Origin of the sequence: Saccharothrix sp. CB00851 (assembly GCF_001905065.1) — a bacterium.
In the GTDB taxonomy this organism is placed as follows: domain Bacteria; phylum Actinomycetota; class Actinomycetes; order Mycobacteriales; family Pseudonocardiaceae; genus Actinosynnema.
The window spans coordinates 1-190,104 of the sequence record NZ_LWLC01000006.1; the positions used below are offsets into that span (position 1 = coordinate 1).

A 190,104-nucleotide genomic window follows, 5' to 3' on the forward strand; every position below is an offset into this window, starting at 1 on the left:
GGACACGCCGAGGAACGCATGATCACCCTGACCTTTCAAGATCTGTAGCCGTTCACCGACCACTCGGGGGGTGGTCGGTGAACGGCCGCGCTGCGTGATCCCGCAGTGGACGGCCCGAGCCCGCCGCCATGGGTGCGACGGGACCCAGGCGCGGTGGCGTTACTTGGCGTGGCCGCGCAGCGCGAGCAGCACGGCGCCCGTGGTGAGGCCGTAGCCGACCACGTGGCCGAACAGACTGACCCACTGGCCGTCCGCGACCACGAACACCATCTCGCTCATCTTCGGGTCGGCGGTCACGCTCAACCACAGCGGCATGATGATCAGGGCGCCGAGCACCCACAGCACCGCGCCGTAGAGCATGCTCGCGATGTAGACGGGCGGCATCATGCCCAGGTTGCGGGTCAGGACGCCGAAGCCGGCGCCGGCGATCGCGGAGATCACCATGTGGACCAGGAAGCCGACGAAGGCGTTGTCGACGCCGATCAGCATGCCGACCATGGACAGGGAGCCCATCCCGGCCATCAGCAGCCCGAACACCAGGCCGCCGGCGAGTCCGGCCAACGCCCCGTTCCGGATGGGGGACTCCGGCCTCGTGGTCGTCGGGACAGCGATTGTCGCGGACACGATCAGCTCCTTCTTGTCAGTTGTAGGGCATGGTTGGGAACCAGCCGACCCCGAAGATCGACGGGACGCGGACGTCCCAGTACACGAGCAGGAACACGCCGAGCGAGATGAGCAGCGCCGCGCTGACCACGGTCGAACGGCGGCCGTTGGAGCTGAACCACCGCAGGAACCGGCCCTTGGTGCCGAGGGCCAGTGCCGCGAACACGACGACGACAAGCAGCACGTTGCCGACGGACTGGAGCACGAACGTGCCCGCGCCGAACAACGGGTTGCCCGAGTCGACGGCGGAGCGGAACAGCTTGATGAACATCGGGTAGGGCCGACCGATCAGGAACGCGCCGACCAGTGCGCCGAGCACCACCACGCGGGCCACCGGCCGGTTGCGGAACACGTCGGGCAGCACGCCCAGGGCAGCGAGCCCGAGGTAGGTCATGGCCAGGCCGACGGCGCCGAACACGATCGCCGACTGCACCAGCCGCACCGGCATCGTGCCGACCATCGCGTTCGACAGCTGCGGCAGGTCGGGTCCGATCAGCACGCCGACCGCGCCGTAGAGCGCCGACACACCCACCATGCCCGCGGTGAAGAAACCCAACGGGCGCAACAGGGAGCGCAGCGGGCCCTGCGCGGTCCCTCCGGCTTCGCTCATCGGTCCGATCGACGCCGCCATGGCGATGTTGCACGCGGTGAACGTGCCCGCGAGACCGGACACGAACGCGAACGCCAGGCCGGCGGCGGTGCCCGCGATCGAGGCGGTCGCGGCCTCTTCGCCGAGCAGCGCGTTGGCCACGTTCGCGCCGATCACGTGGTCGACGAACTCGTAGGACCACAGCACGGACAGCAGCACGCCCGCGATCACGCTGCCGACGATCAGCCGTCCTGGTCTGGTGGTGCGGTCGGTCCCGATGACGGGTCGGGCCTGGGCCATGGGCGTTCACCTCGCTACCGGTGTGGCGCGGACTTCGGTCGACCCAATGTCCTGGGCGGCGCACCACCCGGACAACTTCCAGGCTGCTGTCCTGCCGGACCGTGCGCGAGCACGACGACGGCCCGTGCGACCGGACGGGTCGCACGGGCCGTGGGTCAACGAAGGGAGGTCCCCGGTGGGGTACCGCTCAGCGCGCGCACCGGAGGGCGTCGAGGACGGCGGTGTACGCGGGCTTCTTGGCGCCGGTGTGGTCGAACAGCAGCGGCGTGGCCGAGGCGCGCCACGAGTCGCTGTCCCGGACGCCCCACACCGTGATGCCGGTGCACCGGCTCACCGCCAGGCAGGCGGTCACGGCACGTCGGTAGTTCTCCGCCTGAGTGGCGCCGGAACCCTCGATGTCCAACTCGGTGAGCTGCACGTCCACCCCGAGGGCGGCGAAGTTGCGCAGCGTGGTGGCGAAGTCGGCGGGGACCGGGTGGTTGGTGGTGAAGTGCGACTGGAGGCCGACGCAGTCGATCGGCACGCCACGGGCCTTGAAGTCGCGCACCATCCGGTACACGGCTTGCGTCTTGGCGTGCGCCCAGTTCTCGATGTTGTAGTCGTTGTAGCAGAGCTTCGCGGCGGGATCGGCCGCCCGTGCCGCGCGGAACGCCGCCTCGATCCAGTCGTCGCCGGTGCGCTGGAAGTTGGAGTCGCGCCGCGCGCCGGTCGTGCCGTCGGCGAACGCCTCGTTGACCACGTCCCAGGCGTAGATCCTGCCGCGGTAGTAGGCCGTCACCTGCGTGACGTGGTTGAGCATCGCCGCGCGCAGTGCCGCGCCCTGGAGGGAGGCCAGCCAGGACGGCTGCCCGGAGTGCCAGAGCAGCGTGTGCCCGCGCACCCGCTTGCCCTGCTGCAGGGCGTGGTCGACGATCCGGTCGGCGGGGGTGAAGGTGAACCGGTCCTGCTGCGGTTCGGTGGCGTCGAGCTTCATCTCGTTCTCGGGCGTCACCATGTCGAACTCGCGGTTCAGGATGCCCACGTACGCCTGGTCGGGCAACTTGTGCCCCTGGACACCGACGCCGAAGTACCGGCCACTGCGCTCGGCGGCCGTGGCGAGGGTGGTGGCGGGGGAGGCGGCGGCCGGTTCGACCGCGAACACGCCCGCCACGACCACGGACACGGCGACCACGGACGTTGACAGGAGTTCTCGCACTTCGACGGTCCTTCCCGACGCGGTGTGATCCACCATGGTTCGGCGCCACCGCGTCGGGCAAGGCTTATCGAACGTTTTCGAAACCGTTGCGGCCGTAGGTGAGGCGGCGCAGCAGCCATTCGGCCGGTCCCTGGCGGTCCGCGCGGCGCAGCGCGTCGGCGATGGCGACGGTGGCCAACCAGGTGACGACCGCGATGCCGGACGCCGCCGCCGTGCCCAGCTCGGTGCCGAGCCCGCCCGCGTAGGGCACGAACACCGCCACGAACACCACGGACTGCAGCAGGTAGCAGGTCAGCGACCGCCGTCCGCACGCGGCCAGCGCGGTCAGCACCCGGCCCGGTCGGGTGGCCCGTGCCGCGATCAGGCCGATCAGGGCCGCGTAACCCACGCCGCCGGCGAGCCCCGTGACGCCGTGCAGCACGTACGCCGGCACGGCCAGCGCGCCGAGCGTCCAGGCCTGGGCGTCCAGCAATGCCAACGGCAGCCCGCCCAGCACGGCCGAGCCGATGCCCACGAACGCGATCACGCGCAGCGTGGCCACGTGCCGGCCCGGCTCGTCCAGCAGGCGGCGGCGGGCGGCCCACACGCCGAGCAGGAACGGGATCAGCAGTTCCACGACCAGCAGCGGCGTCAGCACGCTCCACAGCGTCAGGCGTTCGCCCACGGCGGCCAGCGGGTCGGTCGCGGCGGCCATGCCCGAGGGGCCGCCGAACTCGGCGATCCGCAGCCCGTTGAACAGCGACGCGGCGGCGTGCACGAGCAGCCACGCACCGGCGAACAGCAGCAGCGTGCGGTCACGCCACCGCAGGACGCCGACCAGCAGCAACCCGGCCAGCCCGTAGGCGCCGAGGATGTCGCCGAAGAACAGCAGCAGCGCGTGGCCGAACCCGAAGACCAGCAGCCACCGGCTCCGCCGGCGCAACAGCCTGCGCGTGGCCGGCCAGTCACCGGTCCGCTTGCCCGCGAGCTGCACGAACCCGTAGCCGAACAGCGCCGCGAACATCGGCATGGCCCGGCCGTCGACCAGCGCCACCTGGATCCCGGTCACGACGCGGTCGAGCACGCCGCCGTCGAGCGCGTACGCCCGGTACCCGGTGGGGTGGCCGGACAGGTACATGTGGGCGTGGGCCAGCGCGATCATCAGCAGCATCGCGCCCCGGGCCAGGTCGGGTGCCAGCGCACGTCCGCCGGCGAGCGGCCGGTCGAGCATGGCGGAAGATGTGGACAACAGAACACCTCAATTGGATACGGAACCGTAGCGTATCTGGCAGATAAGCTACGGCACCGTGTCTTGAAGTGGAAGTGACATGGAGAAAGCGGCTGCCAAGGCGCCGGAACGGCGGCGCGGCGAGGCACTCGTGCGCGCCATCCACGAAGCCGCGCTCGCCGAACTCGCCGAGGTCGGGCTGGGCCAGCTCAGCATGGAGGGCATCGCGCGCCGTGCGGCCACCGCGAAGACGGTGCTCTACCGGCGTTGGTCGACGCCGCAGGAACTGCTGGTCGACGCCGTGGCCCAGGCACACCCGGTGGAGGTGCCCAGCCCGTCGGCCGACGACCTGCGCGGCGACCTGATCGCGGCGCTGGCCGTGCTGACCGACTGGCTGCGGACCCCCGCGGCGATGGCGGTGCTGGCGGTCCTGTCGGAACGCCAGCGCTACCCGGACCTGGCCGAAGCCCTCTACCGCGACGTCTTCGACCCCCGCGGCGGCACGTTCACCAGCACGGTCCTGCGCCACTACGCCGCCAACGGACACCTGGACGCCCGTCGGCTGACGCCGATCACCACCCAGATCGGCGAGGCGATGGTGTTCAAGCTGTTGATCGACCTGGGCCGCCCCCCGACCCCGGACGAGCTGGCCGCGATCGTGGACGAGGTCATCCTCCCGGCCGTCGGCTTCCCGCTGCCCTGACCACGCCCCGGGCGCCCCGACGCAGGGCGAGTTCGGCGAGCACGGTGGCGCCGTCGGACAGCAGCGCGTCGTCGAACCGGGCGAGCGGGGAGTGGTTGTCGGTGCTGCCGTCGCCCGCGCCGAACGGGATGAACGCGCCGGGCACCTCCCGCAGCACCCGCGAGAAGTCCTCGCCGCCCGGCATCGGGTTGGCCAGGGGCTCGAAGCGGCCGTCGAAGACGTCGGTGATCGTGTCGGCGACGAACCCGACCTCCTCGGCGTCGTTGACGGTCATCGGGTAGCCGTCGCGGAACTCGACGTCGGCGCGCAGGCCGTGGGCTTGGGCGATGGACCGGGCCAGAGCGACCGCCGCGTCGCCGATCCGGGCCTTGGCCGGTGCGGAGAACGTGCGCACGGTCGCCTCGAACCGGGCGGTGTCGGGGATGACGTTACGCTTGGTACCGGAGTGGAACGACCCGACGGTCACCACGACCGGGTCGAAGATGTCGGACCGGCGGGTGACCAGCGTCTGCAGCGCGGTGACGATCTCGCACGCCACCGGGATCGGGTCCTGCGCGCGGTGCGGTCGGGCGCCGTGCCCGCCGGCGCCGACGACGGTCACCTCCAGCACGTCGGACGCCGCCATCGTGGTGCCCGGGCGGGCCGAGAACACGCCGTGCGGCACGCCCGCGCCGAACACGTGCAACGCGTAGGCGGCGTCCGGCCTGCGGCCCGCCGCGTCCAGCACGCCCTCGGCGATCATCGCGGCCGACCCGTCCCACCCCTCCTCACCCGGCTGGAACATCAAGACCACGTCACCGGCCAGGTCGGCGCGCCGGGCGGCCAGCAGGTGCGCCGCTCCGACGAGCATCGCGGTGTGCATGTCGTGGCCGCACGCGTGCATCGCACCGTCCACACGGGACGCGTAGGCCAGCCCGGTGCGCTCCTGGACGGGCAACGCGTCCATGTCCGCGCGCAGCAACACCACCGGCCCCGGCCGTGCGCCGCGCAGCACACCGGTCACCGACGTCAACGCCGTGCCCGGCGACAGTTCGAGCGGCAGCCCGTCCAGCGCCGCGAGCACCTTCTCCTGCGTGCGCGGTAAGTCCAGCCCGATCTCGGGCTCGGCGTGCAGTTCCCGCCGCAGCCGCACCAGGTCGTCTTGTAGGGCGGTCGCGTCGTCGTGCAGTGGCATGGGAGTTCTCCTCTGGTCGCGGGTACTTGCCGAGGATCACTGCGGCTGCCACTCTCGGGCTTCGGATTGGCAAGATCGCTCATGGGGGAGTGCTTTGGTGCAGGATTCGTTCACACCCGACGAGACCGACCTGAGGCTCGTCCATGCCTTGCAAGCCGCACCGCGGGCGACGTGGCACGAGGTCGGGCGGGCGCTCGGCATCGACCCGGTCACCGCGGCACGGCGCTGGCAAGGGCTGGCCGATGCCGGTCTCGCGCGCGTCACCGCCTACCCGGAGGTGCGGCTGTGGGCCAAGGAGCACTGCAACGCGTTCATCGAGATCGACATCGAGCCGACCGCGCGCCCGCACGCGGTCGAGGTGTTGTCACGCCTGCCGCAGGTCGTCTCGATCTCGATCATCAGCAGCGGGCGGGACCTGTTCCTCACCGTGCTGACCCCGGACCTCACCACCCTGTCGCACGTCGTGCTGCACCGGCTGCACGGCCTGCCGGGCCTGCGCCGGACGCGCACCCACACCGTCACCACCGTCTACGGCGAGGGCAACCGGTGGCGGCTCGGCGCGCTCGAACCCGGACAGCTCCCGGCGGGCCGTGCGACGGGCGGCGGCGCGGTCTGGAAGCCGCACCACCGCGAGGTGCTGGGCGCGTTGGACGACGGGCGCAGACCGGCGGCCGAGATCGCGGCCCGCACCGGCCGGAGCGCGTCGACCGTGCGCCGGTGGCTGAACGAGATGGTCGACGGCAGGTTGCTGTCGCTGCGCTGCGAGGTCGCGCAGCCGATCACCGGCCGGCCGATCGCGGCGACGTTCTGGGCCAGGGTGCCGCCGGACGAGCTGGACCGCACCGGGACGGCGCTGACCGAGCTGCCGGAGGTCCGGCTCTGCGCCGCCGTCACCGGGTCGGACAACCTGGTGATGACGCTGTGGCTGCGCTCGCTGGGCGACGTCCAGCGCTTCGAAGCCGAACTCGCCCGCCGCCTGCCCGCGCTCACCCTCACCGACCGGGCCGTGACGTTGCGCGCCGTGAAGCGGATGGGGTGCCTGCTCGACGACGCGGGACGGATCACCGACGTGGTGCCCGTCGACCCGTGGGCCGGTCCGTGACGTGTGAAAGGCTTCCGATCATGCGCGTACTGTTCGCCGGTCTCGCCTCGGTGGGCCACACCTACCCGATGGTCCCGCTCGCGATCGCCGCCCGGGAAGCCGGGCACGAGGTGCACTTCGCCGTGGGTGAGGAGGTGCACGCGCCGTTGGCCGCGCACGGCCTGCGGCCGTTCCGCCCGGCGGACGCGTTCTACGAGCTGTACGCCGAGGACCTGGCGCCGGAACTGGCCCGGCTGAAGCCCGACCTCGTGGTGCACGGCTGGGGCGTGCCGGGAGCGGCGATCGCCGCACGGCAGGCCGGGATCCCCGGGCTCTGGCACGGTTTCGGCCGCCTGTTCCCCGACGGGATCGGCCTGGAGATGCCCACCAAGAGCGGCCGGCCGCACCTGGACATCTGCCCGCCGTCGTTGCAGGACCCCGATTTCCTGGCTAACGAGGACAGGATCGCGCTGCGTCCCGTGGCGTTCGGCGAGCCGGGCGAGCTGCCCGCCCGCGACGGTCGGCCACTGGTCTACCTCACGCTCGGCACCGCGTTCGGCACCCACGAACTGCTGGCCGCGGCCATCAAGGGCCTGGCGGAAGTGGGCGCCCGGGTGGTCGTGGCCACCGGCCGGGTGCGCCCGGAGCAGCTCGGCACCGTGCCCGCCGACGTCACCGTGCGCGCGTGGGTGCCGCAGGCGGACCTGCTGCCGCACGTGGACGTGGTCGTGCACCACGGCGGCAGCGGTACCACGCTCGGCGCGCTCGCGGTCGGCGCACCGCAGTTGGTCCTGCCCCAGGGCGCCGACCAGTTCGCCAACGCCGACGCCGTCACCGCCGCGGGCGCCGGTGTGCGGCTGCTCCCGGACGAGGTGAGCGCGGAAGCCATCGCCTCCATCGTCCGGACCCTGTCGCGGCCCGGTGGGCACACCGACGCGGCCCGCGCGATCGCCGACGAGATCGCCCGGATGCCGTCCCCGGCCGAGGTCGCCCGCCGGCTGCCGGACTACGCCGACCGGGGCTGATCACCCGGACCGGTGAACGCGGTTCGCACGTTCCCACCGAGTTCACGTCGCGGAAACCACCGACGGCCCCGCGCCGACCTACAGTCGCGCCATCCTGGACGAGATTGATCCCTTCATCGGAACGGCGGCGACCTCCCTGCCCTCGGCGCAGGGTCTCGCCGCCACTTGGTGGTGGCCGAAAGCGCAGATCGGCAACACCCACCCGGGCGCGACGTCACCGCTAAGCATGGTGTCCGCCTGCGCCTACTCCGGCGCCTACCCGACCGGCTACGGCCGGTACACCAAGAACACCGAAGGCCTGCCGGAGGAGATGTTCGACCGGGCCCAGGCGTCCGGGTTCACCCACTTCCAGCAGTCCGGCACCGGTGCGATCCGCAAGTACTACAACTACGTCCGGGTGACCCCGATGGTGCAGCAGCTGGACACCCTCGGCCAGGCCTGGCCGCTGCACGACGAGGTCGCCGAAGCCGGGTACTACGCGGCCACCCTCGACACCGGCGTCCGCTGCGAGATCACCGTCGGCGAGAAGATCGCGGTCCACCGGTACACGTTCCCGGAGCACCGCAGCGCCCGCGTGGTGGTCGACCTGTCGTGCGGCGGCCTGGCCATCGACCACGGCCGCACCGTGCCGCTGCGGGCGCACGTCGAAAGCCTCGGCCACGGCCGCGCGCAGGGCACCGTCGTGGTCGAGGGCGTGCCGCTGTCGGTGCACATCGAAGTCGACACCCCGGGCTGGCGGCAGATGCTGTGGCACGACCTCAGGCTCATCGAGGGCGGCACCCGGCTGGACTTCGACCGCATCCGGCAGACCACGCTGCGGCCGTTCGGGCTGCTGTTCCTGGGTCCGACCGCCGCCGGGCAGAGCGTCGAGCTGCGGATCGGCTTCTCCCTGCGCGGCTGCGAGCAGGCCAGGGACAACCTGCACCGCGAGTGCGGGCAGCAGCCGCCCGCGTTCGACGTCATCCGCGAGCGCACCAAGGAGCGGTGGCGCGACCACGTGGACCGGATCGAGGTCGAGGGCGGGTCGCCGGCCAGGCGGCAGGTGTTCGCCACCGCCCTGTACCACTCGCTGATCAAGCCGTGCTTCGCCGACGACTACCGCGTGCCGGACGGCCGGTACCTGGCCGGGCTGACCGGCCGCCTGGTCGAGCTGCTCGCCGAACCGGTGCCGACCACGTGCCTGTCGATGTACCTCGCACCGCACACGGCGGTCGTGGGCGAGGCCGTGGTGGCGGCACGGGCGGCCGGGTTCCGGCCCGACGTCCGCACCATCGCGAAGGCGGTCGGCTCCGACGTCACCAACGTGATCCGCTCGTGCCTGCGCGAGGGCCGGTTCGGGGCGGCGGTGGCGCTGTTCACCACGTTCCTGGCCAACGACCAGGTGATCGCGGTGTCGGAGTACACCCGGCAGGAGATCATCGCCTCCGCCGAGGCCGTCGACGCGCACTGCGGCACGCGCCTGGCCGACGAGTGCCGCGCGCGGGTCGCGGTCAGCTACCCGCCGATCGACACCTCCGCGTACCTCGACCTCGACCCCGCGCGGGTGGACGCCGCCCTGGCGCGACGCGGCCTCGACCGGGACGGCTACGTGCTGTTCCTGTCCCGGGTGGCGCGGGCGAAGGGCGTGCACGACCTGGTCACAGCGTTCGCCCGGTCCCGGGCGCGGTCGGCGGTGAAGCTCGTGATCGCCGGGAACGGACCGGCGCTGGAGGAGGTCCGGGCGCTCACCCGGGACGACGACCGGGTGGTGCTGCTGTCCGACGTGGACGACGAGGAGAAGCCGCTGCTGATGCGCGGCTGCGCCGCCTACGCGTTGTCGACCAAGCCCGAGCCGGACTTCGTGGAGACGTTCGGCATCGCGTTGACCGAGAAGATGCTCGCGGGCGGCGGACCGGTGATCACGACGCTGACCGGCGGCACCGGTGAGGCGGTCGGCGGCACGGCGCTCATCGTGCAGGCGGGTGACGTCACCGGCCTCGCCGCCGCGATCGACCGCGCGGTGCTGGAGCTGTCGGCGCGGGAGCGGCAGCTCATGGCGGACCGCGCGCGGGCGCACGCCCTGTCGTTCGACCGGGCACGGGTGTTCGACGACCTGTTCGCCACGTCGGCGCTGCGCTGACCCTCCCGCCGGAGCCGGCACCGGCCAAGCCCGCGTGATCGTCGTCGCTAGTCTGATCATCTGCGACTACGGCGGGGGTGGCGGCATTCAAGGCGGCGGCGGTGTCGGTGTGGTGGACGAGGGGGCCGGGGCGTCGACGGCGCGTCGGGCGCGGGCGGTGCTGGCGATCGGGCCGTTCCGGCGGCTGTGGGGCGTCACGTTCCTGTGCAGCGTGGGTGACTGGCTGTCGCTGCTGGCGTTGACGGGGCTGGTCACGAAGCTGGCCGCGGGCTACGGGTGGGAGGGGTTCGCGCTCAGCGCGGTGGTGCTGACCCAGTTGCTGCCGGGTGTGCTGTTCGCGCCGCTGGGCGGTGTGCTGGCCGACCGGTTCGACCGGCGCAAGGTGATGGTGGCGTGCGACCTGGCGCGCGGCGGGTTGTTCCTGTCCATCGCGTTCGTCGGCACGGCGTGGTGGCTGTTCGTGGCCAACTTCCTGGTCGGCTGCTGCGCGATGCTGTGGATCCCGGCCAAGGACTCGGCCGTGCCGAACCTGCTGCGCCGACCGGACCAGGTCGACACGGCCAACCAGCTCGGCCTGGTGATGACCTACGGCATCGCCACGGTCAGCGGGTTCAGCCTCTACTCGCTGATCGCGGGCATCCCCGGCTACCTCGGCGTGCGCGACGGCGACCTGGAGTTCCGCATCGCGATCATCGCGGTCGTCGTCAACGGCCTGCTCTACCTGTCGTCCGCGGTGCTGATCGCGGTGCGAATCCCCGAGCTGTCCGGCCGGGTCGTCCGGCCGGACCGGCGCGACGGCCCGGGTCTCCTGGTGATGATGCGTGACGGCCTGCGGTACGCGTGGGGCACGCCGTTGCTGCGCGGCCTCGTGATCGGCATGACGGGCGCGTTCGCGGCGGCGGGCGCGGTGATCGGCAGCGCCAGGCTCTACGCGACGAGCCTGCGCGGCGGCGAGAGCGCGTACGGCACGTTGTTCATCGCGGTGTTCCTCGGCCTGGCGGCGGGGATGGCGACCGCGCCGAAGCTCGCCCGCCGGCTGACCTACCACCGGCTGTTCGGCGTCACGATCGTGGGCGCGGGTGCGGGCCTGGTGGTGGTGTCGCTCGCGCCGCACCTGTGGTTCGCGCTGGTCGCGGTGTCGGTGGTGGGCGGCTGCGCGGGGGTCGCGTTCCTCACCGCGCTGACCATCATCGGCACGCGGGTGGAGGACGCCCTGCGCGGCCGGATGGTCGCCCTGGTCCAGTCGCTGATGAAGCTCGTCCTGGGCTTGTCGACGGTCCTCGGGCCGCTGCTGGTGACCCTGGTCGGCCCGACGGTCGTCACGGTGTTCGACCGCTCGTTCGACGTGGACGCGACCCGGCCCGTGCTGCTGGGCGCGGGCGTGCTCGCGGCTGTGGTGGGCTTGGTGTCGTACCGGCAGATGGACGACCGGGCTCTGTCCTCTTCGGACAGTGGGTGACGCGTCGTCAGCGAGGGTCCTCGACGCGGGCCAGCACGCGTGATTCGGCCTCGGTGAGCGGCGGGTCCGTTGCTGGTGGCCGGCCCGGTCCGCGCAGCGCGTCGAGGATCACGCGTGGTGACAGCATGAGTGTGCGCAGCGGCTTGGACAGGGTGTAGGCGTCGAGCTGCGCCCGGGTGACGGTCGGGCGGCCGGTGGCCGTGAGCACGAGCCGGTCGAGGTAGCGGTCCTGCAGGCGGGCGGTCCAGCCGCGGCCAGGACCGATCGTGTCGGGGTAGCGCAGGTCCTGGGCGACGGCCATGGCCCACGGGTCGTCCATGACGCGGGCGAACTCCCGCTGGAGCCGGTGGGCGGCGAAGCCGTGCTCGGCCACGCCGTCGCGCAACGCGACCGCCTGCCGTGCCGCGACGGTCATCCCGTGCCCGTACACGGGGTTGAAGGTGCACGCGGCGTCACCGATCGCGACGAAGCCCGCCGGCCAGGGGGAGAGGCGTTCGTAGCGGCGACGGCGGTTCACCGTGCCGTGGAACGCGAACGGGCGGCCGAGTGGCTCGGCCGCGCTGATGAAGTCGGCGATGGCGGGGTGGCGCAGGTTCCGGGCGAACGCGTGGAACGCCTCCGGGCTGGTCCCCGGCTCACCGCCGCGCGTGCCGCCGAGGCTGACGATCCACCGGCGGCCCTCGATCGGGACGAGCGCGCCGCCCTCGGCGAACCGCGACGTCCGGGGGTCGGCCTGGACGTTGACGCCCGGGAACCCCTCGCCCGCGCCGGGCGGCAGGCGGAACAGGCACGTCGAGTAGATGATGCCGGAGTCGACGCGGTCCTCCCGGACGGGCGGCAGGCCGAGGTCGGTGAGCCAGAAGTCGGCCTTCGACCCGCGGCCGGTCGCGTCGACCACGAAGTCGGCGGCCAGGTCGCGCTTGACGCCGGTGCCGCGGTCGCGGACGCGTGCCCCGGTGATCTTCGCGCGGTCACCGAGCAGGCCGACGACGTCGGTGGCCTCGACCAGGTCGACCCGGCCGAGCACCCGGCGGCGCACCGCGGCGTCGAGCAGGGCCCGGCTGCACCCGATCAGGTACTGCATCTCGTCCAGCCGGGGCAACCAGCCCGAATGGGTGAACACGAGCATCCGGTTCGGCATGCCCAGGTGCTGCGCGCCCGCGTCGAGCAGGCTCGCGGTGAGGCCGGGCAGCAGGTCGTCCAGCGCCCGGCTCCCGCCGGCCATCAGGACGTGGGCGTGGCGGGCGTGCGGGACGCCCTTGCGGTCGCCCTCGTCGGTGAACCGGTCGCGGTCCACGACCGTGACGCGGTCGACCTGCGGTGCGAGGGCGGACGCGGCGAGCATCCCGGCCAGGCTGCCGCCCAGGACCAGCGCGTGCGTGGTCGGCACGGAGTGCTCCTTCCGGTTCACCGTCGGGTCACGGCGTCGGTGGCGCGGTCCGCGTCGGCCAGGGCCGCCGCCACCACCGGGCCGACGAACGCCTCGGCCACCAGCACGAGCCGGGTCCGTTCCCCGGCGAACGCGTGCTTGGCCTGCAGCGGACCGTCCTGCTCGGACACCCCGCCACCGCCTGTCGTCCTGCCCCGGGCACGGGCCGCCAGCGCGGCCTTGACGTGGGCCGCCTCCGTCGCCGCCCACACGTCGTCCTCGGCCAGGCCGAACTCGGCGGCACGCCGCGCGACCGCGGCCACCACCGCCGGTTCACGACCCGCCCGCAGCCGGTGCAGCCAGTCGTTGATCTCGATGACCCGCCAGAACAGCCGGTGCTCGGGGTCGAACCGCTCCCGCAGCGTGGCGGGTACGTGCCGCATGCCCGGGTCGACCGCCCGCAGCGCCCGCCACAGCGGACGCAGCCGCAGGTAGTCCCGGACCGCCTCCCGGCCCTGCCCCACCCGCTCCGCCACCCGCGACAGTCGTGGACCCCACGCGGCGATGCTCGCACCGACCACGACAACCGGCACGGCGAGCGTGAGCGTCCGGGGCGCGGCGACGCTCCACGCGTCCAGCTCCGCGCCGAACCAGCTGCCCACCACGGCGACCAGCACGAGGACGGCGTAGGCCGAGCCGATCAGCACGCCGACCGCGTTGAGGCGCAGCCCGCGCCGCAGCCACGGCCGGTCGTCCGGCGTCTCGTCGGCCCACAGCCAGCACAGCCGGACGACGTTGAGCAGCCCGACGAGGTACGTGACGTGGTAGAGCACCAGCAGTTCGGCCAGGTAGGGGGCGTCGGCGAACGCGGCCGGGAAGTCGCCGTGGTGCTCCTCGTCCGGCGAACCGAGCACGAACAGCACGACGACCGCGGCCAGCACGACCGCCGAGGCGACGAGCACCTGCCGGGTCGTCCGCCACGCCCGCGCGGGCGGGTGCCGCCAGTACAGCAGCATGGCCTGGTTCGCGGCCACGAACGCGATGCCGAAGCCGTACACCAGCAGCACCGACAGGTTCGGCACGCCGGTGAACCGGTCGAAGTTCACCCCGACCACCGGCGCCAGGAACAGGAACGCGGGCGCCGCCGTCACGCACGCCAGGCAGATCGGCAGCACGGCGGGCCGCAGCTCGGGCGGCGCCTGGCGGTAGGCCCGGTACTTGTGCGCCAGCAGCGCCAGCACGCCGCAGGCGCTGAGCAGGTACTGGACGTCAACCACGGTCGCCCCGGTCGGGCGAGTACCCGAACGTGTACCAGGCCCGCGTCGCCAGGTCGTCGCCGTCGGGCCGGGACGGCTCGTGCGGCTGCCTGCCCGCCCACTCGATCAACGCCCTGGTCAGCACGCCCGCGACCCGGTCGGCCTCGCGCTCGTCCCGGCGGGACAGGTTGGTCCGGCCGGCCAGGATCCGCAGCATCGACGGCGACAGGTCCGGGTACAGCAGCCGGCGGCCCTCCTCGGCGTCGAGCCGCGGCGGTTGGTGGCCGCACAGCATGTGCGCGATCTCGTGCAGCAGGATGAGCAGCCGGTGCACCCAGCTGCGGGCCGTGGTGACGATGATGACGTGCACCTCGTCCTCGGTGACGGCCCACAGGCCGCTCGTGCCGCCCGCGCCGAGGTCGTCGAACCGCAGGATGATCTCCCGCCGCAACCGCCGGGCCATGACCTCGCACAGCCGGACGCACACCGCCTCGGTCGTCGCCGACCGGTCCAGGTCGAGTTCGCGGATCAGCTCGTCGCGCAGCTCGCGCAGCCGCTTCGCCTTCACCTGATCACCACGCGGTCACGTCGTCAGCGGGTCTCGTCATCGGCCACCCCCGGTTCGAGCACCCGCTTGATGGCGTCCTCGGCCGCGACGCCGGGGTGCAGCGCGCGCACGAGTGCGAGCAGGATCTTGTTGCGCACCCCCGGCGGTGGGGGTTGTTCCGCCGTGCGCAGGATGACGGTGTTCACGCCGAGCTTGTCCATCGCCAGCCGGGTCTCCAACTGCTCGTCCACCCGGGCGGCGAGTTCGTCGTCGAAGAAGTACGCGGGCGCGGCGCCGAACGCCTCCGCCAGCCCGAGGATGTGCTTGAGCCTGGGGTTGTCGCTGGTGCCGGCGAGGAGTTCGCGGATGTAGTTGGCCGAGATCGAGCCGTACGGGCCGCCGCTGATCCGGCTCGCGACCTCCTCCGGCGAGAACGGGCCGCGGTCGGCCGGGTACACGGTGCTGAACAGGTGCCTCAGCGCGCCGCGCCGCCACGCCGGCCGTTCGCCCTCGTGCAGGTGCGCGCGACCGCCGACGAAGCACGCCGGGTGCACGCCCAGCGCGTTGGCCAGTCCCTCGATCGTGCGGCAGGTGGGGTTGTCCTTGTCGCCGCGGCGAAGCTGTGAGATGTAGGTGTGCGTGATCTCGCCGCCGTCGAGGCGGATCCGCTCGGCCAGTTCCACATTCGTGTAGCGCGGCCGGTCACCGGGACGCAGGCACAGTTCATCGAGGATGTCGGCGAATAGCCGCTGCCCGCCCGCGGTCATCTCCACCCCTCGACTGCTTCATCCCGCAAGCATTTCCACTGCCGCTGGCAGGGCCAAGCTACTCCGCAACACCAGTTGATTCCAGGGTGGGCCGCCAGTAGCCTGGCCACGGCGGTTCCACTGCTGTTGGGGGCAGGGAGCGTTGGCGTCCTGACAGTGGAACGGTAGGAAAGGGCCGGCTGCGCGGTGCGGCGAGATCCCGGTGACCACGCCGGTCGTCACCAGGCCCTGCGGTTGTGCCGCCGCCTCCGCCACGGCGGCACGCACTGAGGGGTGCGCAGGGCCGAGGGATCTCGTGGACGGGCGAAGCGCGCGGGTACCCGGAATTCCCGCCGATCACGTGTCGGGTCCGATCTCCTCGGCTACCCCGGTGGCGTTGGCATCACGCCGAGAGCCGGAGGTGGGCGATGACCAGCCCGGACATCATGAAGAGCCCGGAGAGCGCGGTCGGCCGCGGTGCGGTGGTCGTCGGGTTCGACGGCTCCCGGCGGTCGAGGCAGGCCGCGCGCTGGGCGGCGCGCGAGGCGGTGAGCCGAGGGGCGCGGCTGCTCGTGGTGAACGTGATCCGCGGGCCGTTCCCCGAGGTGGTGGTGACGCCGGTGTCCGCGCCGCTGCCGCAACTCGTCGGCGAGCAGGCCGTGCGCGCGTACACGAAGGACCACCTGGCCGAGCTCGCCGCCGAGTGCGAGCGGGTCGCGCCCGGGGTCGAGGTCGACACCCGCGCGTTCGACGGCCACCCCGCCGCCGTGCTCGCCGAGGCCGGGCGGGAGGCGCAGCTGCTCGTCGTCGGCTCGACCGGCGCGACCGGGCTGGCCAGGGTGTTCGCCGGCTCCGTCACCGCGGACCTGGCCCACCACTTCGCCCAGCCTCTCGTGGTGGTCCGCCACGGTGACTCCGACTCCGACTCCGACACCGGTGACGGCCGGGTGGTGGTCGGGGTCGACGGGTCGGAGCCGAGCGACCGCGCGGTCGAGTTCGCGGTCGACCACGTCGCCAGGCACGGCGGCACGCTGATCGGCGTGCACGCCACCACAGGACTGCCGGTGGACGCGATGGCGCCGGGCGGCGCGTGGGGGCAAGGGCTCGGGCTCGGCCTGGACGTCGAGCAGCTCCGCACGTCCGCGGACGCCCTGGTCGCCGAGTCGTTCGCCGGTCCGCTGGCCCGCCACCCCGAGGTGCGGGCGGAACGGGTGGTGTCGCCGGCCCGGCCGGCCCAGGCCCTGGTCGAGGAGGCCGAGGGCGCGTCGCTGCTGGTCGTCGGCAGCCACGGGCACGGCGCGCTGCGCCGCGCCCTCCTCGGCTCGGTCAGCCACGCCGTGCTCCACCACGCACCGTGCCCGCTGGCCGTCGTGCGTGGTCACGGGTCCGAGCACTGACGACCACGCCAGGCGCCGGATGGTAGGAAGGCCTGGTGAACAACGCGGAAGACGGGGGCGGGCTGCGGCTCGCGCAGGACGAGGTCGTGTCGCTGGCCAGCGAGCTGATCAGGATCGACACGACCAACACGGGGGACCCGGCCACGGTCGTCGGCGAGCGCGCGGCGGCCGAGTGGGTCGCGGAGAAGCTGGGCGAGGTCGGCTACGAGACCACCTACGTCGAATCGGGGGCCAAGGGCCGCGGCAACGTGATCGCCCGCCTGGCCGGCGCCGACCCGTCCCGGGGCGCGCTGCTGGTGCACGGTCACCTGGACGTGGTGCCCGCCGACGCCTCGGAGTGGTCGGTGCACCCGTTCTCCGGCGCGGTCCAGGACGGGTACGTGTGGGGCCGCGGCGCGGTCGACATGAAGGACATGGTCGCGATGACGCTCGCGGTCGCGCGGCGGTTCAAGCGGGACGGCGTGGTGCCGCCGCGTGACATCGTGTTCGCGTTCCTGGCCGACGAGGAGGCCGGTGGCCTGTTCGGCGCCAAGTGGCTGGTGGACAACCGGCCCGAGCTGTTCGAAGGCGTCACCGAGGCGATCAGCGAGGTCGGCGGCTTCTCCATCACGCTCAAGGACGACGTCCGGGCCTACCTGGTGGAGACCGCCGAGAAGGGCATCCGGTGGCTCAAGCTGCGCGTGCGCGGCACCGCCGGCCACGGCTCGATGATCCACAACGACAACGCGGTGGCCAAGCTCGCGGCGGCCGTGACCAAGCTGGGGCAGCACCGGTTCCCGGTGGTGCTCTCGCCGTCCGTGCGCGAGTTCCTCGCCGGTGTCTCGGAGATCACCGGCCTGGAGTTCCCCGAGGACGACCTGGAAGGCTCGATCGGCAAGCTCGGCGCGTTGTCGCGGATGATCGGCGCGACCCTGCGCGACACGGCCAACCCGACCATGCTGTCCGCCGGGTACAAGGCGAACGTCATCCCGTCGGTCGCCGAGGCCACCGTGGACTGCCGCATCCTGCCCGGCCGCGAGGAGGCGTTCGACCGCGAGCTGGCCGAGCTGCTCGGCCCGGACGTGGAGCGGGAGTGGCTGGGGCTGCCGCCGGTCGAGACGACGTTCGACGGCGCGCTGGTCGACGCGATGACGGCGTCCATCACCGCCGAGGACCCGGGCGCGAAGGTGCTGCCGTACATGCTGTCCGGCGGCACGGACGCCAAGTCGTTCCAGCAGTTGGGCATCCGCAACTTCGGCTTCGCCCCGCTGAAGCTGCCCGCCGACCTGGACTTCTCCGGCCTGTTCCACGGCGTGGACGAGCGCGTGCCGGTCGACGCGCTGCAGTTCGGCGTCCGCGTGCTGGACCGCTTCCTGCGCAACTCGTGAGCCCGCGCCGCACCACTGGACTGCCGATCACCAGTCCAGTGGTGCGGCGGTCCCCGCGCTCAGCAGCAGGTCGCGTTCCGCGACGTCCGTCATCGGCAGGCGACCGGCGACGCCGTCCAGGTCGGCGCACGCCGACTCGACCAGCACCACGAACCAGCGGGCGAGCCGTTCGACCGTCCCCGCGTCGAACAGGTCGGTCGCGTACTTCAGCGTCACGCCGATCGACCGCCTGCTCATCTGCAGTTCGAGGGTGAGGTCGAACTGGCCGGTCTGCTGCGCCGGCATCGGGGTCGCGGCCACCCGCACGCCCTTGTACTCGAACGGACCACGGCCCTCGCCCTGGAACAACTCGTCCACCAGCGCGTCACCGCCGCCCGCCATGTACGCGGTCACCAGCACCTGGAACAACGGCGACCGGCTCGGGTCGTGCGGCACGCCCAGCGCCGCGGGCAGCATCGGGAACGGGTAGTGCCGGTACGCCGTGGCCCGGCGCAGCTGCGCGCTCGTCCCGGTGACCAGTTCCCGGAACGTGGTCCGCGTGCCGACCACCGGCCGCAGCAGCACCGGGTTGACGAAGAACCCCACCACGTCGGCCATCCGGCGGTCCTTCGTGGACGTCGCGCAGCCGATCAGGAAGTCCGGCCGGCCGGTGTAGCGGTGCAGGAGCAGCTCGAAGACGCCGACCAGGAACACGAACGGCGTGACGTGCGCCCGCCGTGCGGCGTCGTGCAGCGCGGACAGGACGTGCTCCGGCAGGCGCGTGGCCACCGCCGCGCCCCGGTACCGCTGGACCGGCGGCCGGGGTCGGTCGGCAGGCAGGTCCAGCGCGATCGGCGCACCGGCGCAGATCTCCCGCCAGTACGCCGCCAGTTCGCCCATGCGCGGTGACGCCAGGAGTCCACGTTCCGCGCGGACGTGGTCGGCGTAGGTGGCGGTCGGCTCCGGCAGGTCCACCGCCTCGCCCGCGCGCCGCGCGCGGTAGGACTCGAACAGGTCGCGCATGATCACCCCCTGCGAACCCGCGTCCACCACGATGTGGTGCGCCACCATGACGAACACGTCCTCGGCCGGGCCGCGCAGCAGTGTGAACCGCACCAGCGGCGGCTCGCGCAGCGAGAACGGCTCGGCGATCACCTCCCGCACGAACGGCGCAAGGTCGTCCGCGTTCACGGTGCGCACGCGCAACCCCGTCACGTCGTCCTCGTGGATCACGCGCACCGGGTGTTCACCTGAATCCGCGAACGACGACCTGAGCATGTCGTGCCTGCGCGCGGTGTGGCGCACGGCGGCGTCGAGCGCGTCGAGGTCGACCGCGTCTCGAATGCGAATGCGAAGGCGACGTTGTACGCGGCGCTGTCCGGCGCGATGTCGTGCAGGAACCACAGGGCTTCCTGACCGACCGTCAACGGGTGCGTGGTCATTTTCCGCACGGTAGCCGCCGGACGGCGGAAAATCCGGCGTATTCGCCGATAGAGGCCCAGCGGAGGAACCTCCGGCCCGATATGGCCTCAGTATTGGATTCGGGTTCACGCTACCGGGTGCCTGGGTTCCTGTCACACCGCCGAACGTGTGCGGTCGTGACAGCCGAAATACGTGTGAGGAGTCGCCGTTCATGGACAACGATGGGTCGACGCGCCCGGTCGCGTTGGTTTCCGGGGGAGCCAGGGGTATCGGTCGGGCGGTGGTCGTCCGCCTCGCGCAGGCCGGTTACGACGTCGGTTTCTGCTACCGCCGCGACGCCGAGTCGGCCGAGCTGACGGTCGAGGAGGCGGCGCAGCACGGCGGCCGGGTGGTCGCCGAGCGGGTGGACGTGGCCGACAAGGCGCAGGTGGACGACTACGTGCGGCGGCTGGTCGCCGACTTCGGCACGCCGTCGGCCGTCGTGAGCTGCGCGGGCGTGGCGCGGGACAAGCCGCTGGCCCTGCTGGACGCCGACGACTGGGACTCGGTGCTGCGCACCAACCTCGACGGCACGTTCAACCTGTGCCGGGCCGCCCTGCGGCCGATGATCGGGCGCCGGGCGGGCGCGTTCGTCACCGTCTCCTCGATCGCGGGCGTCGAGGGCAACGCCATGCAGACGAACTACTCCGCGTCGAAAGCCGGGATCATCGGCTTCACCAAAGCGCTCTCCAAAGAGGTCGGCCGGTACCGGCTGCGGGCGAATGTGGTCGCCCCGGGTTGATCGACACCGACATGACCGCCGCGCTGGACGAGCCGACGACCAAGGGTTATCTGCGCAACGTTCCGCTGAACCGGATCGGCCGGCCGCGGGAAGTCGCCGAGGCGGTCGCCTTCCTGCTGTCCGACCAGGCCGCGTACATCACCGGCCAGGTGCTCCGGGTGGACGGCGGTATCGGGCTGTGATCGAATCGACAGGAAATTCCGTTCTTCGACACGCCGACGGTTTCCCGAGATCGTGCCGCGCGCTTTTCGCGGCCGGGCTCGGTGATTTCCGGTGAGCGGCGTGCGGGGTTCCCGGATCAGCGGTGTCGGCGGTTACCGGCCCGAGCGCGTGGTGACCAACGAGGAACTGGCCTCACGGACCACGGTCAGCGCCCAGTGGATCGAGGAACGCACCGGCATCCGTCAGCGGCGCTACGCCGCGGACGGCGAGAACGTCGTCTCCATGGCCATCGCGGCGGGTGCGGCGGCGATCAAGGCCGCCGACCTCGTGCCGGACGACGTCGACCTGGTGATGCTCGCGACATCCTCGCGCGAGCAGTTGGCCCCGGCCGGGGCGCCACAAGTGGCCAGCGGCCTGGGCGCTGGGGGCGCGGGCGCGTTCGACCTGAACGCCGTCTGCGCCGGGTTCACCTTCGGCCTGTCCGTCGCGTCCGACGCGGTGCGGACGGGACAGGCCGAGCACGTGCTGGTGGTCGGCGCGGACAAGTTGTCGCCGATGATCGGCCCCGAGCTGCCGGACACGTACGCGATCTTCGCCGACGGCGCGGGCGCGGTCGTGGTCTCGGCCGACGAGCACGAGCACATCGGCCAGGCCGTGTGGGGCAGCGACGGCACCCGCTCAACCGTCATCGAGTCCAAGACCCGCCCGGACGGGCTGGTGCGCGCCACCATGGACGGCCCGGTCGTGTACCGGTGGGCCACCGGGCAGATGCCCGCGGTGGCGCACGCGGCGTGCGCCCGGTTCGGCGTGACGATCGACGACATCACCTGGTTCGTGCCGCACCAGGCCAACCGCCGCATCACCGACACCATCGCCCGCGCGCTGAAGGTGCCCGGCGACCGGGTGGTCACCGACATCACCGAGACCGGCAACACGTCGGCGGCGTCCATCCCGCTGGCGTTGTCGACGTTGGCCGACAGCGGCCGGGCGGCGCCCGGCGACCTCGCCCTGCTGCTCGGCTTCGGCTCCGGGCTCAGCCACGCGGGCCTGGTCGCCCGGCTGGGCTGACCGGCTCCTCCCACCACCACTACCGAAAGGACCTGCGGCCATGTCCGTGGACATCCTGCAAGTGATCAGCGCGACGATCCGGGAGCTCATCCCGGACTACGAGGGCGGCATCGAGCTGTCGTCCAGCTTCGAGGAGATGGGCGTGGACTCGCTGAGCCGGGTGCGGCGTACGTGCCGCTGACCGCCGCCACGCCCACCGCCCGGATCGGCCGCGTCCTGGCGGCGGCCGGCGCCCGCACGGTCGTCACCGACGCGTCGTCGGCCGGCCGGGTCGCGTTCGGCGGCACGGTGGTCCGCGCGGAGGACGTGTCCGGTGTGGACCCCGTGGCCGCGGTCGCGGGTGACGGGGCGGACCTGGCGTACGTGATGTTCACGTCCGGCTCCACCGGCGAGCCGAAGGGCGTGCAGATCGCGCACGGAGCGCTGATCAACCTGCTCAAGTCCATGGGCAGGCTGTTCGACTCCGGGCCGGGGCACGCGTGGCTGGCGGCGACGGCGGTGTCCTTCGACATCTCCGCGTTGGAGCTGCACCTGCCGTTGACCACCGGTGGGCGGGTCGTGCTCGCCGACGACCACGACGCCGTGGACGGTGAGCGGCTGCTGCGCCTGGTCGACGCCCACGCGGTGACCCACGTGCAGGCCACCCCGTCGGCTGGAAGCTCGTGCTGGCGGCGGGCGTGCCGCGTCCGGACGTGGTCGCGCTGGTGGGCGGCGAGGCGTTGCCGCCGACGTTGGCCGCCCGGCTGCGCCCGGCGGTGGCCCGCCTGGTCAACGTGTACGGGCCGACCGAGACCACGATCTGGTCGACCAGCTGGGACGTGCCGGAGTCGGCGGGTGAGGTGCTGATCGGCAGGCCGATCGCCAACACGCGCGTGCACGTGCTGGACGCGCGGCACCGCCGCGTGCCGGTCGGCGTGACCGGTGAGCTGTACATCGCGGGCGACGGAGTGGCGCAGGGCTACGCGGCCCGGCCCGACCTGACCGCCGAGCGGTTCGTGCCCGAACCGTTCGGCCGGCCGGGCTCCCGGATGTACCGGACCGGTGACCTGGCCCGGTTCACCCGCGACGGCTGCCTCGACTTCCTCGGCCGCGCCGACCACCAGGTGAAGGTGCGCGGGCACCGGATCGAGCCGGCCGAGATCGAGGCCGCGTTGCTGCGCCACCCCGGCGTGACCGACGTGGTCGTCACGGCGCGGACGGACGGCGACGGCGAGCAGACCCTGGTCGCCTACTTCGTGCCCACGGCCGGCTCACCGGCGGTCGGCACGTCGCCGGCGCCCGCCGAGCTGGCGGCGTTCCTCGGCGAGACGCTGCCCGACTACATGGTGCCGGCGGCGTTCGTGCCGCTGCCCGCCTTCCCGCTCAGCACCGCGGGCAAGATCGACCGCAAGGCGCTGCCTGCGCCGGACCGGGCCGCGTTGGGCGCGCGCAAGCCGTACCTCCCGCCGACCACCGACACGGAACGGCGGCTCGCCGCGATCTGGCAGCGCGTCCTCGACGTCGACCGGATCGGCCGGGACGACCGGTTCTTCGAGCTGGGCGGCAACTCGATGCGGGTGGTCCGGTTCCTGGCCGTGGCCAGGGAGGAGGGGATCGAGCTGTCGCTGGCCACGCTCTACCAGCACGACACGATCGCCGACCTGGCCCGGCTGCTGGACCGCGGCGCCGCACCGCGCCCGTCCGGCCTCCCGTCACCTGTCGCGATGATGGCCGAGCACCACGTCCCGGGCGTGTCCATCGCCGTCATCGACGACGGCAGGCTGGTCGCCACCCACACGTACGGCGAACTGGCCGCGGGTGGCGGGGCGGTCACGCCGGACACGCTCTTCCAGGTCGGCTCGATCAGCAAGCACGTCGCCGCGCTGGCGGCGTTGCGGCTGGTCGCCGAAGGGGTGCTGGACCTCGACGGTGACGTGAACCGTCACCTGACGTCGTGGCGGGTGCCGTACCCGGCCGCCGGCTCCGCGCCGGTCACGCCACGGCTGCTGATGGCGAACCTGTCCGGCCTGTCGCCCACGTCGAACGAGCCGTACCACCCGGCGAAGGCGCTGCCGACCGTGCTGGACGTGCTGCGGGGCGAGCCGCCGGCCGAGCCGCCCGGGGTGCACCTGGTCGGCGAGCCCGGCCGGGAGTTCGTCAAGCACAACACGCACTTCGCGGTGCTCCAGCAGCTCCTGGTGGACGTCACCGGCCGCGACTTCGCCGGTCTGATGCGGGAACTGGTGTTCGACCCGCTGGGCATGGTGGACAGCAGCTACGACTACGCCTACCCGGAGGTGTCCGGGCGGCCGGTCGCGCTCGGCCACGACGGGCGCGGACAGGTGCTCGACGGCGGCTGACGCAACCGCTCGACCCAGGCCGCCGGCGGCCTGTGGACCACCGCCGCCGACCTGGCGCTGGTCGCGATCGAGCTCCGGGAGGCCTACCTGGGCCGCTCACCGGCGCTGCTCACGGCCGGGGTGGCCGGCCAGATGCTGGCCGTCGCGCACCCCGGCAGCCTGTTCGGGCTGGCCACCTCGATCGACCCGACCGGCTCCGACCTGGAGTACGGGCACGTCGGCGAATCGCCCGGCTACCGGGCCGTGACGCTGAGCCGGGCGCACGCGGGCACCGGCCTGGTCGTGCTCACCAACTCCGACAACGGCCGTGAGGCGCACAAGTTCGTCGCGGCACACGCCGACCGGCTGGTGGGCGACCTGGGCGCGGGGCTGGCCGCCGCGCACGCGTACTGACCGACACGGGGGACTTCCGAGACATGGGGCAAGAGATGGACAGCAACGCGGGACACCTGATCTCGATCACCGACCTCGGTGATCGGGACCTGCGGCACATCGTCGACCAGGGGGTGCGGTTCGGCGACCGGACCGAGGAGCCGGGGCGGCCGCTGGACGGCGTCGTGGTCGGCGTCTACTTCCGCAAGACCTCCACCCGCACCCGCACGGCGTTCTCCAGCGGGGCGCTGCGCCTGGGCGCGCAGCTCGTCACGTTCGGACCGGGCGACCTCCAGCTCAACACCGGCGAGACGGTCGGCGACACCGGCCGCGTGCTCGGCGGCATGCTGGACCTGCTGGTCGCCCGCACCGCCGGCAAGGAGCAGGAGCTGCGGGACCTCGGCCGGTCCGGGCTGCGGGTCGTCAACGCGATGAGCGCGCTGGAGCACCCGACGCAGGCGTTGGCCGACCTGACCACGCTGACCCAGCGGTTCGGCTCGCTCGACGGGCTGCGGCTGCTCTACGTCGGCGAGGGCAACAACACGTGCACGGCGCTGGCGTTGGCGCTGAGCCGCTACCCCGGCGTGCACTTCGAGGCGCGCACGCCGCCGGGGTACGGCATCCCGGGCGTGATCCTCGCCGAGGCCAAGGCCCAGGCGCGCGACCACGGGTCGGTCGTGGTCGAGCGGCACGACATGGACGACCTGCCCGCCGACGTCCACGCCATCTACACGACCCGCTGGCAGACCACCGGCACGGCCAAGCCGGACCCGCGCCGGCGGGAGGTGTTCGCGCCGTTCCGGGTCCACCAGGGACTGTGGCGGACGAGCCCGGACGCGGTGTTCCTGCACGACCTGCCCGCGCACCGCGGCGAGGAGGTCACCGCCGAGGTGCTCGACGGTCCGCGCAGCATCGCGTTCCGACAGGCGGAGAACAAGCTGCACAGCGCCATGGCCGTGCTGCGGTGGTGTGCCCTCGGCGTGCGGTCCGAGCTGGCCGGTGCGACCCGGTGAGCGTGACGACACCGGTGCCGCCGTTGCGGCGCAACCGCGACTTCCTGCTGCTGTGGGCGGCTGCGGGCAGCACGCTGCTGGGCACGCGGGTGACCGTGTTCGCCTATCCGTTGCTGGCCCTGTGGGCCACGCAGTCGGCGAGCGCGGCGGGCCTGGTGATGTCGGCGGCGTTGCTGCCGCAGCTGCTCGTGCAGCTGCCCGCGGGCGTGCTCGTGGACCGGGTCGACCGGCGGCGGCTGATGGTGCTGGCCGACATCGGGTGCGTGCTGCTGACGGCCGGCGTCGCGGTCGCCGTGATGGCGGGGCACACGTGGGTCGCGCACCTGGTCGTGGTGGCGTTCCTCCAGGGCAGCCTGGCGATCTGCTACGACCTGGCGGAACGCGCGGCGGTGCGGCACGTGGTGGCGTCGGAGCAGCTGTCGTCGGCGTTGAGCCAGAACGAGGCGCGGGCGCGGGCGGCCGGGATGCTGGGCCAGCCGATCGGCAGCGCGCTGTTCGCGCTCGTGCGCTGGTCGCCGTTCCTGTTCACGGTCGTGGCGCACCTGGTGTCGCTGGTGACGTTGCTGTTGATCAGGCGTGACTTCCAGGGCGAGCGGCCGGCTCGACGTGACTTCCGGACCGAGGTGGCCGAAGGGCTGCGGTGGATCTGGGGCCAGCGGCTGCTGCGCACCGCGATGGTGCTGATCTCGGTGAGCAACATCGTGTTCGCGGGGCTCGGGCTGGCGGTGATGTTCATCGTGGAGGCGACCGGTGGTTCGGCCGCGGTGCTCGGCGTGATCACCGCGATCGGCGGCGTCGGCGGCATGGTGGGCGCGTTGACCGCGAGCCGGTGGCTGCGGCGGCTGAGCATGCGCTCGCTGCTGGTCGGCGGGTTCACCGCGTGGGCGCTGACGGTCGTGCCGGTGGCGTTCACCAGCGACCCGATCCTGCTGGGCGTGGCGTTCGCGGCGTTCGGCTACATCGGCGGCGTGTTCAACGTGGCCGGCGGCGTGTACCTGGTGACGATCGCGCCGGACGCCATGATGGGCCGCGCGGTGAGCGTGATGACCCTGCTGGGCTCCGGTCTGGCGTTCCTGGGCGGCCTCACCGTCGGCCCGCTCCTGGACACGACCGGCGCCACCACCACGGTGCTGGGCCTGGCGGGCGTGATGGCCGCCCTCGCCCTCGGCGCGGTCACCAGCCCCACGGTCCGTGCGGCCGTCAACACGGTCTCCGGCCGCCCGCTCCGCTAACCGCACTCCCGACCGACTCACCCAGTCCGGTTCCCTTGAAACGCAGGCAACTGCGCAAGGGGACCGGACTTTTTCCCACCACCACGCGTGTCCTACGTTCGGGACCCCTGAATTCAACGCTCAGGACAGTGGTGGTTGTTGGCAGCGGATCACTAGGACGTCGGTGGTGGATAGGTTGACGTTTTCACCGGTGCGCAATTCCCGGCCGCTGAGCAGGTCGGTGCCGGCGACGGGGGACGGGACGACGCGGGGGGCGCCGTGGTTGAGTACGAACAGGTAGTGGGTGCCGTCGGGTGTGACGCGTTCGGTGACCTCGACGTCCGGCACGTCGGCCAGTGGTCCGGCGAGGTTGCCCAGGGCGGTGCGCAGGACGGCGGCCACACCGGCGTCGTCCAGCAAAGTGGCCACGTACCAGGCGTGGCCGCGCCCGCGTGACGCCCGCGTGACGGCAGGTGTTCCGGCGTAGAAGTCCGTACCGTAGGTGCCGATGACCTCCGCGTCGTCCGGCACGACTACCTCGAAGACGTGTCGGGCGTCGTACTCGGTGCCGAACAGCGTCACCGGGTTCACCACGTCGGGTTGTTGGGCGTCGGTTTCCTCGACCCGCAGGCCGAGCAGTGACGCGAACGGGCCCGGCACGTCGGACAGGAACGCGTTGTCGTCCTCATCTACCCGGCCGGACAGCGCGGTAGTCACGAACGTGCCGCCGCGCTCGACCAGCGCCGTCACCCGGTCCGCGAGGTCGCCCTTCACCATGTGCAGCAACGGCGCCACGACGACGTCGTAGCCGGACAGGTCGGCGGTCACGGGGATGACGTCCAGCGGGACGTTGGCTTGCCACAGCGCGCGGTGGTAGGTGGTGAGGACGTCGAGGTAGCGGACGTTGCGGTTGGGACCGTCGGACATCTCGACCGCCCACCAGCTGTCCCAGTCGACCAGCAGCGCGGCACGCGCGGGAGTCCGGGCGCCGAGGACGGCGTCACCGACCCGCGCGAACTCGGCGCCCAGCTCGGCGACTTCGCGGAACAGCCGGGTGTCCGTGCGGCCCGCGTGGTCGAGGACGGCGCCGTGGTACTTCTCGCAGGCACCGCGCGACTGCCGCAGCTGGAAGTACAGCACCGCGTCCGCGCCGTGCGCGACCGACTGCCACGACCACAGCCGCAGGACGCCGGGACGCTTGACCGGGTTCACGTCACGCGAAGCCGTCACCGACGGGGTCTGCTCCATGACCCAGAACGGCTCGCCGCCGCGCAGGCCGCGCATCAACCGGTGCGCCAACGCCATCCGCGCGGCCGTGCGAGCCGACGAACGGTCCTCGGGCGGGTAGTTGTCCCACGACGCGAAGTCCAGGTGCGGGGCCCACCGGTGGTAGTCGATCGGCTGGTACAGGCCCATCATGTTCGTCGTCACGGGCGTGTGCGGCGAGTGCTCGCGGATGGCCGCCTTCTCCGCCAGGAACCCACCGAGCAGCTGGTCGGACATGAACCGCTTGTAGTCCAGCGTGATGCCCTGGAACGCGGTGTAATCAGGCCCGCGCCAGTGCTCGGACAACGCGTTCGGCGGCTGGATCTGCGACCACTCGGTGAACGTGTGCGACCAGAACGTGGTGTTCCACGCGTCATTGAGCCGGTCGAGCGAGCCGTAGCGCTCGCGCAGCCACACGCGGAACGCTTCACCGCACTCGGGGCACCAGCACGCGCCGCCGTACTCGTTGCCGATGTGCCACGCCACGACCGCCGGGTTGTCCCCGTACCGCCGCGCCAGCCGCTCGGCCAGCGCCACGGCCGCCGTGCGGAAGTTGCGCGAGGAAGGGCAGGCGTTGTGCCGCTGCCCGTAGACGTGCCGCCGTCCCTCGAAGTCGACCCGGCACACGTCCGGGTACTTCGACGCCAGCCACGGCGGCATCGCGCCGCTCGGGGTGGCCAGCACGATCCGCATCCCCTCGGCCGCCGCCCGCTCCACGATCGCGTCCAACGTGGAGAAGTCGTAGCGGAACTCGGCGGGTTCCAGATGGGCCCACGCGAACACGCCCACCGTGACCGTGTTGATGCCGGCGAGCTTGAACGCGGAGTAGTCGGCGTCCCAGACCTCCCGGGGCCACTGCTCGGGGTTGTAGTCGCCGCCGTAGCCGATCCTCACGCGGTGAACCTTTCGGTCGCGTCGCGCAGCACCGGGTCGGCGTTGCGCAGGAGCAGGAGGGTGAACGGCGAGACGAGCAGCGCGAGCACCCAGTCGGAGGTGAGCACGACGAGCCCGCCGGCGGCGATGAGCAGCGACAACGCGCCGAGCGCACTCGCCGGTCGGGCGCCCAGGTAGTAGGACGCCAAGCGCGCGGTGTCCCGGGTGCGCAGCGAGAGGGTGGACGACAGCACCAGTGCCTGGGTCGACCAGAGCAGGATGGCCACCGCGATGACGACGAGCACCAGGCCGTACCCGGCGGGCACCCCGGCCAGCTCCAGGTTGGCCAGGCTGAAGCCGATCACGGTGAGCACCGCCAGCGCGGGCAGCCACCAGCGCAGCACGTCGAGCCAGTTGAGCCGGTAGCCGCGGCGGAAGTGCGCGGCGGGGGAGAGGTCGCGGTCGTTGAGGAACACCCGCCAGGCGTAGACGGCGGCCGACAGCGCCGGGCCGACCGGGGCGAAGCACAGCCCGATCAAGGGCGCGTTGCCCGCGCTGCGGTCGAGGAACAGCAGCACGAGGAAGCCGGGGGCGGTCGTCAGCAGGATCATGGCCTCGATGACGACGAACCAGTACACGACGGACGCGATGCGCGACAGGATGCCCGCGCCGATCTCGGCGGCGGGATCACCCCGTCGTTCGGCGGCCACGGTCACGGCCTCTCGTGCGGTGCGACGAGCCGGTCGTCGGACGCGCCGAGCAGCCGCCGGTCGTCCAGGCCTTCGTGCTCCTCGGCGTGCACCGGGGTGAGTTCGACGAACGTGACCTCGTGCCGGGCGAGGCTGAGGTCCAGCGGGACCTGTCCGTCCACGACCGGCACCGACCTGTGTTCCAGAGCGGGACGGGCGCAGTCGCGCAGGACGTCGAGCGTGCGGAGGTCGGGCGAGCGGGGACGGCCCAGTTCGCGCCAGGCGCCGAACGCGTTGCCGTCGTGCTCGTTGACCCGTTCCCGGCGGACGAACGCGCGCGGGCCGGTCAGCGGGACCGACAGCCGCACCTCGTGCCGCTCGGGCGCGTCCGGTCCGTCGGTGCCGCCGACCGGCTGCCAGGCGAGCACGGTGACCCGGCCGTCGTCGGTGGCGCACACCAGGTGGTCCTCGCCGCGTGCCAGCACCCGGGAGCCCATCCGGGCCATGAACGCGTAGAGGTGGTAGGTCGGCTTCGGCACCTGCCGGTGGGTGAGCAGGCCGAAACCGCCGTGGAACAACGAGGTCGGCACGTTCTCCTCCTCGAAGACGTCGCAGAACGTCCAGTAGGAGTACGAGTCCACCAGTTCCGTGCCGCCGGTGAGCACCGGGGCCAGGTAAGCCGCGTGGTAGGCCGTGTCGTGGATCGGGTTGTCCGGCCGGTAGGAGCTGTTGTACTCGGTGATGTGCACCGGCAGCCCGGCCAGCGCGGTGCCCGCGAGGTGCTTGCGCGGCGCCTCGAACTGCTCCAGCAGTCGTTGAGGAGCGGTGAGCGTCTGGTAGGTGCCGAACGGGACGTGCTGCGCGGGGCCGGAGGTGTAGGCGTGCCTGCTGACGAAGTCGATCGGTACGTCGCGGCGGGTGACGAACTCGGCGAACGGCTCCCACCACTCGTCCGAGCCGGGCGAGATCGCCGGACCGCCCACCTGCAGCTCCGCGTCGACGTCCTTGATGGTCCGCGCGGTCAGCTCGTACAGGCGGAAGTAGGCCTGCTGGTCGGCGTCCTTCCAGAAGTTGACCAGGTTCGGCTCGTTCCACACCTCGATCGGCCAGGTGCGCACCTCGGCCAGGCCGTAGCGGTCGATCAGGTGCCGGACGACGGCGCGGACCAGCGCCGCCCACGCGTCCCAGTCGTTCGGCGGGGTGATGTTGCCCTTCCACCAGAACACCGTGTCCTCGCCCGAGGCGAGCGCGGTCGGCATGAACCCCAGCTCCACGAACGGCCGGACGCCCAGCTCCAGGAACCGGTCGAAGACCTGGTCCACGTAGGTGAACGAGTACCGGGTCACCCCGTCGTTGGACCGGCGCAGCACGCCCATGTCGTCGGACAGCAGCCCGTGCCCGCGGATGTAGCGGAAACCGATGTCGCGCTGCACGAGCGCCAGGGACTCCTGGTAGTCGGCGCGCAGTGCCAGGTTGAGCCGGCCCGTGCCGACGCAGTGCCGCCAGGTGTCGGACAGGCGGCCGATCGGCTCGCCGGGGACGATGACGCGGTTCAAGTGCCCTCCCAGGAGCCCGCTGGGTCACGTCGGTCGGTGCGGAGGGTCCGGCCACGGCGCGTTCGCCATGACCGGACCGCTCACTCAGCCGTTCTTTTCCTTGTAGCGCTTGTACGCGCCGTTGACCAGCTCGACGAGGTCGTTCGAGCCCTTGGCCTCCAGCTCCTTGACGTAGGCGTCCCACGTGGACAGGTCACGCTGGCCGAGGATGAACTGCAGCGTCGACTGCGTGACGAAGTCCTTGAGCGGGCTCTCCAGCAGCGCGGCGCGCTCGCGCTCGTCCTCGTTCAGCGGCGCGGGCGGCGGCAGCGCCTCGACCTTCTTGTTCGCCATCGTCTTCTGGAAGGCGACTTCCTCCTCGGTGAACATCGACTGCAGCAGCTCGGTGGAGCCGCCGTAGTAGAAGACACCGCCCTGGAAGCCGAAGTCGCGCTGGAGGTTCTTCGGCGCGCCGACGTTCATGCCGCCGAACGCGACCTCGGGCTTGAGCGTCCGCTTGCCCGACGCGTCCTTGTCGTAGGTCGTGCCCGGCACGCCCCACTTGGTGAACTCCTGGGCCTCGTCGGAGTACCACAGCCAGTCGATGAACTGCATCGTCGCCACGAACTTGTCGCTCTCGGCCGCCTTGGCCGACACCATCAGGCCGCTCTCCAGGCGCGAGCCGCGGATGACGTCACCCTTGGGTCCGGCGGGCAGCGGTATCTTCGCCACGGTCGCGCCGGGGATCTTGGAGACGTTCGGCCGGTAGTCGTTGACGATGTTCTGCGCGTTGCTGCTGATCGCGAACGACTTGCCGCTGGCGAACTTCTGGATCGCCGCGTCGTCCTTCTGCGTGAAGCTCTCGGGGTCCATCAGGCCCTCGGAGACGAGCTTGTGGAAGTACTCGACCAGCTGCTTGTACTCCTGGGTCGCGCCGGTGAGCTCGTACTTCTGCGCCGACTCGTTCCAGATCGTGTTCTTGACGTAACCCCAACCGGCCTGCGTGCCGAACGTCTGGCCGGCGTAGTTGAGGATCGACTTGCCCTCGAAGCGGTCCGACAGCGGGTAGCTGTCCGGGTTCGCCGCCTTGATCGCCTTGAGGACGGTGTAGACCTCGTCCCAGTCCTTCGGGGCCTGCAGGTTCAGCCGCTCCAGCTCGTCGGTGCGGAACGCGAGCGTGTAGTCCTGCCAGACCTTCTCGTGCATGCCGGGCAGCACGTAGAACTTGCCGTCCTCCTGGCGCAGCGTGTTCAGCTCAGGCTGCAGCTTCCACTTCTCGACCTTGTCCTTGAAGTGCGGCATCAGGTCGATGTAGTCGCTCACCGGCAGGATCGCGCCGGAGGAGACGAACTGCTCCTCCTGGCCCGGGTAGGTCTTGGAGATGATCGTCGGTGCGTCGCCCGAGCTGATCAGCAGACCGCGCTTCTGGTCGTAGTCGCTGTAGGGCACGACCGTCGGCTTGATCGTGACGTTGGTCCGCTGCGTGATCTCCTTCCACAGCAGCCAGTCGTCCTTGATCGGGTAGTGCGACTGGTCGAGGTAGAGCAGGCTGACGTCGATCGGCTCGGCGGCCTTGAACTGCGCGCCCGCCTTGTAGTCGGCCATCGACGCGGTCTTCTTGCCGTCGAGGTTCACCCCACCGCCCGCGTCGGCGCCTTCCTCACTGCACGCGGCCAGGCTGACCACGAGGCTGCCGGCGACGGCAGTCAGAAGCGTTCGCTTCCATTTGGTTCGCATCGTGCTTGTCTCCTCAGGTGATTGACGCCGTCGTCAACTTGGAGCGGACGCGCTACTGCTTGACCGCGCCGAGCATCACGCCCGACACGAAATAGCGCTGGATGAACGGGTAAACGGCGATGATGGGCAGCACGGTCAGCACCATCGTCACGGCCTTGATGTTCGCGGAGATGGCGACGGCGTTGGTCTCCACCGCGCCGACCGACGTCGCCGAGGTGGCACCGGCGATCATGTTCCGCAGGTACACGGTGACCGGGAACAGGTCCGCCCGGTCGAGGTAGAGGAACGCCTGGAACCAGGAGTTCCAGTTCGCCACCGCGTAGAACAGGATCATGGTGGCGAGCACGGCCTTCGACAGCGGCAGCACGATCCGCAGCAGGATGCCGTAGGTGTTCAGGCCGTCGATCGCGGCGGCCTCCTCCAGCTCCGACGGCAGGCTCTCGAAGAACGCCTTCATGACCAGCAGGTTGAACACGCTGATCGCGTTCGGCAGCACGATCGCCCAGATCGTGTTGGTCATCCCGAGACCGTTGACCAGCACGTAGTTCGGGATCAGGCCGCCGTTGAAGAACATCGTGAACACCGCGATGCCGACGAGCAGGCCGCGGCCCTTGAGGTGCTTCTTGGACAGCACGTACGCGTAGATCGTGGTCAGCACGATCGAGATCGCGGTCGCCGTCACGGTGTAGATCACGGTGTTGAGGTAGCTGTTCCAGAACGCCGGGTCGGCCGCGACCAGCTTGTAGGTGTCGAGGTTGAACCCGCGCGGCACCAGGTTGACCTGGCCGGTGCGGATGTAGACCTCGCTGCTGAACGACTGCGCCACGATGTTGACGAACGGGTACAGCGTCACCACCACCACGCCGAGCAGCACGATCGTGTTGACGACGCGGAAGATCCGGTAGCCGCGGGAGTCGTCCAGCGACGTGCGGCGGGCACCCGCGGGCTTGTCCAGCCGCGCCATGACGCGCGTCGGGTCGGTGGTCACCACAGGCTCGTCCCCACTGTGCGGCGCGAGATCGCGTTGGCGGACAGGATCAGCGTCAGGCCGATGATCGACTCGAACAGGCCGATCGCGGCGGCGTAGCTGAAGTTGTTGGACACCAGGCCGACCCGGTACAGGTAGGTCGACACGACGTCCGCGGTGGGATAGGTCAGCGGGTTGTACAGCAGCAGGACCTTCTCGAACCCGACCGCCATGAACGTGCCGATGTTGAGGATCAGCAGCGTGATCATCGTCGGCCGGATGCCGGGCAGCGTCACGTGCCAGGTCTGCTGCCACCGGTTCGCGCCGTCGATCCGGGCCGCCTCGTAGAGCTGCGAGTCGATCGTGGTCAGCGCGGCCAGGTAGAGGATCGTGCCCCAGCCGACGGTCTGCCACACCTCCGACGAGACGTAGATCGTGCGGAACCAGCTCGGGTCCTGGATGAACGAGACCGCCTCGCCGCCCAGCGCCCGGACGATCTGGTTGACCGTGCCCTCCAGCGACACCAGCTGCATGACCATGCCGGCCACGATCACGATCGACAGGAAGTGCGGCAGGTACGACACCGTCTGCACGAACCGCTTGAAGTAGCGCGAGCGCACTTCGTTGAGCAGCAGTGCGAGCACGATCGGCAGCGGGAAGGTGAACACCAGCGACAGCGCGCCGAGCGCCATCGTGTTGCCGAAGACCTCCCAGAAGTTCGGGTCGTTGATGAACATCTTGACGTAGCGCAGGCCGACCCACGTCTCGCCGTAGATGCTGCCGCCCGGCACGAACTTGCGGAACGCGATGACGTTGCCGAGCATCGGCGCGTACCGGAAGACCAGGAAGAACAGCAGCGGGACGATGACGAGCGTGTAGAGCTGCCAGTCGCGCTTGAACGCCTTGCGCCACGTGGTCTTGTACCGGGGCGCCTTGGTTTTCCTCGGCGGTTTCCCGGGGTCCGGCGCGGCCGCGGTCGCCGGTTCGGTGATCTGGGTGGTCATGCCCGCTCCACCTCCTCGTGGGTGACCGACACGGCGCTGAGCCACCGCCGCGTGTGGTCGACTTCGCGCAGCGGGCCGTCGAGTCGCAGGTCCACCGCTTCGTGCACGTCCGCGCTCGACCGGGACACGCGCAGCTGCACCGCGCCCGGTTCCACCACGCGCCTGCCCGCCAGGCCGGTGAACGACGTGACGTCGGCCGGCACGCGGAACGTGACGCGGGCCGACGCGCCACCGGCCAGCTCCACCCGCGCGTAGCCGACGAGCCGCACGACCGGGCGGGTCACCTGGGCGACGGGGTCGTGCAGGTACAGCTGCACCACGTCCGCGCCGGAGCGCGTGCCGGGGTTGCGCACGTCCAGTTCCAGCTCCACCTCGCCGTCGGTGGTCCACGGCTCGCCGCCCGACACCACGCGCACGGGTGACCAGGTGAACGTGTCGTAGCCCAGGCCGTGGCCGAACGGGAAGGCGTGCGTCGGGTCCACATTGGACACTTCGCTGCGTCGACCCAGCGGTGCCGACAGGTAGGTGCCCGGCTGGCCGGACTCGTCGCCCGGCAGGCCGACCGGCAACCGGCCCGACGGCGACACCGCGCCGGTCAGCACGTCCGCGATGGCCCGACCGCCGAGCTGCCCGGGGAAGAAGGTCTGCACGACCGCGGCCGCGCCGGCGGCCAGGTCGCCGATCGCGTACGGCCGTCCGGTGATCAGCAGCAGCACGACCGGCGTGCCGGTGGCCAGGACCGCGCGGACCAGATCCGCCTGCGCGCCGGGCAGCCGCAGGTCGGTCGCGTCGCACCCCTCGCCCGACGTGCCGCGCCCGAACAGCCCCGCCAGGTCGCCGACCGCGACGACGCACACGTCCGCGTCCCGTGCCGCCGCCACCGCCTTGGCGATGTCACCGGCGTCGGGTTCGGCGGAGACCTCGCAGCCCTTCGCGTGGGTCACCGCGCCGCCCGCCGCGTCGCGCAGCGCGGAGAGCACGGTCGGGATCTCCAGGCCGAGCCCGGCGTCGGGGTGGTGCACGCCGATGTGCGCGGGGAACGAGTAGCAGCCCAGCATCGCCATCGGGTCGTCCGCGAGCGGGCCGACCACGGCGAGCCGCACGCCCGGCCGCAGCGGCAGGACACCGTCGTTGGCCAACAGCACTACGGACTCCCGCGCCAGGCGCAGCGCCACGTCCTGTGCTTCCGGGGAGTCGAGCCGGAGCTCGTCCACGTCCTGCGGCACGGGCGACCAGTCCGGGTCGAGCAACCCCAGTTCCACCTTCTGGCGGAGCACCCGGCGCAACGCCCGGTCGACCAACGCCTCGTCCACGTCGCCGCGCTCGACCGCTCCGCGCAACGGCGCGCCGTAGCAGCGCACGGTCGGCAGTTCGACGTCCACGCCCGCGGCGAGGGCCAGCGCGGCGGCGTGCGCCTCGTCCTCGGCCACGCCGTGCAGGGTCTGCAGGAACTTGATCGCGAAGTAGTCGGCGACCACGGTGCCGTCGAAACCCCAGGTGTCGCGCAGCAGCGTGGTGAGCAGCCCCGCGTCGGCCGCGGACGGCACGCCGTCGACGTCGGAGTAGGAGTGCATGACCGAGCGCACGCCGCCGTCGCGCACGGCCATCTCGAACGGCGGCAGGATCACGTCGGCGAACTCGCGCGGGCCGATGGCCACCGGGGCGAGGTTGCGGCCGGCGCGGGAGGCCGAGTAACCGGCGAAGTGCTTGAGCGTGGCGACGATGCCGGACCGCTCCAGTCCCCGCACGTAGGCGGTGGCGACCGTGCCGACGAGGTAGGGGTCTTCGCCGATGGTCTCCTCGGTGCGACCCCAGCGGTAGTCGCGGGTGACGTCCAGGACCGGCGCCAGCCCCTGGTGCACGCCCGCCGCCCGCATCGAGCGGCCGATCAGGCCGGACATCTCGGCCACCAGGTCGGGGTCGAACGACGCGCCCCAGGCCAGCGGCGCGGGATAGGCGGTGGCCTGCCAGGCGGCGAACCCGGTCAGGCACTCCTCGTGCACCAGCGCCGGGATGCCGAACCGGTTGGCGTCGGCCACCTGCCGCTGCGACGCGGCCAGCGAGCGGGCGCCCGCGACCGGCTCGACCGGGCGGGTGCCGAACGGGCGGGTGAGCTGGCCGAGACCGGAGGCGATGACCTCTTCCCACATCACGGGGTCGGCGGTCATGTCGTGCTGGTGCGGTGCGACACCGGCGCCGGAGGGGTCCGCGCCGACCCAGACCCCGACGAGCTGGGCGAGCTTCTCGTCGAGCGTCATCGCCTCGACGAGCGCGTCGACCCGTTCGGCGACGGGCCGGGAGACGTCCCGCCACACCGCGTTCGGCCGGTCGGCGGCAGTCGGAACGGCGTCGCCAACCGGCGTCGTCGCGACCTCCGTCGTCCTGTTCATCATCGACCAGGTACCCCCGCTCACGTCCGCGTGAAGACCGAAACTATCGAAGTACTTTCCGACACGCCGATCTGGTGGGGAGACCGTAGGAGGATCTCTCGAAGACGTCAACAGTCCGTGTCCTTCCTGTGTCTTCGCAGTTCACAGGTATGAACAGGCCTGGAAAAGCGCTGGTTTTCTGAACCGGTTACGTCAAAGATCGACGCCTGGAGCTGCCATGCTGGTGGTCGAAAGGTCGAACCTTTACGCTCGGCCGTCGAAACTTTAGATCCGGTGTGCGAGGCGCGGACCGCGACGCGAACAGGGGGCAGCATGAGTTCGTCGACAGAGCGGGACGCCGTCGGCGCCGTGCCGGAGAAGACGGTGAAGGGCGCCGCGTCCATCTCGTCCATCGCGGCCGAGGCGGGTGTGTCCATTCCGACCGTCTCGAAGGTCCTCAACGGACGGCCGGACGTCGCACCGGACACCCGCGCCCGCGTGGAGAGCATCATCGAACAGCACCGGTACCGACGACGACGGGCGCGCCAGTCGTCGCGGCCCGCGCTCATCGACCTGGTGTTCCACGAGATGCACTCGGCGTGGTCGACCGAGATCATCCGCGGTGTCGAGCTGGCCGCGGCGAACGAGCGCGCCGCCGTGGTGCTGTCCGAGCTCGGCGGCGAGCACCGGCCGCGCCGCGAGTGGTTCGACGACCTGCTGGCCCGCCGACCGCTCGGGGTGATCCTGGTGCTGGCCGGGCTGGACGCCGAGCAACGCCGTCAGCTCGCCACGCGCAACATCCCGTTCGTGTTCGTGGACACGGCGGGGGAGCCGCCGCCCGGCGTGCCGACGGTGGGTTCGGCGAACTGGGCGGGCGGGCTCGCCGCCACTCGGCACCTGCTCTCCCTCGGGCACCGCCGGATCGCGGTGATCTCGGGTCCGACGACCATGCTGTGCAGCCGTGCGCGGGTCGACGGGTACCGCAGCGCGCTGGAGGACGCGGACGTCGTCGTGGACCCGGACTTCGTGCGCTACGGCGACTTCTACGTGCAGGGCGGGTACAGCCACGGGATGGCGCTGCTGAGCCGTCCCGACCGGCCGACCGCGATCTTCGCGGGTTCCGACTTCCAGGCGCTGGGCGTGATGCGGGCGGCGCGGGAGCTGGGACTGTCCATTCCGGACGACCTGTCGATCGTCGGCTACGACGACCTGTCGGTCTCCGAGTGGATAGGGCCTCAACTGACCACGGTGCGGCAGCCGCTGCGGGAGATGGCGACCACCGCGGCCCACATGGTGTTCAGCCTGGCCCGCGGCGAGCGCCCGCCGAACGAGCGCATAGACCTCGCCACCGAGCTGGTGGTCCGCGAGAGCACCAGCCCGCCACCCTCCCCCTGACCCCGCCCGCGTGTCCTACGTTCAGAACGCGAGAGTCCTACGTTCAGAACGTGTGTGTCCTACGTCCAGGACCCCCGAGTTCAACGTTCAGTGCCCGTCCGGGCCACCTCACCGCAGAGGCGTGTGCGCGAAATCCACCCGTTCGCCGTCACGGACCGGGCCGGGCGGCGTGCCGTCGCCGAACGGTCGACCGCCGAGCGCCTCCCGGCCGTGCGGCGTCACCCAACCGGACAGGTCCGGCCCGCCGGGCACGATCCCGCTCGGGTTGATGTCGGAGTGCACGACGTAGTAGTGCCGCTTGATCTGGGCGAAGTCGACCGTGTCGCCGAACCCGGGCGTCTGGAACAGGTCGCGGGCGTAGGCCCACAGCGCCGGCATCTCGGCCAGCTTGTTCCGGTTGCACTTGAAGTGGCCGTGGTAGACGGCGTCGAAGCGGACGAGCGTGGTGAACAGGCGGACGTCGGCCTCGGTGATCGTGTCGCCGACGAGGTAGCGGCGGCTGCCCAGCCGGTCCTCCAGCCAGTCCAGCGCGGTCCACAGCCGGGCGTAGGCGTCGTCGTAGGCCTCCTGCGTGCCCGCGAACCCGCACCGGTAGACCCCGTTGTTGACCTCGGTGAAGACGCGCTCGTTCACCGCCTCGATCTCGTCGCGGTGGCGCTGGGGTAGCAGGTCGGGCGCGCCGTCGCGGTGGTGCTCCCGCCACTCGGTGGACAGGTCGAGCGTGATCTGCGCGAAGTCGTTGGTCACCACCGCGCCGGTCGTCGTGTCCACGATCGCCGGCACCGTGATCCCGCGCGGGTAGTCGGGGTCGCGCTTGAAGTACGCCTCCTGCAACCGCTCGATCCCCAGCACGGGGTCGCGTCCACCGGGATCGAGGTCGAACGTCCACGACCGCTCGTCGTGCGTCGGGCCGGGCAACCCGAGCGAGATCGCGTCCTCCAGCCCCACCAGCCGCCGCACGATGATCGACCGGTTGGCCCACGGACAGGCCTGCGCCGCGACCAGCCGGTACCGCCCGGCCTCGACCGGGAACCCGTCCCGCGCGTCCGCCGTGACCCGGGTCGTGATGTACCGCGTGTCGCGGGTGTACTCCTTGCCCTTGACCGAGTACTTCCCACCCTGCTGGTGCTCGGGGTTCCCGGTGTCCGCCGCGGCGGCCGAAGTGTCGCTCACGTCGAGAGAGCCTACGTCCCGCTACGGCCTCAGGCCTCCCGGCGACGGGTCGAGGTTCGTCGGACGAACACTGGTGCGGACCTTGACACGGGGCGAGGCGGCACCACTCGCGCGGTCCGCTCTGGCAGGCTGCCGCACAGGCGCCGCAGGGCGCGCGACGCGGTGGAGGGGATGGGTGGACGTGAGCGCACAAGACCGCCGCTGGACCGATCGCGGTCAAACCATCGGGCACGCGGTGACCTGGATGGCGCGGTGGAGTGCCCGCCTGGCGCTGGTCGCGATCGGCTTCTGGCTGCTGTGGACGCTGATCGGCCGGCTGTGGGTGGTGGTGATGCCGGTCCTGCTCGGCCTGCTGATCACCACCGTGCTGTGGCCGCCCGCCCGGTGGCTGCGCTCGCGCGGGGTGCCCGCCGCGCTGGCCGCGACGCTCGTGGTGCTCGGCGGGCTGATCGTGCTCGGCGGCGTGCTGGCGCTGATCACCACGTCGATCGTGTCCGGTGTGCCCGAGATCGCCGACAGCGCCACCCGTGCCCTGCAACAGGCCCTCGACTGGGCGGCCGGCCCGCCGCTCAACCTCGGCGAGGGCCAGCTCGACCAGTTGCTGCAGCAGGGCATCGACCAGTTGCGCTCCAGCGTCGGGTCGATCGCGGACAGCCTGCTCACGGGGGTCGGCACCGTGACGTCCGGCATCGTCACCGGCATCGTCGCGCTGCTGCTGGCGTTCCTGTTCGTCAAGGACGGACCGCGGTTCACGCCGTGGCTGCGCGGTGTGATCGGCGAGCGCGCCGGCGGGCACGTGACCGTCGTGCTGGAACGGGTCTGGACGACGTTGGGCGACTTCATCCGCACCCAGGCGATCGTGAGCCTGGTGGACGCGGTGCTGATCGGCCTCGGCCTGGTGGTGCTCGGCGTGCCGCTGGCCGTGCCGCTGGCGGCGTTGACGTTCCTCGGCGGGTTCGTGCCGATCGTGGGCGCGTTCATCGCGGGCGCGTTGGCCGTGCTCGTCGCGTTGGTCAGCAACGGCCCGACGACCGCCCTGATCATGCTGGTGATCGTGGTGGTGGTGCAGCAGGTGGAGGGCAACGTGCTCCAGCCGGTGCTCCAGTCGCGGAGCCTGCGCCTGCACGCCGCCGTGGTCCTGCTCGCCGTGACGGCGGGCAGCACCCTCTACGGCATCGCGGGCGCGTTCCTCGCCGTGCCGGTCGTCGCCGCCGTCGCGGTCGTGCTGCGCTACCTCAGCGAGGTCGCCGACCGCCGTTCCTCGCCGCGGCCCGCCCTCGCGGACCGGCCCGACGACCCCGACCGAGTGCCCGACCGTGCGCCGGACGCGGAACCGCCACGCCCGGCGGACGGCGCCTGAGCGCCGGGAATTCCCTCCGAGTACCGGCTCACCGCCAAGGGACGTGAGCTGACACCGGTGGTCCCGGCGCTCGTGGAGTGGGGCGACGACCACCCGCCGTGGCCGAGCTGTCGGCCGCGGCGCCACCTTCGCCTGGTGCGCGTCGATCACGCCGCCGGTCCGTCGAATCCGGCGGACGCCATGCGGTGGAAGGAGATCCGCGCAAGAACGATCAAGCTCCCGTGCCGGGTGGTACCACCGGGTAACTTCAGGGGCGGTCGTGTCGATCACGTGGCTCCGGGTGACGGTCCGGTGCCACCGAGGCGTGGCCGGTGTCCAGGATTCGGCCCGCCGGGGCGTGGGCCGACTGTGTCCGGTCGATGACGTCGCGCGCGTTCGGCGCGCGTGGCGGTGGGGGTTGGGTGTGACGAGCCGGTTCGGCGCTCTACTGCGGCGATGGCGGCAGCGGGCCGGGTTGAGCCAGGACGACCTGGCCGAGCGCGCGGGCCTCGGTGTCCGCACCGTCCGCGGCCTGGAGACCGGGCAGCGGGGCAACCCGCAGGTGCGCACGGTGCGCCTGCTGGCCGACGCGTTGCGCCTGGACGGTGCCGAGCGCGCGGAGCTGTTCACCGCCGCCGGGCACGCGGAGCACGCCGACCCGGACGAGGACGCGGACGGGCCGGAGCCGGTCGTCCCCGCCGCGAGCAGGGTGTCGGCACCCGGCCCGGCGCTGGCCGCCGACCCGCTGGTCGAGGCGACGGACGCGCTCGCGTACGCGGTGCACGCCCGCTGGCGGCGGGAAGAGGAGCAGCAGCAGGTGCACGACCCGGTGCCGCTGCCGGTGCGCTGGCGCCCGGCGCCGGAGGGGTTGCGGGACAACTGGGCCAACATCCGGCTGGCGAAGCCGGGTCAGGCGTCCCGCCCGCTCGACCTGACCGGGCGGCTGGACCAGGTCGTGGAGGTCTACCGGCGGATCCCGTCGTGCCGGTTGATCGTGCTGGGGCGGGCGGGCGCGGGCAAGACGATCCTCACCACGCGGTTCGTGCTCGACCTGCTGGCCACCCGCGCGCCCGCCGACCCGGTGCCGGTGATCTTCGGCCTCGGCTCGTGGAACCCGGTCCGCACCGAGCTGCGCGACTGGCTCGCCGACCAGCTCGTGCGCGACCACCCCGGCCTCGCCGCGCCCGGTCCCGGCGGGTCGACGCTGGCCGCCGCACTGGTCGACGCGCACCGCGTCCTGCCCGTGCTGGACGGGTTCGACGAGGTGGCGGGCGGTCTGCACCGGGCGGCGCTGGCCGCGTTGAACGCCACCACCCTGCCGCTGTTGCTGACCAGCCGGGTGGACGAGTACCGGACCGCGGTCGAGGCCACCGGTGTGCTCCGCGCCGCCGGTGCGGTGGAGCTGGTCGACCTCACCGCGGACGACGTCGCCGACTACCTGCCGCGCACCACCGGTGAGACCGGCGACGCCGGCACCGTGTGGCAGCCGGTCCTCGACCACGTGCGGGAACAGCCGGACAGCGCCCTCGCGGCCGTGCTGACCACGCCGTTGATGGTGGCGCTCGCCCGTCGGATCTACAGCGACACCCCCGGCCACGACCCGGCGGAACTGGTCGACGTGGACCGGTTCGGTGGTCGGGAGTCGATCGAACGGCACCTGCTCGGCGGTTTCGTGCCTGCCGTGTACCAGGAACGGCGGGGCGCGCGGGCCTACGACGCCGACCACGTCCGGCGCTGGCTCGGCCACCTCGCCGACCACCTGAGCCGTCTGGGCACGCACGACCTGGCGTGGTGGCGGCTCGGCACCTCCGCCCGCCGGCGCACGAGGGCGCTGGCGGTCGCGTTGTTCGTGTTCGCCGGCGTCTGGCTGGGTGACGTGGTGATCGAAAGCCTCCTGATCGGCGGTGTCACCCCGAAGGTGGTCGGGCTCGGCGCCGTGGTCGGACTGCTCGCCGGGGTGCCGTTCGGGTTGGTGCACTCGCACCTGGCGCGGGTCCAGCCGCTCGAACCCGTCCGGTTCCGGCTCGCCCTGCGGGCCGGTTCCGGGGTGAAGTGGCGGCGGGTGGGGGTCAGGGCCCGGATGGGGCTGCTGTTCGGCGCCCTGGTCGGCGGCTCCTACGGCTTGCTCATGGCGCTGGTGAAGATGCTGTTCGGGGACTCGCGCGTGTCACCGGCGGTGCTCGTGGTCGACTCGGGCGTGTTCGCCACGGTGTTCGCGATCGGTGCGGCGCTCGCGTTCGGGATGATCGCGGCGGGCGAGTCGCCGCTGGACCTCCGTTCGGCGGCGAGCCCGGCGGGCCTGCTGCGGGCGAACCGGAAGACGGTGCTGCTCCAGGTCGCGTTCTTCGCGCCGTTGTTCGCGGTGTTCTTCGCGGGCGCGACCTGGCTCGTCGCGCTGGCGTTGATGTCGTTGCCGGGCGGCGGGCCGTTCGGGCTCACGATCTCCTGGCCGGGCATCGCGGCGGCGGCACTGGGGCTCGTCGGCGGCTTCGGCGGCGGGTTCGGCTACGTGATCAGCATGACCGCGTGGGGCCAGTGGGTCGTGTTCGCCCGCTTTTGGCTGCCGCTGACCGGCCGGTTGCCGTGGGCCGTGCAGGCGTTCCTCGACGACGCCTATCGGCGGGGCGTGCTGCGCCGTGCGGGCGCGGTCTACCAGTTCCGCCACGCCCGCCTCCAAGATCACCTGACGGAGAGCTACCGCGGCCTCGGCTGACCTGTTCTCCGGTTGTTTTCCCAGTTCAGCGGTACCGGCCACACATGGCCGGTACACGGCCTGTCCATGGCCGCCTCCCCTTCGTGAGCATTGGCGGCGTCGGTGACGGGCCGGCTGTGGGAGGGGGATCGCGGGTGTCTGGTGACAAGGAACCGGTGCCGACCGCGGGTGCGGTGAACTGGGAGGCGTACAGCCACGAAGAGCTGTACCGGATGCTGTGGCAGGACGCGGACGTCGCGGACGTGAGCGTGGTGGCCACCGAGTGGGCGCAGCACCGCCTGGCGCTGGACACGCACGCCCAGGTGTTGCGCGAGCAGCGGGTCGCGCTGCTCGACAGCTGGCACGGCCCGGCGGCGGAGGAAGCGGCCGACCGGCTGGCGGCGCTGGCCGCGCGGGTGGAGAAGATCAGCGAGTTGGCGCACGCGGGGCAGACCGCCGCGCAGGAAGCCGCCGACGCCTTGGCGCGGGCGCGGGCCATGATGCCGCCGCCACCCGCCGAACCCGCCACACCGTCGGCCGGTGATCAGGACACCACCACGCGCTCCGGCTTCAGCATGGCGTTCCCGAGCTTCGCGCCACCGCCACCAGCTGTGACGGCGGCCCCGAGCGCGATGACGTTCCCGACCGGGCCGACGTTCACGACGTCGTCGATGCCGTCCGCGCCATCGACGTCGTTCCTGCCGCCCATCCCACCCCTTCCGGCCATTCCGTCGATACCGGCCATGCCGTCGATCCCGTCGCCGTCGTCCTTCTACACGCCGCCGACGTTGCCGAACTTCGCCTCGATGTTCACCCCGACCACGACCACGTCCGGCATGGGCACGGCGTTCGGCGCGGTGGGCGACGCCGGGTTCAGCTTCTACTTCGGCGCGGCCACCGCGGACCAGCAGAAGGCCGAGGCCATCCGAGCGATGCAGGCCTACGAGTCCAGCCTCGTGGGCGGCAGCAAGCTGATCGACGGGGCACGGGGGGCGATCCCGCCCGCCTCCCAGACGACCCGCGTGGTCGGGCCGGCGGCCGGAGGGGTGCCGGGCGGCCCGACCACGGGCGGACACGGCGGCGTGCCGTGGCCCCGTCTCCTCGGAGGAGGCGCGGGCCTGGGGTCCGGGATGGGCGTGGGACCGGTGATCGGTGGTTCCCCGCCGCCCACTGGTCACGCCGTGCCGCTCGCACCCGGCCAGCGGGTCGGCGTGCTGCCCGGCGCGGCCGGTGTGCTCGGGATGCCGGGCGCGCCGCTCACCGGCGACTCGTCCTCGACCCGGGGCACGGCACAGGCGGCGATGGCGGCGGCGCCGATCGGCGGCCGCACCGACAGCGACGACGAACGGCACGAGAACCGGATGCCGGTGATCGACCACGGGCTGTTCACCGTGGAGGAGCCGGCCACCCCGGCGGTCATCGGCCAGACGACGGGAGCGCAGTCGTGAACGCGGGCCAGGGCTACCACGTCGAGCTCGACCTGATCGAGGACCGGATCACCACGCTGACGAGGTTGGGCGACCTGACCGGCGACCTGGTGACGGCGGTGAGCCGACTCGCCGAGCGGCAGCCGATGCTGGGCACCGCGCCGCCCGCGGTGGAGCTGGCGCAACGGCTGCGCGAGGCGGCGGGGGAGTCCGGCCTGGCCGGTGAGGTGAGCGCGGCGCAGCGCGAGGTCGAGGCGTTCCGGCAGGTGCTGTCCGACGCCAAGGCCTCCTACACCGAGGTGGACGACGACGCGAGCGCGTCCGTGCGGGCCGCGGGCGAGCGGTCGGGTCGGGAGGCGACGTGACCGCCGTGACCGAGCACGAGGCCGTCTTCGAGCCCGTCGAACTGGACCTGCTCGCCACCCACGCCGGCGTCGCGTTCCCGTTCCCGATCCGGGTGCCGTCGTTCGGCCGGTTCACCCACGAGCGCGACGAACTGCTCGCCGACGCGGGCCACGCGCTGTGCGCCCGCGGGCTGGCCACCGCGACCGGACCGGTCGGCGTCGCGGACGAGCTGGTCACCGCGTTGCGGGAGCACCGGGCCGCGGTCGACGTGGTGGTGATCGGCGCGCACGAGGCCGCCGGCGCGGTGGCCATGGTCTACCGGGACCGGGCGGTGGTGTGCCGCCAGGCGCCGCTGGACGAGCGGGGGAGCGAGGTCCGGGTGACGGCGGTGCCGGCCACCGAGCTGGCCGACGAACTCGCCGCCCTGATCCCCGAGGTGCGGGCGGCGTCCACCATGCCGATCACGCTGCCGCCCGGGGTGGTCGAGCGCGCCTTGGGGATGCTCGGCGACCCGGACGGCGACCCGGTCACCCGACGGCACGTGCGTGAGCTGATCCGCGCGCACGGCGGCGACGAAACCGTGGTCGACCGGCTGGTCGACCTGTTCCCGGCCGTCGCGGGTCGCGGACAGCTGGGCGTAGTCCGCCGCACCGGCGAGACCGTCACCCGGCCATCCGAGGTGTCGTGGCTGGACAGCGCACGAGGACGGGTCCGGGTCGACCGCGGCGACGCCGGGTGGCTGAGCGTCAACCCGTTGCGGCACGGCGAACTCGTCCGCCTGCTCGGCGAGACCGCGGAGGTCGCCCGCGCCTAGGTGGCCGGGCCGACCAGGAGAACCACAGTGGCACAAGGGAAGGGGAGGACCATGGACCCAACGCAGTGGCTGGCGGACTACCGGGAACGCCTCGAACGCGCGGCGCACGGCGCCCGTGCGGCGAGCGCGAGCCTGCGCGAGGTGGGCGCGACCGCGACCTCGCCGCGCGGCGAGGTCAGCGTGACCGTCAACGCCGGGGGCCTGCTCGACGACGTGACGTTGACACCGGCCGCACGTCGGCTGGAGGCGGACGCCCTGTCCGTGCTCATCGTCGCCACCGCCCGCGAGGCGCAGCGGCTGGCCGGCGCGCGGATGGACGAGGTGATGTCCGGCTACCTCGGCGAAGGCGAGGCGCTGTCGCGGATCACCGAGCACCAGCCCGCGGAGGTCGGGCGATGAACCAGGGCAACTTCACCGTCGACCCCGAGCAGCTGCGCGGGCACGCGGGCAGGCTCGCGGGCTACGCCGACCGGCTCGCCGGCACCGGCACCCGGCTGCCGGACGCGCTCGGCGAGCAGTCGCTCGGCTCGTTCGCCGGGTTCCTCACCGCCGGGCTGGGCGGCGCGATGGCCACGACGCTGGGCGCGTTCGGCCACGTCGCGTCCGCCGTGGACCAGGTCGGCGACGGTCTTCGACAGGTGGCCGACCAGTACCAGCGCACCGACGGCGACGGTTCCGCCACGTTCGACGGCATCGACACGGAGGTCCCCCAGTGGTGACGACCCCAGTGGTGGCGACACTGCCCCGCCCCGAGCCCACCGTGACGCCACCGGACGTGGCCGCCCCGTCGTCGGGCGAAGGCACCCCGTCGCCGGACGCGGGCCAGATCGCCGCGCTGCTCGCGGAGCTGCGGTCCGTCAGCGCCGCCGTCGACAGCAAGGAGTGGCTGTCGGGCGGTCTGGCCGGTGACCCGGACGCACCGCTCGGCGCGATGAGCTCGACCGAGCGGCCGCTGTCCGCGCTGGACAGCGCCGGAGTCGGGTTCCTCACCCCGATGATCTCGTTCCTGGAAGAGCCGCTCGGCCAGCTGCGCGGCGACCCGGACTCCGTGTCCTCGGGCGCGGGCGAGTTCGACTCCGCCGGGCGGGACGCGACCTCGCTGGCCGAGGAGTACCGGTCGACGACCGCGGCCGAGACCAGCGAGTGGTCCGGCCAGTCCGCGTCGGACTACCTCAAGACCGGCACCGAGCTGGCCGACGGCATCCTCTCGATCGGGGAGACCGCGCTGACCTCCTCGAAGGCGATGATCGCGGCCGGCGAGGTGGTGGCCAAGGTCGTCGCCGCCGTGACCGCGCTCATCGCCGAGGCGGTCGCCAAGATCACGCCGATCATCACCCAGGCGCTCGCCGCCGCACCGGCGACGTTCGGGCAGAGCCTGGCCGTGGCGATCCCGCAGTGCGTCCAGATCGCCGTCGAGTACGGCGGGAAGATCGCCGGGAAGCTGGCCGAGCTGCTGGCCAGCGGCGAGAACCTGATCAAGCTGGTCGAAGCCGCGCTCGGCGCGCTCAAAGTCGTCAAGGAAGTCGTGTCGTTCATCGGTGAGCAGGCCCAGTCGGGTGCGCCGTCGGGCGACAAACTGGTCGGTGTGGACAAAGCGGACGAGAAGGACTCGGAGGAACTCGCATGAGCGGCAAGACCCGTCGCCTGGTGGCCGGAGTCGCCGGAAGTGTCGTCCTCGCCGTTGTCGGCGCGTTGACCACGCCGGTCACCGCGGTCGCGCAGACCGACCACGCCGCGACCCAGGCCGTGCTCGACCGCTACCAGGCCCAGGCCGGACCGGGCGCGGCCGTGTACGCCGGTGACGACACCGGGTCGTGGACGTTGAGCAGCGGCACGGCCAAGATCGGCCAGAACCGCCCGATCACGGCGACCGAGCACTTCCGGATCGGCAGCCAGACCAAGACGTTCACCGCGGCCGTGCTGCTCCAGCTCGTGGACGAAGGCCGCGTCGCCCTGGACACGCCGATCGGGCAATACCTGCCGGGGGTGTTCACCGGGAACTACGACGGCACCGTCATCACCGTCCGCCAGCTCCTGCAGCACACCAGCGGCATGGTGCGGGACGTGCGCGACCCCGCGGCCAACCCGGACGGCACGTACTCGCTGGCCGAGCTGGTCCGCTCCGCGATGGACGAGCCCGCCCAGTTCGCGCCCGGCGCCGGCGTCGGGTACTCGAACGTCGCCTACCTCGTGCTCGGCCTGCTGATCGAACGGCTCACCGGCCGCACGGTCCGCGAGGAGATCACCGACCGGGTCGTCACACCGCTCGGGCTGACCAGCACGTCGTTCCCGGCGCCGGGTGCGCGGGCGCTGGCCGACCCGTACCTGCCCGGCTACGTCGGAGGCAGGCTCGGCCCGTTCTTCTTCTGGACCGAGGGCACCACGAACACGGAGCTGAGCGCCTGGAGCACCGCCGGCGCGATGGCGTCCACGTTGGAGGAGATGGCGGAGTTCTACCAGGCACTGCTCGACGGCCGGGTCGTCTCGGCGGCGGGGCTCGCGGAGATGCGGCGGACCCTCGCGCCGGACCACACCACCGGCCTCGCGCTGGTCCGGATCGCGCTGTCGTGCGGCGGCGAGGCGTGGGGTCACAACGGCGCCATGCCCAACGGGCACTACTCGATCACGCTGACCACCGAGGACGGCCGGTTCGCGTCGCTGGTGACCAACGGTAACGTGCCCGCTTCCCGGCCGGTCTCCATCGAGGTGCTGGACTCGGCGCTGTGCGAGGTGGCGGCGTGATGCGGCGACTGGTCGCCCTCGCGGTGGTGGGTGTGCTCGGTCTGTCCGGTGTGCCGGGCGCGTCGGCGGCGGAAGATGGTGCGTCGCCGGTGTTCACCGACGGGTTCGGGCTGACGGTGGTCAGCCAGCCGGCGTGGGTGGACGACAACCAGCGGACGTTCGTGTTCACCGTCCGCACGGCCCACGTGCCGGCGTACTCGGTGCTGCCCGGCCAGGTGTCCGGCGAGCACGCGATCATGGTGACCCTGCCGGAGGGCTACGACCAGGCCGCCGCCACCCGGTACCCGGTCCAGTACCACCTGCACGGCCACCCGGACCGGCCGAACACCGTCGCCAACCAGCGGCTGTTCGAGGAGACGACGGTCGGCGTCCCGTTGATCACGGTGGCGCCCAACGGTTCCGGGCGGGGTTGGTACACGAACTGGGTGAACCCGCCCGCGGCGCTCGGCCCGCAGAACTGGGAGATGTTCCACCTCGATGAGGTGATCCCGTTCATCGACGCGAACCTCCGCACGATCGCGCGGCGTGATGGGCGGGCCATCTCGGGCCACTCGATGGGCGGCTTCGGCGCATTCCATTACGCGGAGCACCGGCCGGAGCTGTTCGCGTACGTCGGCAGCTTCTCCGGCGGGCTGGACCTGTTGAGCCAGGAGCAGCGGGCGGCGGTCCTCGCCACCACGCAGCTGGCCGGAAGCGGAACGCCGACGGTGCCGCTGGAGTCGATCTTCGGGCCGCCGATCTGGCCGTTCGACGGGGTGTGGAACCGGGAGAGCCCGGCGCAGCACGTCGGGTCGCTGCGGGGGATGGGCGTGGCGATGTACACGGGCAACGGCGGTGATCTGACGGTGGACCCGTTGGTGGCCGTGGTCGAGAACAGGGCTTGGGCGACGAACGTCGTGACGCGGGATCACCTGGTGGCGGCGGGGATTCCGCACACGTTCATCGACTACGGCGACGGTAGTGGGTGGGCTGAGGGGTGCACGGGCAAGCATGCGCAGCTGCCGTGCCTGCTGGCCGACATGGACCACTTCGTGGACCTGCTGATGGACACGCTCACCCACCCGTAGCCGCGCGGGTGCGGTGGTCGCCGGCAGGCCGGACGGGGAACAGCGTCCCGCCAGGCCTGCCGGTTCAGGTCCCGCGTGTCCTACGTCCAGAACGCGCGTGTCCCACGTTCAGAACGCGCGTGTCCCACGTTCAGAACGCGCGTGTCCCACGTTCGGGACCCCTGAATTCAACGTTCGGGTCAGGCGGTGCAGGGGGAGCCGGACAGGGTGACGGCGGTCGGGGAGGTTGCCGGGCCGTTGGCGGTGAAGCCCAGGGAGACCGAAGAGCCGGCGGCGAGGGAAGGGGACCACGTCGGTGCGGTGACGGTGACCGTCGTTCCGGTTTGGCTGAAGGTGCCGTTCCAGCCGCTGGCGATGGTCACGCCGGTGGGCAGGGTGAAGGCCACTCGCCACGGGTTGACGGCACTGGTGGCGCTGTTGGTCACGGTCAGCGAGCCCTGGAACCCGCCCTGCCACGCGTTGTCCTGGCGCCACACGGCCTTGCACGCGCCCGAGCCGTTGGACGTAGTGGTCGTGGTCGTCGTGGTGGTGGTGGTCGTCGTCGTGGTGGTTATCGTGTCGCCACCGGTCGGCGGGATCAGGTAGGGCTGGAGGATGGACTGCTTGGCCTGGTTGACCGTGGTCCAGTCGTCACCCACGATGCCGCCCGTGTCACCCGAGTTGGGGTTCCACGACCAGTAGGTGAACGACATGCCGTTCACGCCCTTGCCGGTGTAGGCCATCAGGTTCTCCAGCCACACCTTGTCCTTCGGGTTGGCCAGCGTGGAACCGAACTCGCCCATCATGATCGGCGCGGTGTTGCTCTTGTAGAGGTAGCCCCAGTACTTGTCCCAGATGGCGGGCATGTTGGCCGGGAAGTCGGGTGCGTTGAACCACTTCTGCTCGAACACCGACGTCGCGTACTCGTGCGGCGAGTAGACCAGTCGGTTGGGCACGTCGAGCCGGACGGGGTACTGGCCCGCCTGGGACAGGTTGCCGCCCCACCAGCCGCAGTCCTCGTCGTTGGACGGGTCGTTGTCCCAGGTGTCGGACAGGCCGCCGCTCGGGCAGCTCACCCCTTCGACGAAGATCAGCCAGTTCGGCTGAACGGACAGGATCGCGTTGCCCGCCCGCTCGGCGGCCAGCCGCCAGTCGCGCTCCACCACGCCGCAGCCCCAGCACGCGCCGGTGGCGTTGGGGTTGGTGCCCTCGGCGTGCGGCTCGTTGTGCAGGTCGGCGCCGATCACCGTGGTGTTGCCCGCGTACCGCTGGGCGAGCATCTTCCAGTCGTTGATCCACGTCGACTCGGGGACGGCCGCCGTGTACCAGAGGGGGGACTGGCCGGCGCTGGTCGGGCGGTGCCGGTCGAGGATGATGCGCATCCCCTTCTGGCCCGCGTACTCGATGACCTTGTCCAGGATCTCCAACGGCGACAGCCCGACCAGGTCGGGGTTGACGTAGTCGTTGACGCCGGAGGCCGTCGCGCCCGGCTTGAGCGCGTCGTTCGAGAACGGCACGCGCAGCGTGTTGTAGCCCAGGGACGCCATCTGGTCGAGCTGCTGCTTCCACGTCCGGTTGGACCACAGCCCGTGGAAGGTCTTGTTGTCGGTCTCCATGCCGAACCAGTTGATGCCGGTCAGCCGGACCGTCGCGCCGGTGCTGTCGACGATCTTGTTGCCCGCGGTGTGCAGGTAACCACCGGCCGGGGCCGCCGTGACCTGTCCCGCCGTCGCCACCGCGACGACTCCGCTGACGGCTACCGCAGCCGCGAGCAGAGCGCCGAAGATGGATCTCCGTTGCCGCATACCGCTCTCCTTCGAGGATGTTCGCAACGTTCTGGGAGCGCTCCCAGAGGGAGGGTAATGACGCGGGTCAGGTGCGACAAGCAGCAATATTCCAGGTCAACCGATTAAGTCGTCAGCGCACGCCGCGCGGGCGGAACTGGATGCTGATCCGGGGGCCGACCGCCTTCGCCGCCTTGGGCACGGCGTGCTCCCACGTCCGCTGGCACGACCCGCCCATCACGATCAGGTCGCCGTGCCCCAACGCGTACCGCACGGTGGTGCCGCCGCCCCGGGGGCGCAACGCCAAGGCACGCGGGGCGCCGACGGACACGATCGCCACCATCGTGTCCTCGCTCGAGGCTCGCCCGATCGTGTCGCCGTGCCAGGCCACGGAATCGCGGCCGTCGCGGTAGTAGCAGAGGCCGGCGGTGCGGAACGGCTCGCCGAGCTCCTCGGCGTACCAGGCGCTCAACTCGTCCCGCGCGCGCGTCAGCACGGGATCAGGGAGCGGTGCGTGCTCGTCGTAGAAGCAGAGCAGTCGTGGCACGTCCACCACGCGCTCGTACATCTGCCTGCGCTCGGCACGCCACGGCACCTCGGCGGCCAGGCGCCGGAACACCGCGTCCGCGCCGGACAGCCAGCCGGGGAGCACGTCGACCCACGCGCCGTCGCCCAGCGCGGTCCGCCGCACGCCGGTCAGCGGGCGCAGCGCGGGCGCTTCGGCGCCGTCGTCGAACAGCGACACCTGCATGACGCCAGCATAACCCGAGGGTCGAACACGCGTTCGACCCCAGTGGTCTCTATAGCTTCAGTGCTGACTATAAAGAGTCAGGCGTCCGGTTCGGGCTTGCGCCGTCGGCCGCCGGTGCGGACCTGCTTGGACGGCTCCTCGGCAGGCTCGGCCTGCTGCTTCCCGGCGACGGCCGTGTCGGCGGTGCCAGGGTGGTCGGCGAGCAGGATGGCGGCCAGCTCGTCGTAGATAGGTGTGCTGCTCATGGAAGATCCTCTACCCCGTTTGGACGGAAGTTACACGCGTGTTCTGCGCGGGGTGCGGCCAGGGTTGGGAAAACGATCGTCGTCGGCGGGTTTAGGTCCGATTCGTCCCGATTTTGCGCACGTTCGGGTGAACGGGCGAACGGGGTGACCCGTCGCACAACTCCGTCGTACTTCCGATAGACGGATGTCCTAGTAATCTGGAGGCAGTTCCGCGCTGCCGAAGGAGTCAGTCGTGACCGCTGCCCCGCTGCACACCCCGCTGCACCCGGTCCGCTTCGTGACCGCGGCCAGCCTGTTCGACGGGCACGACGCCGCGATCAACATCATGCGGCGGATCCTGCAGGCCCAGGGCGCCGAGGTGGTGCACCTCGGCCACAACCGGTCGGTGCGCGAGGTCGTCGCCGCGGCCGTGCAGGAGGACGTGCAGGGCATCGCGATCAGCGCCTACCAGGGTGGGCACGTCGAGTACTTCAGCTACCTGGTCGAGCTGCTGGCCGAGCGCGGCGCCGAGCACATCAAGGTCTTCGGCGGCGGCGGTGGCGTCATCGTGCCCGAGGAGATCGAGCTGCTGCACTCGCGCGGCGTGGCGCGGATCTTCTCCCCGGCGGACGGGCAGCGGCTGGGGCTCGCCCGGATGATCAACACGATGGTGGAGGCGTGCGACCACCCGTTGGCCGAGCGTCCGCCGTCGTCGTGGGACGGCCTGTTCACCGGCGGTGAGGACGTGCTGGCGCGGGCGATCACGCTGATCGAGGCGGGCACGTTGCCGGCGGACGTGCGCGACCGGATGGTGCACGTGGCGGGTGAGCGTCCGGTGCCGGTGCTGGGCATCACCGGTACGGGTGGTTCGGGCAAGTCGTCGCTGACCGATGAGCTGGTGCGCCGGTTCCGGCTGGACCAGCAGGACAAGCTGCGGGTGGCGGTGCTGGCGGTGGACCCGACCCGGCGCAAGGGCGGTGGCGCGCTGCTCGGTGACCGGATCCGGATGAACTGCCTGGACGGTGACCGGGTGTTCTTCCGCTCGTTGGCCACCCGCAAGGCGGGGTCGGAGGTGCCGGACGGCCTGTCGGACGCGATCCTGGCGTGCAAGGCGGCCGGGTTCGACCTGGTCGTCGTGGAGACGCCGGGCATCGGGCAGGGTGACGCGGCGATCGTGCCGTTCGTGGACTTCTCGCTGTACGTGATGACGCCGGAGTTCGGTGCCGCGTCGCAGCTGGAGAAGATCGACATGTTGGACTTCGCGGACGCGGTGGCGATCAACAAGTTCGAGCGGCGGGGCGCGGAGGACGCGCGGCGTGACGTGGCGCGGCAGTTGGTGCGCAACCGGGAGGCGTTCGGGGCGTCGTGGGAGGACATGCCGGTCTTCGGGACGTCGGCGGCGACGTTCAACGATGACGGTGTGACGGCTCTGTACCAGCACTTGCGCGGTGAGTTGGCGCAGCGCGGGCTGGACGTGGCCGAGGGTGCGTTGCCGGTGGTGGCGGGCAAGGTGTCGACGTCGGCGGCGACGGTGGTGCCGCCGACGCGGGTGCGGTACCTGGCCGAGATCGCGGAGACGGTGCGGGGCTATCACCGGGCGACCGAGACGCACGTGGACGCGGTGCGGCGGGTGGCGCACCTGCGGGCGGCGCGGGAGGAGTTGGCGTCGGCGGGGCACGACACGGCGGCGATCACGTCGTTGCTGGAGTCGGCGGAGAAGCGGGTGGACTCGGTGTCGGCGGAGCTGCTGGCGTCGTGGCCGCGGGTGGTGGAGGCCTACAGTGGTGACGAGATGGTCGTGCGGGTGCGGGACAGGGAGATCCACACCAAGCTGACCCGTGAGACGTTGTCGGGTAACCAGGTGCGGCGGGTGTCGTTGCCGCGTTATGAGGACGACGGCACGTTGCTGCGGTTCCTGCGCAAGGAGAACCTGCCGGGTCACTTCCCGTACACGGCGGGGGTGTTCCCGTTCAAGCGGGACGGTGAGGACCCGGCGCGGATGTTCGCGGGCGAGGGTGACGCGTTCCGCACGAACCGGCGGTTCAAGTACTTGTCGAAGGGGTCGGAGGCGACCCGGTTGTCGACGGCGTTCGACTCGGTGACGTTGTACGGGCGTGACCCGGACACCCCGCCGGACGTGTACGGCAAGATCGGTACGTCGGGGGTGTCGATCGCGACGCTGGACGACATGAAGGCGCTCTACGACGGGTTCGACCTGACCGCGCCGTCCACGTCGGTGTCGATGACGATCAACGGTCCGGCGCCGACGATCCTGGCGTTCTTCCTGAACACGGTGGTCGACCAGCAGGTCGACAAGTTCCGCGCGGAGCACGGCCGCGAGCCGTCGGGGGCGGAGGCGGAAGAGCTGAAGGCGTGGGCGTTGTCGACGGTGCGCGGCACGGTGCAGGCGGACATCCTCAAGGAGGACCAGGGGCAGAACACCTGCATCTTCTCGACCGAGTTCTCGTTGCGGATGATGGCCGACATCCAGGAGTGGTTCATCGCGCACAAGGTGCGCAACTTCTACTCGGTGTCGATCTCGGGCTACCACATCGCCGAGGCGGGGGCGAATCCGATCAGCCAGTTGGCGTTCACGCTGGCCAACGGGTTCACCTACGTGGAGTCGTACTTGGCGCGGGGGATGGACATCGACGATTTCGCGCCGAACCTGTCGTTCTTCTTCTCCAACGGCATGGACGCCGAGTACAGCGTGATCGGCCGGGTGGCGCGGCGGATCTGGGCGGTCGCGATGCGGGAGCGGTACGGGGCGAACGAGCGGTCGCAGAAGTTCAAGTACCACGTGCAGACGTCGGGTCGGTCGTTGCACGCGCAGGAGATGGACTTCAACGACATCCGGACGACGTTGCAGGCGTTGTGCGCGCTGTACGACAACACGAATTCGTTGCACACCAACGCGTACGACGAGGCGATCACGACGCCGACGGAGTCGTCGGTGCGGCGGGCGATGGCGATCCAGTTGATCATCAACAAGGAGTGGGGCCTGTCGGCGAACGAGAACCCGTTGCAGGGTTCGTTCGTGGTCGAGGAGTTGACGGACCTGGTGGAGGAGGCGGTGCTGGCGGAGTTCGACCGGCTCTCCGAGCGCGGCGGTGTGCTGGGTGCGATGGAGACGGGGTACCAGCGCGGTCGGATCCAGGACGAGTCGATGCGGTACGAGCAGCGCAAGCACGACGGTTCGCTGCCGTTGATCGGGGTGAACACGTTCCTGCCGGAGGACGGTGGGCGGGAGCAGGTGACCATCGAGTTGGCGCGGGCGACGGAGCAGGAGAAGCGGTCGCAGGTGGAGCGGACGCGGGCGTTCGCCGCGGCGCACGCGGCGGAGGCGGAGCCCGCGTTGCGGCGGTTGAAGGAGGCGGCGGCGTCGGGGGAGAACGTGTTCGCGGTGCTGGTGGACGCGGCGCGGGTGTGCACGCTGGGTCAGATCACCGAGGCGTTCTTCGAGGTGGGTGGCCAGTACCGGCGCAACGTCTGATCGGTACTACCCTCCTGATCACCAGATAGGGGAGGGGGCAGGGTGACGGATCCGCTCGCGCTCTCGGTGCTCGGCGCCGCGGCGCTGACCGAGGGCATCAAGTTCCTGTACGGCCAGGCGACGGAGCTGCTGCGGCGGCGTCGGGCGCGCCGGGACGAGGCGTCCGCGCTGGAGGTGGAGCCGGCGGAGGTGCCGGAGTTGGACGGTGAGCTGCGGTTGCCGCTGCGCGCCGACGGCGCGGTGCTGGAGCGGGTCGAGCCGGACCTCAAGGAGTTGCGGCGCAAGCTGCAGGACTACGCCGACGGTGTCGAGGAGGTCGCCTCCGACGATCGGGACCTGCTGGAGTCGGCGGACGCGGTGCGGCGGCTGCTGGAGGCGGTGTACGGGCAGCGCATCACGTTCCGCGGTGAGCCGCGGGCGGCGTCGGGGCCGGTGGTCGAGGGTGAGATCGACGTGGACGTGGTGGCCGGGTACGCGGCGGCGGTCCGGGCGCGTGCCATCGAGGGTGGCGCGACGGTGCGCGCGTCGGTGCGGGTGAACGAGGTCGGTGAGGGCGCCGAGGTGATCGGTGTGGACGTGGATCGGATCGGGGGTTGACCGATCCGGGGTTATCCGGGCTGACCGGGGCCGAGCTGCTCTTCGACGACGTGGTGGAGGCGCACCTCGCGCGCGGCCTGGTGGAGCGGACCTGGCTGTTGGACCGGATCGAGCGGCACTTCCGGGACCCGGGGTGCCGGTTCGTGCTGCTGCTGGGCGGTCCGGGCACGGGCAAGAGCACGGTGCTGGCGTGGCTGGCGCGGCGCTACGGCGTGTCGCCGCGGTACTTCCTGTCCGGGCTGCGCGGCGGTCCGCCGGCGGGTGGTGACGCGAAGTCGCTGCTGATCCGGCTGGGCAACCAGCTCGCCGCGCTCAAGCCCGGGGTGATGGGCGCGGACGTGGACGTGCGGGTGGAGCAGACGGTGGGGGAGGTGCGCGGGCGGGCGGTCGGCGTGCGGGTCGACGTGCTGAAGGTGTCGCCGTTCCGGCACACGGCGATGCGGGTGGCGCAGCGGGCGGACGTGGTGTCGGGCGAGGTCGTCGGCGTCGAGGTGGGGCTGGTGGTGTCGGAGACCAGGTTGCTCCCGGTGCCCGACCTGCAGGAGTTCGCGCTGCTGGACCCGGCGCGGCGGCTGGCCGTGGAGGAGCCGGACGCGCTGGTGGTGGTGTTGGTGGACGCGTTGGACGAGTTGAGGTTCCGGGCGACCGGTGCGGAGGCCGCCGACGTGCTGGACTGGTTGGCCGAGGTGCCGGAGCTGCCGGGGAACGTGCGGGTGGTGGCGTCCGCGCGGCCGGACGAACGGCTGCTGGAGCGGTTCCGGCGGGGCCAGGGGAGCTGGATCCGGGAGGAGGCGATCGAGGCCGCGGTGGAGGAGGTCCGGCGGGACCTGGCCGGGCACGCCCGGACCCTGCTCGCGGATCCTGTGGTGGCGGGGCTGCCGGTGGTGCGCGCCGCCGGTGCGGACCGGCTCGCCCGCCGCATCGCCGACCGGGCGGACGGCAACTTCCTGTACTTGGCGCTGTGGGGTGCGGCGCTGCGGGAGGCGGCCGAGGCGGGTGACGCCACGAGGGTGGCCGCGTTGGCGGACTTCGAGGTGCTGCCGAGCGGGCTGGACGGGTTCTACGAGTACTTCCTGGTGTTGGTCCTGCGTGCGGTCGAGCGGCGTGAGGCGCCGGTGGGGCTGCGGTTCTGGGACGAGGTGTGCCGTCCGCTGCTGGACGTGCTGGCGGTGGCGCGTGCCCCGCTGCCGCGGGCGGCGCTGCTCCACCTGGCGGGGTTGACGGGCCGCAAGCGGGAGGCGGTGCGGGCGTTGGACCACCTCGGGCAGCTGCTGGTCCGGGACGGTGACGGGCTGCGGGTGTGCCATGTGAGCTTCGCCGAGTTCCTCACCTCGCCGGAAGATCGGCCGATGATGGATCATTGGCAGGTGGACGCCGACGAGAACCACTACCTGGTCGCCGCACGGTTGATCGACCGCTGGGGGTCCGACTGGGCGTCCTGCGCGGACGACTACGCCCTCGACCACACCGCGGCCCACCTGGTCGCGGGGATCCGGCTCGCCGGGTCGCCGCAGGTGCGGGCCGACTGCGTCCGCGCGCTGACCGCGCTGCTCGCGGCGCCGGACCACGGTCTGGCCAAGGCGCGACGGCATGGGGTGGACGCGGTGCTGACCGACTACGTCGACGCCTACGCGGCGTTGGGCGGTGAGTCGACTTCGGCCGGCTCGGCGATCGCCGCCGGGTTGGCCGGTGTGGTTGCGCGGTTGGTGGACGACGGCGTGCCGGACCTGTCGAACACGCTGCACGCGGCGCTGGGGTACCGGCCGGTCGCGGCCGGGTTGAACCGGGACGTCCTGGACAGGCTCACCGACCCGGACTACCTCGCGGGCGCGGTCGCGGACGAGGAGCGCCGGTCGGTCGCGCTGCTCGCGTTCTCCCACGGCCAGGCGACCAGGCTGCGTCGCACCGGCGTGCCCGCCGATCTCGAGGAGGCCCGGCGCCTGCTGGTCGAGGCGGTGGCGGCGGTGGAGGACATCGACCGGATCACCTCGACGCGTCAGCGTGCGGTCCTGTACTACGAGCTGGCTTACCTGGAGTTCCTGCACGGGGAGCACGAGCGGGCGGCGTCGTGGTTCGCGCGGTCGGTGGAGGCGGCGGAGCAGGCGGGTGACCGGGTCGGCGCGGCGTTCTCGCGGCTGGTCGCGATGCGCGTGGCCCTGCTGAGCGGCACCGTGGAGCACGAGGTCTACCGCGCCGCGCACGAGGAGGCGCTGGCGTTGTTCACCGGTGGCGAGGTGAGCAGCCCGCACTTGACGCGCTGGACGGCCTCGGCCCACGCGCAACTGCTGGACCTGGCGCTGTTCACCGAGGACACCGCCCGGGTCGCCGAGTGCCTGGCGACGCTGTCGGACGACCCGTGGATCAACGAGAGCGGCCGCAACGACCTGCTCACCAGGCACCGGGCCCGTGCGGCGGTCGTGACGGGGGACTGGGGGCTCGGCGCGGAGCTGTTCGGCGGGTTGCTCGCGGACGAGTTGGGCGATCCGCCCGCGCACCGCGAGGAACTGGCCCGGGACCTGTACTACTACGGCCGCGCGTTGGCCGGGCTCGGTGACGAGGCCGGTGCGCGCAGGGTGTGGGAGCTGGCGTTGCGCTGCCCGGACAACGCGGCCAACTGGCCGTGGAAGCCGCGGGTGGAAGAGGTGCTGCGCACGCTCGCATGACCTCGGCGTGTATTCAGCCGTTGCGTCGAACCTCCTAATGGGTGAACCCAGAAGGAGCAACGGGGGCGGTGAGATCCGATGAGGTGGTTGACCGGAGGATCGTCCGCGATCGTCGTGTGCGCGGTGGTGGTCGGTTGTGCGGGGGTGCCGGGGAGGCCGACGGCGCAGCGGGTGGACGCGGTCCAGTCGACGGGGTCGGTGCCGCCCGGTCGGACCGCGGTTGACACGCCCGGTGGCACACCGGGTGAGCCGTCGGGTGGCACGCCGCAGCAGCCGGGGACCCGGCCCGAGCCGCCGGTTTCCCACCACACCACCCCGTACGTGCCGCCGCGCAAGACCGATCTGCCGGGGGTGCCGGGCAGTCCGATCACGTACGACGTCACCGAGCTGGTCGGCCTGGAGGCGGAGGTCGTGAGGCAGGGGGTCGCGGCCGACCTGCGGGCCGCGAACTGCGGTGCGGACCTGTGCGGCATCAGGATCGTCACCTCGCCGCCGGGCAGCCGGGACTGCGTCGAGTCGGTCTCACCGCCGCCGGTGTACCCCGGTGGCACCGTCACGATCCACCTCGGGGCCCGGTGTTTCGGCGAGACCACGCCGGACGAGGTGCCCCCGGACGAGGTGCCGCCCGAGCTTCCCGTCGACCCCACCCCCGACCCCGTCCCCGAGACCGCGACGCCCGAGACCGCGACGCCCGAGACCGCGACGCCCGAGACCGCGACGCCCGGGACGACGGGTAGCGGACGGTGACCGCCGTGGTGACGCGCCGGGCCGCGGCGACAGCGCCGGCGGCGCCCGACCCGGTCGAGCCGCGGACCGGACCGGCGCGGGCGTTGCGGATCGTGGCGTCCGTGGTCGCCAACACGACGCTGCTCACGGCGCTGCTGTACTTCTTCGGCCTGGTCGCCACGCAGGTCTTCTTCGCCCACTTCCGGGTGCACTACACGCTGCTCAGCCAGACACCGGACGAGATCCTGGCCCGCGGCGCGGACGGGCTGTTCCTGCCGCTGGCCGCGATCGCGATCGCCGTCCTGGTCGTCACGTTCCTGGCCCGGTACCTGCGCACCCGGCTGTCGGCGCGGCGGTGGGGGGCGTTCCTGCGGGTCTGCACGCCGGTCGCCGCCGTGCTGGGCCTGGCGCTGCTCGCGGTGACCGTGCCGATCACGGTAGACCCGGGGCCGTGGCGTGCCTACCCGGGCCTGCCGGGGTTGGGGTTCGCGGCCGGTGTCGTGCTGTTGGCGTTCGCGTGGCGGCGGTGGAGCGTCACCGCGGGCCGTGGCCGCAAGGGCGCGGTGTTCGGCGTCGCGGAGTCGGTGGCCGCGTTCCTGCTGGTCAGCATCGGCCTGTTCTGGGCGGTCGGCGACTATTCGAGCGCGGTCGGGACGCGGCGCGGCTTCGAGGTCGAGGCACGGGTGCCGGACATGCCCGGGGTTGTCGTCTACAGCACGGAGAGCCTGACCCTGTCCGGCGAAGGGGTGCGCCAGGTGGCGTGCGGGCAGCCCGACGCCGCCTACAAGTACCGCTACGACGGGCTGAAACTGCTGTTGCAGTCCGGTGGCCAGTACGTTTTCCTGCCCGCCACGTGGCGGTCGTCGGCCGGTACCGCGTTCGTCGTGCCGCGCACCGACTCGCTGCGGCTGGAGTTCGGGCCGGCGGGGAGCACGCCGCCGCCGACGTGCTGACCACTCGACCGCTCAACGGCTGGAGGCGCGCACCACGAGCTTGGTCGGCAGGAACGCGGGCGCGGGCTTCTCGCCGCCGTGCACCATGGTCAGCACGGCTCGGGCCGCGGCCACCCCGATCCCCGCCTTGTCCTGCGCCAACGTGGTCAACGGCGGGTCGACCAGGGCGGCCAGCTCGATGTCGTCGAACCCCACCACCGCCAGGTCGTCCGGTACCCGCAGGCCCGCGTGCCGTGCGGCCAGCAACGCGCCCACGGCCATCTCGTCGCTCGCGCAGAACACCGCCGTCGGCGGCTGGGGCGACGCGATCAGCGTCCGCATCGCCGCCTGGCCGCTGGGCCGGTAGAAGTCGCCCTCCACCACGTACTCCGGCGGCACGGCCAGGCCCGCCTCGATCATCGCCGCGCGGAAGCCGGCCAGCCGGTCCGCCGCGGGCCGGTTGGCGTGCGGGCCGGTGATCGTGGCGATCCGCCGGTGGCCCTCCTCGACCAGGTGCCGCACCGCCATCGCCGCGCCGCCGACGTTGTCCGACGTCACGTACGTCGCCCGCGGTCCGTCGACGTCCACGTCCACCGCGACGCACGGCAGCCCGGACTGGGCGAACGCGGTGAACGCCGAGGCGTCCGAGCCGCTGTCGATGAGCACCAGCCCGCCGAGGTGGTGCCGCCGGGTCATGTTCACGTACGCCACCGGGTCCGCCAGTGACGCGCCGACCGCCCGCAGCGCCGCCGACCCGCTGGTGGCCAGCATCAGCAGGTGGTAGCCGTGCGCGCTGAGCGCCGACTTCAGCCCGATCAGCAGCTCCTGCAGGTACGGGTGCCGCCAGCCGGGCCTGCGGTGGTCGGTGTCCCACACCAGGCCGATCAGCCCGGACCGCTTGGTGGCCAACGCGCGCGCGGACTCGTTGGGCCGGTAGTCCAGCTCGCGGGCCACCCGCTCCACCACTTCGCGCTTTTCCTTGCTGACTGTCAGGGGTTGGTTGAAAACACGGGAAACGGTCGCCACGGACACCCCGCACAGCTGGGCGATCTCACGGATCGTGGTCATCGCGCGCCCTTTCTTTGTAACCGGTTTCAGCCGCTCAGGCCGGACCTCCTGACCAGGCTGGACACGGTATCACCTGCGGAAACGCCGAAGGCCTGGAACGGGCAGGTTATCGCTTCGTTACTTGACGGTATCGCGGGCCGAGGCTGTCATGTACACCACACCGGCCGGGTGCGGAACCCGGTCGAATTCGCCGGAAACCCCCGGATCGGCCCCACGTGTGTCCGGCGTGCCCGAAATCGGCCGGCTTATCGATGGAGAGGGAGAGCCGCGTTATGAGACGAACTCCGACCCTGGTCGGCGCCGCGCTGCTGGCCACCGCCCTGGTCGCCACGGCGTGCGGCGGCGACGCGGGCGACGGCAAGACCAGGATCACCATCGGGCTGTTCGGCAACTTCGGCTACCAGCAGCTGTTCGAGGAGTACGAGAAGGCGCACCCGGACATCGACATCACCGACCGCACCGCCTCCTACTCCGACCACCACAAGAACCTCGCCGCCCACCTCGCTACCAACAACGGCGCCGCGGACATCGAGGCCGTCGACGTCGGCTACATCAACCAGTTCAAGGCCAACCCCGGCCAGTTCGTCGAGCTCGGCGCCGAGCTCAAGGACCGCTGGCTGGACTGGAAGTGGGAAGGCTCGCTGTCCAAGGACGGCAAGCAGATCGGCTACGGCACCGACATCGGCGGCCTGGCCATCTGCTACCGCCGCGACCTGTTCGAAGCCGCCGGCCTGCCGACCGACCGCGACCAGGTCTCCGCGCTGTGGCCCACGTGGGAGCAGTTCATGGCCACCGGCAAGCAGTTCGCGGCCAAGGCGCCGGCCGGCGCGAAGTTCTTCGACGGCGGCCCCACCGTGCTCAACGCGATCGTCGGCCAGGCACCCACCGGCTACTACGACAAGAGCGACAAGATCGTCGTCGGTGACAACGCCGACATCAAGAAGGGCTGGAGCCTCGTCTCCCAGGGCGTGGCCGACGGCCTGTCCGCCGGGCTGCTGTACAGCACCCCCGCGTGGAACACCGGCTTCAAGCAGGGCCAGTTCGCCACCCTGGCCTGCCCCGCCTGGATGATGGCCAAGATCAAGGACCAGGCGCCGGAGACCTCCGGCAAGTGGGACCTCGCGGCCGTGCCCGGCGGCGGCGGCAACTGGGGCGGCTCGTACCTGACCGTGCCCAAGCAGGGCAAGAACACCGACAAGGCCGTCGCGCTCGCCGCCTGGCTCACCGCGCCCGAGCAGCAGGCCAAGGTCTTCGCCAACGCGGGCCTGCTGCCGTCCACGCCGAAGCTGTACAGCGAGCAGTCGGTCGCCCAGAAGGCCGACCCGTTCTTCAACAACGCGCCCGTCGGCAAGGTCTTCACCGACGCCGCCCGCGCGTTGAAGCCGCAGTACCAGGGCCCCAAGGCCGGTGACGTGCAGACCGAGATCGGCAACGCCATGCAGCGCGTCGAGCAGGGCAAGCAGAGCCCGGACGAGTCCTGGAACCAGTTCGTGGGCGACGTCAAGAGGCTCGAAGACTGATGAAGACGGACTGGCGCGAACGCCGCCACCGGTGGGACATCCGGTACGCGCCGTACGCCTACATCGCGCCGTACTTCCTGCTGTTCGCGGTGTTCGGCCTGTTCCCCCTGCTCTACACCGCCTGGGTGTCGCTGCAGGACCGCAACCTGCTCGACGGCGACGCGGCCACGTTCGTCGGCATCGACAACTACGTCCAGCTGCTCACCGCGGACCCGTACTTCTGGAACGCGATGGGCAACACGCTGAGCCTGTGGTTGCTCACCACCGTCCCGCAGATCCTGTTCGCGCTCGGCATCGCGCAGCTGCTCAACCGGCGGCTGCGCGGCCGGACGTTCTTCCGGATGGGCGTGCTGCTGCCCAACATCACCTCGGTGGCCGCGGTCACGATCATCTTCGCGCAGCTGTTCGGGCGGGACTTCGGCCTGGTCAACTGGGTGCTGGAGCTATTCGACGCGGGCCGCATCGACTGGCAGGCCGGCACCGGCAGCTCCCACACCGCCATCGCCGCGATGGTGGTGTGGCGCTGGACCGGCTACCACGCGCTGATCTTCCTGGCGTCCATGCAGGCCATCCCGACCAGCGTGTACGAGGCGGCCCGGCTGGACGGCGCGAGCAGCTGGCAGCAGTTCTGGCGGATCACCGTGCCCATGCTGCGCCCGCAGATCATCTTCTCCACCGTGATCGCCACCGCGGGCAACATGCGGCTGCTCGCCGAGCCGCTGCTGTTCAACCCCGGCGCGGGCGCCGCGACCGGCGGTTCGGACCGCCAGTTCCAGACCGCCGCGCTCTACCTCTACGAGCAGGGCTTCACGAAGTTCGACTTCGGCTACGCCTCGGCCATCGCCTGGCTGCTGCTCATCGCGACGGTCGCCATCACCGGGTTGAGCTACCTGGCGGCGCGCCGCATCCGGACGGACTGAGAGGACACCATGACCACCGTGCTCGAACCGCTGGCGCGCGACGCGCCGCCGGCGCCGTCCGGGCGGCGCCGGGCGTTGCGGCTGCCCGGACCCTGGACCTACGCGGCGCTGATCGCGGTGCTCGCCGGGTCGGCGTTCCCGGTGTACTGGTCGCTCGTGGTGTCCTCGCAGACATCGGACAAGGTGAGCAGCGTGCCGCCGGTGCTGGTGCCCGGCGGCCACCTGTTCGCCAACATCGCGCGGGTGTTCGACCAGTCGGACTTCGCCCTGGCGATGATGAACTCGCTGATCGTGGCCGGGACCATCACGCTGTCGGTGGTGTTCTTCTCCACCCTGGCCGGTTTCGCCTTCGCCAAGCTGAAGTTCCGCGGCCGGTCCGCGCTCATGCTGCTGGTGGTGGCGACCCAGGCCGTGCCCACCGAGCTCGGCGTCATCCCGCTGTACATGATGATGAGCGAATTCGGCTGGGCGGGCGAGCTGCACGCGGTCATCGTGCCCGGCCTGGTCACCGCGTTCGGCGTGTTCTTCATGCGCCAGTACTTCGAACGCGCCGTGCCCGACGAGCTGCTGGAAGCCGGCCGGATGGACGGGTGCAGCTCGCTGCGCCTGTACTGGCACGTCGTGCTGCCGGCCGCCCGCCCCGCCGCCGCCGTGCTCGGCCTGTTCACGTTCATGCAGGCGTGGAACGACTTCTTCTGGCCGCTGGTCGTGCTCACCCCCGAGAACCCCACCGTGCAGACCGCGTTGAACACCCTGGCCAGCGGGTACACCACCGACTACACCCTCGTGCTCACCGCGGCGACGATCGGCACCGTGCCGGTGCTCGTGGTGTTCCTGCTGTTCGGCCGCCAGATCGTCGGCGGGATCATGGCGGGGGCGCTCAAGGGATGACCGCGCGGGCCTCCCGCCGCCACGCCGCAACCGCACCGCTGTCCACACACCACCAGCTTGTCCAGTGCCGCGACCGGGAACCTTCGCCGCGTCTTCGACGCTCGGAAGGGCGCCTCGCGGCACCGGGCCCGCGCCCACAGCCAACCAGGATGAGGACGCGGGCCCGGCACCACGATCCACCCGTCCGACCGCCGAATACGGGGCAAAGGCCCCCGGCCGCAGCACGAGGAGTTTCAGTTGACCGACTTCCCCCAAGGATTCCGCTGGGGCGTCGCCACCTCGGCCTACCAGATCGAAGGGGCCGTGGACGCCGACGGGAGAGGACCGTCGATCTGGGACGCGTTCGGCGCGGTGCCGGGCGCCGTCGCCGGCGGCGACACCGGAGCCGTCGCGTGCGACCACTACCACCGGATGCCGGAGGACCTGGCGCTGCTCGGCGAGCTCGGCGTGGACGCGTACCGGTTCTCGGTGGCGTGGCCCCGGATCGTGCCCGACGGCGCGGGCCGGGTCGAGCAGCGCGGGCTCGACTTCTACCGGCGCCTGGTCGACGGTCTGCTGGAACGCGGCATCGAGCCGTTCCTCACCCTGTACCACTGGGACCTGCCGCAGGCGCTGGAGGAGCTGGGCGGCTGGCGCTCGCGCGACACCGCCGAGCGGTTCGCCGAGTACGCCGTGGTCGTGCACGACGCCCTGGGCGACCGGGTGTCGAAGTGGACGACGTTCAACGAGCCGTACGTGTCCTCGATCGTCGGCTACGGCGAAGGCAGACACGCGCCCGGCGCGCGGGAGGGCCACGGCTCCCTCGCCGCCGCGCACCACCTGATGGTGGCGCACGGGCTGGCGGTGCGGGCCATGCGCGGCACGCCGGGCCACGAGTTCGGCATCGTGCTCAACCAGTCACCGTCCACCCCGGTCACCTCGTCGGACGCCGACGTCGCCGCGGCCCGCCGGCACGACCTGCTGCTGCGCCGCCAGTTCACCGAACCGCTGTTCGCGGGCCGCTACCCGGACGACTACGAGGACACCTTCGCCGGGGTGACCGACCTGTCGTTCCGCCGCGACGGCGACCTGGAGCTGATCTCCACGCCGCTGGACTACGTGGGCATCAACTACTACTACCGGCAGCACGTCGCCGACGCGCCGCACCGCGACCCGGACCCGGCCACCCGCACGTCGATCGACATCGGCATCGACACCACCCGCCTGCCGGACGTGCCGCGCACCGCGATGAACTGGCCGGTCGAACCGGAGGGCCTCACCCAGACGCTGGTGGGGCTCAAGGAGCGCTACCCCGACCTGCCGCCGGTGTACGTCACCGAGAACGGGTGCGTGTACCCCGACCACCCCGGTTTCGTCGACCAGGAGCGCATCGACTACCTGCGCACCCACCTGGCGGCGGCGCGTGACGCGATCACCGCCGGTGTCGACCTGCGCGGCTACTTCGTCTGGTCGTTCCTGGACAACTTCGAGTGGGCGCACGGCTACAAGCACCGTTTCGGCCTCGTGCACGTGGACTACGACACGCTGGTCCGCACGCCCCGGGCGAGCTTCCACTGGTACCGCGACCTGGTCGCCGAGCAGCGGGCCAGGACGGCCGCGGCGGGCTGACCCGCGTGGCCGCCGTCGCGCGGAGGCGCGTCCGCGCGACGGCGGCCGTTCGGCAGGCGCACCCTCACGGCCACGGGTTGGGCTCGCACGCGTTGCCGTCCGGCACGACCACGACACCCTGGTCGCTGCCCGTGGTGATGGTCGCCAGCCCGTCGTTGTCCACGCTCAACGTCTGCTGCATCATCACCGGCGCCGGCGCGCCGTCCGCCGGGCACACCTCGTGGCCCAGGCCGAGGAAGTGCCCGACCTCGTGGTTGACCGCGTAGATCCGGTAACCGCGCAGGTCACCGCCGTAGGTGTGGGCGCCCCGGAACCAGCGGGCCGTGCTCAGGTGCACCACCGGCCCCACCCGGCACGACACGTCGTAGGGCAGCTCGAACCCGCACAGCGACCGCGCGGTCCGCTGCGAGGTCAACCGGATCCGCAGCTCCGGCACGACCTCGTCACCGACGCGCCGGAACGCGTGCCGCCCCGACCACCCGCGCGGGTGCCGCAACGCGTGGTCCACCACGGCGGCGAACGAGTCGTCGCCCTGCGGCAGCACCACACCGTCCTCCACCTCGACCGCGTACGTGATGCCGGACGTGCCGCGGGCACCCGACGGCGGCACGACGTGCCACGTGCCCGCACCCTGCTCCGGGAACGGCGGACCGGGCGGCAGGTCCGCACCCGAGCGCAGCGCGTCGACCGGCGACGCGTTCTGCGCCGGCGGCAGCGGGGGCGGGGGCACCACACCGGCCGCGGGCCACGCCACCGTCACCGGCCCCGTCGCCATCCCGACGTCCAACGCCACCACGGCCGTCGCCGCCAGGCAGACACCCGCCAGGTAGGGCAGCAGGGACACCGGCCTCATGCGGGCTCCAAACCGGACGAGCCGTACGTGCACGCCGCGTTCCACAGCAGGAACGACGGCGCACCCGCCTCCGCCGACGCCCGCACCTGCGCCTGCACCTCACCCGGGCCGTAGTGGTGGCCCAGCGAGAACGCCTGCAGCCACGGGATCACCGTCGCGCCGGTGTCCTTGGTCAGCCGGACGAAGTCCGCCACCGACGCCCGCACGATCTCGTACGGCTGGGCGTTCGGGTTGTCCACGCCGTACTCGCCCGGACCCCAGTGCGACGGGTACACCATCGGCGAGACGTAGTCCACGTGCGCCGCGAGGGACGGGATGTCCTGCGCGACGTCCGTCGGCGCGTGCGCGGCGATGCCGAACACCGACGCACCCAGGTACGCGCCCAGCGGCCGGACCGCGGCCCGGTTCTCCGCCAGGAAGTCCGTGATGGACTGCTCGGGGCTGGTGGTCAGGCCGGGGAACACCATCTGCCCGATCGGGCCGTCCGGCCGCCGCACGTAGTCGTAGAGGATGTCGTCGAAGCCCAGCGACGCGGCCTCCGCGGCGATCGCGGTGTTGTAGGCACGGACCTCGGGGTTGGCGAAGTTGGTGAACGCGTACTCGCCGTAGTGCGCCGACCAGGGCGCGCCCGACGAGTTCTGCGCCACCCGGTCGCGCGCGCCCGACTGCCACGACGCCTTGCCCAGCACCGGGTCGCGGAACGCCACCAGCCTGCCCACCACCCGCAACCCCAACCCGTGCAGCTCGTCCAGCGCGGCGCGGGCGTCGTAGTAGTTGCGGTTCGCGCCGATCTGCCTGGCCAGCGGCACCTGCGAGTCGTAGCCGATCTCGCCGCTCTCGTCCTTGATGTCGAGCTGCACGGTGTCGATGCGGCCCTCGCGCGCCATCGCCAGCACCGGGTCCCGCAACGACGCCGTCGCCCACGCCGCGGCGCTCAGGTGCACGCCCCGCATACCGGGGTGGGTGACCTTGACCGCGACGTCGTGGCGCTGCGCGTTGCCCGCCGCGTCGCTGGCCTCGACCCGGACACTCGTGGGCACCTCCCGCAGCGACGTCTCGAACCTGCCGTCGCGCAGCTCCACCCGCTGGTCGGCCACCTTCACCGAGTCCGCGCCCTCCGCGCTGCCCTTCACCGTCACCGGGCCGCGCGGCGACTCGGCCTCGACCACGTCCACCTTCAGCGAGGGCGGCGTCGCGTCCACGGTGAACTCGCGCTGCACCTCCACGTCCGGCATCCACGGCAACGGGTTGGCCGCCCGCACCGACAGCGTGTGCCTGCCCTCGGCGAGCTTGACCCCGGTCAACGTCATGCGGCCGTCGGCGCGCAGCGCCTCCACCGGCTGTCCGTCCACGTGCACAGTCACACGGTCGAGCCCGCCGGCCTCCGCGGTGGTGATGGACACGCGCTCTACACCCGAAGGAGTGACAGCGCTGCCGTCGCCCAGCTCCGCCACGGCCAATCCGACACCGCGGCCGTGCACGATCGTCGTGACGACGCCCGCTACCAGCAGCAGCACCACAACGCCGACGACTGGGATCAGCACGCGCTTGAGCTTCCGGGGCGAATCCGACATCGGTGACTCCGATCTGGGCGTGGCATCGGCTCCCAGCGACTTGACCGGGCGGCGGGCCGCCAAACCGAAGGTCATCCGAAGGGGTGTACGACCGTGTCGACCCGGTCCCGACGCGGAACCATCCTGGTGTGAACACCACGTCGAGCAGGCCGGTCCGGACCGTCGTCGCGCTCGTCGCGGCCCTGTGCTGCGGCTGCGGCGCCCAACCCGCGGCCGGACCACCCGACCAGGCCGCGGCACAACTGCCACCGGGCTCGTCCGCCCCGCCGTCGTCCTCCGCCCCGCCCGACCCGGCCGCCGTGGGCGCCAACGAACTCGGCCTGGTGCCGATCCTGATGTACCACCGGCTCGTCGAGCAGCCCACCTCGGTCTACGACCGGACACCGGCGGCGTTCCGCGCCGAGCTGGAACGGCTGGCCGCCGAGGGGTACGTGCCGGTGACCACCGCCGAGTACGCGACCGGCCGCATCGACCTCCCCGCCGGCGCCCACCCCGTCGTGCTGACCTTCGACGACGGCGACGCGACCCAGTTCGCGCTCGGCCCGGACGGGCAGCCCGTGCCCGGCACGGCCATCGCGATCCTGCTCGACGTGGCCGCCCGGCACCCCGGCTTCCGGCCGGTGGCCAGCCTGTACGTCAACGCGGGGCCGTTCGCGTCACCCGACGGGGCGGCGCTGCGCTGGCTGCGCGACCACGGCTTCGAGATCGGCAACCACACGCGTGACCACACCAACCTCGCGATGGCCGACGACCGGGGCGTGCAGGGCGCGATCGCGTCCGGGCAGCGGGAGATCCAGCAGGCCGTGCCCGGCTACCAGGTGTCGAGCCTGGCCCTGCCGTTCGGCGCGATCCCGGCGAACGGCACGCTGGCCCTGCGCGGCGCCGCCGACGGCGTGTCCTACGAGTACGCGTGCGTGCTGATGGTGGGCGCGGGACCCGCGCCGTCACCGTACGCGGCCGACTTCGACCCGGCGAACACACCGCGCATCCGGTCGCAGGACCCGACCGGCGAGGACGCCCGCTACGGCTCCACGGTGTGGCTCGACCAGCTGGCCGCCGCGCCGGCGCAGCGCTACACGTCCGACGGCGTACCCGACCGCATCTCCTACCCTGCCTCGGCGGGCGTCGCACCGGCGCCGCACTTCGCCGACCGCGCCACCGCCTATTGACGCGGGGCGCAGGGCCGTGGCCTGCCGACTGCGGGCACCCGACGGTGGCCTGCCGACACGGCGCCGCCCGCCGACGCCGGCAGGCGCACTCCGCAGCGACGACGCCTTCCGACCCGAGGCGCTGAGCGGTCGGCGCCTCGGCCCTCCGCGCGACCGGCCCTACGCCGTGGCGCGGGACTGGTTGCGCAGCGCCACGGCGGCCCGTTCCAGGCTGCCCAGCACACCCGGCGGCAGCTCGTGGTGGCGGCCCACCACCTCCTGCGCCATCACCTGCATCGGCGCCGACTCCTCCGCCTCCACCACCGCGAGCACCTTGAACGCCGTACCCGGCGGGAACACCACCCGCTCCTGCACCACGCTGCCGAACGAGTCGACCACCGACACCTTCCGCCCGGTCACCGACCAGAGCAGGAACTCCACCCGGCCGTCCACCGGCACCACCGGCCCCGTCACCGTGTTGAGCACACCGTGCTCGACCAGCACGTCACCCGTGCGGAACCGGCGCGCCTCGCCCCAGCACACCGTCACGCCCTGGTGCACCGGCAGCCGGCGCAACCCCGACACCACCGACGCCGCGTACGGCCACAACCGGCCCAACTTCCCGCTGCGCAGCGCCTCGACCAGGATCTCCTCGTCGTGCCGCAGGAACGCCGACACCGCCGCGAGGTCGGTCACCACCGCCTCGAACGCCTCCGGGTCGTCCGGGCGCTCCACGATGTGCCGGCACGCCACCGCCGCGTGCTCGCCGTACCGCTCGCCCAGCATCCGCCGCAACGCGTCCCGTTCCTGCTCGGTGCTGCGGTGGTCGAGCGGCACGACCTCCTCGCCCACCTGCTCGCCCCACGCCGGCGCGGGGGAGTCCGCCGGCGGACCGTCCACGCTCAGCGGCACCGGCTCGTCGGCCGCCACCGGCGGCGCCGGCTCCTCGGCCACCGGCGGGCGCGGCATCGGCGTCGGGTCGCAGAACACCACCTTCAGCAGCCGCCGCACCTCCGGCTCCAGCCGTTCCACCAGGGACGCGCCCGCCACCGCCACCGCGCCCGCCGTCGTGCGGCCGGGCGTGCCGACGGTCAGCCGAGCCCACTCCGGGTCCACCGGCAGCGACCGCACCTCCGGCCCGTTGTCCTCCGCGTCACGCACCCACAGCCCGGACGGCACCACCTCCAGCACCACACCGCCACCCAGGTCGAAGATGCCCGGACCGCGTTCCACCAGGCCCGGCACCGGCACCCGGTAACCGGACACGACCGGCGGGCCACCCGGCGCGTAACGCACCTCGGTCACGTACGGCCGCCACGTCTGCTGCCCGCGCGGGTTCACCGCCACCACGGCCGCGCCCGTGCGCAGCGAACCCACCGGCAGGCCCGTGTACAGCGAGATCGGCTCCCCGAGCTGGTCGGCCACGGCCTGCGCCTGGTGCTCGCCGCCGTACCAGACCAGCCGCACCCGCGACCGCGCCGCCGACGGCAGCCCGCCCAGCAGCCGGCACACCTCGTCGGTCGGGATCGGCGGCTGGCCCGGACCGCCGACCACGACGGTCAGCACGTTGTCCCGGCACGGCAGCCCGATCACCGCCCGCGCGTCCGGCGCCTGCGGGTCGAACTGCGCGCGTTGCGCCCGCAGCCACAGCCCCGCCGGGATCGGCTCCGAGATGCCCACCTCGCCCGTCGGCCACGGAGTGTTCGGGTCGACCGCCTCCCAGTTCGGCACCGGGAACCGCCGGCCCATCGGCGACGGTGACGCGCCGGGCAGGAACCGCAGCCAGCAGCCGTACCCGCCGTTGCCCGCGACGAACGCCGCGCCCGGCACCGTGGTCACCGCGCCGTCCGGCGCCACCACCTCCGCCTGCAGCTGCTCGCACAGCCACTGCGCGGGCGCGGTCGGCCGCATCGTGCCCGAGTGCGGCGTCATCAACCGCACCGGCCCGCGGCCCTGCAACGCGGCGGCCACGAGCGGCCAGAACGACGTCTCGTCGCCACCCGGCGGGTCGATCACGACCACCGTGCGGCCCCGGTCCACCGGCAGACTCCGCCCGAGCGCGACGGCGGCCGGACTCGCGCCGCCGGGCGGACCGACGATCAGCGTCGCGCCCGCGAACGACGCCGAGAAGCGGTCGGGCGCCGGTGCCGGCGGTGCGGTCTGGGCCATGGGCTCTCGTTCGATCACCGGCTCCACCTGCGGGGCACGCTCCTTCGGTGCGGCACGTCGGAACATCAAGGCGCCCGATCACCTCCAGGCACGACAGCGCGGGAACGGCAGCACTCTACGCGGGCGGCGCCCCACCGGGGGCGGGTGCACTCCACCACCCCCGTCCACTGTGGACCGCAGCGCGGCACCCACCAGCGCGCCGAACGCCAGGTGGTCAGCCCACTGCGCGCCCCGGTGCAACGCCCGGACCGCCGGGAAGAACCGCCGCCCGACCACCTCCAGGTCCACCACCGCGATCACCGCGCCGGCCACCGCGCCCCTGCGCGCGTCCAACGGCCACCTCCGGTCCACGGCCGCCAGCACGACCACCCAGCACGCCGACACGCCGAGGTGCGCGAGCGCGCCGCGGATCACACCCGTGCCGCCCGACACCGCCGCCGCGGCCCGCGTCGAACGCAGAACGTCACCACCGGTCCACAGCGCGTGCACGGTCGACGGCACGCCGCCGAACGCGGCCGCGACCGCCCACGCCCGCATCAGGCGTGGAAGGGTGCGACACGGGTATCCGACCTCGACGGGTTCCCGGGCGCGCCTGCTCCGTTGTGATTCCATGTTCGAACCTGTGTTCGAGTATGACAAGATCGCGGGTGAACCGCCGAACCACCGTGCCCGACCGTATCGGACACCGGGGACCGCGCCGCCGACGCACCGTCCTCGGTTACCGTGAACCGCTCGACGCACGCCACGACCTGGGGAGAACGACCCGGTGACCGCTGAGATCCTGTACGGGGCCGACGACCTGACCCACCTGGAGGGTCTGGAGGCGGTACGCAAGCGCCCCGGCATGTACATCGGGTCCACCGACAGCAGGGGCGTCAACCACCTGTTCACCGAGGTGGTGGACAACTCCACCGACGAGGGCGTGGCCGGGCACGCCACCAAGATCGTCGTCACCCTGCACGCCGACGGCAGCGTCCAGGTCGACGACGACGGCCGCGGCATCCCCACCGGCACCCACGCCAAGTCCGGACTGTCCGGCGTCGAACTCGTGCTCACCCGGCTGCACGCCGGCGGCAAGTTCGGCGGCTCCGGCTACAAGACCTCCGGCGGCCTGCACGGCGTCGGCGCGTCCGCCGTCAACGCCCTGTCGCACCGCTTCGACGTCGTCGTCCGCCGCGAGGGCAAGACCCACGAGATGTCGTTCGCGCACGGCGTCCCCGGCGTGTTCGACGGCCCCGGCCCCAAGGCGAACTTCACCCGCCAGTCCGGCCTGCGCGTCACCGGCCGCACCAAGCGCACCGGCACGTCCATCCGCTACTGGCACGACGCCCGCTACTTCGAGAACGGCGCCGCGCTCGACGTCGAGGCCGTCCGCACCAAGCTGCGCAACACCGCGTTCCTCGTGCCCGGCGTCACCTACGTGCTGCGCGTCGCCACCGACGACACGATCGGCGAGGAGACGTTCCACTTCCCGGGCGGCCTGGCCGACATGGTCGACCACCTCGCGCCGGCGGGCGACAAGCCGGTCACCGGCACCCTGCTCATCACCGGCACCGGCGTCTACCACGAGAACGCGGCCGACGAGAACGGCGTCATGCGGTCCAAGGTGGAGCGCCACGCCGAGGTCGAGATCGCGCTGCGCTGGGGCACCGGCTACGAGCGCACCGTCGAGTGCTTCACCAACACCATCCGCAACGTGCACGGCGGCACCCACCGCCGCGGCTTCGACCGCGCCGTGCTCAAGGCGATCCAGGACGCCATCGGCAAGACCAGGGGCCTGCTCAAGCCCAAAGAAGACCCGCCGACCCTCGACGACGTCCTCGAAGGCATGACGGCGGTCGTCCACGTCCGCATCCCCGAACCGCAGTTCACCTCCCAGACCAAGGACGAACTGTCCACCGCGGGCATCACCAAGGTGGCCCTCGGCGTGGTCGAGAAGCACGTCAAGGCCTGGACCGAGGACCGCCGCACCAAGGGCGAGGCCAAGATCGTCCTGCAGAAGGTCGTGGACGCCTCCCGTGTCCGCCTGACCCAGAAGCAGCAGAAGGACGCCGCCCGCCGCAAGACCGCCCTCGAAGGCGCCGCGATGCCCGCGAAACTGGTCGACTGCCGCACCACAGGTGTTTCGCGAAGCGAACTGTTCCTGGTGGAAGGCGACAGCGCCCTCGGCTGCTTCACCGGTGACACGCTGGTGGCGCTGGCTTCTGGCCGTGCGATGAGCTTCGCCGAACTCGCCGCCGACTGGGAACGCGGTGTCACGCACTTCGGCTACACGACCAACAGGGCCGGCCGAGTCGTCGTCGCACCGCTCGTGGAGCCCCGGTTGACCAAGCGCGACGCGCAGCTGGTGCGCGTCACGCTGGACAGCGGTGAATCGGTCCGCTGCACCCCGGACCACCTGTTCCGGCTCCGCGACGGCTCGTACCGGCGGGCGGACCAGCTCCGGCCCGGTGACTCGTTGATGCCGCTGTACCGCTCGATCTCGGCCGAAGCCTCGGGTGACAAGCTCGACGGCTACGAGCGGGTCTGGATGAACGACCGCGAGGAGTGGGTCTACACGCACTACCTCGCCGACGCGTACAACCTCCGCCACGGCCTCGACAGCACCGACAACGGCACCGTCCGCCACCACGTGGACGTCGACAAGCGGAACAACGACCCGCGCAACCTCCGCCGGATGACGTGGGACGACCACGCCGCGCTGCACGCGTCGATGATGGGCGAGCACGTCCACGCGGGCTACCGGGCCTGGCTGGCCGCGGGTGGGCTCGAGTTCAAGTCGGCGATGCTGTCGGCGCAGTGGAAGGACCCGGACTTCCGCCAGGCCTGCCTGGCGCGGCTGGCGGCGCTGAACGCCGACCCGGAGTTCCGGCGGCGGATCGAGCAGGGCTTCCAGGACTGGTACGGGTCCCTGACCGACGACGAGCGGACCCAGTACGCCGAGCGCATGCGCGAGCGCCAGGCGACCTACTGGGCTCATCCCGAGCACCGCGAGGCCGCGGCCGAGCGGGTTCGACTCTTCGTCGCCCAGCCGGGTCGCCGGGAGGAGTGGAGCGAGAGGTCCAAGCGGCAATGGGCCGACGAGAACCTGTTGGCGTGGCGCTCCCAGAAGACGGTCGAGCAGTTCTCGGACCCTGCCGAGCGTGAGCGCCAGAGGGCCGCGGTGGTCGCTTGGCACCAGGAGCACCCCGAGTTCGGCGAGCGGCACTCACTGCGGATGAAGCTGCGGATGCTCGACCCGGACAACGACCACCTGGCCAAGGTGCAGGCAGGGCGGCGCCGTTACGTCGAGTCGGTGCCCCGGGCAGAGCGTGTCGACAAGCAGCGCGAAGGCAGGCGACTGGCCGCGCTCAAGCGGCTGCGGCCGTTCCTGTCGCTGACCGACGCGGAGATCGCCGCGGCCTACGAGGCGGACCGCCTGACCAACGCCCGCACAGGACTGAAGTTCGAGCGCCTGCTGGAGGGCTTCGACGGCGACCTCGATCGGCTCAGGGAAGCCGCTGCCCACGTCAACCACACGGTGGCCGCGGTCGATCCGCTCACCGAAACGGCGGACGTCTACGACCTGACGGTCGACGGTTACCACAACTTCGCGCTCGACGCGGGCGTCTTCGTGCACAACAGCGCCCGAATGGCGCGGGTGTCCGAGTACCAGGCGCTGCTCCCGCTGCGCGGCAAGATCCTCAACGTGCAGAAGGCCAGCCTCGCCGACACCCTGCGCAACGCCGAGATCGCCAGCATCGTGCAGGTCCTCGGCGCGGGCACCGGGCGGACGTTCGACCTGTCCACCATGCGGTACGGCCGGGTGATCCTGATGGCCGACGCGGACGTCGACGGCTCGCACATCCGCACCCTGCTGATCACCCTGTTCGCCAAGTACATGCGGCCGGTGATCGAGGACGGCAGGCTGTACGCCGCGATGCCGCCGCTGCACAAGGTCGTCACCAAGGGCCGCAACCCGGAAACCCACTTCACGTTCAGCCAGCGCGAGATGGAGCAGAAGGTCGCCCGGCTGGAGAAGGCGGGCAAGACGGTGGTCAAGCCGGTGCCCCGGTTCAAGGGCCTCGGCGAGATGGACGCCGACGAGCTGTGGGAGACCACGATGAACCCGGCCACCCGCTCCGTGCGCCGCATCACCATGCACGACGCCGAAGCCGCCGAGGCCGCGCTGGAGCTGCTGATGGGCGAGAAGGTCGAGCCGCGCCGGGCGTGGCTCGTCGAGTCGGCCGCCCGGGTCGACCAGTCCGCGATCGACGTCTGACACGCCCGACACACGAGGGAACGACCGACCATGGCACGCCGCAAGACCCCCACGACCAGGGTCGACCCGTCCGCCTTCGACCACGCGGGCGCCCAGGTCTTCGACAACTCCCTGACCACCGAGATCGAGGACTCCTACCTGGAGTACGCCTACTCGGTGATCCACTCTCGGGCGCTGCCCGACGCCCGCGACGGCCTCAAGCCGGTGCACCGCCGGATCCTGTTCTCGATGAACGAGCAGGGCTACCGGCCGACCAGCGCCTACGTGAAGTCGTCCCGCGTGGTCGGCGACTGCTTCGTGCGCGGCGCCCTCGTGTCCACGCCCGAGGGCCTGCGGCCGATCGAGGAGATCGAGATCGGCGACCTCGTCCTGGACGGGCGCGGCGAGCCGGTCGAGGTCGACGCCGTCTACGAGAACCCGGTGTCGGACCTGGTGCGCGTCACCTGGTCCGACGGCCACTCGATGCTCGTCACCCCCGGCCAGCGCTTCCACACCGGCGACGGCTGGACCGACGCCGACTGGACCGCCGCCCGCGACCTCACCGGCGCCCGCACCACCGGTTTCAGCTCCGACCGGCACGCATCCCTGCTCGCCGACGGCGACGCCACCGGTTTCGTGCTCGGCCTGGTCGCCGCGTCCGGTGACGTGCTCGCCGACGGCCGGGTGCGCCTCGAACTCGACGACGCGGCGGCCGTCGACATCGCGCACGGCTGGGCCATCGCCCACGACCTCACCGCCTCCCGCGAGAAGGACGGCGACCGCCACACCCTCACCTTCGCCCGGCACGCCCCGCTCGAAGCAGCGGCGGCCGGCCGACTGGACACCGTGCTGCGCGACCGCTCGGCGTGGACGCCGTACCTGGCGGGCCTGTTCGTCGTCGCCGGCGACGTCCGGGACGGCATCGCGCTGCCCGGCGGCGACGCCGAGTACGCGATGCTGGCCGACTCGGGCCTGCGCACCGACCGTGACGCGACCACCCTGACGGTCACCGGCCGCGACGCCGCCGCGCTCGCAGTCGCACTGCTGCGCTGGACCGGTGTCGGGGCGCGCCAGGACGGCCTGGTCCAGGTGATCCGCCAGGCCAGGCACGCCGCCGACGAGGAGTTCCCCCGGGTGGTGGCGGTCGAGCCCGTCGCGCCGGACACCACCTACGACATCCGCGTCGCCAGCCCCGAGCACGCGTTCGTCGTCAGCGGTTTCGTCGTGCACAACTGCATGGGCAAGTACCACCCCCACGGCGACACCGCGATCTACGACGCGATGGTGCGCCTGGCCCAGGACTTCTCGCTCAACACGCCGCTGATCGACGGGCACGGCAACTTCGGGAGCCCGGACGACGGGCCGGCGGCCTCGCGTTACACAGAGGCACGCATGTCGCCCGCCGCGATGTTGCTGGTCGGCGAGCTGGACGAGGAGACCGTCGACTTCCGGCCCAACTACGACGGTTCGCTGCAGGAACCGTCCGTGCTGCCGGCGGCGTTCCCGAACCTGCTGGTCAACGGCACGTCCGGGATCGCGGTCGGGATGGCGACGAACATGATCCCGCACAACCTGGGCGAGGTCGTGGCGGCGGCGCGGTACCTGGTGACGCACCCGGACGCGTCGCTGGACAAGCTGATGGAGTTCATCCCCGGCCCCGACCTGCCGACCGGTGGCGTGCTGCTCGGGCTGGACGAGGTGCGCAAGGCCTACGAGACCGGGCGCGGCGTGGTGCGGATGCGGGCCAAGGTCGAGACCGGGTTGCTGGAGGGCAGCCGGGGCAGGCAGGCGATCACGGTCACCGAACTGCCCTACGGCGTCGGCCCGGAGAAGATCATCGAGAAGATCACCGACGAGGTGACGAAGTCCAAGCGGCTGACCGGGATCTCCGACGTCAAGGACCTCACCGACCGCGAGAACGGCACCCGCGTGGTGATCGAGTGCAAGGTCGGCGTGAACCCGCAGGCGCTGCTGGCCGACCTGTACCGGCTCACGCCGATGGAGCAGTCGTTCGGCATCAACAACCTGGTGCTGGTCGACGGCCAGCCGCGCACGCTGGGACTCAAGGCGCTGCTGGAGGTGTTCCTCAAGCACCGCTACGAGGTCGTCACCCGGCGCACCCGGTTCCGGCGGCGCAAGCGCGAGGACCGGCTGCACCTGGTCGAGGGCCTGCTCAAGGCCCTGCTCGACATCGACAAGGTGATCAAGCTGATCCGGGGCAGCGAGAACGCCGCGGCCGCGAAGGAGGGCTTGATGGCGAAGTTCAAGCTCTCCGAGATCCAGGCGACCTACATCCTCGACACGCCGCTGCGCCGGCTGACCCGCTACGACTCGTTGGAGTTGGAGGCGGAGCAGGAGAAGCTGCGCAACGAGATCGCCGAGCTGAGCAAGATCCTGGACGACCCGGCCGTGCTGAAGAAGGTCGTGTCCACGGAACTGGGCAAGGTGGCCAAGGACCTCCAGCAGGAACGCCGCACCACGCTGCTCGACGGTGACCTGAAGGAGGTGCTGGCGGCGTCGAAGCCGGCCGGGCCGCTGGAGGTCGCCGACGACCCGTGCCAGGTGATCCTGTCCGCGACCGGTCTGGTGGCGCGCACGGCGGCCGAGTCGGAGGAGTCCTCGGAGGCGCGTCGGCGCAACGGCCGGACCAAGCACGACGCGGTGGCGGCGACCGTGCACACGACCGCCCGTGGCCAGGTGCTGCTGGTGACGAACCGGGGCCGGGCGTTCAAGACCGACGTGCTGCCGCTGCCGGTGTTGCCGGAGCAGAGCGGCACGGTGTCGTTGAGCGGTGGCATGGCCGCGAGCGAGCTGGTCGAGCTGGAGTCCGGTGAGAAGGTGGTCGGCATCGCGCCGTTGACCGACACCGAGTCGCCGGGGCTGGCGCTGGGCACGCGGCAGGGCACGGTGAAGGTGTGCGCGCCGGAGTGGCCGGTGCGGTCGGACGAGTTCGAGGTGATCACCCTCAAGGAGGGTGACGAGGTGGTCGGCGCGACGTGGCTGACCGGCGTGGACGAGACGTTGGTGTTCGTGACGTCGGAGGCGTCGCTGCTGCGGTACTCCGCGTCGCTGGTCCGGCCGCAGGGTCTGCGCGGTGGTGGCATGGCGGGCATCAACGTGGGGTCGGACGCGCGGGTGGTGTTCTTCGGCGCGGTGCGCACGGACGACGACGAGCACGGTGAGCCGATGGTGGTCACGTCGACCGGGCAGAGCGTGAAGGTGACGCCGTTCGCGGCGTACCCGGCGAAGGGGCGGGCCACGGGCGGGGTGCGGGCGCACCGGTTCCTCAAGGGCGAGACGGCGTTGGCGTTGGCCTGGGTCGGTCCTCGGCCGGCGGGTGCGGCGCGCAACGGGTCGGCGGTGGAGCTGCCGGTGCCGGACGAGCGCCGTGACGGTTCGGGGCACGCGCACCCCGGTCCGGACGTGGTGGGCCACCTGATCGAACGCGACTGACAATCGTTTTCGATAAGCTGGGTCGGTGACGACACAGCTGAGCTTCGCCGACGCCGATCGGCTGCGCAGGGAGTGGGACGTGCGGCAGGAACCGTTCCTGCCGCACCGGGACGAGGCGTTCGCCGTGCTGGCGGACGTCGCCGTCGGACGTCGGGCGCTGGACCTCGCGGGCGGTACCGGGTCGATCGCCGCACGTCTGATCAACGCCGAGGTGACGTTGCTGGACGTCGACCCGGTGCTGCTGGCCATCGCCCGTGCCGCGCTCGGCGACCGGATCGCGGTGGTGTCGGCCGACCTGGGCGTGCCCGGGTGGGGCACCGGGCTGCAGTTCGACGCCGTGGTGGCCGGTACCGCGCTGCACTGCTTCGGCCCCGACCGGTTGCGGGAGCTGTACCGGGAGGTTTATGCGGTGCTGGCGCCGGGTGGCGTGTTCGCCAACGCCGACCGGATGCCCGAGGGACCGGTCGCGGTGTCCGGTGACGCCAGCCTGGCCGGGTGGCACGCGTGGTGGGCCGGGGCGCTGGCACACCCCGCACTGGCCGACGCCGCGCGCGACCGGGTGGACGGCGGATCGGCCGACTTCTACCCGCCCGCGTCCTGGCACCTCGGCGCGTTGCGCGAAGCCGGGTTCGGCGAGGTCGAGGTGCGGTGGCGGCGCGGCAGCACGGCGGTGGTGGTGGCCCGCCGGGTCGACTGACGGCCGCGGCCCGGCTGACGGCGGACGGTCGCCCGTGGCAGAGTCAGGGCGTGATCACCGAGAGCGAAGTGCTGGTGCCGGCTCGCTTCAACGGTCCGCCGCAGTCGGGCCAGGGCGGTTACGTGTGCGGGATGCTCGCGGGCCTCGCGCCGCCCGCCGAGGGCACCGCCGTCGTCTCACTGCTGCTGCCACCGCCGCTGGAACGCCCGATGCGGCTGGAGGCAGGCCCCGACCAGGCCGTGCTGCTGCTCGGCGAACTGGTCGTCGCCGCCGTCACCTCGACCACCGAACCGATCCCGGCCGTCCCACCGGTGTCCCCGGCCGAGGCCGACCTGGCCATGGAGGGCTACCTGGGCTGGGACGACCACCCGTTCCCCACTTGCTACGTGTGCGGCCACGAGCGCGAGGACGGCCTGTTCCTCGCCCCCGGCCCCGTCCCCGGCCGTGCCGGCGCGGTCGCCTGCACGTGGGTGCCGAACGAGACGTCCCCGGAAGTGCTGTGGGGCGTCCTGGACTGCCCGGGCGGCTGGACCACCGACCCCCGCGACGACCCGATGGTGCTGACCCGGATGACCGCCGACCTGGTCGGCCAGGTCAAGCTCGGCGAGCCGCACGTCGTCGTGGCACAACAGGTCCAGCGAGTCGGCCGGCTCGCCACCAACCTGACCTCGATCTACGGCCCGGACGGCTCGCTGGTCGGCACGTCATCGGCCGAGTGGACCGCCCTGACCCCCTGACCACGAACCTGCCGCTACCATTCACCCAGGGCCACCCAGGCCCCTGCTCCGCGGCGGTGCACCGGATTCACCCGGTCGATCGATCAGGTCCGGCAACTTTTCTGCCGACGATTTCGTTGCCGGGAAAGAAGGAGGCGGCGGCGCGGCACCCGAACCGTCGGCGTCGCAGCACGTGCCCCCCAACCAGGACCGTCAGGACCTGGAGCACCATGGCCCACCCTGGCCACGTCGGCCGCTGGCCACGTCGCCCCAGTCCGGGCTCCGGTGGAGCGGGACTCGGGCGTCCGGGCCGCGGTAGCGACCGGACGACCGACCGGGATCCGTGACGCGGAGGTCGGGGACGGGTGCGGGCGCGAGGGTCGGGGGCGGATGGGGGCGCGAGGGTCGAGGGCGGGCGGGGGCGCGGGCCGGGTGAGTAGCGAGCCGCGGGGCACCACCGGCGAGCACCACCCGGAGGTCGTTCGCAGCGATCCCGGACGTGCGGAGGCCGGGGTGGGGTCGACGGCAGCCGCGGCGGACGGGTGGTGGGCATCAGGGCTGCTGCCGGCCGCCCAGGAACACCGGGCCGTAGCGCTCCAGGTTCGCGTTGGGGTGCAGGATCGCGTGCAGGTTCAGTGCGTGCACGTCCCGCTGGATGCGGTGTAGCGCGGGGTTGTCGCCGCACAGCACGTCGACCGCGTCCCTGGCCCGCAGGCACGCCTCGCCGAGGTCGCGGCGGACGTCGGCGTGGTCCTCCAGAGTCCACGCCTCGCCCCCGGCGGCTTTGCGGTCGACCACGGCGGCGGTGCGGTGGGCGTGGAACGCGGACTCCTCGGCCAGCACCGCCGCCTCCCTGAGCCGGGACGGCGACGCCGACCCGCGGGCCGTGTCCACCGCCGCACGGGCCAGGCCGACTGCGGGTGCGCTGACCGTGGCGCAGGCCGCGGGCATGAACGGCGCTCGGAACATCGGCTCGGCGGCGTCGGGGTGGGCGCGCAGCACCGGCGCGAGCCGCAGCACCTGTTCCACCGGGACGAACACGTCCTTGGCCACCGTGGTCACGCTGCCGGTCGCGCGCAGGCCGGTGGTGTGCCAGTCGTCCACGACCTCCAGGTCCACCAGCGGGATCGCCAACGCCACCGGCACCCGGTCCGGCAGCAACACCGCCGCGTTGACGGCCCAGTGGCTCTGCGGCGCGCCCGTGGTGAACGCCCACCGCCCGTTGACCAGCACGCCGCCGCCGACCGGCTCGGCCGTCGCGGTGGGGCTGAGGATGCCGGTGACCCGCACGTCCGGCTTGGCGAACACCTCGCGCCGCACGTCCGCCGGGAACTGGCCGACCACCCACGTCGAGATGGCCCACACCGCCGCCGTCCAGGCCGCCGACCCGTCACCGCGCGCCAGCTCGGCGATCACGCCGACCGCCGTGGCCAGGTCCGCCTCGTGGCCGCCGTGCTCGGCGGGCACCCGCAGCCGCAGCACGCCCGCGTCGGCCATCGCCTCCAACGCGCCCTCGTGCAGCCTGCGGTTCTCCTCACCCCAGGCGGCGTGCGCGCGCAGGACCGGGACGATCCCCGCGGCGCGGCGCACCAGCTCGTGCTGCCCCGACCCGTGCATCACCGTGCCGTGCCTCCCCCATCGGTGACCCGTGACACACACCTTGGCGTGCTCCGCGTCACCAGACAACACCCGGAATACCCGACGACCCGGTACCGTTGTGCCGGTTAGTTGAAAGTGCAACTACCTGAGGAGTGAGTGGCCATGCAGTTCGGTGTCTTCACCGTCGGCGACGTGACGCCCGACCCCACCACGGGCCGGACGCCGACCGAGGCCGAGCGCATCAAGGCCATGGTCGCCATCGCGCTCAAGGCCGAAGAGGTCGGCCTGGACGTCTTCGCGACCGGCGAGCACCACAACCCGCCGTTCGTGCCCTCGTCGCCGACGACCATGCTCGGCTACATCGCGGCACGCACCGAGCGGCTGATCCTGTCCACCGCGACCACGCTGATCACCACCAACGACCCGGTGAAGATCGCCGAGGACTACGCCATGCTCCAGCACCTGGCCGACGGCCGGGTCGACCTGATCATGGGCCGGGGCAACACGGGCCCGGTGTACCCGTGGTTCGGCAAGGACATCCGCGACGGCATCGACCTCGCCATCGAGAACTACGCCCTGCTGCACAAGCTGTGGCGCGAGGACGTGGTCGACTGGCAGGGCGAGCACCGCACGCCGCTGCAGTCGTTCACCTCGACGCCCCGCCCGCTCGACGACGTGCCGCCGTTCGTCTGGCACGGCTCGATCCGCAGCCCGCAGATCGCCGAGCAGGCCGCGTACTACGGCGACGGGTTCTTCGCCAACCACATCTTCTGGCCCAAGGAGCACTTCCAGCGGCTGATCACCTTCTACCGCGAGCGCTACGAGCACTACGAGCACGGCGCCGCGCACCAGGCGATCGTCGGCCTCGGCGGTCAGGTGTTCATGCGCCGCAACTCGCAGGACGCCGTGCGCGAGTTCCGGCCGTACTTCGACAACGCCCCGGTGTACGGGCACGGCCCGTCGCTGGAGGAGTTCACCGAGCAGACCCCGCTGACCGTCGGCAGCCCGCAGGAGGTCATCGACAAGACGCTGACCTTCCGCGAGCACTTCGGCGACTACCAGCGCCAGCTGTTCCTGATGGACCACGCGGGCCTGCCGCTGAAGACCGTGCTGGAGCAGCTGGACTTCCTCGGCGAGATCGTGCCGACGCTGCGCCGCGAGTTCGCGGTCGGCCGCCCGGCCGACGTGCCTGACGCCCCCACCCACTCCTCGCTGCTGAAGGCGGCCACCCAGGAGGCGAACAGCCGATGACGACGCTGACCGTCGTCCAGGCCGGGCTCGGGTCGCCCTCGTCCACCCAACTGCTGGCGACCCGGCTGGCCGAGGCCACCCAACGGCTCGTGCCCGACCTGGAGGTGCGCACCGTGCACCTGAGGGATGTGGCGCGCGACATCGCGGACAACCTCGTCACCGGGTTCCCGAGCGCCCGGCTGCGCGAGGTGGTGGAGTCGGCGGTCGGCGCGGACGCGCTGATCGCCGTGACGCCGACGTTCAACGCGTCCTACAGCGGGCTGTTCAAGTCCTTCGTGGACGTGCTGGAGCCGGAGTCGCTGGTGGGCAAGCCGGTGCTGATCGGCGCGACCGGCGGCACCGAGCGCCACTCGCTGGTGCTCGACCACGCGCTGCGCCCGCTGTTCGCCTACCTCCGGGCGATCGTCGTGCCGACCGGCGTGTACGCCGCCTCGTCCGACTGGGGCGCGGACGGGCTGCCCGGCCGCGTCGACCGAGCCGCGGGGGAGCTGGCCGACCTGCTCGTCGGCCGGGCACCGGTGAAGCCCGCCCACGACGGTTTCGTGCCGTTCGACCAGCTGCTCGCCGGGCGGTAGGGCCCACGCGGCGAGGCGGAAATGGACCTGACCAGCGGTCGGGACGCCGAATAGGGTTCGGCCCATGTCCGCCTCGCTGCAGCTCGCGGTGCGCAACGCCGCCGTCCTGACCACCGCGCTCGCCCGCACCCGCGGGCACGACCTGATCACCCGCCCCTCGTTCCGGGCGATGAGCGGGCCGACCCTGCTGCGCGTGCTCGCGGTGCGCCCCGACCCCGACCCCGACGACTTCGCCGAGCTGGAACTGCTGGTGAAGCGCGCCGAGGCACGGGTCGTGGTCGAGGACTCGTTCGGCACGATCGACGGCGCGGCCCTCGGTCTCACCGCACGGCACCTGCCGGTGATGTTCCGGCCGGCCCACCCCGGGCCGCCGCCCGCGCTCGAGGTCAAGCAGGCGCGCACGACGGAGGAGTGGGCCGTCGCCGAGCAGGTCGTGGTCGACGGCTTCCCCATGCCGGGCTTCCCGACCGGCAACGCGCTGCCGTCGGCTCTGAAGGACCGCGCGGACTTCCGGGTGCGCACGGTGTGGCGCGAGGGCGTCGTGGCCGGCGCGTGCCTGACCGTCGAGGCGGACGACGCGGTCGGCGTGTACTGGGTGACGACCCTGCCCGAGCACCGCTCACGCGGCGTCGGCCGGGCGCTGATGCACGCGGTGATCGACGAGTTCGGGATGCCGATGACCCTCAGCGCGACCAAGGCGGGCCTGCCGCTGTACGAGTCGCTGGGCTTCTCGATCGTCACGCACGCCACCTGGTGGTCCAACGGGGGCTGACGCCGATTCCGGCGGACTTCTTCCCGCTCCGAGCGGCTACCTTGGGAGGATGACCGCAGAGGTGGGGCAGCGGTCCCGGCTGGCCGCGGTGGACAACCTGAAGGTGCTGCTCGTCGCCTGGGTGATCGGCGGGCACGCGCTCCTCGGGTACTCGGCGGTGGGCGGGTGGCCGTACGACGAGGTCAACGAAGTCACCTTCGAGCCGCACGTCGAGGCCGTGCTCGCCGCCGTCCTCGGCCCGTCCGGGCTGTTCCTGATGGGCACCTTCTACCTGCTGTCCGGCCTGTTCACCCCGGCGTCGTTGGCGCGCAAGGGCGCCGGCCGGTTCATCCGCGACCGGCTCGTCCGCCTCGGCATCCCGTTCGCGCTGTCGGCTCTGCTGGTGTGGCCGCTGACGCTGTGGGTGGCCTACCGCGCCGCCGGGCACGACGTCACGCCGTGGTGGGTGTTCACGCACCGCGACCCGCTGCTCGACTCCGGCTCGCTGTGGTTCGTCGAGATCCTGCTGCTGTTCTCCATCGCGTACGCGCTGGTCGGCAGGCCCCGGCCGGAGCCGCTCGTGCTGACCGGCGGGCACCTGGTCGCGGTCACCGCCGGCGTCGTGGTGAGCACGTTCGCGGTCCGGCTGTGGTTCCCTGCGCGCAGCGGCCAGATCGGCGACCTGCACGTCTGGTGGTGGCCGCAGCTGATCGCGATGTTCGGCCTCGGGATCGTGGGCGCGCGCTCGGGTCTGGCCCAGCGGGTGCCGGAACGGCTGTGGCGGGGCAGCCGGGTGGTCGCCGCGCTGACCATCGCGTCCGTGCCGGTGGCCGCCGTCGCCCTGGGCGTGTCCGACCTCGCGGGCCAGGCGGACCCGTTCCTCGGCGGTTGGCGGTGGCAGGCGCTGCTGTTCGCCGCGGTGGAGGCGGTGCTCGTGGTCGGCGGGTCGGTGTGGCTGCTCGGCTGGGCACAGCGCAGGCTCACCCGGGACGGCCCGCTGGCGGTGGCGCTCGCGCGCGGCGCGTTCGCCGCGTTCTTCATCCAGGGACCGGTGCTGATCGTGCTCGCCGTGGCCGCGAGGCCGCTGCCGTTCCCGGCCGAGGTGAAAGCATTCCTGGTGGCGGCGGTCGCGATCGCGGTGTCTTTCGGGGCCGGCTGGCTATTGGCCACCCGGACCACGCTCGCACGCTTTCTCTAATGTATTTGACTGTCGGTGGCGAATGCGTTAAATAGCGCCGGCTGGTGGCCGGTGTTCACGTGGTGGGAAGCACGGACGGGTGACGCGCGCACCACACCGCGTGGTTTCCACACCGTGGGACACCTGGGCATACCCGGGACGGGGGTGGGCGCCCCGGTGTGGGAGACTGCGCGCCATGGCTCCTCTTCGCTTCGCCCTGCCCAACAAGGGCTCGTTGAGTGCTCCCGCGGCGCAAATGCTGGCCGAAGCGGGTTACCGGGTGAACAGGTCCGGCCGTGAGCTGATCGTGGCGGACCCGGCAAATGATGTGCAGTTCTTTTTCCTGCGTCCCCGCGACATCGCGGTGTACGTGGGCGAGGGGTCGTTGGACGTCGGCATCACCGGTCGTGATCTGCTGCTCGATTCCACCGTGTCGGCGAAGGAAATCCTGCCGCTCGGCTTCGGCCGGGCGTCGTTCTACTTCGCGTCCAAGCCGGGCGGCATCCACGACGCCGCGGGCCTGGAGGGCAGGCGGATCGCGACCAGCTACCCGAACCTGGTCGAGCACCACCTGTCCGACCTGGGCATCAAGGCGCACCTCGTGCGGCTCGACGGCGCCGTGGAGACCGCCGTGGAGCTGGGCGTGGCCGACGCGATCGCCGACGTGGTGGAAACCGGCATCACGCTGAAGACCTCGGGCCTGGAGACGTTCGGCTCACCGATCCTCAAGTCCGAGGCCGTGCTGATCCAGGGCGACACCGTCGCCGACGCGCCGGACGCGGTGCGCGCGGTCGAGATCCTGCACCGCAGGTTGCAGGGCGTGCTGATCGCCCGCCGTTACGTGATCCTCGACTTCGACTGCCCGGTCGAGGCGCAGGAGGAGGCCTTCAAGCTGGTGCCCGGCATCGAGTCGCCGACCGTCTCGCCGCTGGCCCGCGAGGGCTGGGTCGCCGTCCGCTCCCTCGTGCCGCGCGACGACGCGCCGTTCATCATGGACGAGCTGTGGCGCGTGGGTGCCCGCGCGATCCTGGTCAGCTCCCTCGACACCTGCCGCATTTAGCGCGAACCCCAACCTTGAACTCCACGTTTCCGCACGTCACGGTGTGCGGAGGCGTGGAGTTCCGCGTTCCGGGCGGTCACCTCGCGCGTACTGGGCGTAGGACACGCGCGTTCTGGGCGTAGGACACGCGGGTGCTAGATCCGGTCTGGCGGGCGATCTCGCGCCTCCCCGGTGAGAGGAGGTGGCGCATGCGGCCGCTGCACATCGCCGTGATCATCGGCAGCACCCGGGAGGGACGCGTCGGCGACGGGGTCGGCCGCTGGATCGCCGACGTCGCGGCACAGCGCGACGACGTCGAGCCGGTGGTGCTCGACCTGGCCGACTACGACTTCCCGCCCGGCTACCCGGGCCGGCCCACCCCGGAGATCCGGCGGTTCACCGGCCAGGTGGCGGCCGCGGACGGGTTCGTCGTCGTCACGCCCGAGTACAACCGCAGCTTCCCGGCCTCCCTCAAGCAGGCCATCGACTACGCCTACGACGAGTGGCACGCCAAGCCCGTCGGGTTCGTCTCCTACGGCTACCGCTCCGAGGGCTTCCACGCGGTGGAGCACCTGCGATCAGTTTTCACCGAGTTGCACGTCATGACAGTGCGGACGAACGTCGGCGTGAACCTGCTCGTCGACGAACCGCTCGACACCGAGCACCGCCGCCGTGCCGCGGAAGCGATGTTCGACCAGCTCACCTGGTGGGCGTCGGCCCTGAAAGATGCCCGCACCCGACGCCCGTACGTCTCCTAGGGGAAGGAACACCATGAACGCCATCGAAACGTCGGGCCTGGTCAAGGTCTTCGGCGACACCCGAGCGGTGGACGGCGTCGACCTGACCGTGCCCGCCGGGACGGTGTACGGCCTGCTCGGCCCGAACGGCGCGGGCAAGACGACGACGGTCCGCATGCTCGCCACCCTGCTGCGCCCCGATGACGGGGAGGCACGGGTGTTCGGCCACGACGTGCGCGCCGACCCGAACGCGGTCCGCCAACTGGTCAGCCTCACCGGCCAGTACGCCTCCGTGGACGAGGACCTGACCGGCACCGAGAACCTGATCCTGCTGGCCAGGCTCCTCGGCCACTCCCGCGCCCACGCCCGGTCACGGGCCGCGCAGCTGCTGGAGGCGTTCGGCCTCACCGACGCCTCCGCCAAGCAGGTCAAGCACTACTCGGGCGGCATGCGCCGCCGGCTCGACATCGCGGCCAGCATCCTCAACACGCCGAAGCTGCTGTTCCTGGACGAGCCGACCACCGGCCTGGACCCGCGCAGCCGCAACCAGGTGTGGGACATCGTCCGCGCGGTCGTGGCGCACGGCACCACCGTGCTGCTGACCACGCAGTACCTGGACGAGGCCGACCAGCTCGCGTCCCGCATCGCGGTGATCGACCACGGCAAGGTCATCGCCGAGGGCACCAAGGGCGAGCTGAAGGCGTCCGTCGGCGTCGGCGCGGTGCACCTGCGGCTGCGTGACGCCGACCAGCGTCCCCGGGCCCAGCAGGTCCTGGCCCGCGCGCTGGAAACCGACGTGCAGCTCGACGCCGACCCGGTGGCACTCACCGCGAGGCTGTCCGGCCGGGCCACCGAGCAGGCCGCCGAGGCGCTGGCCCAGCTCGCCCGCGAGGGCATCACCGTCGACACGTTCTCCCTCGGTCAGCCCAGCCTGGACGAGGTCTTCCTGGCCCTCACCGACAAGAAGAAGGAGGCGGCGGCGTGACCGTCACCAAGGAAGCCGAACTCCTGCCCGCGCCCAAGGCGGAGGACCTGGCGGCGGTGCTGCTGGAGACCACGCAGCCGAGCCGCCCGAGCGCGCTGTCGGCGTCGCTCACGTTCGGCTGGCGTGCCGTGCTCAAGATCAAGCACGTGCCCGAGCAGCTGTTCGACGTCACCGCGTTCCCGATCATGATGATCCTGATGTTCACCTACCTGTTCGGCGGCGCGCTGGCCGGGTCGCCGGGGGAGTACATCCAGTACCTGCTGCCCGGCATCACGGTGACCAGCGTCGTCATGATCACCATGTACACGGGCATCGCGGTGAACACCGACATCGAGAAGGGCGTGTTCGACCGGTTCCGCACGCTGCCGATCTGGCGTCCCGCGCCGATGGTCGGCTACATCCTCGGTGACCTGCTGCGGTACGTGCTGGCGTCCACCGTGATCATGGTCGTCGGCCTGATCCTCGGGTTCCGGCCGGACGGCGGGTTCGTCGGCGTCGTGCTCGGCGTGGCGGTGCTGGTGGCGTTCTCGTTCGCGTTCTCCTGGATCTGGACCATGCTCGGCCTGCTGATGCGCAGCGAGAAGTCCGTGATGGGCGTGAGCATGCTGGTCCTGTTCCCGCTGACGTTCCTGTCCAACGTCTACGTCGACCCGGCGACGATGCCGGGCTGGCTGCAGCCGTTCGTCAACGTCAACCCGATCAGCAAGCTGGTGGAGGCGGTCCGCGCCCTCATGGCGGGTGGCTTCGACAACGACGCCATGCTCTGGACGCTCGGCTACGGCGTCTTCTTCACCGTCGTCTTCGGCGCCTGGACGATGCGCCTCTACAACCGCAAGTGACCTGAGTAGACGCACGTCGCCCCGGTCGACACGGTCTCCCGCAGGTGGGCCGCGAGACCGGGGTGGCGTCCGTCCAACTTCCGCAACGCGTCCCGGATCCGGGCGGTGACCGCCTTGCGGGCCCGTTCGGCTTCATCACCGAGCCTTCGGGTGCGCCCCGCCAACCCCGCCGCGGCGCGCAGCTCGTCCAGCAGGGCGGCGCGCTCCCGATCCAGGACCGCCGCACGCTCGTCATCGACCGCGTGGTCGATCTCCTCGTCCAACCGCGCCAACCTGCGCCGGTACCGCGCCTTCGCCTCGTCGTCCAACACCGGGTCACCACCCAGCCGTGCCGACGCCACCGCCTCCGGCGCGAGCAGCGCCACCGCCGCCACCGGCTCACCCGGGCTGCTCACCAGCACGTGCAGGTCGCGCAGCCCCTTCGAGTCGGGCATCCGCACCGTGACCCCGTCGTACGACAACGCCCACACGTCGCCGTCACGCCGGAACTCGACGCCCCGCACCACCTCCGACGCGGGCACCTCCGCCAAGTGGCGCCTCGCCCGCTCCGCCCACGGCACGGCCCGCATCCGCTCGGCCGACCGCTGCGCCGCGGTCAGCTCCTCGACCGCCTCGTCGCACCGGCCCAGCACCAGGTCCACCAGCCCGAGCCACAGGTCGACGGGCCCGCTGATGTCGCACCCGTACAGCGACACCAGCCACTTGCCCCGGTGCGGCGCCAACCGCTCCCGCACCCGCGCGGCCAGCTCCCGATCACCCGCCGCGTGCGCGAACTGCGCCTGGAACCGCAGCCACAGCCCCTCGAACGACAGCTGGTTGCGGTCGTCCTGCGCGGCCTGGCCCAGCTGGACCGGCGTGCCCGCCACGTCACCCCGCTCCACGGCGGCGATGCCGGTCAGCAGGCCGGGGAACGGGTGGTTGCTCGCGAGGAGCTCCGGCATCAGCTCGTCCAGCGCGGCGAACTCGCCCTGCGACAGCCGCAACGCCCACCACAGGTGCAGGTACATCAGCCGGAACCCGGTGTGGCTGCTCGCACCCAGCTCCGTCGCCTTCACCAGCAACGCCTCCGCCTCGGCGTACCGGCCCTGCAGCACGGCGATGATCGACTGGTCGATCGCCGCCGAGAACGCGAACCGGGTCATGCCGAGCCGCTCCGACAGCGCCACGAACGAGTGCACCTGGTCCAGGTAGCGCGGATCGCCGAGCTCCACCAGCGCTACCCACCGGAACGAGGTGGCGAAGTACTCCCCGGTCTGCGCCCCGCTGCGCCGCGAGACGGTGATCAGCTCATCGGTCAACGCCAGCCGCTGCTCCGCGTTCCCGATGCCCCAGGTGGTGTCGTGCACCGCCCACAACCCGGAGGCCAGCGCGTCGTCGTCACCGCCACCCCTCGCCGCCTCGATCGCGTGCAGGCTGATCTCCCGCGCCAGCACCTCCGTCGGCACGTCCGGTGGCGGCCCGATCAGCCTGTCGTACGCCTCCCGCACCACCACGCCGGCGCGGTCCTCGTCCTCGGCGAACCGGTACACGGCCAACGCCACCCGCGCGAACGGCTCCGGGTCGTCCAGCTCCCGCGCCAGTGCCGCCGCCTCGTCGAACACCCGCTGCGCCTCCACCGGCTCGGCGCAGTGGTACAGCTCGTTGCCCAGCTCCAACGCCACCGCGATCCGCCGCCGGGCGCCCGCGGCCCGCTCCAACGCCCGCCGGTAGTGCCCCGCGGCCTCCTCGACCGCCATCCGCCGACTGGCGTCCCGCGCCGCCGCGACGATGAGGTCCACCGCCCGGTCCGGGTCCAGCCGCTCACCGGCCAGGTGCGCGTGCCGCGCCAGGTCCGCCGGCAGCACTTCTTCGGCCGGCTCACCGTCCAAGGCGCGCACCACCGCCGCGTGCGCGGCGTCCACATCCGACAGCGCCCCGTACAACGTCTCGCGCACCAGGTCGTGCGCGAACGAGAACCGACCGCCACCCGACCCGACCACCAACCGTGCCTGCACCGCCTGGTCGAGCAACCGGTCCACCGCCGGCACCGGCAACGACGCCACCGCCGCCAACACCCTCCGGTGGAACTCGCGCCCCACCACGGCCGCCGTGGTCAACAACTCGCCGACCTGCGCGGGCAACAACGACAACCGGCGCCGCAACGCGTCCCGCACCCCCGGCGCGATCGCCGTCACCGGCCCGCCGCCGTGCCACAACCGAGCCGTCTGCTCCACGAAGAACGGATTACCGCCCGTCCTCGAATGCACCTCGGCCACCAGGTCCGCGTCCGGCTCGCGCCCGGCCGTCCGCGTCATCAGCTCACCGACCTCACCCGGCGACAACCCCGTCAACGCCACCGTCGCCGCACGACCGAGCAACGGCGTCATCAACGGCCGCAACGGGTGGTCCTCCGCGTCGACCTCCGTGTCGCGATAGGTCCCGATCACCAGCACCCGCTCGAACCACGTGTGCTGCGCCGCGAACTCCAACAACTTCAACGACGCGGGATCGGCCCAGTGCAAGTCCTCCAGCACCACCACCACGGGCCGCTGGTGCGACACGGCCACCAACGCCGACGTCACCGCGTCGAACAACGGGAAGCTCTCCGGCGTGTGCTCCGACGGCGCCTCGCCCAACAGCACCGCCAACGGCCCCGGGTCGACCGACTCCCACTCCCGCGCCGTCACCGCCCGCCGCAAGCCCCGGATCACCTGCACCCACGGCCAGTACCCGGGCGCGCTGTCGGAGTCCCAACACGACCCGCCGAGCACCAACGCCCCCGACCGCCGCGCCTGCCCGGCCGCCCCGGTCACCAAGGTCGTCTTCCCGATCCCGGCCTCACCGGCGACCAGCACCAACCCGCCGTGGCTCCCGACCGCACGCTCCACTTCCGCGCGCAGCACCCCGGCTGGATGATCACGTCCGATGAGTCGCATGGCAGCTGAAACCTAACGCATCACACCGACAACGAACCGGCATCCAGGCGATCCGACCCGCTTCGGATTCGCTCACCCGTGCGAATCCGCTGACCGTCCGCCGGCGCCGTCCTCCGTCACCGGGAGGGCTCGGTGCGATCTCCTACCTCGCCAACCCGCGCAACCGTCCGAACGCGTCATCGACCGCACCGGCCAACCGATCCGGATCACCGTCCGCCAGCGCGTTGCCTGCCGCGTAACACGCCAGCGCGACCTGGGGTGCGAGCACGGCCACTTCGGGGGACGCGCCGCGGTCGAGCAGGGTGGCGCGGAAGACGTCGCGGAGCCCGGCGAACTTCCGCCCCGAACGGTCCCGCAGCTCGGGGTTCTCGCGCAGCAACCGCTCGTGCCGGCGGTAGTGCTCGCCGTCCACGGTGAGTTCCCGGCACAGCTCCACCGCGATCGCGCGCAGCTGCGCCACCGCGCCCGCCAGGTCGGTGACCGGCGGCGCGGCCCGGAACCGCGTGGTCGCCTTCTCGACGATCGCCTGCTCGTCGGAGAACACGACCTCCTGCTTGTCGCCGAAGTAGCGGAAGAACGTCGTCCGGCCCACCTCGGCCCGTTCGGCGATGTCGGTGACCGTCACCGCGGCGAACCCGCGCTCGGCGAACAGCTCGAACGCCGCCGTCACGATCTGTTCCCGCGCACGCTGCTGCTTGCGCTCGCGCAGCGGCAGCGGTTCCGACGTCGGCATGGGCCTCAGCATAGCGGCCCGGTACGAAGTCCGGTACGGTACTGAGTACCAGTTCGCACCACGTACCGGCACGATCGGCAGAACGGACCAGGAGCCACCATGGGCACGACACTGATGACCGGCGCCAGCCGGGGCCTCGGCCGCGAGGCCGCCGAGCACCTCCTGCGCCACCACCCGGACCAGCACCTGCTCGTGGTCAACCGCAGGCCCGGCCTGGCCGCCGAACTGACCGCGAGCACGGGCAACGACAACGTCTCCGAGGTGATCTGCGACCTGGCGTCGTTCGCCGACATCCGGCGCGCCGCGGCCGAGGTCGACCGGCCGCTCGACGGGTTCCTCGGCAACGCGGGCCTGCAGATGGCCACCACAGGCAAGCGCACCGCCGACGGCATCGAGATGACCTTCGGTGTGAACGTCCTCGCCTACCACCTGCTGCTGAACCTGCTCCGCCCGCGCTTCACGAGCCCGGCGCGCGTCATCGTCGTCGGCAGCGACGTGCACGACAGCGCGCACAACAGCATGGGCCTGATCCCGCCGCCCCGCTGGAGCGACCCGCGCGAGCTGGCCAAGCCGCGCGCGGGCGGCGGCCGGGAGGGCAGGCGGGCGTACGCCACCAGCAAGCTCGGCGTGATCTACCTCGTCCACGCGCTGCGGCGCCGGCTGCCCGAGGGCGTGGACGTCTACTCCTACAACCCCGGCCTGGTGCCCGACACGGAGCTGTCGCGCGACGCGGGCCGGTTCGGGCGGGCCGCGTTCCGGGCGGTCGGCAAAGCCCTGGTCACCCTCCCGATCGCGACCACCGCGGACAAGGCGGGTCGACTGCTGGCGGAGACGATGACGGGGCCCCGCCCCGGCGAGAGCGGTTCCTACATCAGCCGGGGCGAGGTGATCCCGTCATCGTCGGAGTCCTACGACGAGCGGCGCGAGGAGGAGCTGTGGGCCGTCGCCGACGAACTGTGCGGGCTCACCGCGGACGGCGCTACCCGCACGCCACGCCGTTCAGCGTGAACCCGCCGGGCGTACCCGAGGACGACCCGGTGGCCTGATACCCGACGGTCGCGCTCTGCCCGGGCGCGAGGTTGGGCGCCCAGCTCGGCGCGGTGGCCGTGACGGTCGAACCGCTCTGGCTCACCGTCGCGTTCCACCCGCTGGTCACCGTCACGCCCGACGGCGCGGTCCAGGTGGCGCGCCAGTTCGACACCTGCCCGGAGCCGGTGTTGGTGATGGTCGCCTCCGCGGTGAACCCGCTGTTCCACGAGTTGGTGACGCGGTGCGTGGCCCGGCACGACACCGGCCCGTTGTTCTGCGACGACGTCGTCGTGGTGGTGGACGTCGAGGTGTTCGTGCCACCGGACGCGCTGAACCCGAACGAGTTCACCGCCAACCCCGGGCCGCCCTGCCACGGCTCGAAGCCGAACTGGGCGCTGGTCATGTACCAGCCCGTCTGCACCTGCCCGCGGCGCACCGCGTCGTTGGTGAACTCGGTCAGGTTCAGGTTCAGCGAGTTCGTCTTCTGCTGCCGGACGTACGAGATCACGTTCCAGCCGATGTTGCCGATCCACACGTCCCACGTGGCGCCCGCCAGCGACGCCGTGCCGACCCTGCTGCCGATCGGCTGGATCGGCCCCTGGTGGTTGCCCCAGATCATCAGCTCGGCCGCGTTCTGCCCGGACTGCTGCGGGTTCGGGTCGTACCAGAGGTCGTACGCGGCGTTCCAGTAGCCGCTCGCCGTCGAGTAGCTGACGTTGCTCGTCACCGACCCCATCCGGCTGACCTGCAACGGCAACCCGCTGCCCGACGAGCAGTTGCCGTAGTGGCAGCCCGCGTAGATCGACGGGTAGCCGGCCGGTGCGCCGTTGGTCGGCACGTTGTGGTTGCCGGCGGTGATGGTGAACCCGGTGTCGGAGACGCTGATGCACTGACCGTCGTTCGCGCCCCACTCGTTGTTCTGGACGACGTACCTGCCGCCCTGGATCTTCGTGGAGCCGTACTTCTCGCAGATGGTGGTCGCGGCGGAGGCCTGCGGCGGGCTGACGGCGACCGCAAGCCCGGCCACCAACCCGGCGACGGCCAGCCCCAGGGCGGCCAGTCGGGGAACTCGTGGATGCATTGACGAACAACTCCTTTGTTGTACGTGTCGTGCGGCCTATGCTTCTGGGAGCGCTCCCAGAACGCACTGGGGACGAGGTTAGCGCCCGGGCCAACGACGGTGAAGGGACAAAACGACGTGAGGTTGTTGCTGCTCGTCTCGCTGATAGCCCTGGCGCTCGCGCCACCGGCTGCCGCCTCCACGCCGCCGACCGCCTCGGCCGAGTGGATCGAGGCGGAGACGGGAGCCCTGTCCGGCACCGTGGTCGAGGCGAGCGTCGAGGGCTTCTCCGGCACCGGCTACGTCACCGGCTTCGACGAGACCGCCGACAGCGTCACGATCACCATCCCGGACAGCCCCGGCGGGCTGCACGACCTCACCGTCCGCTACGCCGCCCCGTACGGCCCCAAGCAGACCGCCGTCTCCCTCAACGGCACCTCCATCGGCGAGGTCGCCCTGGCCGAGAGCGCCACCTTCACCGAGGCCACCGGCGCCAAGCTCGTCCTGGCCGAGGGCGACAACACGCTCACGTTCACCACCGCCTGGGGCTGGTACCTGATCGACGCGGTCAAGGTGGCGCCGAGCGCACCTCCCGCGCCCGGCGTGCACGAAGCCGAGGACGGCGTGCTGAACGGCACCGTGGTCCAGTCCGGCGTCGCCGGCTTCTCCGGCCGCGGCTACGTCGGCGGGTTCGACCAGGCGACCGACAGCGTCACCATGACCATCCCCGACAGCCCCGGCGGGCTGCACGACCTCGCCATCTTCTACGCCACCCCGTACGGCGCGAAGACCGCGTCACTCGCGCTCAACGGCAGCGGTCTCGGCGACGTCTCGTTCCCCGAACACCCCACCTTCACCACCATCTCCGCGGGCAAGGTGTTGCTGGTCCCCGGCGACAACACGGTCACCATCACCAACAACTGGGGCTGGTACCTGATCGACGCCATCAAGGTGACGCCCAGCGCGCCGCGCGGCCCGCACCAGGTCACCGGCGCGCTCACCGACCCGGCCGCCACCGCCGAGGCCAAGGGCCTCATGCGCTACCTGGCCGACAACTACGGCCACACGATCCTCTCCGGCCAGCAGGACCAGGCGAGCATCGACTGGGTCGAGCAGAACCTCGGCAAGGCACCCGCCATCGGCGGCTACGACCTCATGGACTACTCGCCCAGCCGGGTCGAACGCGGCACCGTCGGCCGGGACGTCGACCACGCCCTCGCCTACGACACCCGCGGCGGCATCGTCACCCTGGCCTGGCACTGGAACGCCCCGTCCGGCCTGATCGACCAGCCGGGCAAGGAGTGGTGGCGCGGCTTCTACACCGACGCCACCACGTTCGACCTGGCCGCCGCGCTGGCCGACCCGACCTCGACCGACTACCGGCTGCTGATCCGCGACATGGACGCCATCGCGGTGCAGCTCAAGCGCCTCGCCGACGCCGAGGTCCCCGTGCTCTGGCGCCCGCTGCACGAAGCCGAGGGCGGCTGGTTCTGGTGGGGCGCCAAGGGCGCGGAACCCGCCAAGCAGCTCTACCGCCTCCTGCACGACCGCCTGGTGAACCACCACGAGCTGCACAACCTGATCTGGGTGTGGAACTCGATCTCACCCGACTGGTACCCCGGTGCCGACGTGGTCGACGTCGTCAGCATGGACTCCTACCCGCCCCAGGGCGACCACGGCCCGGTGATCGGCCCCTACGAGCGCCTGGTCGAGCTGGGCGGCGACAAGAAGCTGGTCGCGCTCGGCGAGGTCGGCTCCATCCCGGACCCCGACCTGGTCCGCGCCTACGAGGCCCGCTGGTCGTGGTTCGTCACCTGGTCCGGGCACTTCATCCAGGACGGCGTGGTCAACCCGCGCGACTTCGTCCAACGCGTCTACGACCACGCCGACGTCATCACGCTCGACGAGCTGCCCGACTTCAAGAAGACCCCGGGCGACTGCACCGCGACCTACCGAGTGGTGGCGCAGTGGGGCACCGGGTACCACGTCGAGATCACCCTGCGGCACCAGGAGAACTCGCCGTCCGCGGGCTGGCAGGTGACCTGGCCGTTCACCAACGGGCACGTCCGGCACGCCTGGGGCGCGACCATCAGCACCGACGGCACGACCGCGACGGCGAAGAACGTCGCGTGGAACGCGGCCGTGAAGCCGGGGGAGAGCACCACCTTCGGCTACCTCGCCAGCGGCTCCCCGACAGCGCCTGCGTTGACTTGCGCTATCGGGTGATCACGTCCGGTGGACCGGCGGGAGCGTAGAGGGGACCGGACGCGGTGTCCGCACCCACTTCCCGCCACCACCGGGCTTGTTCGGGGGTCGTGACGCCGGCGGCGGTCAAGCCGACGCCGGCGTCACGCACCACCTCCAGCACACCGGCCGGCGCCCGCGCCACCTCCGAACCCGGCCGCGCCGCGAGCGACTGGACCACCCGCACCGCTCGCACCGGCATGCCGTCGAGCAGGCGCACGAGGTCGTCCGGCGTGGCGGTGAAGTCCTCCACCTCCAGCCCGACCCCGTCCTCGGCCAGGTAACCCAGGTACGACCGCCACGTCACCCGACCGGCACCTCCGCCCACACCACCTTGCGGTCCTCGTGGTGGTCGAACCCCCAGCGCACGGACAGCCGGTTGACCAGCAGCAGCCCGTTGCCCGCGGTCGGGTCGTCCGGCCTGCCCAGCACGGGCAGCAGGCTCGGGCTGCGGTCCTCCACCTCGACCCGCACGACGTGCCGCTCGTCCACCCGCAGCAACCGCACCCGCCACGGCCCTTCGGCGTGCCGGCGCGCGTTGCCGACCAGCTCCGCCGCGATCTGCGCCAGGTCGGTCGCGCGTCGTTCGTCCATCTCGTAGGCGACCTGCCACACCCAACCGGCGATGCCGTCGGGTGTTCGGACATCGCCCAACGCCAGGTCGAGCCCGTCGTCAGGCAGGTCCACCATGTTCACGGCACGCTCCTTCGGCACCCTGTCGGCTCAAGGCGCACGCACGAGGTAACCGTTCGGCGGACGCGCCAAACCACGAACCCGCCACTTTTTCCGATCACGACGCGGCCTGACGTTCGGTAGCGAACCGGCCGCGCGTCGTGAGCGCGATCGGTAGGCTGGCCCGACGATCTTGCCCTCGACGTGGGAGGTCACGGGTGGTCGGCGAACAGCGGTCGGCGCGCAACGAGTTCAGCGGGTCGGCCGAGACCGTGGTGCAGGCCGGCGCGGTCCACGGCGGCGTGCACTTCCACGGTGTCGACGTCCGGTGGCCGGCCACGAGGGTGCCGCGCCAGTTACCGCCGCGCATCGACCTGCTCAACCAGGTGCGCGTGCTGGCGGAGCTGGAGCGGGGACTCGCCGACCGGCCGCCGCTGGACGAGCCGGTGGTGAAGGTCGTGCTCGGGCCGCGGGGGAGCGGCAAGTCGACCGTGGCCACGTCCTGGCTGCACGACGTGCGCGACCGGTTCCCCGACGGGCAGCTGTACGCGACGCTCGGCGCGTGGAGCGATCAGCAGGTCGCGCCGCGCGAGGTGCTGGGCGAGTTCCTGGTGTCGCTGGGCGTGCAACGCGGGAACCTGCCCGCGGACCTGGCGTCGCGGGCGGCGATGTTCCGGTCGGTCACGCACGGGCTGTCGCTGGCCGTGTTCCTCGACGACGTCGTCTCGCCCGCCCAGGTCCGCTCCCTGCTGCCCGGCCCCGGTGGTTCGGTCGTGGTCGTCACCGGTCACGGCGCGTTCGGGGTGCTGGCGCGGCAACGGGCCACGTTGATCGACATCGACCCGCTGGAACCGGACATGGCGGTGGAGCTGCTGCGCCAGTTCGCCGGCGACCGGGTGCGGGACGACCCGGACGCGCTGGCCGCGGTGCTGGAGCTGTGCTCGGGTCTGCCCGTGGCGTTGGGCCTGGTCGGTGGGATGCTCGCCGAGCAGCCTGCGCTGTCGGTGGCCGAGTTGCTGGAGGAGCTGGCCGACCCGGACGGCGGGATCACGGCCGTGGCGGTCGGCGACGAGCCGACGGTGGGCTCCTTGTTCGACGCCACGTACGCGCGGCTGAGCCCTCAGGCGCAGGCCGTCTACCGGGCGTTGGGCGCGCACCCGGGCACCGGTGACGTGTCGGTGGCGGCCCTGGCCGCGGGCTTGGGCCTCGGTGAGGCGAAGGTCCGGGGCGCGGTGCGCGAGCTGGTGTCGCTGAGGGTGGCGGAGGACCCGGTCGCCGGTCGGCTGCTCGTGCACACCCTCGTGCGCGGGCACGCGGCGCGGATCGGCGAGGTGGTCGACCGGTCCGAGCGCGACGCCGTGCGGCGGCGGTTGACCGACTTCTACGTCACCGGCGCGGTCACCGCCGAGGCCGCGGTGATGGGGCAGCGGGTGTGGCGGGGCAGGCTGTTCCCCGACGTCCGGCCGCGAGCGGGGCACGTCGCCGAGGCCGATCCGCGCGGGTGGCTGGAACGCGAGCGGGCGAACCTGCGTGCCGTGGCGACCGCGTCCTATGAGGACGGTGCGCTCGACGCGGTCGTGGTGCTCGGCCTGGTGCTGTGGGCGTTGTACGAGCCGGGCAAGTACTACGACGACCTGCTGGCGGTAGACGAACTCGGGGTGCGCGCGGCGGAGCACGTGGGCGGCGACGTGGTGCGGGCGGTGCTGCTGACCCAGATGGGGTTCGCCCACCTGCACCTCGGCGACACCGACGCGGCGCTGGCCGCCTGCGCTTCGGCGATCGACCTCGCGCGGCGGGCGGGCGACGTCGAGGCGGAGGCGACCGCGGTGGAGTGCGCCGGGCTGGTGCGACTGGCGCGGGACGAGCCGGACGAGGCGCGGGCCGTGCTGCGGCGGAACCTGGAGCTGGCCGAGTCGGTCGGTGATCCCCGCCGGATCGCGTTGGCGCGGTTCCACCTGGCCAAGGCGGAACCGCCGGCGGCGGCCGTCGTGCTGCTCGACCAGGCGTTGGCGGGTTTCCGCGGGCTGGCCACGCCGGAGCCGCGCAACTTCGCCAAGATCATGCTGTGGCAGGGGCTCAAGCTCGGCGCCTCGGGGCTGACCTCCCAGGCCGGGGAACGGCTGGAGCAGGCCAGGGCGATCACGGCCGAGCAGAACTGGCCGTTCGACCACGCCCAGGTGCTCGACGCGCTCGGCGACCTGGAGACCGGTGACGCCGCGAAGGCGTACTACGAGCAGGCGATCGCGCTGTACGCCGAGCACGGGTTCGTCACCGCGATGAACCGCACCGCTCAGCGGTTGGCCGCGGTGAGCTGACGCACCTCGGCGGTGAACTCCTCGCCGCCCAGCGTCACGGTGACGCGTGCCGGGAACGCCACGGCCGCGAGCTGCCAGGCGTGCACGACCGACGCCCACACCCGTCCCGCCGGTGAGGGACCGGTGAACGCCAGGAGCGCGCCGTCACGCGTGCCGACGAGCCAGCGCCCGGTCTCGTCCGGCATCGACGCCGAGCCGAGACCGGGCAACGCGTCGAGCGTCGCCGCGATCCACCGCCGAGCGTCACCGGCGTGGTCCTGGACGACGATCTCCGCGCTCTCCAGCACCACGGCGCTCGGGGTGTCCACGCCCACCACGAGGTGGCCGTCCGGTGGTGAGGCTCGACGGAGGTCGACGGGGAAGCGGACCACCCGGGCCCGGTCGGGCGCGTCGAGTTCGACCGTGACCCACTGGTGCACCACCGGCGCGGTGGGCACCCGGGCGACGGGAACCGTGCGCACCTCCGGCTCCTCCGGCGGTTCGTCCAGCCGCAGCCGCCGGTAGAACTCGGTGCGCAACAACGGCGCCGCCCGTCCCGGCACCGAACTGACCAGGGCGGCGATCCCGGCGAGCTCGTCGCTCATCCGGGCGGCGTCGAGCTGGTCGCGCAGCGGACGGTCGAGGGCCAGGTGATCGGCTTTGTCGATGAACCGACCCACTGCCGACGCGGGGTCGACGGCGTCCGGCGCGGCGGCGGCGAGCAGCACCGGCCGACCCAAGGCCGCGCCGTAGAACGTCACCGACCCGTGGTCGCCGACCACGACATCGGCCGCGACCAGCGCGGCACGCCACCCCTCTTCCGGTGGCAGCACCACGACCCCGGCCCGTGCGCACTCGTCCAGCCACATCCCGACCTGCCACGGCGAGTGGCCGAACCACGTGTTCGGGTGCAGCGCCAACGCGATCCGGTACTCGTCCAGCGGGAGTTCCAGGCGCAGCCGACGCACCACGTCCGCCGCCCGGTCGTACAGGCTGCCGGGCCCCCACGTCGAGGACACGACCACCAACCGCTGACCGGACCGGACACCCAAAGCGGCCCGGTACGTCGCGCGAAGCGGGACGCCGGCCAGCATCCGGTCGAAGCACGGATCACCCGCGACGACCGCGGCCGGAACGGCCTGCGGGCAGCTCAGCCGGAGCCGGTCCAGCTGCTCGGTGTGCGAGAGGATCACGCTCGACGGGATCAGCCGGCCGTCGTGGGTCAGCCATTCGGGAGACAACCCGAAAACCGGTTTCCGGTTTCCGGTTTCCGGTTTCCGGTTTCCGGTTTCCGGTTTCAGATATTTATTGTATCCCATTCCGTGCGGCAATACGGCGAGCGGTGCGTTCAGCCGTTCCAGCGGACCGCCGTAGCTGGAGGCGATGGCCAGGTCGAACGGCGTCCGCTCGGCCTGCGCCCAGTCGATCGCCTGCACGCCGAGGTCGGCCAGGTGTTCGGCCGTGCCGGGCGTGAACGCGGACGACCCGGTGCAGGTGAACAGCACCTGGATCCGCGGGTCGGTGGCGACCAGCGGCAGGACGTCGAACAGGCGCGTCGCCGACGTCACGTTGTGGACGACGCCGAGCACGAGTCTCTCGGCTCGACGAGTGGCCCAACCGGTCGCGAACACGAGGCGCGATCTTAACCGCTGTTAGGCTCGATCCGTGGTGAAGGAGATCGACCTCCGGCTGGACGACGGCCGCACGCTGCACGCGTACGACACCGGCACCGGCGACCTGGCCGTCTTCTGGCACCACGGCACACCGAACATCGGCGCACCGCCCGTGCCGCTCTTCGCCGCCGCCCGACGGCTCGGCCTGCGCTGGGTGTCCTACGACCGCCCCGGCTACGGCGGGTCGACGCCGCTGCCCGACCGGACCGTCGCGTCCGCCGCCACCTGCGCCGCCGCGGTCGCCGACGAGTTGGGCATCGACCGGTTCGCGGTGTTCGGGCACTCCGGCGGCGGGCCGCACGCCCTGGCGTGTGGCGCGTTGTCGCCGCAACGGGTGCTCGGCGTGGTCAGCGTGGCCGGGCTCGCGCCGCGCGACGCGGACGGGCTCGACTGGTTCGCGGGCATGGCGGCGTCCGGGGTGGCGTCGTTGCGCGCGGCCGAGGCCGGGCGGGCGGTGAAGGAGCGGTTCGAGGCGTCGGGCGTCGTGTACGACCCGGAGTTCACCGAGGCCGACCTCGCCGCGCTGCACGGCGACTGGTCGTGGTTCAACGAAGTGGTCGGCCCGGCGGTGCAGGCCGGCCCGGCCGCGTCGATCGACGACGACCTCGCCTACGTCAACCCGTGGGGTTTCGAAACCCGCTCGCGGCCAACACCGCCGTGATCCACTCGTGGTCCCTGGTCAGCCGCGTCTCCAACTCCGCCGCCTGGGACCAGTCGGCCTGCAGGGGGAACACGCCGACGTCACCGGCGACCTGGAACACGTACCCGCGCCGCCCCGCCGGCCGCAGCCGGACCGGCCGTGACACCAGCGGCAAGCACACCCGCCTGCGCTGGCCGCCCACGGTCGCCGGTCCGCACAGGAACGCCCAGCCGAGCCGCAGCAGCCGGTCTTCCTGGTGCAACGCGTCGAACGACGCCAACCGGTCGACCGTCGCCCGCTGGTCCGGCCGCGCGGTCCACGGCGTCGGCGGCTCGGTGGGCGGGTCCTGGTCGAGGGTGAGGGCTCGCCACGCGGACTCGTCCGCGCCCAACCACACCAGCCCGGCCGTCCGGGTCAGGTCGAGCTGCACCCGCTGCGGCTGCTCGGACGCGCTGAGCCGGGCCAGCGTGCGCAGCACTGCGGGAACGGTCACGGGGAATCCTGCCACCCGGGTCCGACAGCGCGGCGCCGGATCAGTCGGCGAGGACCGCGAACCCCGGGTGCGCCGCGGGGGCCCCGGGAACTCCTCGCCGCGCCCGCCCACCGAGACCATCCCGGCCGCGACGTCCAGCACCGCCTTGCCCCGCGGTGCGGCCGGGAACGCGGGGCGGTCGGGATGTGCGTGGTCCGCTCGTCGACCGCGTCGTACCGGTCGTCGGACTCCGGCGCGCCCGCGACCTCAGGGGCGGCCGTAGAGGGCCGGGTAGCCGGAACCGGTGAAGTGGTCGGCGAACGGGCGGATCGCGGTGGCGAGCCGGATCAGCGCGCCGTCGCGTTCCAGCGCCTGCTGGATCACCGGCTGGTGGCCGGGGTGCGCGCCGAGCACCACGATCACCTCGGCGACGTGCTCGGCCTTCACCGCGTCACCGATCGGCGCGAGGCACTCGCGCACGGCCAACGCGTCGGTGCGGGCGATCCGGCGGCCCAGACCCGCCATCCGGGCGGGATCGGCGGCCAGCGCCGCGGTGAACCCGGGTACCGCGACCTCGTCCCGGGCCAGGTCGCCGAAGTCGGCGAGCAGCGACAACGACAACATCTCGTAGGCGGTGCGGATCCGCTCCGCCCCGATCGACTGGCCGTCCACGCGGAACGCCCGGACCAGCCGCTCGGCCACCGCCACCACGTCCCGCCGCCGCACGATGCCGTCGGCGTTGGAGTCGAACAACCGCAGTCGACGCGCGAATCTCTCGACGAGGTCACCGTCCGCCATGACGAACCTCATTGCGATCCATGACGCCCCCTGGAACCGATGTTATCGGTCGCGGACCGCCGGATCACTCCCCGAAGGGATGACGCCCGGGTCGTCCTTACCGCCTTCTTACCGTCACCGCGCCGCCCTTCCCGGCGGACCGATCAGCTCACCACACTCGGTCACGGCATGATCACATGGAGGTGATGGTGGGCGTGAACTGGAAGGCGACGGCGGTGGCGGCCGCGCTCGGCGTGCTCGCGACGACCGCGACGGCGGCCGCGGACACCGGTGGCTGGACGCGGGTCGCGGCGCCGGAATCGGGGCTGGAGTACCTGCTGGAGGACGTCAGCGCGGTCGGGCCGGACCTGGCCTACGCCGTCGGTATGGGTGAGAGCGCAGGCGGGCTGATCCTGCTGCGCTGGGACGGCTCGGCGTGGCGGCACGAGGAAGGCCTGCCGGAGCGGACGGGCTACTCGGCGCTGTTCGGCGTGCACGCGCGTGGCGGCGGGGTGCTCGCCGCGGGCCAGGACTGGGTTTCCGGCGCCATGCGGCCGCTGTTGTTGGCGCAGCGCGGCGGTGTGTGGACGAAGGCCGTCGGCGTCGTGCCGAACGGTGAGCAGGCCCGGTTGTCCGATGTCGCGTTCGGGTCCGACAGCACGGGCTGGGCGGTGGGTCGGGAAGGCTCGGGCCTGACCCGGCGCCCGGTCGCGCACCGCTGGAACGGCACCGCGCTGGAGCGGTTCGCCCTGCCGTCGGCGGGCACGTACGCCGGGGCCAAGGGCGTGTCCGGTACTTCGGCCGGTGACGTGTGGGCCGTCGGCACGGACGGCGGGCTCGCCGGTGCCGCGTCCCGAGGGGTGTCGTGGCGCTGGAACGGTGTCGCGTGGCGCGAGGTGCCGGTGCCGACCTTCGGCGCGCACCAGGTCGAGCTGACCGACGTGGTCGCGACGGGCACCGGGGTGTGGGCGGTGGGCCGGGCGGACGGCCGCCCGCTGGCGGTGAGCTGGACCGGTAGCGCGTGGACGGAGGTGAAGATGCCGCTCGCCGCCGCCGGGACCAGGATCAACGCGGCGGCCGACGACGGGCGCGGCGGCCTGTGGGTGGCCGGTGAGACCAAGGTGGGGTGCGAGTCGATGCCGTTCCTCGGCCACCACCTGGCGGGGGACTGGCGCACGGAGTCCCCGGAAGGCCTGGCGCACAGCTCGATGCGCGGCATCACCGCGGTGCCCGGCACGGCGACCGCGTGGTCGACCGGGCGGTACTTCCGGGTCGGCGGCTTCTGCTACGGCGGCTGCCGGGCCACGATCGCGGCGCTCGGCTGACACGCCGGCGGGTGGCGGACCCGTCGAGGTCCGCCACCCGCCGTCTTCCTCACCGTGTCAGGTGTTCACGGTGTCGGCCCTGTCGGCCAGGTCAGCCGTATCAGCTGAAGAACCGCACGCACTCGCTGGAGATCCAGCCGGTGCGCCCGTTGACCGTGGAGTAGTGCGCCCCGCCGTCGCTGCTGGAGAAGTGCACGCTCACCGCCTGGTCCCGGGTCGTCGAGACCAGGAAGTCCTTGAGCTGCCCGTTGTCGTAGGTCTTGTGGATGTCGGCGAACGAGCAGCTGATCACGGCCGCGTTGGCCGTGCCCGCGCCGCGCACGAACCGGGCGGCCGCGCTCTCGGCCATCGCCTGGCCGGACGCGACACCGTTCTCACCGTCGAACCGGAAGTGCACGCCCAGGTAGACGCGGCTGAGGGCGTTCTCCCGCGCGGCGGCGGTGAAGCTGGGGAACGTCCGGGTCACGCCGACCGCGTGCGGGTCCTCGGTGGTGGCGGTGAACGAGATGTCGTCGGTGCCGAAGAACGACCTCATCGCGCCCGCCCACGCGCCGCCGAACGTCGCGTGCCCGGAGGTGTAGGCGGGGAACGGCGGCGAGAACGGCACGCCGTTGCGGTCCTTGGACAGCGGGTGCCACGTCGTGTGCACGTGGGTGTCGGGGTTGCCGTCGTGCTCGGCCTGCGCGATCGCGGTTTCCGGCCGCCACAGGTCGATGTCGGTCTGGTACTTCGCGTCCCAGGCGACGATGCCCGCGTCACCCATGGCCAGGCCGACGAGCGCGAACAGCCGCGCCTTGGCCGCGGTGCCCAGCCCGCGCTGCTCGGCCACGATCTGGGTGTGCTCGAACAGCTGGCCCGGCGGCTTGTAGGTGCCGTCCAGGTCGTTGGCCCAGAAGTGCGCGGCCTGCGTCTGGTCCGGGGTGCGGACGTGGGACGATTTCTTGCCGTATTCCCGCACCTCGGTGAACTGGGCGGCGTACTCGGGGCTGGCCAGCAGCGCCGACATGCTGGAGTACCCGGCGGGCAGCGGTGGCCGGTGCTGCGAGCCGGACGTCATGGTGAACGGCTTGACCTTGCCCCAGTTCGGCGTCGCGGCCTGACCGGAACCGGTGGGCCGCCAGTAGCCCGGCTCGGTGCCGGCCGTGTAGGGCGTGTTGTCGTCCGAGCCGTCGTTGGCGCGTGCGGAGATCATCGCGGCCGCGGCCGCCTTGCCCACACCGGTGCCGTTGCCGGTGTCCGAACCCGCTCCGGCGAGCGCGCCCGCGAGCTCGTCGGTGAAGTCGACGCCGGGGAACGCCGCGGTCAGCGTGTCGTGCGCCGCGTGCGCGATGGCGTGCGTCACCGAGGCACCCGCGGCCTCGGTCTTGTAGACGTAGGGCTGACCGGTCGTGGTGATCGAGTTGACCGCGTCGTAGATGGCGGCGTGCACCATCGCACCGCCACGGGCCAACGGGCCGGGAGCCCCGCCGACCTCGCGGTAGGTCTGCAGCAGGACGTCGTTCCAGTACAGGACCGGGTCGGAGGCCGGCGCCGCGACCGCGGGCTGGACCAGACCACCGAGAGTGCCACCAAATGCCAGCGTCGTCACGGCCACGAGGCCGAGCCGACGTCTCGCCGTCGAACGACTCATCTCACTCCTCCGTCACGCACCTCTCGTCGCCCACCGGGCACGCCTGAACAGACCCAGGGCGCGCGAGCGCCGAGGGTGCGTGGTCGACGACGGGTGCCGGGCCCCTGCCGGCTGAGGTGCACGGCGACTTGATCGCCGTGATCACGAGCATCGTCCGCGGCGGCCGTCGCCGGGGAGGGCGAAGCGGACACCGACCGGAAGCGGCCGGCGACTGAGAGCGGTGACGTGGAATCGGGCCGGTAACGCGCGGAACCGGACCCGGCCAGTGGCCGAGTCCGGTTCCGTGGTGGTGCGGTCGTCAGATCCAGCCGAGTTGAGCGGCCGCGATACCGAGCGTGAGGCGGTTGCTGGCGCCCGCGCGCACGGCCAGCTTCTCCATGTTCCGGCGGACCGAGCGCGAGCTGACGCCCAGGATGCGGGCGATGGACTCGTCCTTGAACCCCTGCGACGCCAGGCGCAGGATCCGCCGCTGCACCGCGGGCAGCGGCCCGGTGCCGTCATCCTCGCCGCCGAGGGGGACGGCCTTGGCCCACAGCAGTTCGAAGTAGTCGGCGAGCATGGACACCATGTGCGGCGCGTGCACCAGCACCGCGCCCGACTCGCCGTTGGCGTCCAGGCAGACCAGGGCCACGTCGTCGGCGATCAGCAGATCGGTGGGCGGGTCCTCGCGGGTGAGCCGGTACTCCTCGCCGTCGGCGATGGCGCGGGCGATCAGCTCACCGGTTTCTTCGTGCTCGATGGCCTCCTTGGTGCAGATGTTGCGGCGGCGTACCCCGATCAAGGGACCGAGGTCCCGGTCGAGCACCGGTGTGTCGCCGTCGTGCGCGCTGACCCTTCGGCACTCACGTCGGGCTTCGCGGACGAGTTCGCGGCGTAAGGCGGCGATCTCGGCTTCCCCGGCGATCAGCTGGGCGGTGGTCCGGCGGTGTGGCGCGGACGCGGGTCTGGCGTACTCCGAACGAAGGTCTTGAGACAAGGTGCTCCCCCTACTGCTGCTTCTCCCCAGCGCGCCGCTCCCCGGGCAGCGCTTGATCGCGAGGTTAGGCGTCCCCCGCGGGCGCCGTCCACAAGATCGCTTCGTGGTGTTCGGAGCAAGGCACATTCGGGCAGAACGCCCAGTGCGACCCGGTCCGCGGCCGAACCGCCCGACCACCATGCCGTGCGCCAAGGTAGGATTTCCACCGGTGGTGAGGCTCGGCCCACCCCCGCGACCGGTGTCGACGACGTCCCGGTGCCGAATCCCCCTCCGGAACAGGAGCAGCGACGCGTGCCCATCCCGCCTCGTGCCCTGTCCTGCCCGCCGTAGCGGGCCGTCCACCCGAACCTCACCGACCGCCGCACCCCCGGCGGCCCACACCCGCGCACCCAACGGAGCGTGCCCGAGTCCCTACAGGTGGCCGTGAACCCCTCCGCATCGAACCCGAACCCCCGCCGCCCGGCCTGGCTGAACCCGAAAGTCCTGCGCACCGAGGTCCTGGCCGGGCTGGTGGTGGCGCTGGCGCTGATCCCGGAAGCCATCTCGTTCTCGATCATCGCCGGGGTCGCGCCGAGCGTCGGCCTGTTCGCGTCCTTCACCATGGCCGTGGTCATCTCGGTCGTCGGCGGGCGCCCGGCGATGATCTCGGCGGCCACCGGCGCGGTCGCCCTGGTCGTGGCGCCCCTCGTGCACGACCACGGTCTCGGGTACCTGCTGGCCGCGGTCATCCTGGGCGGGTTCGTCCAGGTGCTCCTCGGTGCGCTGGGCGTGGCCGGGCTCATGCGGTTCGTGCCGCGGTCGGTGATGGTCGGTTTCGTAACGCACTGGCCATCCTGATCTTCCTCGCCCAGGTGCCCGAGCTGGTGGACGTGCCGTGGCCGGTCTACCCGCTGGTGGTCGGCGCGCTGGTGGTGATGGTGCTGTTCCCGCGGCTGTCCGCGGTGGTGGTGGCCACGCACAACCTGGCCATCGGCGTGGTCGTCGGCTCGGTCGCGGCCTTGGCCGTGTTCGCCCGCCGGGTCGCGCGCGTGGCGGCGGTGGAGGCGCGGCGCGACGGCGACCAGGTCGTCTACACGGTCACCGGCGAGCTGTTCTTCGCCTCCAGCAACGACCTGGCGCACCGGTTCGACTACGCGGGCGACCCGGACCGGGTGGTCATCGACCTGTCCGCCGCGCACGTCTGGGACGCCTCGTCGGTCGCCGCGCTGGACGCCGTGACCGCCAAGTACGCCGACCGCGGCAAGACCGTCGAGATCACCGGCCTCAACCGGCACAGCGCGCAGCTGCACGGCACCCTCACCGGCAAGCTCGGCAACTGACCTCCAGCCCCGCGGGCACAGCCGGGCACGGCGTCCTGGTGGCCCTGTACCGGCAGTCCCGGCCCCGGCACACTGGAGATCGGCGGCGCTTCCCCCGTTGCCCGACACGAGGGGGAAGAAGCATGACCAGGTACCGGGCGGCACTGGCCGCCGCCGCACGAGGCTGGCCCGTGTTGCCGCTGCGCCCGCACGCGAAGCTGCCCGCCGTGCGCGGCTGGGACGACGAAGCCACCCTGGACCGCGACCGGATCCGGCACTGGTGGTCGCGCCGCGCCTACAACGTCGGCATCTCCTGCGGCCCGGCCGGGTTGCTGGTGGTCGACCTCGACGTGCCGCACGGCCGCGAGGCGTTCGCCCGCCGTGCCTGGCAGCACGGCGAGGAGGACCCACGCGACACGTACACGGTGGCGACGCCCAGCGGGGGAGAGCACCGCTACTTCCAGGCGCCGGACGTGCCGCTGGGCAACACCGTGGGCCGGATCGCCCCGCACGTCGACACCCGGGGCGTCGGCGGGTACGTGGTCGCCGCCGGTTCCGTGGTCGGCCACCACCGGTACCGGGTGGTGCGGGACGCACCGGTCGCGCCCGCGCCCGAGTGGCTGGTCGCCGTGCTGGCTCCACCACCGCCGGAGCACCCGCCCATCCCGGTCCAGCGGCCCTCGCCGCGCCGGGTCGACGCCTACCGCGCCGCCGTGGTCGAAGCGAGGCGGAACGGGTCCGCGAAGCCCGGCCGGGCGGACGCGCGCACATCGTGTTCACCGCCGCGTGCCGGCTCGGCGAGTTGGTCGGCGCGGGCTGGCTGGACGAGACCACCGCGACGGCGGTGCTGCTGGCCGCCGCCGCGCCCCACAACGGCATCGAGGGCTGGACCGAGCGGGAGGCGCTGCACCACGTCGAGAACGGCCTCGCGCTGGGCCGCCGCCGTCCCCGGGTGCTGCGTTAGGCCCTCAGGCGTCCGGCACGTCCACCCCGTCCCGGTCGGCCCACTCCAGCAACGGCTCCAGCGAGAACACCGCGTCGTCGATCCCGGCGTGCAGGTCACCCAGCTCCGCGAACCGGGCGGGCACCGTGGCGATGGTGAAGTCACGCGGGTCCAGCGAGTCGATCTCGTCCCACCGCACCGGCGTGGACACGGTCGCCTCCGGCACGCCACGCACCGAATACGCGCCGGCGATCGTGTGGTCGCGCGCGTTCTGGTTGTAGTCCACGAACAGGCTGCGCGGGTCGCGGTCCCGCCGCCACCACGCCGTGGTCACGTCGTCGGGCGCGCGCCGCTCCACCTCGCGGGCGAACGCCAGCGCCGCCCGCCGCACCTCGGCGAAACCCCACTCCGGCTTGATCCGCACGTAGATGTGCAGCCCCGACCCGCCCGACGTCTTCGGCCAGCCCACCGCGCCCAGTTCGTCCAGCACCTCGTGCGCCACGTGCGCGACCCGCCGCACCCGGTCGAACGGGCAGTCGGGCATCGGGTCGAGGTCGATGCGCCACTCGTCGGGCTTCTCCGTGTCGGCGCTGCGCGAGTTCCACGGGTGGAACTCCACCGTCGACATCTGCACCGCCCACACCACGTCCGCCACGTCGGTCACGCACAGCTCGTCGGCGTGCCGGTTGTACCGGGGGAAGTGCACCCGCACGGTCCGCACCCACGGCGGCGCGCCGGCGGGCAGCCGCTTCTGGTGCACCTTCTCCCCGGTCACCCCGGACGGGTAGCGGTGCATCATGCACGGCCGTTCCCGCAGCGCCCGCACGATCCCGTCGCCGACCGACAGGTAGTAGTTGGCGAGGTCGAGCTTGGTCTCCCCGCGCGCGGGGAAGTAGACGCGATCCGGGTTCGAGATCCGCACCACGCGGTCCCCGACCTCCAGCTCCACCGAAGGCACCTTTCCGGCCATGCGGGCAACCTAACCCGGATCGCGTCGATCAGCGCGTCACCAGCCTCCTCTCGCGGGTCGTGGCGGCGATCGCGGTGGCCGCGACGGCGACGGCGGCGCCCACGAGGGGGACGGCCGGGGCGTCGACCGCGCCGCCGAGCACACCGGCGCCCGCGATGCCCGTGTAGATCGCGGACGCGTTCAGGGCGAGCAGGAGGTTCGCCCGGTCCGGGTCCACCGCGACCAGGGCCGCGAACAGGGGCGGGTTGAACGCCCAGAACAGCGCGCCCCAAGCGGCCATCACGACGAACGCCGTCATTCCGCTGAGCATCGTCGGCAGCAGCACGAGCACCGCCGCGCAACCGCCCAACGCCACCAGCAGCGGTGTGCGCGGCCCGTGGCGGTCCGCGGCCACACCGCCGATCGCGTTGCCCAGCACACCGCCGACGCCGTAGGCGAGCAGGTGACCGCTGTCGGGTGGGTGGCCGGTGATCGGGCCGAGGTAGCCGTAGACGCTGAACGTGCCCAGGCACGCCAGCAGCGACACGGCCAGCAGCCGTTGCACGGGCGGGTCGGCCAGCGGCGCGAGCCGTTGCCGGACCCCGACCACCGGTCCGGGGCGCACCGGCGGCACGGCGGACCGCACCACCAGCACCGCGACCACGCACAGCACCGCCACCAGCACGAACGCCGCCCGGTAGCCGTGCCGGTCGGCGACGAACCGCCCGGCGGGCACGCCCAGCAGGGTGGCCGCGGTCAGGCCCGCCGTGACCACCGCCATCGCCTTGGCCTTGTGCGCCGGGTTGAGCTGGGCGGCGACCGCCGTGGCCGCCGGTGTGGCCAGCGCCGCGCCGAACGCGGTGAGCACGCGGGCGACCAGCAGCAGGTCGAACGTCGGTGCGAGCGCCGCCCCGACGTTGCCCAGCGCGGCGACCAGCAGGGCGGCCACCAGCAGGGCCCGTCGTTCGAACCGCGCGGTGAGCATCGCCAGCACGGGCGAGCCGACCGCGTAGGCCAGGGCGAACGCGGTGATCGTCTGCCCCGCCGCCGCGGTGGTGACGCGGTGGTCGGCGGCGACCTCGGTCAGCACCGCCGCGACGACGTACCCGCTGGACCCCGCCGCCACCGTCGTCGCGGCGAGGGCGGCGGTCCGGGCGCGCATCAGGACACCAGTCGGGGCGGCGCCGGGGTCAGGTAGGGCGTCAGGTCGGGTGGGCGGCGGCCGGTGAACGCCACCCGGTAGACGGTCTCGCGGACCAGCGCCACAGGTCTGCCCGCGCTGAGCAGGGTGGCCTGGCACCACAGGGCGGGCACGTCGTCGGGGTCGTCGGGCAGCGGGTCGGCGAAGTCGGGGTCGTCCGGCGCGCGGGTGGTGGTGGCGTAGTGGGTGGCCCGGCGGGCGCCGGTGACCAGCACGCCGAGCGGGGTGTAGCCGCGGGAGAGCTCCTCGCGCCCGGGTTCGTCCAGTTCGAGGCCGCGCTGGTGCACCAGCGCGGTGATCGCGGCCAGGCGCGGGCCCTGGTCGCCGAGGTGCGGCACCAGGTAGCCCTCGCGCCGCGTCACCTCCGTGTGCGGCGGTAAGCCGAGCAGGTGCGCCTGCCGGGGCGTGAGGTGGTGTCGGGTGTCGGGTTGCCGGGGGTCGCGGCGCAGGCGGTAGCCCACCCACAGGGACAGCACGCGGGTGAAGGGGACGGGTACGTCCCGCAGGAAGCGGGCCATGGTCTCGGCCCGGGCGCCTGCCTCGTCCGCGTGTGCGGCGGGTACGGAGTGGATCATCGGGGTGCACCTTCCGGTGAGGCCGCACACGTCGTTGTGCGGGCGTCGGTGCGATGGACACCACGATGAGGCCGCAGTGATGCGGAGACATCGGTCGGGTGACGGAGAAGATCGCGCATGTAGTCTACTGTGGACAGTCGAGGGTCGCTCGGTTTCACACCTGTGATCCACCGTTGACTGGCCGCCGCCGCGTCGGTACTGGTGGGCGATGGCCTTCAGTCGACGTCGGTTCGGTCTGCTCGTGACGGCTCCCGTGATCGCCGCCGCGGTGGGGAGCCCCGCCGTCGCCGCACCGGCCCGCACCGACGTGGTCGGCGCGCTGCGCCGGGCCGCCACGTTCCTCGATGAACGGCTGTCCTACCGCGGCGGGTACGTGTGGAGCTACCTGCCCGACCTCTCCCGCACGTGGGGTGAGCTGGAGGCCAACCGCACGATGTGCTGGGTGCAGCCGCCCGGCACGCCCTCGGTCGGCCACAGCCTGCTCGACGCCTACCACGCCACCGGCGACGGCACGTTCCTCCGCGCCGCCGAACGGACCGGGCTCGCGCTCGTGCGGGCACAGCTGCCGGTCGGCGGCTGGGACTACGTCCACGACTTCGCGGGCACGGCGTCGCTGCGCCGCTGGTACGCGACCACCGCCGCGAACGGCTGGCGGCTGGAGGAGTTCCGGCACCACCAGGGCAACGCCACGTTCGACGACGGCGGCACGGCGGCCGCGGCCCAACTGCTCCTCCGGCTGTACCTGGAACGCCGTGACCACCGGTTCCGCACCGCGGTCGAGCGGGCCATCCGGTTCGTGCTCAAGGCCCAGTTCCGGGGCGGCGCGGCGGACGGTGGCTGGCCTCAGCGCTTCCCACACCGCCCCGGCGCGGTGGAACAGACCCCGTGGCCCGACGCGCGCCCGCCGTGGCTGCCCGACGACGTCGGCCACGGCATGGAGGACGGCGACTACACCGGACACGTCACCTTCAACGACGACGTGCTCGGCGAGAACATCAAATTCCTGCTCATGTGCGCCGTCACGCTCGGCCGCCACGACCTGCTCGAACCCGTCCACCGCGCGATGCGCTGCCTGCACCGCCTCCAGCAACCCGGGCCGCAGGCGGGCTGGGGCCTGCAGCACCTGTCCCGGGCCGCGGGCGGACGACCGGCGGGCGCGCCCGCGGGCGCCCGGTCCTACGAGCCGAGGGCGCTGACCACCCACACCACCCAGACGAACGTCACCCAGCTGTTCCACTACTTCCGCCTGACCGGCGACCACTCCTACCTGGCCCGCGTGCCGGAGGCCGTCGCCTGGCTGGACACCTGCCGCCTCACCGACGAGCAGGTCGGCGAGAACCCCCTGCTGACCGGCCGCACGCACCCGACGTTCGTGGAACCGGGCACCAACCGCGCGAGGTTCGTCCACCGGTTCGGCTCGAACGTCCGCAACGGCGCCTACTACTACGACTACGACCACCGTTCGACGCTCAGCCACTACTCGGCCGGCCGGGCCGTCGACACCGATGCCCTGCGCGCCATCTACGACGAGCTCATGTCACTCACCCCGGCGCAGGTGGCGGACCTCAGGTCGAGGTCACCGCTGAGCGGCGGGCCGATCCCGCTGCCGCGCTACTTCTCCCTGCGCGACCTCGCCCTCACCGACCTGTTCCGGGACGCGCCGCAACCACTGCCGACCGTGACCGACGCCCAGGCCGAGGCCCTGGTGGCGGACCTGGGACCGAAGGACCACTGGCTCACCCCGGCCGCCACCGTCACCAACCCCTACCTGGGCAGCCCGCCCGCCGACCCGTACGACGGCACGGCGTACATGAGCAAGCACGTCGGCGACCCGCACGACACCTCGCCCTACGACCCGCGCACACCACCGGCGGAACCCCCGTACACGCCCACCGAACGCCCTCTGGTGATCAGCACGGCCGCGTACGTGGCGAACACGGGGAAGCTGCTCGCCTGGCTGTCCCGGTAATGCCCCTGAAAGCCGTCAGGAGCACCACTCGTCCTGGTGGAAGGGGTGCTACGCGGAGTGAACCGAACCCCTGGCCATGACCGGGTCGGCGAATTCCACTCGCGTGGCCGGGTGAAACCGGTGCGGCCCAGGGGATGGTGAGGCGTCGAATGGGACTCTGGGTCGACCGGAATCCGACGCACATCGATCCACTTTCGCAGGAGCATCGATGACCTCGCTCAGCGCCGAGAACACGTTCCACGTAGTCCGGACGACGGTGGCCGACACCATCGCCCGGGACGACGCCGAAGACGTCTTCGTCAACATCGCCATCCTGATCGACGCCGAAGGCATCATCGAGGCGTACAAAGGGCGGACCAGCACCCCCGATTCACCCCTCTCGCTGAACCCGGTCGCCAACTACCTGACCATGGCCGCCAGGCACAAGAACAGCGCGAGCGCGTGGGACGCGGAGTTGAAGATCACGATACCGAGGGGCGGCATCGTCCGGTGGCGTGAGGAAACCATGTCGTTCAACACGCGCTACCGCGCCCAGCTCTACCGGTACCACGCCAACGACGACGAGCGGATCCTGTCCGACGTCAGGGCGTTCGCCATTCCGGTGGAACTGCCCCTGCCGAACCGGGATGATCCCCTGAACCCCGCGACGTACTCCGGCTGGGACTACTACTGGCAGGCGAACGCCACGAAACCCGGCGACGTGACCTACCACTTCGACTTCATGATCCTGGACGACGAGAACACCAAGCTCGGCTACTACCGCTGGGACCCGTACGTCCACGTGACCTGATCGACGACCGGCACGTCAGCTCTCCACCGGCCGCGACGCCAGCCACAGCCGGTGCTCCCGGCTGATCGCCTCCTCGGCCTCCGCCACCGCCTCGGCCCACGACTCCTCGTCCGCGTCCAGCAGCTTCGCCCGCACCAGCACCAACTCGCGCGCCGCCAACGCGTACGCGGTCGCCTGGGACGCGTGCCGCCGCGTCGCCAGCCACGCCGCGCCACTCGCCACAACCGCGGCGAGGATGCCGGAGAGGTCGGTCTCCCAGTTGTTGAACGCTCGCGCCGCCGCGAGCACGATCGCGAGGACCTCGCCGACGATGAGCGCGATCCGCCACTGCATCGCCCGCCGGCGGTCGACCCTGGCCTTGTCCGTGTACCACCGCTTCTGCTCCTGGAGCCGGTTCTCCAGGTACGCCGCCCGGCGCCGCTCGAACGGCGACTCGCGCAGCGCGGTCATCGCGGCCGTGGCCGACGGGTCGTCGCTGTCCAGCGGCAGCCGCTCCTCGCTCTGCGCGACGACCTCGGCGACGCGCTCGGAGAACAGCGCCTTCGGCCGTGCCACGTCGGCCGAGAACGGCGCGCCGGCCACCGCGTACCGCCAGGCCAGCGTCTTGACCGACTCGGCGACCGCCCGCCCGGCGTACCAGTCGCGCTCGGGCTGCTGCGTCCACAGCAGGATCTCCACCACCAGCGCCACCGAGAACCCGGCCAGCGCCACGAGTCCCCACGGGTTGACGGTCCCGTCGCCCCAGCCCAGCGCGCCGCCCACAGCTGCCGCGACGGCGCTGAGCAGCCTGATCCGGCTCCACATCAGCGCCAACCGCTGACCACGCCGCGACGTCCGCTCCGCGTCGTGGAAGAAGCCGGGTAGGTCGGCGTCGGTCATGCCCCTCCGTCCGTGGCGCGGCCCGGGATCACCACCCGCACCACGGCGTCCACCCCGGTGTCGGCGGAGACGATCCTCCCACCGGACGAGTCCCATACGCCCGAACGACCCGCCGCCGAGTCGTACCCCTCACCCGTCGACCCGGCGAAGCTCGCCATCGCCACCCACACGTCGTGCTCCACCGCGACCCGCCGGGCACGCTCGTCCAGCACGTCGGCCTGCCACGCGTGCTCCAACACGCCCGCCACGTACACGTCCACGCCCAACGCCGCGGTGTCCGCCGCGTGCCGCGGCACGCCGGTGTCCTTGCAGACCGCCAACCCGAGCCGCACGCCGTCCACCTCGACCACCGCGGGCGCGGCACCGGGGCGGAAGCGCGCCGGCTCCCCACCGCCGAGCCACACCTTCCGGTACGCCACCCGCACACCCGCGCCGGACACCTCCAGCACGCCGATGTACGGCCCGGCGACCGGCGCGCCCGCGAACGCCACCGACCCGGTCTCGGCGCACGCCTCCACCAAGGGCTCCACCAGCTCGAACGGCACCACCGGCGCGTCGAGGTGGTACCCGGTCAACGACAGCTCCGGGAACACCACGACCCGCGCGCCCGCCGCGCGCACCGCCTCCGCGTGCGCCGCCACGTTGGCGGCCACGTCGTAGGGGGTGCAGCGCGGCTGGGCGACGGCGATCGTGATCACTCCGCGGACTCTAACGGGGCACTTTCGCCCAGTCGACGTCCGAGGCCAGGTAGAAGCCGGTGTACGCGGGCTGGTTGTAGGCCGTCTGCTGGCGGGCCACGTCGACCCGGTACTGCGGGTCGTGCATCAGCGTGTAGAGCTTGTGGCCGGTGACCTCGGTGCTGAGGTGGATCCGCAGCGCCGAGCTGTCCGCGGTGCGCACCACCAGCTCCTCGCGCCAGTCGCCGAGCACGTCCGCGACCAGCGCCGGGTTGCCCTTCGTGCCGTTGTTGGTGCGGGTGCCCTCGGCGGTCAGCAGGGTGCCGCGCCGCCAGTCCTTGATCGTCGGCGTCACCTCCTGCGCGCCGTCCACGACCTGCGTGGTCAGGTCCGCCGCCCAGCGGATGCTCGCGTTCGTGCCGGGGATCGCCGTCGACAGCGGACGCCCGTCCGCCGACCACAGCCCGGCCGCGTTCGAGCCGCCCGGCAGGGACGCCCACGTCTCCAACCCGGGCTCGGCGGGCAGCACGTCGCCGACCATGCCGCGCCCGGTGTCCCGGCCGGTGTAGCCGCCGTAGACCACCTCGCCCGTGGCCGCGTCACGCAGCGCGTAGCCGTAGGGCGCGAACGTCCCGCCCTCGTGCACCATGTAGATCTCCATGCCCGGCCGGGCCGGGTCGATGTCGGTCACGTGCAGCGCGTCGCCGTGCCCGAGCCGCTCCACCGCGCCGGGGTTGGCGCTGCCCGGCGGCATCACGGCCTTCGAGTGGTAGAGCACCGACCCGTCGTGGTCGAGGGTGGAGGCACCGTAGACGATCTCCTGCTTGCCGTCGCCGTCCACGTCCGCCGCGCTCAACGAGTGCGCGCCCTGCGTGGCCAACCCGCCGTGCGTCGGCGACGTGCCGTCCTTGCCGTGCACCGGGAAGTTGAACGGGTTGCTCATCGGCACCCAGCCGCTGTCCACGAACCAGTCCTTGACCAGCTTGCGGCCGTTCCACCGGTACGCGGCGACCGTCGTGCGCGTGTAGTAGCCGCGGGCGAAGACCGCCGACGGCCGCTTGCCGTCCAGGTAGGCGACACCGGCGAGGAACCGGTCCACCCGGTTGCCCGGCTCGATCCGGCCCAGCGCGTAGTCGCCCCACATCAGCCCGTCGTCGTGCCGTCCCGGCTCGTACCGCACGGTCTCCAGCTCACGGCCCGACTTGCCGTCGAACACGGTCAGGTACTCGGGGCCGTCCACGATGAACCCGGCGAACGCCCGGAGGTTGTTGCGCGCGCTGCGGCTCGGGGCGTACACGTCGATGAAGTGGTCGGCCAACGCGCGGGCGTCCACCTCGGACAACGGGTAGGCGTAGCGCGGTTCGACGCCGAACGCCTGCTCCAGCGTCGCGGGCCACCGCCCCGCCACCACCTCGGGGTGGGCGTGCCAGCCCTGGAACATCTCCACCAGGTGGTCGTAGTAGCCGGCGGCGCTGAGCCGGTAGTCGTCCCGGTGCGAGTACCCCGCGCGCACGTCCTCGCGCGGCATCGTCACGTACCGCTCGGACACCGCATTGCCGTGCCGGTCGTACGTCGTGACCTTCGACCCCGGCGCGGTCTTCATCATCATCTCCGAGCGGCCGTCGCCGTCGAAGTCGTAGACCAGGAACTGCGTGTAGTGCGCGCCGGAGCGGATGTTCACGCCCAGGTCGACGCGGTGCAGCAGGGTGCCGTCGAACCGGTAGGTGTCGACGTAGGTCGGCCCGGTGTAGCCGACCTGGGAGACGTCCTTGGAGTTGGACGGGTCCCACTTGACCACGTACTCGTAGCTGCCGTCGCCGTCCACGTCGCCGACGCTGACGTCGTTGGCCGAGTACGTGTACGCCTCGCCGGCGGGCGTCACGCCGTCGGCGGGCTTGCGCAGCGGCAGGTCGTAGGACCCGCCCGCCCACGGCGACACGGGCTTGCTCGCCTCGCCCTCCCGACCGCGGACCACCGGCGCCACCCGGTACTCCGAGCCGCCCTCCGGGTCGAGGTAGTTCGTGCTGTCGGTGACCGTGGCGATGCGGCGGCCGTCGCGGTAGACGGCGAACGCCGGACCGGCCAGGCCGGTGGCGGTGTGGCCGGTGGCCTCGTGGCGCAGCAGCCGCCAGCTCAGGAACACCCCGCCGTCGGTGCGCGCGGCGACCAGGCCGCGGTCGAGGCGTTCGAGCCGGGGGCCGGCGGGCGACGCCGAGGCCGGGGACGTGCTCAGGACGAGCGCTAGGGCCGCCAGGACGGCGGGCAGGGGTCGGGCGCGGGTCATCGGCTGCCTCCAAGGAGCGCGGCGTTGCGCGAGGTGCGTGACGACGCCACACGATGAACCGTTTCAAACCGAAAGGCAAGAGCGGAGGGCGGCGGGGTCTCGGCGGCGGAACGCGCGTCTTGACGCGGTGATGGGGCTCACCTAGGGTGGTTGAACCGATTCAACCCAGGAGAGGGTGATGGGACGATCGGGTACGCATGCCTGGTGGTCGTGTTGACAGGGGCGCAGGCGTTCGCCGTGGGGCGCCGGTGACGCCGCGGGTGGTGCTCGCCGGGGCGGGCGGTTACGGGCGGCTGTACCTGCGGGAGATCGCCGCGCTGGAGGCCGAGGGCTTGGTGCGGCTCACCGGTGTGTGCGAGGTGAACCCGCTCGACGCCGGGGCGCGGCGGCTCATCGGCGACCGGCCGGTGTCCGCCGACCTGTCGACGTTGATGCGCGACGCCGACATCGGCATCGTGTCCACTCCCATGCACACGCACGTGCCGCTCGCGCACCGCGTGCTGGACGCGGGCGCGCACCTCCTGCTGGAGAAACCGCCCACGCCCACCCTGGCCGACTGGCACGACCTGGTCGACCGGGCCGAGGGCAGGGTGGTCCAGGTAGGGTTCCAGGCCCTCGGCTCGCACGCCGTGCACCGGCTGGCCGAGGTCATGCGGTCCGGGGCGTTGGGTGAGATCCGCGGCATCGGTGTCCGCGGCACGTGGTCGCGTGACGACACCTACTACACCCGTGCGCCGTGGGCGGGCCGACGCGCGCTCGACGGCGTGCCGGTGGTGGACGGCGCGTTGACCAACCCGTTCGCGCACGGCATCGCGACCGCGTTGGCGCTGGACGGCGCCACGGGTGTGGACGACGTGCACGACATCGAGCTGGAACTGCTGCGCTCCCGCGACATCGAGGCCGACGACACCTCGTGCCTGCGGTTGCGCACCCGCAACGGCACGGTCGTCGTGGTGGCGGTGACGCTGTGCGCCGAGGTCGCCCGGGAACCCGTGCTGGTCGTGCACGGCAGCCGCAAGCGGGCCGAGCTGCACTACACCGAGCACCGGCTGGTGATCGACGGCATCGAGGAGCGCCACCGGCGCGACTCACCGCTGCGCAACCTGCTGGACCACCTCGCGGACCCCGCCGTGCCGTTGCACGCGCCGCTGGCCGCGACCGGGGCGTTCATGCGGGTGCTGGAGGCGGTCCGCACCGCGCCCGACCCGGCACCGATCGACCCGGCGTGGCTGCGGCGCAACGGCAGGCGGGTGGACGTCGACGGCGTCGACCACGTGGTGGCCCAGGCCGCCGAGCACCTGCGCACGTTCGCCGAGCTGGAGGTGCCGTGGTCGCCGCTGGGCGGTGTGGCCCGGTACGGCTGGGACGACGTCGAGCTGCCGCTGGTCGTGCCGCGGCCCGCGCTGCACCCCGTGCGCACGCTCGGCGGGGTCGTGGTCACCGGCGAGCACCCGGACGACCACCCGTGGCACCGGGGCATCGGCCTCGCCCTGCCCGATGTCAACGGGGCCAACCTGTGGGGCGGTCGGAACTACGTGCCCGGCCAGGGGTACGTGCCGGGTGAGCTGGGCCGGGTCGAGGAGGCCGGACCCGGTGAGCTGGCGTGGTGCGACTCGGCGGGCGCGGTCCTGCTGCGGGAACGCCGCTCGGTCCGCCGCCGTCCGGTGACCGGCGGCTGGGAGCTGGAGTGGACCAGCGTGCTCACCGCCGAGCGCGACGTGGTGCTGCACAGCCCCGGCAGCAAGGGCCGCGAGGGCGCGGGCTACGGCGGCTGGTTCTGGCGGCTGCCCGACCTCGACCCGCTGTCCGTGCGGGTCTTCAGCCCCAACGGCGCGGGCGAGGCGGAGGTCAACGGCCGGACCGCGCCGTGGCTGGCGGTGCAGGTCGCCGACCCGGTGCGGCCGTGGACGGCCGTGGTGTCCGGTCCGACCGACCCCTGGTTCGTGCGGGTCGGCCAGTACCAGGGCATCGGGTCGGCGCTGGCCTGGAGCGCGCCGGTGGTGCTCGAACCCGGCCAGGACCGGGAGATCACCGTCCGGGTGGCGTTCTACGACGGCCTGCGCACACCGTGACGGGCACGGGTAGCCCAGACCATTGACAAGCGTTGTGGCACAACCATAGCGTCTGTGTGAAACGTTTCATTTTCCGGAGGTCGGCGTGCGACGTGTCTGCTTCCTGCTCCGGGTGCGCCCGGAGCGGCTGGAGGAGTACCGGGAGCGGCACCGCGAGGTGTGGCCGGAGATGCGGGAGGCGCTGCGGGAGACCGGTTGGGGCAACTACAGCCTCTTCCTGGCCGACGACGGGCTGCTCGTCGGCTACCTGGAGACCCCGGACTGGGACGCCGCCCAGCGGGGCATGCGCGACCGCGAGGTGAACGACCGGTGGCAGGCCGAGATGGCCGAGTTCTTCATCGCGCTGGACGGCAGGCAGCCGGACGAGGCCATGAGGCCGCTGACCGAGGTCTTCCACCTCGACTGAGCAGGTAAGGAGTCCGAAGTGGACACCAACACAGGAGCACCCGGCCGTGGTGCCGTGGCGCGGGCCCTGGCCGGGCAGCGCATCGAGCTGCCGTCCTGGGCGTTCGGCAACTCCGGCACCCGGTTCAAGGTGTTCGCGCAACGCGGTGTGCCGCGCACGCCGCACGAGAAGGTCGCCGACGCGGCCACCGTGCACCGGTTCACCGGCGTGGCGCCGTCGGTGGCGCTGCACATCCCGTGGGACGAGGTGGACGACTACGCCGAGCTGGCGAAGTTCGCGCGGGACCAGGGCGTGTCGATCGGCACGATCAACGCCAACGTCTTCCAGGACGACGCGTACGTGCTGGGCAGCGTGTGCTCGCCCGACCCGGCGGTGCGCCGCAAGGCGGTCGACCACCTGCTGCACTGCGTCGACATCATGGACGCCACCGGCTCGCGCGACCTGAAGCTGTGGTTCGCCGACGGCACCAACTACCCCGGCCAGGACAGCATCCGGGCCCGCCAGGACCGGCTCGCCGAGGCGTTGCGGGAGACCTACGCGCGGATCGGGCCGAACCAGCGGATCCTGCTGGAGTACAAGCTGTTCGAGCCCGCCTTCTACACCACCGACGTGCCGGACTGGGGCACGGCGTACGCGCACTGCCTGGAGCTGGGCGAGCGGGCGCAGGTCGTGGTCGACACCGGTCACCACGCGCCGGGCACCAACATCGAGTTCATCGTCGCGGTGCTGCTGCGCGCGGGCAAGCTGGGCGGGTTCGACTTCAACTCCCGCTTCTACGCCGACGACGACCTGATGGTCGGCTCGGCGGACCCGTTCCAGCTGTTCCGGATCATGGTCGAGGTCGTGCAGGGCGGCGCGTTGGCGGTCGAGTCGGGTGTGGCGTTCATGCTCGACCAGTGCCACAACATCGAGCCGAAGATCCCCGGCCAGATCCGGTCGGTGATGAACGTGCAGGAGGCCACCGCCAAGGCGCTGCTGGTCGACCGGGAGGCGTTGATGGCGGCGCAGCTGGCCGGTGACGTGCTCGGCGCGAACGCCGTGCTGATGGACGCGTACAACACCGACGTGCGGCCGCTCGTGGCGTCCGTGCGCGAGGGCATGGGGCTGGACCCGGACCCGATGGCGGCCTACGCCCGGTCGGGGTACGGCGAGCGGATCGTGGCGGAGCGGGTCGGCGGCGAGCAGGCGGGGTGGGGCGCGTGACCGCCGACGGAGGGGGCAATCGGACAACCGCCGCCGGAGGGGGCAATCGGACAACCGCCGCCGGAGGGGGCAATCGGATGAACGACCAGGTACAGGCACTGCTGGCCCGTTCGCACGAGCTGGGCGCGGACCCGGCGACGACGAACTACGCGGGCGGCAACACCTCGGCCAAGGGCGTGGAGACCGATCCGGTCACCGGCGCGCCGGTCGAGCTGCTGTGGGTGAAGGGCTCGGGCGGTGACCTGGGCACGTTGACCGAGCGCGGCCTGGCCGTGCTGCGGCTGGACCGGCTGCGCGCCCTGGTCGACGTCTACCCCGGCGTGGACCGCGAGGACGAGATGGTCGCCGCGTTCGACTACTGCCTGCACGGCAAGGGCGGCGCGGCGCCGTCGATCGACACGGCCATGCACGGTCTGGTGGAGGCCGCGCACGTCGACCACCTGCACCCGGACGCCGGTATCGCGCTGGCCGCGGCGGCGGACGGCGAGGCGTTGACCAAGGAGGTGTTCGGCGACCGGGTGCTGTGGGTGCCGTGGCGGCGTCCCGGTTTCCAGCTCGGCCTGGACATCGCCGCGATCGCCCGGGAGAACCCGCAGGCCATCGGCGTGATCCTCGGTGGCCACGGCATCACCGCGTGGGGCGCGACCTCGGCGCAGTGCCACGAGCGGTCCCGGGAGATCATCCGGCGGGCCACCGAGTACCTGGCCGCGCGCGGCAGGCCGGACCCGTTCGGCGTGAAGCTGCACGACCCGCTGCCGGCCGCCGAACGCCGGTCCCGTGCCGCCGCGCTGGCGCCGCTGCTGCGCGGCCTGGCCTCGACCGACCGCCCGCAGGTCGGCCACTTCACCGACTCGGACGTGGTGCTGGACTTCCTGGCCCACGCCGAGCACCCGAGGCTGGCCGCGCTGGGCACGTCCTGCCCGGACCACTTCCTGCGCACCAAGGTCAAGCCACTCGTGCTCGACCTGCCGCCGACCGCGCCGCTGGACGAGGTGGCGGCCCGGCTGCGCGAGCTGCACGAGGCCTACCGGGAGGACTACCGCGCCTACTACGAGCGCAACGCGGCACCGGACTCGCCGCCGATGCGCGGCGCGGACCCGGCGGTCGTGCTGGTGCCGGGCGTCGGCATGTTCTCCTACGGCAAGGACAAGCAGACCGCGCGGGTGGCGGGTGAGTTCTACGTCAACGCGATCAACGTGATGCGCGGCGCCGAGTCGGTGTCGAGGTACGCGCCGATCGACGAGGCGGAGAAGTTCCGCATCGAGTACTGGACGCTGGAGGAGGCCAAGCTCCAGCGGATGCCCGCACCGAAACCGCTGGCGACCCGGGTCGCCCTGGTGACCGGCGCGGGCTCGGGCATCGGCAAGGCCATCGCGCTGCGGCTGGCCGCCGAGGGTGCGTGCGTGGTCGTCGCGGACGTCAACGCGGACGCGGCGCGGGCCGTGGCGGACGAGCTCGGCCCGGACACGGCGGTGGCCGTGGTCGCGGACGTGACCGACGAGGACGCGGTCACGGCGGCCGTCGGCGAGGCGTGCCTGGCGTTCGGCGGGGTGGACCTGGTGGTCAACAACGCGGGCCTGTCGATCTCCAAGCCGCTGCTGGAGACCACGACCCGCGACTGGGACCTCCAGCACGGCGTGATGGCGCGCGGGTCGTTCCTGGTCGCGAAGGCGGCGGCGAAGGCGATGGTCGAGCAGGGGATGGGCGGCGACATCGTCTACATCGCCTCCAAGAACGCCGTCTTCGCCGGGCCGAACAACGTCGCCTACGGCGCGGCCAAGGCCGACCAGGCCCACCAGGTCCGGCTGCTGGCCGCCGAACTGGGCGAGCACGGCATCCGGGTCAACGGGGTCAACCCCGACGGCGTGGTGCGCGGGTCGGGCATCTTCGCCGGCGGCTGGGGCGCGAAGCGCGCCGCGGTGTACGGGGTGCCGGAGGAGGAGTTGGGCGCGTTCTACGCCCAGCGGACGCTGCTCAAGCGGGAAGTCCTGCCCGAGCACGTGGCCAACGCGGTGTTCGCCCTCACGGCGGGGGAGCTGTCGCACACGACCGGCGCGCACATCCCGGTGGACGCGGGCGTGGCCGCCGCGTTCCTGCGGTGACCGGCCATGATCGACCCGGGATCGGGGGTGAAACGATTTAACGCAGGCCGGGGCGGGCTAGGATGAGAAGCGCGTCGTGCCGGACGGGGAACGGTACCGGCCGATAGAGTCCAGCTTCTTCACACCTTCAGTCCGCCGAGGAGGCGCGGTGGGGTCACCGGTGAGCATCCGCGACGTGGCGACGCGCGCGAAGGTGTCCGTCGGCACGGTCTCCAACGTCCTGAACCGTCCCGAGGTCGTCGCACCGGCGACCCGGGACCGGGTCATGGGCGCGATCGAGGAGCTGGGCTTCGTCCGCAACGACGCCGCGCGCCAACTGCGCTCGGGCACACCGCGCGCCATCGGTCTCGTGGTGCTCGACGTGGGCAACCCGTTCTTCACCGACGTCGCCCGCGGTGTCGAGGACACCGCGAGCGAGGCCGGGCACGCGGTGATCCTGTGCAACAGCGACGGGTCGACGCAGCGCGAGTCGCGGCACGTGGAGCTGTTGGCCGAGCAGCGCGTGCACGGCGTGCTGATCACGCCTGTGGACACCGACCTGGCCGCGGTGCGCAGGCTGCGCGAGCGGGGCATGTCCGTGGTGCTGCTCGACCACCCGACCGCCGACCCGGGGCTGTGCGCCGTGGCCGTGGACGACCGGGCGGGTGGCGAGCAGGCGGTCACCCACCTGCTGGCCGAGGGTTACGAGCGGATCGTGATGGTCAACGGCCCGTCGCACGTCCACCAGGCCCGCCAGCGGCACGAGGGCGCGGTGGACGCGGTGCGCAAGTCGGGCCGGGACGCCGGCGTGCTGGAGGAGCTCAAGGTCCCCGCGCTCAACGTGGTGTCCGGGCAGCGCGCGGCCGAGCAGCTGCTGGCCCGGTCGGTCCGGCCGGACGCGGTGTTCTGCGCGAACGACCTGCTCGCGCTCGGTCTGCTGCAGGTGCTCGTGCGCGCCGGCGTGCGCGTGCCGGAGGACATCGCCATCGTCGGCTACGACGACATCGACTTCGCCGCCGCCGCCGCGGTGCCGCTGACCTCCGTGCGCCAGCCGCGCCAGCTGATCGGCCGCACGGCCGCGGAGCTGGTGATCGCGGAGACGATGACACCGGGCGAGCACGAGCACCAGCACGTCCTGTTCGCGCCGGAGCTGGTGGTCCGGGAGTCAAGCCGCCGGGTGCAGCGGAACAGGCGGCGCCCGAGGTGAGCAGCGGTTCTTGAACCTTTTCAGCCCGATTATCCCCAGCTAGTCGGGCTGGTCAAACCCATCGGAACCAGCCTTGATGAATCGTTTCATCCTTGACAGTGGCTCCGTGGTGGTGCTGTCATGTGGCGGGCGAGGGGCGTTGCCCGGCTCACGACTGGGAGCGCTCCCAGAAAATCTGCGACGAAGGAGCAACGGTGCTCACCAACTCGTTCAGAGTGCGCGCGATCGCCGCCGCTACGGCGATCAGCGCGGTGACCGGAGGCCTGCTGGTCGCCGGGGTGGCCTCGGCGGCCCCCGGCTGCGGGGTCGACTACGTGGTGCAGAACAAGTGGCAGGGCGGGTTCACCGCCAACGTCACGGTCAAGAACCTGGGTGATCCGGTCGACGGGTGGACGTTGGCCTGGTCCTTCCCCGGCTCCGAGCGGTTCGGCCAGGGGTGGAACGCGACCTTCAACGCCTCCGGCGCGAGCGTGACGGCGTCGAACGTGGACTGGAACAGGTCGATCCCGACCGGCGGCACGGCGTCGTTCGGCTTCAACGGCACGATGACCGGCGACGCGGTGGGGGTGCCCACGTCGTTCACGCTCAACGGCACCACGTGCACGGGCACCGTCGATCCGACGACGACCACCACGTCCACCACGACTTCGACGTCCACGTCGACCACCACGACCACGACCACCACGCCGGACCCGGGTACGGGCGATCCGACCGGCCGCAAGCAGGTCGAACGGCTGGACCGCGGTGTGATCAGCGTCCGGTCGGGCAGCGGCAACCTGGTCAGCTGGCGGCTGCTGGCCGGCGACCCGCAGAACGTCGGGTTCAACGTGTACCGGGGCGCGACCAAGCTCAACTCCTCGCCGATCACCTCCTCGACGAACTACCTGGACAGCGGTGCGGCGGCGGACGCCTCCTACACCGTCCGCGCCGTGGTGAACGGGGCCGAGCAGCCGGCGTCGCCCGCCTCGCTGGCGTTCGGCTCGGGCTACCGGGACGTGCCGATCCAGTCGCCGGGCACCGGCTACAGCGCGAACGACGCGAGCGTCGGTGACCTGGACGGTGACGGCGACTACGAGTTCGTGCTCAAGTGGGACCCGGACAACGCCAAGGACAACTCGCAGTCCGGCGTGACCGGGAACGTCTTCATCGACGCCTACCGGCTCGACGGCACCCGGATGTGGCGGATCGACCTGGGGCGCAACATCCGGGCGGGTGCGCACTACACGCAGTTCCAGGTGTACGACTACGACGGTGACGGCAAGGCCGAGGTCGCGATGAAGACGGCCGACGGCACGCGTGACGGTCGTGGCACGGTGATCGGCAACGCCTCCGCGGACCACCGCAACTCCGGCGGCTACATCCTGTCCGGCCCGGAGTTCCTGACCATGTTCAACGGTCAGACCGGTGCGGCGATGTCGACGGTGAACTACGACCCGCCGCGCGGCAACGTCTCGTCCTGGGGTGACAGCTACGGAAACCGGGTGGACCGGTTCCTGGCGGGCACGGCGTACCTGGACGGCGCCCGGCCGTCGCTGATCATGGCGCGCGGGTACTACACGCGTGCGGTGATCGCGGCGTGGGACTTCCGCGACGGCGCGCTGGTCAAGCGGTGGACGTTCGACAGCAACAACCAGTCGGGGTACGCGGGGCAGGGCAACCACTCGTTGAGCATCGCCGACGTGGACGCCGACGGCCGTGACGAGATCGTCTACGGCGCGGCCACGATCGACGACAACGGCCGCGGCCTGTGGACCACCGGTCTCGGGCACGGCGACGCCGGGCACGTGGGCGACCTCGACCCGTCACGGCCGGGCCTGGAGTACTTCAAGGTCTCCGAGGACTCCTCGAAGCCGGGTTCCTGGTTCGCCGACGCCCGCACCGGTCAGCGCCTGTGGACCACGGCGTCGGGCAGCGACAACGGCCGCGGCGTGTCCGGTGACATCCACCCGGGCAGCGCGGGCGCGGAGTCGTGGTCCAGCGCCGACAGCCAGCTGCGCAACCCACGTGGCACGGGTATCGGCCGCAAGCCGTCGTCGGCGAACTTCCTGATCTGGTGGGACGGCGACCCGACCCGCGAGCTGCTCGACCAGACCCGGATCGACAAGTACGGCACGAGCGGCGACACCCGGCTGCTCACCGGTTCCGGTGTGTCCTCGAACAACGGCACCAAGGCCACCCCGGCGCTGTCGGCCGACCTGTTCGGCGACTGGCGGGAGGAGGTCGTGTGGCGCACCTCCGACAACCGCGCGCTGCGGATCTACGCCACCCCCCACCAGACCGACCGCCGCATCCCCACGCTGATGCACGACACCATGTACCGCGTCGCCGTCGCATGGCAGAACACGGCCTACAACCAGCCGCCGCACCCGAGCTTCCACATCGGCAATGGCATGGTCACCCCGCCGTGGCCGGACGTGCACTACGCCGGCTGACCTCTTCGCACAGATCACGTTCCGTGGCCGTGGCCTACCTCACTCGGGGTAGGCCACGGTCCGTTCGGGGTGTGAGCCGGACGGCGAGCGGGTACCAGTCCGGGGATCGAGGGAGGTCACACCATGGGCAAGCACAGACTGGGCCAGTCCGAGGGCCGTCAGTGGGGCGGTCCGGACCTGGTCAACGGTGCTGAGGAGGCGTTGGGCCGGTCGGACGGCGAGCAGTCCGAGCCCGCGGCGGAGCGCGTGGAGGACGACTAGAAGTCGAGGTCGGGGTCTTCGTCGACCGTGCGCAGCGGCGTGACGGTCGGGTGACCCCCGGCCAGCAGCGCGGCGTCGGTGCCGGGTGCGAGGTCGTCGTCCACCAGGACGGCGGCGAGGCTGATCGTGCCGTCGTCGCTGTCCTTGATCCTGGTCCGCACCGCGCCGAACTCGGCGAGCCCGGCCCGCTTCGGCTCACCCACCTCGGCGCGGTTGGGCACGTTCAGGTTCAGCACCGCGCCGACCGGCAGGGCCGCGACCCGGTCGAACAGCCGCGACGCGACCGCGACGGCGGTGTCCCAGTGGTGCGGCACGTCCAGGTCGAGACCCACGTCCAGCGACACCGCCAGGGCACGCGCGCCGTTGACGGCGGCGGTCAGGGCCGCGCCGACGGTGCCGGAGTGCAGCACCGCGCGGCCGACGTTCGCACCGCGGTTCACGCCGGACAGCACGATGTCCGGCGGGTCGCCGAACGCGCCCTGGGAGGCGACCAGGGCGATGAAGGCGGGGTGCGCGGCGACCGCGTAACCGGGCACGTCGGGCAGTCCGGGCAGCTCACGCCGTTCGACCCGGACGCGGCGGTCGTCCTCGGCGGCGGTCAGGCCCGCGCTCGTGCCGCTGGACTCGCGTGCGGGCGCGGCCACCACCGTCGTCCACCCGTGCGCGACCGCGCCACGCGCCAAGGCGGCCAGACCGGGCGAGTCGATGCCGTCGTCGTTGGTGATGAGGACCCTCACGCCGCCTCCCACGGGCGCAGCCGCACCCGGTCGACCAGCCCGCGCACCACGTCGCCGCTGCCGGTGCCGAGCCCGTGCCTGGTCACGTTGACCGTGCCCGCCGCCGCGCCGAGCTTCAGCGACTCCTCCAGGGAGTGGCCCAGGGCGAGCCCGGCGGCCAGCCCGGCGGTCATCGAGTCGCCGCCGCCGCGCGTGTCGACCGGGCTCAGGTCGGGCGTCTCCACCAGGTAGAACGTGCCGTCGAGGCACGCCAGCGTCTCCTCGGCGGCCCGGGACACGACGACCGCGCTCGCACCGGACTCGGCGACCTTCCGGCAGCCCTCGACCAGGTCGGGCAGCGAGTCGGACGCGGCGAGCCCGTCGGACACCAGCTCCTCGTGGCTGACCTTCACCACTTCGGGCCCGCCGGCGAGCGCGGCGGCGAGCCGGTCACCGGACAGGTCCACGATCACGCGGCAGCCGTTGCCGCCGAGGTCCGTGGCGAGCCGTTCGTAGACCGAGTCGGGCACCGGTGTGTCGTGCTCGGCGGGTCCGCTGAGCACGGCGACGCCCGCGTTCAGGGCCTCGATCAGCGTCATCTCGTACAGGTCGTCGAGCTCGTGGCGGGACAGCGCGTCGGCGGGCATCCGCACCACCTGGTCGCGCGCGCCGTCGCGCCGGTCGTGCACGTACCCGCCGTTGCGGGCCGCCACCTCGCGCACCTTCAGCTCGACCCCGATCAGGTGACGCAGCACCTGCCCGGTCTCACCGCCCAACGCCGAGCACAGCACCACCTCGGCACCCAGGGACTCGATCATGCGCGACATCCACACGCCCTGCCCTCCGGCGTGGATGTGGATGTCGGGCGTACCGTCCAGCTCCTCCACCGTCACCGTCAACTCCGGTGACGGCGCGAACACCGCTACTCGACCGGCCATACCGGACACCTACCCGTTTTGCCGTGATCGAATCACCCGGCCGGGGTCGTCACCGGGCGGGCAGGCGTGGTTCGGCCAGCCAGGCGCGGAAGAACGCGGTCAGCGGTTCGGTGGCGTGGCGCTGGGCCAGTGCCACGAAATCGCTCGTCGTCGCGGTGCCGTGCCGGTGGACGTCGGTCCACGCGCGGAGCACGCCGAAGAACGCCGCGTCGCCCAGGCGGGCGCGCAGGCCGTGCAACGTGAGCGCGCCCCGCTGGTAGACGCGGTCGTCGAACAGGTTGGCCACGCCGGGGTCGCCGATCCGGAGGTCCTGAGGCGACCGGGCCAGGCGGGCGTGGGCCCGTTCGGCGTGCGCGGCGGCGGTGGGGCCACCGGAGCGTTCCGACCACAGCCACTCCGCGTAGCAGGCGAAGCCCTCGTTCAGCCAGATGTCGCGCCAGTCGGCCAGACCGACGCTGTTGCCGAACCACTGGTGCGCCAGCTCGTGCGCGACCAGCCGCTCGTGGCCGCGCTTGCCGTCCACGTGGTTGGCGCCGAACACCGACAGGCCCTGCGCCTCGACCGGCACTTCGAGCTCGTCGTCGGTCACCACGACCTGGTAGGCCCGGAACGGGTAGGGCCCGAACAGCTCCTCGAACACGTCCATCATCCGGGGCTGTCGGGCGAAGTCGTGCCGTGCGGCGCGCAGCAGCCGCGCGGGCACGGCCACGTCCTGGCCGTCGGCCAGCGGCAGCCGTTCGTACCGCCCGATCTGCACCGACGCCAGGTACGTGGCCATCGGCTCGGCCTGCTCGTAGACCCACGTCGTGCTGCTACCGCTCGTGCGGTGGTCGACCGGCACGCCGTTGGCCAGCACCGTGTACGGCGACGGCGCGGTGACCGAGAGGCGGTACGCGGCCTTGTCGCGCACCAGGTCGTTGCACGGGAACCAGGACGGCGCGCCGATCGGCTGGCTCGCCACCAGCGCGCCGTCGGCGAGCTGGTCCCAGCCCAGCTCACCCCAGTGCCGGGAGCGGACCGGCCGCGCCACGCCGGAGTACCGCACCTCGACGGTGAACGGCCCGTCCACCGGCCGCGCGGGGCGCACCCGCAGCTTGCCGCCGCCGTGCACGTGCCGGGCGGGCCGGCCGTCGACCAGGACCCGGTTCACCGTCAGGGTGCCGAAGTCCAGCACCAGCCGCGCGCACGGGCCCGCGGCCACGGCGGACAGCGTCGCCCGCCCGGCCAGCCGACCGGTGTGCGGCTTGTAGTCCAGCTCCAGGTCGTAGTGCGCGACCCGGTAGCCGCCGTCACCGTGGTCGGGCAGGTACGGGCCGGTCATCGCCAGGCGGAGATCGGGTTGCCCAGCCAGCGCGTGCCCTCCGGCACGTGCTCGCCGCGCATCACCAACGACGCCGGTCCCACGGTCGCGTGCGCGCCGACCGTCGCACCCGGCAGCACGATCCCGTGCGGGCCGAGCGTGGCGCCGTCGACCAACTCCACCTGGTCCATGCGCAGGATCCGATCATGGAACAGGTGGGTCTGCACCACGCACCCCCGGTTCACCGTCGCGCCGTCCCCGAGCCGCACCAGGTCCGACTCGGGGAACCAGTACGACTCGATCCACGTGCCGCGCCCGATCCGCGCGCCGAGCGACCGCAGCCACGCGGCCATCACCGGCGACCCGCCGGCCCGACCGACCAGCCACGGCACCGCCAGCACTTCGACGAACGTGTCCGCCAGCTCGTTGCGCCACACGAACCCGCTCCACAGCGGGTGCTCCCGCGCCCGGAACCGGCCCACCAGCAGCCACTTCGCCGCCGCCGACACCGCGCACGCCACCACACCCGCCGCGAGCAGCACCGGCCCGGCGAGCAGCGGTCCGACCTCGCGGATCGCGAACAGCACGCCGACGACCAGCGCCACGTGGCACATCACCGGCACGACCCGGCACAGCTCCACCAACGCCCGTGCCACGACCAGCCGCCGCGGCGGGTCGAACGTCCGGCTCTGGTCGCCCTCCTCCGCCGCGCGCGGCAGCTTCATCGGCGGCATGCCCAGGTACGAGCTACCCGCCTTGGCCCGCTTCGGCGTCGCCGACAGCACGCCCACCAGGCCCCGGTTGGGCACCGAACGGCCCGGTGCCGTCATGCCCGAGTTGCCCAGGAACGCGCGCTTGCCGACCCGCGCGGCGGCGATGCGCAGCCAACCGCCGCCCAGCTCGTAGGAGGCGACCATGGTGTCGTCGGCGAGGAACGCGCCGTCACCGATCGTGGTCATCTTCGGCAGCGCGAGCACGGTCGAGGCCTCCACCCGGCGGCCGACCCGCATCCCGAGCGCGCGCAGCCACACCGGCGTGAACAGGCTCGCGTACAGCGGGAACAGCGCGACCCGGGCGGTGTTCATCAGCCGTTCCGTGGTCCACGCCTGCCAGGCGACCCGGCTGTGCACCGGGTACGTCCCGGCCCGCAGGCCGAGGCCGAGCAGCCGCACGGACACCAGCACGAGCAGCGCGTACGAGCCGAGCCACGCGACCGTGGCCAGCGGGACGGCGAGCAGGGCCGAGCCGAGCGTCAGCGGCTCGCGCACGACCAGCAGCGCCGGGAGCACGGCCGCCGCGACCGGCAGCAGGCCCAACGCCGAGGTCGTCACCGCGTAGACCAGCTTCCACCACCACGAGCGCGGCGGGCGCGGACCCGGCCGGGCCGCCTTGCCGTGCCGCTGCGCCGGGACGCCCGCCCACCGCTGGCCGGTCGGCACCGAGCCGATCACCCCCGACCCGGGTGCGACCTCCGCCCGCTTGCCGACGCGGGCACCGGGGAACAGGGTGCTGCGGGCGCCGACGATCGCGCCCGCGCCCACCCGGATGCGGCCGACGTGCACGCGGTCGCCGTCGACCCAGTAGCCAGACAGGTCGACCTCGGGCTCGATCGCGCAGCCCTTGCCGAGCTTGAGCAGGCCGGTCACCGGCGGCGCGGAGTGCAGGTCGACGTCCGGGCCGACCTTCGCGCCCAACGCGCGGGCGTAGTGCGTGAGCCAGGACCCGGCGAGGTCGGTCGCGCCGCTGAACGCGGCCAGCCGTTCGGCGGTCCACAGCCGCAGGTGCGCGCCACCGCCGCGCGGGTACGTGCCGGGGCGCAGGCCGCGCAGCAGCAGCCGGGCGCCGCCCGCGGCGATCGCGACCTTGCCGGGCGGGCTGACGAACGCGAGCCACCCGGCGGCGATCCACCACCACGACACGGGGGTGGTGAAGCCGACGACGTTGCCGACCGCGGCCAGCGCCACCGACCACCGCAGGCCGACCAGGCTCATCAGCGGCACCAGCAGCAGCGACTGGACCAGGCCGGTGCGCCGTGGCGTCGGCGTGACCCGGCGGGTGGTGCCCTGGTGGCCGCCCAACTCGTCCAGCCGTGCGGCCAACGCGCGCAGGGTCGGGTGCTGGTAGACGTCGTTGACCGAGCCGGTGGGGTAGCGGGTCCGGATGGTGGAGACCAGCTGGGCCGCGGCGAGGCTGCCGCCGCCGTGGGCGAAGAAGTCCGCGTCCGGGCCGCCGACCCCGGTGCCCAGCAGCTCCGACCACTGCTCGGCGAGCCACCGCTCGGTGTCGGTGAGGTCCGTCGTCGGTGTGGCCACGTCCAGGGACGGCAGCGGCCACGGCAGCGCGGCCCGGTCGACCTTGCCGGACGTGCGGGTGGGCAGGGTGTCCACGGTCGCCAGCAGCGGCACGAGGGCGGCCGGCAGCGCGGTCCGCAGCCGGGCCAGCGCGTCGGCCTGGTCGAAGTCCTCGGCCGCGACCACGTACCCGACCAGCACCTGGTTGCCCGCTTTGGTGGTGCGCACCGCGGCGGCGGCACCGGCGACCGACGGCAGCGCCTGGAGCGCCGCGTCGACCTCGCCGAGCTCGATCCGCCGCCCGCCCAGCTTGACCTGCTCGTCGGCGCGGCCGAGGAACAGCAGGCCCTCGGGTTCGGCGCGGACGAGGTCGCCGCTGCGGTAGGCGCGGTCCCAGCCGAGTGCGGGCAGCGGCGCGAACTTCTCGGCGTCCTTGGCGGGGTCGAGGTAGCGGGCCAGGCCGACGCCGCCGATCACCAGCTCGCCGGAACCGCCCATCGGTACGGGTGCGCCGGTCGCGTCCACCACGGCCAGCTGCCAGCCGTCCAGCGGTAGCCCGATCCGCACCGGTCCCTCCCCGGTCAGCCGGGCCGCGCAAGCCACGACGGTCGCCTCGGTCGGGCCGTAGGTGTTCCACACCTCGCGGCCGTCGACGGCGAGCCGCTCGGCCAGCTCGGGCGGGCACGCCTCGCCGCCGAAGATGAGCAGGCGGACGTCGTCCAGTGCGTCCACCGGCCACAGCGCGGCCAGCGTCGGCACCGTGGACACGACCGTGACCTCGCGCTCGACCAGCCACGGGCCCAGGTCGAACCCCGTGCGGACGAGCGCGCGGGGCGCCGGGACCAGGCACGCGCCGTGCCGCCAGGCGAGCCACATCTCCTCGCAGGAGGCGTCGAAGGCGACGGACAGGCCCGCGAGCACCCGGTCGTCCGGTCCGATCGGGTCGTCGGGCAGGAACAGGCGGGCCTCGGCGTCCACGAACGCGGCGGCGGAGCGGTGCGAGACCGCGACGCCCTTCGGCTTGCCCGTGGAACCGGAGGTGAAGATGATCCACGCGTCGTCGTCGGGGGACGGGGACCCGACGAGGCCCATGGGCGTGGCGCGGTGTTCGAGCTCGTCGGCGATGACGGCGCACACGCCGGCTTCGGTGAACACGAGTTCGGCGCGCTCGTCGGGGTCGTCGGCGTCGACGGGCACGTACGCCGCGCCGGCGGTGAGCACCGCCAGCACGGCCACGTACAGGTCGACGGTGCCGGAGGGGACCCTGATGCCGACCCGGTCGCCGACGCCGATCCCGGTCGCGGCGAGCGCCCGGGCGCGTTCGGCGACCTCGTCCAGGAGTTCCCGGTAGGTCAGCGACGTCGTGCCGTCGTCCAGCGCGGGGGAGTGGGGGTGCCGACGCGTGGTCTCGGCCAGGACGTCGACCAGGGTGCGTTCGGCCGCGGCGGTTCCGGCGCGGAACAGCGCGGGAACCTCGACCAGATCAGGGAAACCGGTGTGGGAAGCGAGGGTCACCGGTGGGCACCGGTACAACGAAAACGCACTGTGAAGTCCTCCAGGAGAAGCCGCCGACGTGCGACTTTACCGGGGATTCACGTGCCCGTCGCGTCCGTGTGACCACGAGTGGGTGGTGTCACACCGTGGGTTCGGCCGGTTCAGTCCACAGTGGATAGACCGAGTTCTCTGTCCATCAAGGGTTTCACCTCGGTGTCGAGGAGTTCGATTGCCTCCGTCACGAGGTGGTGCGGTACACCCGACCAGTCCATCCGGTGCCCACCGAGATCCGCAGCCCTGTGCACGTTCCCAGTATAAGCGGTTCGCGAGCGTTTCCGAGTGGGCCACTAGCACTGGGTTTGATGGTTGTGTACGTTCACAGCACCTCGTCGGTCCAGGTCGCTCCACGATTCGGAGAACACCATGCGAGTCGGCTGTCCCCGCTGGTTGCGAACGGTGTCCGTGGTGCTGCTGGCGGCCGGTGTCCTGGTGACGCCACCCGCCGCGGCCGTCGCCGGGCCGGTGGAGGCGGGCATCGTGGTCCGTAAGGTGGAGAACCTGCCCACGGACTTCATCAACGGCGTCGATGTGTCCTCCGTGGTCGCCTTGGAGGAGTCGGGGGTCGTCTTCCGCGACACCGCCGGTCACCCGGCCGACCTCTTCGCCGTGCTCGCCCGGGCGGGCGTCACCGACGTGCGGGTCCGCGTGTGGAACGACCCGTACGACGCTCACGGCAACGGTTACGGCGGTGGGACGGTGGACGTCGCCCGCGCGGTCGGCATCGGCGCGCGCGCGACGGCGGCGGGGCTGCGGGTGCTGGTGGACTTCCACTACTCCGACTTCTGGGCCGACCCCGCGAAGCAGCAGGCGCCGAAGGCGTGGGCGGCGCTGTCCGTGGCGGAGAAGGCCGACGCGGTGAGCCGGTTCACCACCGACGCGCTCCAGCGCTTCCGGGCGGCGGGCGTGGACGTGCGCATGGTGCAGGTCGGCAACGAGACCAACAACGCGGTCGCGGGTGTGACCGGGTGGGACGGCATGGCGCGGATCTTCGCCGCCGGGTCGGCGGCCGTGCGCACGGTGCTGCCGGGCGCCCTCGTCGCGCTGCACTTCACCAACCCCGAGTCGAGCGGCCGTTACGCGGGTTACGCGCGGGAACTCGCGGCGCGCGGGGTCGACTACGACGTCTTCGCGTCCAGCTACTACCCGTACTGGCACGGCACGCTCGCCAACCTGACGTCGGTGCTCAAGCACGTCGCCGACACCCACGGCAAACAGGTCGTGGTCGCGGAGACCTCCTGGGCCCACACGCTGGCCGATGGTGACGGGCACGGCAACGTCATCGACCTGCCGTCGGAGGCGACGCAGTACCCGGTGAGCGTGCAGGGCCAGGCCACGGCGGTGCGCGACGTGATCCAGGCGGTGGTGGACGTCGGTGCGGCGGGCATCGGCGTCTACTACTGGGAACCGGCGTGGTTGCCGGTCGGGCCGCCGTCGGCGCTGGAGGCGAACAAGCTGCTGTGGGAGCGGGACGGCTCGGGTTGGGCGTCGAGCTTCGCGGGTGAGTACGACCCGCACGACGCGGGCGCGTGGTTCGGCGGCTCGGCGTGGGACAACCAGGCCCTGTTCGCCGCCGACGGCAAACCTCTGGAGTCGTTGCGCGTGTTCGCCTACGCGCGGACCGGCGCCGTGGCCCCGCGCGAGGTGACCGGGGTGGAGCCGGTGACGCTGACCGTGCCGGAGGGCTCGCCGGTCACCCTGCCGGGGACGGTCACCGTCACCTACAACGACGGTTCGGCGGAGGAGCAGGCCGTCACGTGGTCCGGCGCCCGGGAGTGGATCTCCGGTCCCGGCTCCTACCGGGTGAGCGGCGTGACCGCGTCCGGGCACCCGACCTCCGCCGCCGTGGTGGTCGCGCGGCCCAACCACCTCCGCAACCCCGGCTTCGAAGCCGAGGACACCGGCATGTGGGAACGCGGCGGAACAGGCGTCACGGTCCGCGCGACGGACGATCCGCACAGCGGGGAGCGCTCCACGCACTTCCACTCCGGCGAGCCCTACGCCTTCACGGTGTCGCAACGCGTGGACGGCTTGGCGGCGGGCTCGTACGTGGCGCGTGCCGCGCTGCAAGGAGACGGCGAGGACGCGGCGAGCGAGGTCCGGCTCGTGCTGACGACCTCGTCCGGCGCGTCGCAGGCCGTCCCCTTCGCGTTGACCGGCTGGCGGAACTGGTCGACGCCGACGACCGGCGCCGTCGAGGTGCCCGCCGGCGGCTCGGCCACCGTCACCGTCGCGGCGACCCTGTCCGGTGGCGCGTGGGGCACGATCGACGACCTGGAACTCGTCCGCCACCTGCCGCCGGGCGCGGACACCGGTCCGCTCGACGCGCTGGTCGCCCGCGCCGGGCGGATCAACCGCGACGCGTTCACCGACGCCTCGCTGGCGGCACTCGATCAGGCCGTCGAGGTGGCGCAGGTCGTGCTGGGCGCGCTCGCGCCGGCCACCGAGCAGGTCGCGGCTGCCGTGCGGCGGTTGGACGACGCCTTCGACCGGCTGGTCCTCGCGGGCGAGGTCCCGGTGCCCTCGGTCGCGCCGGTGTCGGTCGCCGTGGTCGACGGCGAGCCGGTCCGGTTGCCCGGTGTGGTCACCGTGACCACCCACGACGGCATCGTCGAGGAGCAGCCGGTGACCTGGTCGTCGGCGGTGGAGTGGATCGCGGGCGCCGGCGCCTACCCGATCCGCGGCACCACCGGCTCCGGTCTCGCGGCGAGCGCCACCGTGACCGTGACCGACCGCAACTGGCTGCACAACGGCGGGTTCGAGGACGCGGACACGTCGATGTGGACGATCGACGGGCCGGGGGCTCGCGTCGAGGACACCGACAACGCCGCCGAGGGCTCGCGGGCGGTCTCCTTCTGGCACGACTCCGCGTACGCGTTCACGCTGACGCAGCGGCTGTCCGGCCTCCCGGCCGGTGAGTACGTGCTGTCGGCCGTGACGCAGGGCGAGGGCGCGCACGGCACGCTGACCGTGGCGGCGGGGTCCGGCGGTTCGGCCGACGTGCCGCTGGAACTGGCGGGTTGGCGGGAGTTCCGGACGGGCACGACCGCGCCGGTCGCCGCGGACGGTGAGCTCACCGTGTCGGCGGCGTTCTCGCTGGGCGCCGGCGCGTGGGGCTCGATCGATGACCTGCGGCTCGTTCGCGCCGGTGCGGCGGACGTGGACACGAGCGGGCTCACGGCGGCCCTGGCCGGGGTGGAGGGGATCGACCGCGCCCGGTACACGCCCGAGTCGGCCGGGACGCTCGTCGCCGCGATCGAGCGGGCGCACGTCGTGCTCGCCGCCGACCGGCCGTCCCGTGCCGCGGTGGACGGCGCACGCCGGGCCCTCGACGAGGCCGTGGCCGATCTGATCGCCCTCGACGACGCCCGTCAGGTGCCGGCGGCCGGTGCCCTGTCGCACGACAACGGCTGGGACACCGGGCTCCAGGACGGCACGTACACCGTGCGGATGAACCTCTGGTGGGGCGAGAACGCCACCGCGTTGCGGCTCTACGAGAACGGCGTCCTCATCGCACGGGTGCCGCTGGCGTACGGCGGTGTCGCGGCCCAGTCCGCGAGCGTGCCGGTGTCGGGCAAGTCCGACGGCACCTACGTCTACACCGGTGAACTGGTCAACTCCCAGGGCCGCACCGCCGTGCGGCCGGTGACGGTCGTGGTGACGCGGGCCGCCCCGGCGAAACCCTCGATCAGCCACGACAACACCGACCGCGACGGCGACTACCGGGTCACCGCGAACCTGTGGTGGGGCACGAACGCGACGGCGTACCGGTTCTTCGAGAACGGCGTGCTCGTGGCGGAGGGCCCACTCGCGGCCGCGACTCCGCGGGCGCAGCGGGCCGAACTGCCCGTCACCGGCAAGGCGACGGGCTCCTACCTCTACCGCGCCGAGTTCGTCAACGCCGCGGGTGTGAGCACCAGCGGCGATGTCCGGGTGGATGTCCGGTCGTAGCGACCGGGACCTGTTGACCATCGTGATGTTGCGGCCGCCGCCGGACACCCAGCCGCCCTGGCTCGCGATCGTGACCGGTCGTGCCTGCCTGGACGGCCACTGTCCACACCGAACCCCCGTTCTGGCAGGCGGCCGGGCCGACCACGCGCGTGGTCGGCCCGGCACGGCGTGCTCAGGCGGGCAGGATCAGCCGCTCGGCGACGGCGTACAGGTCGGCCGGCGGCACCTCGCCGGCGACGCGGACCGCGGTGCCGTTCACCGCGTTGAGGACCCACAGCTGGCGGTAGCCGTTCGACTCGAGGTAGACCGTCTCGCGGCCCTGCACGGGCTCACCGGGGGTAACGGGCTGCGGGGGCCCACCGCGGGTAATGGGCGCATTCGGGTCGTCCATGTTGACGACGATCGGCGGCCTGGTGGAACAGCCTGCGCCCAGGTCGTAGCTGGTGGCGGCGTCCCTCGGGCGGAGAGCGGTGGTCCGTTCCTCCGCCACTTCGAAGGCGCAGACCCGCAGGCCGTTCGGCAGCTCGCCCAGCCCGTACAACGGGGCGACGGCCGTCGTGCCCGGGAAACGGATCTCCTGCGCGATCCGCCGGCCGAACGGTGTCGCCACCGTCGACGCGGTGCGGCAGTGGGGCGAACGGCACCACCGAGGCGAGGGGTGGCTGGACCGGCCGTTGCCCGAGCCGGTGCACCGCGAACTCGACCTCGCCGACGTCGCCGCCCAGTTGGACGTGCCGCGCCGTCGTCGCCGCGTGACCTGTTGACCGTGCTCGCCGCCGCCGGGTTGCTCCTCGCCGACGGGGACGCCTACCGGTGGCCCGAAATCCGGCCTCGGGCGCAGGACGTACTGGACCTGCTGCCCGAGCGCCGCGCCGACCTGGTGCTGCGGCAGGAGATGGACAGGTTCCGGTCTTTCGCCTCCGACCTGGTGTCGGTCGCACTCTGGGGCGGTGCCCGGCAGACGGCCGTCGCGCTGGCGGCGCGCACGCTGGTGGCCGAGGACGACGTGCGCGCCACGCTGGACTGGGCCGTGCGGCAAGGGCTGCTGACCGTCGAGGGACCGCTGTTCGGCGAGTTCACGATGGCGGTACCCACCGCAGGGTGATAGCGCGGCACGGTCCGCGATCGAGGCTGCGGCGCCCGCGCACGTGGAGACCGTGCGGTGGTACGTGTTCGACGGGTCGTCGGTGGAGGAGGCGGAGGTCTTGGACCGCGTGTTCCACCGGGTGCTGGATCGGATGGCCGTGGAGACGTGACGAGAGGGGGAGGGCGAGTCCCGAAAAGGGGCCGCGCGGGGTGCGGCCCCTCCCCGTCCCCCCCGGGATGCCGAGCGGCGGTCAACCCACCTGACCCGCCCGGTGTTCGGCTGTCGGGGTGCCGAACACCCTTCAGCGTCGCGCACCGGTGCGGAAGTCCGCATCAGCAAACCTCCGTACGTACCTCCGTATCCGCGATGACGCGGTCACGTCCACCGATCTCCGTACGCTGTCCTCCGGAATACGGAGAGCGGTGGATGCGCGGCGTATGGCGCTCACACGAAAGTGGACGCCGCAGAACCCGATCGCAACACCACGAGGAGACGACGTGCAGCTGACCGCGGAGTTCGCCCCGGACCGACAGGCCCTCGTCGGCGGCCCGCTGCGCGGCTGGCAACACCACGCCCACGAGGACGCGCTGGCCCGCCTCGGCCCCGTGCACCCGGCCGAGCTGCCCAACGGCCTCGAAGTGCTGGTGACCACAATGGGGCTGGAGGCGACCCGCTCACTGCTGGGCGACGACCGGCTGGCGAAGGACGCGGCCGGGCTGCGTGCGGCGATGCAGGATCAGCTGGCCCGCAAGGGCAGGCCGACCGACCTGTCGAGGATCATCGGCCCGTCGATGCTCAACACCGACCCGCCGGACCACCGCAGGCTGCGCACGCTGGTGTCGCAGGCGTTCACGGTGCGCCGCATCAACGCCCTGCAGCCCGCGGTGGAGAAGACCGCGCGGGAGCTGGTCGCCGCGCTGCCGAACGACGCCGACCTGATCGAGGGCCTGGCGTTCCCGTTGCCGCTGGCGGTCATCTGCGACCTGCTCGGCGTGCCGGTGGAGGACCGCGACCAGCTGCACCACTGGACCGCGGCGATGATGACCGAACGGCCCGAGCTCGTGGTGCCCGCGTCCGACGCGATGTTCGGTTACCTGGCCGGGCTCATCGAGTACAAGCGCGACCAGCCGGACGACGCGCTGCTCAGCGGTTTGGTGCAGGCGCAGGTCGACGGCGAGCGGTTGACCCCCGAGGAGCTGCTGACCACGGCGATCCTGCTGGTGGTGGCCGGGCACGAGACGACGACGGGGCTGATCGGCAACGCCGCGGTCGCGCTGCTGTCCACGCCGGGTGCCTGGGAGGCGTTGAACGCCGACACGGTGGGGTTGGCGGTCGAGGAGGTGGCCCGGTGGGACCCGCCGGTCCGGGTCACCCCGCACTACCGAGCGAAGACCGACATCGAGTTGCCTGGTGGGGTGATCCCCGAGGGTGCGGTGGTGATGATCGGGTTGGGGACGGCGGGTCGCGACTTCTCGGTGCACGGCCCGACCGCGGACCGGTTCGACCCGACGCGGGTGCCCGTGGGAGGCAACGCGGCGCTGGGGCACGCGGCGTTCGGGCACGGTGTGCACTTCTGCCTTGGGCATCACCTGGCGCGGATCGAGGCGCGGGCGGCGTTGGTGGCGTTGCGGGAGCGCGCGCCGGAGGCGCGGTTGGCGGTGGACGTGAGTGAGTTGGAGCGCGGGGACAAGGTCGTGCCGAACACGTTCGCGGCGGTGAGCGCCGTGCTGGAGCCCTGACATCCTCGCGTGTCCTACGTTCAGAACGCGCGTGTCCTACGTTCAGGACCCCCGAGTTGAACGCTCAGGCCGGTCAAGTTCGGCTCGATTTGACATGGGGCCCCTTACGGGTACTCCAGGCAGGCCAAAGCCGGCAGGCCCGGCGGGGAAAAGCGTCCCGCCGGGCCTGCCGGCTTCGACCAGCCTAAAGCACCCGAACCCCATGTAAAATCGGGCCTTTGCGGTTGGCTGCGGGTCCGTTGTGGACGGTGGCGGGGCGCTGTGGTGCTGAGGGTTTGTGGTGGGGTTGGGGTTAGTCGGCCATGCTGGCCAGCAGGGTGATCAGTTGGTGGCGGCTGGTGATGTCGAGTTTGCGGTAGATGCGGGTCAGGTGGGTGTGCACGGTGGCGGGGGAGATGACCAGTCTGGTGGCGACTTCCGGGTTGGAGAGGCCGTCGCCGACGAGTTTGGCGACGTTCCACTCGGCCGGGGTCAGGCCGCCGGGGCGGCGGTCCGGTTCGGGGGTGGGTACCTCGTCGAGGACGATGGCCAGGGCCTGCTCGACGGATTCCGCCGGGCCGGCGTAGGCACGGGCGTATTCGTCGTCGCCGAGGACGGCTTTGGCTCGTGCCACGGCTTGGGCGGTGACCCAGGCGAACGGGACGAGGCCGTCGACTCGGACGCCGGTCACGCGGTGCAGGCCGTGGGCCAGGCCGAGCATGCGGGCGGCGGCGGAGCCGTCGCCGGCGCGGGAGTGGGCCCAGCCGAGGGCTTCGATGGACCAGAGGGGGCCCCACTTGTCGCGGATCTCGCGTTGGACCCGCAGGCCTTCCATCAGGACGTCGAGAGCGCCTACCGGGTCGCCCCAGCGGGTCTGCACGACGCCGCGGCACCAGTGGGCCCAGCTGATGCCCCAGAGGGCGCCGAGTCGTTGGCACTCGGCGTGGAACTCCTCGGCGGCGGGCTCGGCCTGGTCGCGGGAGCCGAGCAGGACCAGTGACACGGTGAGCAGGATGTGGGCGAGGTGGTGGTCGACTGCGAAAGCCGGGCCGAGGGCACCGAATTCCTGGTGGGCCTGGCGGAGCAGTTCCACGCCGTCGATGGCACCCAGGGCGAGGACGGCGTAGGCGCCGCGGACGAAGGTGACGGCGGGTACCGGGCCGCCGACTTCGCGGGCCATGGCGTCGGCGTCGTCGACGCGGCGGGCGACGAGTTCGCGTTCCACGCCGAGGCACAGGGCGATCCAGGCGTCGAGGGCGATGGCGCTGGCACGCAGCGGGTCGGCGGTCGGTGGGGTGGCGGCGAGCGCGCGTCCCAGCCAGAGCCGTTCTTCCGGTAATCGACCGGCGTAGGTGTACCAGCGGGTACGGGCCAGGTCGACGCTCATCTGCAGGCCGGCGTGGGCGGTGTCGGGGTTGCGGATCAGGTCGTTGAGGACGACGCGGTGGTTGGCCATGTCCGCGTCGACGGCCGCGAGCAGCGCGGCTTCGTTGTGCCCGGCGAAGGACTCGGCCAGGCGGGCGGCCTCGCGGCGGAAGTAGTCCTGGTGGCGTTGCCGCACGGCGTCCACCTCGCCGGCGGCGCGCAGGCGTGCGGCGCCGTGTTGTCGCAGCGGCTCCAGTAGGTGGTATCGGCTGCGGTCGGCGGAGGGCAGCGCGATGGACTTGTCCAGCAGCCCGGCCAGGGCGTCCGCGACGTCGTCGGCGGGCAGGCCGTCGCCCGCGCAGACGTCCTCGGCGGCGGTGAGGCTGAAGCCGCCCTCGAAGGCCGACAGGCGTGCCCACAGCAGGCGCTCGGCGGGCGTGCAGTGGGCGTGGCTCCAGTCGATGAGGGCGGCCATGGTCTGGTGGTGCTCGACCGCGGTGGTGTCGTTGGCGGTGAGCACGCGCATCACGTCGTCGAGCCGGTCGGCCAGCAGCGACACCGGCATGGACCGCATCCGCACCACGGCCTGCTCGATGGCGAGCGGGATGCCCGCGACGCGGCGCAGCACGCGCACCACGTCCGGCCAGTTCTCCGGCGTCACCCGCCAGCCCGGCACGCTCGCCTCGGCCCGGTCCACCAGCAGCGCCACGGACTCGTAGTCGAGGTCCATCGGTGCGTCCTCGGCGGGCACGTCCAGCGGCGGCACCATGACCAGCACCTCGCCGGGCACCCGCAGCCGAGCCCGGCTGGTGGCCAGCACCCGCACGCCGGGGGCGGCGGCGAGGACCGCGCGCACCAGGTGCGCGACGGGCTCGACCAGGTGCTCGCAGTTGTCCAGCACCAGCAGCACCTGCCGCGCCCGCAGGTAGTCGACCAACGTCTCCAACGGCGTCGTGGTGGACTGGTCGGGCACGCCGACGGCGCTCAACACCACCTGTGCCAACAACTCCGGGTCGCCGCCGCGCGCGGACGCCAGCTCCACGACCCGGACGCCGTCGTCGTACGCGCGGTGCACCTGCGCCGCCAGTTCCAGCGCCAGCCGCGTCTTGCCGCCGCCGCCCACGCCGGTCAGCGTGATGAGCGGCGCGACACCCATCCGCCGGCGCAGCTCGGCCAGCAGATCCTTGCGGCCGACGAACGAACTCAGCGCCCGCGGCACCACACCGCCTCCCGCTGCCCGCTCGGTCATCCGGACACCGTACGACATCGGCCGGTGCGCGTGTCGCGAGATCGACAAAGCGACGCACGGGTGGAGCAGTGTGCAAAACCTTGCAAAGATCGTCCGGCATCAGGCCACGTCAGGCCGTTTACGCGTGCCGCGGTTGGGTTTAGCCTGCAAGGAATTGCACCACCTTGCGCAATGGAGCGTGACGGGAGCAGTGATGCGAGCGAGATCGCGACGACTGACCGCTTTACTCGTAGCCCTGGGACTGGCCGGTGGGACGTGGGTCGCGCCGGGCAGTTCCGCCGAGGACCGGACGACCGCGCCCACCGCCGCCGGCGCCACTACGGTCTTCTACCGCCTGCCTTCGGGGTGGCCGGTCGCCAACGTGCACTACCAACCGCGCAACGGACCGTGGACGGCGGTGCCGGGGGAGCGCATGGAACCGGCGGCGTGCGCGGGCTGGGTGCGCAAGACCGTGTCGCTGGGTGAGGCCACCGGCCTGGTCGCGGTGTTCAACAACGGCTCGGGGACCTGGGACAACAACAACGGCCGGAACTACAGCCTGGGCACGGGCGACGTGACCGTGGCCGCGGGCCTGACGGGTGTCGGCGACCCGTGCGGATCAGGACCGGGCCCGGACCCCGACCCGACGAACAACGCCGAGGTCTACTACTTCACCAAGACGCGGAACTGGACGGCAACGCGGATCCACTACCAGAACGGCGACCTGTGGTCGACCACCGAGCCGACCGGGAACACCTGCGTCGACTGGGGCAAGCCGACCGGGCACACGAGTCCGGAGGGCTACCGGATCTACAGCTGCCAGTGGCCGAGCCCGACGTCCGGGATGTTCCCGGCGCAGCTGTACCACCGCTGCTGGATCGGCAACTGGGAGGGCGAGGACTCCCGGTCGTGCTGGCTGCACGAGGACCTGGCCGACTTCGACACCGAGAACCCGATCGTGCAGAAGTACCTGATCGACGCCTACAACCGGTTCATCGACATGGGCGTGGACGGGTTCCGCGTGGACACCGCCGTGCACATCCCGCGGGTGACGTGGAACCGCCGGTTCCTGCCCGCGATCCAGCAGCACGCCACCGCGAAGTTCGGCGAGAAGGGCCGGGACTTCTTCGTCTTCGGCGAGGTCGCCGCGTTCGTCAACGACAAGTGGAACCGGGGCTCGGTGAACCACTCGGCGCAGTTCTTCACCTGGAAGGAACGGCGTGAGTACAGCGCCGACGACGCCACCGCGTCGCTGGAGCAGTACGCCTACGAGCAGGGGATGGGCACGGGCGGGCAGCCGACGAGCCGCAACGCGTTCCTGGACGGCAACGCCTACCACGCGCCGGACCACTCGAAGTCCTCCGGCATGAACATCATCGACATGCGCATGCACATGAACTTCGGCGACGCGAACAACGCGTTCTGGAACGCGAAGGACTCCGACGACTCCACCAACGACGCCACCTACAACGTGACGTACGTGGACTCGCACGACTTCGGGCCGAACAAGTCGAGCGTGCGGTACGCGGGCGGCACGGACGCGTGGGCGGAGAACATGAGCCTGATGTGGACGTTCCGGGGCATCCCGACGCTCTACTACGGCTCGGAGGTCGAGTTCCAGGCGGGCAAGCCGATCGACTGCGGTCCGACGTGCCCGTTGGCGACGACCGGGCGGGCGTACTTCGGCGACCACCTGGCGGGTTCGGTGACGGCGTCGGACTACGGGGTGGTGTCGTCCGCGTCCGGCGCGGTCGCGACCACGTTGCAGAAGCCGCTGGTCAAGCACGTGCAGCGGCTCAACCAGATCCGCCGTGCGGTGCCGGCGCTGCAGAAGGGCCAGTACTCGACCGACGGCGTGTCCGGCGGGATGGCGTTCAAGCGCCGCTACACGTCCGGCTCGGTGGACAGCTTCGCCCTGGTCGCGATCTCGGGCTCGGCCACGTTCACGGGCGTCCCGAACGGCACCTACCGCGACGCGGTCACCGGTGACACGAGGGTCGTCACCGGCGGCACGCTCACCGCGAACCCCGGCGGCCAGGGCAACGCGCGGGTCTACGTCCTGGACCTGCCGGGCAACCCGGCCCCGGGCAAGGTCGGCGTCGACGGCCCTTACCTGAAGTGACACTTCCGGCGGGCGGGCGTGCACTCTCCCACCGCCCGCCCGCCGGATCCCATCAGACCCAGGCCAGGACCGATTCCACCTCGACGTCGAGCTCGGACACCGGGATGTGGCCGAACTGCTCCACCACGACCCGGCCGTCACGGCGCCGCCACGTGCCGCGCACCTGGCCGTCCACGACGACGTGCGGGCCGGCGGGCTGCGCACGGGCAGCGTCCGAGGGGTCCAGGAGCAGGGTGCGGTCGGCGTAGCCGAGCAGGAACGTGTCGAACGGGCCGAGGAGGCGGACCGTGCCGTCCAGGTCGGCGGCGTCGGTGGTGGGCAGTTGCCAGCCGTGCTTGCCCTCCACCAGGTCGTCGAACGGGAACGCGGCACGCACCTCGACCTCCGGCAGGCCGCTCCACGCGGTGAAGTCCTCGACCGTCGCGGGGCCGTAGGCGCGCAGGTAGCGGCGGACCAGCTCGGCGACACCGCGTGGTTCGTCGTCGGTGCGGGGGAGGAGCCGGTAGGTCGACTCGCCGGCGCAGACCACGCCTTTGTTGGCGGCGTAGGCCAGCAGGTAGGCCGGCGCGGGGGTGGCCGGGTCGAGCGCCACGCCCGCGCCGGCGAGCCGGGCCACGACCTGCGGCTTGGTCAGCGGTTCGGTCAACACCTCCCGCAGGACGTCCAACGCCCGCGCGCACACGTCGTCGGTGAGGCCGAGTTCGAGTCGGCGGCGCCGGGACCGGGCCACGTTCACCGGGCCGAGCAGCGCCACCAGCCAGCCGACGTCCTCCCGGCGCAGCAGGTGCACCGCGCCGCGCATCGCACACGTCCGCACGACGTCACCGGCGTCGAGCGCGGCGCTCAGGTCGGTCGGTGCCAAGCCGGTGGTGCGGGCGCGCACGGCGAGGCCGGCGGCGGTGACGTCCTGTGCTTGCACGGCCACCACGTCGTGCAGCAGCTCCGCCAGCGAACGGGCGGGGGTCGTCAGGCGTTGCGCCCGCATGCGCAGCGCCCTCGCCCGACCGGCGGTCACCTCGGCCCCGCGCCCGTCGAGCCGCGCACCACGAGTTCGGGCAGGAACACGAACTCGGCGTGCGGCGCGGGCGTGCCGCCGATCTCCTCCAGCAGCGCGTTGACCGCCGCCTGGCCCATCGCCTCGACGGGCTGGCGCAACGTGGTCAGCGGCGGGTCGGCGAACACGATCAGCGGCGAGTCGTCGAACCCGACCACGGACACGTCCTGCGGCACGGACAGCCCGCGCTGGCGGGCCGCCCGGATCGCGCCGAACGCCATCAGGTCGCTGCCGCAGATGATCGCCGTGCACCCCTTGTCCAGCAGTGCGGTGGCGGCGGACTGCCCGCCCTCGACGGTGAACAGGGAGTGCTGCACCAGCGCCTCGGCCTGCTCGGCGGTGTAGGGCAGGAGGGTGCGCATGTGCTGCACGAATCCCTCGATCTTGCGCAGCACCGGCACGAACCGGCGCGGCCCGACGGCCAGGCCGATGCGTTCGTGCCCCAGCTCCACCAGGTGCGACACGGCCAGCCGCATGGCGGCGCGGTCGTCGGTCGACATGAACGGCGCGGAGATCTTCTCCGTGTAGCCGTTGATCATGACGAACGGGATGCCGCGCCCGGCGAGCTTGGTGTAGCGGCCCATGTCGGCGGTGGAGTCGGCGTGCAGGCCGGAGACGAACACGATCCCGGCCACGCCCCGGTCCACCAGCATCTCGGTCAGCTGGTCCTCGGTCGACCCGCCCGGTGTCTGCGTGCACAGCAGCGGCGTGTAGCCCGCGCTGGTCAGCACCTGCTCCACGACCTGCGCGAGGGCGGGGAAGATCGGGTTGCCCAGCTCGGGCGTGATCAGCCCGATGAGCCCGGCGCTGCGCTGGCGCAACCGGGGCGGTCGCTCGTAGCCGAGCAGGTCCATCGCGGCGACCACCGCTTGGCGGGTAGCCGTCGACACGCCCGACTTGCCGTTGAAGACCCGGCTGACCGTCGCCTCGCTGACCCCGGCCTGCGCGGCGATGTCGCTCAACCGGGCGGTCACGCCGTCCATGTGGGTTCCTTCCGTCGCGGCGACACGCGCAAACACGAAGGAAAGTCCTTGCAAAGAGTTTCAGCAAGACCTTGACGGTCACATTTCGGGCGCCAGGCCCGCTGAACCGAGGCAGAGCGCGGCCTGGCGGGCTCCGGCGGCCATCGCCGCGTCGACGCCCGAGCCCGCCAGGTGGGCGACGAGGAACCCGGAGAAGAAGGCGTCACCGGCGCCGTTGGTGTCCACGATCTCCTCGATGGGCACGGCGGGCACGCGGTGGACCGCGCCGTCGACCACGGCCAGCGCGCCGTCCGCGCCGAGCGTGGCCACGGCGGGCTTGTCGAGCGACTTGAGGAACACCAGCAGGGCGTCCCGGTCGGCGAAACCGTCGTCGTTGAGGAACACGTGGTCGGCCGCGTCGAGGAAGTCCCGGTGGAACTCGGCGGCGCCGTCGTAGTCGTGCAGGTCGCACCACACCGGCACGCCGGCCGTCCGTGCGGCGGCCAGCAGGGGGCGGGCGTGGTCGGCGAGGTCGATCACGGCGGCGTCGACCGCCGCCAGCGCCGCGAGCGCGCGTTCGTCGTGCTCCGGTTCGCGGAGCCGGGGGAGTTCCAGGTAGATCGACACCCGCCCGCCGTGCGGGTCCATCAGGTTGAGGTGCTGTTCGGTGGGGGTGTCGACCACTTCGGCGATCACGTCGACTCCGGCCCGTTGGAGCACGTCGAGCACCGAGCGCCCGGCTTCGTCGTCACCGATGACGGTCCGCAGGGTGACGTCCGCGCCGAGCGAGGCGAGGTTCAGCGCCTTGCCGGCCGACGTGCCGCCGACGGTCGTGCGGTGACCCGCCGCGAACACGGTGTGCGGCCTCGCCTCCGGCAGCCGGTCCAGCACGACCAACCGGTTCCACGACACCGGTCCCGCGACGAACACCTTCGGCTTGTGCATGCGGACCAGTGTGCGGCGTGATCAACAGACCGGCCAACGGCGGGCGGCCGGGCCCGCAAGTTCTGTCATGCTCGTCCCTATAGTTTCAGTGTTGATCAAAACGACCTCTCCTCGCGTCCATCTGTGATGAGGTAGTGATCGCACGCTTCCGGTCCGTAACGATCGCCTAGACGGTCGACCGCGGACGCCACCGTTCCAGGTCTTCGAGAAGGGTCCTCGATGCAGCACAGCAAGCAGCAGCGCAAGAAAACCGGCAGGCGGACCGCCGCTCCCGTCGCCACCGCGGTCGCCACGCTGGGAGCGCTCGTCCTGCCGGCGTCCCCGGCGCACGCCGCCGTCATCGCCGTGCCGTGCGACGCGGCCGCGTTGGTCGACGCGGTGGCGGCGGCCAACGCCGCGCCGGGCGAAGACACCTTGACCTTGACGCCGAACTGCGTCTACACGCTCACGAGACCGGCGGTCGAGGAGGGGGCGGAGGGGCTGCCCAGGATCACGGGCAAGCTCACCGTCCAGGGCAATGACGCCACCATCCGCCGTGCCCCGGACGCGCCCCAGTTCCGGCTCATCTCCAACTGGGGCGACCTGACCCTCGACCGGGTCACCCTCACGGGCGGCCACGCGCCGGACGGGGTCGGCACCGACGCCTCGGGGGAGGGGACGCCGGGTGACAGCGGTGGTGCCATCCACAACTGGGGTCCGCTGGCGATCACCGACAGCGTGATCACCGGCAACCGGGCCGGCGCGGGTGCTCCCGGCGCCGACGCCACCGCCACCACGGGGGCGGGCGAAGGCGGGCTCGGCGGCTTCGGTGGTGGCATCTCCTCCTTCCTGTCGACGGCGGGGGCGGTCACCATCACCAACACCGTGATCACCGGCAACAGCACGGGCGCGGGTGGCCGGGGCGGTAACGCCATGGGTGGATCGACCGGTGGCCGCGGTGGTTACGCGGGCTTCGGCGGCGGCGTCGAGAGCCTCAGGGGCGCGACGCTGCGGATCGTCGGCAGCACGATCAGCGGCAACGTCACCGCCGACGGCGGTGCGGGCGGCTCGGGTGGCAGTGCCGGCGGCTCGGGTGGGGACGGTGGCGGTGGTGGCGTGGGCGCGGGGGTCTTCCTGTCCACGGACGAAGGCGTTCTGCTGAACCCGGTCATCGCGTCGACCCTGGTCCAGCGCAACCAGGCGGGTCGTGGTGGGGACGCGGGCGCTCCGGGCAGCGGCGGCTTCCAGGGTTGGGCGGGCTCGGGTGGCAGCGGTGGTGGGATCAGCGTCTTCTACGACACCCTGACCCTCGACGGCACCAAGGTCTCCGTGAACGGTGCGGGCCAGCCTGGAGCGGGTTACTTCCCCCTGCCGGCTGATGGCGGTGGCGTCTACGCCCTGGGCGGGCGGGTCGAGTCGACCAACGGTTCCTACGTGCGCGGGAACCGGCCGGACAACTGCTCTCCCGTCGAGTCGGTGGTCGGCTGCGCGAACCCTCGGACCGTTCCGCGCGCGTTCACGTCGGCCGGCGATCGCCGGGTCGCGGACCTCGCGCTGGCGGAGCGCACCGCGGCGGCGATGGCGCGGTAGTTTTCCCAATCTTCTCAATAACTTCAGTGTTGATCAAAATTTAACAATCCCTCGGCAGTCGCGCGAGTAGACAACGCCAAAAACAGCCAGGAGCCCCGATGGTCTGCGAAGACGATCGGGGCTCCGGTGGCGGATCAGGCTTGTTCGGACCACCAGCGCCGGCCCGTCTCGCGGAGGGTCGAGATCGGGTCGTAGTAGGGGTAGCGGCGGTCGAGTGCCTCTGGGTCGTCCAGTTCGATGCCGGTGCGGTAGTTCTTGGTCCAGTAGGAGATGCCCAGCTCGCGGTCGTACTCGTGGAGTTGGTGGACCCAGCGCTTGCCGACGTACGGGACGTCACAGACGATGCGCGGCGTGGCGTAGCCGGGCAGGTAGCCCATGATCGCGTGCTGGAGTTCCTGCGCTTCCCAGACCGCGACGCGCCAGTGCTCGGCGTTGGGGATCATGTCGCACATGTAGAAGTAGTACGGCAGGATGTTCGCCTCGCCCTGGAGTGCGAAGCACAGGTCGAGCAGGTCGTCCGGGGTGGCGTTGACGCCCTTCATGAGCACGCCCTGGTTGCGGACGTCGCGGATGCCGACTTCGAGGGCGGTGCGGGCGGCTTCGGCGACCAGCGGTGTCACGGACTGCACGTGGTTGACGTGGGTGTGGATGGCGAGGTTGACGCCGCGGCGGCCGGCGGTGCGGGCGACGCGTTCGAGGCCTTCGACGACCTTGGGCTGCAGCCAGTGCTGGGGCAGTCCGGCGAGGGCCTTGGTAGCGAGGCGGACGTCGCGGACGGTGTCGATGTCGAGCAGCCGCATGAGGAACGACTCGAGTTGGGGCCAGGGGACGTTGGCGACGTCGCCGCCGGAGACGACGACGTCGCGGACGCCGGGTGTGCGCTTGAGGTAGTCGATCATCTGGTCTTGGCGGTCGACCGGTTTGAGCGCGAGCTTGTGCTTCTGGACCTGGGGGGTGGAGTTGCCGACGAGGTCCATGCGGGTGCAGTGGCCGCAGTACTGGGGGCAGGTGGAGACGAGTTCGGCGAGGACCTTGGTGGGGTAGCGGTGGGTGAGGCCTTCGACGACCCACATCTCGGCTTCGTGCAGCGAGTCGCGGGTGGAGTGGGGGTGGCTCGGCCAGTCCGGGTCGCGGTCGGTGCGCACCGGGATCATGTAGCGGCGGATGGGGTCGCGGAAGAAGGCTTCGGTGAACGCCTCGGGGTCCAGGGGTGCGTCCGGTGCCATGGTGTTGAGCATCTGGGGCGGCACGAGCATGGACATGGTGGCTGATTGCTGCTGGTCGGCGGCCAGTTCGTCGTAGAACCGGTCGGTGAGCAGGTCGCCCATGAGGGTGCGCAGCTGCTTGGGGTTCTTGACGCAGTTGACGCGTTGCCACTGGGCGTCGCGCCACTGGGTGTCGGTGACGTCGCGCCAGCCGGGGAAGCGGCGCCAGTCGGGTTCGACCAGCTCTTGGCGCACGTAGGTGTAGGGCTGGAGGTCAGCCCTGTGCTGCGGGGGTGCGACCTCGTGCAGCGCAGTCATCCATGCTCCCTGTCGGTCGAGTGGCGTGAAGATATGCTGCCAGATGGCCAGTTGGGCGTAAATATTTCGGCAGGGAGCGTTTCGGGGCGTTCGTGCGTTGGGGTGGGTATGCGCGTGTTGGTGGTTGTGCTGGTCGGCCTGGCCGTGGAGGTCACCGCTCTGGTGGCGGCGTTCGGTGCCTGGGGTCTGTTGCCGACCCTGGGCCTGCTGGTGCTGGGCGGGGTGGTGGGTTCGGTGTTGATGCGTCGTGAGGGCGCGCGGACGATGGCGGCGTTCTCGGAGGCGTTGCGGACGCGTCGGGCGCCGCACCAGGAGATCGCGGACGGGGTGCTGATCGCGGCGGCGGGGTTGTTGATCGTGGTGCCGGGGTTCGTGAGTGACGTGGTGGGGTTGGCGCTGTTGGTCCCGCCGGTGCGGCGGTTGTTGAGCAGGCGGATGGCGCGGCGTGCGGAGGAGCGGGAGCGGGCGGTGGTGTTGAACCTGCGGTACGGGCAGCACCCGATGTCCGGGCAGGTGGTGGTGGATGGTGATGTGGTGGACGTGCGGCCGCAGTCGCCGGAGGGTCGTGCGGAGTTGACCTGATCCGGCGGGGTGCTCGGCGGGGGTCGGGCGTGTCGGTGCGGGGTGGTGTGGGTACGTGAGACGGCATGACCGTCATCGGTATGCACGCGTCGCATGAGCAGGTTCACCCTTCCGCGTTGTTGGCCGCGGTGCGGCGGGCGGAGGAGGTGGGGTTCGACGCGGGGATGAGTTCGGACCACTTCTCGCCGTGGAGCGCGCGGCAGGGGCAGAGCGCGTTCGCGTGGTCGTGGTTGGGTGCGGCGCTGGAGGCGACGGGATTGCCGTTCGGGGTGGTGAACGCGCCTGGTCAGCGGTATCACCCGGCGATCATCGCGCAGGCGATCGGGACGTTGGGCGCGATGTACCCGGGTCGGTTCTGGGCGGCGTTGGGCAGTGGTGAGGCGAGCAACGAGCACATCACGGGTGACGGGTGGCCGCGCAAGGACGTGCGCAATGCGCGGTTGCGTGAGTGCGTGGAGGTGATCCGTGCGTTGTTGGCGGGGGAGGAGGTCAGTCACGACGGTCTGGTGACGGTGGATCGGGCGCGGTTGTGGACCAGGCCGGAGGTGCCTCCGCTGTTGATCGGCGCGGCGGTGAGCGAGGCGACGGCGCGGTGGTGCGCGGAGTGGGCTGACGGGTTGATCACGGTGAACGCGCCGGTGGAGCGGTTGGAGCGGATGGTGGCGGCTTACCGGGACGCCGGTGGTCGGGGGAAGTTGCACCTGCAGGTGCACTTGAGTTGGGCGGAGTCGGAGGACGAGGCGCGGTCGGTCGCGCACGAGCAGTGGCGGAGCAACGTGTTCGGGCCGCCGGTGTGCTGGGATCTGGATTCGGCGGAGGCGTTCGACGTGGTGTCGGAGCACGTCACGGTGGAGCGGGTGGCGGCGGTGGTGAACATCTCGTCGGATTTGGGGTGGCACGCGAAGACGATCCGGGAGTACGCGGAGTTGGGGTTCGAGGAGGTTTACCTGCACCACGTGGGTGTGGAGCAGGAGCGGTTCCTGGACGTGTTCGGTGAGCGGGTGCTGCCGGAGGTGCGGTCGTGAAGTTGACCAGGACCGCGGACCTGTGGTGGAAGAACGCCGTCGTGTACTGCTTGGACGTGGAGACGTTCCACGACGCGAATGGTGACGGGCACGGTGATTTCCGGGGGTTGATCGACAAGATCGACCACCTGCACCGGTTGGGTGTGACGTGTTTGTGGTTGATGCCGTTCTTCCCGACGCCGGATCGGGATGACGGTTATGACGTCACGGATTTCTACGGGGTGGATCCGCGGTTGGGCACGCTCGGGGATTTCGTGGAGTTCGTGCGGACGGCGCGGGACCGGGGTATGCGGGTGATCGCGGACCTGGTGGTGAACCACACGTCGGATCAGCACCCGTGGTTCCAGGCGGCGCGTGATCCGGAGAGCCCGTTCCACGACTGGTACGTGTGGGTGGACGAGCCGCCGGCGGACGCGTCGGAGGGGGTGGTGTTCCCGGACAAGGAGAAGTCGCTGTGGACGTACGACCGGAAGGCGAAGCGGTACTACCTGCACCGGTTCTACCGGCACCAGCCTGATCTGAACGTGGCGAACCCGGCGGTGCGGGACGAGATCGCGCGGGTGATGGGGTTCTGGATGGAGTTGGGGCTGTCGGGGTTCCGGGTGGACGCGGTGCCGTTCCTGTTGGAGGCGCCGATCGAGGAGTTGCCGGATCCGCACGACTACCTGGCCGATTTGCGGGCGTTCCTTTCCCGGCGCAACGGTGAGGCGATCCTGTTGGGGGAGGTGAACCTGCCGTACACGGAGGCGATGGCGTTCTTCGGGAAGTCGGACGGTGTGGGTGATGAGTTGCACATGTGTTTCGACTTCGTCGGGATGCAGCAGATGTACCTGTCGTTGGCGCGGGGGGATGCGAGTCCGTTGACGCACGCGTTGAAGGAGCGGCCGGAGCCTCCGCGTGATTGTCATTGGGCGACGTTCGTGCGCAATCACGACGAGTTGACGTTGGACAAGTTGACGGAGCCGGAGCGGCAGGAGGTGTTCGCGGCGTTCGGTCCGGAGGAGGACATGCAGTTGTACGGGCGGGGGTTGCGGCGTCGGTTGCCGTCGATGCTCGGTGGTGACCTGTCGCGGATCAAGATGGTGTACAGCCTGCTGTTCTCGTTGCCGGGTACGCCGGTGTTGTTCTACGGCGAGGAGGTCGGGATGACCGAGGACCTGTCGCTGGAGGGCCGATTGGCGGTGCGCACGCCGATGTGGTGGGACTCGGTGGCGGAGCAGCGCCGCGACCCCGATTCGCTGCTGGGCTGGACGCGGTTGCTGGTGGAGCGTTATCGGGAGTGTCCGGAGTTGGCGTGGGGGAGGTTCACCACGGTCGACACGGCGGATCCGGCGGTGTTCGCGCACCGGTGCGAGATCGACGGTGGCACGGTGATCGCGGTGCACAACTTCGCCGATCGGGAGGTGGAGGTCGAGTTGCCGAAGGTCGAGGGTGAGCTGACCGATCTGCTGGTGGACGGGACGGTGACGCCGAAGGACGGGGTGGCGACGGTGGGGTTGGGTCCGTACGGGTGTCGGTGGTTCCGTCAGGTGAGCCGGTAGCCGTGGGCGGGGCGGTTGGCCATGCCGTAGCGGGGGAGGACTTCGGCCTTGCCGGTGGTGACGAGGTGTTCGAGGTAGCGGCGGGCGCTGACGCGGGAGAGTCCGGCGCGGTCGCCGACTTCCTGGGCGGAGAGGTCGCCGTCGGTGCCGCGCAGGGTGTCGACGACGAGTTTGAGCGTGACGGGTGAGAGGCCTTTGGGCAGGGCGACGCGGGGCCGGTGTTGCATCAGTTGGTCGACTTCGTCCTGGTCGAGCCAGGGGCCGAGGCGTTGGACCTCGGTGCGTCGGGCGAGGTATTCGCGCATGCGGTCGAGGAACGCGGTGCGGGTGAAGGGTTTGACGAGGTAGTGGTCGACGCCGCGGGACATGGCCTGGCGGACGGTGTCGCGTTCGCGGGCGGCGGTGACGGCGATGACGTCGACCGGTGGTCCGGATCTGGCCCGGAGGCGGGCGAGCACCTCCAGTCCGGAGATGTCGGGCAGGTGGATGTCGAGCAGGACGAGGTCGGGGTGCAGGGTGTCGACGGCGCGGAGGGCTTCGCCGCCGCCGTGTGCTTCGCCGATGACGGTGAAGTCGGGGAGTGCGTCGAGGAAGCCGCGGTGGATGGCGGCGACGGCGAAGTCGTCGTCCACGACGAGGGTGCGCACGGGGGTGGGGTGGTGGGTCATCGGGCGGCCTCCGGGAGCCAGACGTCGAACGAGGCTCCGCCGAGTTCGGAGTCGGTGAGGTGGACCTGTCCGTTGCGGCGGGTGACGACGCGGGAGACGAGGGCGAGGCCGATGCCGCGGCCGTGGGCGTTGTGGGGTGCTTTGGTGCTGACGCCGAGGGTGAAGATGTGGTCGCGTCGGTCGTGGTCGACGCCGGGTCCGTCGTCGTCCACCACGACGCGGACGCCGGTGGGGTCGGAGTGGACGAGGACGCGGACGGTGCCGCCGGGTTCGACGGCGTCGACGGCGTTGTCGACGAGGTTGCCCAGGACGGTGAGGGCGTCGTCGCCGGTGCGGGTGTCGATGGTGGTGGCGGGGTCGAGGCGCAGGGTGACGCCGCGTTCGTGGGCGGTGGAGGACTTGGCGAGCAGGAGGGCGGCGAGGGCGGGGTCGGTCATGGCGCCGCCGATGATGTCGGAGGTGACGGAGCCGGCGCCGCCGACGCGTTCGATGTAGGTGACGGCGTCGTCGCGGCGGTCGAGTTCGACCAGGCCGCTGATGACGTGCAGGTGGTTGGTGAATTCGTGGGCTTGGGCGCGCAGTGCTTCGGTGACGGTGCGTTGGCCGTCGAGTTCGCGCAGGGCGTCGTGGAGTTCGGTGCGGTCGCGGAGGGTGAGCACGATGCCGACGGGTCGGCCGTGGGTCTTGGCGGTCATGCGGTTGGCGACGAGGACGCGTTCGCCGGCGAGGACGAGGCGGTCGGCGACGTCGTCGTGGGTGCGGGCGAGGTCGAGCAGGCCGCCGTCTTCGAGGACGGTTTCGGCGGGTTGGCCGGTGGGGTCGTCGGTGAGGCCGAGGAGGCGGAGGGCTTCGTCGTTGACGAGGACGAGGTTTTCGCGGTCGTCGACGGCGACGACGCCTTCGCGGATGCCGTGGAGCATGGCGTCGCGGGTTTCGAGGAGGTGGGCGATCTCGTCGGGTTCGAGGCGGAAGGTGCGTTGGCGGACGAGGTGGGTGACGAGGGCGGCGCCGAGGACGCCGACGAGGGCGGCGGCGGCGAGCCAGCCGATGAGTTCGGGGAGGTCTTCGGCGAGGTCGGCGGCGAGTTCGCTTTCGAGGATGCCGACGGAGGCCATGCCGATGATGTCGTCGGTGTCGGAGCGGATGGGGACTTTGGCGCGCAGGGAGGTGCCGAGGGTGCCGGTTTCGGTGCCGACGAAGACGTGGCCGGACAGGGCGGTGCTGGGGTCGGTGGAGACGGGTTGGCCGATGCGGGTGGGGTCGGGGTGGGCGTAGCGGACGCCGGTGCGGTCGGTGACGACGACGTAGGTGACGCCGGAGGCTTTGCGGATGAGTTCGGCGAGGGGCTGGATGGTGGCGGCGGGGTCGGGTGAGTCGAAGGCGTCGATGACGGTGGGGAGGCGGGCGACGCTTTCGGCGACGGAGAGCATGCGGTCTTTGTAGGCCTCGCGGATGCGGTCGCTCTGGAGTTTGGCCGCGAGCAGGCCCGCCGTGCAGGTGGTGGCCAGGACGATGACGGCCTGCAGTACGAGCAGGGTGACACCGAGGGGGACCGAACGGCGGCGCATGGCTGAGCATTCTGGCGCAGGGGGTGTGAGGGGGGCCACGACCTAAACGACCAATACGGCCCTTACGACCTTTGTCCCGTGTCGGGGCGGGTGCGCTCCTACCGTTCCGGCCCACCGGCGGCGACGGCGCTCCGGGGTGGAATGTGGAGGACTGTGATGGTTGGACAGCGCACCCGACTTCTCGCGGCGGTGGCGGCGGCGGGCTTGGTGTTGGCGGGGTGTGGGGGCGGCGGCGCGGAGGGTGACGTCGGCCGGTTGGAGATCATGGCGCCGGCGGATCCGGGTGGTGGTTGGGACCAGACGGCGCGGGCGATGCAGGCGGCGATCGACGGTGCGGGGTTGGCCGATTCGGTGCAGGTGAGCAACGTCGGTGGTGCGGGCGGCACGGTGGGGTTGCAGAAGTTGGCGTCCGAGCGGTCGGAGAGCTACCTGATGGTGACCGGGCTGGTGATGGTGGGCGCGGTGGAGACCAACGGGGTGGACAAGCGGTTGGAGGACACGACGCCGATCGCCCGGTTGACCGCGGAGGACGAGGTGGTGGTCGTGCCGGCCGACTCGCCTTACAAGACGATCGAGGAGCTGTTGGCGGCGATCGACGAGAAGGGGCAGGGGGTGACGATCACCGGTGGTTCGGCGGGTGGCACGGACCACATCCTGGCGGGGATGCTGCTGCAGGCGTTGGACATCGACCCGGCCAAGTTGAACTACGTGCCGTACTCCGGTGGCGGTGAGTCGTTGGCGGCGTTGTTGGGCGGGAAGGTCGACGCCGGGATCTCGGGTGTGGGCGAGTACGTGGAGCAGATCAAGGCGGGCAAGCTGCGGGTGTTGGGCACGTCGGGGCCGAAGGAGCACCCGGAGTTGAAGGTGCCGACGTTCAAGAAGCTGGGCTCGGGCGTGGAGTTGATCAACTGGCGTGGGGTGGTGGCGCCGGGGTCGATCTCGGTGGCGGCGAAGGACCGGTTGGTGAAGCTGGTGACCGACATGCACGCGAGCCCGCAGTGGCAGGAGGAGTTGAAGAAGAAGGGCTGGACGGACACGTTCCAGACCGGGCACGACTTCTCGACGTTCCTGACCGTGGAGATCGGCCGGATCAAGCCGGTGCTGCAGGAGATCGGCCTGGTCAAGTGACCTCCCCCGACTTGACACCCACCGTTGCGGCAGGGTCGGTGTCGGCGAAGGTCGAGGAGTGCGTGTTCGGTGCCCTGGTGGTGGGGTTGGGTGTGTTCACGCTGGTGGACGCGACGACCATCGCGACGCGGGGTGCGCTGGGCGCGGTGGGGCCGCGGGCGTTCCCGTACGCGGTGGGTGTGTTGCTGGTGGTGACGGGGGTGGCGGCGATCGTCGCCGCCCTGCGTGGGCGGCTCGGTCCGGCGGAGGACGCCGAGGACGTCGACCCGGCGGTGCGCACCGACTGGGTGACGGTGGTGAAGCTGGTCGCGGTGCTGGTGGCGCACCTGGTGCTGATCGAGGTGGCCGGGTGGCCGGTGGCGGCGGCGGTGCTGTTCTTCGGCGCGGCGTGGACGTTGGGCGCGGTGTGGTGGAAGGCGCTGGTCGTGGCGGTGGTGTTGGCGCTGGTCGTGCAGGTGCTGTTCGCCTCGGGGCTGGGTCTGTCGCTGCCGGCCGGGGTGTTGGAGGGGGTGCCGCTGCTCGATGGGTAGCCTCACCGGACTGCTGGAGGGCTTCGCGACCGCCGCGCAGCCCGAGTACCTGCTCTACGCGCTGCTCGGGGTGACGCTGGGCACCGCGGTCGGGGTGTTGCCGGGGATCGGCCCGGCGATGACGGTGGCGTTGCTGCTGCCGTTGACGTATTCGCTGGAACCCACCGCCGCGTTGATCATCTTCGCGGGGATCTACTACGGCGGCATGTACGGGGGTTCGACGACGTCGATCCTGCTCAACACGCCCGGTGAGTCGTCGTCGGTGGTGACGGCGCTGGAGGGCAACCGGATGGCGCGCGCCGGGCGTGGTGCGGCGGCGCTGGCCACGGCGGCGATCGGGTCGTTCGTCGCGGGCACCATCGCGACGATCCTGCTGACCGCGCTGGCGCCGACGATCGCCGAGCTGGCCGTCACGCTCGGCCCGGCCGACTACGTGGCGTTGATGGTGGTGGCGTTCACGACCGTCGCGGCGCTGCTGGGCGCGTCGCCGGTGCGCGGGCTGGCGTCGCTGGGGCTGGGCCTGTTCATCGGCCTGGTCGGCACCGACACGCTGACGGGGCAGCAGCGGTTCACCTTGGGTGTGCCGACGCTGTCGGACGGTGTCGACGTGGTCGTGGTCGCCGTGGGGGTGTTCGCGGTGGGTGAGGCGCTGTACGTGGCGGCGCGGCTGCGGCACGGCCCGGTCGAGGTGGTGCCGGTGGGCGGGAAGTGGATGACGCGCGAGTTCTGGCGGCGGTCGTGGAAGCCGTGGCTGCGCGGCACCGCGATCGGCTTCCCGATCGGCACCATCCCCGCCGGTGGCGCGGACGTCTCCACGTTCCTGTCCTACGCGGCGGAGAAGAAGCTGGCGAAGCGGCCGGAGGAGTTCGGGCGGGGCGCGATCGAGGGCGTGGCCGGGCCGGAGGCGGCGAACAACGCCGCGGCGGCCGGTGTGCTGGTGCCGTTGCTGACGCTGGGTCTGCCGACGACGGCGACGGCGGCGGTGATCGTGGCCGGGTTCCAGAGCTACGGCATCCAGCCCGGTCCGCTGCTGTTCACCAACGACTCGGCGCTGGTGTGGGCGCTGATCGCGTCGCTGTACATCGGCAACGTGATGCTGCTGGTGCTCAACCTGCCGCTGGCGCGGATCTGGGTGAAGGTGCTGCAGATCCCGCGGCCGTACCTGTACGCGGGGATCCTGCTGTTCGCGGCGCTGGGCACCTACGCGGTGAACTTCGTGGTGGACGACCTGGTGGTGCTGCTGGTCATCGGTGTGGCGGGGTTCTTCATGCGCCGCCACGGCTACCCGGTGGCGCCGCTGGTGGTGGGGCTGATCCTGGGGCCGATGGCCGAGGAGCAGGTGCGGCGGACGCTGCAGATCGGCGAGGGCGACCCGGCCGCGCTGGTCACCAGCCCGTTCGCGGCGGTCGCGTACGCGCTGCTGGCGGTGGTGCTGGTGGTGGCGGTCGTGCTGCGGGTCCGCCGCCGCGGCTGACCCGTCCAGACCTGTGCCCGGCCCGGGCCGCGCTCCGGGCCGGGCACAGCCGTGCGGTGAGTCCCTTGCGCGATCACCGCACTTCACGTGAAGATATCCGCGTCCAGACCCTGTCGACCGAAGGATTTCCATGACGTCGCCCTACGGTGTGCACCGCGTTTTCGAACCCGCCGGGGTGCTGCCGCAGCAGGCCGTCCGGTTGGACGCCACACCCGTGTGCGGCGCCGACGAGGTCCTGGTCGACGTCACCCGGCTCAACCTCGACGCCGCCTCCTACCGGCAGCTGCGCGAACAGCACGGCGTCGACGGCGTGCGGCGGGCCGTGCTGGACGTCGTCGCCGCCCGCGGCAAGATGCAGAACCCCGTCACCGGATCGGGTGGCATGTTGCTGGGCGTCGTGCGCGAGGTCGGCCCCGACTCGCCCCTCGGGCTGCGGCCGGGGGACCGGATCGCGACGCTGGTGTCGCTCACCCTCACCCCGCTGCGCATCACCGACGGCCTGGCCCGCTGGGACGGCGCCGACGAACAGGTGCCGTGCGAGGGCACCGCGGTGCTGTTCGGCCGCTCCATCGCCGCCGTCCTGCCGGACGACCTGCCCTCCGACCTGGCCCTGTCGGTGCTGGACGTGTGCGGCGCGCCCGCCCTGACCGACCGGGTCGTGCGCCGCCGCACAACCCCGTCGGTGCTGGTGCTGGGCGGTGGGGGCAAGTCCGGGTCGCTGTCGCTGGCCGCCGCCCGCCGCGCCGGGGCGTCCCGGCTGGTCGCCCTCGTGCCCACCGACCGCGAGGCCGCCGCCGTGCGCGCCTCGGGTTTGGCCGACACCGTCGTGGTCGCCGACGCGCGCGACCCGCTCGCTGTCGCCGCCGCCGTGGGGGAGCGGGTCGACGTCACCGTGGTGTGCGTGGACGTGCCCGGCTGCGAGCACGGCGCGATCCTGGCCACCGCCGACGGCGGCACCGTCGTGTTCTTCTCCATGGCCACGTCCTTCCCCGCCGCCGCGCTGGGCGCCGAAGGGCTCGCCGCCGACGTGGAAATGCTCGTCGGCAACGGCTACGTGCCAGGTCACGCCGCGTTCGCCCTCGACCTGCTGCGCGCCGAACCTGCCGTGCGGGCGCTGTTCGAGCACCGGCAGACTCAGCAGGCGTGACTACTCTGCTCGTGGGGGGACGAATCCACTCCCCGACCGCCCCCGACGCCACCGCCATGGCGATCACCGACGGCACCGTGACGTGGCTCGGCCAGGACGCCGCCGGCCTCGCCCTGCACCCCGACGCCGAGGTCGTCGAGCTGGACGGCGCGTTCGTCGCCCCCGCGTTCGTCGACGCCCACGTGCACGCCACCTCCGCCGGGCTGCTGCTGACCGGCCTGGACCTCACCGGCTGCCGCTCGCTGGCCGAGCTGCTCGACGCCGTGCGCGCCGCCGACGGCCCCCTGGTCTGGGGACACGGCTGGGACGAGACCCGCTGGCCGGAGCAGCGGCCGCCCACCCGCGCCGAACTGGACGACGCCGCCCGCGGCGCTCGGGTCTACCTGTCACGGATCGACGTGCACTCCGCGCTGGTGTCCACCGCGCTGCTCGACCTCGCCCCCGACGCCCGCACCGCCGACGGCTACAGCCCCGACGGGCCGCTGTCCCGCGCCGCGCACCACCACGTGCGCCGTGCCGCGAAGGCCGCGATCCCCGCCACCCGCCGCCGCGCCGCCCAACAGGCGTTCCTGGAGCACGCCGCGTCACGCGGCATCGCGTCGGTGCACGAATGCGCCGGACCCGACATCTCCGGCCACGACGACCTCGCCGACCTGCTCGCCACCGACGTGCTCGACGTCGTCGGCTACTGGGGCGGCACCGACCCCGGCGGCCTGCCCGTGCGCGGCCTGGCGGGCGACCTGTTCGTGGACGGCGCGCTGGGCTCCCGCACCGCCGCGCTGTGCGAGCCGTACGCCGACGCCGACACCACCGGCGCGCTCTACCTCGACGCCGACGCCATCGCCGAGCACCTCGTCACGTGCACCCGCGCGGGCCTGCAGGGCGGGTTCCACGTCATCGGCGACGCCGCCGTCGCCGCCGTCGCCGAAGGTTTCGCGAAAGCCGCGGCCACGGTCGGCGTGCCCGCCCTGGCCGCCGCCCGGCACCGCCTCGAACACCTGGAGATGGTCACCCCCGACCAGGCCGAACGCCTCGGCTCCTGGGGCGTCGTGGCCTCCGTGCAACCCCTGTTCGACCGCGAGTGGGGCGGCCCCGACGGCATGTACGCCCAGCGCCTCGGCGTGCCGCGCGGCACCGCGCTCAACCCGTTCTCCCGGCTCGCCGCCGCCGGCATGATCCTCGCGCTGGGCTCCGACGCCCCCGTCACCGCCGTCGACCCGTGGGCCACGATCAAGGCCGCCGTGCACCACCGCACCGACGGCCACGGCCTGTCCCCGCGCGCCGCGTTCACCGCCCACACCCGCGGCGGCTGGCGTGCCGCGGGCGTCGACGACGGCGTCACCGGCACCCTCCAGCCCGGCGCGCCCGCCACCTACGCCGTGTGGGAGGCGGGGGAGCTGGAGGTCGCGGCGCCCGACAGCCGCGTGCAGCGCTGGTCCACCGACCCCCGCTCCCGCGTCCCCGCGCTGCCCGCGCTGGACGGCCCCGCGCCGACCTGCCTGCGCACCGTCCTGCGCGGCCGCACCGTCTACGACCGGGAGGCCTGACGTGCCCTCCCGAGCCCGTGACAGCGGACGGCCGGCCGCCGCCGACGCGCCCACCGACCCGGACCGGCGGCCGGCCGCGTCCCGCCGCACCGTGACCCGATCCAGCCGACAGGAGTGAAACCGATGGCGTTGCTCGACCTCGACCCCCGGGTGGTCGCCACGGCGCGGGAACTCGCCGCCAAGGCCGCCGAACCGGTGGTGGCGCTGGCCAAGGCCCACACCACGGTCGCGGTCGAGCGCGCCACGCTCCGCCTGGCCGGCATCACCGGCGCCGACACCACCCACCGCGCCGGCGACGTCCCCTGGGTCAACCGCGTCGTGGACACCGTGCGCGAGCACTGCGGCCTCGAACACGGCGTCGCCCTGCCCGTCTTCCACGCCCTGCGCGAGCACGACCTGACCAGCCTCACCGAGCTGGCCGAGGCCACCGCCGCCGGCCAGGTCCGCTACACCCTGCCCGCGGGCCGCGACCGGGAACGCGCCCGCAAGGCCGCCACCGCCGCCGTCACCCGCGGCCTGCGCACCGTCGACCGCAACCGCGCCCAGCGCGACAAGCTCGTCGCGAAACTCGGCGACCCGCCACAACGACCCTGGATCTACCTCATCGTCGCCACCGGCGACATCGACGAGGACGTCGTCCAGGCCCGCAACGCCGCCCGCGCCGGCGCCGACGTCATCGCCGTCATCCGCTCCACCGGCCAGTCGCTGCTCGACTACGTCCCCGAAGGCGCCACCCACCACGGCTTCGCCGGCACCTACGCCACCCAGGAGAACTTCCGCATCATGCGCGCCGCCCTGGACGAGGTGTCCCGGGAAGTCGGTCGTTACGTGCGGCTCACCAACTACGCCTCCGGGCTGTGCATGCCCGAGATCGCCGTGCTGGCCGGCCTGCAACGCCTCGACATGATGCTCAACGACTCCATGTACGGCATCCTGTTCCGCGACATCAACCCCATCCGCACCTTCGTCGACCAGCGCTTCTCCCGCCAGGTCCACGCCCGCGCCGGCATCGTCATCAACACCGGCGAGGACAACTACCTCACCACCGCCGACGCCGTCGACGCCGCCCACACCGTGACGGTGTCCCAGCTGCTCAACGAGCACTTCGCGCGCGAAGCGGGCCTGCCCGACCACCTCCTGGGCCTGGGCCACGCCTTCGAGATCAACCCCGACCTGCCCGAGTCGTTCCGCCTCGAACTCGCCCACGCCCTGCTGGCCCGCGAACTGTTCCCCGACGCGCCGCTGAAGTGGATGCCGCCCACCAAGCACATGACCGGCGACGTCTTCCAGGGTTACCTGCTCGACGGGTTCTTCACCCTCGCGGGCCTGCTCACCGGCCAGTCCATCCTGCTCGTCGGCATGATGACCGAAGCCGTCGTCACCCCGTTCCTGTCCGACCGCGACCTGGCCCTGCGCAACGTCCGCTACGTCCTGGGTGCCGCCGGCGGCCTGCGCGAGGACTTCCGGCCCGCGCCCGACGGCCTCATCGTCAAACGCGCCCACCAGGTCCTCGGCGAAGCCGTCGACCTGCTGCACCGCATCGTCGACGACGGGCTGCTCAACGCCATCGCCGACGGCACGTTCGGCCTGATGAAACGCCCCGCCACCGGCGGCCGGGGCGCCGACGGCGTGGTGGCGAAAGCCGACGACTACCTCAACCCCGCCGCGGACCTGCTGGAGGCACACCCGTGAAGCGCCACGTCCGCCCCTACGGCGACACCACCGGCGACGGCATGGTGCAGACCTCGTTCACCCTGCCCGTCCCCGCCGGACCCCAGGCCGACGGCGCCGCCCAGCAGCTGGCCAACAAGATGGGCATCGACCCCGCCATGGTCGTGCACTCCCACCCCATCGGCGACGACTTCACCTTCTTCGTCGTCTACGGCTCCGTCCGCCACATCGTGGACCTCGACGACGTCCGCGTCGTCGAACGCGACTACCCGCTGCTGCCGCCCGCCGAGGTCAACACCGCGATCAAGAAGCTGCTGCGCCGCAAACTCGTCGTCGTCGGCGCCTGCATCGGCACCGACGCCCACACCGTCGGCATCGACGCCATCCTCAACATCAAGGGCTTCGCCGGCGAGAAGGGCCTCGAGTACTACCGCGAACTCACCGTCGTCAACCTCGGCGCGCAGGTCTCCGTGCCCGACCTGGTGCGCCGCGCCCGCGCGGAGAAGGCCGACGCCGTCCTCGTCTCCCAGGTCGTCACCCAACGCGACGCGCATCTGCTCAACACCCGCGAGATGGCCGCGGCGTTCCGCGAAGCCATGGGGGAGCGGCGGCCGCTGCTCATCGCCGGCGGACCGCGCTTCGACCCGCTCATGGCCGCCGACCTCGGCGTGGACCGCGTGTTCGGCCGCGGCACCACCCCCGGCGAAGTCGCCAGCTACCTCGTCCACGCCCTGCGACACCGGAAGGAGCACGCGTGAGCCTCCCCGAGGGATCCGCCACCGAGGGATCCGCCAGCGTGGGATTCACCGTCACCCATCGCCGCTACGTGCCCCACGCCCACGCCCACTACGGCGGCGCGCTGGTCGACGGCGCGTATTCGCTCGGCCTGTTCGGTGACGTCGCCACCGAGCTGCTCATCCGCACCGACGGCGACGAAGGCCTCTTCGCCGCCTACTCCTCGGTCGAGTTCCTCGCCCCCGTGCGCGCCGGCGACGTCATCGAGGCCACCGCCACCCTCGTCCGCGTCGGCACCCGCTCCCGCGAGATCGACTTCGAGGCCCGGGTCGTGTGCCGTTCCGCGCCCGACCGCGGCCCGTCCGCCGCCGACGTCCTCGACCCGCCCGTCGTCGTCACCCGCGCCCGCGGCACCGTCGTGGCCCCGAAACGCCAAGGGGACCCGTAGGCGGGTTCCGTCGGCTCCTGGCAGACGTCGACCAGGTTCACCCGGTACTCGCGCCGCAGCCGGTCGGCCAGCACCTCGACGTCCACCCCGAACGCCTCCACCACCCGCGCCGACGCCGGCGTCCGCTCCACCCGTGCGGCGTCGGCGAGGTCGTGGTGCCCGGCCGCCCGCAGCTGCTCGGTCAGCCGCTCGTGGTTCTGCGCCTGCGTCCGCTCCTCCCGCACCTCGCGCACCCGCTCGTCGTCCCGCAACGCGTCCACCGCCCGCCACATCTCGTCGTCGGTGTCGAACAACAGCTGCAGCGACGCGCAGTACGGGGTGGGTGTGCCCGCGACCCGCCGGTCCGACCCGAACAGCAGGGCCAGCAAGGCCACCCCCGTGACCAACGCCAGCACCACGGTCGACAGCAGCGGTCCGCGCAGCACGCACACCACCCTGCCACGGGCCGTCGCGACCCGGCGACTCCACGTCACCCCGCCGTGACGCCGTCCCACCGGGCCTCTGCCACTATCGACGCGTGATCAGCATCGACCCCGCCTCGTCCGTGCCGCCCTACGAACAGGTGCGGTCCCAGCTCGCCCGCCGGATCACCGACCGCGACCTCGCCGTGGGCACCCGCCTGCCCACCGTGCGCGCCCTGGCCGCCGACCTCGGCCTCGCGGTCAACACCGTCGCCCGCGCCTACCGCGAGCTCGAGGAAGCCGGTCTCATCGAAACCCGCGGCCGCGCCGGCACCGTCGTCAGCGCCGCCGGGCAGAGGGGCCGCGAACGCGTCCTGCGCGCCGCCCACGCCTACGCGGCCACCGCCCGCGAACACGGCCTGACCACCGAGGAAGCTCTCGGCATCGTCCGAGCCGCCCTGACCGACACGCCCCACCCGTAGGGTGACGCGAGTGGCCACCGAACACCCCGGCGACCCCGCCCGGACCCTCGCCGTGCTGTGGCGCACCGCCGACCGCACCGCCCGCAAGGACCTCGGCGTGGACCGCATCGTCGCCGCCGCCGTCGACCTCGCCGACACCGAAGGCCTCACCGCGCTGTCCATGCGCCGCGTCGCCGAACGCCTCGGCGTCGGCACCATGTCCCTCTACACCCACGTCCCCGGCAAAGCCGAACTCGTGGACGCCATGATCGACGCCGTGCAGGCCGGGACACCGCGTCCCGCCGACGTGCCCGGCGGGTGGCGCGGCCGGCTGGCCCGCATCGCCCGCGACAACCTCGACCTGCACCTGCGCCACCCCTGGCTGCTGGACGTCACCACGCACCGCGCCGTCCTGGGCCCCCACACGGCCGCGAAGTACGACTACGAACTGCGTGCCGTGGACGGCATCGGCCTCACCGACGTCGAGATGGACGCCGTCCTCACCCTCGTCCTGGGCCACGTGCGCGCCGCCGCCCGCGTCACCGTCGACGCCGTCCGGACCCGGCAGCGCACCGGCCTGACGGACGAGCAGTGGTGGCAGGCCGCCGCGCCGTTGCTGGCCAAGGTCCTCGACCCGGCGCGCTTCCCCACCGCCGCCCGCGTCGGGGCCGCCGCCGGTGAGGCCCACGGCGCCGCCCACGACGGCGACCACGCGTTCACCTTCGGCCTCGACCGCGTCCTGGACGGCATCGAAGCCCTGGTCCGCACCCGTCAGTAGGGGCGCTTGGGCATCATCACCCACAACACGAGGTAGATCAGGAACTGCGGCCCCGGCAGCAGGCACGACAACACGAACACCCACCGCACCGTGCTCGCCTTCCACCCGTACCGGGCGGCGAGCCCCGCACACACACCCGCGATCATCTTCCGGTCCTGCGGCCTGGTCAACGTGGTCATACCTCCACCTTCCCCGCGCGCACAGCCCACGACATCGGTGGGCACCCTGATTGCTACCCCGACCCGCCGACCCCCAATCCCAGGGCAACCCCACCCCGCCCCACACGTCCACCGGCGGCGGGGGAGGAGCCCGCGCCCGTGCGACACGGCGTGAACCGGACCTCGGGGGAGGAGCTCACGGTGCTGTCCTACCGGTACCGGGTCGGGTGAGGTGGCGGCGCGGGCCGGCTGCGGGTTCGTGACCGGCGGCTCGTAGGCTGATCCGGTGGTCGCAGCCCCCGTGACGCCGGATCAGCCCGTCGCCGACACGCCCCCCGCCCGACGCCGGGACGTGCGTGGCACGCTGCTGCGGCTCGTGGTCGCCGCCGCGGGCGGTGGCGCGGTGTTCCTCAGCTTCCCCCCGCGCACCACCTGGTGGCTCGCGCCGGTCGGGTTCGCCGTCCTCGGCGTCCTGCTGCACGGCCGCCGCGCGCGGGCCGGGTTCGGGCTCGGGCTGGTGTGGGGGCTGGGGTTCATGGCGCCGCTGCTGCGCTGGACCGGCGAGTTCGTCGGCCTCATCGCCTGGCTGCCGCTGGCCCTGCTGTGCGCGCTGCTCATCGCCGTCGGCACCGCCGCCGTGGCCGTGGTGTCGAAGCTGCCCGGGGCGCCGCTGTGGATGGCGCTGGTGTGGGTCGCCGACGAGGCCCTGCGCGGCGTCGTGCCCTTCGGCGGCTTCCCCTGGGGCAAGATCGCGTTCGGCCAGCCCGAGGGCTGGTACCTGCCGCTGGCCTCGGTCGGCGGCGCGCCGCTGGTCGGGTTCGCCGTCGCCCTCACCGGCTTCGGCGCCGCCCACCTGGTCCGGAACTGGAAACTCGGCGTGCCCGCCCTCGTGCTGCCCCTCGCGGCCGGGATCGCGGCGTCCACGCTCGTGCACACCGACCCCGACCAGGGCACCGCCACCGTCGCCGCGATCCAGGGCAACGTGCCCCGCGCCGGCCTGGACTTCAACGCCCAACGCCGTGCCGTGCTCGACAACCACGTCGCCCGCACCCTGCGACTCGCCGAGGACGTCGCCGCCGGCCGCGCCGAGCAACCCGACCTGGTCATCTGGCCGGAGAACTCCTCCGACATCGACCCCTTCCGCAACGCCGACGCCGCCAACCAGATCCGCCGCGCCGTCGAGGCCATCCGCGCGCCGGTGGCCGTCGGTGCCGTCGTCATCGACCCCGACGACAAGCTGCCCCGCAACACCGTCGTGCTCTACGAACCGGGCGCCGGCGCCACCGACACCTACACGAAACGGCAGTTGCAGCCCTTCGGCGAGACCATGCCCTACCGCGAGTTCTTCCGGATCTTCACCGACACCGTCGACCGCGCCGGCACCTTCCAGCCCGGCACCGACCCGGAGGGCTTCACCATGGGCCCCGCCAAGGTCGCCCTCGACACCTGCTACGAGGTCGCGTTCGACGGTGTGGTCCGCGACTCCATCACCGAAGGCGCGAACCTGATCGCCATCCCCACCAACAACGCCACCTTCGGCTACACGGAGATGACCTACCAGCAGCTGGCCATGTCCCGCGTCCGCGCCGTCGAACACGGCAAATCCGTGGTCGTCGCCGCCACCAGCGGCGTCAGCGCCATCGTCGCGCCCGACGGGGCCGTCACCGCGCGGACCGGCATGTTCACCCCGGACGCGCTGGTGGCCACGGTGCCGCTGCGCGGGGAGGCTACGCTGGCCACCCGGCTCGGCGCATGGCCCGAGTGGGTGATGACCGCTCTGGGCCTGATGGCCGTGGCGATCGCCTTGACAGTGACACGACGACGGACGCGTCCGACCCCCGGTGCCGGGGTCGGCGAGGAGGAAACGGATGGCGGACCAGCAGGCGCAGCCTGACCGCGAGCTCGGGCCGGTGCTGGTGGTGATCCCGACCTACAACGAGCGGGACAACATCGGGAAGATCGTGAAGCGGCTGCACGCGGCGCTGCCCCGGGCGCACGCGCTCGTGGTCGACGACGGCAGCCCCGACGGGACCGGGCAGCTGGCCGACGAGATGGCCGCCGCGGACGACCGGGTCCACGTGCTGCACCGCACGGAGAAGGCCGGATTGGGCGCCGCCTACGTCGCGGGTTTCCGGTGGGCGCTGGAACGCGACTACGCGGTCGTGGTGGAGATGGACGCCGACGGCTCGCACGCCCCCGAGGACCTGCCGCGCCTGCTCGACGCCCTGCGGGACGCCGACCTGGTGCTCGGTTCCCGCTACGTGCCCGGCGGCAGCACGGTCAACTGGCCCAAGTACCGGGAGCTGATCTCCCGCGGCGGCAACGTGTACTCCCAGATCGCGCTCGGCGCGAAGGTCAAGGACATCACCGGCGGGTTCCGCGCCTTCCGCGCCGAGGTCCTCGAGCGGCTCAAGCTGGGCACCGTCGCGTCCCAGGGCTACTGCTTCCAGATCGACCTGGCGTGGCGCACGATCGAGCTCGGCTACCGCGTCGTCGAGGTCCCGATCACGTTCACCGAGCGTGAGATCGGCGAGTCGAAGATGAGCGGCAACATCGTCCGCGAAGCGCTGTGGCGGGTCACCAAGTGGGGTGTGCGGCGCCGCGCGACCCAGCTGCGCGAGCTGTTCGCGGCCAAGCCGAAGACTCCCAGCAACCGCTGACCCGACAGCACCAGCGGCGCATGCGCCAGGGGCCCGCCGGAACGGATTCCGGCGGGCCCCTCGCACGTCACACTGGTCAGGCGGTGCGGGTGCGCCGCCCCTTCAGCTCTTCCAGCCGCTCGTCCAGCAGCTCTTCGAGCTCCGGGATGGTGCGCCGCTCCAGGAGCATGTCCCAGTGCGTGCGCGGCGGCTTGATCTTCTTCTGCTCCGGCTCGGCGCCGTCGATGATCTTCGACTCCTGGCCGTGCAGGCGGCACTCCCAGGTGTGGGGGATCTCGGCGTCGTCGGAGAACGGGACCTCGAAGTCGTGGCCCTTGGGGCAGGCGTACCGCACCGACCGGCGCGGGGCGAGGTCGTGATTGCGGTCGGTCTCGTAGCTGACTGCTCCGAGCCGGCTACCCCGTAGAACGCGGTCGGCCATGGCGGTGTCCTTTCGCTCGGCTCAGGGCCGGGGCCCAGGCTTGTTGCTCACCGAGTGCAACGATCGGACTGCTCCGTTCGTTCCCGGCTTCACGGTCATCGTCGCCCACAGTGACGTCTTTCACCCGTCAACGAAGGCTTCCTCCTAAGGGATGCAATCGCGGCCGGTTCGTGACGCGTTATCAAGCTACCGGGCGACCCCATCACACGGATGGAGCAGTCCTGGCAGAAGTCGTGCGGCTGCGACAGCTTAGACCGACCACGCAGGGCGACGTTACGGCGGGTTTAACTCGCCGGTAGTGACGTCCGTCATGGTCACGGTTACGCAAAGTTATTCCAGTGGGTTTCGGGGCCGCCGCCACGCAGGGTGGCGGCGCGAGTGTGGCGGGTGGCGGACATGAGGATGAATCACCCGTCCGGACCGCACCCAAACGTCCAATCGGACGCTTTATCCATTCGATAGCTTCAGTGTCACCCGAAAGTGTACTTTTCCGCGAGTCGGTCGAGCAGCTCCCGTTGGGCCTTCACCATTTTTACCCCCGCCTCGACGAGAGAAAACCAGGCCACGCGATCCACCTCCGGGAACTCGCGGAGCACACCGGACCCCCGCGGCCACTCCAGGGTGAACGTCCCCGGAATCACCCGTTCGGGGTCCAGGTCGGCGGCCAGCGCCCACGCGGTCACCACCTTGCCGCCGGACTGGCGCACCTCGCCCAGCGGCACCAGCTCGCCGTCGGGCACCGGCAGTCCCAGCTCCTCGGTGAACTCGCGGCGGGCGGTGGCCTCCGGCTCCTCGTCACCGTCCGGCTCGCCCTTGGGGATCGACCAGGCGCCCTCGTCCTTGCGCGCCCAGAACGGCCCGCCCATGTGCCCCAGCAGCACCTGCCGCTGCCCGTCGACCACCCGGTGCAGCAGGATCCCCGCACTGCGCCCGCCCGTCACGCCCACGCCCCCGCCACGCTCCCCGCACACCCGGCCCTCATGCGCACAGTGTGACGGTGGCGTGGTGTCAGGTCTTGCGGCGGGTGCGCATGTGGATCTGCTCGCCCTGCTTGCCGAACAGGCTCAGGATCTCCACCGGCTCGCCGTCGGCCGGGCCGAACCAGTGCGGCAGGCGGGTGTCGAACTCGGCGGCCTCCCCGGCGACCAGCACCACGTCGTGGTCGGCCAGGATCAGCCGCAGCCGCCCCGACAGCACGTAGAGCCACTCGTAGCCGGTGTGCGTGCGGGGGTCGGGCTCGCCCCGGTCCGGGATGATCATCTTGTAGGCCTGCAGGCCGCCCGGCTGCTGGGTCAGCGGCAGCACGGTCATGCCGTTGCGGCGGACCGGCACCGGCCGGATGCGGGGGTCGCCGACCGGCGGCGCGCCGACCAGCTCGTCCAGCGGCACGCGGTGCGCGCGGGCGATCGGCAGCAGCAGTTCCAGGCTCGGCCGGCGCTGCCCGGACTCCAGCCGCGACAGGGTGCTCTTGGAGATCCCCGTGGCCGCCGCCAGGTCGGCCAGCGTCGCGCCCCGGCTGGTGCGCAGGTGGCGCAGCCGCTCGCCGACCTTGTCCAGCACCTCGTCGGTCGGGTCGTCGGTGGGGGTGTGGTCGTCGCTCATGTGAGGGTGTCCCGGTTCCGGCAACATGGAGTTGTCCATTGTGGGATGCCGGGACGGTGTGCGTCCACCTCTGTGCCCGTCGGGTCAGGTGAGGCTGAGCTGGTGGGCGTCGACGGTGTCGGGGCCGAGGTCGCCGGTGCGGTAGTGCGTGCGGCACAGCACCTGGTAGCGGACCTCGACCAGGTCGGTGGCGGTGGTGTCGGCGACCAGCACCGTGTCGCCGGCCCGCACGACGTCGCCGTCGTGGACGCGGGCGTTGAACCGGCCGGGGCGCCCGCACCAGCACAGCACCTCGACCTGGATGGCGTTGAGCTCGTCGGCCAGCTCGAACAGCCGCTGCGAGCCGGGGAACAGGCAGCTGCGGAAGTCGGTGGCCAGGCCGAAGCAGTACACCTCCAGGTGGGCGTCGTCGGCGAGCTCGGCGAGCTGGTCGACCTGCTCGGCGGACAGGAACTGCGCCTCGTCCACGATGACGTAGTCGACCCGGCTGCCGCGGGCCCAGTGCTGGCGCACCAGCACGCACAGGTCCATGTCCTCGTGGACCTCCAGCGCGTGGCGGGCCAGGCCCATGCGGCTGGAGATGGTGGGGGTGCCGGAGCGGTCGTGCCGGACGAGGAGCAGCCCGCGGCGGCCCTGACGTGCCTGGTTGTGGTCGATCTGCAGGGCCAGGGTGGACTTGCCGCAGTCCATGGGCCCGAAGAAGAACCGCAGCCTGCCGGTGGGCGAGAGACCGCGGCCGGCCCCGGCGGCGGGCACGGAGGACAGCGCGTCGGTCGGGTCCGGGGCGGGGATGATCGGTTCCACGGCGGGCCACCCTAATGCGCGGTATCAGCGGGGCCGCCGCGACCTCCTCCGTGCGGTGGACGACAGCCGTCCCGCCCGGGGCGGCCCGACACCCGCGGCCGGTCCGCGCCGGGCCGGCCGGCGACGCCTTCGAGGAGGAGTCATGCGCAGGATCGTCGCGTTGCCGGCGTCACCCCTGGCGGTGCTGGGGCTCGCCGTGTCGTCACCGGGCACCGCCGGTGCCGCGCCCGCCGGGGCGTGCACGTCGACACCGCGGAGGAGGCGCTGACGTCGTTCGACCTGCGCTGCGGCACGGCGGCGTTCACCGCGGGCAACACCTCCTACAGCCACGTCGGCAGCAGCTCGTCGTTCGGCACGACGTGGCGGTACTGGCGCACCACCACGTCCACGTCGACGTTGGTGTACTGGGGGTGTGACGGCGGCGCGCTGCCCGTAGGCGGTCAGCGGACGGCGACGGCGTCGACCTCGAACAGCATCCCGGGCAGGGCGAGCGTGGTGACGCCGAGCAGGGTCTGCGCGGGTGGCCGGTCGCCCCAGATGCGCAGCACGTGGTCGCGCAGCACGCCGAGCCGGTCGGTGTCGTGGTCGACGACGTAGGTGCCCAGGCGGGCGACGTGGCGGTAGTCCAGGCCGGCCGCGCGCAGGGCGGTGCCGAGGTTGGCGTACGCGCGGTCGACCTGCTCGGCGAAGTCGTCGGACACGAGGTGCCCGTCGGCGTCGCAGCCGTACTGGCCGGCGACGAAGACCAGGTCGCCGGTGGTGGCGGCGAGGTGGCTGTAGCCGTAGCCGGTGGGGTCGGGCAGGCCGTCGGGGTTGGTGATGGTGTGCGGCACGGTCGAGGGTTCCTTCCGGTCGTGGTGTGTCGGGGTGTCAGGTGAGTCGGGCGCGGGTGGTGGCCGGGGCGTCGGGGTCGGCGCGGCGCACGTCGGCGTCGAGGTCGGCGAGCGTGCGGGCGGCGAGTTCCCGGCGCCAGGCCAGGTCCGCGCGGGCCATGGCGGTGTCGATGGCGCAGCGGGTGGTGTGGGGGCCGTCCGCGCGGATCTCGGTGCAGCGGAACGCCGGGTCGGTCCCGTCGACGGCCGCCACCACGTCCATCAGCGTGACGGTGTGGGGTGGCCGGTCGAGCAGGTAGCCGCCGCGCGGGCCGGGGGTGGAGCGCACGATGCCGGCGCGGCCGAGGGCCTGCAGCTGCTTGGTGAGGTAGGCCGGGGGCAGGCCGTGGTGCGCGGCGAGGCGGGCGGCGGGGACGGGGGTGTCGCCGGCCCACGCCAGGTCCAGGCAGCAGTGCAGGGCCCACTCGACGCCCTCGGTCATCTTCACGACGACCACCCTAGCCGAATCCTGGACATCACATATCCAGATTTATTGCCGAGATATACCGCTTCGCGATATAACCTGCGGTGTGAGAGGTATGTCGGAGCAGGTGTTCCTGGTGCTCACCGCGTTGGCGGAGGAGCCGTTGCACGGCTACGCGATCGTGCGCGCGGTCGACGGGCTGTCGGAGGGTCGGATGCGGCTGCGGGTCGGCACGCTCTACGGGGTGCTGGACCGGCTGGTCGCGGAGGGCCTGGCCGAGCGGGACCGCGAGGAGGTCCACCAGGGCCGGCTGCGCCGCTACTACCGGCTGACCGACGCCGGGGTGCGGGCGCTGTCGGCCGAGGTGGCCCGGCTGTCGGCGAACGTGCGCGCCGCGTCGTCGGTGCTCAGGGCGAGGGGTGCGCTGTGAGGTCGGAGAGGTCGAACCTGGAACGTCGCTACCGGGCGCTGCTGCGGGTGCTGCCCGCCTGGTACCGGGCCGAGCGCGAGGAGGAGATGGTCGGCATCTTCCTGGCCGACCGCACCGACGAGGTGGACCTGGAGCACGGCTGGCCGGGCTGGGGCGAGACGGGCGCGACGCTGGCGCTGGCGGTGCGGGTGCGGCTGGGCGCGCGGCGGATGGCGGGCACGGTGACGCGGCTGCTGGGGCTGACCGGCCTGCTCGGGCTCCTGGTCGCCGCGGCGCAGTCGTGGACGGTGACGCTGCGGGTCGGCTGGGCGGTCGACACGCGGGGCTGGTGGTTCGACGTGGCGGCGGTGGCGGCGTTCGCGGCGCTGGTGGCGGGACGGCGCGCGCTGGGCCGGGTCGCGGCCGGGCTGCTGGGCGCGCTGGGCCTGGTGCCGGTGGTGTGGTCGGTGGCGGCGGGGTTCCCGCCCTGGTGGACGCTGCTGTGGTACGCGCCGACGTGCGTGGCGGCGGTCGCGGTGGTGGCGGGCTTCCACCGGGAGGCGCCGCCGGTGCCGCGGGTGTGGTGGGCGATCGCGCTGGTCGGGCTGATCGCGGGCGCCGCGTCGGTGGTGTTCGCGCCGGCGCTGTCGTCGTCGACCATGCTGGCCTCGTGGCTGATCGCCGTGGTCCTGGCGGCCGCGTTCCGGCCCTGGTCGGCCCGCCTGCCCGTGCCCGCCGCCTGACGACGGTGCCCGCCCGGAGGAGCTCCCGGGCGGGCACTCGTCCGGTCACACCTTGGCGGGCACCGGGTTGCCGGTGGCGGCGATCGCCTTGCGCACCGGCACGAAGATCAGCAGCACCAGACCGATCACGAAGAACGCGACCAGCGAGATGATCGCCAGGCGGAACGAGCCGGTCGCCTGCCCGACCGCCGCGAACATCGCCATCCCCAGCGGCGACGACGCCCGCTCGCCGACCTCGTAGAGGGAGAAGTACTGGGCCTCCCGGCCGGGCGGGATCATCTGGCTGAACAGCGACCGCGACAACGCGTTCGTGCCGCCCAGCACCAGCCCGATCCCGGCCGCCAGCGCGTAGAACTGGACCTGCTGGCCCGCCTGGACGAAGTACGCCGCGCCGATCACCACGATCCACACGCACAGGCTGGCCATGATCGTGCGCTTGGCGCCCCACCAGCGGGCCACCCAGCCGTGCAGCATGCCGCCGAAGAACGCCACGAACTGCACGATCAGGATCGTGGTGATCAGCACCGTCTCGTCCAGCAGCAGCTCCTCGCGGCCGTACTGGGCGGAGACGTTGGCGACCGTCGCGATGCCGTCGGCGAAGATCAGGTAGGTGCCCAGGAACGCCAGGGTGAGCGGGAACATGCGGGCCTGCCGCGCGGTCTGGCGCAGCTCGGTGAACCCGGCGGTGATCACCGACGCGCCGGACTCGGTGCCGTGCGGCGGCTGGTGCCGCTGGAGCCGGGCCAGCGGGATCAGGGTGAACCCGGCCCACCACAGGCCCGAGATCACGAACCCGATCCGCACCGCCGCGCTCTCGCTCACCCCGACCGCGTCGTGGCCCAGGAACAGCCCCAACTGCACCACCAGCGCGAGACCTCCGCCCAGGTAGCCGAACGCCCAGCCGCGGGCTGACACCGCGTCGCGTTCGTCGGGGGAGGCGATCTCGGGCAGGAACGCGTAGTAGACGACGATCGACGCGCCGTAGCAGATGTTGGCCAGCACGAACAGCACCACGCCCAGGTGCCAGTCGTCGCCGCCCACCGCGGCCAGGGCGGCGGTGGCGACGGACCCGGTGAACGCCAGGACGCCGAGCATCCGACGCTTGTTCTGCGTGCGGTCGGCGACGGCGCCCATCACCGGCAGCACCACCACCTGCACGACCGTCGCGAACGCCACGAGGTAGCCGAACAGCGACCCGGCGGGGAAGTACAGGCCGAACAGCGAGATGTCGCAGCGCTCCAGCGCGCCGTCGGCGCAGGCGTCCGGGCCGTTGCGGGCGGTGTCGGCCCGGGCGGCCTCCGAGGCCACCGCCGTCAGGTAGCGGGAGAGGAACACGGTGATGACCGAGGTCGGGAACACCGAGTTCGCCCAGTCGTACCAGATCCACCCGCGCTGTTCCCGCTTGCGGTCCACGGCGGGTGCGGTGCTGTCGGCCACGCTCATGGGGGCGGACTGTATATCGCCCGCCATCCGATGGTGGTGATCACCACCAACCTGTTGCCAACCGTCTTCCCGCGGGTCACGCGGCGCCGCTCAGCCCGCCCACGCCTGCCGGTCGACCAGCACGTCGCGCAGCCGGTCGGGCCGGTCGGTGACCAGCCCGTCGACCCCCAGGTCCAGCAGCCCGCGCATCTGCGGCTCGTCGTCGATGGTCCACACGTGCACCTCCAGACCGCGGCGGTGCGCGGCACGCACGAACCGGCCGTCGACCACCAGCAGCCGGCCCTGGTTCACCGGCACCTGCGCCACCGTGCCCCGCACCGGCAGCCCCACCAGCGGCACCCGCCCCGCCGCCCACAGCGCACCCGCCGACCGGGGACCCATCGACGTCAGCAGCCCCGGACCGCCCAACCTGCGCAACCGGGCCAGCCGCTTCTCCGAGAACGACGCCAGGCACACCCGGTGCAGCGCGTCGCACCGGCGCAGCACCTCCAGCACCGGCACCACCGCCGAGTCGGCCTTGACGTCGATGTTCACCAACGCCTCCGGCAGCTCCTCCAGCAGGTCCTCCAACCTGGTGATCGGCTCCCGGCCGCCCACGTTCGCCCGCCGCACCTCCGACCACGGCTGAGCCGCCACCGGACCGGTCGCGTCGGTGGTGCGGTCCAGCGTCGCGTCGTGGTGCACCACCACCACACCGTCGGAGGTGGCGTGCACGTCGGTCTCCAGGTACCGGTACCCCTCCCGGGCGGCGCGGCGGAACGCGGCCAGCGAGTTCTCCATCCCCGACAGCTCGCCGAGGTGCCAGCCCCGGTGGGCGAACGCCCGGGGGTGCGGTCCGGACAGGTACGGGTGGTTCGCGGTCACACCCGGAGTCTGCCCTGGCGGCGTGGCGCGAGGGTGACCGGTGGGTAGCGGGATACCGTCGCCCGCCATGGAGTTGGTGACCGAGGCCGTCGCGGCGCGCCGTGAGGAAGCCAGGCACTGCGCCTGGTGCGGACGCCGCCTGCCCGACAGCGGCCGGATCGGGCGGCCACGCCGGTACTGCGCGCAGCCGTGCCGGCAACGCGCCTACGAACGCCGCGCCGCGGTGCAGCGCGGCGGGCTGCCCGAGGACGCGGTGGTGCTGTCCGCGGGGGAGTTGGCCGACCTGCAGGACCGGCTGTTCCAGCTGCGGTGCGCCGCCGAGGACGTCGCCACCGCCGCCGCGGACGGTGCCGACGGCACCGAACTGCGGCGGCTGGCGGGGGAGCTGGTCGACACCGCGCGCGGGCTGGAGCGGTTGCGCTGAACCGTGTCGGCTTGCCCACCGCACGTGGTCTCGACCATCATGACGCGCGGGTGGGCGAGGAGGGGCGCGTGAACGGCAACGGCGCGTTGCACCGCGAGGTGCTCGACCGGGCCGACGTCGGTTTCGGTGTGACGGACGCGAACGGCACGCTGGCCTGGGTCAACCCGGCGCTGGCGGAGATCCTGGGCGTACCGGTGGACCACGTGGTCGGCCGGTCGCTGCCCGCGCTGCTGCCCGGCGCCCCCGAACGGCCCCGCTCCGGTCTCGCGCTGCTCACCCCCAGCGCCTACCGCAAGGGACACCGCTGGCTGGAGGTCACCTGCCAGCACCTCGACGCCGACTCCGATTCCGGCGAGCAGCTGCTGTACCGGGTGGTGGACGTCACCGCGTGGCGCGACCGCGAGCTGGAGGCCACCCACGAGGCCGACGCGCTGCGCCGCGCCCAGGTCCTGGGCCGCATGGGCACCTGGGAGTGGCACGTCGCCGACGACCGCGTGGTGTGGTCGGACACCCTGCTGGAGATGTTCGGGTTCGACCCGGGCACCGAGCTGGACTTCGACGGCTACGCCGCGCTGGTGCACCCCGACGACCTGTCCATGATCCAGGCCACCCTGGAAGAGGCCATGCGGTCCGGTGCCGGGTTCTCCTACACCCACCGGATGCTGCTCGCCGGCGGCACCGTCGAGCGCTGGTTCGAGTGCTTCGGCGAGGTCGTCGCCGACGAGGACGGCTCGCCGCTGCGGGTGCTGGGCACCGCGCACGACATCACCCGCGCCCGCCGCGTGCACGACGAACTGCTCGCCCTGGCCGAACAGGACCCGCTCACCGGCCTGGCGAACCGGCGCGCGGTGACCCGTGAGCTGGAACGCCAGCTCGCCGGCGGCGGGCCCGGCGCGATGCTGCTGCTGGACCTGGACAACTTCAAGGACGTCAACGACCTGCGCGGCCACGCCGTCGGCGACCGGCTGATGAAGGCCCTCGCCTCCGCGCTGCGGTCACGGCTGTCGCCCGCCCAGCTGATCGGCCGGCTCGGCGGCGACGAGTTCGCCGTCGTGCTGCCCGGCGCGACCCCCGCCGACGCCGCCCGCGTCGCCGAAGGACTGCGCGATGCCGTAGCCACGCTGCCGCTCGTGGGCGCCGCCCGCAGCCTCACCGTGTCCACCGGTGTCGCCGAGTACGGTCCCGGCGACACGTGGGAACTCGTCCTCGCCAACGCCGACCTCGCCCTCTACGCGTCCAAAGCCGCCGGCCGCAACCGGGTCACCGTCTACGAACCCGGCCACTACGCCGACACCGCCAAACGCGTCTCCGTGCTGGACCGGCTGCGCGCCGCCCTCGACCACGGCGGCCTCGCCCTGCACGCCATGCCGATGGTGGAACTGGCCACCGGCACCACCCTCGGCCACGAACTCCTGCTGCGCCTGGAAGACGGCCAGGACCCCTACCTCGGCCCCGCCGAGTTCCTGCCCGAGGCCGAACGCTCCGACCTCGTCCTGGACATCGACCGGTGGGTGCTGTCCACCGCCATCGACGCCCTCGTCCGCCACCCCGACCCCGACCTGCGGTTCAACGTCAACATCTCCGGCCGCACCCTCGAAGACGAGGACTTCGGCGGGTTCGTCCTGGACCGGCTCGCCACCGCGGGCGTCGCACCCGGCCGCCTCGGCCTGGAGATCACCGAAACCGCCGCCGTGACCAACCTCGACGCCGCCCGCGCCCTCGCACTGCAGCTGCGCGGCTTCGGCTGCCGCATCATCCTCGACGACTTCGGCTCCGGCTTCGGTTCGTTCGTCCACCTCAAACACCTGCCCATCACCGGCATCAAGATCGACGGCGAGTTCGTCCGCGGCATCGAGGAACGCTCCACCGACGCCGTCCTCGTCGCCGGCATCGTCCGGATCGCCCAAGGGCTCGGCCTGTCCGCCGTCGCCGAATGGGTCGAACGCCCCACCCAGGTCGACGCCCTCGTCCGCCTCGACGTGCGCATCGGCCAAGGCTTCCACCTCGGCCGCCCCCTACCCCTGGCACAGGTCCTCTCGGCCCAGTCGCAGCCGCCGAACGGCGCATTGTCGCCACACCTCACCGGTGCGGAGGATGGGGCGCGTTCCTGATCTCCGCCGCCCTCCCCGATGGGAAACCACCGCCGTGCCCGGTACCCCCGACAACCCCGCGCGCGGTGTCCGCCGCGTCGAGCTGAGCACCACCGACCCCGAACCGATCGCCGAGTTCTACGCCCACCTCCTGGGCTGGGTGATCATCGCCGAACCCGACGGCTCCTTCACCGGCTGGGTGGGCGACCGCCTCGCCACCCGCGTACACCCCGGCGACCCCGGCTGGCGCATCGTGTTCGCCGGCCCCGAACCCCGCGACCTCGACCCCACCGCCGCCATCGACACCGGCCGCGTCCTGCACGGCCCCTGGGCACCCCAACCCCGCCCCGGCGAACCCTCCTGGGTCGAACTCATGACCACCACCCCCACCGACGACTACTGGGCAGGCGAGCTGGGCTGGCAGATCCGCGACCCCGACGCCGACTTCACCCTCTACGACGCCACCATCGCCGGCGCCCGCCGCCCCGTCGCCGGCCGCCTCACCGCCACCGGCGGCTGGACCTGCTACTTCTCCGTCCCCAACGCCACCACCGCCATCGCCGAGGCCACCGACATGGGCGCCACCGTCCTCGTCCCCCCAAGAGAAGTCCCGACCGGCATCGTCACCGCCATCGCCGACCCGGCCGGCACCGTCTTCGCGCTCCTGGAAAACCCCACCGGCTGGGGCGGCACCTGGTCCACCACCCACCAAGCCCACGCCTAGCGACCCCACACACCAGCGGATCCCGCGGGACGAGGCCGGGGGAGCCGTCAGCCGCCCCAGTCCGCCAACTCCGGCGGAAACCCACCGGTCGCGATCGGCCCCCACCGGTCGATCGCGACCCGGATCAGCGACTTCCCCTGACGGCGCATCGCCTCCCGGTACTCGTCCCAATCCGGGTGCTCACCGGCGACACACCGGTAGTAGTCCACCAGCGGCTCCAACGCCTCCGGCAGGTCCAGCACCTCCGCCCGCCCGTCGACCTGCACGTACGGGCCGTCCCACTCATCGGACAGCACGCACACCGTCACCCGCTCGTCCCGCCGCGCGTTGCGGACCTTCGCCCGCTGCGGATACGTCGACACCACGATCCTGCCCTCACCGTCCACCCCGCACGTCACCGGCGACACCTGCGGCCGCCCATCGGCACGCGCCGTGATCAGCAGAGCACGGTGCCGGGGCCGCAGGAACGCGACCAGGTCGTCTCGGGACACGATGTCAGCGGTGGCGAATCTCGGCATACCCCCAGCCTAGGAGAAGACCACCCCACGAGAAGATGACCACATGCCCCACTCCGCCTCCCACAAGCCCGCCACCCACCGCTTCACCTCCCACGACGGCACCACCCTCGCCTACCACGAAACCGGCGACGGCCCGCCGCTGCTGTGCCTCCCCGGAGGCGCCGGCCGAGCCTCCTCCTACCTCGGCGACCTCGGCGGCCTGCACCACCACCGCACCCTCCTGCTGCTCGACCACCGCGGCACCGGCGACTCCGACACCCCCACCGACCCCGGCACCTACCGGCGCGACCGCCTCGCCGCCGACGTCGACGCCCTGCGCGCCCACCTCGGCCTGGACCGCGTCGACCTGCTCGGCCACTCCGCCGGCGCCGGCATCGCCATGGCCTACGCCGAACAGCACCCCGAACGGCTCTCCTCACTGATCCTGCTCACCCCGGCGCTACGCGCCATCGGCGCCACACCCACCGAAGCCGACTGGGCCGAGCACCTGCGCGCCCACGCCCACCAGCCCTGGTTCGCCGACGCCACCACCGCCCTGAAAGCCTGGAGCGACGGCCAGGACACCCCCGCCAACCGCCTCGCCGCCGCACCCCTGTTCTACGGCCGCTGGGACGACCAAGCCCGCGCCCACGCCGCCGCCGAACCCACCGAAGCCTCACCCGTCGCGCGAGCCGGCTACTCCGCCGACGGCGCGTTCAGCCCGGGCCACACCCGCCGCGCCCTCGCCGACCTGGACATCCCCGTCCTGGTCTACGCGGGCGGCGCCGACCCGGTGTCACCACCGCACCTGGTCCGGGAACTGGTCGACCTCATCCCCGGCAGCACCTACGTCGAACAGCCCGGCGCCGGCCACTTCCCGTGGCTGGACGACCCCGCCTTCCCGGTCGACCACCTGCGCGGCTTCCCACCCCGCTGAGAGCAGCACCTCGTCCCACCCCAACCCGGAACCCCGCGCCGACACCTCCGCGAACACCCGCCCACCCACCATCTCCCGCGCCGCCGCCTCCACCGCCACCACCTCCGGATCGACCACCGCCACCTCACCCCGCAACCCCCGCGCCGCACCCGCCAACAACGCCGCCCGCCGACCGTCACCCTCCGCCACCGCCAACCCCGCACACGCCTCCACCACCCGCGCGAACACCACCTGGTTGCCCCACTCCCGCGCCGCACCCGCCGCCGCACCCCACGCCCGCACCGCCGCCGCGCGGTCACCGCACGCCAACTCCACCCGCCCCGCCGCCACCAGGACCAACGCCCGCACCTCCTCAGGCCCGAACCACCCCCGCGGACACACCCGCAACGCCTCCGCGCACCACCGCCGCGCACCCTCCAGGTCACCGCGCCGCCGGGCCACCTCCGCCGCACCCAGCCACGCCTGCGCCAACACCTCCACCGCGCCCTGCGACCGCGCCAGCACCGCCGCCTCCTCCACATCGGCCGCCGCGCCCTCCAGGTCACCGGACCGGCACGCCCACTCCGACCGACGACACAACAGGCTCGCCGTGTGCTCGGTCGCCCCGAACGACCGCGACAACGCCAACGCCTCGTCCAGGAACCCCACCGCCACCACCACATCACCACCCGCCCGCGCCAACTCCGCCAGCTGCGACAACGCCAACGCCATGCCCCACCGCTCACCGACCGCCCGGAACCCGGCCAACGCCGCCGCGTGCTCCTCCCACGCCTCCCGCACCCGACCCGAGTACAGCAACCCCATCCCCGCGCCCAGCCGCCCCAACGCGCGACTCCACGGATCCGACCCCAGCAGCCGCTCCCGCAGCACCTCCAACTGCGGCAGGTCCAGCTTCGGCACCCCGTGCGCCATGCCCCACAGCACCGTCAGGAACGGCCGCGTCGGCGGACCACCCATCCCCGCCGGCAACGGCTCCCGCGGCGACGGCGACCCCGGCAACCCCACCGCCCCCGCCGACGACGCGTTCACCAGGCACAACAGGTACTCCTCGGCCACACCCGCGGGCGGCACCGGACCCACTGCCCGCACCACCTCCCCGGCCAACGACGCACCCTCCGTGCGCAGCCCCCGCAACCACAACGGCCACCCCAGATCCGCCGCCAACCGCAACGCCACCACGTGGTCGTGCCCCGCCGCCCACCGCACCGCCGCGGTCAGGTTCTCGTGCTCGGCCGCCAACCGCCCCAACCACACCAACTGCTCCGACCCGAACAACGGCACCGCCGCCTCCGCCGCCAACGCCGCGAAATACCGCGCGTGCGCCCGCCGCACCTCCTCCCGCTCCTCACCCGACTCCGCCAACCGGTCCGCGCAGAACGCCCGGACCGTCTCCGACATCCGGTACCGGTCCCCGGACACCTCCACCAACGACTTGTCCGCCAACGACGGCAACAACTCGTCCGTGCCCACCACCCCGCACACCACCGCCGCCGACCCCAACGTCACCCCACCCCGGAACACCGTCAACCGCCGCGCCAACACCCGCTCGTCCTCGTCGAGCAGCCCCCAACTCCACTCCACCACCGCGTGCAACGTCCGATGCCGCGCCACCACCGCCCGGCTACCCCGCGACAACAACCGGAACCGGTCACCCAACCGCGCCGCCATCTCCGCCACCGGCAACGACCGCACCCGCGCCGCCGCCAACTCGATCGCCAACGGCAACCCGTCCAACGCCCGACACACCCGCGCCACCACCTCGGCCGTCACCGGATCCAACCGGAACGACGGGTTCACCGCCGCCGCCCGATCCGCGAACAACCGCACCGCCGCCGACCCCACCCCACCGCACTCCAACGGCGGCACCGGCCGCACCACCTCCCCGGTCACCCCCAACGCCTCCCGCGACGTCGCCAACACCCGCAACCCCGGACACGCCGGCAACAACCCGCCCACCAACGCCGCCGCGTCGTCCACCACGTGCTCGCAGTTGTCCAGCACCACCAGCACCGGCCGGTCCTGCAACGCCGCCACCAACCGCGCCACCGGCGCCGTCACCGGCCGCAACCCGTCCTCCCGCAACCCCAACGCCGACACCACCGCCCGCGGCACGTCCCCACCCACCGCCAACGGCGCCAGATCCACGAAGAACACCTCACCCGGCTCCCGGCCCGCCACCTCCACCGCCAACCGCGTCTTGCCCGAACCACCCGCACCCGTCAACGTCACCAACCGCGACGACCCCAACGCCTCACCCACCAGCCGCACCTCCCGCGCGCGGCCCACGAAACTGGTCAACTGCGCCGGCAACACCCGCCGCGCCGCCGGCCCCTCACCCCGCACCACCTCACCGTGCGCCGCCACCAACACGGGGGAGGGGTCCACGCCCAACTCCTCGGCCAACACCCGCCGCGTCCGCTCGAACACCTCCAACGCCTCCGCCTGCCGCCCCTCCCGGTGCAGCACCCGCACCAACCGCGCCACCAGCCGCTCCCGGGTCGGGTGCGCCGCCACCAACTCCCACACCAACCCCACCGACACCCCGTCGTGCTCCTCCACCGCCCGCAGCCGCAACTCCTCCCAACGCGCCACGCACACCGCCGCGAACGGCGCGTCACCCACATCCGGCAACGCCGGACCACGCCACAACGCCAACGCCTCACCCGGCAGACCCCGCGCCACCAACTCCTCGAACCGCAGCGCGTCCACCTCACCCGGATCCACCACCAGCCGATACCCGGCAGGGGAGTACTCCACCTCCACGTCCACCAACGACCGCAACCGCGACACCTGCGACTGGATCGCGTTACCCACCCCCGCCGGCGGCCGCGGCCCGTACAAGGCCTCACTCAACCGGTCGACACCCACCACCCGACCCGCACCAACCACCAACACCGCCAACAACGCCCGCAACCGCGGCCCACCGACCCGGACCTCCGACCCGTCCGCCCGCCGCACCACCATCGGACCCAACACCCCGAACCGCACCCCCGAATCCTCCCGCACCCCACCCACCCGGAGGAGCGGACGCTCAGGCCCGGCCCATGATGTCGGCCACCACCTCCGCCTTCGCGTCCGCGTACTGCTGCAGGTACTCCCACTCCCGCGCCGCCAACTCCCGCTTCGTCCGCTCGTACAACACCCGGTCCGCCTCCGAAACCCGCAACCGGTCCCGGAACGCCACCATCCGCCCCACCTCCGGCGACCCAAGACCCTCACCGCGGCAACGGCGACGGCTCACCCACCGCGAACAGCTCACCCCCCGAACTCACCCGCTCCCGCACCTCGTCGGCCAAAAACACCAGGTCCTCCACCACCCGGCACGCCTCCACCTCCTCCCACGACACCGGCGCCGACACCGACGGCCTCGCCCGCGCCCGCAACGAATACGGCGCCACCGTCGTCTTCGCCGGGTTGTTCTGCGACCAGTCGATCAACACCTTCCCCGTCCGCTGCGCCTTCGCCATCCGCCACACCACCTCATCCGGCGACTCACCCGCCAACCGCTGCGCCACCCCCTTCGCGTACTCCGACGTCCGCTCCGGCGACGACACCGACACCGCCGCGTACACCTGCAACCCCTTCGACCCCGACGTCTTCACCACCGGCACCAACCCGTCACCCACCAACACCTCCCGCACCCGGCACGCCACCCGGCAGCACTCCACCACCGTCGCCGGCTCACCCGGATCCAGGTCGAACACCACCAGGTCGGGGGAGTGCCGCCCACCCCGCGCACCCACCCTCCACTGCGGCACGTGCAACTCCAACGCCGCCAGGTTCGCCACCCACACCAACGTCGCCAAGTCCTCCACCACCACGAAATCCGCGTACTCCGCACCCCGCGACGACCCCGGCGTCTCCACCCGCACCGTCCGCACCCACTCCGGCGCGTGCGACGGCGCGTTCTTCTCGAAGAACGACTTCCCCTCCACCCCGTTCGGATACCGCCGCACCGTCAACGGCCGACCCGCCAGATGAGGCAACAACACCGGCGCGATCCGCGTGTAGTAGTCGATCACCTCCGCCTTGGTGAACCCCACCTCCGGGTACAGCACCTTGTCCAGGTTCGTCAGCTTCACCCGACGACCCCCCACCGCCACCACCGCGTCAGCCATCGGCACGCCGCACCTCCCCGGGCACCCGATCCGGCCGCAACCCCCGCCACGTCGGAAAACGCAACCGACCGTCCGCCGTCCACTGCCGGAACGCCACCTCACCCACCAACTCCGGACGCACCCACCGCGCACCCCGCGCCCGCTCCCGCGGCACCTCCGACACGAACGGCGACCGCGCCATTTCCAACTCCGACAACCGCGCCGTCAACCGCGCCAACTCCGCCCGGTCGAACCCCGTACCCACCGACCCCGCGAACACCAACCCACCCCCGCCGTCCGGAATCCC

Annotated in this window: 160 protein-coding genes and 5 pseudogenes; 95 read left to right on the plus strand and 70 right to left on the minus strand. The window is 72.1% G+C overall.

Annotated elements, in window-relative coordinates; genetic code table 11:
* Window positions 1–159 precede the first annotated feature (159 nt).
* From A6A25_RS08125 to A6A25_RS08140, 4 genes are all read right to left on the minus strand, one after another.
* On the minus strand, window positions 160–624 hold the full coding sequence (locus A6A25_RS08125) for a hypothetical protein (RefSeq protein ID WP_073887345.1): 465 nt from the start codon (window positions 622–624) through the stop codon (window positions 160–162).
* A gap of 16 nt (window positions 625–640) precedes the next feature.
* Window positions 641–1,552 (minus strand): hypothetical protein, encoded by a 912-nt coding sequence (locus A6A25_RS08130; RefSeq protein ID WP_073887346.1) that lies wholly within the window; start codon window positions 1,550–1,552, stop codon window positions 641–643.
* Between the two features lie 187 nt (window positions 1,553–1,739).
* Window positions 1,740–2,747 (minus strand): endo-1,4-beta-xylanase, encoded by a 1,008-nt coding sequence (locus tag A6A25_RS08135; RefSeq protein WP_241828545.1) that lies wholly within the window; start codon window positions 2,745–2,747, stop codon window positions 1,740–1,742.
* 64 nt (window positions 2,748–2,811) lie between these two features.
* Window positions 2,812–3,975: a DUF418 domain-containing protein gene (locus A6A25_RS08140; RefSeq protein ID WP_073887347.1), complete on the minus strand. Its 1,164-nt coding sequence runs from the start codon at window positions 3,973–3,975 to the stop codon at window positions 2,812–2,814.
* Window positions 3,976–4,054: 79 nt separating this feature from the next.
* Here A6A25_RS08140 and A6A25_RS08145 point away from each other — a divergent pair, with 79 nt between their 5' ends.
* A complete protein-coding gene (locus A6A25_RS08145) occupies window positions 4,055–4,657 on the plus strand; it encodes a TetR/AcrR family transcriptional regulator (protein ID WP_073887348.1) in 603 nt (200 codons plus the stop codon).
* Here A6A25_RS08145 and A6A25_RS08150 read toward each other — a convergent pair.
* On the minus strand, window positions 4,623–5,831 hold the full coding sequence (locus tag A6A25_RS08150) for a M20 metallopeptidase family protein (RefSeq protein ID WP_073887349.1): 1,209 nt from the start codon (window positions 5,829–5,831) through the stop codon (window positions 4,623–4,625). The genes A6A25_RS08145 and A6A25_RS08150 overlap by 35 nt on opposite strands.
* A 97-nt stretch (window positions 5,832–5,928) precedes the next feature.
* On the opposite strand from A6A25_RS08150, the gene A6A25_RS08155 reads away from it, so the two are divergent.
* From A6A25_RS08155 to A6A25_RS08170, 4 genes and pseudogenes are all read left to right on the plus strand, one after another.
* Entirely contained in the window at window positions 5,929–6,933 is a 1,005-nt protein-coding gene (locus A6A25_RS08155) for an Lrp/AsnC family transcriptional regulator (protein WP_073887525.1), read from the plus strand.
* Between the two features lie 20 nt (window positions 6,934–6,953).
* Window positions 6,954–7,937: a glycosyltransferase gene (locus tag A6A25_RS08160; RefSeq protein ID WP_073887526.1), complete on the plus strand. Its 984-nt coding sequence runs from the start codon at window positions 6,954–6,956 to the stop codon at window positions 7,935–7,937.
* A gap of 115 nt (window positions 7,938–8,052) precedes the next feature.
* Entirely contained in the window at window positions 8,053–10,056 is a 2,004-nt protein-coding gene (locus A6A25_RS44640) for a glycosyltransferase (RefSeq protein ID WP_274534296.1), read from the plus strand.
* Between the two features lie 109 nt (window positions 10,057–10,165).
* Window positions 10,166–11,488, plus strand: a pseudogene (locus A6A25_RS08170) (MFS transporter); the annotation flags it as partial.
* Window positions 11,489–11,522: 34 nt separating this feature from the next.
* On the opposite strand, the gene A6A25_RS08175 reads toward A6A25_RS08170, so the two are convergent.
* From A6A25_RS08175 to A6A25_RS08190, 4 genes are read right to left on the minus strand one after another with little or no spacing between them, the layout of a single operon-like run.
* Complete coding sequence (locus A6A25_RS08175; protein WP_198932605.1) at window positions 11,523–12,905, minus strand: FAD-dependent oxidoreductase; 1,383 nt, start codon at window positions 12,903–12,905, stop codon at window positions 11,523–11,525.
* Between the two features lie 17 nt (window positions 12,906–12,922).
* The gene (locus A6A25_RS08180) at window positions 12,923–14,161 is read right to left on the minus strand and encodes an MAB_1171c family putative transporter (RefSeq protein ID WP_073887351.1); all 1,239 of its coding nucleotides are present in this window, start codon (window positions 14,159–14,161) and stop codon (window positions 12,923–12,925) included.
* Window positions 14,154–14,708, minus strand: a complete 555-nt coding sequence (locus tag A6A25_RS08185) for a hypothetical protein (RefSeq protein ID WP_073887352.1) — start codon at window positions 14,706–14,708, stop codon at window positions 14,154–14,156. Before A6A25_RS08185 ends, A6A25_RS08180 begins: the two co-directional genes overlap by 8 nt.
* Before the next feature lie 23 nt (window positions 14,709–14,731).
* Complete coding sequence (locus A6A25_RS08190) at window positions 14,732–15,460, minus strand: helix-turn-helix domain-containing protein (protein ID WP_073887353.1); 729 nt, start codon at window positions 15,458–15,460, stop codon at window positions 14,732–14,734.
* Window positions 15,461–15,861: 401 nt separating this feature from the next.
* On the opposite strand from A6A25_RS08190, the gene A6A25_RS08195 reads away from it, so the two are divergent.
* On the plus strand, window positions 15,862–16,830 hold the full coding sequence (locus tag A6A25_RS08195) for a universal stress protein (RefSeq protein ID WP_083668127.1): 969 nt from the start codon (window positions 15,862–15,864) through the stop codon (window positions 16,828–16,830).
* Between the two features lie 35 nt (window positions 16,831–16,865).
* Window positions 16,866–18,197, plus strand: a complete 1,332-nt coding sequence (locus A6A25_RS08200; protein ID WP_198932606.1) for a M20/M25/M40 family metallo-hydrolase — start codon at window positions 16,866–16,868, stop codon at window positions 18,195–18,197.
* Between the two features lie 27 nt (window positions 18,198–18,224).
* On the opposite strand, the gene A6A25_RS08205 is transcribed toward A6A25_RS08200, so the two are convergent.
* Both A6A25_RS08205 and A6A25_RS45285 read right to left on the minus strand, forming a co-directional pair.
* The gene (locus A6A25_RS08205) at window positions 18,225–19,481 is read right to left on the minus strand and encodes a condensation domain-containing protein (protein WP_241828546.1); all 1,257 of its coding nucleotides are present in this window, start codon (window positions 19,479–19,481) and stop codon (window positions 18,225–18,227) included.
* The gene (locus A6A25_RS45285; protein ID WP_241828559.1) at window positions 19,406–19,618 is read right to left on the minus strand and encodes a hypothetical protein; all 213 of its coding nucleotides are present in this window, start codon (window positions 19,616–19,618) and stop codon (window positions 19,406–19,408) included. The genes A6A25_RS08205 and A6A25_RS45285 overlap by 76 nt, the downstream gene beginning before the upstream one ends.
* A 191-nt stretch (window positions 19,619–19,809) precedes the next feature.
* Here A6A25_RS45285 and fabG point away from each other — a divergent pair.
* The 8 genes and pseudogenes from fabG (at window position 19,810) to A6A25_RS08240 (ending at window position 26,565) form a co-directional block, all read left to right on the plus strand.
* Window positions 19,810–20,561: pseudogene (gene fabG / locus A6A25_RS08210) on the plus strand (3-oxoacyl-ACP reductase FabG).
* A 91-nt stretch (window positions 20,562–20,652) separates the two neighbouring features.
* The gene (locus A6A25_RS08215) at window positions 20,653–21,609 is read left to right on the plus strand and encodes a beta-ketoacyl-ACP synthase 3 (protein WP_198932607.1); all 957 of its coding nucleotides are present in this window, start codon (window positions 20,653–20,655) and stop codon (window positions 21,607–21,609) included.
* Between the two features lie 40 nt (window positions 21,610–21,649).
* On the plus strand, window positions 21,650–21,790 hold the full coding sequence (locus tag A6A25_RS43870) for a hypothetical protein (RefSeq protein WP_158073695.1): 141 nt from the start codon (window positions 21,650–21,652) through the stop codon (window positions 21,788–21,790).
* Complete coding sequence (locus A6A25_RS46210) at window positions 21,781–22,455, plus strand: AMP-binding protein (protein ID WP_073887355.1); 675 nt, start codon at window positions 21,781–21,783, stop codon at window positions 22,453–22,455. The genes A6A25_RS43870 and A6A25_RS46210 overlap by 10 nt, the downstream gene beginning before the upstream one ends.
* Complete coding sequence (locus A6A25_RS45290) at window positions 22,365–23,948, plus strand: serine hydrolase (RefSeq protein WP_338013200.1); 1,584 nt, start codon at window positions 22,365–22,367, stop codon at window positions 23,946–23,948. Before A6A25_RS46210 ends, A6A25_RS45290 begins: the two co-directional genes overlap by 91 nt.
* A gap of 132 nt (window positions 23,949–24,080) precedes the next feature.
* Window positions 24,081–24,341: a hypothetical protein gene (locus A6A25_RS46595; protein WP_073887357.1), complete on the plus strand. Its 261-nt coding sequence runs from the start codon at window positions 24,081–24,083 to the stop codon at window positions 24,339–24,341.
* A gap of 35 nt (window positions 24,342–24,376) precedes the next feature.
* Window positions 24,377–25,333: an ornithine carbamoyltransferase gene (locus tag A6A25_RS08235; RefSeq protein WP_073887358.1), complete on the plus strand. Its 957-nt coding sequence runs from the start codon at window positions 24,377–24,379 to the stop codon at window positions 25,331–25,333.
* Window positions 25,330–26,565 carry an MFS transporter gene (locus tag A6A25_RS08240; protein ID WP_083668133.1) on the plus strand — a complete coding sequence of 412 codons (1,236 nt, stop codon included), beginning with the start codon at window positions 25,330–25,332 and terminating at the stop codon, window positions 26,563–26,565. Before A6A25_RS08235 ends, A6A25_RS08240 begins: the two co-directional genes overlap by 4 nt.
* A 120-nt stretch (window positions 26,566–26,685) precedes the next feature.
* Here A6A25_RS08240 and A6A25_RS08245 read toward each other — a convergent pair whose 3' ends face one another.
* The 7 genes from A6A25_RS08245 to A6A25_RS08275 form a co-directional block, all read right to left on the minus strand.
* Complete coding sequence (locus tag A6A25_RS08245) at window positions 26,686–28,704, minus strand: beta-galactosidase (RefSeq protein WP_073887360.1); 2,019 nt, start codon at window positions 28,702–28,704, stop codon at window positions 26,686–26,688.
* Window positions 28,701–29,399, minus strand: a complete 699-nt coding sequence (locus A6A25_RS08250; protein WP_241828547.1) for a DUF624 domain-containing protein — start codon at window positions 29,397–29,399, stop codon at window positions 28,701–28,703. Before A6A25_RS08250 ends, A6A25_RS08245 begins: the two co-directional genes overlap by 4 nt.
* Entirely contained in the window at window positions 29,396–30,928 is a 1,533-nt protein-coding gene (locus A6A25_RS08255) for a GH39 family glycosyl hydrolase (RefSeq protein WP_073887361.1), read from the minus strand. The genes A6A25_RS08250 and A6A25_RS08255 overlap by 4 nt, the downstream gene beginning before the upstream one ends.
* Before the next feature lie 84 nt (window positions 30,929–31,012).
* The gene (locus A6A25_RS08260; protein WP_073887362.1) at window positions 31,013–32,644 is read right to left on the minus strand and encodes an ABC transporter substrate-binding protein; all 1,632 of its coding nucleotides are present in this window, start codon (window positions 32,642–32,644) and stop codon (window positions 31,013–31,015) included.
* Window positions 32,645–32,696: 52 nt separating this feature from the next.
* Window positions 32,697–33,632 carry a carbohydrate ABC transporter permease gene (locus tag A6A25_RS08265; RefSeq protein WP_241828548.1) on the minus strand — a complete coding sequence of 312 codons (936 nt, stop codon included), beginning with the start codon at window positions 33,630–33,632 and terminating at the stop codon, window positions 32,697–32,699.
* A complete protein-coding gene (locus tag A6A25_RS08270; protein WP_073887363.1) occupies window positions 33,629–34,615 on the minus strand; it encodes an ABC transporter permease in 987 nt (328 codons plus the stop codon). The genes A6A25_RS08265 and A6A25_RS08270 overlap by 4 nt, the downstream gene beginning before the upstream one ends.
* Entirely contained in the window at window positions 34,612–37,005 is a 2,394-nt protein-coding gene (locus A6A25_RS08275) for a glycoside hydrolase family 3 N-terminal domain-containing protein (protein ID WP_198932608.1), read from the minus strand. Before A6A25_RS08275 ends, A6A25_RS08270 begins: the two co-directional genes overlap by 4 nt.
* A gap of 312 nt (window positions 37,006–37,317) precedes the next feature.
* On the opposite strand from A6A25_RS08275, the gene A6A25_RS08280 reads away from it, so the two are divergent.
* A complete protein-coding gene (locus tag A6A25_RS08280) occupies window positions 37,318–38,379 on the plus strand; it encodes a LacI family DNA-binding transcriptional regulator (RefSeq protein ID WP_083668137.1) in 1,062 nt (353 codons plus the stop codon).
* 108 nt (window positions 38,380–38,487) lie between these two features.
* Here A6A25_RS08280 and A6A25_RS08285 read toward each other — a convergent pair whose 3' ends face one another.
* On the minus strand, window positions 38,488–39,447 hold the full coding sequence (locus A6A25_RS08285) for a glutathione S-transferase family protein (RefSeq protein WP_073887534.1): 960 nt from the start codon (window positions 39,445–39,447) through the stop codon (window positions 38,488–38,490).
* A 286-nt stretch (window positions 39,448–39,733) separates the two neighbouring features.
* Between A6A25_RS08285 and A6A25_RS08290 the strand changes: the two genes are divergently transcribed.
* The 11 genes from A6A25_RS08290 (at window position 39,734) to A6A25_RS08335 (ending at window position 49,978) form a co-directional block, all read left to right on the plus strand.
* A complete protein-coding gene (locus A6A25_RS08290) occupies window positions 39,734–40,912 on the plus strand; it encodes an AI-2E family transporter (RefSeq protein ID WP_073887535.1) in 1,179 nt (392 codons plus the stop codon).
* A gap of 9 nt (window positions 40,913–40,921) precedes the next feature.
* Window positions 40,922–41,275 (plus strand): winged helix-turn-helix transcriptional regulator, encoded by a 354-nt coding sequence (locus A6A25_RS46770; RefSeq protein ID WP_143193035.1) that lies wholly within the window; start codon window positions 40,922–40,924, stop codon window positions 41,273–41,275.
* Window positions 41,276–41,315: 40 nt separating this feature from the next.
* A complete protein-coding gene (locus A6A25_RS08295; RefSeq protein WP_073887539.1) occupies window positions 41,316–43,604 on the plus strand; it encodes an XRE family transcriptional regulator in 2,289 nt (762 codons plus the stop codon).
* 134 nt (window positions 43,605–43,738) lie between these two features.
* Entirely contained in the window at window positions 43,739–45,031 is a 1,293-nt protein-coding gene (locus tag A6A25_RS46220) for a hypothetical protein (protein ID WP_198932609.1), read from the plus strand.
* Window positions 45,028–45,375: a hypothetical protein gene (locus tag A6A25_RS08305; RefSeq protein WP_073887365.1), complete on the plus strand. Its 348-nt coding sequence runs from the start codon at window positions 45,028–45,030 to the stop codon at window positions 45,373–45,375. Before A6A25_RS46220 ends, A6A25_RS08305 begins: the two co-directional genes overlap by 4 nt.
* Window positions 45,372–46,169, plus strand: a complete 798-nt coding sequence (locus A6A25_RS08310; protein ID WP_073887368.1) for an ESX secretion-associated protein EspG — start codon at window positions 45,372–45,374, stop codon at window positions 46,167–46,169. The genes A6A25_RS08305 and A6A25_RS08310 overlap by 4 nt, the downstream gene beginning before the upstream one ends.
* Before the next feature lie 51 nt (window positions 46,170–46,220).
* On the plus strand, window positions 46,221–46,568 hold the full coding sequence (locus A6A25_RS08315; protein WP_073887370.1) for a YbaB/EbfC family nucleoid-associated protein: 348 nt from the start codon (window positions 46,221–46,223) through the stop codon (window positions 46,566–46,568).
* Window positions 46,565–46,888 carry a WXG100 family type VII secretion target gene (locus tag A6A25_RS08320; RefSeq protein ID WP_073887373.1) on the plus strand — a complete coding sequence of 108 codons (324 nt, stop codon included), beginning with the start codon at window positions 46,565–46,567 and terminating at the stop codon, window positions 46,886–46,888. The genes A6A25_RS08315 and A6A25_RS08320 overlap by 4 nt, the downstream gene beginning before the upstream one ends.
* A complete protein-coding gene (locus A6A25_RS08325) occupies window positions 46,885–47,796 on the plus strand; it encodes a hypothetical protein (protein ID WP_198932610.1) in 912 nt (303 codons plus the stop codon). The genes A6A25_RS08320 and A6A25_RS08325 overlap by 4 nt, the downstream gene beginning before the upstream one ends.
* Window positions 47,793–48,911, plus strand: coding sequence for a serine hydrolase domain-containing protein (locus A6A25_RS08330; RefSeq protein WP_073887375.1), 1,119 nt, complete (start codon window positions 47,793–47,795; stop codon window positions 48,909–48,911). Before A6A25_RS08325 ends, A6A25_RS08330 begins: the two co-directional genes overlap by 4 nt.
* Window positions 48,911–49,978 carry an alpha/beta hydrolase gene (locus tag A6A25_RS08335; RefSeq protein WP_073887545.1) on the plus strand — a complete coding sequence of 356 codons (1,068 nt, stop codon included), beginning with the start codon at window positions 48,911–48,913 and terminating at the stop codon, window positions 49,976–49,978. The genes A6A25_RS08330 and A6A25_RS08335 overlap by 1 nt, the downstream gene beginning before the upstream one ends.
* Before the next feature lie 179 nt (window positions 49,979–50,157).
* Here the strand turns inward: A6A25_RS08335 and A6A25_RS08340 are convergent, their stop codons facing one another.
* The 3 genes from A6A25_RS08340 to A6A25_RS43875 form a co-directional block, all read right to left on the minus strand.
* Window positions 50,158–51,762, minus strand: a complete 1,605-nt coding sequence (locus tag A6A25_RS08340) for a cellulase family glycosylhydrolase (protein ID WP_073887378.1) — start codon at window positions 51,760–51,762, stop codon at window positions 50,158–50,160.
* A gap of 112 nt (window positions 51,763–51,874) precedes the next feature.
* Window positions 51,875–52,492, minus strand: coding sequence for an alpha-ketoglutarate-dependent dioxygenase AlkB (locus A6A25_RS08345; protein WP_073887381.1), 618 nt, complete (start codon window positions 52,490–52,492; stop codon window positions 51,875–51,877).
* A 77-nt stretch (window positions 52,493–52,569) separates the two neighbouring features.
* Entirely contained in the window at window positions 52,570–52,737 is a 168-nt protein-coding gene (locus A6A25_RS43875; protein ID WP_158073696.1) for a hypothetical protein, read from the minus strand.
* Window positions 52,738–52,969: 232 nt separating this feature from the next.
* Here A6A25_RS43875 and icmF point away from each other — a divergent pair, with 232 nt between their 5' ends.
* The 5 genes from icmF (at window position 52,970) to A6A25_RS08370 (ending at window position 61,148) form a co-directional block, all read left to right on the plus strand.
* Window positions 52,970–56,209, plus strand: coding sequence for a fused isobutyryl-CoA mutase/GTPase IcmF (gene icmF / locus A6A25_RS08350; RefSeq protein ID WP_073887384.1), 3,240 nt, complete (start codon window positions 52,970–52,972; stop codon window positions 56,207–56,209).
* Between the two features lie 42 nt (window positions 56,210–56,251).
* Window positions 56,252–56,806 carry a hypothetical protein gene (locus A6A25_RS08355; RefSeq protein WP_073887387.1) on the plus strand — a complete coding sequence of 185 codons (555 nt, stop codon included), beginning with the start codon at window positions 56,252–56,254 and terminating at the stop codon, window positions 56,804–56,806.
* Window positions 56,803–59,469: an ATP-binding protein gene (locus A6A25_RS08360; RefSeq protein ID WP_073887390.1), complete on the plus strand. Its 2,667-nt coding sequence runs from the start codon at window positions 56,803–56,805 to the stop codon at window positions 59,467–59,469. The genes A6A25_RS08355 and A6A25_RS08360 overlap by 4 nt, the downstream gene beginning before the upstream one ends.
* 78 nt (window positions 59,470–59,547) lie before the next feature.
* Window positions 59,548–60,216: a hypothetical protein gene (locus A6A25_RS08365; RefSeq protein ID WP_073887393.1), complete on the plus strand. Its 669-nt coding sequence runs from the start codon at window positions 59,548–59,550 to the stop codon at window positions 60,214–60,216.
* Window positions 60,213–61,148, plus strand: coding sequence for a hypothetical protein (locus A6A25_RS08370; RefSeq protein WP_241828549.1), 936 nt, complete (start codon window positions 60,213–60,215; stop codon window positions 61,146–61,148). Before A6A25_RS08365 ends, A6A25_RS08370 begins: the two co-directional genes overlap by 4 nt.
* 12 nt (window positions 61,149–61,160) lie before the next feature.
* On the opposite strand, the gene A6A25_RS08375 is transcribed toward A6A25_RS08370, so the two are convergent.
* On the minus strand, window positions 61,161–62,195 hold the full coding sequence (locus A6A25_RS08375; RefSeq protein ID WP_073887396.1) for a LacI family DNA-binding transcriptional regulator: 1,035 nt from the start codon (window positions 62,193–62,195) through the stop codon (window positions 61,161–61,163).
* Window positions 62,196–62,467: 272 nt separating this feature from the next.
* Here A6A25_RS08375 and A6A25_RS08380 point away from each other — a divergent pair, with 272 nt between their 5' ends.
* The 4 genes from A6A25_RS08380 (at window position 62,468) to A6A25_RS08395 (ending at window position 67,134) form a co-directional block, all read left to right on the plus strand.
* On the plus strand, window positions 62,468–63,715 hold the full coding sequence (locus tag A6A25_RS08380; RefSeq protein WP_143193023.1) for an ABC transporter substrate-binding protein: 1,248 nt from the start codon (window positions 62,468–62,470) through the stop codon (window positions 63,713–63,715).
* Window positions 63,715–64,635 (plus strand): carbohydrate ABC transporter permease, encoded by a 921-nt coding sequence (locus tag A6A25_RS08385; protein ID WP_073887402.1) that lies wholly within the window; start codon window positions 63,715–63,717, stop codon window positions 64,633–64,635. Before A6A25_RS08380 ends, A6A25_RS08385 begins: the two co-directional genes overlap by 1 nt.
* Window positions 64,636–64,644: 9 nt before the next feature.
* Window positions 64,645–65,526, plus strand: coding sequence for a carbohydrate ABC transporter permease (locus tag A6A25_RS08390; protein WP_073887404.1), 882 nt, complete (start codon window positions 64,645–64,647; stop codon window positions 65,524–65,526).
* 237 nt (window positions 65,527–65,763) lie between these two features.
* Window positions 65,764–67,134 (plus strand): GH1 family beta-glucosidase, encoded by a 1,371-nt coding sequence (locus A6A25_RS08395; RefSeq protein ID WP_073887407.1) that lies wholly within the window; start codon window positions 65,764–65,766, stop codon window positions 67,132–67,134.
* A 64-nt stretch (window positions 67,135–67,198) separates the two neighbouring features.
* Here A6A25_RS08395 and A6A25_RS08400 read toward each other — a convergent pair whose 3' ends face one another.
* Together A6A25_RS08400 and A6A25_RS08405 are read right to left on the minus strand one after the other, a co-directional pair.
* The gene (locus A6A25_RS08400; RefSeq protein WP_073887410.1) at window positions 67,199–67,987 is read right to left on the minus strand and encodes a DUF3152 domain-containing protein; all 789 of its coding nucleotides are present in this window, start codon (window positions 67,985–67,987) and stop codon (window positions 67,199–67,201) included.
* Window positions 67,984–69,531, minus strand: a complete 1,548-nt coding sequence (locus tag A6A25_RS08405; protein ID WP_241828550.1) for a putative glycoside hydrolase — start codon at window positions 69,529–69,531, stop codon at window positions 67,984–67,986. Before A6A25_RS08405 ends, A6A25_RS08400 begins: the two co-directional genes overlap by 4 nt.
* 158 nt (window positions 69,532–69,689) lie before the next feature.
* Here A6A25_RS08405 and A6A25_RS08410 point away from each other — a divergent pair, with 158 nt between their 5' ends.
* Window positions 69,690–70,730 (plus strand): polysaccharide deacetylase family protein, encoded by a 1,041-nt coding sequence (locus A6A25_RS08410; protein WP_073887554.1) that lies wholly within the window; start codon window positions 69,690–69,692, stop codon window positions 70,728–70,730.
* Between the two features lie 159 nt (window positions 70,731–70,889).
* Here A6A25_RS08410 and A6A25_RS08415 read toward each other — a convergent pair whose 3' ends face one another.
* Complete coding sequence (locus tag A6A25_RS08415) at window positions 70,890–72,896, minus strand: hypothetical protein (protein ID WP_241828551.1); 2,007 nt, start codon at window positions 72,894–72,896, stop codon at window positions 70,890–70,892.
* Window positions 72,897–72,956: 60 nt separating this feature from the next.
* Complete coding sequence (locus A6A25_RS08420; protein ID WP_198932611.1) at window positions 72,957–73,490, minus strand: hypothetical protein; 534 nt, start codon at window positions 73,488–73,490, stop codon at window positions 72,957–72,959.
* 154 nt (window positions 73,491–73,644) lie between these two features.
* Between A6A25_RS08420 and A6A25_RS08425 the strand changes: the two genes are divergently transcribed.
* Genes A6A25_RS08425 through A6A25_RS08440 form a run of 4 tightly spaced genes read left to right on the plus strand, consistent with a single transcriptional unit; the run spans window position 73,645 to window position 82,005 of the window.
* Complete coding sequence (locus tag A6A25_RS08425; protein WP_073887419.1) at window positions 73,645–77,139, plus strand: ATP-binding protein; 3,495 nt, start codon at window positions 73,645–73,647, stop codon at window positions 77,137–77,139.
* A gap of 30 nt (window positions 77,140–77,169) precedes the next feature.
* On the plus strand, window positions 77,170–80,571 hold the full coding sequence (locus tag A6A25_RS08430; protein ID WP_073887422.1) for a DNA topoisomerase (ATP-hydrolyzing): 3,402 nt from the start codon (window positions 77,170–77,172) through the stop codon (window positions 80,569–80,571).
* 25 nt (window positions 80,572–80,596) lie between these two features.
* A complete protein-coding gene (locus A6A25_RS08435; RefSeq protein WP_198932612.1) occupies window positions 80,597–81,268 on the plus strand; it encodes a class I SAM-dependent methyltransferase in 672 nt (223 codons plus the stop codon).
* 50 nt (window positions 81,269–81,318) lie between these two features.
* The gene (locus A6A25_RS08440; RefSeq protein ID WP_143193024.1) at window positions 81,319–82,005 is read left to right on the plus strand and encodes a hypothetical protein; all 687 of its coding nucleotides are present in this window, start codon (window positions 81,319–81,321) and stop codon (window positions 82,003–82,005) included.
* 531 nt (window positions 82,006–82,536) lie between these two features.
* Here A6A25_RS08440 and A6A25_RS08445 read toward each other — a convergent pair.
* The gene (locus A6A25_RS08445; RefSeq protein WP_073887563.1) at window positions 82,537–83,601 is read right to left on the minus strand and encodes an acyl-CoA dehydrogenase family protein; all 1,065 of its coding nucleotides are present in this window, start codon (window positions 83,599–83,601) and stop codon (window positions 82,537–82,539) included.
* A gap of 144 nt (window positions 83,602–83,745) precedes the next feature.
* On the opposite strand from A6A25_RS08445, the gene A6A25_RS08450 reads away from it, so the two are divergent.
* The 8 genes from A6A25_RS08450 to A6A25_RS08485 all read left to right on the plus strand — a co-directional run bounded on the left by A6A25_RS08450 (window position 83,746) and on the right by A6A25_RS08485 (window position 90,937).
* A complete protein-coding gene (locus A6A25_RS08450) occupies window positions 83,746–84,834 on the plus strand; it encodes an LLM class flavin-dependent oxidoreductase (protein ID WP_073887424.1) in 1,089 nt (362 codons plus the stop codon).
* Window positions 84,831–85,409, plus strand: a complete 579-nt coding sequence (locus tag A6A25_RS08455; RefSeq protein ID WP_073887425.1) for an FMN reductase — start codon at window positions 84,831–84,833, stop codon at window positions 85,407–85,409. The genes A6A25_RS08450 and A6A25_RS08455 overlap by 4 nt, the downstream gene beginning before the upstream one ends.
* Window positions 85,410–85,473: 64 nt before the next feature.
* The gene (locus A6A25_RS08460) at window positions 85,474–86,181 is read left to right on the plus strand and encodes a GNAT family N-acetyltransferase (protein ID WP_073887426.1); all 708 of its coding nucleotides are present in this window, start codon (window positions 85,474–85,476) and stop codon (window positions 86,179–86,181) included.
* Between the two features lie 49 nt (window positions 86,182–86,230).
* A complete protein-coding gene (locus A6A25_RS08465) occupies window positions 86,231–87,358 on the plus strand; it encodes an acyltransferase family protein (protein WP_083668143.1) in 1,128 nt (375 codons plus the stop codon).
* Between the two features lie 175 nt (window positions 87,359–87,533).
* Window positions 87,534–88,397, plus strand: a complete 864-nt coding sequence (hisG, locus tag A6A25_RS08470) for an ATP phosphoribosyltransferase (RefSeq protein WP_073887428.1) — start codon at window positions 87,534–87,536, stop codon at window positions 88,395–88,397.
* A 188-nt stretch (window positions 88,398–88,585) separates the two neighbouring features.
* Complete coding sequence (locus A6A25_RS08475) at window positions 88,586–89,134, plus strand: NADPH-dependent FMN reductase (RefSeq protein WP_073887429.1); 549 nt, start codon at window positions 88,586–88,588, stop codon at window positions 89,132–89,134.
* 13 nt (window positions 89,135–89,147) lie between these two features.
* Window positions 89,148–90,098, plus strand: coding sequence for an ATP-binding cassette domain-containing protein (locus A6A25_RS08480; RefSeq protein ID WP_143193025.1), 951 nt, complete (start codon window positions 89,148–89,150; stop codon window positions 90,096–90,098).
* The gene (locus A6A25_RS08485) at window positions 90,095–90,937 is read left to right on the plus strand and encodes an ABC transporter permease (protein ID WP_073887431.1); all 843 of its coding nucleotides are present in this window, start codon (window positions 90,095–90,097) and stop codon (window positions 90,935–90,937) included. Before A6A25_RS08480 ends, A6A25_RS08485 begins: the two co-directional genes overlap by 4 nt.
* Here A6A25_RS08485 and A6A25_RS08490 read toward each other — a convergent pair.
* Window positions 90,922–93,852: an ATP-binding protein gene (locus tag A6A25_RS08490; RefSeq protein ID WP_073887432.1), complete on the minus strand. Its 2,931-nt coding sequence runs from the start codon at window positions 93,850–93,852 to the stop codon at window positions 90,922–90,924. The two genes, A6A25_RS08485 and A6A25_RS08490, sit on opposite strands and share 16 nt — an antisense overlap.
* Before the next feature lie 142 nt (window positions 93,853–93,994).
* Window positions 93,995–94,585, minus strand: a complete 591-nt coding sequence (locus tag A6A25_RS08495) for a TetR family transcriptional regulator (protein ID WP_073887433.1) — start codon at window positions 94,583–94,585, stop codon at window positions 93,995–93,997.
* 99 nt (window positions 94,586–94,684) lie between these two features.
* On the opposite strand from A6A25_RS08495, the gene A6A25_RS08500 reads away from it, so the two are divergent.
* Entirely contained in the window at window positions 94,685–95,593 is a 909-nt protein-coding gene (locus A6A25_RS08500; RefSeq protein ID WP_073887434.1) for an SDR family NAD(P)-dependent oxidoreductase, read from the plus strand.
* On the opposite strand, the gene A6A25_RS08505 is transcribed toward A6A25_RS08500, so the two are convergent.
* Complete coding sequence (locus A6A25_RS08505) at window positions 95,565–96,695, minus strand: GH12 family glycosyl hydrolase domain-containing protein (RefSeq protein ID WP_073887435.1); 1,131 nt, start codon at window positions 96,693–96,695, stop codon at window positions 95,565–95,567. The two genes, A6A25_RS08500 and A6A25_RS08505, sit on opposite strands and share 29 nt — an antisense overlap.
* 117 nt (window positions 96,696–96,812) lie before the next feature.
* On the opposite strand from A6A25_RS08505, the gene A6A25_RS08510 reads away from it, so the two are divergent.
* Window positions 96,813–98,900 carry a glycosyl hydrolase gene (locus tag A6A25_RS08510; RefSeq protein ID WP_073887436.1) on the plus strand — a complete coding sequence of 696 codons (2,088 nt, stop codon included), beginning with the start codon at window positions 96,813–96,815 and terminating at the stop codon, window positions 98,898–98,900.
* Here A6A25_RS08510 and A6A25_RS43880 read toward each other — a convergent pair.
* Both A6A25_RS43880 and A6A25_RS43885 read right to left on the minus strand, forming a co-directional pair.
* Window positions 98,890–99,225, minus strand: coding sequence for an EAL domain-containing protein (locus A6A25_RS43880; protein ID WP_158073697.1), 336 nt, complete (start codon window positions 99,223–99,225; stop codon window positions 98,890–98,892). The genes A6A25_RS08510 and A6A25_RS43880 overlap by 11 nt on opposite strands.
* Window positions 99,222–99,614, minus strand: coding sequence for an ATP-binding protein (locus A6A25_RS43885; protein WP_083668147.1), 393 nt, complete (start codon window positions 99,612–99,614; stop codon window positions 99,222–99,224). Before A6A25_RS43885 ends, A6A25_RS43880 begins: the two co-directional genes overlap by 4 nt.
* Window positions 99,615–99,808: 194 nt before the next feature.
* On the opposite strand from A6A25_RS43885, the gene A6A25_RS08525 reads away from it, so the two are divergent.
* Window positions 99,809–101,905, plus strand: coding sequence for a tetratricopeptide repeat protein (locus A6A25_RS08525; protein WP_073887438.1), 2,097 nt, complete (start codon window positions 99,809–99,811; stop codon window positions 101,903–101,905).
* On the opposite strand, the gene A6A25_RS08530 is transcribed toward A6A25_RS08525, so the two are convergent.
* Window positions 101,881–103,515: a hypothetical protein gene (locus A6A25_RS08530; RefSeq protein WP_143193027.1), complete on the minus strand. Its 1,635-nt coding sequence runs from the start codon at window positions 103,513–103,515 to the stop codon at window positions 101,881–101,883. The genes A6A25_RS08525 and A6A25_RS08530 overlap by 25 nt on opposite strands.
* A 34-nt stretch (window positions 103,516–103,549) precedes the next feature.
* On the opposite strand from A6A25_RS08530, the gene A6A25_RS08535 reads away from it, so the two are divergent.
* On the plus strand, window positions 103,550–104,218 hold the full coding sequence (locus tag A6A25_RS08535) for an alpha/beta fold hydrolase (protein ID WP_198932613.1): 669 nt from the start codon (window positions 103,550–103,552) through the stop codon (window positions 104,216–104,218).
* Here A6A25_RS08535 and A6A25_RS08540 read toward each other — a convergent pair.
* Both A6A25_RS08540 and A6A25_RS08545 read right to left on the minus strand, forming a co-directional pair.
* A complete protein-coding gene (locus A6A25_RS08540) occupies window positions 104,172–104,690 on the minus strand; it encodes a hypothetical protein (RefSeq protein ID WP_143193028.1) in 519 nt (172 codons plus the stop codon). The two genes, A6A25_RS08535 and A6A25_RS08540, sit on opposite strands and share 47 nt — an antisense overlap.
* A gap of 246 nt (window positions 104,691–104,936) precedes the next feature.
* Window positions 104,937–105,479, minus strand: a complete 543-nt coding sequence (locus A6A25_RS08545) for a hypothetical protein (protein WP_073887441.1) — start codon at window positions 105,477–105,479, stop codon at window positions 104,937–104,939.
* 164 nt (window positions 105,480–105,643) lie between these two features.
* Between A6A25_RS08545 and A6A25_RS08550 the strand changes: the two genes are divergently transcribed.
* Window positions 105,644–106,771, plus strand: coding sequence for a hypothetical protein (locus A6A25_RS08550; protein ID WP_073887442.1), 1,128 nt, complete (start codon window positions 105,644–105,646; stop codon window positions 106,769–106,771).
* A 100-nt stretch (window positions 106,772–106,871) separates the two neighbouring features.
* On the opposite strand, the gene A6A25_RS08555 is transcribed toward A6A25_RS08550, so the two are convergent.
* Together A6A25_RS08555 and A6A25_RS08560 are read right to left on the minus strand one after the other, a co-directional pair.
* Complete coding sequence (locus A6A25_RS08555) at window positions 106,872–108,401, minus strand: vanadium-dependent haloperoxidase (RefSeq protein WP_083668151.1); 1,530 nt, start codon at window positions 108,399–108,401, stop codon at window positions 106,872–106,874.
* 298 nt (window positions 108,402–108,699) lie between these two features.
* Window positions 108,700–109,377: a hypothetical protein gene (locus A6A25_RS08560; RefSeq protein WP_143193030.1), complete on the minus strand. Its 678-nt coding sequence runs from the start codon at window positions 109,375–109,377 to the stop codon at window positions 108,700–108,702.
* Between the two features lie 468 nt (window positions 109,378–109,845).
* Here A6A25_RS08560 and A6A25_RS08565 point away from each other — a divergent pair.
* From A6A25_RS08565 to A6A25_RS45305, 3 genes and pseudogenes are all read left to right on the plus strand, one after another.
* Window positions 109,846–110,696 (plus strand): annotated as a pseudogene (locus tag A6A25_RS08565) (SulP family inorganic anion transporter).
* 122 nt (window positions 110,697–110,818) lie between these two features.
* Window positions 110,819–111,235 (plus strand): annotated as a pseudogene (locus tag A6A25_RS45300) (bifunctional DNA primase/polymerase); the annotation flags it as partial.
* 212 nt (window positions 111,236–111,447) lie between these two features.
* The gene (locus A6A25_RS45305) at window positions 111,448–111,639 is read left to right on the plus strand and encodes a hypothetical protein (protein WP_241828552.1); all 192 of its coding nucleotides are present in this window, start codon (window positions 111,448–111,450) and stop codon (window positions 111,637–111,639) included.
* Between the two features lie 4 nt (window positions 111,640–111,643).
* Here the strand turns inward: A6A25_RS45305 and ligD (A6A25_RS08575) are convergent, their stop codons facing one another.
* From ligD (A6A25_RS08575) to A6A25_RS08585, 3 genes are read right to left on the minus strand one after another with little or no spacing between them, the layout of a single operon-like run.
* Window positions 111,644–112,588, minus strand: coding sequence for a non-homologous end-joining DNA ligase (gene ligD, locus A6A25_RS08575; protein ID WP_073887445.1), 945 nt, complete (start codon window positions 112,586–112,588; stop codon window positions 111,644–111,646).
* 28 nt (window positions 112,589–112,616) lie between these two features.
* Window positions 112,617–113,729, minus strand: a complete 1,113-nt coding sequence (locus tag A6A25_RS08580; protein ID WP_073887446.1) for an MFS transporter — start codon at window positions 113,727–113,729, stop codon at window positions 112,617–112,619.
* Complete coding sequence (locus tag A6A25_RS08585; protein WP_073887447.1) at window positions 113,729–114,343, minus strand: hypothetical protein; 615 nt, start codon at window positions 114,341–114,343, stop codon at window positions 113,729–113,731. Before A6A25_RS08585 ends, A6A25_RS08580 begins: the two co-directional genes overlap by 1 nt.
* 241 nt (window positions 114,344–114,584) lie before the next feature.
* Between A6A25_RS08585 and A6A25_RS08590 the strand changes: the two genes are divergently transcribed.
* Together A6A25_RS08590 and A6A25_RS08595 are read left to right on the plus strand one after the other, a co-directional pair.
* Window positions 114,585–116,312 (plus strand): pectate lyase, encoded by a 1,728-nt coding sequence (locus A6A25_RS08590; RefSeq protein ID WP_198932614.1) that lies wholly within the window; start codon window positions 114,585–114,587, stop codon window positions 116,310–116,312.
* 208 nt (window positions 116,313–116,520) lie between these two features.
* Complete coding sequence (locus A6A25_RS08595; protein WP_073887449.1) at window positions 116,521–117,102, plus strand: AidA/PixA family protein; 582 nt, start codon at window positions 116,521–116,523, stop codon at window positions 117,100–117,102.
* 15 nt (window positions 117,103–117,117) lie between these two features.
* Here the strand turns inward: A6A25_RS08595 and A6A25_RS08600 are convergent, their stop codons facing one another.
* The 3 genes from A6A25_RS08600 to A6A25_RS46225 are packed head-to-tail and all read right to left on the minus strand — an operon-like array spanning window position 117,118 to window position 120,942.
* Window positions 117,118–117,981, minus strand: a complete 864-nt coding sequence (locus A6A25_RS08600; protein ID WP_073887450.1) for a DUF4231 domain-containing protein — start codon at window positions 117,979–117,981, stop codon at window positions 117,118–117,120.
* Window positions 117,978–118,679: a carbon-nitrogen hydrolase family protein gene (locus tag A6A25_RS08605; RefSeq protein WP_198932615.1), complete on the minus strand. Its 702-nt coding sequence runs from the start codon at window positions 118,677–118,679 to the stop codon at window positions 117,978–117,980. The genes A6A25_RS08600 and A6A25_RS08605 overlap by 4 nt, the downstream gene beginning before the upstream one ends.
* 10 nt (window positions 118,680–118,689) lie before the next feature.
* A complete protein-coding gene (locus A6A25_RS46225; RefSeq protein ID WP_073887451.1) occupies window positions 118,690–120,942 on the minus strand; it encodes a rhamnogalacturonan lyase in 2,253 nt (750 codons plus the stop codon).
* Between the two features lie 248 nt (window positions 120,943–121,190).
* Here A6A25_RS46225 and A6A25_RS43890 point away from each other — a divergent pair, with 248 nt between their 5' ends.
* The 7 genes from A6A25_RS43890 (at window position 121,191) to A6A25_RS43895 (ending at window position 130,604) form a co-directional block, all read left to right on the plus strand.
* Window positions 121,191–123,014 (plus strand): DUF6807 family protein, encoded by a 1,824-nt coding sequence (locus A6A25_RS43890; protein WP_241828553.1) that lies wholly within the window; start codon window positions 121,191–121,193, stop codon window positions 123,012–123,014.
* A gap of 85 nt (window positions 123,015–123,099) precedes the next feature.
* Complete coding sequence (locus A6A25_RS08620; protein WP_073887453.1) at window positions 123,100–123,420, plus strand: L-rhamnose mutarotase; 321 nt, start codon at window positions 123,100–123,102, stop codon at window positions 123,418–123,420.
* An 18-nt stretch (window positions 123,421–123,438) separates the two neighbouring features.
* Window positions 123,439–124,623 (plus strand): L-rhamnose isomerase, encoded by a 1,185-nt coding sequence (gene rhaI / locus A6A25_RS08625; RefSeq protein ID WP_073887454.1) that lies wholly within the window; start codon window positions 123,439–123,441, stop codon window positions 124,621–124,623.
* A 77-nt stretch (window positions 124,624–124,700) separates the two neighbouring features.
* Window positions 124,701–126,725: a bifunctional rhamnulose-1-phosphate aldolase/short-chain dehydrogenase gene (locus A6A25_RS08630; protein WP_073887455.1), complete on the plus strand. Its 2,025-nt coding sequence runs from the start codon at window positions 124,701–124,703 to the stop codon at window positions 126,723–126,725.
* A gap of 148 nt (window positions 126,726–126,873) precedes the next feature.
* Window positions 126,874–127,911: a LacI family DNA-binding transcriptional regulator gene (locus tag A6A25_RS08635; RefSeq protein WP_073887456.1), complete on the plus strand. Its 1,038-nt coding sequence runs from the start codon at window positions 126,874–126,876 to the stop codon at window positions 127,909–127,911.
* A gap of 194 nt (window positions 127,912–128,105) precedes the next feature.
* Complete coding sequence (locus A6A25_RS08640; RefSeq protein ID WP_073887457.1) at window positions 128,106–130,343, plus strand: rhamnogalacturonan lyase family protein; 2,238 nt, start codon at window positions 128,106–128,108, stop codon at window positions 130,341–130,343.
* Between the two features lie 123 nt (window positions 130,344–130,466).
* The gene (locus tag A6A25_RS43895; protein WP_158073698.1) at window positions 130,467–130,604 is read left to right on the plus strand and encodes a hypothetical protein; all 138 of its coding nucleotides are present in this window, start codon (window positions 130,467–130,469) and stop codon (window positions 130,602–130,604) included.
* Here the strand turns inward: A6A25_RS43895 and surE are convergent.
* The 4 genes from surE to A6A25_RS08660 are packed head-to-tail and all read right to left on the minus strand — an operon-like array spanning window position 130,601 to window position 137,364.
* Window positions 130,601–131,341 carry a 5'/3'-nucleotidase SurE gene (surE, locus tag A6A25_RS08645; RefSeq protein ID WP_073887572.1) on the minus strand — a complete coding sequence of 247 codons (741 nt, stop codon included), beginning with the start codon at window positions 131,339–131,341 and terminating at the stop codon, window positions 130,601–130,603. The genes A6A25_RS43895 and surE overlap by 4 nt on opposite strands.
* Window positions 131,338–132,258 carry a PfkB family carbohydrate kinase gene (locus A6A25_RS08650; RefSeq protein ID WP_073887458.1) on the minus strand — a complete coding sequence of 307 codons (921 nt, stop codon included), beginning with the start codon at window positions 132,256–132,258 and terminating at the stop codon, window positions 131,338–131,340. The genes surE and A6A25_RS08650 overlap by 4 nt, the downstream gene beginning before the upstream one ends.
* A gap of 49 nt (window positions 132,259–132,307) precedes the next feature.
* On the minus strand, window positions 132,308–133,579 hold the full coding sequence (locus A6A25_RS08655) for a M1 family metallopeptidase (protein WP_073887459.1): 1,272 nt from the start codon (window positions 133,577–133,579) through the stop codon (window positions 132,308–132,310).
* Window positions 133,576–137,364, minus strand: coding sequence for a Pls/PosA family non-ribosomal peptide synthetase (locus A6A25_RS08660; protein WP_073887575.1), 3,789 nt, complete (start codon window positions 137,362–137,364; stop codon window positions 133,576–133,578). The genes A6A25_RS08655 and A6A25_RS08660 overlap by 4 nt, the downstream gene beginning before the upstream one ends.
* A gap of 435 nt (window positions 137,365–137,799) precedes the next feature.
* Here A6A25_RS08660 and A6A25_RS46230 point away from each other — a divergent pair, with 435 nt between their 5' ends.
* Window positions 137,800–141,351 carry a glycosyl hydrolase 53 family protein gene (locus A6A25_RS46230; protein WP_073887460.1) on the plus strand — a complete coding sequence of 1,184 codons (3,552 nt, stop codon included), beginning with the start codon at window positions 137,800–137,802 and terminating at the stop codon, window positions 141,349–141,351.
* Between the two features lie 172 nt (window positions 141,352–141,523).
* Here the strand turns inward: A6A25_RS46230 and A6A25_RS08670 are convergent, their stop codons facing one another.
* Window positions 141,524–141,961, minus strand: coding sequence for a hypothetical protein (locus A6A25_RS08670; protein ID WP_073887461.1), 438 nt, complete (start codon window positions 141,959–141,961; stop codon window positions 141,524–141,526).
* 10 nt (window positions 141,962–141,971) lie between these two features.
* Here A6A25_RS08670 and A6A25_RS43900 point away from each other — a divergent pair, with 10 nt between their 5' ends.
* The 3 genes from A6A25_RS43900 to A6A25_RS08680 all read left to right on the plus strand — a co-directional run bounded on the left by A6A25_RS43900 (window position 141,972) and on the right by A6A25_RS08680 (window position 144,177).
* Window positions 141,972–142,115 (plus strand): hypothetical protein, encoded by a 144-nt coding sequence (locus A6A25_RS43900; RefSeq protein WP_158073699.1) that lies wholly within the window; start codon window positions 141,972–141,974, stop codon window positions 142,113–142,115.
* Window positions 142,112–142,456, plus strand: a complete 345-nt coding sequence (locus A6A25_RS08675) for a hypothetical protein (RefSeq protein WP_143193031.1) — start codon at window positions 142,112–142,114, stop codon at window positions 142,454–142,456. The genes A6A25_RS43900 and A6A25_RS08675 overlap by 4 nt, the downstream gene beginning before the upstream one ends.
* A 479-nt stretch (window positions 142,457–142,935) precedes the next feature.
* The gene (locus A6A25_RS08680) at window positions 142,936–144,177 is read left to right on the plus strand and encodes a cytochrome P450 family protein (RefSeq protein ID WP_158073700.1); all 1,242 of its coding nucleotides are present in this window, start codon (window positions 142,936–142,938) and stop codon (window positions 144,175–144,177) included.
* Between the two features lie 292 nt (window positions 144,178–144,469).
* Here the strand turns inward: A6A25_RS08680 and A6A25_RS08685 are convergent, their stop codons facing one another.
* Window positions 144,470–146,770, minus strand: a complete 2,301-nt coding sequence (locus tag A6A25_RS08685) for a helix-turn-helix transcriptional regulator (protein ID WP_158073701.1) — start codon at window positions 146,768–146,770, stop codon at window positions 144,470–144,472.
* 193 nt (window positions 146,771–146,963) lie between these two features.
* On the opposite strand from A6A25_RS08685, the gene A6A25_RS08690 reads away from it, so the two are divergent.
* On the plus strand, window positions 146,964–148,871 hold the full coding sequence (locus A6A25_RS08690; protein WP_198932616.1) for a carbohydrate binding domain-containing protein: 1,908 nt from the start codon (window positions 146,964–146,966) through the stop codon (window positions 148,869–148,871).
* A gap of 52 nt (window positions 148,872–148,923) precedes the next feature.
* Here A6A25_RS08690 and A6A25_RS08695 read toward each other — a convergent pair whose 3' ends face one another.
* The 3 genes from A6A25_RS08695 to A6A25_RS08705 all read right to left on the minus strand — a co-directional run bounded on the left by A6A25_RS08695 (window position 148,924) and on the right by A6A25_RS08705 (window position 151,832).
* The gene (locus A6A25_RS08695) at window positions 148,924–149,886 is read right to left on the minus strand and encodes a winged helix DNA-binding domain-containing protein (RefSeq protein WP_083668163.1); all 963 of its coding nucleotides are present in this window, start codon (window positions 149,884–149,886) and stop codon (window positions 148,924–148,926) included.
* The gene (locus A6A25_RS08700) at window positions 149,883–150,908 is read right to left on the minus strand and encodes a LacI family DNA-binding transcriptional regulator (RefSeq protein ID WP_073887465.1); all 1,026 of its coding nucleotides are present in this window, start codon (window positions 150,906–150,908) and stop codon (window positions 149,883–149,885) included. Before A6A25_RS08700 ends, A6A25_RS08695 begins: the two co-directional genes overlap by 4 nt.
* Before the next feature lie 78 nt (window positions 150,909–150,986).
* Window positions 150,987–151,832, minus strand: a complete 846-nt coding sequence (locus A6A25_RS08705; RefSeq protein ID WP_073887466.1) for a carbohydrate kinase family protein — start codon at window positions 151,830–151,832, stop codon at window positions 150,987–150,989.
* A gap of 219 nt (window positions 151,833–152,051) precedes the next feature.
* Between A6A25_RS08705 and A6A25_RS08710 the strand changes: the two genes are divergently transcribed.
* On the plus strand, window positions 152,052–153,401 hold the full coding sequence (locus A6A25_RS08710) for a hypothetical protein (protein WP_241828554.1): 1,350 nt from the start codon (window positions 152,052–152,054) through the stop codon (window positions 153,399–153,401).
* Between the two features lie 134 nt (window positions 153,402–153,535).
* On the opposite strand, the gene A6A25_RS08715 is transcribed toward A6A25_RS08710, so the two are convergent.
* The gene (locus A6A25_RS08715; protein ID WP_073887467.1) at window positions 153,536–154,924 is read right to left on the minus strand and encodes a KamA family radical SAM protein; all 1,389 of its coding nucleotides are present in this window, start codon (window positions 154,922–154,924) and stop codon (window positions 153,536–153,538) included.
* A 108-nt stretch (window positions 154,925–155,032) separates the two neighbouring features.
* Here A6A25_RS08715 and A6A25_RS08720 point away from each other — a divergent pair, with 108 nt between their 5' ends.
* From A6A25_RS08720 to A6A25_RS08730, 3 genes are all read left to right on the plus strand, one after another.
* On the plus strand, window positions 155,033–155,506 hold the full coding sequence (locus tag A6A25_RS08720) for an FxsA family protein (RefSeq protein ID WP_073887468.1): 474 nt from the start codon (window positions 155,033–155,035) through the stop codon (window positions 155,504–155,506).
* Between the two features lie 65 nt (window positions 155,507–155,571).
* The gene (locus tag A6A25_RS08725) at window positions 155,572–156,531 is read left to right on the plus strand and encodes a TIGR03885 family FMN-dependent LLM class oxidoreductase (RefSeq protein ID WP_073887469.1); all 960 of its coding nucleotides are present in this window, start codon (window positions 155,572–155,574) and stop codon (window positions 156,529–156,531) included.
* Window positions 156,528–158,072: an alpha-amylase family protein gene (locus A6A25_RS08730; protein ID WP_073887471.1), complete on the plus strand. Its 1,545-nt coding sequence runs from the start codon at window positions 156,528–156,530 to the stop codon at window positions 158,070–158,072. Before A6A25_RS08725 ends, A6A25_RS08730 begins: the two co-directional genes overlap by 4 nt.
* Here the strand turns inward: A6A25_RS08730 and A6A25_RS08735 are convergent.
* Both A6A25_RS08735 and A6A25_RS08740 read right to left on the minus strand, forming a co-directional pair.
* Window positions 158,057–158,740 (minus strand): response regulator, encoded by a 684-nt coding sequence (locus tag A6A25_RS08735; RefSeq protein ID WP_073887474.1) that lies wholly within the window; start codon window positions 158,738–158,740, stop codon window positions 158,057–158,059. The genes A6A25_RS08730 and A6A25_RS08735 overlap by 16 nt on opposite strands.
* The gene (locus A6A25_RS08740; protein ID WP_073887477.1) at window positions 158,737–160,308 is read right to left on the minus strand and encodes an ATP-binding protein; all 1,572 of its coding nucleotides are present in this window, start codon (window positions 160,306–160,308) and stop codon (window positions 158,737–158,739) included. Before A6A25_RS08740 ends, A6A25_RS08735 begins: the two co-directional genes overlap by 4 nt.
* Window positions 160,309–160,464: 156 nt before the next feature.
* Between A6A25_RS08740 and A6A25_RS08745 the strand changes: the two genes are divergently transcribed.
* From A6A25_RS08745 to A6A25_RS08795, 11 genes are all read left to right on the plus strand, one after another.
* Window positions 160,465–161,436 (plus strand): Bug family tripartite tricarboxylate transporter substrate binding protein, encoded by a 972-nt coding sequence (locus tag A6A25_RS08745; RefSeq protein ID WP_073887480.1) that lies wholly within the window; start codon window positions 160,465–160,467, stop codon window positions 161,434–161,436.
* Between the two features lie 11 nt (window positions 161,437–161,447).
* Window positions 161,448–161,966, plus strand: a complete 519-nt coding sequence (locus tag A6A25_RS08750; RefSeq protein WP_083668177.1) for a tripartite tricarboxylate transporter TctB family protein — start codon at window positions 161,448–161,450, stop codon at window positions 161,964–161,966.
* Window positions 161,959–163,440 carry a tripartite tricarboxylate transporter permease gene (locus tag A6A25_RS08755; protein WP_073887485.1) on the plus strand — a complete coding sequence of 494 codons (1,482 nt, stop codon included), beginning with the start codon at window positions 161,959–161,961 and terminating at the stop codon, window positions 163,438–163,440. The genes A6A25_RS08750 and A6A25_RS08755 overlap by 8 nt, the downstream gene beginning before the upstream one ends.
* 130 nt (window positions 163,441–163,570) lie before the next feature.
* Complete coding sequence (locus A6A25_RS08760; RefSeq protein WP_073887488.1) at window positions 163,571–164,587, plus strand: L-erythro-3,5-diaminohexanoate dehydrogenase; 1,017 nt, start codon at window positions 163,571–163,573, stop codon at window positions 164,585–164,587.
* A 56-nt stretch (window positions 164,588–164,643) separates the two neighbouring features.
* The gene (locus A6A25_RS08765) at window positions 164,644–166,134 is read left to right on the plus strand and encodes an amidohydrolase (RefSeq protein ID WP_083668165.1); all 1,491 of its coding nucleotides are present in this window, start codon (window positions 164,644–164,646) and stop codon (window positions 166,132–166,134) included.
* A gap of 123 nt (window positions 166,135–166,257) precedes the next feature.
* Complete coding sequence (locus A6A25_RS08770) at window positions 166,258–167,826, plus strand: lysine 5,6-aminomutase subunit alpha (protein WP_073887493.1); 1,569 nt, start codon at window positions 166,258–166,260, stop codon at window positions 167,824–167,826.
* Window positions 167,823–168,563 carry an OAM dimerization domain-containing protein gene (locus tag A6A25_RS08775; protein WP_073887496.1) on the plus strand — a complete coding sequence of 247 codons (741 nt, stop codon included), beginning with the start codon at window positions 167,823–167,825 and terminating at the stop codon, window positions 168,561–168,563. The genes A6A25_RS08770 and A6A25_RS08775 overlap by 4 nt, the downstream gene beginning before the upstream one ends.
* 68 nt (window positions 168,564–168,631) lie before the next feature.
* Window positions 168,632–168,988 (plus strand): hotdog domain-containing protein, encoded by a 357-nt coding sequence (locus tag A6A25_RS08780; RefSeq protein ID WP_241828558.1) that lies wholly within the window; start codon window positions 168,632–168,634, stop codon window positions 168,986–168,988.
* Between the two features lie 282 nt (window positions 168,989–169,270).
* Complete coding sequence (locus tag A6A25_RS08785; RefSeq protein ID WP_073887499.1) at window positions 169,271–169,471, plus strand: hypothetical protein; 201 nt, start codon at window positions 169,271–169,273, stop codon at window positions 169,469–169,471.
* A 34-nt stretch (window positions 169,472–169,505) separates the two neighbouring features.
* Window positions 169,506–169,871 carry a GntR family transcriptional regulator gene (locus tag A6A25_RS08790; protein ID WP_073887501.1) on the plus strand — a complete coding sequence of 122 codons (366 nt, stop codon included), beginning with the start codon at window positions 169,506–169,508 and terminating at the stop codon, window positions 169,869–169,871.
* A gap of 10 nt (window positions 169,872–169,881) precedes the next feature.
* The gene (locus tag A6A25_RS08795; protein WP_073887504.1) at window positions 169,882–170,628 is read left to right on the plus strand and encodes a TetR/AcrR family transcriptional regulator; all 747 of its coding nucleotides are present in this window, start codon (window positions 169,882–169,884) and stop codon (window positions 170,626–170,628) included.
* Here the strand turns inward: A6A25_RS08795 and A6A25_RS08800 are convergent.
* Window positions 170,622–170,807, minus strand: coding sequence for a PspC domain-containing protein (locus A6A25_RS08800; protein ID WP_053722351.1), 186 nt, complete (start codon window positions 170,805–170,807; stop codon window positions 170,622–170,624). The genes A6A25_RS08795 and A6A25_RS08800 overlap by 7 nt on opposite strands.
* A 265-nt stretch (window positions 170,808–171,072) precedes the next feature.
* On the opposite strand from A6A25_RS08800, the gene lnt reads away from it, so the two are divergent.
* Together lnt and A6A25_RS08810 are read left to right on the plus strand one after the other, a co-directional pair.
* Window positions 171,073–172,680 carry an apolipoprotein N-acyltransferase gene (gene lnt / locus A6A25_RS08805; protein ID WP_073887507.1) on the plus strand — a complete coding sequence of 536 codons (1,608 nt, stop codon included), beginning with the start codon at window positions 171,073–171,075 and terminating at the stop codon, window positions 172,678–172,680.
* Window positions 172,655–173,446, plus strand: coding sequence for a polyprenol monophosphomannose synthase (locus A6A25_RS08810; RefSeq protein ID WP_073887510.1), 792 nt, complete (start codon window positions 172,655–172,657; stop codon window positions 173,444–173,446). Before lnt ends, A6A25_RS08810 begins: the two co-directional genes overlap by 26 nt.
* 76 nt (window positions 173,447–173,522) lie before the next feature.
* On the opposite strand, the gene A6A25_RS08815 is transcribed toward A6A25_RS08810, so the two are convergent.
* From A6A25_RS08815 to A6A25_RS08830, 4 genes are all read right to left on the minus strand, one after another.
* Window positions 173,523–173,867 carry an RNA polymerase-binding protein RbpA gene (locus A6A25_RS08815; RefSeq protein WP_073887511.1) on the minus strand — a complete coding sequence of 115 codons (345 nt, stop codon included), beginning with the start codon at window positions 173,865–173,867 and terminating at the stop codon, window positions 173,523–173,525.
* A 470-nt stretch (window positions 173,868–174,337) separates the two neighbouring features.
* Complete coding sequence (locus tag A6A25_RS08820; protein ID WP_073887588.1) at window positions 174,338–174,808, minus strand: NUDIX domain-containing protein; 471 nt, start codon at window positions 174,806–174,808, stop codon at window positions 174,338–174,340.
* Window positions 174,809–174,875: 67 nt separating this feature from the next.
* On the minus strand, window positions 174,876–175,469 hold the full coding sequence (locus A6A25_RS08825) for a helix-turn-helix domain-containing protein (RefSeq protein WP_073887512.1): 594 nt from the start codon (window positions 175,467–175,469) through the stop codon (window positions 174,876–174,878).
* Between the two features lie 84 nt (window positions 175,470–175,553).
* Window positions 175,554–176,273: a thymidine kinase gene (locus tag A6A25_RS08830; RefSeq protein WP_073887513.1), complete on the minus strand. Its 720-nt coding sequence runs from the start codon at window positions 176,271–176,273 to the stop codon at window positions 175,554–175,556.
* A 142-nt stretch (window positions 176,274–176,415) separates the two neighbouring features.
* On the opposite strand from A6A25_RS08830, the gene A6A25_RS46235 reads away from it, so the two are divergent.
* A complete protein-coding gene (locus A6A25_RS46235; RefSeq protein WP_274534294.1) occupies window positions 176,416–176,541 on the plus strand; it encodes a hypothetical protein in 126 nt (41 codons plus the stop codon).
* A gap of 172 nt (window positions 176,542–176,713) precedes the next feature.
* Here the strand turns inward: A6A25_RS46235 and A6A25_RS08835 are convergent, their stop codons facing one another.
* Both A6A25_RS08835 and A6A25_RS08840 read right to left on the minus strand, forming a co-directional pair.
* On the minus strand, window positions 176,714–177,106 hold the full coding sequence (locus A6A25_RS08835) for a RidA family protein (RefSeq protein ID WP_073887514.1): 393 nt from the start codon (window positions 177,104–177,106) through the stop codon (window positions 176,714–176,716).
* Between the two features lie 37 nt (window positions 177,107–177,143).
* Window positions 177,144–177,587, minus strand: a complete 444-nt coding sequence (locus tag A6A25_RS08840; RefSeq protein WP_073887590.1) for an RrF2 family transcriptional regulator — start codon at window positions 177,585–177,587, stop codon at window positions 177,144–177,146.
* 97 nt (window positions 177,588–177,684) lie between these two features.
* Here A6A25_RS08840 and A6A25_RS08845 point away from each other — a divergent pair, with 97 nt between their 5' ends.
* A complete protein-coding gene (locus tag A6A25_RS08845) occupies window positions 177,685–177,999 on the plus strand; it encodes a PadR family transcriptional regulator (RefSeq protein WP_073887515.1) in 315 nt (104 codons plus the stop codon).
* Window positions 177,996–178,721 carry a hypothetical protein gene (locus A6A25_RS08850; protein WP_073887516.1) on the plus strand — a complete coding sequence of 242 codons (726 nt, stop codon included), beginning with the start codon at window positions 177,996–177,998 and terminating at the stop codon, window positions 178,719–178,721. Before A6A25_RS08845 ends, A6A25_RS08850 begins: the two co-directional genes overlap by 4 nt.
* Window positions 178,722–178,766: 45 nt before the next feature.
* On the opposite strand, the gene A6A25_RS08855 is transcribed toward A6A25_RS08850, so the two are convergent.
* Together A6A25_RS08855 and A6A25_RS08860 are read right to left on the minus strand one after the other, a co-directional pair.
* Entirely contained in the window at window positions 178,767–180,164 is a 1,398-nt protein-coding gene (locus A6A25_RS08855) for an MFS transporter (RefSeq protein WP_073887517.1), read from the minus strand.
* Window positions 180,165–180,254: 90 nt separating this feature from the next.
* On the minus strand, window positions 180,255–181,028 hold the full coding sequence (locus tag A6A25_RS08860; RefSeq protein WP_073887518.1) for a glycerophosphodiester phosphodiesterase: 774 nt from the start codon (window positions 181,026–181,028) through the stop codon (window positions 180,255–180,257).
* 67 nt (window positions 181,029–181,095) lie between these two features.
* On the opposite strand from A6A25_RS08860, the gene A6A25_RS08865 reads away from it, so the two are divergent.
* From A6A25_RS08865 to A6A25_RS08875, 3 genes are all read left to right on the plus strand, one after another.
* The gene (locus A6A25_RS08865; RefSeq protein ID WP_073887519.1) at window positions 181,096–181,452 is read left to right on the plus strand and encodes a hypothetical protein; all 357 of its coding nucleotides are present in this window, start codon (window positions 181,096–181,098) and stop codon (window positions 181,450–181,452) included.
* Window positions 181,453–181,520: 68 nt separating this feature from the next.
* A complete protein-coding gene (locus tag A6A25_RS08870; RefSeq protein WP_073887520.1) occupies window positions 181,521–183,563 on the plus strand; it encodes a putative bifunctional diguanylate cyclase/phosphodiesterase in 2,043 nt (680 codons plus the stop codon).
* A 34-nt stretch (window positions 183,564–183,597) separates the two neighbouring features.
* On the plus strand, window positions 183,598–184,266 hold the full coding sequence (locus tag A6A25_RS08875; RefSeq protein WP_073887521.1) for a VOC family protein: 669 nt from the start codon (window positions 183,598–183,600) through the stop codon (window positions 184,264–184,266).
* 47 nt (window positions 184,267–184,313) lie between these two features.
* Here the strand turns inward: A6A25_RS08875 and A6A25_RS08880 are convergent, their stop codons facing one another.
* A complete protein-coding gene (locus tag A6A25_RS08880) occupies window positions 184,314–184,784 on the minus strand; it encodes a PPOX class F420-dependent oxidoreductase (RefSeq protein ID WP_073887522.1) in 471 nt (156 codons plus the stop codon).
* Between the two features lie 43 nt (window positions 184,785–184,827).
* Here A6A25_RS08880 and A6A25_RS45330 point away from each other — a divergent pair.
* Window positions 184,828–185,601: pseudogene (locus A6A25_RS45330) on the plus strand (alpha/beta fold hydrolase); the annotation flags it as partial.
* On the opposite strand, the gene A6A25_RS08890 reads toward A6A25_RS45330, so the two are convergent.
* From A6A25_RS08890 to A6A25_RS08905, 4 genes are all read right to left on the minus strand, one after another.
* Entirely contained in the window at window positions 185,560–188,688 is a 3,129-nt protein-coding gene (locus A6A25_RS08890) for an ATP-binding protein (RefSeq protein WP_073887524.1), read from the minus strand. The pseudogene A6A25_RS45330 and the gene A6A25_RS08890 sit on opposite strands and share 42 nt — an antisense overlap.
* 43 nt (window positions 188,689–188,731) lie before the next feature.
* The gene (locus tag A6A25_RS08895) at window positions 188,732–188,959 is read right to left on the minus strand and encodes a GrpB family protein (protein ID WP_338013199.1); all 228 of its coding nucleotides are present in this window, start codon (window positions 188,957–188,959) and stop codon (window positions 188,732–188,734) included.
* Complete coding sequence (gene ligD, locus A6A25_RS08900) at window positions 188,916–189,818, minus strand: non-homologous end-joining DNA ligase (protein ID WP_073887593.1); 903 nt, start codon at window positions 189,816–189,818, stop codon at window positions 188,916–188,918. Before ligD (A6A25_RS08900) ends, A6A25_RS08895 begins: the two co-directional genes overlap by 44 nt.
* Window positions 189,811–190,104, minus strand: a 294-nt coding sequence (locus A6A25_RS08905; RefSeq protein ID WP_443217045.1) for an ATP dependent DNA ligase, incomplete at its 5' end; no start/stop codon positions are given. The genes A6A25_RS08905 and ligD (A6A25_RS08900), both read right to left, overlap by 8 nt.

Excerpts from the sequence above, each read along its gene's own strand:
- A6A25_RS08130 (WP_073887346.1), bottom strand. The coding sequence starts at position 1,552 with ATGGCCCAGGCCCGACCCGTCATCGGGACCGACCGCACCACCAGACCA.
- A6A25_RS08145 (WP_073887348.1), top strand. The coding sequence starts at position 4,055 with ATGGAGAAAGCGGCTGCCAAGGCGCCGGAACGGCGGCGCGGCGAGGCA.
- A6A25_RS08150 (WP_073887349.1), bottom strand. The coding sequence starts at position 5,831 with ATGCCACTGCACGACGACGCGACCGCCCTACAAGACGACCTGGTGCGG.
- A6A25_RS08160 (WP_073887526.1), top strand. The coding sequence starts at position 6,954 with ATGCGCGTACTGTTCGCCGGTCTCGCCTCGGTGGGCCACACCTACCCG.
- A6A25_RS08195 (WP_083668127.1), top strand. The coding sequence starts at position 15,862 with ATGACCAGCCCGGACATCATGAAGAGCCCGGAGAGCGCGGTCGGCCGC.
- A6A25_RS45285 (WP_241828559.1), bottom strand. The coding sequence starts at position 19,618 with ATGACCACGCACCCGTTGACGGTCGGTCAGGAAGCCCTGTGGTTCCTG.
- A6A25_RS43870 (WP_158073695.1), top strand. The coding sequence starts at position 21,650 with ATGTCCGTGGACATCCTGCAAGTGATCAGCGCGACGATCCGGGAGCTC.
- A6A25_RS46595 (WP_073887357.1), top strand. The coding sequence starts at position 24,081 with ATGCTGGCCGTCGCGCACCCCGGCAGCCTGTTCGGGCTGGCCACCTCG.
- A6A25_RS08235 (WP_073887358.1), top strand. The coding sequence starts at position 24,377 with ATGGACAGCAACGCGGGACACCTGATCTCGATCACCGACCTCGGTGAT.
- A6A25_RS08260 (WP_073887362.1), bottom strand. The coding sequence starts at position 32,644 with ATGCGAACCAAATGGAAGCGAACGCTTCTGACTGCCGTCGCCGGCAGC.
- A6A25_RS08270 (WP_073887363.1), bottom strand. The coding sequence starts at position 34,615 with ATGACCACCCAGATCACCGAACCGGCGACCGCGGCCGCGCCGGACCCC.
- A6A25_RS08275 (WP_198932608.1), bottom strand. The coding sequence starts at position 37,005 with ATGAACAGGACGACGGAGGTCGCGACGACGCCGGTTGGCGACGCCGTT.
- A6A25_RS08280 (WP_083668137.1), top strand. The coding sequence starts at position 37,318 with ATGAGTTCGTCGACAGAGCGGGACGCCGTCGGCGCCGTGCCGGAGAAG.
- A6A25_RS08315 (WP_073887370.1), top strand. The coding sequence starts at position 46,221 with ATGGACCCAACGCAGTGGCTGGCGGACTACCGGGAACGCCTCGAACGC.
- A6A25_RS08320 (WP_073887373.1), top strand. The coding sequence starts at position 46,565 with ATGAACCAGGGCAACTTCACCGTCGACCCCGAGCAGCTGCGCGGGCAC.
- A6A25_RS08330 (WP_073887375.1), top strand. The coding sequence starts at position 47,793 with ATGAGCGGCAAGACCCGTCGCCTGGTGGCCGGAGTCGCCGGAAGTGTC.
- A6A25_RS08335 (WP_073887545.1), top strand. The coding sequence starts at position 48,911 with ATGCGGCGACTGGTCGCCCTCGCGGTGGTGGGTGTGCTCGGTCTGTCC.
- A6A25_RS08340 (WP_073887378.1), bottom strand. The coding sequence starts at position 51,762 with ATGCGGCAACGGAGATCCATCTTCGGCGCTCTGCTCGCGGCTGCGGTA.
- A6A25_RS08345 (WP_073887381.1), bottom strand. The coding sequence starts at position 52,492 with ATGCAGGTGTCGCTGTTCGACGACGGCGCCGAAGCGCCCGCGCTGCGC.
- A6A25_RS43875 (WP_158073696.1), bottom strand. The coding sequence starts at position 52,737 with ATGAGCAGCACACCTATCTACGACGAGCTGGCCGCCATCCTGCTCGCC.
- A6A25_RS08365 (WP_073887393.1), top strand. The coding sequence starts at position 59,548 with ATGAGGTGGTTGACCGGAGGATCGTCCGCGATCGTCGTGTGCGCGGTG.
- A6A25_RS08375 (WP_073887396.1), bottom strand. The coding sequence starts at position 62,195 with ATGACCACGATCCGTGAGATCGCCCAGCTGTGCGGGGTGTCCGTGGCG.
- A6A25_RS08380 (WP_143193023.1), top strand. The coding sequence starts at position 62,468 with ATGAGACGAACTCCGACCCTGGTCGGCGCCGCGCTGCTGGCCACCGCC.
- A6A25_RS08385 (WP_073887402.1), top strand. The coding sequence starts at position 63,715 with ATGAAGACGGACTGGCGCGAACGCCGCCACCGGTGGGACATCCGGTAC.
- A6A25_RS08390 (WP_073887404.1), top strand. The coding sequence starts at position 64,645 with ATGACCACCGTGCTCGAACCGCTGGCGCGCGACGCGCCGCCGGCGCCG.
- A6A25_RS08400 (WP_073887410.1), bottom strand. The coding sequence starts at position 67,987 with ATGAGGCCGGTGTCCCTGCTGCCCTACCTGGCGGGTGTCTGCCTGGCG.
- A6A25_RS08420 (WP_198932611.1), bottom strand. The coding sequence starts at position 73,490 with ATGGAATCACAACGGAGCAGGCGCGCCCGGGAACCCGTCGAGGTCGGA.
- A6A25_RS08430 (WP_073887422.1), top strand. The coding sequence starts at position 77,170 with ATGGCACGCCGCAAGACCCCCACGACCAGGGTCGACCCGTCCGCCTTC.
- A6A25_RS08445 (WP_073887563.1), bottom strand. The coding sequence starts at position 83,601 with ATGCACGGGTCGGGGCAGCACGAGCTGGTGCGCCGCGCCGCGGGGATC.
- A6A25_RS08450 (WP_073887424.1), top strand. The coding sequence starts at position 83,746 with ATGCAGTTCGGTGTCTTCACCGTCGGCGACGTGACGCCCGACCCCACC.
- A6A25_RS08455 (WP_073887425.1), top strand. The coding sequence starts at position 84,831 with ATGACGACGCTGACCGTCGTCCAGGCCGGGCTCGGGTCGCCCTCGTCC.
- A6A25_RS08460 (WP_073887426.1), top strand. The coding sequence starts at position 85,474 with ATGTCCGCCTCGCTGCAGCTCGCGGTGCGCAACGCCGCCGTCCTGACC.
- A6A25_RS08465 (WP_083668143.1), top strand. The coding sequence starts at position 86,231 with ATGACCGCAGAGGTGGGGCAGCGGTCCCGGCTGGCCGCGGTGGACAAC.
- hisG (WP_073887428.1), top strand. The coding sequence starts at position 87,534 with ATGGCTCCTCTTCGCTTCGCCCTGCCCAACAAGGGCTCGTTGAGTGCT.
- A6A25_RS08475 (WP_073887429.1), top strand. The coding sequence starts at position 88,586 with ATGCGGCCGCTGCACATCGCCGTGATCATCGGCAGCACCCGGGAGGGA.
- A6A25_RS08480 (WP_143193025.1), top strand. The coding sequence starts at position 89,148 with ATGAACGCCATCGAAACGTCGGGCCTGGTCAAGGTCTTCGGCGACACC.
- A6A25_RS08490 (WP_073887432.1), bottom strand. The coding sequence starts at position 93,852 with ATGCGACTCATCGGACGTGATCATCCAGCCGGGGTGCTGCGCGCGGAA.
- A6A25_RS08495 (WP_073887433.1), bottom strand. The coding sequence starts at position 94,585 with ATGCCGACGTCGGAACCGCTGCCGCTGCGCGAGCGCAAGCAGCAGCGT.
- A6A25_RS08500 (WP_073887434.1), top strand. The coding sequence starts at position 94,685 with ATGGGCACGACACTGATGACCGGCGCCAGCCGGGGCCTCGGCCGCGAG.
- A6A25_RS08505 (WP_073887435.1), bottom strand. The coding sequence starts at position 96,695 with ATGCATCCACGAGTTCCCCGACTGGCCGCCCTGGGGCTGGCCGTCGCC.
- A6A25_RS08545 (WP_073887441.1), bottom strand. The coding sequence starts at position 105,479 with ATGAGGTTCGTCATGGCGGACGGTGACCTCGTCGAGAGATTCGCGCGT.
- A6A25_RS08550 (WP_073887442.1), top strand. The coding sequence starts at position 105,644 with ATGGAGGTGATGGTGGGCGTGAACTGGAAGGCGACGGCGGTGGCGGCC.
- A6A25_RS08555 (WP_083668151.1), bottom strand. The coding sequence starts at position 108,401 with ATGAGTCGTTCGACGGCGAGACGTCGGCTCGGCCTCGTGGCCGTGACG.
- ligD (WP_073887445.1), bottom strand. The coding sequence starts at position 112,588 with ATGGCCGGAAAGGTGCCTTCGGTGGAGCTGGAGGTCGGGGACCGCGTG.
- A6A25_RS08580 (WP_073887446.1), bottom strand. The coding sequence starts at position 113,729 with ATGCGCGCCCGGACCGCCGCCCTCGCCGCGACGACGGTGGCGGCGGGG.
- A6A25_RS08585 (WP_073887447.1), bottom strand. The coding sequence starts at position 114,343 with ATGATCCACTCCGTACCCGCCGCACACGCGGACGAGGCAGGCGCCCGG.
- A6A25_RS08595 (WP_073887449.1), top strand. The coding sequence starts at position 116,521 with ATGACCTCGCTCAGCGCCGAGAACACGTTCCACGTAGTCCGGACGACG.
- A6A25_RS08600 (WP_073887450.1), bottom strand. The coding sequence starts at position 117,981 with ATGACCGACGCCGACCTACCCGGCTTCTTCCACGACGCGGAGCGGACG.
- A6A25_RS46225 (WP_073887451.1), bottom strand. The coding sequence starts at position 120,942 with ATGACCCGCGCCCGACCCCTGCCCGCCGTCCTGGCGGCCCTAGCGCTC.
- A6A25_RS08630 (WP_073887455.1), top strand. The coding sequence starts at position 124,701 with ATGAACGACCAGGTACAGGCACTGCTGGCCCGTTCGCACGAGCTGGGC.
- A6A25_RS43895 (WP_158073698.1), top strand. The coding sequence starts at position 130,467 with ATGGGCAAGCACAGACTGGGCCAGTCCGAGGGCCGTCAGTGGGGCGGT.
- A6A25_RS08650 (WP_073887458.1), bottom strand. The coding sequence starts at position 132,258 with ATGGCCGGTCGAGTAGCGGTGTTCGCGCCGTCACCGGAGTTGACGGTG.
- A6A25_RS08655 (WP_073887459.1), bottom strand. The coding sequence starts at position 133,579 with ATGACCGGCCCGTACCTGCCCGACCACGGTGACGGCGGCTACCGGGTC.
- A6A25_RS08685 (WP_158073701.1), bottom strand. The coding sequence starts at position 146,770 with ATGACCGAGCGGGCAGCGGGAGGCGGTGTGGTGCCGCGGGCGCTGAGT.
- A6A25_RS08690 (WP_198932616.1), top strand. The coding sequence starts at position 146,964 with ATGCGAGCGAGATCGCGACGACTGACCGCTTTACTCGTAGCCCTGGGA.
- A6A25_RS08700 (WP_073887465.1), bottom strand. The coding sequence starts at position 150,908 with ATGGACGGCGTGACCGCCCGGTTGAGCGACATCGCCGCGCAGGCCGGG.
- A6A25_RS08705 (WP_073887466.1), bottom strand. The coding sequence starts at position 151,832 with ATGCACAAGCCGAAGGTGTTCGTCGCGGGACCGGTGTCGTGGAACCGG.
- A6A25_RS08710 (WP_241828554.1), top strand. The coding sequence starts at position 152,052 with ATGCAGCACAGCAAGCAGCAGCGCAAGAAAACCGGCAGGCGGACCGCC.
- A6A25_RS08715 (WP_073887467.1), bottom strand. The coding sequence starts at position 154,924 with ATGACTGCGCTGCACGAGGTCGCACCCCCGCAGCACAGGGCTGACCTC.
- A6A25_RS08720 (WP_073887468.1), top strand. The coding sequence starts at position 155,033 with ATGCGCGTGTTGGTGGTTGTGCTGGTCGGCCTGGCCGTGGAGGTCACC.
- A6A25_RS08725 (WP_073887469.1), top strand. The coding sequence starts at position 155,572 with ATGACCGTCATCGGTATGCACGCGTCGCATGAGCAGGTTCACCCTTCC.
- A6A25_RS08735 (WP_073887474.1), bottom strand. The coding sequence starts at position 158,740 with ATGACCCACCACCCCACCCCCGTGCGCACCCTCGTCGTGGACGACGAC.
- A6A25_RS08740 (WP_073887477.1), bottom strand. The coding sequence starts at position 160,308 with ATGCGCCGCCGTTCGGTCCCCCTCGGTGTCACCCTGCTCGTACTGCAG.
- A6A25_RS08745 (WP_073887480.1), top strand. The coding sequence starts at position 160,465 with ATGGTTGGACAGCGCACCCGACTTCTCGCGGCGGTGGCGGCGGCGGGC.
- A6A25_RS08755 (WP_073887485.1), top strand. The coding sequence starts at position 161,959 with ATGGGTAGCCTCACCGGACTGCTGGAGGGCTTCGCGACCGCCGCGCAG.
- A6A25_RS08760 (WP_073887488.1), top strand. The coding sequence starts at position 163,571 with ATGACGTCGCCCTACGGTGTGCACCGCGTTTTCGAACCCGCCGGGGTG.
- A6A25_RS08765 (WP_083668165.1), top strand. The coding sequence starts at position 164,644 with ATGGCGATCACCGACGGCACCGTGACGTGGCTCGGCCAGGACGCCGCC.
- A6A25_RS08770 (WP_073887493.1), top strand. The coding sequence starts at position 166,258 with ATGGCGTTGCTCGACCTCGACCCCCGGGTGGTCGCCACGGCGCGGGAA.
- A6A25_RS08800 (WP_053722351.1), bottom strand. The coding sequence starts at position 170,807 with ATGACCACGTTGACCAGGCCGCAGGACCGGAAGATGATCGCGGGTGTG.
- A6A25_RS08810 (WP_073887510.1), top strand. The coding sequence starts at position 172,655 with ATGGCGGACCAGCAGGCGCAGCCTGACCGCGAGCTCGGGCCGGTGCTG.
- A6A25_RS08815 (WP_073887511.1), bottom strand. The coding sequence starts at position 173,867 with ATGGCCGACCGCGTTCTACGGGGTAGCCGGCTCGGAGCAGTCAGCTAC.
- A6A25_RS08825 (WP_073887512.1), bottom strand. The coding sequence starts at position 175,469 with ATGAGCGACGACCACACCCCCACCGACGACCCGACCGACGAGGTGCTG.
- A6A25_RS46235 (WP_274534294.1), top strand. The coding sequence starts at position 176,416 with ATGCGCAGGATCGTCGCGTTGCCGGCGTCACCCCTGGCGGTGCTGGGG.
- A6A25_RS08840 (WP_073887590.1), bottom strand. The coding sequence starts at position 177,587 with ATGACCGAGGGCGTCGAGTGGGCCCTGCACTGCTGCCTGGACCTGGCG.
- A6A25_RS08845 (WP_073887515.1), top strand. The coding sequence starts at position 177,685 with ATGTCGGAGCAGGTGTTCCTGGTGCTCACCGCGTTGGCGGAGGAGCCG.
- A6A25_RS08855 (WP_073887517.1), bottom strand. The coding sequence starts at position 180,164 with ATGAGCGTGGCCGACAGCACCGCACCCGCCGTGGACCGCAAGCGGGAA.
- A6A25_RS08865 (WP_073887519.1), top strand. The coding sequence starts at position 181,096 with ATGGAGTTGGTGACCGAGGCCGTCGCGGCGCGCCGTGAGGAAGCCAGG.
- A6A25_RS08880 (WP_073887522.1), bottom strand. The coding sequence starts at position 184,784 with ATGCCGAGATTCGCCACCGCTGACATCGTGTCCCGAGACGACCTGGTC.
- ligD (WP_073887593.1), bottom strand. The coding sequence starts at position 189,818 with ATGGCTGACGCGGTGGTGGCGGTGGGGGGTCGTCGGGTGAAGCTGACG.